Source organism: Mesorhizobium sp. B2-6-4 (genome assembly GCF_006441495.1).
Taxonomy (GTDB): Bacteria; Pseudomonadota; Alphaproteobacteria; order Rhizobiales; family Rhizobiaceae; genus Mesorhizobium.
In genome coordinates this window covers 1-228110 of record NZ_VFUE01000011.1, presented here as the reverse complement: position 1 = coordinate 228110, position 228110 = coordinate 1, and the positions used below count along the sequence as shown (strand labels likewise).

At 60.4% G+C, this 228110-nt stretch carries 205 protein-coding genes and 14 pseudogenes (1 of these 219 running past the window's edge); 125 read left to right on the top strand and 94 right to left on the bottom strand.

All coding sequences use genetic code 11. The features are described 5' to 3' along the window. A protein-coding gene (gene glf, locus FJ426_RS17445) for a UDP-galactopyranose mutase (RefSeq protein WP_140501399.1) crosses the window boundary here: on the bottom strand, nucleotides 1–783 show its 5' portion. 360 nt of this gene lie to the left of the window's left edge; the window shows 783 of its 1143 coding nt (coding positions 1–783); it begins with the start codon at nucleotides 781–783; its stop codon lies beyond the left edge, outside the window. A gap of 2 nt (nucleotides 784–785) precedes the next feature. Beyond that, complete coding sequence (locus FJ426_RS17440) at nucleotides 786–1958, bottom strand: glycosyltransferase (protein ID WP_140825463.1); 1173 nt, start codon at nucleotides 1956–1958, stop codon at nucleotides 786–788. A gap of 387 nt (nucleotides 1959–2345) precedes the next feature. On the opposite strand from FJ426_RS17440, the gene FJ426_RS17435 reads away from it, so the two are divergent. After that, entirely contained in the window at nucleotides 2346–3269 is a 924-nt protein-coding gene (locus tag FJ426_RS17435; RefSeq protein ID WP_140501395.1) for a hypothetical protein, read from the top strand. Between the two features lie 242 nt (nucleotides 3270–3511). Here the strand turns inward: FJ426_RS17435 and nadE are convergent, their stop codons facing one another. Further along, nucleotides 3512–4351: an ammonia-dependent NAD(+) synthetase gene (nadE, locus tag FJ426_RS17430; RefSeq protein WP_140825462.1), complete on the bottom strand. Its 840-nt coding sequence runs from the start codon at nucleotides 4349–4351 to the stop codon at nucleotides 3512–3514. 157 nt (nucleotides 4352–4508) lie between these two features. Between nadE and FJ426_RS17425 the strand changes: the two are divergent. The 4 genes and pseudogenes from FJ426_RS17425 to FJ426_RS17410 all read left to right on the top strand — a co-directional run bounded on the left by FJ426_RS17425 (nucleotide 4509) and on the right by FJ426_RS17410 (nucleotide 7553). Next, nucleotides 4509–5089, top strand: a pseudogene (locus tag FJ426_RS17425) (DUF2243 domain-containing protein). Nucleotides 5090–5119: 30 nt separating this feature from the next. Beyond that, the gene (locus FJ426_RS31395) at nucleotides 5120–5281 is read left to right on the top strand and encodes a hypothetical protein (protein ID WP_181167365.1); all 162 of its coding nucleotides are present in this window, start codon (nucleotides 5120–5122) and stop codon (nucleotides 5279–5281) included. An 880-nt stretch (nucleotides 5282–6161) separates the two neighbouring features. Next, on the top strand, nucleotides 6162–6344 hold the full coding sequence (locus tag FJ426_RS17415) for a hypothetical protein (RefSeq protein ID WP_140584564.1): 183 nt from the start codon (nucleotides 6162–6164) through the stop codon (nucleotides 6342–6344). A 309-nt stretch (nucleotides 6345–6653) separates the two neighbouring features. Then, entirely contained in the window at nucleotides 6654–7553 is a 900-nt protein-coding gene (locus FJ426_RS17410) for a DUF3991 and toprim domain-containing protein (protein WP_140825461.1), read from the top strand. A gap of 25 nt (nucleotides 7554–7578) precedes the next feature. Here the strand turns inward: FJ426_RS17410 and FJ426_RS17405 are convergent, their stop codons facing one another. Next, nucleotides 7579–7830, bottom strand: a complete 252-nt coding sequence (locus tag FJ426_RS17405; protein WP_140825460.1) for a hypothetical protein — start codon at nucleotides 7828–7830, stop codon at nucleotides 7579–7581. After that, nucleotides 7831–7977, bottom strand: coding sequence for a hypothetical protein (locus FJ426_RS31390; RefSeq protein WP_181172824.1), 147 nt, complete (start codon nucleotides 7975–7977; stop codon nucleotides 7831–7833). Nucleotides 7978–8414: 437 nt separating this feature from the next. On the opposite strand from FJ426_RS31390, the pseudogene FJ426_RS17400 reads away from it, so the two are divergent. After that, a pseudogene (locus tag FJ426_RS17400) lies at nucleotides 8415–9019 on the top strand (DUF1419 domain-containing protein). A gap of 9 nt (nucleotides 9020–9028) precedes the next feature. Further along, the gene (locus tag FJ426_RS17395; protein WP_140825459.1) at nucleotides 9029–9394 is read left to right on the top strand and encodes a DUF3085 domain-containing protein; all 366 of its coding nucleotides are present in this window, start codon (nucleotides 9029–9031) and stop codon (nucleotides 9392–9394) included. 26 nt (nucleotides 9395–9420) lie between these two features. On the opposite strand, the gene FJ426_RS17390 is transcribed toward FJ426_RS17395, so the two are convergent. Further along, on the bottom strand, nucleotides 9421–9918 hold the full coding sequence (locus tag FJ426_RS17390; protein ID WP_140501385.1) for an RES family NAD+ phosphorylase: 498 nt from the start codon (nucleotides 9916–9918) through the stop codon (nucleotides 9421–9423). Between the two features lie 8 nt (nucleotides 9919–9926). After that, nucleotides 9927–10277 carry an antitoxin Xre/MbcA/ParS toxin-binding domain-containing protein gene (locus FJ426_RS17385; protein ID WP_140501383.1) on the bottom strand — a complete coding sequence of 117 codons (351 nt, stop codon included), beginning with the start codon at nucleotides 10275–10277 and terminating at the stop codon, nucleotides 9927–9929. Between the two features lie 342 nt (nucleotides 10278–10619). Here FJ426_RS17385 and FJ426_RS17380 point away from each other — a divergent pair, with 342 nt between their 5' ends. The 11 genes and pseudogenes from FJ426_RS17380 to FJ426_RS17315 all read left to right on the top strand — a co-directional run bounded on the left by FJ426_RS17380 (nucleotide 10620) and on the right by FJ426_RS17315 (nucleotide 19982). Beyond that, nucleotides 10620–12359 carry a ParB N-terminal domain-containing protein gene (locus tag FJ426_RS17380; RefSeq protein WP_140584569.1) on the top strand — a complete coding sequence of 580 codons (1740 nt, stop codon included), beginning with the start codon at nucleotides 10620–10622 and terminating at the stop codon, nucleotides 12357–12359. Between the two features lie 89 nt (nucleotides 12360–12448). After that, nucleotides 12449–12925 (top strand): hypothetical protein, encoded by a 477-nt coding sequence (locus tag FJ426_RS17375; protein WP_140501379.1) that lies wholly within the window; start codon nucleotides 12449–12451, stop codon nucleotides 12923–12925. Continuing rightward, nucleotides 12922–13806: a hypothetical protein gene (locus FJ426_RS17370; protein ID WP_140825458.1), complete on the top strand. Its 885-nt coding sequence runs from the start codon at nucleotides 12922–12924 to the stop codon at nucleotides 13804–13806. The genes FJ426_RS17375 and FJ426_RS17370 overlap by 4 nt, the downstream gene beginning before the upstream one ends. Nucleotides 13807–14585: 779 nt before the next feature. After that, entirely contained in the window at nucleotides 14586–15173 is a 588-nt protein-coding gene (locus FJ426_RS17360) for a hypothetical protein (RefSeq protein ID WP_140501375.1), read from the top strand. A 332-nt stretch (nucleotides 15174–15505) separates the two neighbouring features. After that, nucleotides 15506–16432 carry a zincin-like metallopeptidase domain-containing protein gene (locus tag FJ426_RS17355; RefSeq protein ID WP_140501373.1) on the top strand — a complete coding sequence of 309 codons (927 nt, stop codon included), beginning with the start codon at nucleotides 15506–15508 and terminating at the stop codon, nucleotides 16430–16432. Between the two features lie 6 nt (nucleotides 16433–16438). Beyond that, nucleotides 16439–16714 (top strand): hypothetical protein, encoded by a 276-nt coding sequence (locus FJ426_RS17350; protein WP_224647528.1) that lies wholly within the window; start codon nucleotides 16439–16441, stop codon nucleotides 16712–16714. A gap of 64 nt (nucleotides 16715–16778) precedes the next feature. Continuing rightward, nucleotides 16779–16982: pseudogene (locus tag FJ426_RS32185) on the top strand (type II toxin-antitoxin system VapB family antitoxin); the annotation flags it as partial. Between the two features lie 914 nt (nucleotides 16983–17896). Beyond that, a complete protein-coding gene (locus FJ426_RS17335; RefSeq protein ID WP_140825457.1) occupies nucleotides 17897–18205 on the top strand; it encodes a DUF736 domain-containing protein in 309 nt (102 codons plus the stop codon). 321 nt (nucleotides 18206–18526) lie between these two features. Beyond that, a complete protein-coding gene (locus FJ426_RS17330; protein ID WP_224647530.1) occupies nucleotides 18527–18691 on the top strand; it encodes a hypothetical protein in 165 nt (54 codons plus the stop codon). An 8-nt stretch (nucleotides 18692–18699) separates the two neighbouring features. Then, nucleotides 18700–19057: pseudogene (locus tag FJ426_RS17325) on the top strand (zincin-like metallopeptidase domain-containing protein); the annotation flags it as partial. A gap of 613 nt (nucleotides 19058–19670) precedes the next feature. Further along, the gene (locus FJ426_RS17315; RefSeq protein WP_140562286.1) at nucleotides 19671–19982 is read left to right on the top strand and encodes a DUF736 domain-containing protein; all 312 of its coding nucleotides are present in this window, start codon (nucleotides 19671–19673) and stop codon (nucleotides 19980–19982) included. A gap of 63 nt (nucleotides 19983–20045) precedes the next feature. Here the strand turns inward: FJ426_RS17315 and FJ426_RS17310 are convergent. Next, nucleotides 20046–20280, bottom strand: a pseudogene (locus FJ426_RS17310) (HU family DNA-binding protein). Between the two features lie 175 nt (nucleotides 20281–20455). On the opposite strand from FJ426_RS17310, the pseudogene FJ426_RS17305 reads away from it, so the two are divergent. Beyond that, nucleotides 20456–20715 (top strand): annotated as a pseudogene (locus tag FJ426_RS17305) (type II toxin-antitoxin system prevent-host-death family antitoxin); the annotation flags it as partial. A 56-nt stretch (nucleotides 20716–20771) separates the two neighbouring features. After that, complete coding sequence (locus tag FJ426_RS17300; protein WP_246675564.1) at nucleotides 20772–21134, top strand: hypothetical protein; 363 nt, start codon at nucleotides 20772–20774, stop codon at nucleotides 21132–21134. Here FJ426_RS17300 and FJ426_RS17295 read toward each other — a convergent pair. From FJ426_RS17295 to FJ426_RS17280, 4 genes are all read right to left on the bottom strand, one after another. Further along, nucleotides 21109–21381 (bottom strand): WGR domain-containing protein, encoded by a 273-nt coding sequence (locus tag FJ426_RS17295; RefSeq protein WP_140501367.1) that lies wholly within the window; start codon nucleotides 21379–21381, stop codon nucleotides 21109–21111. The genes FJ426_RS17300 and FJ426_RS17295 overlap by 26 nt on opposite strands. Nucleotides 21382–21607: 226 nt before the next feature. Next, complete coding sequence (gene traG / locus FJ426_RS17290; protein WP_140825456.1) at nucleotides 21608–23524, bottom strand: Ti-type conjugative transfer system protein TraG; 1917 nt, start codon at nucleotides 23522–23524, stop codon at nucleotides 21608–21610. Further along, nucleotides 23445–23729, bottom strand: coding sequence for a conjugal transfer protein TraD (gene traD / locus FJ426_RS17285; RefSeq protein ID WP_318013632.1), 285 nt, complete (start codon nucleotides 23727–23729; stop codon nucleotides 23445–23447). Before traD ends, traG begins: the two co-directional genes overlap by 80 nt. A gap of 7 nt (nucleotides 23730–23736) precedes the next feature. Further along, nucleotides 23737–23985 (bottom strand): TraC family protein, encoded by a 249-nt coding sequence (locus tag FJ426_RS17280; protein ID WP_140501363.1) that lies wholly within the window; start codon nucleotides 23983–23985, stop codon nucleotides 23737–23739. Nucleotides 23986–24182: 197 nt separating this feature from the next. Here FJ426_RS17280 and traA point away from each other — a divergent pair, with 197 nt between their 5' ends. The 6 genes from traA (at nucleotide 24183) to FJ426_RS17250 (ending at nucleotide 31598) form a co-directional block, all read left to right on the top strand. Next, a complete protein-coding gene (traA, locus tag FJ426_RS17275) occupies nucleotides 24183–27551 on the top strand; it encodes a Ti-type conjugative transfer relaxase TraA (protein WP_140825455.1) in 3369 nt (1122 codons plus the stop codon). Between the two features lie 2 nt (nucleotides 27552–27553). Further along, nucleotides 27554–28090, top strand: coding sequence for a conjugative transfer signal peptidase TraF (gene traF / locus FJ426_RS17270; protein WP_140562278.1), 537 nt, complete (start codon nucleotides 27554–27556; stop codon nucleotides 28088–28090). Between the two features lie 13 nt (nucleotides 28091–28103). Next, entirely contained in the window at nucleotides 28104–29243 is a 1140-nt protein-coding gene (locus tag FJ426_RS17265) for a conjugal transfer protein TraB (RefSeq protein WP_140501357.1), read from the top strand. A gap of 109 nt (nucleotides 29244–29352) precedes the next feature. Further along, nucleotides 29353–29604: a type II toxin-antitoxin system Phd/YefM family antitoxin gene (locus FJ426_RS17260; RefSeq protein WP_140501355.1), complete on the top strand. Its 252-nt coding sequence runs from the start codon at nucleotides 29353–29355 to the stop codon at nucleotides 29602–29604. 2 nt (nucleotides 29605–29606) lie between these two features. Then, nucleotides 29607–30050, top strand: coding sequence for a type II toxin-antitoxin system VapC family toxin (locus FJ426_RS17255; protein WP_140825454.1), 444 nt, complete (start codon nucleotides 29607–29609; stop codon nucleotides 30048–30050). Between the two features lie 171 nt (nucleotides 30051–30221). After that, nucleotides 30222–31598 (top strand): ISNCY family transposase, encoded by a 1377-nt coding sequence (locus tag FJ426_RS17250; RefSeq protein WP_181172000.1) that lies wholly within the window; start codon nucleotides 30222–30224, stop codon nucleotides 31596–31598. A 342-nt stretch (nucleotides 31599–31940) separates the two neighbouring features. On the opposite strand, the gene FJ426_RS17245 is transcribed toward FJ426_RS17250, so the two are convergent. The 6 genes from FJ426_RS17245 to FJ426_RS17220 form a co-directional block, all read right to left on the bottom strand. Then, entirely contained in the window at nucleotides 31941–33653 is a 1713-nt protein-coding gene (locus tag FJ426_RS17245; RefSeq protein ID WP_140825453.1) for a dihydroxyacetone kinase family protein, read from the bottom strand. Beyond that, nucleotides 33650–34609, bottom strand: coding sequence for a sugar phosphate isomerase/epimerase family protein (locus tag FJ426_RS17240; protein WP_140825483.1), 960 nt, complete (start codon nucleotides 34607–34609; stop codon nucleotides 33650–33652). The genes FJ426_RS17245 and FJ426_RS17240 overlap by 4 nt, the downstream gene beginning before the upstream one ends. 51 nt (nucleotides 34610–34660) lie before the next feature. After that, entirely contained in the window at nucleotides 34661–36199 is a 1539-nt protein-coding gene (locus tag FJ426_RS17235) for a tripartite tricarboxylate transporter permease (protein WP_140825452.1), read from the bottom strand. 36 nt (nucleotides 36200–36235) lie between these two features. Then, entirely contained in the window at nucleotides 36236–36736 is a 501-nt protein-coding gene (locus tag FJ426_RS17230) for a tripartite tricarboxylate transporter TctB family protein (protein WP_140825482.1), read from the bottom strand. Nucleotides 36737–36798: 62 nt separating this feature from the next. Continuing rightward, nucleotides 36799–37791, bottom strand: a complete 993-nt coding sequence (locus FJ426_RS17225) for a tripartite tricarboxylate transporter substrate binding protein (RefSeq protein ID WP_140825451.1) — start codon at nucleotides 37789–37791, stop codon at nucleotides 36799–36801. Nucleotides 37792–37856: 65 nt separating this feature from the next. After that, the gene (locus tag FJ426_RS17220; RefSeq protein ID WP_181176962.1) at nucleotides 37857–38894 is read right to left on the bottom strand and encodes a 4-hydroxythreonine-4-phosphate dehydrogenase PdxA; all 1038 of its coding nucleotides are present in this window, start codon (nucleotides 38892–38894) and stop codon (nucleotides 37857–37859) included. Between the two features lie 174 nt (nucleotides 38895–39068). Here FJ426_RS17220 and FJ426_RS17215 point away from each other — a divergent pair, with 174 nt between their 5' ends. Next, nucleotides 39069–39752 carry a GntR family transcriptional regulator gene (locus tag FJ426_RS17215; protein WP_140825449.1) on the top strand — a complete coding sequence of 228 codons (684 nt, stop codon included), beginning with the start codon at nucleotides 39069–39071 and terminating at the stop codon, nucleotides 39750–39752. A 506-nt stretch (nucleotides 39753–40258) separates the two neighbouring features. Here the strand turns inward: FJ426_RS17215 and trbI are convergent. From trbI to FJ426_RS17155, 12 genes are read right to left on the bottom strand one after another with little or no spacing between them, the layout of a single operon-like run. Next, the gene (trbI, locus tag FJ426_RS17210) at nucleotides 40259–41578 is read right to left on the bottom strand and encodes an IncP-type conjugal transfer protein TrbI (protein WP_140825448.1); all 1320 of its coding nucleotides are present in this window, start codon (nucleotides 41576–41578) and stop codon (nucleotides 40259–40261) included. 14 nt (nucleotides 41579–41592) lie between these two features. Beyond that, entirely contained in the window at nucleotides 41593–42057 is a 465-nt protein-coding gene (gene trbH / locus FJ426_RS17205) for a conjugal transfer protein TrbH (RefSeq protein WP_140825447.1), read from the bottom strand. Nucleotides 42058–42059: 2 nt separating this feature from the next. After that, on the bottom strand, nucleotides 42060–42854 hold the full coding sequence (gene trbG, locus FJ426_RS17200; protein ID WP_246675563.1) for a P-type conjugative transfer protein TrbG: 795 nt from the start codon (nucleotides 42852–42854) through the stop codon (nucleotides 42060–42062). A gap of 58 nt (nucleotides 42855–42912) precedes the next feature. Continuing rightward, nucleotides 42913–43575, bottom strand: a complete 663-nt coding sequence (locus tag FJ426_RS17195) for a conjugal transfer protein TrbF (RefSeq protein WP_140825445.1) — start codon at nucleotides 43573–43575, stop codon at nucleotides 42913–42915. A gap of 30 nt (nucleotides 43576–43605) precedes the next feature. Then, complete coding sequence (trbL, locus tag FJ426_RS17190; RefSeq protein WP_140825444.1) at nucleotides 43606–44796, bottom strand: P-type conjugative transfer protein TrbL; 1191 nt, start codon at nucleotides 44794–44796, stop codon at nucleotides 43606–43608. 7 nt (nucleotides 44797–44803) lie between these two features. Continuing rightward, the gene (locus FJ426_RS17185) at nucleotides 44804–45001 is read right to left on the bottom strand and encodes a hypothetical protein (RefSeq protein ID WP_140825443.1); all 198 of its coding nucleotides are present in this window, start codon (nucleotides 44999–45001) and stop codon (nucleotides 44804–44806) included. Nucleotides 45002–45005: 4 nt separating this feature from the next. Beyond that, a complete protein-coding gene (trbJ, locus tag FJ426_RS17180) occupies nucleotides 45006–45770 on the bottom strand; it encodes a P-type conjugative transfer protein TrbJ (protein WP_246675571.1) in 765 nt (254 codons plus the stop codon). A gap of 37 nt (nucleotides 45771–45807) precedes the next feature. Next, nucleotides 45808–48246, bottom strand: a complete 2439-nt coding sequence (locus tag FJ426_RS17175; RefSeq protein WP_140825441.1) for a conjugal transfer protein TrbE — start codon at nucleotides 48244–48246, stop codon at nucleotides 45808–45810. A gap of 15 nt (nucleotides 48247–48261) precedes the next feature. Continuing rightward, a complete protein-coding gene (locus FJ426_RS17170) occupies nucleotides 48262–48561 on the bottom strand; it encodes a conjugal transfer protein TrbD (protein ID WP_140825440.1) in 300 nt (99 codons plus the stop codon). Then, nucleotides 48554–48931 carry a TrbC/VirB2 family protein gene (locus tag FJ426_RS17165; RefSeq protein ID WP_140825439.1) on the bottom strand — a complete coding sequence of 126 codons (378 nt, stop codon included), beginning with the start codon at nucleotides 48929–48931 and terminating at the stop codon, nucleotides 48554–48556. Before FJ426_RS17165 ends, FJ426_RS17170 begins: the two co-directional genes overlap by 8 nt. Continuing rightward, a complete protein-coding gene (gene trbB / locus FJ426_RS17160; protein ID WP_140825438.1) occupies nucleotides 48921–49892 on the bottom strand; it encodes a P-type conjugative transfer ATPase TrbB in 972 nt (323 codons plus the stop codon). Before trbB ends, FJ426_RS17165 begins: the two co-directional genes overlap by 11 nt. A 43-nt stretch (nucleotides 49893–49935) precedes the next feature. Beyond that, nucleotides 49936–50565 (bottom strand): acyl-homoserine-lactone synthase, encoded by a 630-nt coding sequence (locus FJ426_RS17155; protein ID WP_140825437.1) that lies wholly within the window; start codon nucleotides 50563–50565, stop codon nucleotides 49936–49938. Between the two features lie 205 nt (nucleotides 50566–50770). Between FJ426_RS17155 and FJ426_RS17150 the strand changes: the two genes are divergently transcribed. Continuing rightward, nucleotides 50771–51487 (top strand): autoinducer binding domain-containing protein, encoded by a 717-nt coding sequence (locus FJ426_RS17150; protein ID WP_140825436.1) that lies wholly within the window; start codon nucleotides 50771–50773, stop codon nucleotides 51485–51487. Between the two features lie 133 nt (nucleotides 51488–51620). On the opposite strand, the gene FJ426_RS17145 is transcribed toward FJ426_RS17150, so the two are convergent. Beyond that, nucleotides 51621–53945: a 1-deoxy-D-xylulose-5-phosphate synthase N-terminal domain-containing protein gene (locus FJ426_RS17145; RefSeq protein ID WP_140825481.1), complete on the bottom strand. Its 2325-nt coding sequence runs from the start codon at nucleotides 53943–53945 to the stop codon at nucleotides 51621–51623. A gap of 193 nt (nucleotides 53946–54138) precedes the next feature. Here FJ426_RS17145 and FJ426_RS17140 point away from each other — a divergent pair, with 193 nt between their 5' ends. Further along, on the top strand, nucleotides 54139–54612 hold the full coding sequence (locus tag FJ426_RS17140; protein WP_140500822.1) for an Lrp/AsnC family transcriptional regulator: 474 nt from the start codon (nucleotides 54139–54141) through the stop codon (nucleotides 54610–54612). 30 nt (nucleotides 54613–54642) lie between these two features. Here FJ426_RS17140 and FJ426_RS17135 read toward each other — a convergent pair whose 3' ends face one another. Then, entirely contained in the window at nucleotides 54643–54921 is a 279-nt protein-coding gene (locus FJ426_RS17135; protein WP_181176961.1) for a hypothetical protein, read from the bottom strand. A 962-nt stretch (nucleotides 54922–55883) separates the two neighbouring features. Here FJ426_RS17135 and FJ426_RS17130 point away from each other — a divergent pair. The 11 genes from FJ426_RS17130 to FJ426_RS17080 all read left to right on the top strand — a co-directional run bounded on the left by FJ426_RS17130 (nucleotide 55884) and on the right by FJ426_RS17080 (nucleotide 68097). Continuing rightward, complete coding sequence (locus FJ426_RS17130; protein ID WP_140825480.1) at nucleotides 55884–56930, top strand: NAD(P)-dependent alcohol dehydrogenase; 1047 nt, start codon at nucleotides 55884–55886, stop codon at nucleotides 56928–56930. Nucleotides 56931–57273: 343 nt separating this feature from the next. After that, on the top strand, nucleotides 57274–58185 hold the full coding sequence (locus FJ426_RS17125) for a sugar ABC transporter permease (protein WP_246675562.1): 912 nt from the start codon (nucleotides 57274–57276) through the stop codon (nucleotides 58183–58185). After that, nucleotides 58185–59084, top strand: coding sequence for a carbohydrate ABC transporter permease (locus FJ426_RS17120; protein WP_140825435.1), 900 nt, complete (start codon nucleotides 58185–58187; stop codon nucleotides 59082–59084). Before FJ426_RS17125 ends, FJ426_RS17120 begins: the two co-directional genes overlap by 1 nt. Before the next feature lie 45 nt (nucleotides 59085–59129). Beyond that, a complete protein-coding gene (locus tag FJ426_RS17115; RefSeq protein WP_140825434.1) occupies nucleotides 59130–60659 on the top strand; it encodes an extracellular solute-binding protein in 1530 nt (509 codons plus the stop codon). Nucleotides 60660–60723: 64 nt separating this feature from the next. Continuing rightward, nucleotides 60724–62253: an FGGY-family carbohydrate kinase gene (locus tag FJ426_RS17110; RefSeq protein ID WP_181176960.1), complete on the top strand. Its 1530-nt coding sequence runs from the start codon at nucleotides 60724–60726 to the stop codon at nucleotides 62251–62253. Then, nucleotides 62246–63571, top strand: a complete 1326-nt coding sequence (locus FJ426_RS17105; RefSeq protein WP_140825432.1) for an iron-containing alcohol dehydrogenase — start codon at nucleotides 62246–62248, stop codon at nucleotides 63569–63571. Before FJ426_RS17110 ends, FJ426_RS17105 begins: the two co-directional genes overlap by 8 nt. Nucleotides 63572–63650: 79 nt before the next feature. Then, a complete protein-coding gene (gene ugpC, locus FJ426_RS17100) occupies nucleotides 63651–64733 on the top strand; it encodes a sn-glycerol-3-phosphate ABC transporter ATP-binding protein UgpC (RefSeq protein WP_140825478.1) in 1083 nt (360 codons plus the stop codon). Beyond that, on the top strand, nucleotides 64734–65789 hold the full coding sequence (locus FJ426_RS17095; RefSeq protein WP_140825431.1) for a glycerol-3-phosphate dehydrogenase: 1056 nt from the start codon (nucleotides 64734–64736) through the stop codon (nucleotides 65787–65789). Between the two features lie 88 nt (nucleotides 65790–65877). After that, nucleotides 65878–66870: a sugar-binding transcriptional regulator gene (locus FJ426_RS17090; protein ID WP_140825430.1), complete on the top strand. Its 993-nt coding sequence runs from the start codon at nucleotides 65878–65880 to the stop codon at nucleotides 66868–66870. Between the two features lie 616 nt (nucleotides 66871–67486). Continuing rightward, complete coding sequence (locus FJ426_RS17085; protein WP_140825429.1) at nucleotides 67487–67828, top strand: hypothetical protein; 342 nt, start codon at nucleotides 67487–67489, stop codon at nucleotides 67826–67828. Continuing rightward, the gene (locus FJ426_RS17080; protein ID WP_140825428.1) at nucleotides 67825–68097 is read left to right on the top strand and encodes a hypothetical protein; all 273 of its coding nucleotides are present in this window, start codon (nucleotides 67825–67827) and stop codon (nucleotides 68095–68097) included. Before FJ426_RS17085 ends, FJ426_RS17080 begins: the two co-directional genes overlap by 4 nt. A 420-nt stretch (nucleotides 68098–68517) precedes the next feature. On the opposite strand, the gene FJ426_RS31385 is transcribed toward FJ426_RS17080, so the two are convergent. Then, nucleotides 68518–68682, bottom strand: a complete 165-nt coding sequence (locus FJ426_RS31385) for a hypothetical protein (RefSeq protein WP_181176959.1) — start codon at nucleotides 68680–68682, stop codon at nucleotides 68518–68520. Between the two features lie 92 nt (nucleotides 68683–68774). On the opposite strand from FJ426_RS31385, the gene FJ426_RS17070 reads away from it, so the two are divergent. Together FJ426_RS17070 and FJ426_RS17065 are read left to right on the top strand one after the other, a co-directional pair. Continuing rightward, a complete protein-coding gene (locus tag FJ426_RS17070) occupies nucleotides 68775–68996 on the top strand; it encodes a hypothetical protein (RefSeq protein ID WP_140825427.1) in 222 nt (73 codons plus the stop codon). 80 nt (nucleotides 68997–69076) lie between these two features. Next, on the top strand, nucleotides 69077–69262 hold the full coding sequence (locus FJ426_RS17065; RefSeq protein ID WP_140825426.1) for a hypothetical protein: 186 nt from the start codon (nucleotides 69077–69079) through the stop codon (nucleotides 69260–69262). An 846-nt stretch (nucleotides 69263–70108) separates the two neighbouring features. On the opposite strand, the gene FJ426_RS17060 is transcribed toward FJ426_RS17065, so the two are convergent. Then, a complete protein-coding gene (locus FJ426_RS17060; protein ID WP_140825425.1) occupies nucleotides 70109–71017 on the bottom strand; it encodes a nucleotidyltransferase and HEPN domain-containing protein in 909 nt (302 codons plus the stop codon). 351 nt (nucleotides 71018–71368) lie between these two features. Between FJ426_RS17060 and FJ426_RS17055 the strand changes: the two genes are divergently transcribed. After that, nucleotides 71369–71890 (top strand): MucR family transcriptional regulator, encoded by a 522-nt coding sequence (locus FJ426_RS17055; RefSeq protein WP_140825424.1) that lies wholly within the window; start codon nucleotides 71369–71371, stop codon nucleotides 71888–71890. 435 nt (nucleotides 71891–72325) lie between these two features. Continuing rightward, nucleotides 72326–72817, top strand: coding sequence for a thermonuclease family protein (locus FJ426_RS17050; protein WP_140825423.1), 492 nt, complete (start codon nucleotides 72326–72328; stop codon nucleotides 72815–72817). Nucleotides 72818–72856: 39 nt separating this feature from the next. Here the strand turns inward: FJ426_RS17050 and FJ426_RS17045 are convergent, their stop codons facing one another. The 6 genes from FJ426_RS17045 to FJ426_RS31380 form a co-directional block, all read right to left on the bottom strand. After that, entirely contained in the window at nucleotides 72857–73318 is a 462-nt protein-coding gene (locus tag FJ426_RS17045) for a hypothetical protein (RefSeq protein ID WP_140825422.1), read from the bottom strand. Beyond that, nucleotides 73315–73527, bottom strand: a complete 213-nt coding sequence (locus tag FJ426_RS17040) for a hypothetical protein (protein ID WP_140825421.1) — start codon at nucleotides 73525–73527, stop codon at nucleotides 73315–73317. The genes FJ426_RS17045 and FJ426_RS17040 overlap by 4 nt, the downstream gene beginning before the upstream one ends. Before the next feature lie 905 nt (nucleotides 73528–74432). Next, a complete protein-coding gene (locus FJ426_RS17035; protein WP_140825420.1) occupies nucleotides 74433–74660 on the bottom strand; it encodes a hypothetical protein in 228 nt (75 codons plus the stop codon). Nucleotides 74661–74734: 74 nt separating this feature from the next. Continuing rightward, nucleotides 74735–75118 (bottom strand): hypothetical protein, encoded by a 384-nt coding sequence (locus tag FJ426_RS17030; RefSeq protein ID WP_140825419.1) that lies wholly within the window; start codon nucleotides 75116–75118, stop codon nucleotides 74735–74737. Nucleotides 75119–75316: 198 nt separating this feature from the next. Further along, complete coding sequence (locus FJ426_RS17025) at nucleotides 75317–75910, bottom strand: SOS response-associated peptidase (protein WP_140825418.1); 594 nt, start codon at nucleotides 75908–75910, stop codon at nucleotides 75317–75319. 141 nt (nucleotides 75911–76051) lie between these two features. Next, entirely contained in the window at nucleotides 76052–76336 is a 285-nt protein-coding gene (locus FJ426_RS31380) for a hypothetical protein (RefSeq protein WP_181176958.1), read from the bottom strand. A gap of 201 nt (nucleotides 76337–76537) precedes the next feature. On the opposite strand from FJ426_RS31380, the gene FJ426_RS17015 reads away from it, so the two are divergent. The 9 genes from FJ426_RS17015 (at nucleotide 76538) to FJ426_RS16975 (ending at nucleotide 85492) form a co-directional block, all read left to right on the top strand. Beyond that, on the top strand, nucleotides 76538–77239 hold the full coding sequence (locus tag FJ426_RS17015) for a response regulator transcription factor (RefSeq protein WP_140825417.1): 702 nt from the start codon (nucleotides 76538–76540) through the stop codon (nucleotides 77237–77239). A 235-nt stretch (nucleotides 77240–77474) separates the two neighbouring features. Further along, nucleotides 77475–78356, top strand: coding sequence for a GHMP kinase (locus FJ426_RS17010; RefSeq protein ID WP_140825416.1), 882 nt, complete (start codon nucleotides 77475–77477; stop codon nucleotides 78354–78356). Between the two features lie 24 nt (nucleotides 78357–78380). Continuing rightward, nucleotides 78381–79445 (top strand): pyridoxal-phosphate dependent enzyme, encoded by a 1065-nt coding sequence (locus FJ426_RS17005; protein WP_140825415.1) that lies wholly within the window; start codon nucleotides 78381–78383, stop codon nucleotides 79443–79445. 225 nt (nucleotides 79446–79670) lie between these two features. Further along, a complete protein-coding gene (locus FJ426_RS17000) occupies nucleotides 79671–80852 on the top strand; it encodes an MFS transporter (protein ID WP_210242333.1) in 1182 nt (393 codons plus the stop codon). Continuing rightward, nucleotides 80849–81415 (top strand): GNAT family N-acetyltransferase, encoded by a 567-nt coding sequence (locus tag FJ426_RS16995; protein WP_181176957.1) that lies wholly within the window; start codon nucleotides 80849–80851, stop codon nucleotides 81413–81415. Before FJ426_RS17000 ends, FJ426_RS16995 begins: the two co-directional genes overlap by 4 nt. A 74-nt stretch (nucleotides 81416–81489) precedes the next feature. Beyond that, nucleotides 81490–82836, top strand: a complete 1347-nt coding sequence (locus FJ426_RS16990) for an MmgE/PrpD family protein (protein WP_140825412.1) — start codon at nucleotides 81490–81492, stop codon at nucleotides 82834–82836. Between the two features lie 589 nt (nucleotides 82837–83425). Then, the gene (locus FJ426_RS16985; protein WP_140825411.1) at nucleotides 83426–83623 is read left to right on the top strand and encodes a hypothetical protein; all 198 of its coding nucleotides are present in this window, start codon (nucleotides 83426–83428) and stop codon (nucleotides 83621–83623) included. Between the two features lie 506 nt (nucleotides 83624–84129). After that, nucleotides 84130–84873, top strand: coding sequence for a DUF4142 domain-containing protein (locus FJ426_RS16980; RefSeq protein WP_140825410.1), 744 nt, complete (start codon nucleotides 84130–84132; stop codon nucleotides 84871–84873). Between the two features lie 22 nt (nucleotides 84874–84895). Then, nucleotides 84896–85492: a general stress protein gene (locus FJ426_RS16975; protein ID WP_140825409.1), complete on the top strand. Its 597-nt coding sequence runs from the start codon at nucleotides 84896–84898 to the stop codon at nucleotides 85490–85492. A gap of 182 nt (nucleotides 85493–85674) precedes the next feature. On the opposite strand, the gene FJ426_RS16970 is transcribed toward FJ426_RS16975, so the two are convergent. Together FJ426_RS16970 and FJ426_RS16965 are read right to left on the bottom strand one after the other, a co-directional pair. Beyond that, the gene (locus FJ426_RS16970; RefSeq protein WP_140825408.1) at nucleotides 85675–86211 is read right to left on the bottom strand and encodes a hypothetical protein; all 537 of its coding nucleotides are present in this window, start codon (nucleotides 86209–86211) and stop codon (nucleotides 85675–85677) included. Nucleotides 86212–86221: 10 nt separating this feature from the next. Further along, complete coding sequence (locus tag FJ426_RS16965) at nucleotides 86222–86734, bottom strand: hypothetical protein (RefSeq protein WP_140825407.1); 513 nt, start codon at nucleotides 86732–86734, stop codon at nucleotides 86222–86224. 155 nt (nucleotides 86735–86889) lie between these two features. On the opposite strand from FJ426_RS16965, the pseudogene FJ426_RS31850 reads away from it, so the two are divergent. The 3 genes and pseudogenes from FJ426_RS31850 to FJ426_RS16950 form a co-directional block, all read left to right on the top strand. Beyond that, a pseudogene (locus FJ426_RS31850) lies at nucleotides 86890–87189 on the top strand (metalloregulator ArsR/SmtB family transcription factor); the annotation flags it as partial. 248 nt (nucleotides 87190–87437) lie between these two features. After that, nucleotides 87438–87881 carry a hypothetical protein gene (locus tag FJ426_RS16955; protein WP_140825405.1) on the top strand — a complete coding sequence of 148 codons (444 nt, stop codon included), beginning with the start codon at nucleotides 87438–87440 and terminating at the stop codon, nucleotides 87879–87881. Nucleotides 87882–88021: 140 nt separating this feature from the next. Continuing rightward, a complete protein-coding gene (locus tag FJ426_RS16950) occupies nucleotides 88022–88468 on the top strand; it encodes a cupin (protein WP_348643701.1) in 447 nt (148 codons plus the stop codon). 512 nt (nucleotides 88469–88980) lie between these two features. On the opposite strand, the gene FJ426_RS32050 is transcribed toward FJ426_RS16950, so the two are convergent. The 7 genes from FJ426_RS32050 to ehuB form a co-directional block, all read right to left on the bottom strand. Then, nucleotides 88981–89106 carry a hypothetical protein gene (locus FJ426_RS32050; protein ID WP_281405493.1) on the bottom strand — a complete coding sequence of 42 codons (126 nt, stop codon included), beginning with the start codon at nucleotides 89104–89106 and terminating at the stop codon, nucleotides 88981–88983. 111 nt (nucleotides 89107–89217) lie between these two features. Continuing rightward, a complete protein-coding gene (locus FJ426_RS16945) occupies nucleotides 89218–90384 on the bottom strand; it encodes a pyridoxal-phosphate dependent enzyme (RefSeq protein WP_140825403.1) in 1167 nt (388 codons plus the stop codon). Continuing rightward, entirely contained in the window at nucleotides 90377–91402 is a 1026-nt protein-coding gene (locus FJ426_RS16940) for a succinylglutamate desuccinylase/aspartoacylase family protein (RefSeq protein ID WP_140825402.1), read from the bottom strand. The genes FJ426_RS16945 and FJ426_RS16940 overlap by 8 nt, the downstream gene beginning before the upstream one ends. A 16-nt stretch (nucleotides 91403–91418) precedes the next feature. Continuing rightward, complete coding sequence (locus FJ426_RS16935) at nucleotides 91419–92234, bottom strand: amino acid ABC transporter ATP-binding protein (protein ID WP_246675560.1); 816 nt, start codon at nucleotides 92232–92234, stop codon at nucleotides 91419–91421. After that, the gene (locus FJ426_RS16930) at nucleotides 92231–92890 is read right to left on the bottom strand and encodes an amino acid ABC transporter permease (protein ID WP_140825401.1); all 660 of its coding nucleotides are present in this window, start codon (nucleotides 92888–92890) and stop codon (nucleotides 92231–92233) included. Before FJ426_RS16930 ends, FJ426_RS16935 begins: the two co-directional genes overlap by 4 nt. After that, nucleotides 92880–93539, bottom strand: coding sequence for an amino acid ABC transporter permease (locus FJ426_RS16925; RefSeq protein ID WP_140825400.1), 660 nt, complete (start codon nucleotides 93537–93539; stop codon nucleotides 92880–92882). The genes FJ426_RS16930 and FJ426_RS16925 overlap by 11 nt, the downstream gene beginning before the upstream one ends. A 170-nt stretch (nucleotides 93540–93709) precedes the next feature. After that, nucleotides 93710–94591 carry an ectoine/hydroxyectoine ABC transporter substrate-binding protein EhuB gene (gene ehuB / locus FJ426_RS16920; RefSeq protein ID WP_140825399.1) on the bottom strand — a complete coding sequence of 294 codons (882 nt, stop codon included), beginning with the start codon at nucleotides 94589–94591 and terminating at the stop codon, nucleotides 93710–93712. Nucleotides 94592–94793: 202 nt separating this feature from the next. On the opposite strand from ehuB, the gene FJ426_RS16915 reads away from it, so the two are divergent. The 3 genes from FJ426_RS16915 (at nucleotide 94794) to FJ426_RS16905 (ending at nucleotide 97681) form a co-directional block, all read left to right on the top strand. Beyond that, nucleotides 94794–95537: a GntR family transcriptional regulator gene (locus FJ426_RS16915; protein ID WP_140825398.1), complete on the top strand. Its 744-nt coding sequence runs from the start codon at nucleotides 94794–94796 to the stop codon at nucleotides 95535–95537. 74 nt (nucleotides 95538–95611) lie between these two features. Next, the gene (locus FJ426_RS16910; protein WP_140825397.1) at nucleotides 95612–96775 is read left to right on the top strand and encodes an aminopeptidase P family protein; all 1164 of its coding nucleotides are present in this window, start codon (nucleotides 95612–95614) and stop codon (nucleotides 96773–96775) included. Between the two features lie 204 nt (nucleotides 96776–96979). Further along, nucleotides 96980–97681, top strand: a complete 702-nt coding sequence (locus tag FJ426_RS16905; RefSeq protein ID WP_140825396.1) for a response regulator transcription factor — start codon at nucleotides 96980–96982, stop codon at nucleotides 97679–97681. Between the two features lie 40 nt (nucleotides 97682–97721). On the opposite strand, the gene FJ426_RS16900 is transcribed toward FJ426_RS16905, so the two are convergent. Next, nucleotides 97722–97979, bottom strand: coding sequence for a hypothetical protein (locus tag FJ426_RS16900; RefSeq protein ID WP_140825395.1), 258 nt, complete (start codon nucleotides 97977–97979; stop codon nucleotides 97722–97724). 1347 nt (nucleotides 97980–99326) lie between these two features. Between FJ426_RS16900 and FJ426_RS16895 the strand changes: the two genes are divergently transcribed. The 5 genes from FJ426_RS16895 (at nucleotide 99327) to FJ426_RS16880 (ending at nucleotide 103594) form a co-directional block, all read left to right on the top strand. Next, entirely contained in the window at nucleotides 99327–99569 is a 243-nt protein-coding gene (locus tag FJ426_RS16895; protein ID WP_140825394.1) for a hypothetical protein, read from the top strand. Between the two features lie 106 nt (nucleotides 99570–99675). After that, nucleotides 99676–100407: a thermonuclease family protein gene (locus FJ426_RS16890; RefSeq protein WP_246675559.1), complete on the top strand. Its 732-nt coding sequence runs from the start codon at nucleotides 99676–99678 to the stop codon at nucleotides 100405–100407. Next, complete coding sequence (locus tag FJ426_RS31845; RefSeq protein WP_246675572.1) at nucleotides 100319–100723, top strand: hypothetical protein; 405 nt, start codon at nucleotides 100319–100321, stop codon at nucleotides 100721–100723. The genes FJ426_RS16890 and FJ426_RS31845 overlap by 89 nt, the downstream gene beginning before the upstream one ends. 177 nt (nucleotides 100724–100900) lie before the next feature. Beyond that, nucleotides 100901–101035, top strand: a complete 135-nt coding sequence (locus FJ426_RS32045) for a hypothetical protein (RefSeq protein ID WP_281405492.1) — start codon at nucleotides 100901–100903, stop codon at nucleotides 101033–101035. Nucleotides 101036–101437: 402 nt separating this feature from the next. Then, entirely contained in the window at nucleotides 101438–103594 is a 2157-nt protein-coding gene (locus FJ426_RS16880) for a glycogen debranching N-terminal domain-containing protein (protein WP_140825392.1), read from the top strand. Nucleotides 103595–103688: 94 nt separating this feature from the next. Here FJ426_RS16880 and FJ426_RS16875 read toward each other — a convergent pair whose 3' ends face one another. From FJ426_RS16875 to FJ426_RS16865, 3 genes are read right to left on the bottom strand one after another with little or no spacing between them, the layout of a single operon-like run. Further along, nucleotides 103689–106676: an FAD-binding and (Fe-S)-binding domain-containing protein gene (locus FJ426_RS16875; RefSeq protein WP_140825391.1), complete on the bottom strand. Its 2988-nt coding sequence runs from the start codon at nucleotides 106674–106676 to the stop codon at nucleotides 103689–103691. Further along, nucleotides 106673–107791 carry an enolase C-terminal domain-like protein gene (locus tag FJ426_RS16870; RefSeq protein WP_140825390.1) on the bottom strand — a complete coding sequence of 373 codons (1119 nt, stop codon included), beginning with the start codon at nucleotides 107789–107791 and terminating at the stop codon, nucleotides 106673–106675. The genes FJ426_RS16875 and FJ426_RS16870 overlap by 4 nt, the downstream gene beginning before the upstream one ends. Nucleotides 107792–107800: 9 nt before the next feature. Continuing rightward, entirely contained in the window at nucleotides 107801–109558 is a 1758-nt protein-coding gene (locus FJ426_RS16865) for a thiamine pyrophosphate-dependent enzyme (RefSeq protein ID WP_140825389.1), read from the bottom strand. A 535-nt stretch (nucleotides 109559–110093) separates the two neighbouring features. Between FJ426_RS16865 and FJ426_RS16860 the strand changes: the two genes are divergently transcribed. Beyond that, nucleotides 110094–111131 (top strand): SDR family oxidoreductase, encoded by a 1038-nt coding sequence (locus FJ426_RS16860; protein ID WP_140825388.1) that lies wholly within the window; start codon nucleotides 110094–110096, stop codon nucleotides 111129–111131. Between the two features lie 340 nt (nucleotides 111132–111471). On the opposite strand, the gene FJ426_RS16855 is transcribed toward FJ426_RS16860, so the two are convergent. Genes FJ426_RS16855 through FJ426_RS16835 form a run of 5 tightly spaced genes read right to left on the bottom strand, consistent with a single transcriptional unit; the run spans nucleotide 111472 to nucleotide 115959 of the window. After that, on the bottom strand, nucleotides 111472–112197 hold the full coding sequence (locus FJ426_RS16855) for an ABC transporter ATP-binding protein (protein WP_181167369.1): 726 nt from the start codon (nucleotides 112195–112197) through the stop codon (nucleotides 111472–111474). A gap of 2 nt (nucleotides 112198–112199) precedes the next feature. Further along, complete coding sequence (locus FJ426_RS16850; RefSeq protein WP_140825386.1) at nucleotides 112200–112931, bottom strand: ABC transporter ATP-binding protein; 732 nt, start codon at nucleotides 112929–112931, stop codon at nucleotides 112200–112202. Beyond that, nucleotides 112928–113875, bottom strand: a complete 948-nt coding sequence (locus FJ426_RS16845; protein WP_140825385.1) for a branched-chain amino acid ABC transporter permease — start codon at nucleotides 113873–113875, stop codon at nucleotides 112928–112930. Before FJ426_RS16845 ends, FJ426_RS16850 begins: the two co-directional genes overlap by 4 nt. Next, on the bottom strand, nucleotides 113872–114735 hold the full coding sequence (locus tag FJ426_RS16840) for a branched-chain amino acid ABC transporter permease (protein ID WP_140825384.1): 864 nt from the start codon (nucleotides 114733–114735) through the stop codon (nucleotides 113872–113874). The genes FJ426_RS16845 and FJ426_RS16840 overlap by 4 nt, the downstream gene beginning before the upstream one ends. Nucleotides 114736–114768: 33 nt before the next feature. Next, the gene (locus FJ426_RS16835; protein ID WP_140825383.1) at nucleotides 114769–115959 is read right to left on the bottom strand and encodes an amino acid ABC transporter substrate-binding protein; all 1191 of its coding nucleotides are present in this window, start codon (nucleotides 115957–115959) and stop codon (nucleotides 114769–114771) included. Between the two features lie 1304 nt (nucleotides 115960–117263). Here FJ426_RS16835 and repA point away from each other — a divergent pair. The 5 genes from repA to FJ426_RS16810 all read left to right on the top strand — a co-directional run bounded on the left by repA (nucleotide 117264) and on the right by FJ426_RS16810 (nucleotide 122108). Next, the gene (gene repA / locus FJ426_RS16830; RefSeq protein WP_140825382.1) at nucleotides 117264–118466 is read left to right on the top strand and encodes a plasmid partitioning protein RepA; all 1203 of its coding nucleotides are present in this window, start codon (nucleotides 117264–117266) and stop codon (nucleotides 118464–118466) included. A gap of 77 nt (nucleotides 118467–118543) precedes the next feature. Continuing rightward, complete coding sequence (gene repB, locus FJ426_RS16825; protein ID WP_140825381.1) at nucleotides 118544–119509, top strand: plasmid partitioning protein RepB; 966 nt, start codon at nucleotides 118544–118546, stop codon at nucleotides 119507–119509. 155 nt (nucleotides 119510–119664) lie between these two features. After that, nucleotides 119665–120870: a plasmid replication protein RepC gene (gene repC / locus FJ426_RS16820; protein ID WP_140825380.1), complete on the top strand. Its 1206-nt coding sequence runs from the start codon at nucleotides 119665–119667 to the stop codon at nucleotides 120868–120870. 387 nt (nucleotides 120871–121257) lie between these two features. Continuing rightward, nucleotides 121258–121593, top strand: a complete 336-nt coding sequence (locus FJ426_RS16815; protein ID WP_181176968.1) for an MbcA/ParS/Xre antitoxin family protein — start codon at nucleotides 121258–121260, stop codon at nucleotides 121591–121593. Next, complete coding sequence (locus tag FJ426_RS16810) at nucleotides 121590–122108, top strand: RES family NAD+ phosphorylase (RefSeq protein WP_140825378.1); 519 nt, start codon at nucleotides 121590–121592, stop codon at nucleotides 122106–122108. The genes FJ426_RS16815 and FJ426_RS16810 overlap by 4 nt, the downstream gene beginning before the upstream one ends. 45 nt (nucleotides 122109–122153) lie before the next feature. Here FJ426_RS16810 and FJ426_RS16805 read toward each other — a convergent pair whose 3' ends face one another. After that, nucleotides 122154–123281 carry a site-specific integrase gene (locus FJ426_RS16805; RefSeq protein WP_140825377.1) on the bottom strand — a complete coding sequence of 376 codons (1128 nt, stop codon included), beginning with the start codon at nucleotides 123279–123281 and terminating at the stop codon, nucleotides 122154–122156. A 250-nt stretch (nucleotides 123282–123531) separates the two neighbouring features. On the opposite strand from FJ426_RS16805, the gene FJ426_RS16800 reads away from it, so the two are divergent. The 4 genes from FJ426_RS16800 to FJ426_RS16785 all read left to right on the top strand — a co-directional run bounded on the left by FJ426_RS16800 (nucleotide 123532) and on the right by FJ426_RS16785 (nucleotide 126309). Next, on the top strand, nucleotides 123532–123828 hold the full coding sequence (locus FJ426_RS16800) for a hypothetical protein (protein ID WP_140825376.1): 297 nt from the start codon (nucleotides 123532–123534) through the stop codon (nucleotides 123826–123828). After that, entirely contained in the window at nucleotides 123818–124411 is a 594-nt protein-coding gene (locus tag FJ426_RS16795; RefSeq protein ID WP_140825375.1) for a type II toxin-antitoxin system VapC family toxin, read from the top strand. The genes FJ426_RS16800 and FJ426_RS16795 overlap by 11 nt, the downstream gene beginning before the upstream one ends. 246 nt (nucleotides 124412–124657) lie before the next feature. Continuing rightward, nucleotides 124658–125611 (top strand): DUF1403 family protein, encoded by a 954-nt coding sequence (locus tag FJ426_RS16790; RefSeq protein ID WP_140825374.1) that lies wholly within the window; start codon nucleotides 124658–124660, stop codon nucleotides 125609–125611. Between the two features lie 2 nt (nucleotides 125612–125613). Next, a complete protein-coding gene (locus tag FJ426_RS16785; RefSeq protein WP_140825373.1) occupies nucleotides 125614–126309 on the top strand; it encodes an SMC-Scp complex subunit ScpB in 696 nt (231 codons plus the stop codon). Between the two features lie 123 nt (nucleotides 126310–126432). Here FJ426_RS16785 and FJ426_RS16780 read toward each other — a convergent pair whose 3' ends face one another. Continuing rightward, a complete protein-coding gene (locus FJ426_RS16780) occupies nucleotides 126433–129321 on the bottom strand; it encodes a peptidoglycan-binding domain-containing protein (protein ID WP_140825372.1) in 2889 nt (962 codons plus the stop codon). Between the two features lie 757 nt (nucleotides 129322–130078). On the opposite strand from FJ426_RS16780, the gene FJ426_RS16775 reads away from it, so the two are divergent. From FJ426_RS16775 to FJ426_RS16755, 5 genes are all read left to right on the top strand, one after another. Continuing rightward, nucleotides 130079–130345 (top strand): hypothetical protein, encoded by a 267-nt coding sequence (locus FJ426_RS16775; RefSeq protein ID WP_140825371.1) that lies wholly within the window; start codon nucleotides 130079–130081, stop codon nucleotides 130343–130345. Next, nucleotides 130342–131751 carry a His-Xaa-Ser system radical SAM maturase HxsB gene (gene hxsB, locus FJ426_RS16770; protein ID WP_140825370.1) on the top strand — a complete coding sequence of 470 codons (1410 nt, stop codon included), beginning with the start codon at nucleotides 130342–130344 and terminating at the stop codon, nucleotides 131749–131751. Before FJ426_RS16775 ends, hxsB begins: the two co-directional genes overlap by 4 nt. Beyond that, entirely contained in the window at nucleotides 131748–132845 is a 1098-nt protein-coding gene (gene hxsC / locus FJ426_RS16765) for a His-Xaa-Ser system radical SAM maturase HxsC (RefSeq protein ID WP_140825369.1), read from the top strand. Before hxsB ends, hxsC begins: the two co-directional genes overlap by 4 nt. Then, nucleotides 132842–133387 carry a His-Xaa-Ser repeat protein HxsA gene (hxsA, locus tag FJ426_RS16760; RefSeq protein ID WP_140825368.1) on the top strand — a complete coding sequence of 182 codons (546 nt, stop codon included), beginning with the start codon at nucleotides 132842–132844 and terminating at the stop codon, nucleotides 133385–133387. The genes hxsC and hxsA overlap by 4 nt, the downstream gene beginning before the upstream one ends. Nucleotides 133388–133592: 205 nt before the next feature. Then, entirely contained in the window at nucleotides 133593–134321 is a 729-nt protein-coding gene (locus tag FJ426_RS16755) for a hypothetical protein (protein WP_181176956.1), read from the top strand. A gap of 3 nt (nucleotides 134322–134324) precedes the next feature. Here FJ426_RS16755 and FJ426_RS16750 read toward each other — a convergent pair whose 3' ends face one another. The 4 genes from FJ426_RS16750 to FJ426_RS16735 all read right to left on the bottom strand — a co-directional run bounded on the left by FJ426_RS16750 (nucleotide 134325) and on the right by FJ426_RS16735 (nucleotide 140313). Further along, the gene (locus FJ426_RS16750) at nucleotides 134325–135224 is read right to left on the bottom strand and encodes a nucleotide-binding protein (protein WP_140825366.1); all 900 of its coding nucleotides are present in this window, start codon (nucleotides 135222–135224) and stop codon (nucleotides 134325–134327) included. Then, on the bottom strand, nucleotides 135214–135507 hold the full coding sequence (locus FJ426_RS16745) for a hypothetical protein (protein ID WP_140825365.1): 294 nt from the start codon (nucleotides 135505–135507) through the stop codon (nucleotides 135214–135216). Before FJ426_RS16745 ends, FJ426_RS16750 begins: the two co-directional genes overlap by 11 nt. Before the next feature lie 206 nt (nucleotides 135508–135713). Beyond that, on the bottom strand, nucleotides 135714–139334 hold the full coding sequence (locus FJ426_RS16740) for a DEAD/DEAH box helicase (RefSeq protein WP_210242332.1): 3621 nt from the start codon (nucleotides 139332–139334) through the stop codon (nucleotides 135714–135716). Next, on the bottom strand, nucleotides 139327–140313 hold the full coding sequence (locus FJ426_RS16735) for an aminotransferase (protein ID WP_140825363.1): 987 nt from the start codon (nucleotides 140311–140313) through the stop codon (nucleotides 139327–139329). Before FJ426_RS16735 ends, FJ426_RS16740 begins: the two co-directional genes overlap by 8 nt. Before the next feature lie 576 nt (nucleotides 140314–140889). Between FJ426_RS16735 and FJ426_RS16730 the strand changes: the two genes are divergently transcribed. Together FJ426_RS16730 and FJ426_RS16725 are read left to right on the top strand one after the other, a co-directional pair. After that, nucleotides 140890–141072: a hypothetical protein gene (locus FJ426_RS16730; RefSeq protein WP_181176955.1), complete on the top strand. Its 183-nt coding sequence runs from the start codon at nucleotides 140890–140892 to the stop codon at nucleotides 141070–141072. Nucleotides 141073–141120: 48 nt separating this feature from the next. After that, nucleotides 141121–141402: an FCD domain-containing protein gene (locus FJ426_RS16725; RefSeq protein WP_281405494.1), complete on the top strand. Its 282-nt coding sequence runs from the start codon at nucleotides 141121–141123 to the stop codon at nucleotides 141400–141402. Between the two features lie 47 nt (nucleotides 141403–141449). On the opposite strand, the gene FJ426_RS16720 is transcribed toward FJ426_RS16725, so the two are convergent. Beyond that, nucleotides 141450–142457: a LysR family transcriptional regulator gene (locus FJ426_RS16720; RefSeq protein WP_140825361.1), complete on the bottom strand. Its 1008-nt coding sequence runs from the start codon at nucleotides 142455–142457 to the stop codon at nucleotides 141450–141452. Nucleotides 142458–142579: 122 nt separating this feature from the next. Here FJ426_RS16720 and FJ426_RS16715 point away from each other — a divergent pair, with 122 nt between their 5' ends. Both FJ426_RS16715 and FJ426_RS16710 read left to right on the top strand, forming a co-directional pair. Then, nucleotides 142580–143278, top strand: coding sequence for an HAD-IA family hydrolase (locus FJ426_RS16715; RefSeq protein ID WP_140825360.1), 699 nt, complete (start codon nucleotides 142580–142582; stop codon nucleotides 143276–143278). Between the two features lie 31 nt (nucleotides 143279–143309). After that, complete coding sequence (locus tag FJ426_RS16710; RefSeq protein WP_140825359.1) at nucleotides 143310–144605, top strand: FAD-binding oxidoreductase; 1296 nt, start codon at nucleotides 143310–143312, stop codon at nucleotides 144603–144605. 20 nt (nucleotides 144606–144625) lie between these two features. Here FJ426_RS16710 and FJ426_RS16705 read toward each other — a convergent pair whose 3' ends face one another. From FJ426_RS16705 to FJ426_RS16665, 9 genes are all read right to left on the bottom strand, one after another. Then, complete coding sequence (locus FJ426_RS16705) at nucleotides 144626–146668, bottom strand: NADH:flavin oxidoreductase (RefSeq protein ID WP_140825358.1); 2043 nt, start codon at nucleotides 146666–146668, stop codon at nucleotides 144626–144628. Between the two features lie 142 nt (nucleotides 146669–146810). Continuing rightward, the gene (locus FJ426_RS16700) at nucleotides 146811–147602 is read right to left on the bottom strand and encodes an amino acid ABC transporter ATP-binding protein (RefSeq protein ID WP_281405127.1); all 792 of its coding nucleotides are present in this window, start codon (nucleotides 147600–147602) and stop codon (nucleotides 146811–146813) included. Further along, nucleotides 147586–148425, bottom strand: a complete 840-nt coding sequence (locus FJ426_RS16695; protein WP_140825357.1) for an ABC transporter permease subunit — start codon at nucleotides 148423–148425, stop codon at nucleotides 147586–147588. Before FJ426_RS16695 ends, FJ426_RS16700 begins: the two co-directional genes overlap by 17 nt. Further along, nucleotides 148422–149168 carry an amino acid ABC transporter permease gene (locus FJ426_RS16690; protein WP_140499588.1) on the bottom strand — a complete coding sequence of 249 codons (747 nt, stop codon included), beginning with the start codon at nucleotides 149166–149168 and terminating at the stop codon, nucleotides 148422–148424. The genes FJ426_RS16695 and FJ426_RS16690 overlap by 4 nt, the downstream gene beginning before the upstream one ends. 48 nt (nucleotides 149169–149216) lie before the next feature. Further along, nucleotides 149217–150077, bottom strand: coding sequence for a transporter substrate-binding domain-containing protein (locus tag FJ426_RS16685; protein WP_140825356.1), 861 nt, complete (start codon nucleotides 150075–150077; stop codon nucleotides 149217–149219). Further along, complete coding sequence (locus tag FJ426_RS16680; RefSeq protein WP_140825355.1) at nucleotides 150074–151660, bottom strand: FAD-dependent oxidoreductase; 1587 nt, start codon at nucleotides 151658–151660, stop codon at nucleotides 150074–150076. Before FJ426_RS16680 ends, FJ426_RS16685 begins: the two co-directional genes overlap by 4 nt. A gap of 69 nt (nucleotides 151661–151729) precedes the next feature. Beyond that, a complete protein-coding gene (locus FJ426_RS16675; RefSeq protein WP_224646640.1) occupies nucleotides 151730–152680 on the bottom strand; it encodes a LysR substrate-binding domain-containing protein in 951 nt (316 codons plus the stop codon). Nucleotides 152681–152872: 192 nt separating this feature from the next. Beyond that, complete coding sequence (locus FJ426_RS16670) at nucleotides 152873–154411, bottom strand: FAD-dependent oxidoreductase (RefSeq protein WP_181176954.1); 1539 nt, start codon at nucleotides 154409–154411, stop codon at nucleotides 152873–152875. Between the two features lie 202 nt (nucleotides 154412–154613). After that, nucleotides 154614–155465 carry a transporter substrate-binding domain-containing protein gene (locus FJ426_RS16665; RefSeq protein ID WP_140825353.1) on the bottom strand — a complete coding sequence of 284 codons (852 nt, stop codon included), beginning with the start codon at nucleotides 155463–155465 and terminating at the stop codon, nucleotides 154614–154616. 155 nt (nucleotides 155466–155620) lie between these two features. Here FJ426_RS16665 and FJ426_RS16660 point away from each other — a divergent pair, with 155 nt between their 5' ends. From FJ426_RS16660 to FJ426_RS16640, 5 genes and pseudogenes are all read left to right on the top strand, one after another. Further along, nucleotides 155621–156541: a LysR substrate-binding domain-containing protein gene (locus FJ426_RS16660; RefSeq protein WP_181176953.1), complete on the top strand. Its 921-nt coding sequence runs from the start codon at nucleotides 155621–155623 to the stop codon at nucleotides 156539–156541. Nucleotides 156542–156640: 99 nt separating this feature from the next. Continuing rightward, the gene (locus FJ426_RS16655) at nucleotides 156641–157927 is read left to right on the top strand and encodes an FAD-dependent oxidoreductase (protein ID WP_140825351.1); all 1287 of its coding nucleotides are present in this window, start codon (nucleotides 156641–156643) and stop codon (nucleotides 157925–157927) included. Beyond that, nucleotides 157831–158412 carry a DUF1403 family protein gene (locus tag FJ426_RS16650; RefSeq protein ID WP_246675558.1) on the top strand — a complete coding sequence of 194 codons (582 nt, stop codon included), beginning with the start codon at nucleotides 157831–157833 and terminating at the stop codon, nucleotides 158410–158412. The genes FJ426_RS16655 and FJ426_RS16650 overlap by 97 nt, the downstream gene beginning before the upstream one ends. Beyond that, nucleotides 158405–158605, top strand: a pseudogene (locus tag FJ426_RS16645) (DDE-type integrase/transposase/recombinase); the annotation flags it as partial. The gene FJ426_RS16650 and the pseudogene FJ426_RS16645, both read left to right, overlap by 8 nt. Before the next feature lie 232 nt (nucleotides 158606–158837). Continuing rightward, the gene (locus FJ426_RS16640; protein WP_140825350.1) at nucleotides 158838–159935 is read left to right on the top strand and encodes a GSU2403 family nucleotidyltransferase fold protein; all 1098 of its coding nucleotides are present in this window, start codon (nucleotides 158838–158840) and stop codon (nucleotides 159933–159935) included. Between the two features lie 731 nt (nucleotides 159936–160666). On the opposite strand, the gene FJ426_RS16625 is transcribed toward FJ426_RS16640, so the two are convergent. Beyond that, nucleotides 160667–161545 carry a GNAT family N-acetyltransferase gene (locus tag FJ426_RS16625; RefSeq protein WP_140825348.1) on the bottom strand — a complete coding sequence of 293 codons (879 nt, stop codon included), beginning with the start codon at nucleotides 161543–161545 and terminating at the stop codon, nucleotides 160667–160669. 227 nt (nucleotides 161546–161772) lie between these two features. On the opposite strand from FJ426_RS16625, the gene argE reads away from it, so the two are divergent. The 5 genes from argE to FJ426_RS16600 all read left to right on the top strand — a co-directional run bounded on the left by argE (nucleotide 161773) and on the right by FJ426_RS16600 (nucleotide 166977). Further along, complete coding sequence (gene argE / locus FJ426_RS16620; protein WP_140825347.1) at nucleotides 161773–162897, top strand: acetylornithine deacetylase; 1125 nt, start codon at nucleotides 161773–161775, stop codon at nucleotides 162895–162897. Nucleotides 162898–162914: 17 nt separating this feature from the next. Continuing rightward, a complete protein-coding gene (locus FJ426_RS16615; protein WP_140825346.1) occupies nucleotides 162915–163838 on the top strand; it encodes a glyoxylate/hydroxypyruvate reductase A in 924 nt (307 codons plus the stop codon). 14 nt (nucleotides 163839–163852) lie between these two features. Then, a complete protein-coding gene (locus FJ426_RS16610) occupies nucleotides 163853–164209 on the top strand; it encodes a cupin domain-containing protein (protein WP_140523322.1) in 357 nt (118 codons plus the stop codon). 229 nt (nucleotides 164210–164438) lie between these two features. Next, entirely contained in the window at nucleotides 164439–165482 is a 1044-nt protein-coding gene (locus tag FJ426_RS16605; RefSeq protein WP_140825345.1) for a tartrate dehydrogenase, read from the top strand. A gap of 19 nt (nucleotides 165483–165501) precedes the next feature. Then, a complete protein-coding gene (locus FJ426_RS16600) occupies nucleotides 165502–166977 on the top strand; it encodes an NAD-dependent succinate-semialdehyde dehydrogenase (RefSeq protein WP_140825344.1) in 1476 nt (491 codons plus the stop codon). A gap of 154 nt (nucleotides 166978–167131) precedes the next feature. Here FJ426_RS16600 and FJ426_RS16595 read toward each other — a convergent pair whose 3' ends face one another. Next, nucleotides 167132–167821, bottom strand: coding sequence for a haloacid dehalogenase type II (locus tag FJ426_RS16595; protein WP_140825343.1), 690 nt, complete (start codon nucleotides 167819–167821; stop codon nucleotides 167132–167134). Nucleotides 167822–168142: 321 nt separating this feature from the next. Between FJ426_RS16595 and FJ426_RS16590 the strand changes: the two genes are divergently transcribed. After that, the gene (locus FJ426_RS16590; RefSeq protein WP_140825342.1) at nucleotides 168143–168982 is read left to right on the top strand and encodes a GNAT family N-acetyltransferase; all 840 of its coding nucleotides are present in this window, start codon (nucleotides 168143–168145) and stop codon (nucleotides 168980–168982) included. Nucleotides 168983–168995: 13 nt separating this feature from the next. Beyond that, on the top strand, nucleotides 168996–170372 hold the full coding sequence (locus FJ426_RS16585; protein WP_140825341.1) for an aspartate aminotransferase family protein: 1377 nt from the start codon (nucleotides 168996–168998) through the stop codon (nucleotides 170370–170372). 168 nt (nucleotides 170373–170540) lie between these two features. On the opposite strand, the gene FJ426_RS16580 is transcribed toward FJ426_RS16585, so the two are convergent. The 7 genes from FJ426_RS16580 to FJ426_RS16550 all read right to left on the bottom strand — a co-directional run bounded on the left by FJ426_RS16580 (nucleotide 170541) and on the right by FJ426_RS16550 (nucleotide 177639). Beyond that, nucleotides 170541–171017 (bottom strand): Lrp/AsnC family transcriptional regulator, encoded by a 477-nt coding sequence (locus FJ426_RS16580; RefSeq protein ID WP_140825340.1) that lies wholly within the window; start codon nucleotides 171015–171017, stop codon nucleotides 170541–170543. Nucleotides 171018–171027: 10 nt separating this feature from the next. Further along, a complete protein-coding gene (locus FJ426_RS16575; protein WP_140825339.1) occupies nucleotides 171028–172101 on the bottom strand; it encodes a tartrate dehydrogenase in 1074 nt (357 codons plus the stop codon). Nucleotides 172102–172175: 74 nt separating this feature from the next. Continuing rightward, nucleotides 172176–173501, bottom strand: a complete 1326-nt coding sequence (locus FJ426_RS16570; protein ID WP_140825338.1) for an FAD-binding oxidoreductase — start codon at nucleotides 173499–173501, stop codon at nucleotides 172176–172178. A gap of 847 nt (nucleotides 173502–174348) precedes the next feature. Then, entirely contained in the window at nucleotides 174349–174477 is a 129-nt protein-coding gene (locus FJ426_RS32040) for a hypothetical protein (protein ID WP_281405491.1), read from the bottom strand. A 49-nt stretch (nucleotides 174478–174526) separates the two neighbouring features. After that, nucleotides 174527–175582, bottom strand: coding sequence for a cupin domain-containing protein (locus FJ426_RS32180; protein WP_140825337.1), 1056 nt, complete (start codon nucleotides 175580–175582; stop codon nucleotides 174527–174529). Between the two features lie 21 nt (nucleotides 175583–175603). Beyond that, nucleotides 175604–176596, bottom strand: a complete 993-nt coding sequence (gene pdxA / locus FJ426_RS16555) for a 4-hydroxythreonine-4-phosphate dehydrogenase PdxA (protein ID WP_140825336.1) — start codon at nucleotides 176594–176596, stop codon at nucleotides 175604–175606. Continuing rightward, on the bottom strand, nucleotides 176593–177639 hold the full coding sequence (locus FJ426_RS16550; RefSeq protein ID WP_140825335.1) for a four-carbon acid sugar kinase family protein: 1047 nt from the start codon (nucleotides 177637–177639) through the stop codon (nucleotides 176593–176595). Before FJ426_RS16550 ends, pdxA begins: the two co-directional genes overlap by 4 nt. A 73-nt stretch (nucleotides 177640–177712) precedes the next feature. Here FJ426_RS16550 and FJ426_RS16545 point away from each other — a divergent pair, with 73 nt between their 5' ends. The 9 genes and pseudogenes from FJ426_RS16545 to FJ426_RS16505 form a co-directional block, all read left to right on the top strand. Further along, complete coding sequence (locus FJ426_RS16545; protein WP_140825334.1) at nucleotides 177713–178600, top strand: LysR family transcriptional regulator; 888 nt, start codon at nucleotides 177713–177715, stop codon at nucleotides 178598–178600. 769 nt (nucleotides 178601–179369) lie between these two features. Further along, nucleotides 179370–181034, top strand: coding sequence for an ABC transporter ATP-binding protein (locus tag FJ426_RS16540; RefSeq protein WP_140825333.1), 1665 nt, complete (start codon nucleotides 179370–179372; stop codon nucleotides 181032–181034). A gap of 23 nt (nucleotides 181035–181057) precedes the next feature. After that, complete coding sequence (locus FJ426_RS16535; RefSeq protein WP_140825332.1) at nucleotides 181058–182728, top strand: peptide ABC transporter substrate-binding protein; 1671 nt, start codon at nucleotides 181058–181060, stop codon at nucleotides 182726–182728. A gap of 77 nt (nucleotides 182729–182805) precedes the next feature. Next, nucleotides 182806–183756 (top strand): ABC transporter permease, encoded by a 951-nt coding sequence (locus tag FJ426_RS16530; RefSeq protein WP_140825331.1) that lies wholly within the window; start codon nucleotides 182806–182808, stop codon nucleotides 183754–183756. Nucleotides 183757–183788: 32 nt separating this feature from the next. Beyond that, on the top strand, nucleotides 183789–184667 hold the full coding sequence (locus FJ426_RS16525) for an ABC transporter permease (RefSeq protein ID WP_140825330.1): 879 nt from the start codon (nucleotides 183789–183791) through the stop codon (nucleotides 184665–184667). 55 nt (nucleotides 184668–184722) lie between these two features. Beyond that, nucleotides 184723–186030 carry an FAD-binding oxidoreductase gene (locus tag FJ426_RS16520; protein ID WP_140825329.1) on the top strand — a complete coding sequence of 436 codons (1308 nt, stop codon included), beginning with the start codon at nucleotides 184723–184725 and terminating at the stop codon, nucleotides 186028–186030. 47 nt (nucleotides 186031–186077) lie between these two features. Then, a pseudogene (locus tag FJ426_RS31830) lies at nucleotides 186078–186202 on the top strand (IS481 family transposase); the annotation flags it as partial. Nucleotides 186203–186477: 275 nt separating this feature from the next. Beyond that, a complete protein-coding gene (locus FJ426_RS16510) occupies nucleotides 186478–187800 on the top strand; it encodes an FAD-binding oxidoreductase (protein WP_140825328.1) in 1323 nt (440 codons plus the stop codon). Between the two features lie 168 nt (nucleotides 187801–187968). Next, nucleotides 187969–188076, top strand: a pseudogene (locus FJ426_RS16505) (hypothetical protein); the annotation flags it as partial. A 53-nt stretch (nucleotides 188077–188129) separates the two neighbouring features. Here FJ426_RS16505 and FJ426_RS16500 read toward each other — a convergent pair. After that, entirely contained in the window at nucleotides 188130–189068 is a 939-nt protein-coding gene (locus FJ426_RS16500; protein ID WP_140825327.1) for an ornithine cyclodeaminase family protein, read from the bottom strand. 349 nt (nucleotides 189069–189417) lie between these two features. Here FJ426_RS16500 and FJ426_RS16495 point away from each other — a divergent pair, with 349 nt between their 5' ends. The 4 genes from FJ426_RS16495 to FJ426_RS16480 are packed head-to-tail and all read left to right on the top strand — an operon-like array spanning nucleotide 189418 to nucleotide 193126. Continuing rightward, nucleotides 189418–190236: a GNAT family N-acetyltransferase gene (locus FJ426_RS16495; RefSeq protein ID WP_140825326.1), complete on the top strand. Its 819-nt coding sequence runs from the start codon at nucleotides 189418–189420 to the stop codon at nucleotides 190234–190236. 11 nt (nucleotides 190237–190247) lie between these two features. Beyond that, nucleotides 190248–191426, top strand: a complete 1179-nt coding sequence (locus FJ426_RS16490; protein WP_140825476.1) for an alanine racemase — start codon at nucleotides 190248–190250, stop codon at nucleotides 191424–191426. Between the two features lie 57 nt (nucleotides 191427–191483). Next, nucleotides 191484–191675, top strand: coding sequence for a hypothetical protein (locus tag FJ426_RS16485; protein ID WP_246675557.1), 192 nt, complete (start codon nucleotides 191484–191486; stop codon nucleotides 191673–191675). Then, on the top strand, nucleotides 191672–193126 hold the full coding sequence (locus FJ426_RS16480; RefSeq protein WP_140825325.1) for an aldehyde dehydrogenase family protein: 1455 nt from the start codon (nucleotides 191672–191674) through the stop codon (nucleotides 193124–193126). The genes FJ426_RS16485 and FJ426_RS16480 overlap by 4 nt, the downstream gene beginning before the upstream one ends. 554 nt (nucleotides 193127–193680) lie before the next feature. Here the strand turns inward: FJ426_RS16480 and FJ426_RS16475 are convergent. Beyond that, entirely contained in the window at nucleotides 193681–199500 is a 5820-nt protein-coding gene (locus tag FJ426_RS16475) for an alkaline phosphatase D family protein (protein ID WP_140825324.1), read from the bottom strand. Between the two features lie 424 nt (nucleotides 199501–199924). Between FJ426_RS16475 and FJ426_RS16470 the strand changes: the two genes are divergently transcribed. Then, complete coding sequence (locus FJ426_RS16470) at nucleotides 199925–203824, top strand: AAA and adenylate/guanylate cyclase domain-containing protein (RefSeq protein ID WP_181176952.1); 3900 nt, start codon at nucleotides 199925–199927, stop codon at nucleotides 203822–203824. A gap of 142 nt (nucleotides 203825–203966) precedes the next feature. On the opposite strand, the pseudogene FJ426_RS16465 reads toward FJ426_RS16470, so the two are convergent. Together FJ426_RS16465 and FJ426_RS16460 are read right to left on the bottom strand one after the other, a co-directional pair. After that, nucleotides 203967–204219: pseudogene (locus FJ426_RS16465) on the bottom strand (IS481 family transposase); the annotation flags it as partial. A gap of 118 nt (nucleotides 204220–204337) precedes the next feature. Beyond that, nucleotides 204338–205477, bottom strand: coding sequence for a helix-turn-helix transcriptional regulator (locus tag FJ426_RS16460; protein WP_140825322.1), 1140 nt, complete (start codon nucleotides 205475–205477; stop codon nucleotides 204338–204340). 676 nt (nucleotides 205478–206153) lie between these two features. Between FJ426_RS16460 and FJ426_RS16455 the strand changes: the two genes are divergently transcribed. From FJ426_RS16455 to FJ426_RS16435, 6 genes and pseudogenes are all read left to right on the top strand, one after another. Next, on the top strand, nucleotides 206154–207122 hold the full coding sequence (locus tag FJ426_RS16455) for a YadA-like family protein (RefSeq protein WP_246675556.1): 969 nt from the start codon (nucleotides 206154–206156) through the stop codon (nucleotides 207120–207122). Nucleotides 207123–207252: 130 nt separating this feature from the next. Further along, nucleotides 207253–207803: pseudogene (locus tag FJ426_RS16450) on the top strand (hypothetical protein). Between the two features lie 149 nt (nucleotides 207804–207952). After that, nucleotides 207953–208150 (top strand): hypothetical protein, encoded by a 198-nt coding sequence (locus FJ426_RS16445; RefSeq protein WP_140825321.1) that lies wholly within the window; start codon nucleotides 207953–207955, stop codon nucleotides 208148–208150. 124 nt (nucleotides 208151–208274) lie between these two features. Next, nucleotides 208275–208451, top strand: coding sequence for a hypothetical protein (locus FJ426_RS31375; RefSeq protein WP_181176951.1), 177 nt, complete (start codon nucleotides 208275–208277; stop codon nucleotides 208449–208451). Nucleotides 208452–208945: 494 nt separating this feature from the next. Beyond that, complete coding sequence (locus FJ426_RS32035; RefSeq protein WP_281405490.1) at nucleotides 208946–209080, top strand: hypothetical protein; 135 nt, start codon at nucleotides 208946–208948, stop codon at nucleotides 209078–209080. A gap of 564 nt (nucleotides 209081–209644) precedes the next feature. Continuing rightward, complete coding sequence (locus FJ426_RS16435) at nucleotides 209645–210175, top strand: sigma-70 family RNA polymerase sigma factor (protein ID WP_181176967.1); 531 nt, start codon at nucleotides 209645–209647, stop codon at nucleotides 210173–210175. A gap of 368 nt (nucleotides 210176–210543) precedes the next feature. On the opposite strand, the gene FJ426_RS16430 is transcribed toward FJ426_RS16435, so the two are convergent. Together FJ426_RS16430 and FJ426_RS16425 are read right to left on the bottom strand one after the other, a co-directional pair. Further along, entirely contained in the window at nucleotides 210544–213102 is a 2559-nt protein-coding gene (locus FJ426_RS16430) for a membrane-bound PQQ-dependent dehydrogenase, glucose/quinate/shikimate family (protein WP_140825318.1), read from the bottom strand. Nucleotides 213103–213421: 319 nt separating this feature from the next. After that, nucleotides 213422–213538: pseudogene (locus FJ426_RS16425) on the bottom strand (BA14K family protein); the annotation flags it as partial. Between the two features lie 647 nt (nucleotides 213539–214185). Between FJ426_RS16425 and FJ426_RS16420 the strand changes: the two are divergent. Beyond that, nucleotides 214186–215373 carry a cation:proton antiporter gene (locus FJ426_RS16420; protein ID WP_140825316.1) on the top strand — a complete coding sequence of 396 codons (1188 nt, stop codon included), beginning with the start codon at nucleotides 214186–214188 and terminating at the stop codon, nucleotides 215371–215373. 293 nt (nucleotides 215374–215666) lie between these two features. Here FJ426_RS16420 and FJ426_RS16415 read toward each other — a convergent pair whose 3' ends face one another. Beyond that, nucleotides 215667–216254 (bottom strand): EF-hand domain-containing protein, encoded by a 588-nt coding sequence (locus FJ426_RS16415; protein ID WP_140825315.1) that lies wholly within the window; start codon nucleotides 216252–216254, stop codon nucleotides 215667–215669. Between the two features lie 574 nt (nucleotides 216255–216828). Between FJ426_RS16415 and FJ426_RS16410 the strand changes: the two genes are divergently transcribed. The 8 genes from FJ426_RS16410 to FJ426_RS16375 all read left to right on the top strand — a co-directional run bounded on the left by FJ426_RS16410 (nucleotide 216829) and on the right by FJ426_RS16375 (nucleotide 224055). Further along, nucleotides 216829–217440 (top strand): cupin domain-containing protein, encoded by a 612-nt coding sequence (locus FJ426_RS16410; RefSeq protein ID WP_140825314.1) that lies wholly within the window; start codon nucleotides 216829–216831, stop codon nucleotides 217438–217440. 123 nt (nucleotides 217441–217563) lie between these two features. Continuing rightward, nucleotides 217564–218502, top strand: coding sequence for a substrate-binding domain-containing protein (locus FJ426_RS16405; RefSeq protein ID WP_140825313.1), 939 nt, complete (start codon nucleotides 217564–217566; stop codon nucleotides 218500–218502). A gap of 77 nt (nucleotides 218503–218579) precedes the next feature. Continuing rightward, a complete protein-coding gene (locus FJ426_RS16400) occupies nucleotides 218580–219377 on the top strand; it encodes an ATP-binding cassette domain-containing protein (protein ID WP_140825312.1) in 798 nt (265 codons plus the stop codon). Further along, nucleotides 219374–220378: an ABC transporter permease gene (locus FJ426_RS16395; RefSeq protein ID WP_140825311.1), complete on the top strand. Its 1005-nt coding sequence runs from the start codon at nucleotides 219374–219376 to the stop codon at nucleotides 220376–220378. Before FJ426_RS16400 ends, FJ426_RS16395 begins: the two co-directional genes overlap by 4 nt. A 4-nt stretch (nucleotides 220379–220382) precedes the next feature. Further along, entirely contained in the window at nucleotides 220383–221474 is a 1092-nt protein-coding gene (locus FJ426_RS16390; protein WP_140825310.1) for a phosphotriesterase, read from the top strand. A 59-nt stretch (nucleotides 221475–221533) separates the two neighbouring features. Then, nucleotides 221534–222304 (top strand): glutamine amidotransferase, encoded by a 771-nt coding sequence (locus FJ426_RS16385; RefSeq protein ID WP_140825309.1) that lies wholly within the window; start codon nucleotides 221534–221536, stop codon nucleotides 222302–222304. 3 nt (nucleotides 222305–222307) lie between these two features. Beyond that, complete coding sequence (locus tag FJ426_RS16380) at nucleotides 222308–223216, top strand: PfkB family carbohydrate kinase (protein ID WP_140825308.1); 909 nt, start codon at nucleotides 222308–222310, stop codon at nucleotides 223214–223216. Beyond that, a complete protein-coding gene (locus tag FJ426_RS16375; RefSeq protein WP_140825307.1) occupies nucleotides 223213–224055 on the top strand; it encodes a BtpA/SgcQ family protein in 843 nt (280 codons plus the stop codon). The genes FJ426_RS16380 and FJ426_RS16375 overlap by 4 nt, the downstream gene beginning before the upstream one ends. 633 nt (nucleotides 224056–224688) lie before the next feature. On the opposite strand, the pseudogene FJ426_RS32175 reads toward FJ426_RS16375, so the two are convergent. The 4 genes and pseudogenes from FJ426_RS32175 to FJ426_RS16360 form a co-directional block, all read right to left on the bottom strand. Beyond that, a pseudogene (locus FJ426_RS32175) lies at nucleotides 224689–224878 on the bottom strand (hypothetical protein); the annotation flags it as partial. 4 nt (nucleotides 224879–224882) lie between these two features. Further along, complete coding sequence (locus tag FJ426_RS31620; RefSeq protein ID WP_210242252.1) at nucleotides 224883–225125, bottom strand: hypothetical protein; 243 nt, start codon at nucleotides 225123–225125, stop codon at nucleotides 224883–224885. Further along, on the bottom strand, nucleotides 225122–225367 hold the full coding sequence (locus FJ426_RS31615) for a patatin-like phospholipase family protein (RefSeq protein WP_210242331.1): 246 nt from the start codon (nucleotides 225365–225367) through the stop codon (nucleotides 225122–225124). The genes FJ426_RS31620 and FJ426_RS31615 overlap by 4 nt, the downstream gene beginning before the upstream one ends. Before the next feature lie 333 nt (nucleotides 225368–225700). After that, nucleotides 225701–226516 (bottom strand): hypothetical protein, encoded by an 816-nt coding sequence (locus tag FJ426_RS16360; protein ID WP_140825306.1) that lies wholly within the window; start codon nucleotides 226514–226516, stop codon nucleotides 225701–225703. 497 nt (nucleotides 226517–227013) lie between these two features. Here FJ426_RS16360 and FJ426_RS16355 point away from each other — a divergent pair, with 497 nt between their 5' ends. Continuing rightward, nucleotides 227014–227715, top strand: coding sequence for a hypothetical protein (locus FJ426_RS16355; protein ID WP_140825305.1), 702 nt, complete (start codon nucleotides 227014–227016; stop codon nucleotides 227713–227715). Nucleotides 227716–228110 lie beyond the last annotated feature (395 nt).

Here is a 228110-nt window from a genome sequence, read left to right as displayed (position 1 = left end):
TTGTTCGCAATCCACTGTCACATGGTCGAACCGCAAGGAACGGTAAGGCAGACGGCCGAGCCTCCAATCAAAATATTCATCAATCGGCCCAGTATAGATCAGCTGCCGAAAGCCGATCTTGTCGCGTATCTCGCCATAGTCGGTCTGCAGCATCACCTTGATTTCAGGCCTGTCCAGCATCCGCTCGAACATCCGCGTATAGCCGCCGGCGGGCATGTTCTGGAACGTATCGCCAAAATAGCGGTCGTCGCGGGTGGTGCGGGTCGGCACCCGTGCCGTTACGGATTTACTCAGTTGGGACGGATCGACGCCCCATTGTTTGCGAGTATAGCCGCGAAAGAATTTTTCGTAGAGTTCCCTGCCCACGGTGCTGACCACCACGTCTTCGGCGGTTCGGACCTCCTCCACCGTTTCTCGTCGCGAAGCGAAAAATTCTTCCAGTTGTTCGGAGGTGAGATCAAGTCCGTAGAGACGATTGATCGTGTCGAGATTGATCGGGATGGGCAGCAGTTTGCCGTCTACCGAAGAGAGGACGCGATGTTCGTAGGGCCGCCACGCCGTGAACTGCGACAGATAGTCGACGATGGATTGCGCGTTGGTGTGGAAGATGTGGGGACCATAGCGATGGATCAGGAGTCCCGCTTCGTCGTAGCAGTCATAGGCGTTGCCGCCGACATGATTTCTGCGGTCTATGAGCAGGACACTTTCGCGGCGTTGCGATGCAATGCGCTCGGCAAGCACGCTGCCGGCAAAGCCGGCTCCGACGATCAGCCAGTCGAACATCGTCAGGCTCTCCTGCGCAGCGGAACGACAGTTTTCATCGCCTGGACACCGTGGATGTGTGAGGTCATGGCATCCCAAGTGCGTTTCCACGACTTGTCGGCGAGATAGGCATCAACTGCCCTCACCTGCAGGTCTCTGGGGCGGGCAAGCATGCAGCGAAGCTTGGTCGCAATGTCGTCGGCGTCGACGATCTCGACGAGACCAGCCGCACCGTAGGTGCGAACGACATCAACGATCGCGGTGGAGATCACGGGCAGTCCGGCCGCAAGAAACTCGGGTGTCTTGGTTGGGCTGATGTATCGCGTTGCCTCGTTGAGCGCGAACGGCATCCAACCGACTGCCCAATGACGAAGATAGCTCGGCAGGTCGGCATAGTTCTTGGGCCCGAGCCAATGCAAATTGTCTGCCCGTGGCAGGGTCGCCGGATCGATCTTGACCACCGGCCCAAGCATGACGAACTGGATGTCGGGCATCGCGGCAGCCGTCTGGCCAACAAGGGCGATGTCGAGCCGTTCGTCGATCACGCCGAAATAGCCAACCCTTGGATGGGGAATGGCTGCCTGGTCGGATGGTTCCTCGCCCCCCTCTCTCGCCATGTTGAAATGAGCAGCGTCGATGCTGCTTGGAAACGCAAAGATCGAACGATGCTGACTGCGCTTTGCCTCATAGAGGCTTTGCCCGCCCGTGAAGACCAGATCGGCACGGCGGAACAGCGCCCTTTCCAGCTGTGCCAGTTCCGCGGGCGCGTCGCGGAAGGCGGACAACTCATCCATGCAATCGTAGACACACACATTGCAGCGCAGATGACTGCTGAAGCGCAGCGCCATTGGCGTGTAATACCACGCAATCAGCCGGTCATGAGGAACGGGTGCGACGAGTTCATTGACGAAGCTTCGCTGGATGGCGTCCACCTTTGTCGCGGATGTTCCAAGCGGGACCACCGGCGTGACAACCCTGATTGCCGGAGCTACGTCGTTCACGCGCATGAAGGGACCGCCGACATCTTCGAAGGCTGGTTCTTCGAAGTAAATTACCTGTTGCTGCCGGGCGGCGAGGGTCAGGAGGTGCTGTGGCCTTTGAAATACAAAATTCCATCGGAGATGTGAAAAGCAGATAATTACTGCATTGTACGCAATAGACGTGCTTTTTTTTGTTTTTGCCGGCGCGATCTCCATATTTTTTCCCTTTTAATACGAGTCAAGTCTCGAAGAATTAACCTAGGTTAATTTTCGACACTCCTGCCTGATGCTTTCAGTTCCATCTAACTTTCGATTTAGTAAGTTGTTCCCGCGGTATTAATTGATTTGCGTGGCCGATCATCGGCCTCAACGATCAGAGGTAGGGCCGCTCGACTGCTTCGCGGGCGGTCCGAATGCGGCACGAGATCCGCTGGAATTGGGACCACGGCGCCCCAACGTGGCGCTTTGTCACTCCTCGAGCTGTTGAAGGCCTGTGGGAAAATCGACACGTGTTAGCCGACGCTGCTAGAATAAGAGCGCCTCGAATCAGTTTGTTTGGACCTGGGTGTCGGAAGCTGAGAGAGGCTGTCGAGGTTTATGGACATGCAGATCAATTTTGAAACGCACGTCTTTCCGTTGTTTCACCCGCAGCAGGTGGACGACCTGAAAGATCCTTGTCCCGTATTCGACGGAACGCTCTGGCACATGTTCGGATCGAGCGGCACCGTCACGAGCGAGGAATGGAAGATACTGCACGCCACAGCGCCGGATCCGCGTGGCCCCTGGACCGAGCATGAACCGATCGCCTTGCCGATCACCGGCTCGGGTGTGGCGGCGCCCGGTGTCATCCACGAAGGCGGGGTTTTCCACATGTTCATCCAGACCGAATTCATGAAGTCGGGTGGGCGGTGCGAGCATGCGGTGTCTAATGATGGTTTCCACTGGGTTGTTTTGACGTCGGCGATATTATCCCTGCCGGACACCGATGAAGATGGCATCTACGATCCCCATCCGGCGGTCATCGGCGGCAAGCGCTACATCGTCTACTCGGGAATGCCGAAATTCAGCAGGGTCCCGCAACCCGACGTCTATCTCGCACGCAGCCAGTCCGACTCCTGGTTCGGACCATGGAAGCGCGCTGGCAAGATCCTGGACCACCTGGACGTTCCGCATCACAACGCACGCGAGCATCCCGACTATGAATGGGGCATCGAAGGCGCTCAACTGGTCGAGTTGCCGGATGGACGCGTGCTGCTCAATGCAACCTGCTTCCTGCCCGAGGGGCCGCGCGGCAGCCGCCAGCGTGTATTCTTCGCAATTGCCGATCGCGTCGAAGGACCTTACGTGTCCGTCGGCCCAGTGCTGGATCCGGGCGAGCCGGGAGAGAACGGGCACTCGACTGTGATGATAGAGGGCCGGCAACTGACGCTGTTCTATCAGAGCCGGCGCGAGGCAACGAATCACAGGTGGCGCTATGGGCTGGCCACGTGCGACCTGGATCAGCAGATTTTTTCAAACGTCGCTTAACCCAGCGCGCCCGGAAAGGCGCCATCACCGCGACGGACAACCGTCCCTACGCAGTGCTCGTTTCGATCGAGAGTCGCCCTCGGGGCCGACCGCCGATGCATTGCGCGCGATAGGACGGCTCAACTTATTCGCTGAATCCAAGTGAGCCCGAGGGCGGGATTCGGCACCTGACGCTGTCGGATCGGACGTGGAAGATCTGGCGGCGGTCGCAGCAATAGTGAGCATCCATCCCGAGAGTCCGGCTACTGTCGTGATGGACCGGACGAGGCGACGGGCGCCACTGGAAGCGCGCGCTTGTGTGCGGTGCCGGCGTGCGCTTGAAATATGCGCGTGCGCGCGGCTTCGTCGATCTCTCGACCTTCAAGGAAGTCATCGATTTGATCGTAAGTTACGCCATAGGCATCTTCGTCCGGGCGAAGCGGAATTAGGTTCTCCAGGTCGGCAGTCGGAACCTTGGCAACTAATTGAGGCGGAGCGCCCAGATGCGCCGCCAAGGCGCGAACCCTACGCTTGTTCAACCCGGAAAGGGGAAGGATGTCGGCAGCACCGTCGCCGAACTTGGTGAAGAAACCCATCAGTGCTTCGGCCGCATGATCGGTACCGATGACCAGCCCTCGGGTGGCGCCGGCAAGCGCAAACTGGGCAATCATCCGCTCACGAGCCTTGATGTTGCCAAGCAAAAAGTCCTCTCGGCCGGCATCGCCGAGTTCGGTGCCCGCAAGCTTGATCGAATCCAGCATCGCGTCGGCGGCGGGCTTGATGTCGACCCGGCGCACTTCGTCTGCTTGTATTGTATCCAGTGCCCGCTGCGCGTCGCTCTCGTCGGCCTGTAAGCCGTATGGAAGCCGAACACCCAGGAATCTGGCCTCATATCCTGCCGTTCGCAGTTCCTCCACGGCCCGTTGCGCAAGAAGAGCGGCGGCAAGCGAATCCACGCCACCGCTTACGCCCAGAACGTAGGTGTTGAGATTCGAGGCACGCAGATAGGTGCCGAGAAAGTCGATGCGTCGGCGCGCTTCCAGCGCGACGTCGAACCTGGACGAGACTCCCAATGCTTCGATAATCAGTTGTTGGTCGGTCATGCGCAGTTGCTCCTGACATCATAGCGTTCTGTCCAGTCGCCATACCACAAGGTCGGTGGCGGTCACCGTCTCGGTCTGCCAGCTGAAGCGGTTCTCAAAAAGCGATGATGACGCGCCGGTAGCGCAAAAACGGTGATGTACATTGGCGGGCTCGACGTTGGGTCCCCTTAGGAGAAAAAGGAACAGCGACGAAGAGCCTCACAGGTTCCCGACCTCGGCCGGGATCCTGCTCGGGCTTGGCTCAGGCTGGTTCTTCGAGGGAATCGTTCTGCATCAGTTGCTCCAGTGGCATCATATGGCGACCAGCCGGCTATCCCGCCGGCAGTCTTGAGAACCTTCGGTTCAACACGCCCCTCGATGGCTGGTTCCACGCCGACACATACGTGTTCGTCGCACTAGGTCTCATTGTGCTATGGCGTGCGACGCGCCAACCTCATCTCGGGTGGTCAGGAAAGTTGCTACTTGCAACGATGCTCATGGGCTTTGGCATATTCAACCTGGTCGAGGGAGTGGACGATCACCAGCTTCTCGGCACACACCATGTCAACGAAACCGTCCCGCGGTCCCAGTGGGTCTACTGGGAGATCGGGTTGTTTGATTTGGGGTGCGCTGATGCTGCTCGGCGGGTGGGCCTTGTCAAACGGCAAGCGGAAATCCCGGCTGTGGCACTATGAAGCGTTGGACTCCAGCGCTTATTTCAGTTTGCCTTGGAACCGGATTGTAGCAGCGATGTTATAGACCTCTCGAGAACGCGGGGAAACATCGCACATGCTGACTGCCATTCGATCCTTCTTTGGCCGCAACACCCGGAGGAGGAACGCGGAAGAGCAGACCGATCGAGAACTGCCCATCAGGAAGGAACTCGACACCCTTGAGGCTATCCGTTTGACCGACATGGCCGGATTGGGCTCCTGGTCGCTCCACCGCTAGCCATACCTCTGATATGCCGCTACCATCAGATCACCCCGAGCTTGCGTGCCGAGCATGTTGAGCCGGCAGCATCAGACCGCGGCACCGGCGGCTTCCAGCGGTTAGCGCCTGCCGTCCGAAGCATGCTCACGGAGGCCGCATCCAGCGATTGAGAGTGTTCGACGGAGTGGCTGGCGTCCATTGCGAAGCCCGAGGCCTTGATGACATAGATCACGCCGGCTTCAGCACCCCCTTGCCAGTTCGACTGCGGCTGACGGGTGATTGCATCCGAAGTCAAGTGTACCGATGCGACGCCGGAAGCGCGCCATCTTGCACGGCTCGAAGCGATAGCCGTTCGGCCACCGGGAAGATACGACGGGAGTTTAGAGGTTTGGAGTACACGGGCTCCTACTCCAAGAGCGCGGTGCCCGGGCTCAAGCGGCCAGCCCCGACGACTTAGAGGGCTTGGTTGCACTATCCCACGGAGTGCTGGTTGTTACCCATGAAGCCTTGGATCCCAAGGCTATCGGAACCGTTGGGGTTTTCCTTCAGATCCAGCCGAATTGTTCATCCGCCTGCTGTTCGGTGATGCCGGTGGAAGCCATGGCGCAGTGACGTTGCGCTGAAGGCGAACGGGCTCGGTATGAACGGCTCTCGGGCGAGCACGTGAAGGAGTGTGAGACGGGGGACAGGGCGGCCGCCCTTGAGGAGGTGCAATCCCGCTCTCATGTCCGGCTTTCCTGGTTCAGGTCCTGGCCTTCCACAATCAACCCGCAAGGGGTTCGCTACGCAAGCGTGCGACCTCTGCGGCTGCGCCTTCAAGGTGACCGCGGCCATGCCCTGAACACGTCGGCCGCCTGTCGAGCGGGGATGGACCCCGCCCAAAGACGGGAGCCAAACGATGTCGCACAATTTCACCCTTGCTCAGCACCATGCCTTCAATCTCGCGCAGACCTTGATGGTCCCGGTCACGCTCTTCCAAGTCGATGGCGAGTTCGGCGTCATGGTGTCGAGCGAATATGACGGTGACGAGGGCACGGTGGTCCACGAATACGATCCCTACGAGTACCGCCCGGCTCACTAAGCGGGGCTCGTTGCCTGCCACTTGCGCCCTACAGGGCGCAAGTGAGGCTTCGCCGCGAACACACCCCGGCAATGACGACGAGGTCGACGGCCTCTACCTGTACGACCCCACGGGTAGTCAGCCGGTTCACTGAACCGGCTTTCGTCAGGCGTGTCGCTTACGAGCGGCAGGCCGCAAGGGAAGCTGCGCCACAGCCGGAGCCGCGCCCTTGCGCCCTTTGCTCTTCGCGCCGGTCGCTAAGGTGTTCCGCAAAGTGTGCGGAGAAGGTAACTGGATGAAAGGTCGGCCGAAGGCGGCCGGGAGAACAGAATGGAAAAGGCGGATATCGAAGAACTGCGTAGCCGGGTGGGATGTGATGCCGTGCTGGAGACGGGCGGTTTTGCGATCGACTTGAAGGAAAGCACGCGCAAGGCGATGAAGTACCGCCGCGCCGATGACATCATTATCGTCATTCACAATGGCAAAGGCTGGTTTGACCCGCTCTCCGACGCCAAGGGCGATGTCTATTCGCTGGTTCAGCATCTGGACGGCTGCGATTTTCTGGAAGCCTTTGTGCAGGTGGGATCCCTGGTCGGCTTCGAGCCCCGCGAGCCGGAATGGAAACGACAATCGCCTGAAACGGAACATGATCGATCCATACCGGATCGTTGGGCGGCTCGGCGCAAGCCTCGGCGCGGATCGGCGACCTGGCGATATCTGCGCTACGAGCGGCACATTCCTGAAGAGGTCATCCGCGCAGCCATCGCCCAGAACCTTCTGCGGGAAGGGCCGTGCGGGAGCATGTGGGCCGCTCATCAGGGCGCCAACGGCGCGGTTACCGGCTGGGAGGAGCGTGGTCCCGAGTGGCGCGGCTTTGCCACCGGCGGCAGCAAGGTCTTGTTCCGTTTCGGGTTCAAACCTGCCGCTCGCATCTGCGTGACCGAAGCGGCCATCGACGCCATGAGCCTTGCGGCGATCGAGAAGGTCCGGCGCGATACGCTTTATGTCAGCACCGGCGGCGGCTGGTCGCTGGCCACCGATGGCGCCATTCGCCTGTTAGGGGAACGGCCCGACGCGCGCCTCGTCGCGGCCACCGATGCGAACACGCAGGGTGAGGCGTTCGTGTCGCGCCTGCGTGAGCTGGCCGGCGAACTCTCCTGCGACTTCGAACGTCTGAAGCCGCTCGCGGAGGACTGGAATGCGATGCTGACGGACGCCGCAATCCCCTGATCGGGCAGAGAACGACCGCCTGCGCTTATGGTGCGCGATCGTGGATCGCGGGTCCGACCTTTGCCGTCGCCGTCTCTATCCGCAATGGCGCGCCAAGCGTTGACTCGGGTTTCCGCTTCGCAGCTTCGGCATCGGCCTCCTCAGCCTCTGGGGTGTAGATCTCCAGGACGATCTCGCCGGTGCGTTCGTCTGCGTAGGTTCCCTGCAGGCCAATTTTGCCGCGAAACCATTCCAGATTGGTGCTGTGGAGGTTCGCGAGATCGTCCTTCGCATGCATCTAGCCAGCGACGAATTCGATGGTCAAAGGCTCGCCGCAGACCGTCATTCTCTCGTTCTCGACCGGCTCGTCGCCTGCCAGTCGCAGGACCAGCCTGTTTTCCTCGCGTTCCGCCTGCTTCCAGAACAGCCCGGTCAGCCGGGGCATAAGTCGCTCGAAACTGGCGCACGAGTGCGTCGGCGCCGTACTGCACCCGCAACAGTTTGGCTTTCCCGGTCTCGGCATCGAGCGAGGTTGGGCAGCCCAAGGGTGCATCCATGCGTTCCGGCGGTTTCGCATCCGCAGTGATAGGTATGCCAGTAGCGACAAGGACATAGGCGAAGACGCGTGCGCGGTTCATCGGCCGACATCAGCCCGGCCATGCGGCCGAATTGTGTGGAAGAAGAGGACGAGAAAAATGAATGAAGACGGCTGCCGCATGCCCGCCAGCCGCGTCAAGTGTGACGCTTCGCCCGGCTTTGCCGGCACCTGACCCGGCCGGACCGAGAGGCGGTCGCTGGGGATGGGTCAGGAAGGGCTGAAGATGATGGTGATCCCGGAGGATGCGCCGTGCTCCAGTCCGACGAGGCTGAAGGAGCCCGCCAATGAACCCCTCTTCTCCGATCCGCAAAGTCTACGAGGGCCCTGCCGACCGCCGGCAGATGTTTCGCATGTTCGACCGCCATGCCCAGCGACCCAATCGCTTCGATGAAGCCGACGGCAGCCTCTATAGCGGCGAGTGGTTCGAGCTTGGCGAGACCGAGCATGATTACATGTGCAACATCCTGCCGCCGGTGTTCATGAACGGCGAGATGTTCGCCATGAGCGAATTCCTTACAGGCAGCATCACCAGCGTCTTTTTCACGCTGAAGATCGATGACCGGATGCGGTTCTTCCACGCCTACTGCGACCTAGCCGACAAGGTTCGCCCGCGCAGATGCGCGCCGCGATCGTCGAACGGGAAAGCCGGCCCGTCCGTGCAATGACACGCGAAGAGCGGATCGAGCATATCTGGAGCGCGAGCCACGATGAATATCGCGGCTATGCCGATTGGCGTTTTCCGCACGCACAGCGCGGCTGGCGGACGGTCCTGTTCTTCGGTCCCGACCGAAGCCGCGACGTAAAGCTGCTTAACGACCTCACCGACGCGGAGATCGCGGCCAAGCTGCCGGTCCATCTCCGCCACCTTCCTTTTGCCGTTGCAGCGTGAGGGGCGGCGATGTTCACGTTTCCGATTGTTGTCGTTCGCAAGGTCATCGATCGAGGTAAGGCGGATGCCGCAATCAACGGCGGAGTCCGCAATCCGTACTATGGCATGAAGCCGAGCGAGGGCGAGATTCCTGGGCTCTGGCTCGTTGGAGACCAGGGCGTCTACATCATGTCAAATGGAAAACTTCCCGATGGCGAGCGCCCGCTCGTCACCTACTCCGAGGAGTGCCACCCGGTCGGAAATCCCGACTGGTTTCACTACAAGCGTCGCCATTTCGGGGGCGATGACAGCATCGAATTCATCAGTGCCGAGCAGTTGCTCCCGATGTGCTGGCCGGTCACGCCTCGCGGCGTGGCCGGCCTTTCTTTTTGTTAACCATAACGGGCTGTCCTCGATCGCCGCTATCGCGACAGGCGGTTTTCATCGTCGATCAGGGTGAGACGGCAGGGCGCCACATCGCTCCATGTCCAGAGGACGAGATTAAGGTCGTCGTCCGTCGCTCCGGGGGCGAAGCTTCTGACGAGCAATCCATGATAGCCAGCCGCGACAAGTCTTCGTGCGAAGGCTTGCGTCTTCGCCTCTCCGGTTCCTTTCATCTGATCGCGCCAGGTCGTACCGGCGAGCCCCGCCGCATCCATCCCCTCCGCACGCAGGCGCTCATGGTCGCGGCTGTCAAAAACCGCCTCGATATCCGCATCATAAGACACGAGTGTCGTCGGCTGCAAACTGCCGGCCTGATTGGCTTCGCGCAACGCCGTCATGACCGACAAGGACATATAGAGCGCTGGCGTTCCCTTCCGGTTGAAACGGCCACCGTAAAGCTCCGCGCCATGGCCAGACATCGGCTCGCGTGCATAGATCGGATTCAGCGCCCGATAGAGTTCCCCCTTGAAATGCATCGACCGGATCAGGCGTGAACGCCGGCGTCGACCGCGTCGATATAGTCGAGCACGTCATCGGCGCGCCCATCACGGACCAGTTGCATCGCGGTCAGGCCGGAAAAGCCGGGCAGGGGCTCGGAGCGATACCAGGCATAGGCCATCAGCGCCGAGCCGAAGCGGGGCTCGACCTTGTTGACGATCTCCGTCATCTCGCGCAGCCGTCGCTGCGTCTTGTCCGAGCCAATGCGGTCCTTGCGCTGGATGGCATCCTTTCCGAGACCGGCGGTTCGGGCGATCTCCTCGCTGGTAGTACGCAAGGCGTCCGCGATTTTGCGCGGTGAAAAAAGTCCGCCGTCAGCATATTGGGCAAGTCCCATGACGCTTACCTCCATTCCTGTATGCCAATTATTATGACGCAATATAGCGTCAGGAATAGCGGAGTTCAATCCAAATTTGGGAAGAAGGCTGAAAAGGAAGGGAGGCGAAAACCTGCTCGCAGATCGGGCGGACCGCTGACGCTTGCGCTGAACCGCGCCGCTCGCGATCCCGGCCACGTCGTCCTTCGCAGGGCTGTTAGCCCCGCTTGTCCTGCCGGGCAGGGATGCTCGGCCGCAGTTGCACCGGCCCGCTCGCTCCGCGGGCCGGGGGTGTCTTCGAGAAGAAGACGAGAAAGGACGCAGCGACGGGCTGTGTCCGGCAACCCCGTAAGGAGCATTTCCATGGAACTGAAATTTGTCGATCCGCGCGCGCTGAAGGGCAACCCCGACAAGGCGCGACGTTCCAAGTCCAGCCCGCAAGCTGACGCATTGCTGCTGGCGACCATTCGCGCCGTCGGTATCGTGCAGCCGCCCGTCGTTGTACCCGAATCCGATGGCGGCAACGGCTTCGTCATCGATGCCGGCCATCGCCGGGTCAAGCAGGCCATTGCCGCCGGGCTTGAAGAGATCGCCGTGCTGGTGGTCGAGCGCGCCGAAGATGGCGGCGCCATGCGCTCGCTCGCCGAAACGCTTGCGCATGAACAGCTCAATCCCGTCGATCAGTGGCGGGCGATCGAGCGTTTGCTCGCGCTCGGATGGACCGAGGAAGCGATCGCCGTCGCCCTGGCTCTGCCGGTTCGCCAGATCCGCAAGCTTCGTCTGCTCGCGAATGTCCTGCCGGCGATGCTCGATCAGATGGCCAAGGGCGATATGCCCAATGAGAGCCAGCTGCGCACCATCGCTTCTGCCTCGCTCGAGGACCAGAAGGAGGTCTGGAAGAAGCACAAGCCCTCGAAGGCCGACCCCAAAGTGTCCTGGTGGAGCGTGACACAGGGCCTGCAGAAGACCCGCATGTATGCCCGCGATGCCAGCTTCGGCGACGAGCTGGCGCAGGCCTACGGCATTGCCTGGGTCGAGGATCTGTTCGCCCCGGCCGATCAGGACAGCCGCTACACCACCGACGTCGAGGCGTTCCTGGGCGCGCAGCAGGAGTGGATGACGCAGAACCTGCCCAAGAAGGGGGTCATCACCGAGACCAACAATTGGGGCCAGCCGGAACTGCCGAAGAAGGCGGAGCGCGTCTATGGCAAGCGGGGCAAGTCCGACCATACGGCCCTGTACCTCGATCGCGAGGGCAAGGTGCAGACGGTGCATTTCCGTATGCCGGAGGCGAAGAAGCCGAAGAAGGGCGAACAGCCGGTCGGGGAGGGCGACGATGCTGCGATCGTCGTGAAGGCCCGTCCAGATGTCACCCGCAAGGGCATCGAGATGATCGGTGATCTGCGCACCGATGCTCTGCATGAAGCGCTGTCGCGGGCTCCGATCGATGACGACACGCTGATGGCGCTGTTGGTTCTGGCGTTCGCAGGGCAGAACGTGACGGTGGCGTCCGGCACGCGCGACATCTCGTATTACGGGGCTGCCGGCCTAGGCGAACATGCCGCCTGCCTGTTCGACCAGGAGGGCAAGCTCGACTTCGACATGGACACGCTTCGCGTCGCCGTGCGCTCGCTCCTGATCGACGTCTTGTCGTGCAGGGAAAACCGTTCGGACAGCGGCGTCGTGTCCCGTGTGGCTGGCGATGTGATCGGCGCGGACGGCTACCTGCCGAATATGGGTACGGAAGACTTTCTCTCGTGCCTGTCGCGACCGGCGCTGGAGGCCTCGTGCGCGGACACATCGGTCCTTCCTCGTAAGAAGGTCAAGGACACCCGCGCGGCCCTGGTCGAGCACTTCAAGGAAGGTCGCTTCGTCCATCCGTCAGCGCTATTCGGTCCCGACCAGACCAAGCTCGCGTCGTGGCTGAAGAAGAACGAGTGCGCCGAGCAGCCTAAAGACGACGGCACGCCGGAGGACCAGGACGAGCTCGATGGCAATGCGGTAGTCGAGCCGGCGCATGACTACGCCGATGAAGCTCCGGCTTCGGCCGATCAGGATCTCGCCGACGAGCAGCGCGAGGCCTACAAGGTCGCCGCCGAATAAGCCTCACATCTTTCCTCCTGAACGATCATCCCGCCGCCGGTCCATTACCGGCGGCGGTTCTGTTTTCCACCCGACATCATGGAGAAACCATGTCCGCTCAGTTGATCTATGACCTCGTGCCCCTGGGCTCGACTCTGATATATTCCGACGGCTCCCCGCGTCCGCCGGAACGCCATCGAAAGAAGCTTCCCGCCTGGGAAAACAGCAACTCTGGTGGCCGCCTGATCCGCAAACAGGCCGAAGCGCGTGTCGGCAACACGACAATCCCAGCCTCCATCACGCTCCACGACGGCGACTATGGCAGCCAGGAGACGATTGTCCTGCGCGTCCACCGGAACTTTTCGGTGAACAGCGAACTCAAGTTCGCGGTCAAGGAACGGCCCGCGATCGGCTCGGTCCTCGTCCTCGATCGGGCTGGAGACGACGCCGAGCTTGTCCATCTTGCCGCCAATCGCGCGGCCGCCGAGGAATGGCTGACCCGCCACGGTTATCCGCATGCCGTGCTCCAGGAAATCAGAGCCGACGTGGAAGCGGCGGACATTATCGAGGGGAGAGCGGCGGCATGAGCGCACTTGATTTCGAAACCAACGTCATTGAAGCCCCCGGTTTTCCGGAGGTTTCTTTTGGAAAAAGTGCCGATGGTCTCGTCGTTGCACTTGTCGGCGAGCACGCCTTTGCCATGGCTCCCGCCCGAGACGGGCGCCATTTCCTTGTCACCGGCTGGCGCATCCGACGGCCCATCGCCGAATGGACGCGGCGCGACTTCTATGGTCATAGCGGCGACCTCGCCGATGAGAATGCGTTCCGGGTAAAGGTTCTGGAAAACGCCGAACACCAACGCGAGAAGATTGCGCTCGGCCGACGCGAAGAGCGATCCACGGCCAATACGCCGTGGGGTCAATCGCAGGGAGCGACCGTCTATGCCGATGGCGTTGTCTTCCACTCAACCACCGGCCATGGCGGGTTTCTTCTTTCGCCCGACCGCAACCGCAGGATACACCACTCGATCCGCGTCGCCGGCGGAGCCTATGAGGAGGATGAGGCCTGGGCGATCGTCGCATTCAGCTTTCCTCATTTGTTTACCGCCTTCGAGCGGCGGGCTGCTGAAAAGACGATGAAGGACAGCTTCCCGGACGCCTGGGAGGCGATTACCGGCAATGTGCTTGGTCCGGGTGAGTCCTGGAAGAAGGATGAACGTACATTCTTCGCGGAGCACCGCGATGACTGGATCGTCATCTCGGCGATCATCTCACAGCAGCAATCCGGCTTCACCGAGGTTATCGCCACTCCCGGCGGCAAACGCGGGCCGGGCAGCGAGGAACGTCGCTTCCTCGTCCCCTCAGGCGAATATCGTGTCGGCCGCTTCGGCTTCGTCATCGATCCGGAGCGCCACGCCGTCTATGGCGGGCCGTCGAGCTTTGTCAGCTGGCAAGGGAAATCAGCGTGATGGTCGCGCGAGGTCGCCGCGCCCGGCCCTTTCGCATGGAAGAAGCTCGCCGGCAAATCCAGCGTCAGCTGGACATGATCGACCGGTAGATCAAGGTGTGGCGGCGCTAATACCGGAATTGCATCTGCGCCAGACCACGTATCGGCGCGGGAAGTCGCCTGACCCCGGCGCTTTCCTCGAACGGTATCGTGTCAATCTGGCGGCCATTACGCCAGAATGTCAGCCGGAATCGACAAACTGGCACGCCAGGAACGCGCCATAGCGGCGTTGCGGGCGCAGCTCGAACCGGAAGAGCTCTGTGCGTGACGCGAATATAGTTCTCTCACCGGCCGGCATTCATCCATGGCGATGATGCTGAGCCACGAGATACGACAGCATCGCCATGCCGTGAATGCCTCTCGGCAGCGCGGCAGGCCATGGAACGCCATGGCGGTGCGGGTCGACCAGGCGCTTACCGATCCCCATGCCGGTGTCGCAGATATCCCTCGCCGCTCTTCCCCGCGGGTTTGCTGCGGTCTGGACCAGCGGCTGGCCCCTTCAAGGCCGCTATCGCGCCGCAGAGCGGCCGGAACCCCCTCCGATCTCGGCAAGGCCGGCCCGCGTCCCGCGCGGGGACCAGTTAAGAACTGGCCCCCGCTTCTCCGCAAGCCGACCTCGCTCGCCTGGCAGGGTCCGGACCCTGAAGCGCCCAGCTCCCGCCGGTTCCTTTTGACCGCACCCGCAGGAAAGAACGGCCGAGGGCCGATCACCTGAAGGGCATCGCCAGAAAGGTAAGCTCAATGTCCAGTTCAATCCGCTCCCCCAAGTCCAAATCCCTCGTCCTCCCGCTCCGCAAGGGCACGACCCTCGAAATGGCCCGGCTCTGCTGTCCGGACAGCAGCCAGGCCGCAATCATCTCCGAAAGCTTCGGCCTTCCGGTCCTCGACAGCGACGGCATCCGCGACTTCCACGAGCGCAGCCTCATCGAAGGCGCCGACACCCTCTCCGAGGGGGTTTCCGACAAGGCGATGCAGATCCACCTGCAACGGATCGTCGGCTCCTATGTCGGTTCCGCCTACGGGGCAGGCCAGTTCTACTCCAAGGCCGTCACCGAGGCGAAAGACGCCACGGCCAAGCTCGCCAACGACATCCGCGACGAGGATCTGGACGGACCGGTAGGCTTCGACAGCAACGCCCAGCGCAAGCGCGAATTCGCCGCCGACATGGGCCTTCAGTCCCACGCCCTGCGCATGGCCGCCGAGGGAGCCGTCGCGGCCTACGAGCATATCGTCGGCGAGGCCTGGAAGCCCTACGAGCGTCAGGTCGAGAATCCCGGCCAGACTGTCAGCCGGCAGGCAGCCGACCTCCAGATGGCGGCGCTCGGCTAGCCGCACCGGCCGGAGCTACGGCTCCGCCCCATCTTCTCACATCGAGGCTGGTGTCCTTGCGGACACCGGCCTCTTCGCGTGTGCGTCGCCAAGGAACCCGACAAATGAATGTGATCCTGCAGGCCGCGCCAGTCGCGGCCGTCACGAACGTTGGTCCTGTTTCGGTCCTCGCCCCGCGAAACGGCTGCGCCGTCCTTCACTGACGTTGCGGCCCGCACACGACATCTCTCCTCCTTCCGATCGCTCGCGGCGGGTTCGCGAACCTGCGGTCCTGCGCATGCGGACCTCGTGACGGCCGCGACTGGCGCGACCTCGAATGGAGGTTTTGGAAAATGAGCAGGAAAGAGAGCAAACCCCGTCTCGATATCTACGCGAAGATCACCGATCGGATCGTCGCGGATCTAAAAAAGGGGGTGCGCCCGTGGGTGAAGCCCTGGAGCGCGGGAAATAGGACGGGTCGCATCACGCGACCGCTCCGCCACAATGGGCTGCCATACCAAGGCATCAATACACTGCTTCTCTGGTCGGAGGCGATGGCGCGGGGGTTCGTCTCGCCCACCTGGATGACGTTCAAGCAGAGCATTGAGCTCGGCGGTCATGTCCGCAAGGGTGAGACCGGCTCGATGGTCGTTTACGCCAGCCGTTTCACCCGCACCGAAACCGATGCGAAGGGCGAGGAAGTCGAACGCGGCATCCCCTTCCTCAAGGCCTATACCGTTTTCTGCGCCGATCAGATCGACGATCTGCCCGCGCAGTGTTACGACCATCCCGCGCCTGGGGCCGATCCGGTCGAGCGGATCGAGCATGCGGATGCCTTCTTCACAAATACTGGTGCCGTCATCCGCCACGCTGGCGACAAGGCGTTTTTCAATCCGACGCTCGATATCGTGCAAATGCCGCCCTTCGAGAGCTTTCGCGATGCCCAGAGTTATTACGCCACCTTAGGGCACGAGCTGACTCATTGGGTGGGCGGGGAAAAGCGGCTCGATCGCAATCCCGCGCGCTACCACAAGGATCGCTCCTTTCGCGCGCACGAAGAACTGGTCGCCGATCTGGGCGGTTGTTTTTTAGCGGCCGATCTCGGCATCGTCCCCGAGCTGGAGCCGAGGCCCGATCACGCAAGCTATCTGGCGAGCTGGCTTGAAATTCTCAAGAACGAGACGCGCTTCATTTTCGCCGCGGCGGCGCATGCCCAACGTGCCGTCAACTATCTGCACGATCTCCAGCCAGGGGCGACACAGGTCGCGGAGGCGGCGTGATGCTGCATGCTCCGACCATCATGGGGAGGGCGCCGAGCCTTCCCCATCCGCCTGCGCGCGCTGTCGCTTGGCGCCAGCGTGCAATCCACCACGCTCGCCCTGATGGCGGCCCATGGCGAGATCGGCCCCATGCTAGATTGCGCGATTTTCGCCGATACCGGCTGGGAGCCACAGGCCGTCTACGATCATCTCGCACGGCTGGTGTCGCCCAAAGTCTTGCCGTTCCCGGTCCATATCGTCTCGGACGGCAATATTCGCGAGCAGCTGAGCGCGGCCGGGTAGGCAACCGCTGGGCCTCGATCCTCGCCTTCGCCAAAGACCGTCACGCCGGCTGGCGCGGTAGTTCAATGTCAACAATCCGGAGGCTGATGCGCTGACGCGCAGGTTCGCCGATATGGCCGGCGTCAGCATCACCGATGCCATCATCATCGCGATGAAGGAGGCGATCGAGCGCCGGCGTGATGCCGAGAGCCCGCTTCAGACGGCTGCACGTCTGCGTGAAAAACGTGGCGTCTACCTGCGGAAGGCGGCTAAGAAGCCGCTTCCGCGAGTTTTTCGACGAGCGGAGGATCGAGGTTCGAGACTTGCCGCCCGCGCCCGAGACCACCAGGCTGGCGCTGTCGGCGGCACACCGGCATCGGTCCGGGGCCGATGGCCTAAATCTCGGGGATAGTCCCAATTATGCGTGCGCGAAATATTTCTCGACGCCCATTCTTGCGGCGGCAGGTGAGTTTCGGCAAACCGATCTCATCAAGGTTCCTTGGAGAACGACCGGCAGCTGCGCCTCGGACGACGTGAGTCGGCTGCTGGATCGACTATCAGGTATGCGGCTCCGCACCAAAACTTGCCGATTAACGAACCTCCGCCTGTGCGCCCGGCTCTATCGGTTGCCGATTCCGTTTGAGACGAGAGCCGGATAGGCAGTTGCTGGCCGCTTCCCCAAATTGCGCGCCATAAACGCAGCATCGTTTCAACGGGTGGGTCAGTCTGGCACGTAGCTCGCGCGCTTCTGTCGCTGATCTCCCGGTGCATCACCGTTTCGAAGCCGGTGCGAGACAATGGGGCTGCGGTTCTCGCCTTTGGGATCGGAGGCGATCCGTTGCCTGACCGTGACGGCGATGGGGCTCTCGAACGAACAGTCGCTGACTTGCGGGTATAACGCCGTCGACGGAAACGCCGGTCTCATTCCGGTTTCGACAAAGGCCACGTCCATCTGCGTGCGCGATGTGACTGGTCTGACCGAAGGCCGATCCCGCTATCGCGGGCTCTCGATCTTGTCCGGCAACGGCCTTCGCGACTTTCTTCCCCTGACGGCTGCGCCGCCATTCCTCGCGGATCAAGAGAGTCTCTCACGACCGCCTTCCACTTCGTTCCAGCCCTGCGGGTGCCAGTCGATCGCCTCAGGTCCACTGACCGTCATCGAGGTCGCGATGGGCGCGGCCCGAGCAACAAAGGATGAGACTTATGGCTACCATCGGCACCTTCGCTTCCACCGGCAATGGCTTCAGCGGTTCGATCAAAACCCTCAACCTCAACGTCAAGGCCAACCTAGTCCGCATCGAGAACCCTTCCGACAAGGGGCCGCACTTCCGCATCTTCTCCGGCAATGTCGAACTCGGCGCCGCCTGGCAGAAGACCTCCGCAGAGGGTCGCGACTATCTCTCGGTCAAGCTTGACGACCCGAGCTTCCCCGCTCCGATCTACGCCACCCTGATCGAGGTGGAAGGCGAGGAAGGCCTGCAGCTGATCTGGTCCCGCCCAAACCGGGACTGATTGCCCGCCAGAGGACCCCGCCACAGGCGGGGTTCCTCCTACCAATGGTGAAGCCGGAACCAGGCATCGAGCCCGGCCCCGCTTTTTTGCTGCCAACCGGGTGGGGGAGGTCTGCTCAGATTGTCCGAGGATGCCATGGCGTTCCGAAGGCGCCCAAGGACTTCGTGGTATCTCCAACAAGTTGACGCATTTCGGCTCCCCCACTCGCCGGCTCCGCCGGTCGCTGCGCGCCCTGGCCCCTCCGACCCATCATGACCGGCGGTGTCGCCCTCCACCAACGTCAAGGAGACGAACATGTCGATCGATTAACACATTGAGGAATTGCGCGCCGAGCTGCGGAACGCTGTCTGCCGCGACGAGCGCCGCGAGACCGAGGCCGCTCTGGAGCTCGCGCTTGCCGGGAGCGAAGTCATCTGGGCCGAGCAGGAGGCGCTCATGAAGCGCTTTGAACGACAGGTCGAGAATCCCGGCGCCGGCATCAACTGACAAGCAGCCACATCCAGATACCGGCATTCGAGAGTTTTTGCGACGCGGGTTCCTATGTCGCGGTGCTGAGTGATGAATTTGACCACCGGACGGCGGCACCCCATCGGGTGAATCGCGATGTCAGCCGCTATCCGAAGGATCGTAGCGAGCGGGCGAGGGAGGAACTCATTGCCGAATTTGGCAGCTGCTTCCTTTGCGCCGATCTCGGCATCGTACCCGGACCATACCAGCGATCTCGCATCCTAGCTCGAGGTGCTCTCCAACGACAAACGGTTCATTGTCTCGGCCGCAGCCCACGCACAGAGTGCCGTCGCCTTTCTGCACGATCGCCAGCCCAACATGGACAAGATCGGGAAGGCAGCTTGATGTTGCACGCGCATATCGTTGCTATCCCCGATTGGCCTTCGCGACCTCGGCGCCGGTCCAACTCCGGATCGGTGGACATCCCGCTTCTTGTTGACGTTATGGGGCTCTGGACCAGGCAGCGAGCTTTCCGGCATGTGGCGGTCACGCGTCGTTTCGTTCCTGTTTCCGGCGTGCCGCCCGTTATCTCTCAAACCGGCCCGTGTAATGCGGAAGGTCCGTTCCTGTTGGAGCTGCCTTTTCCGATGTGCCAGAGCATGTCGGGAGGCGGGTATGATCATGCCCGGCCATTCCTGCGATTTCGGTAGGTGACGCTGAGCGCCTGCTTTCATTCCGGTGCTTTCACACAAGACACACCCACCTACGACTTCGATGTGGCCTGTCTGACTGGAGGCCGCCTTCGCTGCGCTCCGTCTCGCTCTCACACCCGCAACGGCCGCTCGCGACTTTCTTCCCCTGGTCGCTGCGCGTCCATTCCTCGCGGAACAAGAAAGTCTCTTCCATCCGCCCTTCACGATGTTTCGGCCCCTGCGGGGTGCAGGTCGATCGCCTCCGGTCTGTCGGCCCTTATCGAGGTCGCGATGGGCGCGGCCCGAGAAACCAAAGGAATGAAACAATGGCCACCATCGGTACCTTCACCTCCACCGGCAACGGCTTCAACGGGACGATCAAGACCCTCAACCTTAACGTCAAGGCCAAGATCGTTCGCGCAGAACGCACCAGTGACAAGGCTCCCGACTTCCGCGTCCTCGCCGGCAATGTCGAGTTCGGTGCCGCCTGGCAGAAGACTTCGAAGGAGACGGAACGCGGCTACCTCTCGGTCAAACTGGACGACCCGAGCTTCCCCGCTCCGATCTACGCCACCCTGATCGAGGTGGAAGGCGAGGAAAGCCTCCAGATGATCTGGTCGCGGCCGACCCGGGACTGAGACTCCAAAGATCGAGGCCCCGCCACCCGGCGGGGGCCTCGATCTTTGACTTGGCAGCAGCGTTCAGCCGTTGAGCGCGTCCTTGGCGGGTGTGAAAGTCAGCTTCTTCGAAGCGGCGATCTTAATGGCGGCGCCCGTCGAGGGATTGCGCCCCTCGCGCTCCGGCGCCGTCTTCACCTTGAACTCGCGGCGGCGTCGGCAATCGTCTTGAAGACGCCATCGACAACGATTTTGCTTACGCCTTGTTCAGGCGGTTGTCGGCGGCGACCTTGTCGCCGATTTCGTTCGCTGTCGCCATCGAGATGGCTCCTTTTTGTGTTGTTGCCTCCTCATGTTTGACACGCACAATCCAGAGAATGAGTAGCTGACGGCACCTACGAATCGCTATTTTCCGTCGGGCCCACCGCAGCAGGGCGCAGCAATTACGTGACTTACGTATACAACATCAAATATAGCAATCATCAGGAGGGCAAATGCTCCGGCTAAGTGGTTCCTACTCAACCAGTGACCTGTCGCGGAAATCCGGCGATATCATCGCCGAGCGCTACGCCATCCGGTCACGATAACTCAGCGCAACAAGCCTCGTCTGGTGCTTCTCAATATCGAGGAATATCAGCGGCTGATGAGCTAGGCCGATGCGCGGGCAGCAGGGACGATCGAAACGATGTCCGATAGCCTGCTCACCGAGTTCGAGGATGCGGTTGAAGCCTGTTCGGAAGTGGAACAAGCGGGCGGCAAGGAGCTACCGACCAAATCGAGACGTGGTGCCTCATCCGCTGTCCATGTCTGTTGGCACGCGAAGCCAGCCATGGCGAAACCGAAGGTCGTAAGAACAGGCCGATCGCCGTTGGCGTTCGTCTGGCCCGCCCTGGCGGCGATCTGGTGCTGTTCTTTCCGATCAGTACCAAGCAGCTGGAACCGGTCAGGTTCGCCGTTGAGGTTCCGTCCATCGAGAAACGACGAGCAGGGCTTGATCCTGACATGCGTCTTTGGATCATCCTCGACGAGTTCAATACCGACATTGTCGGCCGATCGTTTTATGTTGAACCTGAGCCGCCGGTCGGCCGGTTCAGCAAGGCATTCTTCCTTCCGCTGCTGCGCGGGTTCATCGCACGCCGCAAAACACTCACCGAGGTAAATCGGCACCGGTAGCGCGCGGGTCAACGTAACCTCGCCGTCGCTTTGCGCGCTCAAGCCGGAGGAATGCGCCCTCGACCTCTTGCGGGTCATCAAAGGTTTCGACTTTGGCTTGGCCGTTCGTGCCGATCCGTCCCCAGTTGCGGATGAGCGACGCACCACCGAACAGGGTCGGCTGAATCGAGAGCGAATAGAACCGCGCCATGTTGCGGGTGGCGTCGATACGGTGAAGATAGGCCGGTCCTGTCTCGGAGCTAAGCATCGAGCGAGTCTCGCTCCCGAAACATACAACGTCCAACGAGTTCGTCGAATCGATCTCAGCCAAATGATTCATTACGCTGATGGATTGATATCGAAATGGCTGCCCAAAGGGCGGCCGCCGGCGTTGCCGGCGGCGAAGCGGAGGGGCTGAACGCGCTATCCAAACTGCGCCGAAGAGAAGCCCCGGAGCTTCCATGGAGAACGAAATTCGTGGCCGATCGGCCGGGTCATTTCCTTTTCGGCCCGAACCTGTTCGCGCCAGCGGTTGCGATCATCTCCTTGCGCCGGAAATAGATCGCGCGGCCGCACCGCAGTGGCGGATTGCCAGCGGTGAAGACGATCTGTTCGTCCGTGCGCATTTGCATGACCTCGTGTGGAAGGATCAGAGGGCGTCGGGCGAGTTGCTTCGAGCGGGTTCTCGACGTGCCGTTCATCCGTGAGGAAGTGCTGGTCTGATCGACCTCGACCGTCGTGTCGCCGCAACGCTTCGAAATGTATTCGGCCGTTTCAGGGTCATTGATCGCGGCGAACGATGTCCACGAGGCGGATTCGAACCATTTCGAAGAGGCGTCGCGTCCGCCATAGGCTTCGCGCATCTGCCCGATCGACTGGAACAGCATCAGGAGACTGATTCCGTATTTGCGGCCTGCGTCACGGGCGGTTTCGAGAATGCGCATGTAGCCGAGGCGCGCTACCTCGTCGAGCAGGAAAAGGGTGCGGTCTTCGACGTGGCCATTGCGATTGTAGATGGCATTCATTAGCGACCCGATGATTACGCGCGCAAGGCCCGGATGGTTCTCGAGTGTCTTCAGGTCGAGGTTGATGAAGATGTCGGTGTTTCCCACTGCAACCTCGTCGGTCGCAAAACTTCTGCCAGAGACGAGCGCGGCGTAGTTCTCGTAGGACAGCCAGTGCGTTTCCTTGGACGCAGCGCCATAGATGCCCGAGAATGTCTCCGGTGTCATGTTGATGAAGGGCGCAACGTTCTCGCGGACAAATGCGCTTTGCGACGAGTCGTAGATTTCCTGTAACCGGGTTCGCAGTTTTGGTTCCGGCTCGGCAAGATTGGTCCGGACCTGGCGTAGCGTCTGGTTCCCGGTTGGCGTGTGCCCGGAGAGGCAGACGTCCGCTATCAGGGCCGTCACCAACTGCTGCGCCGATCCACGAAAGAAATCGTTTCGGCTGGCGTCGACCCGCGGATTGTCGGTCATGATCCAGGATGCAACCGCGGCGATGTCCTCCTCTTTCGTGCCGCCAAACCTGCCAATCCAGTCGAGCGCATTGAAGCCGGTGCCGTCACTTCCCGGATCGATGACATAGACCTGTCGATTGAGCGATTTGCGATGCGCGGTAACCATCGGGGCGACCTCGTTGGAGGGATCCAGAACCACTAGTCCACTCCTCCATTGAAGGGTGGTCGGAATGGTCACCGACGTTGTCTTGAAGCCGCCGGACCCGGCAAAGACGATCGCATGACCCGATCCGAAGTTGCCCGCGAAGCCGAGCAGTGGTTTGCGCCCGCCACTGCCCCAGCTGTCGTGATCGCTCGCCTTGAACGATCTGGGGGCAACTGTGTCGCGGTCGACACGATAACGCTCTCCGACGACGATGCCGCCTCCTGCGGGAAAAAGTTTCGCCGCCTCGGTCAATCTCATCCAGTCAGCGTCGCCGTGGATGGAGCGCTTGCCCGGGATCCGCTTCGGCGCAGGTGATACGAAGGCCGCGTTGCCGAGAAGTGTAACTCGAAGGGCGAAGATACCAGCGCCCAAGGCGACTATTGCGCCGCCGAACGCAAAAGGATCGGCATATGACAACAGCGTTCCCTCGGCGACGCGATCCGCGAATGAAAGGAGCCTGCCGCTTTCGTTGATGACGGCGGTCACGACCACGATCATCCCACCGAGAAGCGCGCTGAGGCCCGCCGACCTGATCGATGCCGAGCCGGCGGCAGCAAACAGAAAGATCAGTCCGATGCCGCCCGCCGTAGCATAGGGAAGAGCCAGCCCGACCTTACCGAGAAACAGATATGCGGAACGTGATGTTCCAAGCGAAGCGAGCCAGGTCTCAATCCCGGTCAGGCCCCACAGCATTGCGATCATAAGTGCCGCCGGCGCGATTGTGAGTACGAGTTTCTTCCATATCATTGCCGAAGGCAGCCTTTCCGATTGCGCGCAGGCGCGCCCATTCCGTCTGGTTGTCAGTGCGGCGCGCCAGATCGACGAGAGCCCCCAGGATCACGGCGCGATCGGCCGAGCGAAGGCCGGCCTTCACGATCAGACCGCCGAGTTGGATTTTCTCGCGAGTATCGCGCTTGCGCTCCTCCGCCGAATGCCGTCGCTGCATGTTCATCACTCGCTCAAGCATCGCCTTCAGCAGGCCGAGCCGGCTTCGGCGCGGCTTGCCGGCGCTTCTCGCTTCCCGGCTGAAATCGTACGGCGATCTCCGCGAAAAGGTCCGAGAGCTTCGCCTCGTCGACATCGAGATCGCCCAGACCGGCCTTGACCGCGATGCGGCCGATCCGTTCGGCCTCCTTGGCCTCGGCCGCCTTCAGTTGATCGTGCAGGCGCTCGATCTCCTCTTTAATCTTCGACGATGATTTTCTCATGTGTTTGCTCCGGCTCATGACGCTCATTTCGAGAAGCCGATCATTAGGGTGAAGCCTGGTGCCGACACCTGCGGATTTCCGAAGCTGTCGTGCGGCAAGCGCTGCCGCAGTATCCCGCCGAACAAAGTGAGGATTGAAGGGCGCACTTATACGTCGCTTGCGCGACGGTGTGCTCCCGGCGGGAGCTTTGAAGCCGGATGGCCATCTACCACTTGCATGCGCAGATCATCGGCCGGGGAGAAGGCCGCAGCGCGGTCGCGTCCGCCGCCTACCGGCATTGCGCACGGATGGAGATCGAGGCGGAGGCGCGGGTCGCCGACTATTCGAACAAGCACGGGCTTGCCCATTCCGAGTTTGCCTTGCCTGAAGCAGCGCCAGCATGGCTTCGCAGCCTGATCGACGGGCGCGACGCGGCAGGCGCTTCCGCGGCCCTCTGGAATGCCGTCGAGGCTTTCGAGAAGCGAGCCGACGCGCAATTCATGCGCGAGATGGATCTGGCGCTCCCAGTCGAATTTTCTCGCGAGCAGAACATCGCGCTGGCGCGGGCATTCGTGGCGGAACAAATTCTTCCGCGCGGCATGGTTGCCGATTGGGCCTATCACGACAGTCCCGGCAATCCGCATATCCATCTCATGACGACGCTGAGGCCGCTGGCGCAAGACGGATTCGGGCCGAAGCGGATCGCGGTGCTTGACGAGGATGGCAACCCGCTTCGGATCAAATCGAAGCTGAATCCGCGCGGGAAGATTGTCTACCGCCTGTGGGCCGGAGATGAGAAGACCCTGAATGAGTGGCGCGAAGCCTGGGCGGCCCTGCAAAACCGAGATCTCGCCAAGCAAGGGCTCGACATTCGTGTCGATCACCGCTCCTTCGACGAACGGAGACTGGAGCTCGTGCCAACCTCCAAGATCGGCGTCGGTGCAACACACATCGCCCGGGAGGCGGCAGCCAGGGGGCGCGGCGTCGATCTCGACCGGATGCGTATATTCGAGGAGCAGAGACAAGAATCGGCGAAACGGATTGAACGCCGCCCAGAAATCATTCTCGACATGATCGCGCGCGAACGCAGCGTCTTTGCCGAGCGCGATCTGGCGAAGCTGGTGCATCGCTATGTCGATGATCCGGCAAGGTTCTCGAGCGTCATGGCGCGGCTGGTGACTAGCCCCGAGCTGGTACGGCTGCAACGCGAGACGCTCGACTTCGAGACTGGCGAACGCATTCCGGAAAGGCTTGCCACAAGAACGATGATCCGCACCGAGGCCGAGATGGCTCGGCAGGCATTGCACCTGTCTGGGGAGGAGACTTTTGCCGTCTCGAACGACGCGCTCGCGGTCACGTTCCACGAGCATGCCTATCTGCACGACGAGCAACGCGCCGCGGTTGAATATGTGACTGGTGCATCCCGCATCGCTGCGATCGTCGGCCTCGCAGGCGCGGGAAAAACCAGCGCGCTGAAAGCGGCACGGAAGGCTTGGGAACGCGAAGGTTTTCGCGTCGTTGGCGGGGCGCTCGCCGGCAAGGCGGCCGAAGGCCTGGAAAAGGAAGCGGCAATCGCGGCGCGCACATTGGCGTCATGGGAGCTTCGGTGGGGGAGGGGTACTGACCTCCTCGACGGCAAGACGGTTTTCGTAATGGACGAGGCCGGTATGGTCGCATCGAGACAGATGGCGTTGTTTGTCGAGGCGGTCGCCCGCGCCGGGGCCAAGCTCGTCCTGGTCGGCGACGGCGAGCAGCTTCAGCCGATCGAAGCGGGCGCTGCTTTTAGAGCGATCCATGACCGCGTCGGCTATGTGGTGCTCGAAAATGTCCGCCGCCAGAAGCAGGACTGGATGCGCAAAGCGAGCGTGGATTTCGCGCGCGGCAGGACGGCGGATGCGATCAACGCCTATCGCGCCCGTGGCAAGGTTCTCGGCAGCCAGACCAAGGCTGAAGCGATCAAGATGCTGATCGGCGACTGGAACCGCGATTTCGATCCTGCAACCTCGTCGATCATCCTCGCGCACCTTCGCCGCGATGTGAGTTCGCTGAACGAGCAGGCCCGCGCGGCACTTATCGAGCGTGGCGTGATCGGCGAAGGGTTTCGATTCCAGACCGAACAGGGACCACGGAACTTCGCAGGCGGCGACCAGATCGTATTCCTGCGAAACGAGAATTCGCTAGGTGTGAAGAACGGCATGATAGGCCGCGTCGCCGAGGCGAAGCTGGGTTGCATCATCGTCGAGGTAGGCGACGACAGACGCCGGGTCGAGATCGCCCAGACATTTTATCGCGATATCGATCACGGCTACGCAACGACGATCCACAAGTCGCAAGGCGCGACCGTTGATCGGGTAAAAGTGCTCGCCTCGCTCTCGCTCGACAAGCATCTTTCTTATGTTGCCATGACCCGCCATCGCGAGGATGTCGCGCTGTATTACGGGCGTCGATCCTTTGAGAAGGCGGGCGGCCTGATCCCGCTCCTGTCACGCCGCAATGCCAAGGAAACGACGCTCGACTATGCCGGCTCGCGCGAATATCTCGATGCTCTTCGCTATGCGATGAACCGCGGCCTCCATGCGTTCCGCGTCGCCAGAGCCCTGCTCGACGACCAGCTGCGTCTCATCGCTCGCGCCAGGGAGAAGGTGGCGAGACTGGGTGTCAAGCTCGCGGCGTTCGCCTCAAGCGCTAGCTTGCGACCGGTCAAGCAAGCGTCGGCTCCGAATGCTTCTTCCCGCTCATGGGTCCTGAGACCCGCTTCCACGGCCAACGCGCCCACCAACGTCGTCGAACCACTGGTGCGCGGTGTGACGCAATGGGTGCAATCGCTCACTGAGATTGTGAAGGAAAATGTTTTGTCCGAAACGTCAGTGAAGCTGCAATGGCGCGAGGTGTCGGACCGCTTTGCGCAGATCTATCGGGATCCGCATGCGGCCGCGAACGCCATGAAAATCGACGCGGTGGTCGAAGCGCCCGATCGTCATCGCGCCGTGCTCGATCGACTTGCAGTCGACCCCGAAACTTTCGGCGAGTTGCGAGGTAATGTCGGGCTCTTCGCCTCGAAGGCCGAGAAGCAGGAACGGCAGATGGCGATCGAAGGAGGTGCCGCGCTCAACACAGAGATCGAGCGCTACATCCGCCTTAGGTCGGAGGCTTCCAATCGGTTTGAGGTCAAGGAAAAGGAAGCGCGTCAACGCGCATCGATCGATATACCGGCGCTTTCTCAGTCCGCAACCGTCGTCATGGAGCAGGTACGCGATGCGATAGACCGCAACGATCTGCCGGCCGCGCTCGGCTTCGCACTCGCCGACCGCATGGTCAAGGCCGAGATCGATCTGATGAATGCCGCACTCGGCCAGCGTTTCGGGGAGCGCGCCCTGCTGGGACTGGACGCACAAAAGATCGATGGTCCAGCCCATAAGACGCTGTCAGCGAGTATGCCCGCCGCCGAGAAAAAGAAACTCGCGGAAGCCTGGCCGACCTTGCGTGCGGCACAGCAGCTCGCCGCGTATGAGCGGTCCGTCCAGGCAATGAAGCAGGCAGAAACCGCCAAGCTCGTTCAACGCCCGACCCTCAAATCTGGTTTGTGACGATGCACCATCAACGTCGAAACGCTTTCACCATTCTTGGCGCCGGCGCCGCACTACTGCTGTTGATCGCCGCGGCCGGAGCATGGGGTGGTTATCGGCTGAACATGACGCGGAGCTATCCGCTTGGTCTCTGGCGGATCGAGGTGATGCAACGGGAAGCAAAGGTGGGTGACATCATCTTCATCTGTCCGCCGGAAGCATCGGTCTTCGAACTGGCGCTCAAGCGCGGCTATCTCCCGCGAGGTCTGTGCACCGGAGGAACCGGTCCGCTGATCAAGAAGGTCGCGGCAATCGCCGGACAGGACATCGCCGTCGATGCTCGCGTGCATATCGATGGCCGCCTCCTCGATCATTCCGAACTCCGCGCGGTCGATGGCAAGGGCAGGTTGCTCCCAGCCTTCGCCGGCGGCGTGGTTCCGGCCGGCAAGGTCTTCCTTTACTCCAGATTTCCAGGTTCATATGATTCGCGCTATTTTGGGCCGGTTTCGGCCGCTGGCATTCTCGGCCTTGCGAAACCGATCCTCACCTTCACGCCTTGATCGACTTTGTTCGATGATACTCATCGCCGGGGGTGTCGCTGCTGGCGCGATCGGCTGGAGCGGAAATCCGCTCGCTCTTCCGATGGCCATGGCATTTCCTGCGCTGTGGGCGCTTTCGCCTTCGCGCCTGGTTGCCGCCTGCGCGTCCGCAGGTTATTTCCTGGCGGCGTCGCGGGGTCTGCCGCAGGGCGTAGCGAACTTCTACGGCTCGCAGTTCGCGGTCGGCATCGCGCTTTGGTTTACTGCGTCGCTCGCTTTCGTAGCCGTCCATGCGGTCCTCTGGACGTCGAGCCAGGGCTGGCGCGTGCTACGCTACGCGATCGCCGCGGTGGCGATGAGTATCCCGCCCTTCGGTGTTGTCGGCTGGGCGCATCCAATCACGGCCGCCGGAATTCTGTTTCCAGCATGGGGTTGGTTCGGGCTAGCTGCGGCTGCAATCCTCATGCTCACCATGACGACGAAGCGATGGCCAATCGCGGCCGCGCTGCTGGGTGGGTTTTGGACTTGGTCCGCCGCACATTGGACGCCGCCAAATCCGCCAGAAGGTTGGGTGAGTGTCGATACACGGTTCCGGGGTTCGGCCGGTCACTATGCCGGCTATGCACAACAAGGCGAGACGATCATTGTCGCCAAAACAGCGGCCATGGACGGCGCGCGCATCATTGTCCTACCGGAAAGCGCCGCTGGTCTCTGGACACCGACTGTCGAACGGCTCTGGACACGGGCGCTGACTGGGAGCGGCGTGACTGTCATTGCTGGGGCCGCCGTGGTCGACCAGGGTGGCTATGACAACGTCATGATGCGGATATCGGCCGAGGGAAGTGAAATCCTCTATCGAGAGCGCATGCCGGTGCCGATCTCCATGTGGCAACCATGGCTCGCGTGGGTCGGGCAGCGCAGCGGGGCGAGGGCACATGTCTTTGCCAATCCTGTCGTCGATGTCGAGGGCGTGAAGGTTGCGCCGCTGATCTGCTACGAGCAGCTCATCGTCTGGCCGGTGCTACAATCCATGCTCTATCGCCCGGATGCCATCGTCGCGAGCGGGAATGGCTGGTGGACGGCAAGCACCAGCATCCTCGCGATCCAAGAGGCGAACGCACAAGCCTGGGCGTCTCTGTTCGGCTTGGCGCTCGTTTCGGCGGTCAATCGCTGACGGAAAAGGCCGGTCGTTTCGAGGGACTGGGCGATAGCGTAGGCTACGGCCTTCTTGTCAAGGCTCGCTCCATGAGTTATATGACTACTTTGGTCACAGGGTTATCAAGATGAAAGAGGTTCAGCTTAAAGATGTGAAGGCGACGTTCTCGCATGTCGTCGACGAAGCGGTTGCAGGCGCCCCGACGGTTGTCACCCGTCACGGCAAAAGAGAGGCTGTCGTAATCAGCTATGCGGAGTACCAGCGCCTTTCCCGTGTGCCATCGCTGGGTTGGCTGCTTACAAATTCGCCGTTGGAGGACGGTGACCTGCTAGCGCGAAGCCGAAAGCCCGCACGAGCTCTGCGTGACCCGGCGTTTTGACGTTGTACCTTCTGGATACGAATGTCGTCAGTTTGCTCGCCCCCTCGAGACGCAGGACACCCTCCGATGAAAGACTAGTTGCCTGGATCGTCGACAGATCCTCCGACCTTTGGCTGTCCGTCATCACCTCGGCTGAGATCGAGGACGGTATTGCGAACGCCAAGCGAACCGGTGCCACCAAAAAAGCGGCCGCGCTCGCTGAATGGTGGGGAGAAATTCGTCACTACTACGGTAGCCGCATTCTGCCTCTTGATCTCGAGACGGCAACGATAACCGGGCAACTTACGGCAGTCGCCCGCGGAGCTGGCATCTCTCCCGGTTTCGAGGATATCGCGATTGCTGCCACAGCCACGCAACACGATCTAGTCGTGCTCACGGACAATGAAAAGGATTTCAGACCGCTCGGAGTTCGGTGTCAGAATCCGTTCATCGGGCTTCCCGGTTAGCTTGCCCAATCGAAATATTGAAGTTCACATAAGTATCTGAATAGTAATCACAAATGTTAGTTCCATAATACATGTTATGCAACTAAAGATTATTGCCGCAAAATAGAAATGTCTTGATTCCGCAAAGTAGGAATGTCGCCCTGCTCGCCGATGAGCGAGGGAGACGGCGGGTTGGGACTGATCTTAATGAGCGAGCGCGAGCTGCAACGCATCGAGGTGCTGTCGAAGGTTTTGGAGCGGCGCATGACGGTTGTCTCGGCGGCGCATGTCCTGGATATGACAACGCGCCAGGTCCAGCGTCTGCTGAAGGCGTTCCGGACTGAAGGCGCCGCGGCACTTCGGCACAAGGCTCGAGGACGACCGTCGAACCATCGATATGTCGCCGGCATCGGTGAGTTGGCGGTTCGGCTGGTTCGGGAACACTATCTCGACTTCGGGCCGACCTTGGCGGCCGAGAAGTTGGCGGCGAACCACGGCCTGATCGTGTCGCGAGAGACGTTGCGCAAATGGATGGCGGAAGCCGGAATCTGGCTGTCGCGCAAGCAGCGCCGGACATTCCATCAGCCTCGTTTGCGTCGAGAATCTTATGGCGAGCTGGTGCAGATCGACGGCAGTGATCACCGTTGGTTCGAGGAGCGGGGCGATCCATGCACCCTGCTCGTCTTCATCGACGACGCCACGAGCAAGCTCCAGCAGCTTCGCTTTGTGAAGTCGGAGAGCACCTTCAGCTACTTCGAGGCGCTGGAACTCTATCTGAAGGCACACGGCTGTCCAGTCGCATTCTACTCCGATAAGCACACTGTGTTTCGTGTCGCCAAGAAGGATGCCAAGGCAGGCCGCGGCATGACCCAGTTCGGCCGCGCCTTGTCAGAACTCAACATTGAGATCCTGTGCGCCAATTCGAGCCAGGCCAAAGGCCGGGTCGAAAGGGTCAATCGGACGCTGCAGGACCGTCTTGTGAAGGAACTGCGCCTCGCCGGCATATCGGACATCGAGGCGGCCAATGCGTTCCTACCGGCGTTCATGGTCGACTTCAACGAGAGGTTCGCCAAGGTCTCTGCCCGACCGGACAATCTGCATCGCGCGTTGAATGTTGCGCCGGATCGGCTGCGTGACGTGCTGTGCAAGCGGGAGCAGCGCTATGTCGGCCAGCAATTGTCATTCTCCTACGAGCGCAGGCAAATCATGCTGGAGAAGAACGAGCTTTCGTGCGGACTGGTCGGCAAATACGTCGATATCTACGAGTTCGCCGACGGTCGGCTGGACGTTCGGTGGAGAGCGTGTTCCCTGCCCCACACCGTCTTCGACAAGGAGCAGCGCGTCACGCACACGGCGATCACCGAGAACAAGCGGCTCGGCGAAGTGCTGACCTGGATCAAGGCTCAGCAGGACGAGGCGCGGCCTCCGCCGAAGATCAAGACCAACAGCGAGCAGAGCGCCTACAAGAAGCGCGGAACGAGGCCGGGCCGCAGGACGGATTTCATGAACGATCCTGCTGTCATCGCGCGACGAGAACAGGCACTGGCAAGGTTGGCCGCAGCCGAGTGAAGCGGCTCTCAAAGCCAAAGCCGAGGGGAACTTAATGGAACCGCGCCCGATCGGGCTGCGCAACCCCGACCAGCTTACGCCCGATCGGGCGCTCCGTTGGCGCCAGGGTCCGCCTAATTGTCGCATTTCTAACTTGCTGTACCCTGCCCTTTGGAACGGCCAATGCGACATTTCTACTTTGCAGAACCGGCGACATTTCTACATCGCCGCCAAAAAGGTTGTAGCGCCTATATAGAGATGCGACACTTTCCGCTTCCGAGGCTGGTCAGCATGAAGCTGGCAAAGAAGGCTGGCGACTTCACGGAGCCTGGGGTGAGACCGGCCTTGTTGCGAGCCCTCGAATCAGGAAACCTCCGGCAGAACGACTGCAGCGGTTCGTGCGCACATGGCCAGTGACACCGCACCTGGATCGGGATGGCCGATGCTGCGTTCCGCCAGCGGACGGGCGCGACCGAGCTTTGGGACGAGCGAGGATGTCGCATTAGCCGCCAGCGTCGCAGCGTGCGCAGCATCGCGCCAGGCTTCCGCCAAGGTGTTTCCGGATGCGACCTTGTGTTCCAGCGTTTCCACGAACGGCACAAGCGCGTCGACCAAAGTCTTGTCACCGATGCTTGCACCTCCCAATCGGGTCACGCTATTGAGCGCGCGGCGCGCTCCGAGGAGCACCGCCTCCGTCGTCACGGGTTCATCGTCCTTGAAGCTGCTGCTCCACGAACGAAGCAACAAGCCCCAGATGGCCCCGGACGTGCCCCCTGCCCTGTCGGCCCAGGCATCGCCTGCCGCTGCTAGAACGCTCGCGGCGCCGGCACCGGCGGCCGCAGCCCCCGAAGCGGCGGCAGACGCAGCAGCCGAACCACGGCTCATGCCTTGCCCGTGATCGCCGTCGCCGGCTATGGCATCGATGCGGCCAAGATCCTTCTCGGCATCTTTGAGCATCGCCGCAAGGCTCTGCATCAGGTTGGCGATACAAACGCCGCTTGCCTTGGAGGCTGCGGAAGCCGCCAGGTAGACCGGCTGTCCTTCTGGCTCATTTAGGACGTCGGTGGTCGGATTAGCGGCGATCACCGCGCCTCTGCGAAGAACCGGCGCGTCGCTTGGGGCGCGCCAATAGGCTTCCAACTCGTCATCAAGCCATAAAAGGCTCAACGAACACCCCTGCATGTCCAAACTGGTAACGAATTCACCGGCCTCGGGTTCGATCACCTCGAGCCCCTCCGACTTGAGCTGCAAAGCAATCGCGTGCCACAGCACGAAGAGTTCCTCGTATTTGGTAGAGCCGAGGCCATTGAGCAAGGCGGCTACCCTTTTCGCTCCCGCCGGGCGCTCTGCGACGAGGGTGCCGACAAGAAGTTTTGCGAGATCAGAGGCCGACGTTATATCTTCCTCGCGGATTCCCGGTTCGCCGTGAATGCCCAGACCCAACGCCATCTTTCCACAGGGAACCGTAAACAGCGGAGCGGCGGCGCCCGGCGGCGTGCATCCTTTGAACGCCACACCGAAAGACCCAATGCGGCTGTTAGCATGGCGGGCAATACGCTCGACCTCGTCGATCGGCAGGCCAGCTTCGGCTGCGGCGCCCGCTATCTTGAACACGATAACGGTGCCAGCGATTCCGCGCCGCTTGGCAACTGCATCTGCGGGCGAACTGGCAATATCGTCAGTCACCGGCAAGAGCCGGACGTCGATGCCCTCTGCCCGCAATCGTTCCGCCGCCACGCCGAAATTCAGCACGTCGCCGGCGTAATTGCCGAAGCCGAGCAGAATTCCACCGCCTCTGTCTGCAAGCCGGCATACGCGCGCTACGGCGGCGGTCGACGGCGAGGCGAAGACATCGCCGGCAACCGCAGCATCTGCCAGGCCCGGGCCAACGTAACCTGCGAACGCGGGATAGTGCCCCGAGCCGCCTCCGACAACGAGGGAGACCTTGCCTTTCGCCACTTCGGTGGAACGCACCACACCACCCTTGACCAAGCGAACATGGTGACCGTGGATTGAACAAAAGCCTGCCAGAGCTGCCGAAGCGAAATCTTCTGGAGCGTCGTAAATGGTGGTCATCGCGCAGTTTCCCCATTGCTTGATACTGTCTTGGGGAGAATGCGCCTTAGATAGTCGCGGTTGGTGGCACTGACAGACAAGCCGTCGCCGCCATAGTGTTCGCAAAGAAAGGGGCTTGCAAAACCGTGGTCGAGCGCAAGGCTTATGGCGACGCGATAGTTGACGATACCCGTCTCAAGGGGAGCCGGGTGCGTGATGATCGCGCCGGAAACAGGATCTTCAACGCGGGTATAATTCTTCACGTGCCAGTACTTGGCAAATGGCGCAACCTTGTCGATCATCTCCAGCCAGTGCTCGACCGGCCTGTGCAGGCGAATGAGGTTGCCGACATCGGCGTTGATCCCGACATTCGGCAGACCCACATCGGTGACGAAGCGAACTGAGCTTTCGGCCGTTCCAAGATAGGTGTCCTCATACATTTCGAGCGACAATTCGATGCCGAGCTCCTCCGCGTGGCAGCCGAGTTCGCGGATGCGCGCCACGGCCTTCCTCCATACCTGCGGATCGTCGGGATTCCTGACGCCATCCACCGTCCAGAACCACAGCGCCGCCTTCTGGGCATCGGTCAACGGCCCGAACAGACCAAACGACACGCAGCCGGCGCCGATCCGTGCGGCGGTCTCGATGACGCGATGGCTATAGGCGAGGTGCGCATCGCCATGTTCGGGGTCGATCACGCTTCGCCGCGACGTCGAAATCGCGGGAATCGCGAGATTGAGCGTACCTGCCAATTTCACGAAATCATCCAGCCGCGCGGCTGAGAGATCGGCCAGCCTTAGCCAGCTGTCGGTCGGATCGAGTTCAGTGAAGCCGGCATCCACGACATCGGCAAGCGTGGCTTGCCACTCCTCGACACTTTGATCCTGGACCGATCGGCCGTCGCGCAAGACATTTGGATACTGGATCATGGCTGCGGCTATCGGCCAATTGTGTCTGTTCCACTTCCTCGGTGGGATAGTCACGGGAACCTCCATTAGGGATAAAAGGCTGGGAGTGTCAGGTTGAGCTCAAAACGGGCTTTCGCTCGGGCCCTGCTGAAGGTCCGGCCTGATCATTCGTCTGCGCGAGATGCCCAGTACCCACATCAGCAAGGGAGACAAAAGAAGAAGGCAGCCGATTGCCATCAGCGTGGATACGAGACCATTCGACCAAAAAATGCTCAGCTTTCCAGAAGATAGCAGCATCGATTGGCGAAATGCGTCTTCCGCCTTGTCTCCCAGCACCATAGCCAGAACCAGCGGGGCGAGCGGATAATCGAGCTTCTTGAAAATGTAGCCGAGCAGGCCAAACAGAACGACCAACCACAGGTCAGTGAGAGAGTTGCTTACCTGGTAAGCGCCACTGAAGATGACCGCCACGATGACCGGACCGATGATGGTGAACGGCACGCGCAGGATCGAGGCGTAAAGAGGCACGGTGGCGATCACCAATAGGACCGCGACGATATTGCCGAGATACATACTTGCAATCAGGCCCCAGACGAAGTCCGGACGTTCGACGAACAGCATGGGGCCAGGGGTGAGGCCCCAGATCATCAGGCCGCCCATCATGACAGCCGCCGTGGCCGAGCCTGGCACGCCCAGGGCCAGCATCGGCAGCAGCGCCGACGTTCCAGCCGAATGATCGGCGGTTTCAGGCGCGATGATGCCGCGTGGGTCACCCTTGCCGAACATCGACTTGTCGCGCGCCGAACGGCTGGCCAGGCCATAGCTCATGAAGGAGGCGGCGGTCGGACCTGCGGGCGTGATGCCCATCAGGATGCCGATGAAAATCGAGCGCAGAACTGTGAACCAGTACCGCGGCAGTTCGAGCAGCGTCCTGCCGACCTCTGAAATCCGGACACGAGCCTTGATGCCTTCGAAGCGCAGCCCCTCCTCAGTGGTCAAGAGGAGTTCGCCCATGCCGAATAGCCCCATTACCGCGATCAGGAAGCTGATACCCTTAATCAGTTCGGGAATGTCGAAGGTCAGGCGAAGGTTGCCTGATATCGTGTCCATGCCCACCGAAGCGAGCGCAAAACCCAGCATCATCGATACCAGCGTCTTGGACGGCGCGGCGGAGCCCATCGAGATGAAACTGGCGAAGGCGAGAAAATAGACCGCAAAATACTCAGGCGACGAGAACCGCAGAGCAAAGTTGGCAACCCATCCGGAAAGCAACGTGATCATCACGACGCCTGCGAGCGCGCCAATACCGGCGGAGACAAATGCAAGTGTCAGCGCGCGGCTGGCCTGGCCTGCCTTCGCCATCGGGTAACCGTCAAAAGTCGTGGCGACCGACGAGGGTTCGCCCGGTATGTTGAACAGGATCGAGGTCGTCGACCCGCCGAATAGAGCGCCCCAATACATGCAGGACAGCAGGATGATTCCCGAGATCGGGTCCATCGAGAACGTCAACGGCAGCAGGAGCGAGACGCCGTTCGGAGCACCGAGCCCTGGCAGCACTCCCACCAGGATACCAAGCGTGACGCCGACCATCATCAGCAGCACGTGCTGAAAGGTCAGGATATGGCCGAAGCCTTCAAAGAGCAGGCCGATGTTGCCCATTGCCGTTCCTCCCCAGGACGCTTGCTGGACTGCGGATCAATAGATGCCGAACCACGCCTCGACCGGCCCTTTGAGAAGAGGAACCTTGAAGCCCATCTCGAAGACGACGAAGAAAAAGGCTGCCACAGCCAGCCCCGACGGCAGAGCGATCCACCATTTGTATTTGCCTTGGAAGTGCATCGCGCAAGCTATGTACAGCGCGGTTCCGACATAGAGGCCAAGGAAACTGGAGACTGCTGCGTAAGCGACGAGCGGCAGCAGAAAGGACGCGACCGATTTGATGCGTCGCGCATCCAGCAAGGTCTCCCCGAGCTTTCGATGTCTTTTCACCGCCAGCAAAATGTTCATGACGCTGCCGACGACAATCAGAAGGCCGACATAGAAAGGAAAATAGCCGGCATCCGGCCCCATTTCGGTCCAGCCGGCACCTGCCTCGGTTGAGCCATAGCACACCGCCACGCCTAACGCGGCTGTCGCCCCTGCAACCACGATCTCCATCGCGAAGCGAGAGATGCCTCTGGTACCGTGGCTGCTCATTGGTCGACCTTCTGGTAGGGCGCGAGCGCCCGAAGGACGCTCGCGCGTGTCTTCGAAAGATATCAGTTGGCGAGCCAACCCTCGCGCTTTAGGACCTCGCTCACCGAAGCTTCGTCCGACTTTATGAAATCGGCGAACTGCCCGCCACTCATGTAGCCCGGAGACTGCGAGGTGTCGGCGAGGTACTTGGCCCATTCTGGCGTCTCGGAAACTTTCTTGAGGACATTGGCATAGAAGTCGACCACATCCTGGTCTACGCCGGCGGGCAGCCACACCGTGCGCGGCATGTTGTAGTCCGCGATCGGAATGCCGGAGTCCTTGCATGTCGGGATATCGGCCCAACTTGCGCTGCCAGCGACCTTTGCCTTGTTCTTCAACTTTTCCGATTTGAAGACGCAGAGTGGTTTCACCATGCCCGCCTGCCACTGGCCGAGATTTTCGCTGGGATTGTTGACATTGGCCGCGACATGTCCGCCCGCGAGTTGGACCGCAGCTTCGCCGCCGCTCTTGTAAGGAACATAGCCGAGATGCGCGCCGGTTGCCTCGTTGATCAGGCTGGTCAGGATCTGATCAGTGTCCTTTGACTGGCTGCCGGCGACCTTGAGTTCGCCTCCTGCTTCCTTCGCCTTCGCGACGAAATCGGCTGCCGTCTTGTAGTCCGCCTTGCCATTTACCCAGAGAATGAACTCGTCGGCGGCAAGTGCAGCCACTGGCGTCAGATCGGCCGAAGTGTACGGCACTTTCGCACGGATCGGCAGCAGATAGGCATTGTTGGTACCGAAGGCGAGCTTGAAATTATCGCCCTTAGCGGTCGCCGTATAGACAAAGCCCTCGGCGCCGCCGGCACTGCCTTTGTTGGTCACAATCACTGGCGCCTTCATCAAATTGTACTTGCCAATGATCGACTGGATCGTTCTTGCGAAAATGTCGGTGCCACCGCCAGCTCCGGCAGTAACGACGAACTCGACTGGCCTGTCTGGATCGAAAGCCAGAGCCGGCGTAGCTGCCGCGAAAGCCGCAACTAGGATCGTTGCTCTCGATATGGAAGTTTTCATGTCACTCCTCCCTCTGAAAAACCGGCGCGGAGACCTCCTGGAACGCCGGCATGCGTTATCTGGAATCAGGCTGCCGCGGACAGGCCAGCGCTTCGCCGGGCCATCCGGGCCGCGAGCAGTACTGCCTCGCGGCTGGCGCCGACGTCGGCGATCCCCTTGCCAGCGATGTCATAGGCCGTGCCGTGAGCGGGCGTGCACAGCGGAAAAGGCAGTCCGCCCATCATTGTGACGCCCTTGTCAAAGCCCATCAGCTTCATCGCGATCTGGCCCTGGTCGTGATACATAGTCAGCACAGCCTGGAAGCCTTCTTTCAGCGCCCGCAGGAACACGGTATCGGCCGGGAATGGACCTTCTACGTTCAAACCCAGCGCTTTCGCTTTTGCCACGGCCGGTTCTATGATTTCGATCTCTTCCATGCCAAAGCTGCCGCCATCGCCGGCGTGCGGGTTGAGCCCTGCGACCGCTATGCGCGGATTGTCATAGCCAGCATCCCTGAGACATCCGTACGTCAATTGCAGTTCGGACAGGATGAGATCGACCGATAGGCTGGAGGAAACTTCGGCAAGCGGGATGTGCGAGGTCACGCGCGCGTTCCAAACCTTGTCCAGGACGTTGAACTCCCGGACCTTGCCGGTGAAGCCGATCACATCGGCAACGAAGCGTATCTCGTCGTCGTAGCCTGGATAGGCGAACCGCATCGCTTTCTTGTTGAAGGGCGTGAAGCACACGCCATTGACCCTTCCAGCATTCGCCAGTTCCAGGGCCGTGCGGAAGTTGCGGGTCGCGAATGTTCCTCCAATCAGAGTGGCCTCGCCTCGCTTCACGTCACTGGGATTAAGATGGCGCAGATCGATGAAGGCGTGACGGCCGGAATCCGCCCCTTCCAACCCGTCAAACGGGACCATTTCGATATCGAGTGTCACGCCGGCAATGCGGGCGCCTTCGTCCAGAACGCGACGGTCGCCGATCACGACGAGCTTCGCCGCATCCAGGACTTCAGGCAACGCAACGAGCCGCGCCGTCAATTCAGCACTTACTCCGGCAGGATCGCCCATCGCGAGCGCCAGCACCGGACGCGCCCCCGTCTCAACCGCAGCAGCCATCATTTCCTCTCCGTTTCCCCTGCATACACAGCCCACCAGTCTGCATCAAGTCTTTTGTATGCTGTATGCAGCATTTTTGTTCCTTGACGCCAACTTCGCGAGATTCCATGCTGCGGCGGCAAAAAGAATCGCGCGGTGGACTGCTGGGTGTCTGCCTACTGGGGTGCAGGTTTGATGGACGAGGCCATTCCCGTTGAACGCCAGCGTAACGCCGGGGGTCCGATTCACCGCACGGTGCTTCACGAAACCATCGTCAACCATCTGCGTGACATGATTATCGAGGGCGATCTCGCTCCCGGCACGCGTCTTCACGAGGGCCAATTGGGCGAACAACTGGGGGTTTCGCGAACGCCCCTACGGGAGGCCATCAAATATTTGGCCAGTGAGGGCCTGGTTGAACTGGTTCCTAGCCGAGGGGCTGTCGTAAAACGTTTCGGGGCTAAGGAAGTTCAAGACATGCTGACCGTCTTGCAGGCAATGGAGGAGTTGGCAGGGAGATTGGCCTGCGATCTCGCCTCGGACGCGCAGGTCGCGGCAATTCGGGCAACCCATGATGAAATGATCCGATGCTATGAGGCCAAGGATCGCATGCAATATTACAAGTTAAACCAGCAGATACACTCCATGATCGTTGCATTGTCGGACAATACGACGCTGATCGACATTCACGGTACTCTGCAGACGCGACTTAAGCGCATTCGCTTCGTTGGTCATGAGGGCCCGGAGAATTGGGCTGCCGCCGTGTCCGAACATAATGAAATGATCGCCGCACTTGAACTGCGCGACAAGGATAGATTGTCGAAGGTTCTGGGATGCCATCTCCGAAACGCGTGGGAGCGCGTCCGGTCGATACTGTGAAGTCGCGTCGGTGGGCTGTAGACATCCCCGGCTTCGTCGAGGTCCTCGGGTCGTTTGCTCTGGGTCAAGATCCGCCGTTGGGGCGCAAAGGAAGAGTAGTGAGAGGATCAGAACGTTGGGATGACGGGACCCCGGCCTGCCTGAGTTTTTCAAAAATGGCTCAAGGCACGTTCTGTTCCAGATTGCACATAACGCGACTTTGCACGTAGAAGACAGCATGCTGCGGATGCAATAGCCGATCGTCACCGAGAGTGGCGTTTATCGGCGACGGTCCTGCCGACCTCGATGCGGCCCGGGTTGCCGCCGAGCGGGGTCCCGATGCGGTGCTTGCCGAAGCCTCCGGTAGTTTGGGCGGAAACATTCTGTTCGGCGGGCTGCAGCCATGCCGAAGGCAAATCCCTCGACCTTCTTGACCGCGAAGCGCTCACCTCGATCTCAGCCGCCGGGGGGAAGTGTGTTTCCTCCCTTCCTTTGCCGTCTTCTCGGGTCGACCCGACGCTTGCGGCTCACGATGAATAAGCACGGGGGAAGACGATGTCCTGATCGACCAGAATGTTGAACTTATAGCCAGGCCGGATTTCGAGCGTTGGCTGCACGTCGATGTTCTTCGAAATCGTCCGCTCGGCAACGCGGCCGAAGGTTTCGGCGAAAGATCGCCTTGCCGAATTTTCGGCGCTGTTTTCGGAGCCGAGCGCATTGCGGTCTTCAGGGATCCCCATGTCGACGCCTGCGCCGATCGCCGCGATCAGGATCGCAGACCCGAATATCCGCAGATAGTGGTTGTTCACTCTGTCCTTGAAACCGCCATAGCCTTGGGCGTCCGTGCCCGCCATGCCGCCGATCTGCAAGGTCGCGCCGTTCGGAAAGATGATATCGGTCCAGACGACAAGCACGCGCTTCTGGCCGAAGGTCACGCCCGAATCGTATCGTCCGAAAAGCTTTGTGCCCTGTGGAATGAGAAGGCGATGCCCGGTGGCACTATCATAAACGTTCTGCGAGACCTGAGCTGTAAGGCGCCCTGGCAGATCCGAGTTGACGCCTGTGACGAGCGTTGCCGGGATCACTGAACCACGCTTGAGCTCATAGGGTGAAAGCTGTGGAACGACCTGGTTGGGCAGATAGCCATGATCCTTGAGATCCTGATTGAAGAAGTCGGCCTTTGCCCCCTGCCCGTTCGCGTCGGCCCCCGCCTGCCCGGCAACAGCGGCACGCATTGCCGTGGCATAAAGGTCCGTCACCCCAGGTCGAGACGGATTTGCGCCGCCGGCGTCAGGAGCGCCCACTTTGCCTCCATCCTCTTGCCCTTTTTCGCCGATGTTTACAGCGATCGGCGAATCGTAGGCTGCGTCGTTTGCCTGCAGCCGGGCTAGCCGCTGACGATACCGCTCGCGCATGTATTGCTCCTGCTGTTCACGGTCGAGGCGAGCCCGCCAGATGTGTTCGGGCTCAAGAGCCGGCTGTTGCGCGGGAACGGATTCAACTGTTGCGGGCGCCGGCTTGAACGGATTGGCCGTGGGCGGGGTGACGGGCGCCGGTGCCGGCGACGGGTGAAAGACAGAAGGTTCGATCGGCCCGTCGATGACGCCGTCCGATACGCCCCGCTTGAGTTGGTCTGCGAAGTCGCTCGCGGGCGGAGAGTTCGATGCAGACCCGATGCCGTCATTTGCGCGAAACGAGATTCCCCTGATCGAAAACCCGTAGATGATGACGCCGAAGAACAGCACCGCGAGCACGATTGCCACCATGATCGGCAGCCGGTTGAGGCGCCGAATGCGGGGAGCGCCGTCAGAGTCGCCGGGCTTTGGCGAAATGTCGAGCGAGGACATGCGATCTTCCTTCTCTAGTTGCGCCGCACGATGGAGAGCGGGCTCGACGGGACCGCGCCTGTGTTCATTACCGCATAGGCCCTGCCAAGATCGAAGGTCGATGTCGACAGACGGGCGAGCACGCTGCCTTCGAAACTGTCGACGACATAGGCGAGATGGATCAGCTTGCTGCCGTCCGTCTTCTGATCCGTCGTGGCCACTGCGTAGCCCGAGCTCCTCAAGGACGATTTCATGGCCTCGCCGAAAAGCGAACCATCGGACTCGAGGACAATGGTTCCGGTGCCGGGGCCGACGACGTCCGCGAGCTTGCTCACCATGTCACCGGCGATCGCATTGGCAGCCGTTGAAGAGAGCTCCGCCTTGTCGGTACTTGCCGTCAGATCGCCCTCGCCCGACGTCTGACAAGCACTGGCGCTGGCGCACATTACGGAAACAGCCGCAATGCGGGCGAGTAATGCTAACGGTCGAAAGCTGACCATGGTCACCCTCCCCTCTTGATGGTGATCTTCTCCTGCTTCCAGCCGACGCCGGAAACGAGAACCGCGCGGTCCACCATGTAGTCGACGATCATCATTCTGCCTTTCACCCGGTAGTTGACGATCCGGTTCTCGCCACCGGAGACGACGAACAGGACCGGCGCGTCCTGCCCGGCAAAAGAAGACGGGAACTGGATGTAGGTCTTGGTTCCATCCGAATAGACGCGTGTCGGCTTCCAGCGAGCGCGGCCGCTCGTCCGATAGCCAAAGTTGAGATTTTCGGCAGGCACGCCGGCGCCAGGGATCGTGGTCGCCTCTATCCGCGCGTTGATCTCGGCGAACTTCTGATTGACCTCGTCGGGATATTCGAACCCGACGCGGGCCATGTATTGTGTTTGATGCGACTTGAGCTGGATGTGATAAGTGCGCCGCGACGTCGTCACGACCATCGATGAGAGGAGGTCGGGTTCAGATGGCTTGAGGATCAGATGGACCGCCTGGCCACCCACCGCGCCGGATGTGGCCGGCTCGACCTTCCAGCGAACGGTATCGCCAACCAGCACGTCGCGAACGACCTCACCGACCTGGAGTTCTATGTCACAGACTTGCAGCGGTGAGCAAACTATGGACGGCTGTACCTCGCCATAGAGAAAGACCACCTTGCCATCGGGGCCCTTGGTGACGAGACCTCGTGATCCGCGCCATTTCCCCGAAATGGTGGTTCCTTTCGTCTCGTTGGCGCTCATCTCCTGGGCCGCCGTCGAGGTGGCCGAGATCGATGCTGACGATAGAGCGAGCATGGCAACGCAGGCACTCGCTCGCATGGATAAGGGGATCATGATGGAAACCTCAAGGACGTCATAATTGCGCGGTCCAATCGAAATCGCGGAGATACAATCCGATCGGGTTCAGGCGGATGATTTCCTCATCCTGTGGTGGGGTGAGCGTGACGGTAGCAATGCCTCGAAACCGGCGGGTCGCCGTTTCCTTGCCTTTTCGATCACGTTCGAATTCCGTCCAGTCGATTTGGTAGCTCTGGTTGGACAAGGCGACGACGTTGTTCACCTCGATCGCAACCGTCGCGGCCTTGGCTTTCTCGAACGGCGAATTGCCCCGAAACCAGCTGTTGATCTTCTCGGTGGCGGGATCCGACGTCCGGAGCAGGGCGTATGTGCGGTCGATATATTGCTTCTGGACGACCGCATCCGGCGTGATCGACCGAAAGGATGTGACGAACCCGCCGAGGGCTGCGCGAACCACACGAGGATCGGCGTACTCGATCTGTTGAGGGTAACCGGCGATAGCGGCGGCGCCCAGCTTGTCGACCTCGACGATGTAGGGCACCAGCTTCACCTGCGTGCTCTGATAGAGTGCGTAGGTGAAGCCGATCACCGCCATGGTCATGCCAGTGATGCCAACGATGCGCCAGGCGCTCGCAGCCTTCACATAGCTTCCATAGCGCTCGTTCCACTCCTGGCGAGCGGCGAGATAGGGATTGTCGGGATGGTCTCGTCGTGCCATCTGCGCTGGTCTCGATTGACTGGGAGGAGGTTATTTCTTGGGAGCCGAAGCGGGTTTGCCAGAACCGGAACGTTGTTTGGGGATGGACTGGGCCGCGTCGAGCTTGGCGTTGGCCAGACCAAGAGTGGAGCTTCCGTAAGATCTCGGTGCGCCGATCACTTGGTCTTTCGCTGCGGACGCCAAAGCACTGCCGGCCGATCCGACACCCGAGAAGACCCCCTTCATAGCGGCAGATCCGAACGATGCGCCTGACTGCCGGGCTTCGGAGTAGGCGGAAGTCCCGGCCCTTGCCCCGCCATAGGCGAGGGCGCCGGTGCCAAAGCCGGCCGAGGCTGCTTGACCGCCGTGCCGGATGGCTTCCATGCCGCCGGTGACAGAGACGCCTTGGACGACACCTTGCACAATGGTCGGCACGTACATGGCGACCATGAAGATGATCACCGCAATTCCAGCTATTGCAGTCGTGGCGTAGGCTGATTCTTCGGTCATAGGATCGTCAGCAATCCCGACCAAGACATCTGATCCAATGTTGGCGATCATGACAAGTGCCATCAGCTTCATGCCGACGCCGAAGGCGTAGATTAGGTATCGGATTGCGAAGTCCTTTGTGAAGGACGACCCACCGAAGCCCAACATGATCATGCCGGCAAGGAGGCCCACATACATCTCAGTGATCACGGCGATAAATATTGCACTGACCAAGCCGAAACAGATAACCACAATAACCATCGAAAATACCGCCGCCGTCGCGAGGGCGTTATCTTCGAATAGGCCGAAAGATACTTTTTGAGAGAGCGACGCACCTACCTTGAGGCCAGCGTCGAAGACATCTGCGGGTGAAACCGAGCCTGAACCTCCGCCAATCTGAAACAGGCTGTTGACCACATCTTTGGCTAGCTGCGGGCCTGTGGTAAGCACAAACAAGAAGAAGCCAATGAAAAGCATGCGCCTAACCAGTTCACCGAACCAGGCTTCGAGCGTCGCGGAATTAATCGCAAGCCATACAGCACAAATGCCGACCTCAATCAAAGCGAGCAGCCAGAACAATGAGGTTGCGGCCTGAAGGATCGTTGTCTCCCAGCTCTTGGCAGCGTTCGTGATCCGATTTTGGATCGTATCAACAACGTTGTTGAACGATTGCGCGACCGCGGGTTCGGTCGTGACGAGGCACGCGAAGCTCATGCCGATCAGAACCCAGCAGGGTACGAGTTTCCTACTCATGCTATGGTCAATCCCAATCCGGCTTGAACGCCTTGCCATCGTCGGTGCGTGGCTTTTCGGGAAGCGCGAAGAAATCGGGATCGTCGGTCGCTGGGGACGGCTCAATCCGAGCTTGTTCTTCGCGCGAGAGCACAATAACCAGCATTGAGATCAAGGCCGCAAGAACAACGATTCCAGTGCCGGCAATAATCGAGGGGCGTTTCATTGTTTCACCAATTCGGCCGGAATTGCTGACCATCAGTTGTTGAGGGACTTTCCGTCCGCTTGAAGAAGTCCGCGCGCCGCGCCTGAGCCAGGTCGTCCTTTGCCTGCTCGGACTGGTACCAAGTTCCCATCATGGTCGTCTGCTGAGCCAGCAAGCCGCGCAGTTTCTGAGTCTGGGCTATTTGCTGGGTGGCGATCTGATGTCCGACCTGAAGGGCCTTCATCTGCCCGTCCGCCGACTCCGACATAGAACGAAGCTGGCGCATGGTGGCCTCTTCGCTGGAGAATTGCTCCGCGGTAAGGTTCGCCGCTTTGAGTGTGCCAGCTACGGTGTCGCGGTTCGTATCGGACCAACTCTGCCATGCGCTTGAAAAGCTCTGCCCCTTCGGCAGGTCGGATTTGAAATCGGCATAGCTCTGGAACCGCTGCTTCAGGACATCGTCGATGTTGCCCATCGAGAAGGCGATCCCCTGTCCCTGGCTGACAATTCCTTGGAGCTTTCCGAGATCGCTCTCGACTTGTCCCCAAACGTGGGAAGGAAGCTTTGCCGTATTTTGCAGCATGTTCTCGTAAATGCGCATCTGGTTCTGGATCTGCTCGGCAAGCTGGGTGATTTGCTTGACTTGGTTCTGAATTTGCTCGGCAGACTGGCCGACAAGGCCGACAAGTTCTGAGTTATTGAGCAACTGGGTCCATTCGGTCGCGTTGCCCGTGGCAGCGCCCGCGTTGGCAGGCGGCGCCGGTATCAACGCGCTCGTTGCCAGCGCCATGATCAATGGAGCAAGTGAGCCTCGCCGGGTGCCGCGACTACGATTGGAGGCCGGTGTCGGCATTGTTTATTCCTCTCTCCTTGAGCCAAGCTGCGGGCCAGTCCTGGCCGTGAACGTCTCGCAATTCCTGGATGCGATTGAGGTCATCCTTGCCGGCGGCGCCGACGAAGGAGAGCGTTGCGGGACCGAGCGCCATGTCGAACAGCCTGCGTCCCTCGGGCGAGACGACGTAGTATTCACGCTTGGGGAGCGCGGTCGCGACGATCTCGATTTGGCGTTCGTTGAAACCGATCCGTTCGTAGAATTCGCGTGTGCCGCTCTCCCGGGCGGCCCCGTTCGGCAAGCAAATCTTCGTCGGGCAGGACTCTTTCAGGACGTCGACGATACCGGACTGCTCGGCGTCCGAGATAGACTGCGTCGCGAGGATAACCGCGCAGTTCGCCTTGCGCAGGACTTTGAGCCACTCTCTGATCTTGTCGCGGAACACGGGGTGTCCGAGCATCAGCCAGGCCTCGTCGAGGATGATGAGACTGGGCGATCCAGTGAGGCGCTTTTCAATACGGCGAAACAGGTAGAGCAGAACCGGAATGAGGGTCCGGTCACCCATATTCATCAGCTGCTCGATCTCGAATGTCTGGAATGACGACAACATCAGACCATCGGCCTCGGCGTCGAGCAGGTGCCCAATCGGACCATCGACCGTGTAATGCTGAAGAGCATCCTTGATCTCACGCAACTGCACACCTGACAGGAAATCCGAGAGGGATTTCCCGTCGGACGTCGCCATGAGGGCCAATTGTCGGGCGATGGCGTTGCGATGGTCTGGCGTGATTTTCACGCCTTGAAGCGCGATCAGCGTCTCGATCCACTCCGCAGCCCAGGCCCTGTCGCCATCGGAGCCGAGCTCGGAGAGGGGGCAGAAGGAAAGTGCCTCGCCGGCCCCGACATCATGATGATCGCCGCCGACACCAAGCGTCAGCGGTAGCATTGACCGCCCCTTGTCGAAGGCGAAGAGCTGCGCGCCCTGGTATCTGCGGAACTGCGCTGCTATCAGGCCGAGAAGCGTCGACTTTCCAGAACCGGTCGGGCCGAAGATCAGGGTGTGACCGACATCGCCCGAATGAAGATTGAGCCGGAATGGTGTCGAGCCGGACGCGACCTGGCAGAGCGGCGGGGAATTGTCCGGGTAGAACGGACACGGTGCAACAGCACTGCCCGACCACACCGCATTGAGCGGGATAAGATCCGCGAGATTTCGCGTGTTGATCAGCGGCTCGCGGATATTGGCGTACCAGTTGCCTGGCAGGCTGCCTAGAAAGGCCTCCGTCGCATTGAGTGTCTCGATGCGGGCACCGAAGCCTTCGGCCTGAACAAGCCGGCGCACGGCCTCAGCCTTATCGCGAAGCCGCCGCTCGTCTTGGTCGAAGATCACGATGACCGGGGTATAGTATCCGTAGGCGACGAGCTGCGACGACGATTCCGCGATCGCATCCTCGGTCTCGGCAACCATCATGGCGGCATCCTGGTCGACCGACCGGGAGTTGGTCTGAAAGAGTTGGTCGAAGAAAGGGCGAACCTTCTGCTGCCACTTCTTGCGGGTTCGTTCGAGCTTCTGACGCGCCTCGATGGCGTCGAGAAACATGAAGCGCGACGACCAGCGATAGGTCAGCGGCATCAGACCGAGGGAGTTGAGAATGCCCGGCCAGCTCTCGGCCGGAAAGCCGTCGATCGCCACCGTGGCGAGATACCGGTTGTCGACGAGCGGCGAAAGACCGTGATGGAAATCGGCAGTCACCAGGAAATCGAGATACATCGGGATCGCTGGCAGCCTGATCGGATGGTTCTCGCCTACGATGCAGAAGCGGACGAACTGCAGAAGCTCGTCATACTTCGCCATCCGTGTCCCACCGCGCTCAACTGTTTCCCGGGTGACCATGCGCCGTATCGACAGCACGCTTGCCAAGTACTGTTCAAACTCGCGGATTGCGGTCCGAAAATACCCCAACACGGTATCGGCGAAACGTTCGTTGCGGGAGACGTCGTCGGAGTAGACATATTTTGCCAGGGCCGATTTGTGCTTCTGGGCCGGACGGTAGGTGAGGAGGATTGCGTGCTGACTCTCGAAATGGCCGCTCTCGGCCTCGAAATGCTTTCGACGCTCATCCTCGATCGCAGCACTCACCGGGTCTGGAAAATGGCCGTCCTCGCGCCGGGGATAGGCGGTGGTCGGTACACGCACCGCTTCCACCTGAATCATCCAGCCGCTGCCTAGACGAGCAAGGATCGCGTTAATCTGTCGCGAGACTTCGTTGCGCTCGAAATCGGTCGAGCTTTCGGAATCCGGGCCGGCAAAATACCATCCAGCGAGCAGCGATCCGTCCTTCAGCAGCAGGACGCCGTTGTCGACCAGTCCTGCATAAGGAAGCAGATCGGAAAACGAGGGACCAGCATGCCGGAATTTCTTGAGTGCGACCATCATCGCCGTCCGTATTCAGTAAGCCCGCCAGGGCGTCGATGTCGGCCGGTAATGGGGCCTGTAACGGATGTGGCGCAGATAGACCGTCCGCATCATCGGATCGGTCTTTGCCATCAGCCTGAGCAACCCGACGATGACGGCCCATAGCGCGATCCCAAACAACGCGGAGAACCAGGTCAGGACAACGAAAATCAGAATGACGCTTGCCAAACCGGTAACGAGCACCAGTTCCCGATCCGCGCCGAACAGAAGGTTCGGCCGGGAAAGTGCGCGATGGATCCTGACGCGGTGAAGTTGGCTGCAACGTTCAGCCATCGATGAGAACCGCGAGAGACTGGGTCGCTGCGCCCTTGACGGCTGGCTCCATGCCGATCGACGCTCCCCCGGCCCCGAACAGCCCCACGATCTGGGTCGCGCCGAGAAGGATGCCTGCAACCAGCACGACATAGACCAGTCGCCGTGCGAAATCGTTCAATTCACCGCCGAAAATCAGCATGCCGCCGGCGATCGCCACCGCCGCCAGCGCGATGGTACCGGCGACCGGTCCGTTTATCGACTGCTGGATCTGTTGAAGCGGACCCTCCCAAGGCAATCCGCCCCCACCGCCGGCGGCGAGCGCCGGCTTGCTCGACAAGACAAGAGAGGCCGTCAATCCAACAGAAGTCCTGATCGCCTTATGCGACATGGCGGTGCCCCTCTTCGCTGCCGTGGGATTCGATGCGGTAGTGGCCGTCGCGATAGCCCTCGACAACCAGCAGTTCACGAACGCGCCGGCCTTTCGGCGTGCGTTCGATGGCGATGACCATGTCGACCGCCTCACCGATGATTTCGGGCATCGGGTTGAAACTGACTTCGGCCGTCAGCTGCTCAAGACGGGTCAACGCTGAGAGCGCGCTGTTTGCGTGGACCGTGGCGATACCGCCGGGATGGCCTGTGTTCCACGCTTTCAGCAGCGTGAGTGCGGCGCCGTCGCGAACCTCGCCGACGATGATCCGATCAGGTCTCAGACGCATGGTGGATTTGAGCAATCGGCTCATGTCCACCGCATCAGTCGTGTGGAGCGCGACGAAATTTTCTGCCGCGCATTGGATCTCGGCCGTGTCTTCGAGAATAACTAGGCGGTGTTCCGGCATCAGGCTGACGATCTCGCCGATGACTGCGTTGGTGAGTGTTGTCTTGCCCGTCCCCGTGCCACCGGCGACGACGATGTTCATCCGGTTCTCGACAGCGTTGCGAATGACCGCAGCCTGGTATGGGGTCATGATCTTGTCGCGGACATAGCTGTCGAGCGGGAAGAGCCGCGTGGCGCGCTTGCGGATCGTAAAGACGGGTGCTGCGACCACTGGTGACAACAGCCCCTCGAACCGATGTCCGCCGATCGGCAGCTCGCCCGAAATGATGGGCCGGTTGAGGTTCACTTCCGTTCCGAGCGCGTGAGCGACCGTGCCAATGATCGTCTCGGCCGCCTGCGGCGCCAACCTGCCTGCCTGAGTGATCGGTTCGCCGATGCGTTCGACGAAGAGCTGCCCGTCTGGATTGAGCATGATCTCGACGACGAGCGAGTCGTCGAGCGTGTTGCAGATCGTGCTGCCCATGGCCTCGCGAAGTTTTCGCACGAGCCGATGGTGTGATTGCGAAGTAGTCATCATTTGAGGATCATCTTGGATTCAATGTTGGATCGATCTGCCGTCACGCTGCGAGTGGGCGGGCGTCCAAGGAGAAGGGCTCACATCCGTTCGCCCGAACGCGAAGCGCATTTTGAAGGGTGGCTGGAATGATGCCGGCGACCGCGATCGTGTTGCCGATCGGATGAGGCGGGCCGAGGCGATTGAAAGGTAGCCCTGCCCTGCCAAGGATCTTTTCAAAACGGATGTCGGTGACAGTCGCTACTTCGCAATATCCGTTGACCAACGACCATTCCAGGATGCCTGCGAACAGCGCCGTCGTCGTCTTGTGGAGGCCTCTGGCCGCGTTCCTGGCTCCAAGCTCGGTGTCCACACAGAACCGGGAACTTTCGATCAAGCCTGAATGGCATGGCATGGGATCGCTACCGAGTAGGATCGGAAACGTCTGGCCCAGCATTGTCGGACCGGTGGCAGGAAGAAGCCGTGCGCACCCAGCGACATCCCGCAGATTGTCGGTCACCGCGAGGAGGTAGGTCGGATCGAGCGCATCGTACTCATCTGTTTCGCGCCCGGACTTGACCGTCACGTTCCAGCCGAGGCGGTCTCTGAACACCCGCGCGCGCAGCGCGTGCATTTGATCAATCAGCCCATCCCCTGCGCTGCTTTCTCCATTCCGGACCGCAACTATCTGCATGCCATTTTCTCCGCGCTGTTTCGACAGTGCGAAAGAAACAGCGTTCGAGGAGACGGGCCATTACGGGTTTCCGAAGGTCGGCCGGGTAAATCCAAAGATTCACGCGTCTGCTAGCGAGAGTTGCATTTTTGAGGTTGATCTCAACTGCCTGAACTTCAATATGAGACGCACCTTTTTGCGGCTGGGGCAGTAAGAAGGAGTGCGGATGAAGTCTCTGAAGCCACAGTTTGAAATGCTGCGGGACTGGTTGAAACTGGCGCCCGACAAGCCGGCCATCGATCAGGCCTTGCGGAGGTTCGCCAACGCGCAGGGATTTGAATGGTTCACCTATCTCTCGGTACACGAGGCGGACGTGTATGGGATGTCGAATTATCCGGTGGCGTGGCAGAAGCACTATCTCGACAGCGGGCTGGCCAAGGTCGATCCTGTCGTTGAAGCGGTTTCTCCAAAACGCGGTGCCTACGCTTGGTGCGAGAGTGGCTTGCCCGTTCCACCAAGAAAGCATCACCGGACGTTCTTCGGCGAAGCCCGGAATTTTGGCATCCGTTCGGGGATCTCTATCCCTATCTTCGATGGTTTTGGAAGGCGGGCTCTCTTCACCTTCTCGTCGAGCGAGCGCAAACCCGACACCACCATGCTGGCCGACCCCTATTCGGTTCTGACGCTTGGTGCCTTTGTCGATGGCTATCTGCAGAGCCGCGATGACCAGCAGCTGATGAGCGCAGCCGCCTCTCCTTTGACGAGTTATCAGCTGGAGTGCCTCGCATGGCTCCTGCAGGGCAAGACCAACGACGACATTGCGGCTTTGCGCAACGTCAGCCGGCGCGCCGTCGAGTTTCAGCTGCAGAATATTCGCCGCAAACTCAACGTCCTAACCACCTACCAGGCCCTCGGCATCGCCATAAAGCGCAAGTGGATCTGAGGTTGTGGACAGGACTGCTCGTTGATTTGGTGTTTGGCGGAGTGGATCGCTTTCCAGAATTCTGATGATTGAGACGCGGCCGGCTCGAGAACGAAACACGCCTGAAACCTCGCGGCCCCACGCTGAGCGGACATCAATCCAGCGCGCGCAAATGGCGGACCGGCCGACCACTCATAATCCGGTCACCTGCTGTCGCGATCGAATTCGCGTCGATTCCGAAATGCCGGTAGAGATCATCGACGGTCCCCGACTGGCCGAAATGTTCGACACCGAGGCTGCGCGTTCGGTGGCCGAAGACCGAACCAAGCCATCCGAGTGCCGCGGGGTGGCCGTCGGTGACGGTAACGATCGCACAATGGGCCGGAAGGCCGGCGAACAGCCTTTCGACGTGGCTTTTTGCGTGGATGAGGCCGCGCTCGCGTGCACGGCTTGCCGCGGTCCAACCGGCGTTCAGCCGATCGGCTGATGTCACTGCCAGGAGACCGACATCGCGACGGTCCTCAGCCATCAAGCCGACCGCTGCGATGGCTTCCGGTGCGACGGCGCCGGTGTAGGCGACGATCAGCTCAGCATTCGGCCCTGGACGTCGTAGCCAGTAGGCCCCGTCGACGATGTCCTGCTCAACGTCGGGCGTCATCGTCCGGGCGATCTGCTCTACGGGACGTGTCGAAAGCCGCAGATAGACCGACCCGCCGGTCTCGTCGCGTAGCCAGGTACGCTCGGATTGCACCGCATCGCCGTCGCGTTGCATGTAATCGAGCGCAAAGCGCATGATGACGCTCAACTCGTCGACAAAGGCCGGCTCGAAGGCGGCAAGTCCATCCTGCGCCATGCCGATCAACTGGGTGGCGATCGACTGATGCGCGCCACCCTCGGGTGCCAGCGTGATGCCTGACGGCGTTGCGACGAGAAGGAAGCGGGCATCCTGATAGCATGCATAATTCAGTGCATCGAGACCGCGCTGGATAAACGGATCGTAGAGCGTGCCGATCGGCAGCAGCCGCTTGCCGAAAATCGAATGTGACAGGCCGAGCGCCGATAGCAGGATGAATAGATTGTTCTCGGCGATTCCAAGCTCGATGTGCTGGCCAGACGTGCCGAACTCCCATTTCTGTGCCGAGGCGATGCGCTCGTTGCGGAATGTGTCCGTCAGCGATTCCCTGGCGAAGAGGCCGCGCCGGTTCACCCATGGGCCGAGATTGGTCGAGACCGTCACGTCTGGAGATGTTGTGACAATGGCATCGGCAAGCGGTCCGCCGATGCGTGCGATCTCGTCCAGGATCCGGCCAAAGCCGATCTGCGTAGAGACAAAGCCCTTGGCTTCCGAGACAAGTCGGTCTGGCACGATAATACGTTGTGCATGTCGGCGCCGCCGGCCCTTGGCTGCGAAGGGAACCGCCTCGAGGAAACGCTGCAGATCCAGATCCCCGATATCCAATCCTTCGAAGGCGTTCCACTCGCGCCCCTCGCCGACGGACATCGAGGTGCGAAACGTCGCCATATGGTCCTTGGTCATCAGACCGGCATGATTATCCTTGTGACCGGCAAGTGGCAGTCCAAATCCCTTGATGGTGTAGGCGATGAAGCAGGTCGGCCGGTCGTTGCCGCGCGCGGTTTCGAACGTATCGAGCAGGCTGTGGAGATCATGGCCACCGAGATTGGTCATCAGCGCCGCAAGGTCGGCATCGGAGCGGCGATCGAGCAGCGACGCGACACCGGGCTCCTTGCCAATGTCGGCCAGCAAGCGCTTGCGCCAAGCCGCTCCGCCCTGGAAGGTGAGCGCCGAATAAAGCTGGTTGGGGCAAGCATCGATCCAGTCGCGCAGCGCCTCTCCGCCGGCCTCAGTGAAGGCGGCCTGCTGAAGCGACCCGTATTTCAGGATAACGACGTCCCAGTCGAAGTTGCGGAAGATGCTTTCGAAGCGCTCCCACAGCCCCTCACGCACGACGGCATCGAGGCTCTGGCGGTTGTAGTCAACGATCCACCAGCAATTGCGCAGGCCATGTTTCCAGCCCTCCAACAGCGCTTCGAAGATGTTGCCCTCATCCATCTCGGCATCGCCGATCAGCGCCACCATGCGGCCCTGCGGCATGCTTTGGTCCCGGGCGAAGAGATAGTCCTGCACCAGAGATGCGAACAGTGTCTGTGCAACACCCAGCCCCACCGAGCCGGTGGAGAAATCGACATCGTCGACGTCCTTGGTCCGCGATGGATAGCTTTGCGCTCCGCCAAAGGCGCGGAACTGTTCAAGTTTTTCCCTGGTCTGGTTGCCGAGAAGATACTGAATAGCGTGAAAGACAGGGGATGCATGCGGTTTGACCGCAACGCGATCTTCCGGTCGCAGCACTGAAAAATAGAGCGCCGTCATGATCGTCGCTAGCGAGGCGGATGAGGCCTGGTGCCCACCGACTTTCAATCCGTCGGTGGTTTCGCGAAGATGGTTGGCGTTGTGGATCATCCACGCCGACAGCCACAGCACCTTTTTCTCAAGCGCCGAAAGCGCCTCCAATTCCCGTTTGTCCAAGTGCCAGCCTCCTGGTTAGCCGATCGAGATCATAGGCTGGAGGAAAAGCCAGGTGTCGCTAAACTTGCCTAATTTCAGGAGCTAGGTTAGCTGCTTTGATCAAGGTCGATGATAGGAGTGATGATCTGTGCCAAAAATCCGATTGGACGATATTGACCGCAAGATCATCGCCGCGCTTCAGATCGATGGCAGAATGACGGCGCAGCAACTTGCCGATCAGGTCGGCCTCTCAGCCTCGCCCTGCGCGCGCCGCGTACGCATGATGGAGGATAGGGGCGTTATCACGGGTTACGCCGCGCTCATCGACCAGGATCTCGTTGATCTGCCAATCTCAGTGTTCGCCTCGATCAGGTTAGAGCGCCAGCGAGAGAACGAACTGGAGCGGTTCAATACGGCCATCGGCCGCTGGCCGGAGGTCGTCGACTGCTATTTGATGACCGGGCAGCGCGACTATCTGCTGCGCATCGTGGTGCGCGACCTGCAAGCCTATGACCGCTTCCTCAAGGAAAAGCTGACGCGGCTCGATGGCGTTGCCTCCATCGAATCCAGCTTTGCCCTTGCCCAGATCAAGCGGTCCAACCGGCTTCCGATCGACACGTGAGCCTATGGCCTTGCCAGGCAATGCTGAGTCTCAGGCATGGTCAAGGACGCGTTTGATCCCGCTGTTTGTATGCTGATCCGCTCGGTCCCTGCCACAACCGAGTTCTGAAAAAACTGTGCACCAGAAGCGGTAGTCGCCCGTGCGGCCATCGAAATGGGCTGTCAGCGCGCAATGTGCCGCGGCAGTCGCCGCATTCGATCCATAAAGCTTGATAGCTGCCCGAGCCATGGCATTCGGGTCGGCCAGCTCCCAGAGCGTCAAGTCGCCAAGACCTCTGCCGGCAAGGCGAGTGGATTGAATTTTGGGCATAGGATAACCTCCCGCGGGTTCGGGTCCAGCGAGGGCAGCGGTGCGCTGCGAGGCCGGACGTTGGGAACCCACGTGGAGTGAGCCACGATCCAAGGGCGTTACGCCCAGGATATTCGTCGTGTCGTCCCTGGCTTTCGGCATCTTCTTAAGGCGGTGGTAACCACCCGCAGAAGGTTGCGCATGCGCAATTTATTGCAGAGCGCTGTTTGGAAAACAACCTGTGTTGATGAGTGCGAGTATGATCAGTCTGTGCCCGCTGGTGATGATCGTACGGCGATCGCCGCCACTGGGCGGCGGCCTCGTCCAGAGGAATGGCGAGCTGGCACTGCTTGGACGATCCGCGCACAGCTGCGCAGCGCTGACGACTTCGTCGACGGTCCCCATAAGCCTTCCACGACACGCTGAAAGACATCTACTTCGGCGAGAAAAGATCCTCGCCACCCTCTTCCTGGAGAACGGGGCAAGGCCGCACAGACTGGGGATTGAGGCGGCTTCGAAAAGCACTTCGAACAGGTTTCCACGGACCTTCTGTAGTGCCATTCAAAGCCTTGCTGCGTAAGCGTGTACGCCTCAGTCCGTCCAGTCCAGGCGCGTCCAGGGCCGCTTCGATGGCTGCGGACTACGATCATGCCGGTCCGAACCTCAATGGCATCCATCGTTAAAAGACCTGAGGTTTTGGAGGCGCAATAGCCTTCTCACACTACATTGTTTACGTTACGTGACCTGAAGTCCTGGATTTGGTCGACAACGAAGCGAGGAACCAGGAACCACTCTCGCGGGATTATGGGGTTCCCGAAATCATCCTATATTTCGATACCCAGTCGTCCGGCGCCGAAGATGCGATGGGTCACATTCTCCAAACGAGCATGAGAGATGTTGAAGAGCTCATTGTTGGTTCGCGAGGATGGCAGCCGGTCAAAGAAGCAAAAGCCGTACAATTGGCTCAAGAGGAGGTTACGTTGATGACGAAAGTTCCCGCCCTTGTCCTCGAACGTCAGCACCAACTCAAGCTGCGTGACATCGATCTGCCGCAGACAGTCGGCCCCGGCGAGGTTCGCATCAAGATCCATACCGTGGGTGTGTGTGGCTCCGATGTCCATTACTACACCCATGGCCGGATCGGCCCATTCGTGGTCGAAGCGCCGATGGTCTTGGGCCACGAAGCCGCTGGCATCGTCACGGAATTAGGCGAAGGCGTCGAGCATCTGAAGATCGGCGACCGCGTCTGCATGGAACCAGGCATCCCCGACTCCAATTCGCGGGCGAGCCGGCTTGGCCTCTACAACATCGACCCGGCGGTGAGGTTCTGGGCGACGCCGCCGATCCATGGCGTACTGACACCCTATGTCGTTCATCCCGCCAACTACACCTACAAATTGCCCGACAGCGTCAGTTTCGCCGAAGGTGCTATGGTCGAGCCCTTCGCCGTCGGCATGCAAGCTGCGGCCAAGGCGAAGATCACGCCGGGTGACACGGCTGTGGTGCTCGGCGCAGGGCCGATCGGCACGATGGTGGCGATCGCCGCCCTTGCCGGCGGCTGTGCCCGCGCTGTTGTCGCAGACCTTGCTCAACCCAAACTCGACATTGCCGCCAGCTTCCAGGGTGTGATCCCGGTCAACATCCGCGACAAGAATCTGGCGACGGAGGTCAAGCGCCTGACCGACGGCTGGGGCGCCGACGTTGTCTTCGAATGCTCCGGCTCGGCCCAAGCATGGGAGACGTTGCTCGATCTTCCGCGGCCCGGCGGTGCGGTGGTGGTGGTCGGCCTGCCTGTGGCGCCAGTGGCGTTCGACATTGCTACAGCCTCGACCAAGGAAATCCACATCGAAACGGTTTTTCGTTATGCCCACCAATATAATCGTGCCATCGCGCTGATGGGCTCGGGTCGGGTCGACCTTAAGCCACTGATCTCGGCGACCTTCCCCTTCGAAGAGTCCGTCGCGGCCTTCGACCGGGCGGTCGAAGCCCGGCCGGCGGACGTGAAGCTGCAGATCAGACTGCCGGACTAAGGCGAGTCTAAGCATCGGTGGTGTGATCGATGATTTGCGGCCCGCATCGTCGTCGCGATCATCACGATGTCGTGTTCGCAGTGCAGCTGGCTCGACGCGGCGAGGTCGCTGACACAGCCGATCTGCCGATTTTCCGGTTCCAGAAAGCAACCCGTATCCGGCTGTTGCGGAGGCTGTGCGACAACAAGCGTCCGTTAGACGCGATCCACCGGGGCTTGACAAGTCAACGACCGTCCCACACGCTGCCCTAACAAAAGGCACAAGAAACTTACAAAAGTTCTAGTACGATCTGGCCGGTAGGGAGAGGGCCAATGCATCTCTGTCGCCAAGCGGAGATTTGCGCGTGACCACCGTGACCTTCACGCGCGAGAGGGCTAGATGGGCCCTGCCTCGGTTCATGACCGCCGAGCATCCGTTTCCCTGGCTGGCGCCGATCACGGTGATGCTTCTCGTTTTCGGCATCTATCCCCTCCTCTATTCAGTCTGGCTGTCGTTTCACAAACGCAATGTCGTTTCCCGGCAGCTTGATTTCGCAGGCGTGCACCAATGGGCACGTGCATTCTCGGATGCGCGTATGTGGCATTCGTTAGAAACGACGCTGATTTACACCTTCGTCGCGCTGGCCGTGCAGCTCGCACTCGGGATCCTTATCGCGCTTCTGCTTGATACCGATCGGAAGGGCTACGGGATCCTACGTGCGCTGATGACACTGCCGCTGGTCGTCCCGCCAGCGGTAACCGGAATGATGTTCTTGCTGATGCAAGACGGCTCTTTCGGTGTCCTGTCATTTTACCTCTATGCCCTCGACCTGATCTCGCCGGCACAGCCGATCCTGACGCAGCCGACTACCGCATTGCTGGCGATCCTGCTGGCAGACATATGGCAATGGACGCCGTTCATGGTGCTGATCATCCTGGCCGGTCTGCGGGCGCTGCCGAAAGAACCTTTCGAAGCGGCAGCGATCGACGGCGCCAACGGCATCCAGACATTCTTGCGGCTTACATTGCCGATGCTGCGCAAGGTGATAGCGGTCGCGGTACTGATCCGCGGCGTCGATCTGTTTCGCATCTACGATTACGTCTACATCATCACTGCCGGCGGGCCAGGCACGGCTACCGAGACGCTCTCGTTCTATGCTGGCCGCATCTACTTCACCGGAGACTTTCCCTACGCCGCGACTCTGTCGCTGATCGTCCTCGTCGTCCTGATCGGCGTGTCAAATCTCTTCGTCAGGCTTTTCAAGGTGAGGTTCTGATGGAGTCATCGCGCGCCCAGATGATCGCCCGCGATCTGCTCGCGGTGCTGGTGGTGGCGATCTTCATGTTCCCGATCGCTTGGTGGGCCCTGTCCTCTATCAAACCTTACTCTGCAATCTTCGACCGCAGCGGACCGGTCTACACTGATTTCACACCGACGCCGGACAACTATCGCGTCACCCTGCTTGGCGTCTCGCGCGTCGACATTGGCATGGAGCAGGGCGGCGAGGCGGCCGGGGTGATCAAGGGCGGCGCCAGTTCCTACGATTCCCGCCAGTCGCTGCTCGACAGCGCCATCATAGCGGTGGGGTCAACGGCACTGACGCTTTTGCTCGCCACACTGGCAGCCTATTGTCTGTCGCGAATGCAGTTCAGCGGCCAGCAGTCTTTCCTGTTTTGGATCCTCTCGCAACGCTTCATGCCACCGATCGCGATCGTTGTGCCGGTCGTTTTCATGTTCCGGGATCTCGGTTTGCGTGACACCTATACGGGGCTCATCCTCGTTCACAGTCTGGTCAACCTGCCGCTGGCGGTGTTGCTTTTGAAGTCGTTCTTCGACGATGTCCCGCGAGAGGTCGATGAGGCGGCGCTGATCGACGGCGCTACGCGCTGGCAGACGTTTCGACGTGTGGTCCTTCCTATGGTGAAAGGCGGCATCGCCGCGACAGCCGTGTTGTGTTTCATCTTTTCATGGACCGAGTTCCTGCTCTCCCTGTTCCTGACCACGTCAATCCGCACTGTGCCGGTGAAGATCTCAACGTTTGTCACCTCGACCGCGACCGAGTGGGGCTACATCACAGCACTCGGCACATCCGCCATCATACCCAGCTTCATTTTTATCCTACTGGTTCAACGGCATCTGGTCCGCGGCCTCACGCTCGGATCGCTGAAGGAGTGAGGCCCAGACGAGAACGACGGCAAAAATCGCAACGGAGGAACGATCATGAGCTTCAGAGATCACGACAAGAAGACATTCGTCGCCGACACCTGCAACGACTTTACGGCGCGCCGAATAAGTAAACGCGACTTCATGAGAAAGATGGCGCTCGCCGGCGTTGGCTTTTCCGCCTTCGGATCGGCTATGCTGGGCGGCGGCCGCTCCAATCGCGGGGGCCTGGGCTTGGGGATGGAAGAAGCCCGCGCCCAGGACGCCGATATGCTGAAATGGCTGGCCGATGTCGGCAAACCATATTCAGGCACGAAAATTCGCTACACTTCGGAAGCGACGCCGCCAACAATCGTTGCCAACCAGCTTGTCGCGGGTGAGTTCACCAAGGCAACCGGCATTGAGGTCGAGGTCGAGATCGTGCCGCTGGAACAGGTTCTCGCCAAGGCTACGCAAGACGTCCAGGGCCAGCTGGGCACCTATGATGTCTACTATCTCGACCAGTCCTGGATGGCGACGTTTGCACAGGATGTCATCAACCCGCGCGAGTACTATGACCAGAACAAAGACCTGGCGATGCCCAATTTCGACTGGGATGATTTCTCCAAGCCGCTTGTCGACGGCATCGCCATGTACGACGGCAAGCAGTGCGGAATTCCGTTCGACATTCCAATTTTCATCCTGATGTACCGGAAAGATCTTTTCGACAAACACAATATCGCGTTGCCCACAGACCTCGACGCGTACCTCAAGGCCGTGCAGGCGCTCACGGAGGCGGAAAAGGGCAATGGCATCTTTGGCACCGCATGCCAGGCGAAGTCTGGCCATTATTCGCTCGAATGCGACTGGACTTTCGCACTCTGGGGGCATGGCGGATCGATCTTCAACAAGGATAAGAAATTTGTCGGCAACGACGAGCGTGGCGTGGCCGGACTGCAATTCTACCAGGAGCTGGTCAAGAACTCGCCGCCCTCCGCAACCACATGGACCTGGGATGGTCAGGGGCAAGCCCTGACACAGGGACAGGCCGCCATGGCAATCACCTGGGGCGAGGATTTCCCCGGCTTCGATGCCAACGATTCCAAGGTCAAAGGCCTGTTTGAAGCCTTGCCCGCGCCCAAGGAGGTTCCTGGCCGTCGCGCCGTCGCCGATTGCGGCTTCAACGAAATCCCGGCCGTCGGCCATCAGGGTGGGTCGACAATTTCTCTGTCGCAGTATTCCAAGAACAAGGAAGCGGCATGGCTGTTCATGCAGTGGGTCTGCTCAAAAGACGTGATGGCGCGAGTGTCGACGCTCGGCGGCGGCGCCTCGCCGATGCGCAATTCCTCCTTCACCGATCCTCGGGTCAAGGAGAAGGCCGTTGTTGGGCCCGGTACGACACGCCATTTCGACGCGATCAAATACACCATCGACAACCAGATGGGATCGGAGCCGGACATGCCGATTTGGGCAGATTTGTCGAACAATGACATCCCGGTTGAACTCGGCAAGCTGCTGACGGGCCAAGACTATGGTGGCAACGCCAAGGCATGCCTTGATGTCATTGCCGGTATTGTCGACGGCAAAGTCAAGGATGCCGGCCTTTAGCGGAATTCTCCAGTGATTTCGGCGAGGGCGTTTCGACCGCCCTCGCCCTTTGGCAATGTGGGCAATGGTTCCGGATCTCGTCATCGGCATTGATTCCTCGACTTCGGCAACCAAGGCGATTGCCTGGGACCGTAGTGGCCGCGCCGTGGCGGAGGGGCGCGCGTCGATTGCAATGTCCAACCCGCGTTCGGGCTATTTCGAGCAGGACCCGGCCCAGTGGTGGGCCTCGACCGTCACTGCGCTGCGCACCGTGACGGCAACAATTTCGCCGGCACGCATTGCCGCCCTTGCCATTTCCAACCAACGCGAAAGCTTCGGCCTTTTCGACGAGCAGGGCGAAGCGGTCGGACCCGCGACGCTATGGCTCGATGAACGTGCTCGCCAGAAGGTCCGCCGCTTCGGCGAGGTCTTCGGCGCCGCACGTATCCATGCGATATCAGGCAAGCCTCTGGATGTCATTCCTTGCCTCTATCGCATGATCTGGTTTCGCGAGGAGCAGCCCGAGATCTTCGCGCGGGTGGAGCGAATGGCCGAAGTGCACGGGTATCTGGCCTTTCGCCTGAGCGGCCGGTGGGTAACGTCCACTGCCTCCGCAGACCCCATGGGTGTGCTGGACATGCGAGCCATGGACTGGTCGGACGATATACTGGACACGGCCGGCGTCGCGCGGCACATGATGCTGGACCTGGCGCGCCCTGGCACCATCTTGGGCCAACTGACCGCGCAAGCCGCCATGTTGACGGGCTTGCGGGAGGGAACGCCAATCGTCGCTGGTGGCGGCGACGGTCAATGCGCCGGCACCGGCGCCGGTGTGTTGCAGGCGGGATGCGCCTACATAAACCTCGGCACGGCGATCGTCTCCGGCAGCTTCGGCATCGACTACGTCCATGACCCGGCGTTCCGCACCGAAACCGCGGTCGCGGAGGATGGATATATCTACGAAACGTGCCTTCGCGCCGGCACTTTTCTCGTCGACTGGATGACGCGCGAAATGCTTGGTCTGGATCTGTATGGGTCCAGCCACGCCCTGGAGGCGCTTGAGGCTGAAGCCGCCGCCAGCCCAATCGGTGCAGGCGGCATAATGCTCCTGCCCTACTGGCAGGGCGTCATGGATCCACACTGGGACAGCGCCGCCCGCGGCGTAATTGCCGGGCTTTCCGGCTCTAGCCGGCGGGGCGACGTCTATCGCGCCGTGCTGGAAGGAATAGCGCTGCACCAAGCTGCGACAAGTCGGCGGGCCGCTGCCGCCGCTGCTCAGAACATCGACCGTTTCATAGCGATCGGCGGAGGAGCAAAGTCCGACCTTTGGATGCAGATTCTGGCTGATGCACTCGATCGTCCCATAAAACGTTCCACCACCGTGGAAGCCTCATCGCTCGGTGCGGCTATGGCAGCGGCAAAGGGCGTGGGCTGGTTTTCCACGATCGCTGACGCGTCCCTCACAATGGCCAGTGAACCCGTCAGCTCCTTCGAACCCGATGCGAGCCGTGCCCGCCGCTATGCCGAACTTCTAGCGATCCATGCCGACCTTTGGCCAACGCTTTGCGCTTGGAACCAGCGACTGGCGGCTTTCATGGAGGCCGACCATGGCTGAAACGAGCAACTGGAACGCCTTGATCGAGGATGTTGTCGCAGGACGCTGGCGGGACCCCAACACAGGCGAGACCGCTGACCTGCCGTTCCAAACGATCGAATTGCTGGAGACGACGGAGGGGCGCGAGGCAGATCTCATCGCGCCTCTGATGCTGGGCAGCCGCATCGCTGTCGTGTCCGACATCAACACTGTCGAAGTGATGGGTCGGCGCGTCGCGAAGGCGCTGCGTGTCAGCGCTGATGTCGACGAGATCGTGCTGCCTCAAGGCCTCGACTGCGACGAAGCAACGATCCAGATGATCAGGGAGAGGACGCGGCACGCGGACGGGGTCGTGGCTGTCGGATCCGGTGTCCTCAACGACAGCTGCAAGCATGCAACCTTCCTTGATGGCCGGCCTTATGCCGTCTTCGGCACGGCCGCGTCGATGAATGGCTATGGTGCCTCGACAGCGTCGGTGACCTTGGCTTCAGGGCTCAAGATCTCGCTGCCCTCGCACGCCCCGCGCGGCATCTTCCTGGACCTTGGCATTTCGGCCGCAGCGCCGACCTGGCTCAGCGCCGCCGGGCTCGGCGACAGCCTCTGCCGTTCCACCGCCCAGATCGATTGGTGGGCATCGCATAGGCTGTTCGGGACTTACTACTCTGACGTGCCTTACTTGCTGCAGGCGCGCGATGAGGAACCGATGCTGGCCAATGCCTCCGGCCTTGCCAGGCATGACATCACCGCAGTCGGGCACCTTCAGAGGGTCTTGACGCTATGCTCGATGGGCGTCTGCTTCGCTGGCGTTTCCCATCCGGGCTCCATGGGAGAGCATCAAATCTCCCATTGGATTGACATGTTTGCGGGAGAGCATCACCCCGGTACCACTCATGGTCAGCAGGTTGGCGTTGCCTCACTGGTCATGGCGCGTCTGCAGGCCCGGCTGATGGACATGGAAGAGCCGCCGCAGGCAAGGCCGACCGTTGTCGATGAAGCCGCGATGCGGGCCCGCTATGGGCCGCAACTCGGGCCACTCTGCATTGCCGAGATGAAGAAGACAGCACTCGATCCCAGCCAGACGGAAGCCTTCAATCGCAGACTTGGCGAAATCTGGCCGGCTCTGCGTCGGGAGCTTCGGCCAATGGCAACGCCGGTTGCCCGTATGGAGGCGGTGCTCAAGGCTGCCCGAGGGCCGGTCACCGGCTCGGAATTAGGCCTGCCGCGACAGCTTTGGCACGATGCCATTCGCTATTCGCGAGAAATCCGTGGCCGCTGGTCCTTTGTCAATTTGGCCGCCGATGCGGGGCTGCTGGAAGAGTTCCTGGAGAGTGAATGGTGAATCGCATTGGATCGCCGCCGAGGTCTCGCACGGCGAAGTGGTAGCTAATAGGCAAGGACAATCGAAGGGAAAGCAATTTATGGCGTCTGTCACCATCAACAATGTGAGGAAGGAGTATGGCGCCGTCGAAGTTATCCACGCACTCGATCTTTCGATCGCAGACGGCCAGTTTGTCGTTTTGTTAGGGCCGTCCGGGTGCGGCAAGTCTACTCTGTTGCGGATGATAGCCGGTCTTGAGCCGATCACGTCAGGTGGAATCTCCATAGGCGATAAGGTCGTCAACACCCTTCACCCCAAGGACCGCAACATCGCGATGGTGTTCCAGAATTACGCGCTTTACGCGCACATGACGGTCTTCGACAATATGGCCTTTTCCATGCAGTTGAAGAAACGCTCCAAGGAAGAAATCAAACAGAAGGTGGGGTGGGCGGCGTCGATCCTCAACCTGACCCCCTACCTGGAACGGTATCCTCGCCAGCTTTCGGGCGGCCAGCGGCAGCGCGTTGCCATGGGCCGCGCCATCGTGCGCGATCCAACCGTATTCCTGTTTGACGAGCCGTTGTCCAACCTCGACGCCAAACTGCGCGTGCAGATGCGGACTGAAATCAAGGAACTCCACCAGCGGCTGAAGACCACCACGGTCTATGTCACGCACGACCAGATCGAGGCCATGACCATGGCCGATATCATCGTCATAATGCGTGATGGCCGTATCGAGCAGATCGGGCGCCCGCTCGAGGTGTACGATAACCCGGCGAACCTCTTTGTCGCCGCGTTTATTGGCTCGCCTGCAATGAATATGTTCCATGGCGAGGTGGCATCCGAGAGAGACGCCTGGGTAGTGCGGGCCGGCGAACTGTCCCTCCCGCTTCCGCCGAAGGCTTCGGTCCGGCCCGGCCAAAAGGTGGTCTACGGCATTCGGCCCGAACATCTTCGACCGGTGGCCAACGGAAGCGGCATCCCCGCGATCGTCAAGGTTGTCGAGCCGACTGGCCCCGAAATCCATATTTTTGCAAACATGGGCGACATGGCGATCTGCTCGGTCCTGCATGACCGCATGGAACTCTCTCCCGGAGCCGTGATCCATCTGGAGCCGACGCCTGGCCGAATCCACCTGTTCGATCAAGACAGCGGCGATCGGCTGGACAAGGAGAGAAATTGAATGGCGCGCATCGTTATCCTCGGCGCCGGCGTTATGGGCTCTGCCATGACCTTTCCGGCCGCTCATGCAGGTAACCGCATCGCTCTGATTGGTACCCATCTCGACGAGGAGATCATTGGCGCCGTGGCGAGCACAGGTCGTCACCCGCGCCTCAACGTCACTCTGCCCAGCGCGGTAACCGCCTATTCCTGGACTGAATTCGGGCAAGCGATGAACGACGGACCAGAGTTGCTTATACTCGGGGTCTCGTCGGCCGGCGTTCCTTGGGCGATCGACCGAATTGTGGAGAGCATCAAGTCGCCTGTGCCAATATTGATGATTACAAAAGGGCTCGCCGCGAACGACGAAGGCATCGAAATCTTGCCACATCTGCTTGCTCGCGAAGTTGAACGGCGCACCGGCTTGACGCTCCCGGTGATGGCTGTCGGCGGGCCGTGCATTGCGGGCGAGTTGGCCGCACAGCGTGATACCTCTGTGATCGTGGCCGGGCACGATCCCGACCAGCTTGCCTCGGCGTCTCGCATTTTGCGCGCTCCATTCTATCACGCCCGAACATCATCCGATCTCGTTGGGGTCGAGATTTGCGCCGCGTTCAAGAATTTCTACACGCTCGCCGTCGGGGCTCCCACTGGACTGCTGGAGCGCGTCAACAAGGCGCCGAATAATGCGCTCATGCACAATCTGGCGTCGTCACTTTTTTCGCAGTCGCTGGCGGAAATGGCGATTGTGGTCGAAGCCATGGGTGGAAGAACAGAAACGGTGTGGGGACTGGCCGGCTCAGGGGATCTTTATGTGACCTGCCAAGCGGGCCGCAACGGTCGCATGGGACGCTGGCTCGGCCGTGGCTTGCCCTATTCCGTGGCGAAGCGTGAACATATGAGCTCAGACACGGTCGAAGGGGCACAACTGGCGCTGGATCTCGGCCAAGCATTGGAGAAAATGATGGCGCAGGGTTTACTTCCCGGCCATCGCCTGCCGCTGACGACTGCCATTATCGATGCGATTTGCCATGATGCGCGCTTGGATTTGTCCTTCGATCGCTATCACCGATGCTAAAGGTCGCCCTAGAAATCGAAGATGCCTCATAGCGATGCGGACACGGCCTCGCCGAGCCGCTCGTGGCGGACACTGGACAGGATAGTTGATGGAGAAACCACCGCGAAAGAAGCGGGACGGCCGCCTCGCCGTAACGAACGCCGTCTCTCGCGAGGAAGGGCTCCTCGTCCGTGCTGCGTGGCTTGCTTATGTCGGAGACCTCACGCAGGCGCAAATTGCCAAGTCTCTTGGCCTGACCCGTCTTCGCGTCAACCGGATGCTCGCGCACGCCCGCGAGCGGGGAATAGTTCAGATCCGCATCAATTCGAAGGTGGCGAACTGCATCGAGTTGGAAAACCGGTTGCGGGACGCTTACGGCGTCTCGGATCCAGTTGTGGTCCCGACACCGCCAGATCCAGCTCTGGTACCACAGGTCATCGCAGCCGCGGCCGGCGAAGCCCTGTCGCTTAGAATACGTGATGGGATCTCGGTAGGGGTGGGATGGGGGCGGACGCTCCAGCTAAGTCTCCGTTCGGTGACGGTACGTCCGGTCAAAGCGATGTCCGTCGTTTCCCTGCTAGGCGGGCTCACGCGCGGGTCGGCGATCAATATCTATGACATAGCTTCCCGGCTCGCGGCGCTTTTCGATGCGGAATGTTTCTATATCGCAGCACCGGTGTTCACGGACACCGAGGCTACGCGCGATCTACTGATGCGCCAGTCTATCTTGGAGGACGCCTTCACCCATGCCCGCGACGTCGACGCCGCTTTCGTCTCGGTCGGTGCGGTGCACAAGGACGCCACCATCTTTCGGATCGGATTGGTAGGTGATGACGATCTCACATCGCTGCACGAGGCCGGTGCCGTCGGCGACATTTGCGGCCACTGGATCGATGCCGATGGACAACTCGTCGATCACCCTCTCAACCATCGTGTTATCGGCCTCGCTCCAGAAAACCTGCGCGATATCGAAACCGTGATCCTGCCTTCGGGCGGCCTCGACAAGGTCGCGGTGCTGCGCGCCGTGCTGCGTCTCGGCATCGTCGACGTTTTGATCACCGACGAAAAAACTGCGGAGGCGATCCTTGCGGAAGGGCGATAGCGCAGTTCTATCTAAGACCAGGGGAGGCCAGCAATTGTGGATCCCCTCGATCGAACTCTCGCCGGTGATCCCCACGATCGCGACGACATCACATGCGCCATCATCAAAGGCCCTCGCTAGCAATCTCGTGTTGGTGCCATTCAGCAGCGCGTTGCCGGTATATGCGGTGGCAGGGAGCCGACTAAAGGATTTGGAAGGTTTGTCGATCCGGGCCGGATCGAGGAGGTTCAAGTCGCGGCCTCCAGCATCCATCGGAGGGTCCGAATGAGCTACCTTCCGAAACCTCGCAGAAGGCCCGCCAAGCAGCGGCCATCCTTCGTCCTGTTCCACCGGTCGACCGATTTGTCAGTGCGGCAACGATAATGAGCCCGTTCTCAAGCGTCCCTCGATTTCGGACGCCACAACAAGGCGCTCAAGCCCGAACACCAGTTTTGCCCTCATGGTCATGCAGGAACTCGTTAAGCGGATCGTTATAGGAGCGAAGCTTGCGTGCGCGCTCAGACACAATTCAGAAATAAACCAGAAAAACACCAGAAACGATTCAGGCGTAGAATTCCACTGAGAGGGTCATCATCGGCTGCAGCACCCGCAGCACTTGTTCGATTGGCGACAAGCGATGCAAAGGTTCTCAATTGGCTTGATAGGTGGGTTGCTCGGTATTTCGCTCATCACCGGCTCAGTCAAAGCTGGCGGGACAAAGGGTGCGACGACCCGAACCGAGCGCTGCACGAATCTCAGCCGTCAGGTTGACGAAGCCCTCGAAACCCATCCCGCGGCAACGCAGGTCGCCGCGGCGAAGGCGCTGCAAAGAAAGGGAAACCGGTTCTGCGCCGACAGGAAGGAGGCGCAGGGAATCCGGGCGCTCGCAAATGCCCTGAAGCTGCTTGGCGTGTTGCCGATCGATCCCGATGCAGTAACTCCTAAAACCGACCTGCGCCGCAAGGAGAAAAAGCCATGAAAAAGTCCCTCCTTTCCACCCTCAGCCTCGCCGTTGCCCTGGCTTTATCGATACCGGCTCTAGGCAACGCCGCCGCCACCAAGACCACCGCCCCGGCTGCCTCGAGCGACACGACCACGAAGACCGCGCCAGCCACAACGATGGCGACGAAGCCGCATCAGAAGAGCGTAGCGGCGAAGGGGATTTGCAAGCCGACGAAGACGCACAAGTGCCCGGTGAAGCAGAGGAAGCATGTTGCAAAGGCTGCGGCACCCAAAACAACCTACTGAGCCCGCCCGGCCGTGAAGGCCGTCCCATCTGCCATCCACCTGGGACGGCCTTTTATTGACGACGACGCGGATTAGCCAGCAGATGGGCCGCTTTCAGCGGCCGTCGCGCACATGCTCCGGGGGACGCGCTCCTTTGTAGCCGCACCTCGCAGGGTCGTATCACAACCTTTCCAGTCGCACCGTTCGCCGCGAGCGATCCGATCGAAAGCGGCCGCAACAATTCAGCCTCTGGCTTCGTAAGGTTCATCCAGGCGGAACCGATTCTCAGGCAAAAGGACTTCGACTTGGCGATGGTCGAAAGGCTGCGACGTCCAGTCCAGGGTCAGTCGTCAACATGGTGCAGGTGAGTGGTAGTTATCGGCCCGCGATAGCCGCGGACGTCAGAGTAAACCGATGTTTTGCCTCGGATACTTCGTTCCATTAAATTCGAAGAACGCTGAAGCCGGGAAGGTCGAGCTTGCTTCCTTCTGGCATGGCGGTGTTGGTGGGCTCGATCACAGCAACTGCGTGATGCCTGTAACGATCGCACTGGGCGTCGCCCGGGTGCGCTTTGTCGTTCGGATAGCCGCCTTCGTGCGCGAACATCTTGGCACGCGATTCCTTTTCATGGGAAACAGCATGACAGTTCCTTTGTATGTCGGATTTGGCTAGAGATCGGCGCGGGGAGATCGGGGCCGATGGCAAGTTTCAAAGTTGAGGCGATGAATGGCACGAAAGTGATCAGCTCCACTTCAGTCGAAGCCCACAGCCACGTTCATGCTGTAGTGAAGGCGATTCAGCGACCATTGAAGCCCGGGCGAACATCCGGAAAACCGTGGGTGCGCGTCACCGATCTTGGCACGCGTAGAGTCAGCGAGTTCGAATTCGCAAGTTACCGGAACCTCAAGTCGCCCGAATAATTTTCCGGTTCTAGGGGCCGAGTATGGATCCAGCAACCACGGGTTACGGCTGACGCACTGGGGGCTTTCAGGAGGCATCGATGGCCGAATTTGTCGTGGAGGAGTTGAACGGCAACGCAGTATTCAGGCGCAACAAGATTGAGGCGCCAAGCGCCATTCAGGCGGCATCCTCATCAACGGGGCGCCCTGTGACAATCGGACGCGAGCCCGGAATGATGTGGATACGCGTCACAGACGAACAAGGCCACGTCAGCGAGTTTCACTGATGACCGAATACGATAAACATCACAGCAACCGGGGCGGCCAATGGCTGTTCTGGATTGTCTTTGTGTTGCTAGTGATCGCTGGCGCGATCTGGTGGTTGAGGTAGCCGGTAGAATCGACTCTCGTCAGCTACGGTGCTTTGATGCCAACGGGCTCAACGGGGGAAGAAATGAAATCTGAGGAAGAGCTTGCCGAAGCCGATAACAGCCGATACCCGCTCGCAAAGGAGTTATCGGCCAAAGACATCGCTCTCATGAGCGATGACTAGCACGATGGAGACTCGACTGGAAATCTGGAGCAGTCGACTCCTGAAGATATGGCAGGAATGGGCACCATCTATGGGTGTTGTCGTCGCAATCTTGGTCTGTTTGGTCTGGACGGTTTACCTGCCGATAGTAGGCTTGCGCCACCTTATGGGGTATTGATGCGCGGGAGGCAGCCAAACTAGATCCGCCTCTGGTAATCGCCGAGCGCCGGTCTCGTACATTTAGCTAGGTGGCGGCCGGCCACAACCGACCGAGCCTCACGTTCGATCGGTCCTTCTGAATGGGATGATCGGGGTACGACGATAGCCAAGTTACCGGTTCTGCACACGATACGGATATCGTGCATTGCATTGAGCTTTCTTCAGGACCGACAATGAATGGGCGATAGCAATTCCATCGCGATCACGACAGACAACTCCGTGGCTCTTCCGACCCTCGTGAATCGACCGACGCAGACGGCAACCGATACGCAAGGCTGTCTCGTACAGCCGCCGCGATGATGTCCTCGCACATGGGTGTGTTTCTGTTCTGCACGTTGGCAATTCGTCGCCGACGCCCAGCCCGCTACTTCTCAATAGTCTGCTACGCGTCAGCCGCTTCGCCCATCCGCTCCAGATGCTCCAGGGAGATCTGTTCTGCGCACTTTTGAAGCATCGCAGTCTGCTCTCCCAACCAGACCAGGGCCTCCTTGGTTATCTTGTAGTGCTTGGAATAGCGGGCCTTCACATAGGCTTCGTTCAGAGCGTTGAACCATGCGCGCTGACGTTGGTGCTCGCGCGGCCAAGCCTCTGACAATCGCCGATCCTGATCCTCAGCAAGGGCGCGCAGAAACGTAAGCTTATGGGAGGGTGGGCTGTAGTTGGTGAGCACCAGAAGCAGCGTTGAATAGGTATGCTCGATAGCTTGGTGAAGTTGAAACGCCGCTTCCTTATGTCGATCCCGCTCTAGGACATACCAAAAAGTGTCAAGGAAGCCCTTAGCGCCTGGCAAGCGATCGTCGAAATGTTCCTTGGCTGTCTCATACATCGCTTGCGGTGTAAGCGGCTTGGGGTCTGCCAGCGGCTCGTCATCGAGTTCGTAGAGCACAATGCCCTCGCGACGGATGTCGGTGAAAAAGTACTGCCCCTGCCGCAAGGCCGTGTTCACGAAACGACGGCTATGCACGATGAAGCTGGTCGGCGTCTTAATTGCACGATCGCGCTCAAGCCGATCCTTAGCCTTGTACCAGTAGGCAAAGTCGGAGAGCTTGTTGTTGTTGAGGACCACCAGCAGATCGAAGTCGCTGCGATAGCCCTTCATCGTGTGTGGTTCGTCGACCCAGTCGCCGCGGGCATAGGAGCCGAACAGGATGATTTTCAGGATGCGGCCGCTCTTCTTCCAATCGGCGCTGCTCTCTGCCAGCGCGTCTTCGAATTCAGCATGCAGGATCTCAACCACACGGGTGAGTTCCTCCTGCTTGTGCTCCGGCAAATGATCGATGCTGGTCTTCATTCTGGTCGGTTCAAGGTTGATGAACGCAGGCGCGCGTCGATGTGCTCGTTATAGCAGGCTCGGACACATGCGAAAGGCTGCCGGCGATCGGGCGCGAGCAATCGATGCTGATGTGGAATGGTCAACAGAATGGAATCATCTGGCGGTGCCGAGACAGGCCACCAGGGCGGTCGGCACGATCACTACAGCAGCAGCATGCCCATGGTCGACGCTGCTTGGCTGGGGGTAGTATTTTTCGGCAAGTTCCGGGAAAAGATGTGGCTTGTAGAGAGAAATGAACTATTTGTCTCGTTGGCGGTATGGGAGATCAAAGCTCGATCAATTCGCCCGACCCATTAAGAGGAAAACTATATGACCACACGCGAACAAGACGGCCAACTGGATACTGTGTCGATAGCGGCTGACATCGTCGCCGCGTATGTCTCGAACAATCCGCTGCCGGTCGGCGAGTTGCCGAAGCTGATTGGCGATATCCACGCCGCTCTGAAAGGCATCGGCACGCCGGTGTTGGAACCTGTGGTCAAGCAGGAACCGGCAATATCGATCAGGAAGTCGGTGACGCCAGATTTTATTGTCTGCCTGGAGGACGGGAAGAAGTTCAAATCGCTGAAGCGCCACATCGGAGTTCACTACAATCTGAGCCCTAATGAGTATCGCCAGAAATGGAACCTTCCGGCCGACTATCCGATGGTCGCGCCGAACTATACGGCCACTCGCTCGGCATTGGCGAAATCAGCAGGCCTTGGACGAAAGGCGGTGCCCACGCCTGCCGCGAAACCAACAAAACAGACCCGCGCAGCAGCCGCACGAGCACCTGCGGCGTCAATCAAGTCACCGCTGAAGAAGACGCGTAAGGCACCTGCTAAAACCTGACGGCCGTCCTGACAAACGTGCCAGGCTGTGCGGCATAGGCTTGGGGAGCCCGCCGCTTGGCGGGGCTCCGTTGTATGTCGGTTCACTCTGCGGCGCAGCGGAACCGGATGAGAGAAGAAACGCCCGATCAAGAAGGTGAAGAAGAGAACGCAGATCCTGGCCCTGGACCACCGAGGCCAATGGTTAGAGGACCGGGATGTTCGTGGGGAGGCGCAGTGATGTTTCGGATTGTCGCCGCATTGACGATCGTCGGCATTTTCATGCCGGTGGATCCTGCGTCGGTCGTCCGGCGTCCAGAGATGCCGGTGCCCTGGTCGACGGTTCCTGTCGAAGGATGTTGCAAGACTTGTTCGGCCGGTCAGGCATGTGGCGATAGCTGCATCTCGCGCGAGAAGCGATGCCACAAAGCGCCCGGCTGCGCGTGTGATGGCTGACATGTCGCGATTTCTCGCCCTTGGCATCTGCCGCTTGTCGGTTGCCTTGATCTGCCTCACCCTGCCTGCCATAGCCGACCCGCTGGTGGGCATTCCGTCAGTCGTGGACGGCGACACGATCGAAATCCATGGGCAGCGGATTCGCTTCAATGGCATGGACGCGCCGGAGAGTGCTCAGGTTTGCGCCAGCGCCTCTGGCAAGAAGTATCGTTGCGGGCAGCAGGCAGCTCTTGTGTTGGCGGATTTCCTCGAGGTGCATCGCCCAACGTCGTGCATTGGAGTCGACCGCGATCGATACAGGCGTATGGTCGCTGTCTGCACCGCCGCAGGCGTCGATATCGGTGAATGGATGGTCAGGCAGGGCTATGCGCTTGATCGGCCGAAATATAGTGCCGGCTTCTACGTTGGAGCCGAGCAGGAAGCCAGGACCGCAAAGCGCGGCCTGTGGGCCGGCTCATTCGACAAGCCGTGGAATTGGCGCAGGCAACATTAGCACCTTCGCCGTTTCTTCTCGGATACCGTCAGGAGCCCGTCAATTCCTCGGCAGTCGGTGAATCTCCAATCTCACCGGACCGCCTCGATCGCAGCTCGTGCAGACAAGCGCCCTCTCAACAGAGCTGAACAGCGCATCCTTACCGTATCGCCGGATAAGCGCGGCTGGCTTCACCTCGCCATAGTGCGAGCAGCGTTTGCACCAAGCTCGCAACGTGTGCCATTCGCGCAGATCTCCAAGTGAAACGTCCAGCCCCGCATGAATGCTGCCGTTGATGACAGTCTGCGGGGGGATCTTCACCTCGCCCGGAGTGATGATCTTCTCCATGACATGGCGGCTGTTATAGTGGATCAGCAGCATTCCGGGCCGACGCCGAATGGCCGCCTGCCAAGCGGCCTGGCTGACCACCGCGTCCGGAGATCGGCATATGGTTTCGAGATGGGTTTTCTCCTCTCGATCCCAGACTTCGATCCGGAAATTGTCTTCCGCCGTCTCGGTCATTGAACGCGCGCCTTGTGCCAGCCGCGAGAATAGCCGTTCGAGACTGCGGCCCGCGACAAGGCCAGTTCCCGTTCAAGGTCGTTGTTCCTGGCAAGGACATTCAGCAACGCGACCAAGACATCGCCGCCGGCTGCGGTAATTGCCTGCTCAGCCAGCTTTTCCAGTCCGGACATAGCTTCGCTGGCCGGCGCGTTCTGGCGCTTTCCCATCGCTCTTTCCTGCTCAGATGCCATTCAGGAATAAGGAACATATTCCTTCCTCGTCAAGAGCAGTCTTGACGAGATGTTCTTATTTTGTTCCTTGTCGGCAAATTGGAAACATGAACCATGAAATCGACCACCGCGACCGAGCCGAGAAGCCTTCACCGCGAACGGGCAGCTATTCGCTGGGCCGGTCCTTCCGATGTCGGAGAGCCGCTATGCTTACGGTCGTCGGGCTCTCCCGCTGCCCTTCCTGGCCATCGGCATGATTGGCGATCCGGCGCGTAAAAAGCACACGTCTACACCTGCAAGATCCCAGCCAGAAAGCCGATGTGCGCTACCCACGCCAGGTCATGTGGATGAACAGCCGGACCACAAGCCCCTTGAGATCGGCTGGAACTCGCCCGCACAGATGTTCTTTTATCGCGGAATATCGAACCACAAGGTTTTCCGCTAGTATATCTCCTGGCGGACCCCAATCCGCCTGGCCGGCGTCCTACCAAGTCGGGTTTACCCCACCCGCCCCCAAAAAAAGGACGCCGGCCGCTCCAAGGAACTGCCGCTCAAATGATGCATTGAATCCAGAGCGGCCGATTCCGATGGATGTAGCCGCTCATTAGGGCCCGTCGCCAGCGCTCCCAATAGGCGGCGGGCTTTTCGTTGCTTATTTAGGCGCTAGTTTGGGCGACCCTACGCTTCAGATCGAGGCCATTGAGGAGGGCCACCACATCGTCGGCATACTCGTCGTCGAGGCCAACAGCCGGGACCCCTCACGCGTCAGCCGGCAGCCGGTAAACAGGGTCGAGGTTTTGTCCCAATCCATCTTGAGATCGTATCTTTGCGGTGCCACGCGAAAGGTCCCATAGTTGGCTTGGACGAAATTGCCGAACTTCGGGACGCTTATATGGGTTCCTTTACTCGTGGAGGTCGAAGAGGACGACCTTTCCACTCGCTGAGGCCAACTTGACCACCTTTTCACACAGTTCGTTGTCCGTCCCTAACTCGTCTAGCTCTTCCTTAAGGTCAGGACGCTTTGCTCGGATCAGTGCGACGGTCTTTTTTAGGGAGACAATGTTGTCCTGAATGGCTTTGTCAATGGCTGTCTGAATGATCGTGTCGGTGGATTTCAACAGGTGATCCACTGGATACCTCCCAAGCTCCCTCTCTCGGGCAACATGGGTAAGCTCTTAAAAAAGGCAACAAGATTGGAGGGCTCCTACTTGCTTATAATCCAATCCAACAAGCCAACTTCGATCTGCTCGCACCCGGCGTATCCGAGCGCCAGGCTCTTAGCCAGATCGCGCCATTGACACTCGGGCAAGTTCATTTCCAAGGCCAAATCTCGAAATGCAGAGCGGAGAAGGTCGGCATCGAATGCCGACACGGCAAAGGCAGTCTGATCTGCATCTTCCCAAGGTCGGGCGGTGTTTTCGCTCTGCCGCTGGCGAAGGCGCTTCAGCAGCTCGCGCGATGCTTCGATCGCCTTTCGGGTATGGTCCATATTGCGGCGGAAGGCGGCGGTTCCAGCAATAGAACGGTGCCGCAACAGGAAGCTAGCTTCGATGGCCGCGCGCGTGATGTCTGGATGTGTGGCAAGCATCGCTGCCTCCCCTAGATAGAATTTTATCTAGTCCCTTTCGAACGCAGCTCCTAGTAAAATCAAACGCACAAAGCAAAGGCTGCTGGGCTCGCCCATGCCCCGCGGTATCCAGAGCGGCGGGCCTCGCCCCAAGCAAGTTTATGCGCGTGATTGGCCGAAATTTAGCGCCGGCTTCTACGTGTCAGGCTCGATGCCATGTTACGCGCTTTCCGGGCGCACCGTCTCCACCGCGAGCGATCCCGCCGGAAGTGGCCGCAAAAGCTCAGCCTCGGGCTTCGTCAGGTTGATCCAGGCGGCCCAGTTCTTCGGCGGAAGAACAACAACCTGGCGATTGTGATACGGCGCGACATCGGGCCCGGGATCAGTCGTCAGCATGGTGAAGGTAGGCGGCTTGTTGCCGGCGGCCTCGCGCCAAAGCCCTGCAATGGCCATGAACGGAGAGCCATTGAGCGTGAAGCGATGTTTGGCCTTTGGATATTTCGTCCCAGTGAACTCGAAGAACGCGGAGGCCGGAACGAGGCAGCGATTGCTGTTTGCGAATTGCCTCCCTTCGGAGCGGAAGTTGAACACCGGTCCGCCCTTGGGTCCCGCCGGCGGAAATCCGAACGTCATGGATGCCAATTCGATCGCATCACCGGCGGCGCGCATTATTGGCGCCGGGTCATTGATGCGGACGTCATCCGCCTGCGGCAAATCGAGTTCGGTTTGGTGCGCCGGGATTTTAAGCGCCAGCAACGCCATCATCCGGCAATATTCAGCCCACAGGACATGCTGTTCATAATCGTTGCACATGGAAGGCTCCGGACCTACGCGACCTTCTAGACTAAGCCTATCTGGCGCATGATGAAAAGGCGGCCGCCGCTCAACTCAGCGGGTCCCGCCCGATAAGAACATCCGCCTCAATGAAGGCCTTGCGGGTGTGATGGGTCTTTTTCAGCCTTCGAGAAGGCAGGCTTTCCGGGCGGCGACATGTTTTTCTTGCCGGTCATCGCCGGCCGCCGACTTAAGCCGGATATCGGCTGTCTGTTCGACACGATCAACGGTGTGGACGGTGTTCCTCGATCTGCCGAGCTCCACGCAAACTTTTGATCCTGCATGCATGCCTTCCCGATCGAACGGCAGTCGATTTGCGATCAGGCGATAGGTTCCGGTTCGTCGGCGAGATCCGTTGCGACGGGATGCCGATGACAGAATACCAAGGCTCACCTCGACCATCATACAATGTGCGGACCGCCTTGGCGGGGACAGTCAGTCCCGCGCCCCGGCTTTCAGCCGTCGCTATGCTGGCGCTCCGCCAAACTCGTTTTTGCGATTTGTTGTTTTGGGTGATTTGTTCTGGCATGCTGGCCTTTGGGAATGCGGGATTCGAATAGAGCCAATCCGTCTTGATGGCAGCCGAAAGATCCTAACGCTGCGCATATGAAGCCATTGATCGTGATCTGCTCGCAGGACGCGGAATTTTATCTGCTCCTCAGCCACATTCTCGAGGTCGACGGCTTCGTCAGCTCGTTGGCCGGTTCGGTCGATGAAGTGCTGGCGCTTGCAGCGGCAAAGCTGGTTCAGGCCGTTGTGCTGGATTGTCGACCGGGCAATCAGCTGGCGGCCAAAAGTGGCAGGCTCAAGCAGGATGCCCGCACAAGCGCCCTCCCCTGTGTCGCTCTGGTGTCGCCCGGCGCGGAAGCTCAGCACATTCAGCTGCTGAGCTCAGGCATTGACGAATGCTTTGTCCGGCCATTTGCCCCGGCCAAGCTGCTCGAATACCTGCGGGCCAGGCTGGCGGTGGGCCAAACATCGGGACAGGAATCCCGGCGCGGCAAATCGCTGGCATACAGCGATGTCGAAATGCAGCTCGATACGCATCGCGTGCGCTGCGCCGGCAAGGAGATTTCGCTCGGACCAATTGAATTCAAGTTGCTGCGCCACATGCTGGAGAATCCGGAAAAGGTGCTCAGCCGTGATGAGCTGATCGCAGTAGCCTGGCCAAACAGCGCCAGTGTAAGCGCGCGCGTGGTGGATGTTCATATAAGCCAGTTGCGAAAGTTACTCAGGCGGTCATCACGAGGTGTTGCCATTCGCACTGTAAGGCTCGCCGGATATGCGCTCGAAGACAAGTCGGCCTGATCATTCCCGCAGCACACATCAAACAATGCCAGCCCCCAGGCCTGCCGGCCGCTTGATCGGATTGTTGGGCTTTACATTTGTGACCGATATGTAACGCCCAAACAAACGCGCGTCATGTATTCGCAATATTCCACAATACAAAAGATTATCAACTTCATTGTTGCTGAGATCTGTCCGTGCTGCGAAAGTATTCCGAAGTAAATAAGGGGCTTCTAAAGTATCTGGAGGAATGTTCATGTCTCTAGGCGTGGGATACGCTGAAGCCATTGGCCATCACGGGGAACTGGTGCAAGGCGTGTTTGAAGATGAGGGCGCGCGGTTGCGGCGCGCGCTGGTTTCGCTGCCCTGCCGTCAGTTGAGATCCAAAGCCATGTTCACCGCAAACGATAACGATCACGTGAGTGTCTGGCCAGCCTCGCGGGAGAAGGCTCGACACGCGGCCGAGCTGACCATCAATGCATTCGGCCGGCCCGGCGGCGGTGGCCACCTCACGATGGATAGCAACATCCCCATTGGCCGTGGCATGGGCTCCTCCACCGCCGACGTTCTGGCAAGCATCCTGGCGGTATTGAAATGGTTGGAGATCGATGCCGCGTCGGATGAGGTCATGCAGCTCGCGGTCAGCGCGGAAACGGCCTGTGACTCCACTTTGTTCAGGCAGCAAGCGGTGCTGTTCGCGCACCGTGACGGCATCGTCATGGAGGCATTCCGTCGGCCGCTGCCGCCGATCGATTTCATCAGCATCGACACCACCCCCGAGGTCACGGTCGATACGCTTGAGTTCGAGCCGGCCCGCTACGATCAGCTGGAGATCGAGACCTTTCGGCCGCTTCGAAGCCTGTTGCGGACGGCCATCAAGAATGCGGACGCCCGCATGCTGGGCAGGGTTGCGACGGCGAGCGCACGGATCAACGAGCGGTTTCTTGCCAAACCACGGCTGAGAGAGATCGAAACGATCGGTGACCGCTTCGGCGCCATTGGCATCCAGGTCGCTCACAGCGGCACGGTCGTTGGACTGATGTTCGACGCCAAAGACAAGAATGTATCCGTCGACATCGACCGCGCGGCAGGCGCTCTGCGCCAATCCGATTTCGAGCCGACGATCTTTCGCCATTGAATGCCTGGCACGCAGGAGAAACCGATGTCGACCCGTGCGCTGATGCGAAAGCTGGAAGATTTCGAAGGCCCGCGCCTTGTGCCGCTCGGCGGAACTCTTTTCGGCGCCAGCTTCTTCCTGATGAAGCTGCTGCCAGCCCGGTTCATGCTCGAGCGCGCTGCGGAACGCGATCAGTTGAAGCCTGGAGCCACGATCTGCGAATCCTCGTCGGGGACGTTTGGCCTCGCGCTAGCCATGCTGGCGGTTCAGCAGGGATACCGGCTGATCCTCGTCAGCGACTGGGCGCTCGATCGCCACCTTCATCGACGTCTGATCGAGCTCGGCGCCGATGTTGCGATTGTCGATAGTCCGGCTGCCTCGGGAGGCCTTCAGCAGGCCCGGCTCGACCGACTGCACATTCATTTGCGCGACATTTCCGGTAGCTACTGGCCCTCGCAGTACGACAATCCCGACAATCCGATCTCTTACGCCAAGGTCGCTGAACAGTTCATAGACAGGCTCGGAAAGGTCGACTGCCTGGTTGGTCCTGTCGGATCGGGTGGCTCCGTGAGCGGGACATCCCGCTATCTGCGCACGTTGTTCGCCGACCTCTACGCGATCGGTGTCGACACACCAAACAGCGTCTTGTTCGGCCAGCCGAGCGGCAAACTCAACCTGAGCGGCCTTGGAGGCAATATTCTCCCCCGAAACGTCGACCACCGTCAGTTCGACGAGGTGCACTGGGTTACCCCGGCAGAGGCCTTTCATGCCACGCACGATCTTCATCGAAAGCATGGTCTTTTCATGGGTCCGACCAGTGGGGCTGCCTATCGGGTTGCTCAATGGTGGGCTGAGGCCCATCCCGGAAAGACGGTCGTGGCAATGTTCCCCGACGAGGGACACAGATACGTCGAAACCGTCTACGACCACGAATGGCTAAAGGCGGTTGCCGGATGGAGCAAACGACCGGCCGAAGGCCCAACAACGGTCAGCTCGCCCAAGTCGACAATGGCGAGGTGGTCGTGCCTGCCCTGGAAGCGCAGGACGCTCGATGAGGTGTTGGCGCATGCTGGCGATGGGGATGATGTCGCACCGGCAGCTAAGTCGTAGGGCTGGCCGGGTGGCTTCCGCGTACGGCGGCCGATCGGTCGGACAAACGAAAGCGAGGCACGGTGTTGGCGCGCCGAGGATCGAGACCAAGACGGGCAAATGCAGCGAGAGAACCCGGTGCTCGGCCCCAGCGTCCGCAACCTGCCGGCCTGGCGGGCGAAGCAGATGCTGTTTTGAAGGTTGGTGGCAATGTTTTGGTATCCCGCGTTCGTGCACCAGCCGGCCATGCCGATCTACGCGATGCTGTTCACCATGCAATGCGCGCGCAGCATGTACATCGTCCTGGTCTCCTGGTTTGCGCTGCAGATCGGTGGTGACATCGCTTCGGTCGGCAAGGTCCTGATCTGCTGGCAACTTTTGGCCTTCACCGTTGGGCCGTTCATTGGGCCACTGATAGATCGCTCCCGCCGGCGGACGGTGTTTGTTACGGGAGAGTTGGTCCATGGCGCCGGTGTCGGGCTTTTGGCGTTGATCGTCTGGTCTTGTTCTCCGGGACGCACGCCGATCTCTGTCCTTTACGCCACGGCGTGTTTTGTCTCCATCGGCTCGCTGCTCTCCTATCCCAGCAGTCAAGCCTTGTTGCAGCAGGCGGGTGCGCGTTTTCTGACGCGGACCGTCTCGCTGGGCATTTTCTCCAGCCAGGTCGGAAATATCGCTGGTGCCGCGGCCGGCGGCCTCTGCCTGGCCTTGTCGGGCTTGGCCAGCAGTTTTGCCGTGTGCGCGGTTTTTTCCTTCATGGCCGCTGCGCTCGCTGGCCTTCTCATAGAGGAAGATCACGCCTCCCCGGTGCAGTATAGTCCGCACATGCAGCACCTGATGGGGGGTCTTTTCGAGACTGTGAGAAACCCCCACCTCAGGGTTGCTGGCTGTGGGCTGTTGCTGGCCTATGCATCGGCGCATGCATCCAATGCTTTGCTGGTCGGCTTCGCACGTCACGAGCTCAAGCTCTCGCCAGATCTCTACGGATGGCTGGCGGCGATGTATTCAGGTGGGGGCTTGATCGGAAGCATCACCTTGACATTGCTCTCAGGTTTTGCGCAGGAAAGGATCCTTGTTGCCGTCGGAACCATCCTTCTCGCCGCGGCCACTGCTGCTTTGTCAACCTCTCAAACCATGGCGCAGGCCCTGTGCTGGCAAGGTTTGATAGGCCTGTCCTTCATGATGGTTCGGGCCGGAAGCGATGTGACGATCCTGAAGACCGTTTCAACTGGAATGGTCGGCCGTGTCAGAAGCAACATCGAGGCCGCCATCGGAGTGGTCGCTATCGGCGTCTACCTTCTTCCAACGCTCGCCTCGGGTGTTCCTGCCCGGCACATCTTCCTCGGCCTTGCCTGCGTGTTTGCTTGCGGCAGCGGTGCGATCTTACGGATGCAATGGAGCGTGACAATGCAAAGGATCGATCCATGAGGTTGCGATCGAGATCCGGCAAAGCGTCATTTCGGGAGCCATCGGCATTTCCAGACGCGGTCCGCCCAGATCGGATCAAGCTGCGACCAGTAACGGTCTTGGAGCGTGCCGCGATCAAAAAACTAGTGCTCGATCCAGGACAGGAGCAGTTCGCCGGCTCGGTGGATGCGGTCTTCGACGGTCTGCAAGCCAGTCGGTATCCTGACCAGGAACATGCCTTCGCGATTGTCGTCTCCAAAAAGACCGTAGGGTTCTTCATCTTGCGAGAGAAACAGGCTCTGCCAGGGTGGGCGCCGCGCGGCGCTGTGACACTGCACAGCTTCCGTATTTCTTCCGCGTGCCAGGGAAAAGGATTTGGTAGGGCGGGAGTGGATTTGGCCATCTCCTGGGTGCGGCGGAACCGGCCCGACGTCGAGCAGCTGATGCTTGCGGTCAATGCACGTAATGTGCCCGCCAAGTCGCTCTATCTCAAGGCAGGGTTCGTCGACACCGGGTCGATCTTTCGCGGTGCCATCGGTGACCAGCACATCCTGACGTTCCTGCGTCTGCAAAGGGACGGCTGAAAAGAAATTTTCCGACCAGCCTTTTCATACGAACAGACCAGGTATACTAGGTATGTTTTTCATTGGAGGGGTCGATGCGGTTTGTTACCGAACAGCTTGCCAATTTTGTCGGCAACGTGGCCTACGAGCACCTTTCGGACAGAGTCGTTGAAAAGACAGAAAGAGCTATCCTCGACACCCTTGCCGCGCTGATTGGCGGGGTGCCGACCGACAATGCCACGCTATCACGCTTTGCCGCGAAGGCTTGTTTCGGGTCCGGCGGCGCACACGCCTGGTTCGCAGAAGCGGGTTTGCATCCTCTTGGTGCGTTGTTTGCCAATTGCGCGGCGGCGAGCTCGCTTGATGTCGATGACGGCCATTGTCTTGCAGCCGGTCATCCGGGCGCTGCCATCGTTCCAGCCGTCCTGATGGAAGCGGCAAAGCTTGGCAGTGACGGCCATGCGGTGCTTACAGCCACCGCCATTGGATATGACGTCGCCTTGCGCATTGCGGCTGCCCGGCGCTTTTCCGACACGATGAGCTTTGCCAGTGGTCAGTGGACCGGGTTTGGAGTGGCAGCCGCCATTGGATGGTTGCGCAAGATGCCCACGGATCAGCTTGCCCATGCGCTCGCGATAGCGGGAGCCGAGGCGCCGCAAAATCTGCCGCAAGGCGATTGCCAGGCAAGCTCCGTCAAGGGCAGCAGCCCCTGGTCGACGGTGGCGGCACTGTTCGCCGTCGAGCGGGCCAGCCATGGAATGAGCGGCTCGATCGACATGCTGGACCGTGCTCATGCCTACAATTTCGGCGCAATCACCGCTGATTTGGGTACCCGCTGGCTGATCAGCGAGACCTATCTTAAACCCTATGCGTCCTGCCGCTATACACACCCAGTCATAGACGCCGTGCTCGCGCTGGTCGCAGAACGCGGCAAAGATGAACCGATAGGCCGCATTGCGGTCGACATTTTTCCCGAAGCACGCAAACTCCCCAACGAAAACGCACCAAAATCGCTCGAGGGGGGACAGTTCTCGGTTCCCTTTGCTGCAGCACTCGCAGCGCTGCGGGGCGCAGAGGCGTTTCGGCCGCTTCGCCCCTTCTCCCTTTCAGATCCGCAGGTGGTGGAACTCGCTCAAAGAGTGGAGGTTCGCTATCCTGACGAATTTGCCGGCATGTTCCCGCAATGCACGCCGGCGCGCGTGACGATGATTGTCGGTGGATACGAGCGAACTGCGGATGTGCCGCGTCCACTCGGCGACGCCAACAATCCGATGGACCAATCCGCCGTCGAGGAGAAGCTCCTCGACCTCGGGCGCGACATCCTTTCGCGAGCCGAACTCGGCAAACTCATCCAATCGGTCGCCTTGCTCAAGATGGGGGAAATTGCACCGTTGCTCGGATGCCTTACGGCCAGGCCAGTTGCAATCAGTGCCGCTTCTTGATCCGGCGACGTGGATAGCTGCCAAGCCGAGTAAGGATACCATGGATGAAATTGTTTAATCGTCGTGCACGCTCGAAATCCGGTCCTGAAGCGACGCTGCATTCTCGTAGCCTACGACAATGCGTGATGCGTACTCCGTATCGGCGTCGCATATTGTTTCAACGGTGATGGCGCGCAGCCTCTCGGAGGCTCTGGTAAAGAACTGCCTCTTCCACTTCTCCGTTCGCGAACAGAGCCATTGCGTACACGCTCAGCCCCTGAGCACGGTCACTACCCTCCTGGATGCATTCTTCGGCGCAAATCGGATCGAGGAGCTGCTTTAAGAGAGCCAGGTCGCCTGGATAGCAATACCGTGTGGTGTCTTGGTGTTGGCCATGATTCCTCCCCCGGTGGGGCGGAAGCGCGATCGTCGCTCCCAGCCGGCTATACACAAATGCATTGTCGCCGATTACGCACCATATCAGCGAAAGCTTGCTCAGTTGTCGCCTCGCGGAATGGAGGGGTTGCCCTATCCAACCTCTGGGTAAGGAACCACATGAGCGTCCCGAAAGTTCGGCAGTTTCGTGCAAGCCGACCAAGGGACCTCTCGCATGGCACCGCAAAGATACGACCTGAAGATGGATCTAGACAAAACCTGGACCGTGTTTGACGTGTTCACCGGATTGCCGGCCGACGCATGGGGCGTACCGGCTGTCGGTCTCGACAAGGACTATGCCGACGATCTGGTTGCCCTCCTGAACAGCCTCGACTTGAGGCGTAGGGTCGCCAAAGCCCAAGGTGACTTCTGATGCAAGCAATGGTTCACCCCTCCGGTCGTTGTCAGCGGTGAGCAGTTCTGGATGGCGCCGGTATTCCGATTACGGCGATGGTGAGGCGCCGAAGGTGCTCGCCAATCAGGGGCGGATTATCCTTGCGCCCAACCACGGCGCCAGCGTCGCCCGGATCTCCCCCGACCAAGTGGACGCCTTGTTCCGATTATACCAGCGATGGAGCCATCACCGGCGAGCTCACCTGTGCAGGCGCCACCCGCACGACGTCGCAGGTACCCAGGCGATGCACGACGAGATGGTTGAACAAGTTCCGCCCCGGCGTGACCGTCGCCTATCTACGGCTCATCCAAGAAGCCTTTCGAGGTCGCTGGCGACCGCCCTGATCCACGCTCGACCAATTGTCTGGGACAACGTGACCAAGGTCGGCGCCCAACTGCACAACGGCGCGCAGATGGCAGCGGCCGGAACAAAGCCTCCGCCTGGACATTAGGGAGCATCGTCCTCTCTAACCAAGGAATCCATTCATGAAGAACAGTCTCCGCTGGGCGTCGGTATCGGTCGCCACAGCAATGGCGTTTGCGCTGCCTGCGCTGGCCGCAGAAACGGCCCAAGATTTCGTAACCAAGGCAGCGATCGGCGGCATGTTCGAGGTGCAGTCGAGCAAGGTCGCCCAGGACAAGCTCCAGGATCAGAGCCTCAAGGATTTCGCTCAAAAAATGATCTCCGATCACGGTGCCGCCAATGCCAAACTTGAGAGCGTTGCCGGTGAGCAAAAGTTGCAAGTCCCATCGGACCTGGATTCCCCCCACAAGGCCGATGTCGACAAGCTCCAGTCGGCTGCTGCGCCCGTCGATGCACCCTATGCGGCCATGCAGAAGGCGGCCCATGCCGACGCTGTAAGCCTGTTTGAGGGCTACGCAAAAGGCGGCGACAACGCCGCTCTGAAATCGTTCGCGGCCGACACGTTGCCGACGCTCAAGATGCATCAGGAAACGATCGAAAAGATCGCAGCTTCGACGCCGGCTTCCGATAGCACCACCCCGGCTGCCAACAGCACAACTACCACCAATTCGGCGGCGCCGGTGCCGGGTGCCAACAGCTTTACCGAGGACCAGGCCAAGAGCGCTATTGAGAAGGCGGGTTACGCCGACGTCTCCGCACTGACGAAGGACGACAAGGGCATCTGGCGTGGCACAGCGAGCAAGGACGGCAAGTCCGTCCCCGTCGCCCTTGACTACCAAGGCAACGTTGTTGCCGGCGCCAACTGATCACAAACCGAGGACCATTCAGATGAAAACGATAACAGGACTGTTCGACAACTATGACGACGCCAACGATGCCGTGGGGGAACTTGAGGCCACGGGTGTACCCCGCTCGGATATCAGCATCGTAGCCAACAACTCGACGGGCTGGCACAAGGCTGAAGCCTCGGAAGCTGGTGAAGATGCCGCAACAGGCGCGGGCGTTGGCGCCGTAGTTGGCGGTGCCGGCGGACTGCTTACGGGGTTGGGCTTGATGGCTATTCCTGGCGTTGGGCCCGTGGTTGCCGCCGGATGGTTGGCTGCCACCGCTGCAGGCGCTGTGGGTGGTGCCGTCGTCGGCGGTGCTGCGGGCGGTATCATCGGCGCACTGACAGAAGCTGGCGTGCCGGAAAACGATGCTCACGTCTACGCGGAAGGCATTCGCCGCGGTGGAACGCTGGTCACGGCCAAAGTCGAGGACAATCTCGTTCCGAACGCGCAACAGATCCTCAATCAATACAATTCAGTCGATATCGCCGATCGGCGCAACGAATACGAAGCCGGCGGGTGGACCGGATTCGACCCGACGGCCGATGTCTATACCGGGGCTGATCTGGGGGGCGCCAGAGGAAGACGCGACAGCTGAGCCTACCCGGGGCGGCGAACAGCCGCCCTTGGGTTTCGGCCCGAGCGAGGCCGCCGCAGCGCAGCGGAAGCCAGCTATCCGCCAATCAGATCGAGATGCTCTCGCTTGGCCCCGGCAAGCAAAATATCGAGCGAGCTTGGGCTGGCCGACCATGTCTGGGGCCGAGGCGGCCGAGGGCAAACTCAATGTTGCATTACTTCGGTCCAAAGCTTCTTGGCGAAGCCGCGTTTGTCGAGCGCCCACGCATTGCCTGTGACCACAGCTTTGCCGTCCCGGCATTTGTAGGAATAGACGGTATCGTGACCGCTCGCCGCGGCCGGCACGAAGTCTTCATTCGGGTTGGCCTTGCAGAATTCATCGGCGCCGGGATTGTCGCGTGATGCGTTCATCTTCGTGCAGGGCAGATTGGCGCCCACGAAGCAGGCCAGCAGCTTGCCGTCCATGCAGCGATAGTTAGCCTGGGTCTCGAGTTCCGATTCCTCCGGCGCGCTCTTGGCATCGGGAAACAGCTTTTTGAACGCCTTGACCGTGCCGGCGTAAAGCGCGTGCGAATAGGGGCGGATCGTGTCGTCGTTCTTCACCTGGCGGCAGAGCTTGTAGAGATCCTTCGCCGGCGCCGCCGTGGCGCTGCCGACGGCGATGGCGAGTGCGAATGCCGACAGCGCAACGAACCCCAGAGTTGGAAAGCGCAAAAGACTTCTAAGGCGCAATGCAGTCATTTTGACCTCCTCAGGAAAACATGCACGCTTTGGCATCGCGGCCGCAGATCAGGCGCCTGGCGAACTGGATGACAGCGGCGCGCAGGCGGACCGTTACCAGCCAGTAGCCGGCGCCGCATGCCGCGGCAATCATCAGCGGGAATGCCAGCGCGAACGCACGAGCCGGACCGGATGCGGTGGATGCGGGACTGATATAGACCGCCATGGTGACGAAGGCACCGGCGACATAGAGCCAGATCGATCGGGACCCGACCAACCGGCGCAGGATCTCGATGCCGATGGCGAAGACCAGCATCAGATAGATGATGCCCAAAGCGTCGAGCAGGGCGCCCGTCAGGAAGGACTGGTGGTCGCCGATCCAGCCGGCCGGCACGAGCCCTGGGACGAATGAGAAGAGACGCATCAGCGCCGCGGCGGGGAAGCCGACAGCGTAAGGCACCGTGAGCATGGCCAGGTAGAAGAAGGCGATCGTGGCGACTATGTCGAAGGCCACCTTGAGCAGGGTTTTCAGGGCTGGGCGCATCGCGCCATCCTCCTTTGCCGTCCGCCATTCCACAGCCGGTCTTGTCTCTCGCCCCTGTCCCCGTTCGAATTCGTCATTTAGGTAATCAGCTTATCGTCTAGGCGTCAACAATTAATTGATTGCCTAATCGACTTGCTATCGTGTAGCCTTGCCGCATGTCAGTCCAACTCATCTTCGAGGCGCTGTCCTCGCCGGTACGCCGCAAGATCCTCGCCTATGTTGCGCACCACGAATTGAGCGCGGGCGAGATCGCCGCGCGCTTCGACATGTCGAAGCCGTCGATCTCGCAGCATCTGCAATTGCTCGATCATGCCGGCCTGGTGTTGAGCGAAAAGCGCGGCAAGTTCGTCTATTACCGCCAGGCGCCCAACACGCTGGCCTCGACGCTGACCGGCTTCGTGCAGGAGATCTGCCCCGTCGGCCGGCCGATCCGCCGCGAGAGCAAGGCACTGGCCAGGAAGGCAAGGGCGCAAGGCACTAGTGACCAGCAAGTTACCAAGGTCCCGGTTGCAAAGGCTTCGGTTGCAAAGGCTTCGGCTGCGAAGACATCGGCTGCAAAGGCCAAGGCGGCCGCCACCGCGCCGTCGAAACGCACAACGGCCAGAACCACAAAGGTCAAGGAAAGGATGGCTTGATTGCCGCTGCCGGTCATGGGCACGGCCGGCGCGGCTGCGAATGGGCGGGCAGCAGAAAGGAGAAAACCATGCTTATGACCAGATCGGCCATGCTGAAGAACCAATCCCGGCCGCACAGCCATCGTCGCGCCGGGGCTAGCCGTTCGCTCGCCATCCCTGTCGCACTGGCGGCCTTGTTGCCGGCAATCGCGCAAGCCAAGATGCCGAATGATTTCCTCGGCAAATGGTCGACCGATCCGGTGCGCTGCGAGCAGGAGAACGGCGAGGTCGATGTGCTGGAGGTTCTGCCGTCGGGACTGACCGTCTATGAGGTCGGCTGCGAATTCGACGAACCGAACGCGACCGGGAAAAATCTGCGCCTTGCCGCCCAATGCTACAAGGGCGGCAGCCCGATGAGCGCAGGCACGGTCGAGCTTTCCCGGTCGGAGCCGGACAGGATAAGCCTGTCCCTGCACGGCTTCTCCTGGTCATCCGATGATCCGCAGACGTTCCAGCGCTGCCGCGCGCAATGACCGGAGTAAATCTGGACTAGCGGGTTTAACGATCGCTGATCCGAAGGAGCGCAATGGTGAAAATACGCGCAAGACAAATAGAGCCACTCACCTTCCGCTTCGACGGTGACGGCTTGGTGCCCAATCACCCGCGCTGGCCGATGCTCGTCTATCCCGGCGCAGTGACGCTGCCTGACGACATCGATCCGGCCACCGTTTTCGAAGACATCTTCCGCGCGAACGGCTGGGGCACCTGCTGGCGCAACGGCATCTTTGGCCACGTCCACTACCACTCACGCATTCATGAGGTGTTGGGCATTGCGAGCGGCTCTGCCGAGGTTCGCTTCGGCGGTGACAGAGGCGAAGTGCTCAACCTGGAAGCCGGGGACGTGGCAATCTTGCCCGCTGGGACTGGTCACCAGCGCCTTTCCTCGTCTGCCGATCTCTTGGTCGTCGGCGCCTATCCGCCCTTCGGGACCTACGATTTGTGCACGACTGCCGGCCAGATCAAAACGGCGCAGCGGACAATACCGAAGGTCGGTCGCCCTGAAACGGACCCGGTTTATGGCGCCGGCGGTCCGCTGCTCGAGGCGTGGCAAGAACGCTGAACTGCAGGCATCGTCTAGTTATTGTATCGGTCGAGAGCCCCGCGCACACACTATCGGAGAAATGAGACGTCGCAATGTGATCTGCGCCAATGGTTCCGGCGATTGCCACCCTTGCGGAGTACGTCGAAAAGTCAACATTTGCACCAAACTGGAGGCCCATGGATTCCATTTGATCGAAGACAAAATTCAGGCCAATGTCGGCTGCCTTTCCGAATCCAATTGCAACAGCGGCAGCCGTTAGAGTTACTAGCACTTCAGTGCCTACAGTTGGGGCCAGAACCACTCCGGAAGCTACAACAACGGCCGCTCCAGCCCCCACCGCTACGGCAGTAACAACCCCGGGCCCTAACTGACGCCTGAAAACGGCCCAAGCCAGCGTCGTTGATGGATCAGCTTCACAGCGGGCAAGTTCTTCAAACGATATGGTTACCGAATTAACGAACGTAGTCAGCCCCGAGCCAATAGCCGCGAAAGTGTCGGCAGCAGCCAAAAAGCGGGAGGCGTCAGCATAATTAGTTGCAACGCTTGCCGCTACCCGCAGCGGATTCTCGTGAGCGGCAAAAAATAGTCGCATTGTCGCTGGCCTTGCTCAGATCATCCTTGAGTTCCGTCAATCGGTCGATCTCTTCCTGGTCCATCTGCGCTCTCCCCTCTAAAGGGCTGTTATGATTGACTGATGCAAAGCTGATTACTACACAAGCTTTGAGCGCAGAGCAAAAAGTGCCGTCTCAAAGACGGCGAGTTCCTAACTAAATCATTGCCGCAATAGGGTACGAGAAGGGCTGGAATTCGGAACAGCCGCTAGACGTGCCGACAAGCACGACCGCGGCGTCCGAAGAAATCGTAGCTTGGGAAACGAGTTTCTTCAGGCCAGTCAAAGCCGCCGCGCTCGAAAGTTCGAGATAAAACCCGCAACGCGCCAGCCGCTTCTGATCGTCGCGCGCGGCCGCTTCGTCAACGGCCACTGCCGATCCTTTGCAAGAGGCGATTGCATCCAATGCTTGGTAGGTCACGGTCGAACCACCGATTGAAGTCAAGGCCGAGCTGCCTGCAAAATTGCCGCGGTAATCCTCCCCGGCAAGCACTCTCGAAATCCGGCCGAACGGCTCAACGGCATGGATGCGCGGCCGTTCTTCGACAAGCCCGGCGGCCTGCAGGTCGCAATAGCCTCGTGCGATGCCCCACAGCAGATCCGCTCTCGATGTCGGGACAAGGATATCGCTGCATGCGCTGGCGCCCAGCTCCAGAAAAATCTCGAAGGCAAGCGATCTGTAGCCATCCACTCCGAAAGGATTGCTGCCGACGGGCGGAACAGCAAAATTGGTGGCCGGGTACCACTCCCCGGCCCTGACCCGATCAGCGAGCGCCTTCCAGCGACCCTGCGCGGTTTCGCTGGCGAGCAACGTCGCCCCGTGCATCTCGATCGCGTGGCGCCAGTTCGGGTTGATGTCGGGCGTCGCCACGATCACGCATTCCAGCCCGACATGGGCCGCATAAGCGGCCAGCGAGACACCGGCATTGCCGCTTGAGGCCGCGGCTACCGTGGACGCGCCGATCTCCAGCGCACGTTGGACGACGAACCGGCTCATGCGGTCCTTGTGTGATCCAGTCGGGTTGGCGCCCTCATTCTTGAGGAAAAGCGCGCGAACGCCGATCTCTTTCGCGAGCCCCTCCAGTGGCACAACCGGTGTGTTGCCCTCCCCCAGGGTTGGGTAGTCGCTATACACTTGCCAGTCATCGATGTGCTTCAGGGATTTGGGCAGTCCCTTATACTCGATCGCCAAGCTCGCAGGCATATTTTTGCTCAGACAGGTCGGGCAACCTTCGAAGTGGTCCGCGATCGGAAAGACAATCCGACAACGAATGCAGCGCAGGCCAATCACACGCGGATTGAGGCTCGGACTTGGGCTAAGCATGCATGGCGCCGACGTCGATATCGGCCATGAGCTTAAAAAGGCAGTCACCGCGGTTCGTGAGCGATGGCACCCTGCGGCACGCCACAAGACCGGACGATTCAAAAAACAGCGTTTCAGGTTCGCGGGTCGGCAAATCCGGAAAGTGGATGCGACCCGCGATCTGGCCCGTCACAACCTCATCGCCTATGTTCGCGGCCGGCTCGAAAACGCCTCGATCGCGCGCATAGACAAATGCGCTGTGACCGCTGACCGTCATGAGGCGCGTGGGGGAAGCGGGCTCGACGGCGACATCGCGCAGTATCCCCTGGTCTTTCAACACGCGCCTTAGTCCCGCCTCGGCAAGCGACAGCCCCCACCTGGACAAGGTTGCGCCTCCGCCAAGTTCGGTGGTCAGCGCCAGCGCGCCACGTTCCTGCGCGGCCGCTGCAAGTGTCGTAAGGCCGCCGCCGCCGGTTCCATCGCTTACGAAGCTGATTGGTGCTCCAAATAGCCGCATCAGCCTGAGCAGTGATGCATGCTCGTCGGAGGTCCGTCCTGGACGCACCAGGGCGCTCGCCACATAGTTGAGCGAACGGCCGCCGGAGTGGAGATCGACGACGACATCGGCCATCGGGATCAAGACCTTGCAGACATAGTGGGCAATCATCTCGGTCGGGGTTCCGTTCGCATCGCCTGGAAACAGGCGATTGAGATTGCCTTGGTCAAGTGGCGATACGCGACGTCCTGCCGCGACCGCGGGAAAGTTAAGCGCCGGAAGGATGAGGAGCCGGCCCGAAACCTGGTCGACGTCGATCTCTCGAGCCAGATTGGAAAGGGCGATCTGGCCCTCGTACTCGTCGCCATGGTTGCCGGCGACCAACAACGCCGTCGGCCCGGACCCATTTTTGATGCACACCAGCGGGATCGGTATCCAACCATAGGCGGACAGGTCGGACGAATGGGGCAATCTCAGACAGTCCGACTGCTTTCCCTCGGCCTCATAGTCGATCGGCGTCCAGATTCGTGTTTCGCCAGTCATGGTCCATCCTCTTTGTTTAACGAAGCACCTTGTCCAGGAAGAGCCGCGTCCGCTCCTGGCTCGGCGCGGCGAAGAAGTTGGCGGGCGAACCCATCTCGACGATGGTTCCCTGATCCATGAACACCACCTGGTCGGCGATCTTGCGGGCGAAGCCCATTTCATGGGTGACGCAAAGCATTGTCATGCCGTCCGCGGCGAGGTCGACCATGACATCGAGAACTTCCTTGACCATTTCCGGATCAAGCGATGATGTCGGCTCGTCGAAGAGCATGATCTTCGGATTCATGCAGAGCGCGCGCGCTATCGCTACGCGCTGCTGCTGACCACCGGAAAGCTCGCCCGGATATTTGTGCGCCTGCTCAGGTATCCTGACCCGCTCGAGATAGTGAAGCGCGATGGCGGCAGCCTCGGCCCTGGATTTGCTGAGGGCGCGTCTCAAAGCAATCGTGCAATTGGACATGACTGTCAGATGTGGAAACAGATTGAACTGCTGGAAAACCATCCCGACTTCGCGTCGAATTTTCTGAAGCTGTTTCTGGTTCCGGGGGAGATCGGCACCACCAATGCGAATGGCGCCACTGCGGAAGCTCTCCAGCCCGTTTACACACCTGATCAGGGTCGATTTTCCCGATCCTGACGGACCGCAAATGACAAACCGGGCGCCTTGCGGCACGGCAAGATCGATGTTCTTCAGAGCGTGGAAGCTGCCAAACCACTTGTTTAATGCGATGATTTCCACGGCCGGTTGATCAGGCCGGCCCGGGTTACTGCCCTGCCCGATTTCAGCCGGCCCAAGGATTGGGTGTTGCATTGCATGAACAGCGTCGTTCATCGGCTTTCTGGCCCCAGCAACTTGCGTTCAAGAAGCTTGACCATCTGCGCGATCGTCAGAGCCAGAACGAGAAACACAATGCCGACGACGGTCAGCGGCTCGGCATAGCGATAGGTGTCGGATGCGATGTCGAGCGCCCTGCCCAGCATCTCCGGCACAGCGATGACGGCCAGATAAGGCGTCGCCTTGAGGATCGAGACAAAGTGGTTCCCGACGGGGGCCGCGACGTTGCGCAGCATCTGAGGAGCCAGGATAAAGAACACGATATCGATCCGGTTCAATCCCACTGCCTTGGCGGCTTCGGCTTGGCCTTTAGGAATGGCGTCGATGCCAGCCTTGAATACCTCCGCCAGATATCCGCTGAAATAGATGCTCAGGCCCAGTATGCCGACCACGACCGCCGGCAGCGTGAAACCCCAATGTGGAAGGACGAAATAGAGGAAATAGAGCCAGGCCAGCACGGGCGTCGAGCGGATAAAGTCGATTGCGAAACGCATCAGATAGCCCGACACAGATCCTGCTCGCCGAGTGATCTCAAAGCTGAAGCCGAGGATCGAGGCGCCGGCGCAACTCAGCAGCGCAATGCCGATGGTGGTCCCGATGACGCTAAGGATCGTCGGAACGGTCGAGGCGGCGAAGGTAAGATCAAAATTCATTTGTCAGCCCCCTCCCAGCACCAATGCGCTGCTCCACCCATCGGCCAAACACCGTGACGGGATAACAGATCACGAAATAGGCAAGCAGAAGCGACGTATAGACGCCGACAGGGTTGTATTCGAGTTCGGCGATTTCCTTCGCTCGGAATGTCATATCGGTTAGAGTTACGAGCGAGACCAATGCAGTGCCTTTGATCAACTGGATGAACTGGTTGATGAAGGTCGGCGTCATCCTGGTCAGCGCTTGCGGCAATTCTATCAGGCTGAGGATATGCCGGCGCGGTAGCCCGAGCGCGGAAGCGGCTTCGATCTGGCCCCGATCGAGCGATTGGAGACCGGCCCGGACGGCCTGGCTTCCATATCCCCCGGCGTTCAACCCCAGCACCATAGCGCTCACGGCGATCGCTGGGAGTTGGACGCCGACGACCGGCAGGACGTAGTAAAAGAGAAAGAGCAGGATGATCACCGCGGAGCTGCGCCAGAACTCTATGACGGCAGTGACGGCAAAGCGTGCGACGCCCCTGGTCAGATATTGCGCTACGCCAAATATCAAGGCGAAGGTCACTGCAAACAGCACCCCCAACGCGGTAACCACGGCCGTTATGCGGAACCCTTGGAAAATGCCGGCGAAAATCTCGATAATGGTCACGCTTGAACGTCCCTGGATCCTGAACGCCTCGATGAAGCCGGGCGTTCGCTCGTCGTATGTTGGGCCCCACGGGCCAAGATGCGGTGGGGCTAGGCCCTGGGTATGCAGGCTATCCAACAATGCTTCATGTCGCCTGACGCCACGATCTTCTCCCGCCGTCTTGGAGTCGGTCAGCCCTGCCCCTTGCAGACCTGATCGCTGGTCAGATCCGGCGCCTTCTCCTGATCGGTAAATCCGTTCTTGGTCATGATGCGCTCGACCGTGCCATCGAGCTTGAGCGCCTTGAGCCGGGAATTGTACAGGTCCCGGAGGTCACCATCCTCCTTGCGAAACGCAATCGCCGAATAGCCGAACCGCTCCTTTCCACCTTCGTGCACCCCCTGGAAGGGCAAGGCGCGTTCGATCCCATGGATGTTCTCGTCGGCGAGAATGCGGGCCACTGTCGGCGCCGAAAATGCCGCAACGTCGATCCGGCCGGTGAGCAGCGCGGAAACGTTTGATTGGATATCGGGGAAAAGCAGCATGCGTTCCTCCACCAGACCTGCGGCTGCCGCATTCTTCGCAGTCGTGCTGCCGCGCCCCACACCAAACTTGATCTCGGGGTTCGCCGCGATTTGGGCGTAGCTGTGAATCTTCTTCGGATTGCCGTCGGCGACCAGGGCAGCATCCGCAAGCTTGAGATCGGGGTCGCTGAAGGCGACGAGCGCGCAACGCTCCGGCGTGATGTAGAGACCGGCGGCGATCGCATCAAAACGCTGTGCTGTCACTGCGGGGATCAACGCGCCGAATTCGGTGACGACGATTTCAACCTTACCCACCCCAAGACCCTCAAAGGCGGCCTTGATCAGATCGGGATGAAAGCCGGCAGGGTCGCCATTCTTGTCGCGAAATCCCCAAGGAGCGCCATTGGAGATGCCAATGACGATCTTGCCCTCACGCAAGACCCTTTCGCGCGTCGTCTCGGCTCTCGAAGCGCCAGCCGTCGCGAAGAGAAAAGCGCAGGCTGCCGCTGCGGCCGTGATCGTGCTGAAGACCCGGTACTTGCTTGCCATGCGGCTTACTCCCTGAGCATCGAATGTGGCCTTAAAGGTAGACCAGGTATAACAGGTATGTCAAATTTTTATGAAGATGATATTTGAGTTTTGTAAAATCCCGCTGCGCGAAGGATCCAGCGATGCGAGCAACGTAACGGGGATAGACATCCCCCACTGTATGCGCTAGGTATCCCTAGTATACCAAGGTGTGGGAGCTGAAATGAACGGACAAACCGGGACGGTCCTTCACGAGAACGTGCGCCATGAAATCATGCGCCGGGTACGTGCTGGAGAATATGCGGTCGGCGAATCCCTGCCTTCAACAGCGGCTTTGGCAGAAGAGTTCGCGGTAAGCCCAATCACCATCAAGCGGGCATTGCGCGATCTCCAGCCCGCCGGGATCTTGCGTTCAGTGCCTGGGCTGGGGACCTTCGTGAGGGAGCAACGAAGGTTCGTTCGTGACCTCGATTTCTCGCTCACCTCTCACGACGACGCTTTGCGGCTTGGCTTGACGCCCACGATTCGCCTCCTTTCGCTGACGCAAGAAAAGATACAGGATCCGGCCTTTGATGCGCTTGAGCCGCCTGATGGGCTGATGTTGTGTGTTCGCAAGGTGATTTCCACCGACGGCACGCCGATTATGTATGACACCTCGTACCTGCCCCGTTCCTTGAGCGACGAGGTGGTTGGTGAGTTCGGAGAAAAGTTCATCAGCGACGCGTTGCGCGCTCACGGAACACAATTCACCAAAACCAAGTTGCTGATCGATGCCGCACCGGCTTCCGAGCAAGCCCAACAGACCTTCACGATCAAGAACGGATATCCAACGCTGCGTCGCCTCTATCGGTTGAGCACGACCGACAAGTCCTTCTCGGTCTTCGGCGTAACGGAATCGCCCTTCGACCGCCTGGCCTGCGTGGTGGAACTTGACGCGAGGGGCGAAGGCTCAAAGTCGAAAAGGTAGGGGCGACGCAACAGCTCGGCAAACCGGGCTGCGCAAAGCGACGATAATCAGAGACAGTCCAGGAGCAGGCGACCATGCTTCCAGCACCACCATCACCCGATGTGTCCCTTGACGAGCTGGCCATGCGGCTCGCCGCCGTCCGCAGCGAAATGGCCCAAGACGCGGTCGACTTCCTGGTTCTCACCAATCAGAAAAACATCGAGTATTTCACCGACTACCGAACATTGTCGTGGGGCTATCATTCGCGGCCGCTGTTCGTGGTGATCGACCACCGAGACATACTCGTCATAGCCAACCGGATTGAGTCCAGAAACCTTGAATCGAGGCCGAGGGCTTTTTCGATCGTCTACTATGCTGGCTATCTTGCGGAAGGCGCGCGCACCATCGTCCAGGAGATTTCCGCTCGCGATCCGGCTGCTACGACAAAGGCCGCGATCGACTATGGCCAGGACATGCTTGGTCGCGGTTCTCTGGAGATCGTGGATGGCTTGAGAGCGCGCGGCGGCCTGCTGGAGAGCGCCACGGACCTTTTGTGGCGAACCCGCGTCATCAAATCGCCGTTCGAGGCTGGCCTCAAGCGCATCTCCTTCGAGATCGTCAATGCTGCCTTCGATGATGCCGTTTCGCAGGCAAGTCTAGGCATTACCGAGGTCGAGCTTTGTCGGCAGATCCAGTCGCGTATTATCCTGAATGGAGCGGAATGCGCTGATCCGATTGCAATGACCTTCTGCAGGGGTGAGTTCAACTACAGCCGCCCACCCCAGATGCAGCCCCTTGCGGTCGGCCAGTACGCCTGGACCGATTTCCGGTCCACTTATGGTGGCTATCCCGCGGATAGAAATCGCATTGCCCGCGGCGGTCCACCCGAACGATGGGAGATCGATGCATACGAACGAACGCGCGGGCTCACGGTCGCGCTCGCAAATGGTGTCAGGGCGGGGATGACGTCCGGAGACGTTTTTGCGGCCTTTGAGCAGCTTTGGCGCGATGCAGGCTTGCCCCCCGCTTATGGTCTCGTTTCCCGGATCGGCCACGGCGGAGGGCTCGACGTCACCGAGCCGCCATCCATTTCAAAAAATAATCCCGAAATCATAAGGCCGGGCATGATCCTTCACCTTGAGCCCAAGCTGGAAATTGATGGCGCCGTCTTTCAGTTCGAGGAAGTCATCTATGTTCGCGACAAGGAAGTCGAATTCTTAAGTGAACTTTCGCCGGAACGGATGCCGGTCATCAATTAACGATTTAGTGGGCTCGCAGGTCGTGCCGTTTGGAAAAGGCTAAGGGGTGCCCGAGGGCCGACTGGTAACCCATATTGCAGTTCCTGCGCGGCACGAAGCAATTGACTGAAAACCGGAGACGTTTCGGAAATCCGGCAGTTGCCTGGCAGTTAGGGTGTGCCAAGAGACGGGCATTGCGCTGCCTGAGAGAACTGAACCGCGACTATGAAGCCACTCATCGTGATATGCACGCATGACGCGGAGTTTTATCTCGTGCTCAGCCACATTCTTGCTGTCGACGGCTTCACCAGTGCGCTGACCAGCAACGTGGATGAAATCTTTGAATTGGCCGCCGAGACAACGGTGCGGGCCTGCGTGCTCGATTGCCGGCCAGACAATCGTATGGCTGACAACTGTACCCGGCTCAGGCAGGACGCCCGGACAAGCGCCCTCCCTGTCATTGCGCTGATTGCAGCTGGTGCCGAGAACCAGCATCTGGCGTTATTGAAGTCCGGAATCAACGAAAGTTTCATGAGGCCATTGGCGCCGTCTAAGCTGCTCGACTACCTGCATTTCAAACTCGGAACCCGTCCAGAACCTGGCGTACGAACCCCGCCTGCTATGTCGCTGAAATATGGCGACGTCGAAATGACGGTCGACAGCCATCACGTGCGTTGCAACGGCAGAGAAATTCTGCTGGGACCGATCGAGTTCAGGCTGCTGCGGCACATGCTCGAGAACCCGGAAAAAGTGCTCAGCCGCGACGAGTTAATTGCGGTGGCCTGGCCGGACAATGTCTATGTCGGTCCGCGCACCGTGGATGTTCATATCAGCCGGCTGCGAAAGTCTCTTAAGCATTCCTCACATGGCGATATCATTCGCACTGTAAGGCTCGGTGGATACGCGCTGGAATATCACTCGTTTTGATCGTTGCCGTTTTATCGGCAGGCAAAAGATCACTGTCTCGCTAGGGCAGCGAGGTCAGAATGCGTTCTGGGGCGGCATCGCCGGTCATGGTTGTTGCGCCCGACACCAGGAACAGGCGGTCCGGCAGGTTGGGCAACGCCATTAATGTTACCTGCCATCGTGGCGACCATTTCATTGGTTTGGATGGTTGCAGCTCGCTCATTTGAGCCAGCCATCGTTTCCGCCCGCTGAAGCTGTTACGCAACCCGCCAGATACAGGCTCAAAAGTGAGATACAGAATGTCGCCTTCGCCATGCAACCTCTGTTTGCGCGCCTAACTTGGAGTGCTCAACGCTATCTGTGAAGAGGATGCGAAACAACGCACGCCATTCTCAATTATCCTCTCGACAGTCCAACAACTTGCGGCGAACGATCCACATGTGCGACCTGCGCAACGTCACGTGAGCAGCCGGACGAAGGGCCGCTTGAGATGGGCTAGAACTTTCGCCACATCTCCAGCGCGGAGGGTCCGTTATCGCGGAACACCGAATTACAAGGTTTTGTGGTATTATATCTGCTGGCGGACCCCAATCCGCCTGGCCGGCGTCCTGCCAAGTCGGGTTTACCCCACCCGCCCCCAAAGAAAAGGACGCCGGCCGCCTTGGCTTAGCACTGTGCCAAGTACATCGTTGTTCAAGTGGCCTATATCGAGCCTTTGTAACGGGTAGCCTCAATCCATAATGCGAGTGCAATAGCTGGCGACCGCCCCTTAACTTCCAAATCGCGGCCTCGATAGCCGCCAGCCGCGATCCATACTGTCTTTGAACGCTGATAGATTTTAATGCCCCGTGCGCTCGCCCAAGCGCACAGATATGCAAAGTCTCGCTTCATGATTTCCCCACACTCAGCAATCGAATTGCCCATAACTGCGAGGGCGGAGGTATGTTCCACGATGCTGAAGAGCCCGCCATCTTTCGGCAGCGGGCGAGTCTAAGAGTTGGTTGGCGACAACAGCATGGCGGGTATGTCATAGCCCGGGCTAAGCCATTTATGCTTTCTATGTTTTCCCTGTTTGTCGGGGTCAATTCCGCCAAAGCTCTATCGTATTGCGTGCCCGGCGATGCATGCAGACGATCGTTCGACTATCCAGCTTGGACCATTCTCCTTTCGTTGCAGCTATTGATCTGATCGTCACGGGCTCTAAAGCTCTCAGGTACCTCTGGCGTCGGTCGAAATAGCAAAGCCCGCCTTAGGCAACGGGAAGGCTCTGGAGTAGCTGCGATCAACCAGCATAGGCCAACGAGCGGCGGAGCGCTCCCGTTGCGCTCCATCCACTCGTTCCGGTCGGCGTCACCCCACTCGTTTCGGTCGTCGATGCCACACTGCCTGGCCAATCCATTCCTGCGACACCATGTTGGCGGCGACGTTCTGAATTGCCTTGCCCCTCTCGCCAGCAAATGTCTGCGCGGTGGGAGCCGCTTCCAAGTCAGCTGGGTGCAAGCTCGGCTGTCAGTCGGACCCCGATCAGCGGTCGTCTCTTTTGAGCATATTGTTATGGACTTACCTCTCGAAATACCCCCAATATTCAGAGGGGGAGATCGAATGAAGGCGAAGGCATTTCTTGCGAGCGCGGCCGTGTTCATCGGTGGGTGCTCAGCAAACACGAATGTTTCCAGTAGTGATCTTACGGCTCGGGGCGGCGGTCGCGGTTGCCGCCAACAACGGCTACGGCGGTGGATATTACCGCCCACCCCCTACCGTCTACGGCGTCGCGTGGGACCAATTCTACGACCAGTTCTACAATCTAACTTGGCGATGCCGTGACAAGGCCACGGGGCGGTTCGTCGACGACTACTATTGCAACGGCATGCCGATGTTCGACAGCGCCTGGCCCGGCTGGTCGGCGTAGGATCGCTATGGACCAGGCGCCCCACGAGAGCCGACCCGACCCGTTCCGTAAGCGCACTGGCGCCAAACGGTCACGGCGGCGGCGTCCGGCGCAAGTACTAAGGCGATTGATCTTCTTAACGGTTGCCGCAGCTGGCGCGCTCGCCGCGCAGGCTGCATGGCAGCAGAGTGAAAACCTACCTGACCTAGCATCGAAGTGGATCGGTTCCAGTCCGGAGCCGATCGCCGGTGTCGCTTCGGTCATCGATGGCGACACGATAGAGATCCATGGACAGCGCATACGCCTCAACGGCATTGACGCGCCTGAGTCAGCCCAGCGATGCGAAGATGCCAAGGGTTTTCGCTACCGGTGCGGCGCGAACGCCGCGGCAGCACTCGACGGATTCCTGGCCGCTTCGGGGCCGGTCAGATGCACCTTCGCCGCGTGGGATCCCTACAACCGTTTTGTAGGCAACTGCCGGCGTGCGGATGGCGCCGACGTCGCAGCATGGATGGTCGAACATGGCCAGGCGCTCGACTGGCCCAAATACAGCCACGGCGCTTATGCTGGGCAGCAGGCAAAGGCCGAGGCGGCCAAGCTGGGGCTTTGGATCGGGTCTTTTCAGGCGCCGTGGGAATGGCGCGCTGGGCATGGAAGCAATGCCCAGCCGTCGGTGGGACGGCCGCTCGGCATCGTCAGCCGCGAGCTGGTCGCGCAGAGCGGCTATTCATGCGAGCCGCGGCGCACGTGCCGGAGGATTGGTTCTTGCGATGAGGCTCAATGGTATCTCCAAAACTGCTCTTGGGGCGGGAAGCTGGATCGAGACGGCGACGGCATTCCGTGCGAACCGCTTTGCTAGGTTTTCGGGGGGAGGACAGCTAACGGACAATAAGTTTTACAACCGTGTCGGCGGCGAGCGGATCTCGTCGCGCCAGATCGACGAGCTCATCGGCCTCGCGCGAGGCCTTGCGGCAGACGGCACTATCAACAAGGCCGAGATCGAGTTCCTTCAGAAATGGTTGGCTGCGAATGGTGAGATCAGCAATCAGCCGATCATCCGAACTTTGTACCGGCGGGTCAATGATATCCTCTCTGACGGCGCGGTCGATGCCGATGAACACGCCGAACTATTGGATACGCTGGACAGCTTCTCGACGCGTGACTTCGAGCTCTGAGAGGTACTGAAGTCAACAACCCTGCCGCTATGCGATCCGGCCCCGACGTTAACGTTCGCCGGCCGGCTCTATTGCTTCACGGGCACGTTCAATTTCGGTCAGCGAAAGCATTGCGAACAGGCTATCGCGGACCGCGGGGGCATCTCCGGCGGCCTTAGCCAGAAAACGGAAGTTTTGGTGATCGGCGCCTACGCCACCGAATCATGGAAGCATTCCTCATTCGGCGATAAGATCGTCAAGGCCACCGCTTGGCGTGACCAGGGATTGCCAATCTCGATCGTCGCCGAAAGCCACTGGGCGAACTTTCTCTGAGCGACCCCAAGGGACCGAGGTGATGCGACCGCGCTCCTGGGGCAAATCCTCCCGGCGGAAGCGGTCATTTCTGCTGCGCCTCTGGTCTCTTCACAGGGCATTTCGCGGTCAAGGCTGACCGGGTCCACCATCGCTCCAGCCAAAAGTTTCAGGTCCGAGTCCTGGCCCAGCGAGAACTGGTTCGGCAACGAGCAGAAGCAGGTGGTCGTGCGGCGGGCGGAGGCCCTGGCGCACGTCGCCGCCGCCATGGCGTCGTCACCAAATAGTGCTCCGCTGGCCGATCGTGTTCGGCCTGCTGCCTTATCAACTTTTTTTGATGAACACTGGTGAGGTGAAGCCGCTCTCAAATCGTTCACGGCAGGTCTTGTCGGTTGAGCCCGGCAGTTAATGACGGTTGGATCGATGACGTTAAAAATCACCATTGGACCGCCTCGGTTAGCAATCAACCAGGGGCGCAGCTTTCTTGTGACTGAACCGGACGGCGAGATCGCCTGGCCCACGAACAACGGGTTATATGCATCTGACACACGGCTGATATCCAGCTGGCAGATCTTTGCCAATGGGCAACCATGGGACCTCCTCAATTCCGGAAATATCGCCTACTTCGCAGCCAAGGTCTATCTCGTGAACCAGGCGTTCGAGACGGAAACAGGCCATGTGCCGGCGGGCAGCCTGGGGCTGGTGATCGGCCGAGCGTTGGATGAGGGGCTACATGAGGATCTTGATCTCGTAAACCACGGGCCAAAGGCTGTGCGGTTCAATTTGGAAGTTGCTATGCGCAGCGACTTTGCCGACCTGTTCGAAGTCAAGGGCGGCCCGATCATCCGCCGCGGACGGATCACAACGGATTGGTCGTCCAAACCGGCACGCCTTCGCACCTCCTACGTCAATCAGGATTTTAAGCGAGAGGTCACGGTTAAAATCCGTCGGACGACCAAGAAGCCCGTCTATGCCAACGGCCGGATCAGTTTCGACATTAAGCTCGAACCGGGCGCGGTATGGCATGCTTGCCTTCTCTATGACTTTGGCAATGGTGATACGGTCTATCGGGCACCGCGCGTCTGCATCGACCAAGCCCTTGGCTCTAAAGCGGCGAAACGTCTCGCAGGATGGCGGGGCAGTGCCCTGAACTTCAGCTGTTCCAATGACGAATTTCACCGCTTCTATCATCAGGCGGTCGAAGACATGGCCGCGCTGCGGCTGCCGATCGAAGGAACGGACGAGCTAGAATATGTCCCGGCTGCCGGACTGCCTTGGTTCATCGGTCTGTTCGGTCGTGACAGCCTGATAGTCTCGCTTCAGAATGCGCTGGTCTACCCAGATTTTTCGCGCGGTGCCCTGGACGTTTTGGGACGCTTTCAAGCAACCGAGCGCGACGACTACCGCGATGCGGAACCAGGAAAGATAATGCATGAGCTTCGCACCGGCGAACTCGCTCATTTCAATTTGATCCCCCATACGCCGTATTACGGCACGGCCGATGCTACGCCTCTTTATCTCATCGTGCTTCACAACACTTGGCGATGCACCGGTGACGCCAGCCTGCTCGACCGACACATCGCCACGGCCGAGAAGTGCCTGGATTGGATTGACCGCTATGGGGACCGTGACGGTGACGGGTTCCAGGAATATGAAACCCGCTCGGCTTCGGGATATGAAAATCAGAGTTGGAAAGACGCAGGCGATGCCTTGGTTTATACAGATGGCACGCTGGTAAAGGGACCCAAGGCGCTTTGCGAATTGCAAGGCTATGTCTACGATGCTTGGCAGCGCATGGCTGAAATCTTCGATGCCAGAGGCGACGGCGGACGTGCTGAGCAGCTTCGTGTCAAAGCCAAGAGCTTGTTCGACCGGTTCAACCAGGTCTTCTGGGACGAGGCGTCCGGCTTTTACGCTTTTGCGCTGGATGGCGACAAGAAACCGGTGCTGAGCGTCGCCTCCAACCCTGGTCACTGTCTTTGGTCGGGAATAATTCCACCCGAACGAGCCGCCAGGGTGGTGCAGCGGCTAATGATGCAGGATATGTGGAGTGGTTGGGGTATCCGGACGCTTTCGGCCGATCACCCTGCCTACAATCCACATTCCTATCAATGTGGCTCCGTGTGGCCGCATGACAACGGACTGATCGCGCTCGGTTTCCGACGCTATGGCTTCTCGGCGGAAGCTTGTCGCCTCTCTCGCGACGTGAGCAGCGCCGCAATCTACTTCATGCAACATAGAATGCCAGAGCTGTTCGCCGGGTTGTCGCGAACGCCCACAACGTTCCCGGTGCAGTATAAGGGAGCGAATGTTCCGCAGGCCTGGGCGGCCGGGTCGTGCTTTTCGCTCCTGCAGGCGATCATCGGCTTCCAGCCCGACGCTCCAAATGGCAAGCTGTATATTGATCCCAGACTGCCGGACTGGATGCCTGAATTCACCTTAAAAGACCTGCGGCTCGGCAAGAAGCGGCTCGAACTCCATTTCTGGCGCGCCGGCGCCGAGAGCTGTTGGGAAGTTCGAAGTGGCGATCCTTCCCTGGTGGAGGCGCGCAGTTGCGCGACCGGGCCCTCTTTGCGCTAGGTTGCCGGTTGCGGTGCGCCGTTCGGTGTTCTGGTTAGCTGTGTATCGACATAGCTGGGCGGTGAACCAACGGGCGCGCTAAATGCTTGAACGGCTAGAGTACGATCCGCTTGCCCGCGCCTGTGGCAAGCAATTCAGCAACGTGCAGGGTTTTTCGCCCGGTCCCCTGCTCGATCTGCTCGCGGCAACTAAAGCCGTTTGCGAGGATCATGACGTCGGCAGGTGCGGCTCGCACGGCTGGCAGGAGCACGCGTTCTGCCGCTGCCATCGAGACTTCGTATTTGGCTGCCTCGAAGCCGAACGATCCGGCCATTCCGCAACACCCCGACTTCATCACCTCATGAGCGAGGCCGATCTTCTTGAGAACGCGTATTTCGGCGTCCGGCTTGATGACTGCGTGATGATGACAGTGGATCTGTACCAGAGCCTGACCATCTACCCGGAGATCCTGAAGGGTTTCGAGGTTTCGATCCAGGAACTCGGTCAGCAAAAATGTTTGGGCGCTAAGCCGTCTGGCGCGGTCGTCAGTCGGAAACAGTCCTAAAAGTTCGTCACGGAACGCGCTGACGCATGCCGGCTCCAGGCCGATGAGCGGCGTGCCGGAAGCGATTTCCTGCTCCAGGCTCGTCATCACCTCCAGCCAGAGTGCCTTTGCCTGGTCCAGCATGCCCCAATCGTAAAGAGGGCGGCCACAGCACAGATGCCGGTGTGGGATGACGACGTCGAAGCCGAGCGACTCCAGAAGCTCGGTCGCCGCGATCGCGGTTGCGGGACGGAAGTAGTTGTTGAAAGTGTCGGGCCACAGCATCACACGCGAGCCTCCGCCCCTGACTCTCATGCGACGGCGAAACCATTCGCTGAAGCTATGACGAGCATATGCGGGGATTGAGCGCTCCGGCGCTATGCCGCCCACCCATTTCGCGGCCGTCGAGATGCCGGGCGCATGAGTAAGCGCGTTGATCAGCCATGGCGCACGCTGCGCGAGTTTCGACCAACGCTCGATCAGGCCCATCGAATAGGCGGCGCGGGGTCTAAGGCGGCCCCTGTAGTGGTGCGCCCTAAACTCAGCCTTGTAGGTCGCCATGTCGGTGTTGACCGGGCAGTCGCTTTTGCAGCCCTTGCAGCCAAGGCAAAGATCGAGCGCCTGCTCGACCGCGCGGCTCTTCCAGCCATCTGTGATCGGCCCCTCCCGCATCATCTCGAACAGCAGGCGGGCACGTCCACGGGTCGAATATTGTTCCTCCCGTGTGGCCATGTAGCTCGGGCACATGACGCTCTTGTCGCTGTCGGTCCTGCGGCAGGACCCGACGCCGACGCAGCGGCGCGTCGCTGAAAGAAAGCTGCCGCCGTCCTCGGGATAGGCGAAATAGGCATCGACTTCCTCGGGGTGGAATTCCGGTCCCGAACGCAAGTTTGAGGTGATCGGGTAGGGATCGACGACCTTGCCGGGATTCATCATGCCCGCGGGATCCCAAATCGCCTTGAACTCTCGGAAGGCCTGAATCATTTCGGGGCCGTACATCTTCTCCAGCAATTCGGCCCTGGCCTGGCCGTCGCCGTGTTCGCCCGAGAGCGTGCCGCCGTAGCGAACCACAAGATCGGCGGCATCACGCATGAAGGCGTTGAAGTTGACGAGGCCTTTTTCGGTTCTTAGATCGAAGTCGATGCGGCAATGGATCAGCCCGTCGCCGAAATGGCCGTAGACCGATGCCTCGTAGCCATGACGATGAAACAGGGCCTTGAGGTCGCGCAGATATCGGCCCAAGTTGTCGCGGTGGACGGCGCTGTCCTCCCATCCCGGCCCTCCCTCAGGCCAGTCCGGCACGTGCGCTGTGACCCCGAGCGCTGCCTCGCGCAGTTCCCAAATCTTGGCCTGCCGCCGTTTGTCGGCCACGAGTTCGACTGGATTTCCCTTCCGCTCGAAGGCATCGAGCAGTCTGCGCGCCGCGGCCTCGGCCTCATCGCGGGTATCAGCGCCGAACTCAGCAATCAGCCAGCCCTTGCCTTCCGGCACCAACTCGGCATCCTCACGATGGACACCTTTGCGCACCACGAATTCGACGAGCATGTCGTCCATGCCTTCGCACGCGATTGGATTGAACGGCAGCACTTGGGGGACCGCATCGGCAGCCTCGAACACGTCCTTGAAACCAATGACGGCGAGCACGCGCTCGGGCGGACTGGCGATCAGCTCGAGCGTTGCTTCGAGAATGGTGACGCAAGTCGATTCGGTCCCGACCAGCGCGCGCGCCACATTGAAACCGTTTTCAGCAAACAGCTGATCGAGATTTTCGTAACCCGATACGCGGCGCGGGATCTTAGGATAGCGCTCTCGGATGAGGCCCTCATAGCGATGGCGAAAGTCGTCCAATTGAAGATAGATCTCGCCCGCCCGGCCGCCCGCCGCAAGAATACGCCTGAACTCGGCGTCGTCGGTGCGGCCGACCTTCAATCTCATTCCGTCATATGTCAGGATTTCAAGCGCCTCGACATTATCCGAGGTGCGCCCCGACATGATCGAATGCACACCGCAGGAATTGTTGCCAAGCATGCCGCCGAGCGTGTTGTGGTCATGTGTGGCGGGATCCGGCCCGAAGGTCAGATGGTGTTGCTCGGCGGCGCTTCTAAGCGTGTCGAGCACGCAGCCTGGCTCTACGCGCGCCAGCCGCCGCTCCGGATCGAGCGCAACGATGCGGTTCAAATACTTTGAAAAATCGATGAGCACCGCGACGTTGCAGCCTTGTCCCGCAAGGCTCGTTCCACCGCCGCGCATGACCATCGGCGCTCCGGACTTGCGGCAAATCGCCATGGCCGCCACGACGTCGTCCACCGAACGGGGAATGACGACGCCAATGGGCACCTGCCGGTAGTTCGATGCGTCCGTCGCATAAAGCGCGCGGCTGCCATCATCGAACCGGACCTCGCCCTCGATTGTGCTGCGCAGTGCTGCTGCAAGCTCTTTGACAGATCCGTCGGTCGGCACGAACGCGCTTCTGACCCGTCCGTTGCCGCCGCGTTCAATGCGCCGCACAGGGCGCCGGATGCCCGCCCGCGCATGGTCTACTTCGATGACATGGCTCATGGGCTCTCTCCCGCGGGTCGGAGCAAGAAGCGTTCCGCGTCAGCGGACTTGAAGACAAGACCGTGCCCCGGGCGGGTCAGATCCGGCCGGATGACGCCGCCGGACGGGACGGGAGCACCATCGAACAGCATGTGTTCGATGCGGACATGGTCGTGGAACCATTCAAGATGGCGCAAACGCGGGATGGCGCACGCGGCATGCAGGTGAAGTGCGGGCGCACAGTGGCATGATAAGGGCAAGGCGTAGGCGTCGCAGAGAGCGGCCGCGCGTATAAACCCGGTGAAGCCACAGCAGCGCGTGACATCCGCCTGAAGCACATCGACCGCGCCGGCCTCGATCATACGGCGGAAATAAAAGGGCTCGTGGCCATATTCGCCGGCGGCGATGTCTATTCCCGGCGGTGCGCGGTCGCGCAGCAGACGCAGTCCCTCCAGATCGTCGCTCGAGACAGGCTCCTCGAACCAGCTGATCCCGAACGTCGGAAATCGCTCGGCGAACCATAAGGCCTGTTTGCGCGAAAAGGCGCCGTTGGCGTCTACGAAGAGTTCAGCGTCACCGATCGCCTGCCTCGCGACACGGATTCGACTAAGATCGTCCGCCGGATGCGTGCCGATCTTCATCTTGACGAAACGGCAGCCGTCCTGCTCCACCCAGGCCGCGAGCTGGTCGCGCACACGCTCGTCGGAGTAGGAGGTGAAACCACCACTGCCATAGATGGGCACCTCCAGGCGCTCGCATCCGAACAGGCTCGCGAGCGGCAGATCGAGAATGCGAGCTTTCAAATCCCAAAGTGCGGTATCAACTGCCGAGATCGCGGTGGCGCATAGCCCCCGCCAGCCGATATTGCGCACTGCGCGGACCATTTCGGCCCAGTGCTTTGGAATAGAGAAAGCATCTTTGCCGACAACGAGGGGGGCCAGCACGTCGATCACGATCGCCGGCACGGATGCCGCAGAATAGGTGTAGCCCAGGCCGCTTTGTCCGGCGGCGCTTGCGGTCACAACGACCACCGTGGTGCTGTCCCAGGAAATCGTCCCGTCTGCCTCTGGCGCGTCTGTCGGGATGCAGAAGGCCTGCGCCGTGACTTGGTTGACAATTGGACCGCTCGCTACCACGGGCTCGCCTCAAACGATTTCGCGAACCACATTGGAGGCGATTGTCAGCGCGATCTTGCCCCGCGCCGGCGTTCCGCGTGCCAGCGACTCGGCCAGGTGACCGACCTGCTTCAATGTCGCCTTTGGCGGCATTGGCGGCTCGTGCGGATCGACCACCGCCTCCACCAGCGTCGGGCCGGCATTCGACAAAGCTGTCTCCAACACCTCGCCGCATCGGGCAGGATCATCGACGCTGAATGCCTGGAGGCCGAAGCCGCGAGCAACGGCCGCAAAATCGATTGGCTGTAGCTCGCAGGCATATTCCGGGTTGCCCAGGAACACCATCTGTTCCCATTTGATCTGTCCCAGCACGTTGTTTTTGATGACCACGATCTTTACGTTCAGATTGTACTTCACGCACGTTGCCAATTCGCCGATCAGCATGGTGAGCCCGCCATCCCCGACAAAGGCGATGATTTGCCGGTCGGGGTATGCGATCGCGGCCGCAATTGCATAGGGCAGGCCGCAGGCCATTGTTGCGAGGTTGCCCGAGCAGGAAAACATCATGTCGCCGCGCATCGCTAGGTGGCGGGCAATCCAGGTGGTGATCGTGCCAGAGTCCGTCGCCACGATCGCATCATCATGGACAAGCTTGTTCAACTCGTGCGCCACCACTTCCGGTTTCATGGGCTTGTCGTCACGCGTGCCGCGCTCCAGCATGACATCGTTCCAGTCCTTCACGCCTGCCTGGGCTTCTTCCAGAAACGAGCGGTCCTCGCGGAATTTCAGCAGCGGCAGTAGCGCTTTGAGCGTTGTCTTGACATCGCCGACCAGTCCGGCCTCAACCGGGTAGCGCAGACCCACGCGCTTGGGATCGATCTCGATCTGAACCGCCTTGGCCTTCCCCGGTTCGGGATAAAATTCGATATAAGGGAAGCTCGACCCGCAAATCAGGAGCCGGTCGCAACTCTCCAGCGCTTCTTGTGAAGGCTTGGTGCCGAGCAGACCGATGCCGCCGGTACAAAAGGGGCTGTCGTCGGGAATGACGCCCTTTCCGAGCAAAGGCTTGATGACCGGGGCACCGAGCAATTTGGCCGCATCGAGAATCTCGGAGCGTGCGCCAAGCGCGCCACGGCCGGCCAAGATTGCAGGTCTCTTTCCGGAATTCAGGATATCGGCGGCGCGCGCAAGTTGGTCTTCGCTCGCCATCTGAGCCGAGTGCGCCATCAAGTCCGAGACATGTTCAGGAACGTTGCGTTCTGAGCGACGTGCCGATTTTAGCGGTTGCGATTGCATGTCGGCCGGGATCGTCACATGTGCCACGCCCCGATATGCAAGTGCAGTGCGGCAGGCCAGTTCAACAACATTTTCGACATGAGCGGGACCCATCACGCGGGTGTTATAGACGCACACATCCATGAACAGCTTGTCGAGCTCGACATCCTGTTGGGTGAAAGTATGCAAAAGGTCGTGGAACTGCAGGCCGGTGATGGCAAGCACGGGCTGTCCGTCGAGCTTGGCGTCATAGAGGCCGTTGAGAAGGTGGATCCCGCCCGGTCCGGAAGTCGCAAGGCAAACACCCAGCCGTCCTGTCCACTTGGCGTAGGCGCAGGCAGCGAAAGCTGCGGCTTCTTCGTGGCGGACCTGGATGAAGCGCACCTTGTCCTGATGCGTCCTCAGCGCTTCAACGATGCCGTTGATGCCGTCACCGGGCAGGCCGAAAACTGTGTCCACGCCCCAGGCGATAAGGGTTTCGACCAGTACGTCGGCTGCGGTGAGAGAAGCCATGAGATTACCTCGCGAGACACGACACCCGATTCAACTGTGAAGGACATTCCAACGACCGTGTCCCGCGTGTGTTCCAGCCAGATTTGGCGGTGTCCCGGGTGCTGCGCGTCGGGAGCTCTTGAGTGAATGTCTCGCGGTAGTCAATTAAGAGGCAACCTCACCAGATCGTCGGCCCTAGCCCCGGGGATCCATTAAAAAGAAACCGTCGTCGTAGAGAAGAATAAGGCTCTCACTGGTCAGATTCTATTCGAGGCACTGGAGAAATTCGACTTAAAGCACTGCGACAAGAGACGCTGTGTTGCGCTGACAGTGAATGAGATCATGGTCTAGATTGGAGAACTGCGACCTCCACAAAGGGCATTTGCGACAAGCGTCGTCCGCGACACACGGAGTCGTGATCGGCGTCTGGTCGTGGGTACTCGGCCCTGATAGTGCGCGGGTTCTTGTTGCCTATGGCGGTGGATGCGAGTGGCAGGGAACTACCGAAAGGTCCAGCCGTTGATCGCGGACCCTGATAGCCTTTGGCTGGACCCCAATGTCCCTGCAAGATGGCAATGCGAGAAAAACTGTGGTCGTGACGGGGGCGTCGGCTGGCGTTGGCCGCGCCACGGCGGTCGCCTTTGCGCGCCGTGGCTACGATGTCGGGCTGATCGCACGCGGCCGGGACGGCCTGGATGGCGCGCGCCGGGAGGTTGAGGCAACCGGCCAACGCGCCTTGGTCCTGCCGCTCGACATTGCCGATGCGACCGCCGTGTTCAGCGCAGCTGAAAGGATCGCAAGCGAGTGGGGCCACATCGACGTATGGGTTAACGACGCGATGGCGACCGTCTTCGCGCCTTTCGCCGAAATCGAGCCCGAGGAGTTTCGTCGCGTCACCGAAGTAACCTATCTCGGTCAAGTCTTCGGGACCATGGCCGCGTTGAAACACATGCGCCAGCGAGGTACCGGGACGATCGTGCAGATCGGGTCCGCGTTGAGCTACCGAGCCATTCCGTTGCAGTCTGCCTATTGCGGCGCAAAGTTCGCTATCCGAGGATTTACCGACGCGCTTCGAAGCGAACTCCTGCACGAAAACAGCCGCATCAAGATAACCATGGTGCAGTTGCCGGCGGTCAATACGCCTCAATTCGACTGGGCGCGCAGCCGTTTGCCGAAGCGTTTGCAACCGCTCCCGCCAATCTATCAGCCGGAAGCCGTTGCCGATGAGATCGTGCAAGCTGCACTAAAACCTCCGCGCGAGCTATGGATTGGTCTTTCGGCCCTGAAAGCCATTGTTGGAACCATCTTGCTACCGCGGGTCGGGGACCGGATTCTAGCAAGGCAGGGCTACGCTGGGCAGATGACTGCGCAGCCGGCGCGAACCGCCCGCCCGGACAATTTGTTCGAACCAGTAGCGGGCGATCATGGCACCAGAGGGCGCTTCGGCAGGCAAGCCAGGAACAGGGTGTTGACGATCGATCCAGTCCGGCTAAGGGCGGGGATCGCGGTCACGTTGCTGGGCATTGTCGTCGGCGCCGCGATTTCCGGCCGTTTCCCATTTAAGCTCCAACGAACCCGCTTGCGTCGCGACTGAATTGAAAGGCCCGTTGCAAACACGCTCGCAGTTCTCTCCACCTTCGATCGTGCGCCCCGCCCTCCCCGGCCTGCCTAAGGCAAGGTGCCCGTTTACGCGCCCTTCCGCTCGTCATTGCGTCGAAATGCGGTCATACAAAGCACTGTCGATGCATCCCCGATCTTGTCCGCATACAAAGCTTGGAGGCCATCTCGAGGCGCTTTGCATTGCCTCTGACACCGCGTCGCGCGTTTTTATTGGCGCCTGGGCGCGGGAGGTGTGGCACCGATCGGGGCCATGCGCGCCTGCTGGGCTTGTGCCTACCAGCGACTGGCCCCCGCGGAATTGGAAGCGGGCGCACTCAGAGGCCGAGATAGGCACGGCGGACCTCGGGATCATCGACCAGATCCTTGGCGGCTCCCTGGTGGACAATCCGGCCGCCTTCCATGACGTAGCCGCGGTCGGCCGCCGAAAGCGCCAGATGCACGTCTTGTTCGACCAGGAGGATCGTCACTCCTTCTTCACGGATGGTCGCCAGCACGCCCATCAACTGCTCGACCACCACCGGAGCGAGCCCCAGGCTCATCTCATCGATCATCAAAAGGGTCGGCGCGGCCATTAGCCCTCGCGCCAGCGCGCACATTTGCTGCTCGCCACCCGACATCGAACCGGCAAGCTGCCGCTTGCGCTCCCCAAGCCGGGCAAACAATCCGTAAATGCGATCGAGGTCTCGCGCGATGGCCGCCTTGTCGTGGCGCTGATAGGCACCCATAAGCAGATTGTCCTCGACGGACATGCGGTCGAACAGCTGCCGGCCTTCTGGAACTTGCACCAACCCCGACCCGAACGCCTGGTCTGACGTCATCGGCACGAGGTCGTGACCGGCGAACTCGATCGCACCGGTGCAGCCGATCACACGCGATAGCGCGCGAAGCAGCGTCGTCTTGCCGGCGCCGTTGCCGCCGACAAGCGCTACGATCTCTGCCTTGTGCACTTCAAGAGAGAGGTCGTGCAGAACCGGCATGGCGCCATACCCCGCGCCAAGACCCGAAACCTTGAGCAAGGCGCCGGGCGTTCCCGCTCGCATGTTCATGCACGCCTCCTTCCAAGATAGGCCTCGATCACCACTGCGTCGGAAAGCACGGTATCTGGCGCACCATCGGCGATCTTCACACCATGATGCAGAACGAGCAGTCGATCTGACAGGCTTTTGATCGCCTTGATGACGTGCTCGATAACAATGATCGCTATGCCCTCGCGACGCACCTTGCGGATGACGTCGATCACTTCGTCAATTTCGACATGGTTCAGGCCCGCCATGACCTCGTCGCACAACAGCAATTTGGGTTCCATGGCGAGTGCTTTGGCAAGTTCCAACCGCTTTCTGGCCGGTCCGCCAAGCTCGTCCGCGCGCTGGTCGATAAAGCGCCCAAGCCCGACAAAATCGAGATGAGCACGCGCCTTCTCGCGCGCGTGGGCGAGATCGGCTTCGCCGCCGCGTCCAAACAAGGCGCCGACGGCGACATTGTCCAGAACCGACAGGCCAGGGAAAGGGCGCATGATCTGGAAGGTACGACCGATGCCGAGACGCGCGCGCCGAAATGCCGGCAGTTTGGTGATGGATTTTTCCTGAAAGACGATGTCGCCGGAAGTCGGCGCCAGCGTGCCGCTGATCAAGCTGACCAGCGTCGTCTTGCCGGCGCCGTTGGGGCCAATGACACCAAGAATTTCGCTTTCATCAAGAACGAAGGAAACATCGTTGACGGCGACCAGACCGGCAAAGCGGCGGGTAACATGCTTAACGTCCAGGACCGAGCTCATATGCGGTGCGCCCGGATATTCTCGACGAAATAATGCCATCCCGACTTGCGGAAGCGGCGTGCTATATCGGCCAGGCCCCGCGGCATCAGCACCACGGCGGCAACTACCACGACGCCGAAGAATAGGCCGGCCACGCTGGTTGCCTCACTCGACAGGAATTCAGAGACGGCCGAAAGCGTCAAAGCCCCGACGACGGGCCCCAGCACTGTGCCTGGACCGCCGAACACGGCCATGATGATCATCTTGACGTTCAGGCTGATATCGAACGCGCTTTCGGGGTCGAGGAAGGTGATCCAATAGGCGTGGATGCCGCCTGCGAGCGCGCTGAAGACGCCGCAGAGGGCGAAAGCGAGCACCTTGTAGAGCGTTGTATTGACGCCCATCACCGCGGCCGCCTCCTCGTTTTCACGGATGGCGATCAGCCCGAAACCGAAACGGCTGCGCGTCAGCCACAAAACGGTTAGCGTCGCCAGCACCAGCAGTCCCAGCGCAAGTTCGTAAAAAAGAGGATCGTTGTTAAGCGGCGGCAGCACGAGGCCGATATTCTGGCCGGCCACTTCGACGTTGGAGACAATGGCAATCATGACCTGCGCCAGCGCCAGGGTGGCAATCGCGAAATAATGCCCCTTGAGTCGCAACACCGGCAGGCCAAGTAGAAAGGCGAATGCGACTGCCATCGCCACGCCGAAAACCAGCCCGGCCACGAAAGGAAGTTCCCACTGGACCATCGCAATGGCGACACCATAGCTGCCAAGGCCATAGAACACGGAATTGCCGAACGAGGCATAGCCGGCATACCCGCCGATGATGTTCCAGCCTTGGGCGAGAATGGCCAGCAGAAGGGCATTGATGCCGAACTGGACGAGCACGTCCGAGCCGAACCAAGGCAGCGCGGCGAGCACGGCTACTCCCGCCACCGCCGCGATGATGCGCGACCGTATCATGCGGTCCTACCTAGCAGCCCGCTCGGCCGCACGACCAACACCGCGACCAGGACGCCGAAGCTCGCCACGTCGGCAAAGGTCGCGCCGACGTAAAGCACGGCTAGCGATTCGATGATGCCAAGGAAGAGACCCCCGACGAGCACGCCGAATGGATTGTCCAGCCCCCCGATGATGGCGATGGCGAAACATTTGGCGGTCAGCGTCGCGCCAATGTAGGGATTTATCTGCGACACCGTGCCGTAGAGGCCACCCGCAGCACCAGCCAGTCCGATTCCGATACCGAACGTGACCGCATAGAGATGACGCGGCTCGACACCATAGAGCCGCGCCGCCACCAAATTCTGCGCAGTCGCCCGGATGGCGCGGCCAAGCCTGGTTCGCAAGAGGAAAACCCACATTGCTAGTGTCAGGAGGATGGCGACACCGAACGCCATTAGCCTTGCCTGCGGCAGTACAATGGGACCGATCGCGATGCTGTTGCCGGCGTAGGGAGGGTTGATGGTGCGGAAGTCGGCTGAAAAGGCCAATTGTGCCAGATAGGTCAGAACCACCTCCAACCCGAAGGTGATCAGCAAGGTGTTGAACATCGGCGCCCGTACCACGAGGTTGAGCAGTCCGCGTTGCACGACATAGCCGAAGGCAAACATGATCAAGGCAGTAAGAGGGAGTCCGAGAAACGGGTCGATCCCGAAATATGTGTAGAGGTGCCATGATAGGTAGGCGCCCAGCATGATGAACGCGCCATGCGCCAGGTTGACGATGTTGAGCACGCCCCAGACGAGGGCGAGCCCAAGCGCCATGACGGCGTACAGCCCGCCCAGCAGGCTGCCATTGATTAAGATTTGCGCAAGCAGATCCACGCCGCTGCCCTCGCCTTTCAAACCCTTTGGCGATCAGCGTTTGTCCCAGGCCGGCATCGGGTATTTCGGCTTGGTGATGAATCCGCTTGCGCCGTAGATTGCCGCGACCGCTCCGCCCTGGACCTGGATTACGGTTTGCGGCAGGTCGATCTGGCCGTTATCGGCGAACGCGATCTTGCCGTAGAGGCTGTCCAGGTTGAGCTTGGCGATCGCGTCTCGAACCTTGGCCGGATCGGTGCCGCCCGCATCCTCGATCGCCTGGGCTAATGCTTCGACGTCGGCTGCCCCGGAGGCGGCGTGGTAGTCGGGATCATAATTATATTTCGCCTTGTATTCCTTGGCGAAACTGGCCGCATCGCCGAACCATTTGTCCTTGAGCTCGGCCGACGGCAGCCACGCGGTCATTCCAAATGCATATTCAGCGTCGGCACCGAGCGCCTTGCGGAAATCCTCGCTCGGCACACCGACAGTGAAGGAATAGAGTTTTGGTGCCACGGCAAGGCTTTTTGCCTGACGAACGAAATTGAGAATTTCGGTCTCGTGACCGGCGACCAGCACCGCCTCTGCGCCCTTGCTCTTGATTTGCGAGAGCAGCGAGTTGAAGTCGCTGGCGTTGGAACTGTACTTCTCGTCCATGACGATGGTTAGGCCCGAATCCTTCAACAACGACCGTGTGCCCTTGGCAACAGAAACGTCGAACGAATCATCCGCATAGAGAAGTGCTACGGAGTTCGGCATTGGGTCAAGCTCTTTCAACATCTTCACCGTTGAGCCGAAATAGTTGCTCGCTGGTGCCAAGGTACCAAAGATGTATTTGAATTTACGCGAGAAAATCTGATCGGACGCACCGCCGCCCTGAACCATCGGTATCTGGTACTTCTCCGAAATAGCCGAATCGGCCAGGGCGAAATTCGATGCGAACGGTCCAAGCAGCAGGGCGACCTTGTCTTGCGAGACCAGCTGCGTGTACTGCCGTACGCTCAGATTCACATCCGACTGGTTGTCGTATATCTTCAGCGCCAACTTGCGCTTTTCACCGCCCACATTCACGCCCCCCGCCGCATTGATCTTGTCGATCGCGAATTGGTAGGCATCCTTGTAGTAGCGGCCGGTATTCGCGGAGGGGCCGGTCAACTGTATGGAGGCGCCCAGCACGATATCGTCCGCCGATGCCACGGCCGACGACAGCGCGAAAGCCGTCCCAGCCAGCAGCATGCCAGCCATGTAGAGAGTTCGATTGAACATTTTATAAGCTCCTCCCATCGTGTTTTGCCTTGGGCAAGGCGCCGTACGACGCGCCTCAAGCCACTGGCAAACATCGTTGGCCAAAGCCTGAAATTGGCGCTTCATCGGTTCACGGCAAGGGCGTCGGCGCGCTATTCGCATTCGAACGTGAACTGTGCGACATGATAATCCGACCTTGTGGGGCCGTACTGACCAGCGAGACCTCCTCGCCGGCCCTGCATAGCGGCCGGTGAACAGCGTCGCTCGAGAAGGCCACGAGCTCGCCCTACCGTATGTCGGCGCGAAGCCCGGCAAGCTCCGCACGATCCTTGAGTTTTTGGACATACAGCGCTTTGTGAGGACGTCGCGGTTTCGCTGACGCAATGTGAGCGAGCCGCCCTCCGGCAAGAGCGACTCGATGAACGGTGGCAATTTGCCTTGGATCGTCTCGCGAATGAGCGGCGGATTGCCTGGCTGGTGAGCAGGCTTCCACAGCCACTCGAAACCGTTATGGGTCAGCTGTCAAAGCGAGGTCCCGTGCCAGCAACGAGAAACGCCAATGCGGACTTGTTGCCGGCGATTTTGTCGGCGTCGGCCAGAAGATAGCGTTCTGCCCCCTGCCCTTTCCGACATCAGCTGTTCTCGCGGGCGAGCGCCAAACCGCGTCCGCGGCTGCTTGCGGCGATCCAAACTTAACGGTGTATACGCACAGCCAGTTGTGCCTGCATCTGCCCGGGTATTGCACTTGCATGCTCGCCGCACGCCGGAACGCTTCGCAAGGGGCAGCCGCCCTGCCCCGCCAGCATCGCTGCAATGTGAGCTGCCAATGATCTCAGGTGGGTCGATTTCCGACAGAAGCGCTTTACGACACGTCAAAGTGGATTCCCGGTGGATCGATCGCATTTGGGCCGCAGGCGCGTCTATGCCAGCAAGAAGCGCCGTTGTGCGGTTTGAGCAGCGCTTGGCGGATGGCACCCATTAGCGCTGGGCGGGTTGGAGCCGCCCAACCGGGACCGGTCCGCTTTTGCCACCCTAGCCGGTTGACCGGCGCGGTCTTTACTGCCGTAAAAGTTGCTCTTTGTGGCAGAGAAAACATGCAGTTAGCCGCTGACCGGCAGAGTTCTGGGGTCGAACGACAAGCAGCCGCCATGGCGACGATTTCGCTATTCGGCAGTAAGGAGGCCTGCCGGTGACGTTAACCTTCTGTTAACCTAAAACTTCTTGCCGGCCTGTCCGAATCGGAGCTTAATGGCGCTTGTTGAATAGTTTCTTCGCAAAAAGCGCCAATTCAGGTTTCGACAAGAATGAATATCGCCATGCGGCTACCACGCTTCGAGTTCGATGACAAAATTCTCGAGCAGGGTGCTGAGATATCGCGACGCCTCAATCAGCTGCGCATGGAGAAATTTCCACCCAACGCGACCAAGACGCTGCGTTCATTTTCCATGGCAGAAGTCGCCCACTATCTCGGTGTATCGCAAAACAATCTGAAGCGGCTTCACCTTGAGCGCAAGGGCCCTTTGCCGGAACAGATGCCTTCCGGGCGCCGCTCCTACACGGCCGCGCAGATACTCGAACTTCGCCATTTTCTGGACCAGCATGGCAGGACCGAAGTCAAGAAGTATGTCCCGCACCGCAAGCCCGGCGACAAGCTCCAGGTCGTTGCGGTCGTCAATTTCAAAGGTGGCAGCGGCAAGACAACGACTGCCGCCCACCTCGCCCAGCACTTGGCTCTGACAGGTCACCGGGTCCTTGCGATCGATCTCGACCCGCAAGCCTCGCTGTCCGCTCTGCATGGATTTCAACCGGAGCTCGACCGCAACCTCTCGCTCTATGAGGCGATCCGTTACGATGACGAGCGCCGGCCGATCTCCGATGTGATCGTGCCGACGAATTTTCCTGGCCTGGATATCATTCCGGCCAATCTCGAGCTGCAAGAGTACGAGTATGACACGCCGCTCGCTATGCAGGACAAATCGTCCGCTGCCGGCCGGCAGTTCTTCGTCAGAATTGCAAACGCCTTGTCCGAGGTGGACGACCGCTATGACGTGGTCGTCGTCGATTGTCCTCCGCAACTTGGCTATCTGACTCTAACGGCCATGTCGGCGGCGACGTCTGTTCTGATCACCGTTCATCCCCAAATGCTCGACCTCATGTCGATGAGCCAGTTCCTTTTGATGCTCGGCGGCATCTTGAAGACCATCAAAGCCGCCGGCGCGGCGATCGAGCTCGATTGGTTCCGCTATCTGATCACGCGGTACGAACCGACAGACATTCCGCAAGCCCAGATGGTCGGCTTCATGCAGTCCATGCTTGCTGGCCAGATCCTCGAAAATCCGATGCTCAAGTCGACAGCAATCTCGGATGCGGGGCTGACGAAACAGACGCTCTACGAAGTGGAGAAGTCGTCTTTTACCCGCTCAACGTATGACCGGGCCCTTGAATCGCTGGACGCCGTGAATGCGGAGATCACGACACTTATTCACCGCGCTTGGGGACGGACATGACGACGCGGTTTACGGCAGTAAATAGTGGCAATTTTTGCCGTAAAATCAGACCATTAACCGCGAATCGGAGCGATTGAATGGCACGCAAGGACATTTTCGGAAGTGTCATGGGTCCCGCAGCGGCAATCGCCGATGCCCAGGACGTCTCAAGCTACGCCGTTCGTGGTGCATCGCGCTCGATCATACAGTCGTTCCAGGAGCTCTCGAAGGGCTCAGTCGTCGATCTCGATCCGGATTTGGTCGACACCTCATTCGTCTCGGACCGTATCGACGATGACGATGAAGCGTTTCAGGAGCTGCTGGCGGCAATTCGGGAACGAGGGCAGGATTCTCCTGTGCTGGTCAGGCCCCACCCTGAGATTTCGGGACGCTTTCAAACGGTCTTTGGCCACAGGCGCGTCAGGGTTGCCCGGCAGTTGGAAAGGCCTGTGCGCGCCGTCGTCAAGAAGATGGACGATAGGGACCATGTCATCGCCCAAGGCCAGGAGAACGCCGCCAGAGCTGATCTGTCCTTCATCGAGCGGACGCTTTTTGCGGACCGCATCCTCAAGCGGGGCCATTCGCCTGATACGGTGAAGTCGGCCCTTGCGCTCGACGATACGACCTTCTCCAAGATGCGCTCCGTGACCAGCACCATTCCAGAGCAGGTCATTTTGGCGGTAGGGGCTGCCAAGGGCGTTGGCCGAGACCGTTGGTGGCAGCTAGCCAAGCTTATGGAACATCCTGGTGCCGCGGCGAAGGCCATGGAGTGCGTGAGCCTCGCCGATTTCGCGCAGCAAGGCAGTGACGCCCGCTTTGCCCGTCTGTTCGACCTTATGAGCGCCTCGGAAAAGCGCCCGCGCGCAGCAGCGAAGCCCAAGGAGCGGGCCTGGATGCCCCAGGACAAATCCGTTCAAGCCAAGATCACCGACACGGGAAAAGCGTTCACGCTTGCTTTTAAGTCTAAGGAAGCATCGCCCTTCGGCGCATTCATTGCCGGCAAACTCGATGAGCTTTTCGAGGCGTTTCGGGAGTCGGAAATGGCGAAGAAAACAGGAGACTAGGACCGCAAAAGAAAAAGGCCCCCGAACGTCACCGTCGCGGAAGCCCTTCTCACGTCTGTAGCAAGCTGAGAATCGCATTTCCCCGAATCACTGTCAAGAGTCGTGGCGCCGTTTCGGCGAGCAGATTTCTTTTGCCTGATTGAAAGGTGAGGGAAATGGAGAGTGGGTACGCGACGACGCCCTTTGGGCGGCGGCCGATGACGCTTGCGCTGGTGCAGGCGAATGCGGCATCACGGGAGATCCCGCAAGGATCTGCTGTCGAAAAATGGCAAGTCTACCGTTGGCTTTGTGAAGGTAAGTCCATCATCGGCGTGGGTGACCGCGCCCTGGCAGTGCTGAACGGGCTGTTGTCCTTCTACCCGGATGACCAGGTCAGTGAAGAAAACGGCTTGATGGTTTTTCCGTCGAACGCACAGTTGTCGCTGCGCGCACACGGCATGGCCGAGTCCACGCTTCGGAGGAATCTGGCTGAGCTGGTGAGTTGCGGGCTGATTGTGCGCCGCGACAGTCCGAACGGCAAAAGGTTTGCTCGCAAAGGGCATGGCGGGACCATTGCGGAGGCATTCGGGTTCTCGCTGGCGCCGCTGCTGACACGGGCAGCGGAATTCCAGCGAGCGGCGGAGCAGGTCCGGTCCGACGCTCTGGCTCTCAAGTTGATGCGCGAGCGGATCACGCTCCATCGCCGCGATATTCAAAAGCTTGTCGAGGCCGCGATCGAGGAGGGCGCCGCTGGCGACTGGGGAGCGGTCTGGAGACGGTTTAGGGCTATCGTGGAGTCAATTCCGCGCCGGGCCGGCCTGTCCGATCTGGAGAGGATCGTTGTAGATCTGGCCGAGCTCCACGATGAAGTGGATAGGATGTTGGAAAGCTTTATGAATTCCACGAATCCTAGCGCCAATGAATCCCATAATGAGCGGCAGCAATCTGATTCAAACACAGACTCTACTTTTGTATTTGAACCGGCTTTCGAAAAAAGCAGGGCGGCGGCCGAGCCAGCATCTCCTCCGGCTGAGAAGCCGAGAGGCTACCCGATTGGACTGGTCCTGCGGGCTTGTCCCGAAATTGCGGACTATGCCGTCAACGGGATCGAAAACTGGCGCGACTTGATGATGACCGCCGCCCAGGTGCGGGGATACCTTGGCGTTTCGCCCTCAGCTTATGAGGAGGCTTGCCATGTGATGGGCCAGGAGGTTGCCGCGATCGTGATCGCCTGTATTCTGCAAAGGGCGCAGCATATCAACTCGGCCGGCGGCTACCTGCGTGTGCTGACCGACAAGGCGAGGGCGGGAGAGTTTTCGGTAGGACCGATGCTCATGGCAGCTCTGAAGGCCAATGGGGCAGCAGCAAGAATGACCGGATGATGACGGGCGCCACAATTTGTGCGGGCGCTCGACCAAACGACCGCTCTGCCTGTAGATGCTTAGCCGACTTTGTCGTGTGAGACCTTGCCCCCTGCATGTCATCGCACGACCAGACAAACGTTACGATCCTGAAGCCACCGGGCTCAAAAATGCTTCCAGCTGGCGGCATAGGCGCGACGGGTGTTTGCCGAACTCACGACCTCGACATAATCGCGGTCGGCTCTATCCGCGTGTGTACTAGGGCGGTGGCAGCAGCCCGGGCTTGAAAGCTGCCGAGAACTGCCATATCTTTTGCACAAGAAATATGACTCTCAATATGGTAGGACGAATTCTGTGGCCCATGTACTCAAGATCCTCGAGCAGACTGGACCTCTCATCTTGTCCTTTATGGACCGGAACGGGAAGATTGCGATCGAGCAGGTTGCGGACGGTTTTGGCATGTCCAAGGGGCAGTTGGCCCAGACCGCCGGTCTTGCGCGCGAGACCCTTTATCGCTCAGAGCGCAGCGCTGCGGCAAAGACACAGGGGCGTCTGCGGGAAATGCTTGAGATCATCAGTCGCGTGACGGACTGGGCGGGCGGCAAGGAGCAGGCGATGGCTTGGTATCGAGCTCAGCCGCTTCCAGCATTTGGCGGACGCACCGCTGAGGCGCTGGTGAAGGATGGCAAGGCCGCAGCGGTCCGTGATTATCTCGATCACATGGCCGTCGGTGGTTTCGCTTGAGGTTCGTTGGAACCTGCTACCTGGCACACGATCCACGTTGGGCATTCAAGCCGACTTCCGGCGAAGGGGCGGCGATCAGAGGTGCGCGATTTAATCCCAAAGGCGTGCCGACGCTCTATTTGGCGCTGACCATCATGACAGCGGTCAAGGAAGCCAACCAGGGGTTCGCGCACCGGATCGATCCTTGCGTGCTGTGTTCCTATGAGATCGACTGCGAAGACATCGTGGATTTGACAACGGACGAGGCGAGGGGAGAATTTTCTATCGCGCTCAAGGACATGGCCTGCGCCTGGGCGACGGCGCTTAGCGACGGAGAGCGCCCAACGTCCTGGTCCATCTACGACCGGCTGCGGTCTCGGAGTATTGCCGGCATTGTGGTCCCAAGTTTCGCGCCGAGCGCCGAGATGGAGGATCGTAACCTGGTCCTTTGGGACTGGGGTCCGGGTCTGCCGCACAAGGTAACCGTATTCGACCCAAGCGGCCGGTTGCCGAAGGACCAGCTATCCTGGCGATAACGCACTTTTCCGCATCCGAAGGGCAGGGGAGGGGGCGAGCCCGGCCTACAGTCCGCTCGCCTTGGTGAGGTTGACACGGAAGCGATCGCGTCGGCGCTGATAGCGGCGAGTCATTTCAGCCGAGGCATGGCCGAGCTGCTTTTGCACATAGCGCTCATCGACTTCGGCCGAGGAGGCGAGGCCAGCGCGTAGCGAATGTCCGGCAAAGAGCTTTGCTCGTTCACCTTCCGACAGATCGCTGCGCACGCCGGCCGCCAGCGCAGTGCGCTTGACCAGGCGCGCGACCTCCTGATCGTTGAGCCGATCGGCGCCGACCGCCTTGCCCTGCCCGGTGACGCGCCTGAAGAGGGGACCGTGCGCGATACGGGCGAGCTTGAGCCAGGTCTGCACCGCGACAACCGGGCAGGTGGCATCGGACGACCCGCGCCCGACTTCCACCTCCCGCCAGCCGGTCTTGCCGCGAAGCGAAACCAGCATGCCCTTGTCGAGGATCTCGATCCAGCCGCGGCCGTCCTCAGTCTGGTCGCGGCCGACGTCCAAAGCCACGATCTCGGAGCGCCGCAGGCCGCCGGCGAAACCCAAGAGCAGCATGGCGCGGTCGCGCAGGCCGCGCAGCGTGCCACGATCGAGCGTTTCCAGCATGGCGACAAGATCGTCGCGCAGGACGGCCTCCTTTTGTCGGGGAGGGGAGGCGTGTTTGTTGCGGATGCCGGCGAGCACCGTGGCGATATGCCGGTCCTTCCGGTCGAGCGGTTGGCCGCGTTGCGCATAGTTCCAGGTCAGGGACGACAGGCGGCGTTCGATCGTTGACACCGACTTTTTGTCCCGCTCCGATCCCGAAGCCTGGGCGGTGATGTAGAGGCCGACGGTCTGCGGGTCCGGCCGCGATGGATCGAAAGACTGGCGCCGGCACCAGGCGCAAAAATGCTTCCAGTCGGCTGCGTAGGCGCGACGGGTGTTCGCCGAACTTGCTGCCTCGACATAATCGCGCGCACGGTCGGCGAGCTTTTCGAGATGAGTAGGCAACGATGTCTGTCGCGGGTCAGGGACCGACGGGGGAAGGGAGGGGCCTTCATCCGGCCGCCCCATCTCCATGACGACGTCGACAATGTCCGGCAGGTCATCGGCGTCGATTGCGTCTGTTGACACCATCAAATTACGGGCTTTGCCCATCCAGCCTCGTCCATTCTAATGTCGCAGCAATGCGATTCTTGCGAGCCAAGGTGCGGCCAAAGTCCGGAATTGTCCACCGGGAGCTGTGTGACGGAATAGCTGCGGGAATTGCGTCCGTTCCGGTCTTGGTATCGCATCAGCGGGAGCGCAACGGGCCTGTCCGATCCAGGGATGGCCTCTCAAGGGTGGTCTCTCCTTGTTTTCATGTTCAACATCCTTTATATTCCGTTCAACAGATGGAGATCCCAAGATGACCATACGTGGCGCAGCGACAGCCGCAAGCGAGGAGCGGATCGCCCATACCCGCAACCGTCTGGTGCTTGAGCAGGCGAGGGCGGTCGGCCTGCTTGGCGCGGCCAAGAACACACGCCTTTCCGGCAGGGTGCCGTCGGAACTGATCGAGGCGGCAAAGAAGCGCGCCCATGTGACCTCCGACACCGAACTGCTTGAGCTCGCCTTGTCGCGGCTGGCCCTCGAGGATGATTTTGGCGCCCGGCTCGTCGGCCGCAAGGGCAGCATCTCCGCTGACATCGATCTTGGCGTTTGATCTAGGGAGCGCACTGCGGTCCCTAAAACCGCAGCGGCGCAGCGCTGGGCTGGAACGGCGACCGGATTCCGCCCTGTCCTGGGCAGGTGACCAGCCGCCTGTCGGCGGAGTATTGCTCCTCGACACCAGCGTCTATCTGGATGTCCTGCAGGGACGCACGCCCGAAGCGGTCGATAACCTCCTGACCTATCGGCTCTGTCACCACTCGGCCGTCTGCCTTGCCGAGCTCAGCCATGTGTTCGGCCGGCTCGATCCGGCGCACCCGACGACAAAGTCGGTCCTGGGAGCCGTTGCGGATACGATCGAGGATGTTCCGGCGCACCAGCTGCATGCACCCGACGCCGCCGCTTGGGGACGCGCCGGCATGCTGGCCGGCCTGTTATTCCGGCTGAGCCATCTACCAAAAGGGGAGGGGCATGAACGCCGCTTCCTCAACGATGCGCTGATCTTTGACCAGGCCGGTATGCTCGGGGCGACGGTCCTGACCGGCAATGTTGGCGATTTCGATTACCTCAGCCAGCTTGTTCCGTCGGTGCGGGTGATCTTCTACCGGGCAGCGCCAGGTTTGCGCCCGCAGGCTTAAAAGCGTCAGTGGGATGCACCAGCGCTATCGTTGCCGTTCCAGGAAAGACCGTCGCGCTGTGGGACGGTCCGGAGGGTCGCTGGGCGTGAATTTGGGCTTCTGCTCGACGAAAACGGCCATTTGTCCTCCTGGCGCATGAATGAACGATAATGCAACATTATCGCTCGTTTTGATATGCCGACAGGCTGTGCGTTTTGGGGCGAGAATGATGGCGCAAAGCGCACGGGCACTTTACCCTCGAAAACCATGATTCGCCTCGATCCCGCGACCGCCAGCTCCTCTGCGCCGCCCTCCGTCCCGGCGTGGGCGATCACAAGCGCCAGCGCGCCGAGCGACGCCGACGCCGCCTTCCAGGCCGGCGCCGCCCTGGCCGCGCTCGACGGTCTGGCCCGCGCGCAACCGAGCTGGGCCGGCGCCTGGCGGCAGCGGCTGGCGCTCAAATGCGCCGCCGCCAGCATGCGGCTCGCCGGCCGCGCCGAGGACGAGGCCGCCCTGCGCGATGCCTGGCACCTGCGCCCGCCCGGCGCCGACCCCGGTCCCGCCGGCGCTATCTTTGGCGCCTGGCGGCAGTTTTCCGTGCAGCCGCCCGTTGCCACCGCCGATCGTTTGGCCAAGATCGTCGAGATGCTCGGACTCCACTGGGATGGCGCGGCGCTGGCCACGCTTTGCGTGGAGGTCGATACCCTAGCAGAATCCCAGCGGCCGGCGCCGTTCGCCGCCGCGGCGATCGCCGCAAACGTCGTCGCCATGCGCCCTGACTGCGAGCTTTTGGCCTGGTGGCTGGCCGACCTGGTGCTGGCGCAAAGCCTGCGCTGGCCGCGGCCGCTGCCGCTGCTGATGGCCCAGACCTTTGGTCCGGCTTTTCGCGGCGAGGCCGGCGGCAAGCGGATCCGGCCGGGCGAAAAAAATTTCGAGCGTGCGGTCTGCATTGCGCTGGTTCGAGCGGCTGCCGATGCCTGCCGGCTGGCCGCCGAGTTGTCGCGTCGTGCTGAAAGACTCCTGGCCGTCGCACCAAAATTGCGCGCCAAGGGCGCCGGCGAGATGATCCAAAGACTGCTCGACGACGACGCCGTCTCCGGATCGCTAACGACCAAAAGCCTGTCGCGCTTTGCGGCGCGACGCCTGTTCGAGCGGCTGCAACAGCTGGATGCCGTGCGCGAGCTTTCTGGCCGCACCACTTTTCGGCTGTTCGGGCTTTAGAGATGAGCGAAGCATCTGCCCGCCGCAAGCCAAACGTTCAGCCGGCTTTGCTGGATACCGAGCTGGAGCACCTGCCGCCGGAGCTGCGCTGGCGCGAATGGATGGGCCGCGTCGAAGCGGTGATCTTCGCGGCAAATGAACCCGTGCCACGCACAGTCCTCGCGCGGGTGGTGGGAAGGAATTGCAATGTCGAGCTGATCATCGACGACATCCGCGCCGAGCTCGCCGGCCGCCCCTACGAGCTGGTCGCGGTCGCCGGCGGCTGGCAGCACCGGACCAGGAAAATTTTTGGCGACGCCATCCGCGCCGCCTTCGGCACGGCGGCGGGCGAGGGGGCAAAAGAACTGTCGCAGGCGGAGGCGCTGGTTTTGATGTGCATTGCCTATTTCCAGCCGATCACACGTGGCGAGCTGTCGAGTTTTTTCGGCAAGGAGGTGTCGCGCGACCTGATCGGCGTGCTGCGCGCGCAGGAGCTGATCGCCTCGGGGCCGCGCAGCCCGCAGCCGGGGGCGCCCTACACCTATGTGACGACGAAGACTTTCCTGTCGCAGTTCGGGCTCGACACGCTGCGCCAGCTGCCGGATTTCGAGGCGCTCGAGGACGCCGGGCTGCTGTCGAAGGAGAAGCTGCTGGCCGGCGACATCATGCCCGACTTTTCCGATGGGGATGAGGGACAGGTTGGGCAAGAAGGGCGGTGAGGACCTCCAGGGGCGCTGACGCCTCGGAGCTATTTCAGCGCGCTATAGAGGGGAGCCAGTCCTCGACGGTCTGAGTGAGATTTGCAGGTTTCCGAACTCGTTTTGTTGCCTCGTCGCCGGCAGTCAATTGGCAACCCAAAGGCTCTTGAGCTCGTGACCGGCAGCCCACTGGGCGGAAGTCTGGGTTTCATTGCATTTGGATTCATACGGGTCGCGAACCATCTGGAATTCCTTGTCGACCACTGCGCCGAACAGAAAGCACTCGTCCTTGTACTGACCACGCTCTGCGCTCGCCATCTTCACCGTCGCCTTGACAACGATGCCGTCCAGGTTGCGACCTTTCCAGTTGACGGCGCCGTAGTCCTGCACCTCGGAGATCACGTCCGTAGCCTTCCAGTTGTCTTGTGAAAGGCCTGCGTTCCACTTTGCGAAATCAGGGAACAGTGTTTCCATATTGATCCCGGAGGAGGTGTTGGGCTTGTCTGTCGTACCCAGAACGGTCCTCTTCAGGCCATCCGAGAACAGGTTGAGCAGTGCGGTCGCGGCTGGTCCGTTTTTCTGGCGCAGATCCAATTGGCGGGCCGATTTGGAATTCTTCTCATCCGCCTCGCGCTGGGCAGCGATCTTCTTCTCCTCGTCGACGGCCACGCGCTTGGCCTCCGCAGCTTTGATTGCTTCCTGCTTGGCGGCATCCAGTTTAGCCGCGCCACTGGCGGCTTCGCTTTTGTCGAGCCACACCGGGGCGAAGGCAAACTGTACGCCGTCGCGTGCGAGCGCTTCAGAGGTGGCCTTCAGGTTGGCGGCCGACGTGTAGAGCACTCGGCACTTTTCGTGCCGTACGTCCTCGTAGGCTTTGTCGGTCGACGGATATGAGACGGTGCTTCCCGACATGCCTGCGAAATCAGCTATCTTGCCAATGGTCGCTTCGTGCACTGCAGCATTGCCGTCGACGACGCTGCAGACCCGGTCGGACGAGCTCGTCAGCAGGATGCCACCATATCCCTCGAGCAGTCCTGACGAGACCTCCTGAGCGATCTTCAAGGCCAGCGTCTGGTCTGAATCCATTCGGGCCTTGATGTCTTCAAAGCGGACAGGATCGAACACGCGGATCGTCTTGGCTTCCATCGCTTCGAGGTAGGCCGCCTGAAGCGTTGGCGGGGCTTCCAGGAATGCCTTCCGCTGGACGAGGAAGAGATCGGCGCCTTCAAGATCGTTCGCCTCGCAGTCCGACCTGACGTTTATTGCCTTGCCTCCCAGCGGGTCGATGGCCCCGAGAAGGGCCTTGTCCAAGGCAGATGTCCTCTCTGGGCCGAACAGGCAGATCCACGCCTGGTTCTTCGTCAGGGAGAACTGGCCGGATATCGTGCGCAGAAGGGAGGGCGCCTTCGGACCTGCGTTGTAGAGGACGACTACGTCTTCTAGCGGGCCGCGGAGGAGCGCCTTGTTCAGTTCGGTGACTGCATAAGTCGCGCTGTTGCTCTGCTGGCCGGCGCTGTTTCCCGACTGGCCGTCGGCGGCCCTGCCTGTATCTAGTTCACCCGCCAGGGCCTGCCGGGCGATCATCGCCCGCACCCCTTCTCGTGCGTCGGCCAGCGTGTCCAGGTCGTTCGTGTCGGAAATCTCGTCGAGCTCCTTCACCTCCTGAACGATTTCGGGAAGCTTGGCCGACGTCAGATGGCTGCTCATCCAATTTTTGAGCGCCCGACGGTCGGCCTGAAGCTCGGCGAAGATTTCAGCCTTCTGCTTTTGGATTGCCTCGGCACGCTCCTTGTCCATCGACGCCGAAAACTCGGAATATCCCGGCAATGCCATGAGGAGATTGCTCAGCCGGAGCGCCGAACTGTTCAGGGAATCGGTGGAATCTGTTCGAACTTGCGCGTTCAGCGCGGCTGCCTGGCCAGCGATCTCAACGAGGTTCGAAGTCTCAGGGTTTAACTTCAGGAAGGTTTCGGCATCCGAGAGCAGCGCCGTTGCGGCGGCTCTCGCGGCTTTCAGCTTCCGGGCCTCCGACTTGTCGTAGGAGGCCTTGTCGGGAAAGCCCTTCTGCTTGGCGTCGCGATACGCGGCGGGATCGGAAAACCCCGACGAGCGATAAGCGACCAACTCCGCCCCGGTTTGAATGCCAAGCTGGAGGGCCGCCCGATAGTCATTGGCTGCCGTGAATCCGCCTGTCTGGGCACTTTGGTATTCATCGCGGTTGCGAAAGCCACCTGACGCGGCGGCATCGTAGTCGCGCTGCGTCATGAAGCCCATACTCTTCGCCTCCGCGAATGCGCTAGCCGAGGTGAAGCCGCCGGCCCTTCCATCGTTGAAGCTCTGCGCGTCCGAATAGCCGAGAGCCCGGGCTGCGTTTCGCTCCTGGTCGCTGCGGAACCCGTCGCCGGCGTTACGTTCGATCTCGGCCAGGCTGTAGTCCGTGAGAAGTTCGCCCGGCTGCAGGTCGAAACGCGCGATATATGCCCTAAAGGCCTTAACGGTCGTCGGTCCGATCAGGCCGTCCACAGGGCCGGAATACAAGCCAAGCTTGGACATCGCCGCCTGGAGCCTTTGGACGACCCTCAGATAGTTGGGCTGGGTCGCGAAGTCGAAAGAGGCTCCGCTCTGGTAAGACATCCAGACCAATCCATCCAAACCGTCCCCTCGCGAGAGAAACGAATCTTGAGGGATGATATGAAGGCCCTTGAGCGCGGTCAGGTTCGCCTTTGCCTTGTCTTGGTAAAGCGTCCCCGCCGCGACAGCAAACACGCCGTTCCGGCTGTGAATGACAAGTGTCGGCCCCAGTGTCGGCGCGTAGGATTGCGCAAGAGCGATGGCCTCTCCTTCGGTCGGCCTGCTCGATACAATGAGCCAAAATGCGTTCGACTGCGGAGGCCTGAAAGCCATCGGCCGCGTCATTTGCTGCCCGTTCTGGATTATCTGGATAAAATCGGAAAGCGATGATGCCGAGCCCATAGCTGGCAAAGAAACAGCGGCCAACAACGCAGCAACGCCCACACTGCACACGCGACGCATGGTAATCCCCTACACAACCCCAGCAGCCATATTCACCAATCCTAGGGGCTAAGCAAGAAGGCGGCAGCGCTTTGAGCTTTTATGCTTACCGGGTGATGGCAAGTATCGGGCGCTAAAGGTGGAGGTCGGTCTCGCGTTGAGGTCCGAGGGGATGAATAGCCGCAGCGACGCCACGCGTCGATCCTCCCCATCACGATGATGATCGTCCAGTCAGACCGGCGGCACCGCCGCGACCAACAGCACCGGCGGCATCAAGCTGGTCGTGCTGATCATGATAACCGACATCGTCGGCACCATCGCCGCCGCCGGCATCACGATGGTGCTGCCCATCTTCCTGTTCTTCTCGAGCGTCGGCGAAGCTCCCCCGGCTAAAATGCCGGATAGGTTCGATCGCCGCCAAAATACTATCGTGGACAGGGTAGATGGACTTAAGGCGCAGGAAACGCGGCTGGCATGCCGCGCCTGCGCCTCATGCTATTAACCGTTGCCGATGATCTTGCTGGCGAACGCAACGCCATCAGCCATCAGAAACAGGGCGAGCGCGATCGAGATGCGGAGCATCAGGTAGCTCATTATGGCGTCCTCCTTTGGAACGCTACCGCGTGAAGTATTTAGCGGACCTTGCAAGTATGGCCTCGAGCCGACAGTGAGAAATACGTCACAAGCAGGACCCGATTCTGAAAGCGCTTTGTCAAATATGGCGTTGATTGTTTATTCCGACCCGCGCATTATCAGGTAGGGCGGGATACGACAAAAATTGCCTAACGCTGTTGAACTAGATTTCGTGGTGGATGTTTCGCCACAATTTGAAAAGCACGTCGATTCGGCGATGCTTCGCCTTCAGGCACTTTACCCTGCGTGCCGGTTCGCCTGGCGCGACGGCGGGATATCAATACGCGGTTCGAGCGACCTCACCGAAGAGCGGTTTCGCAAATATGTTTTGCACGCTGTCTACCGTGAGAAGATCTACGCCGAAACTCTGCCCATGCGCCAGGCGCTCGTCGCCGCGGTCACAAGCCGATGAACGTCTGGCCGCTGAAATTCCGCGAGATGTCGGACGGATCGGTATTGTTCGCCGATGATGCAGGCGGATTCTTCAAGTCGAGCCACGGCTTCCTGGATCGGTACGCCGCCGATAGCCTGACTCCCGTCGACGGAACGTTCCTCAGGGAGGGAAATCACGGCTTCGGTCGGGAGTTCGACCTTCGGTGGACATCGTTCGCCTACAGGTGGGCGCGGCGGCAGGCGAGGCCGACGAGAATGAACTACGTCATCCTCGTGCCGACGCTTAGGTGCAATCTTGCTTGCGGTTATTGCCAGGTCTCCCGGGTTGCCGAGAAAGCTCGCGGGTTCGACTGGTCGCACGAGACCCTGGCCTATACCCTTTCGTTCCTCGACCGCTTGGACGGTCCGGATATTAAGATCGAGTTCCAGGGTGGCGAGCCCTTGCTTCGGGTCGATCTCCTGGAGGCCGTTCGGGACTTCTGCCGCGGAAAGTTTCTCCGGTCTCAATTCGTCGTCTGCACGAACCTGCAGGCACTGGACGAGCGTGCATGGGCCTTCCTGAACGCCGATGACACACTCATCAGTACGTCGCTTGACGGAGACCGGGCAACTCATGAGCGTCAGCGGACCCACGGCAGTGCATTCACCGATGTCTTCTTTCGAAATCTCGAGGCAGCCGTTTCCCGCTATCCGGAAGGGAAGATCTCGGCCCTGCCCACAGTGGATGTCGCCAACCCGCCGGATTTCGACGCGCTGTTGGACAACTACGAGCGCTATGGAATCAGGTCCGTCTACCTACGCCCGATAAACCACCAAGGATTCGCCAGAAAGATCCAGCAGGGCGACAATGTCCTCGCACGGTGGAATCGTCTCCATGCCGAATTCATCGACCGTCTCATCGCCCGCAACCATCGGACCGGGCGCTTCATGGAAGAGTACTATTTCAGCCAGTGCCTGAAGCGTGCGCTCCGCTTCGGTGCCGACAGCCACGTCGACATTCGGAACCCGACCTTCTTCGCCTCCGACTATATCGTCATAGATCACGACGGCCGCTTCTATCCGACCGATGAAGCCCGGATGCTGTCCAGGATCGGCGATATCGATCTCAGCATTGGCGATGTCGGGACAGGAATCGACCGGGCAAAGGTCGACATTCTCAATTCCGGTGCATTCAACCACTTCGATCCGGATTGCATCCACTGCGCCTACCAGCCGTTCTGCGGCACTGACCTGATCGACGACATTTCCCGGTATGGCCGAATCGATGTCCCGCGGCCGGACACATGGTTTTGCGGCCGGCATTTGTCGCTGTTCGACAAGGTGTTCGAGGTCCTCTACCGCAAGGACGAGCCTGCCCGTGCCTCGCTGGCAGCTTGGCTCGGCTTGGGCGGCTGGGACGACAGCATGGCGCCGATACACCGATGATACCCCTGCGCATCAAGGTGGAGGCAAACGCTGACCAGCCTTTCGTGGTCCGGCTTCGCTCGTTTGAGGCCGAGGCCCGCGAACACCTGAATCCTTTCGACGTAGCGCTGGAGCGCGTCGGCCCGGAAGGCGCCCACTATGTCGGCGAGCGCGGTCCGATACGAATCCTTGGCATCGATCCTTCCAAGGTCGATGGAGATGTGCTGCTCGTGAACCCGCGGCGCGGAACCGCGGACCGCCTTATCCGCAGTTCGTCGCACCACAACACCTTACTGGTGACGGAGCGATGCGACCAGGTTTGCCTGATGTGCTCGCAGCCGCCCAAAAAGCATCATATCGACCTGTTCCCCTATTTCGAGACGGCGGCATTGCTGGCTCCAGAAGGCACGACGATCGGTATTTCCGGCGGCGAACCGACGCTTTTCAAAACACAGCTCTTCGAGTTCCTAGGGAGGATTCTGGACAATCGCGCTGACCTATCCTTCCACGTCCTGACCAACGGCCAGAATTTCGATCTGGATGATTGCGAGGCGATAAGACGTATCGATCGAGGAAGGGTGGTCTGGGGTATCCCGCTCTATTCCCGCGATGCCGCTGTTCACGACGAGATCGTCGGGAAGGCCGGCGCGCACGAGCGGCTGTTGGAGAACCTCGCGCTCATGTGCCGCCTGGGTGCCCAGGTAGAGCTCCGCACCGTGCTAATGCGTCCGAATGCTTGTGGGCTGCCTCAACTGGCAAGGTTCATTGCCTCTACTCTGCCATTCATCCGGACATGGGCAATCATGCAGATGGAGAACATCGGCTTCGGCCGTATGAACTGGAAGACGCTCTTCTATGACAGTTCGGAGGGCTTCGACGTCGTCGGCCGTTCCCTCGATCTCGTGAGGAGCCGCGGGATAGATGCCTGGCTCTATAATTTCCCTCTCTGCACTGTGCCGGAAGGATACCGCCATCTGGCGCCCGCCACGATCTCCGACTGGAAACGCGCCTACCGCGGCGAATGCGGTGGATGCAAGTTGAAGGCTGAGTGCGGGGGATTTTTCGAGTGGCATCCGGCTAACCACGGATACGGCAATTTGGGGGCTATCCAATGAAGAAGCGGCTTTTCGCCATACCGTCGCTGCTTGCCGCGGGATTCTTGCCAGCCAATGCGCAGGCGCTGCCGACCAAGTCAACCTTGGACGGAGATGTCGGAAAGACGAAATCTCTCTTCGATATATTTAAGCTCGATCACGTGTATACGCTGGCCGGACATAGCAGTCACAGCAGCCATAGCTCGCACTCGAGCCATCGGTCGTCGACGGGCGGCTATTCCTACATCCCGCCCACGTCGAGCGACCCAGCCCCGTTGTATAGCGCCCCTTCAACACCCGCACCGACCTACCAGGCGCCCGCGATCGCTCCAACGCCGGCGCCTCTGAAAACGCTTCCTGGCAACGCCTACAAATTCAAGGAAATCGTTCAGGAGGTCCAGTTCGCCTTGCTCGCGTTCGGCTACTACAGTGGGGAGATAGACGGCGAGATGAATCCTGAATTGAGGGCTGGGCTGCTACGCATGCAGGCGGACTACTCGCTGAAGGTCACCGGGACGATCACGCCGGAGACGCTGACTGCGCTGAGGATTGAAGCGCGCTAGCTCCCCACACGCGGCAGGGGCCACTCTGTAGGATCCAGGGCCGGGAGCCGTGTGGGGCAGATGCGAAACCGACAGGAAGGTAATAGATGGTTGGGCGCTGCCCTCTTTAGATGGTTGCTCCGAGCGAAGCTTGAATGCCTGCGTGATACAGCAACTTAGCTGGGCCACGGCGGAGATCGCCCCACAACAGATAAGCACTGGGATGATGGCCAAGAGCGAAGAATTACGTGCGAAATTTGGAAGGGCGGCGACCAGGACGACGTCGTGGCTGGTGCTCAACGTGGCTCTGCTTGCCGCCGTTCTTGTCCTTCGGTTCTTCTGGATGCCGGCACCGCAGTGGTGGGGTGACACATATGGTCTAACGGTAAGTGTCCTCACTGGCGGTCTCGTCTCATTCTTCTTTTATTGGCTGGTGGTCTATGTTCCGGATCAGCGCAAACGCCGTATCATCAAGGACAACCTCTCCCAGATGTACCGCAGCATCAAAAAGGACATGCTCTATGCGGTGGTCTTCGCCAGCAGAAAGGGCGGAAGATGCGACCTTCAACCGGATATGGAGACTTTCGAGCGATTGATGACGCCAAAGGGATTCCGAGAGGCTTTCGATGGAGGATTGGAGGCCGATGAAGGCTTCTACGCATTCGAGAATCAGATGAGCGACAATACACCGGAATTTCAGCGGATTCTTCTATCCCTGGAAATGCTGGCAAAACAGATCGAATTCGTGCTGCACAACTACACCATGGACGATCAAGACCTATTCGACTTCTTCAAGCGGCTCGATTTGATACTGCTATCTCTCCGCCGGTCAGCCCCCGGGTACGATGAATCGAAGCCTCTGTGTGGATTCGTGTACGAGATCTTTGCGGGCTGGAATTCGATCGACGGATACCGTGGCTATGACCCGATCGCTAAGATGATTGCCGATATTTGACGGCTACGCTGCCCACATGCGGTTTGCATCAAAAGTGAGCTTGGCGGCCTTCAATTCAAGGACGAGCTTAGTCTTCCAGCCTTCCGTGGAGTCCATCTCAGTATAGATGACGCCGAAGAGATCCGACGGCATTTCGACATCGCCTTTGCGGAGAAGGCATACCCGTCCCCGGCCAAGCCGGCCTGCAAAATAACCGAGTTCGAAAATGACATTCTGGCGCGCCCTTTTGTTCTGGTCTGTCTCGGAGGCTGAGGAAGCCAGATCATCAGGTGTTAGAAGAACGACGGCGAAACCCACCTCCTTGGCGTAGTCCTCGTATTTCTCGATGATTGTCCGGCCTTGGTTAGGCTGTTCTTTGAGGACAATCGCTTCCAGGCCAAGTTTCTCCAAGAAACGGGCAAGCCCGTGAAGGGCGCCTTCATCGTGCCCATGAACGATGAAGACCTTGTTCGATTCCGTGGTGACAAGCCTAGGAGAATTGTCCCCGCAGCTGATCACGTAGCTTTTATAATCGCGAGCGAACGGAATGACGAGTTGGCGCGTGATGGCGTTGACTCCAGCCATCAACTTGCTGCCGGAATCGAAATAGGTATGGCCGAGCTCGACTATAAAATCGGGATTTTCAGCAAACCTGAGGATCAGCAGGAAAGTCAGCCCCAGCGCCCGATTGGGATCGTCGGGCCATTCCAACCTGTCACTTCCAACGATCCCGCCGCCGCGTTCCTGGCTTTCGAGAAAGGCATCGAGATCGAGGCCGTCTGTTAGCGATTTGTTGGCTGCTGCCAAATCCGGATGCTGCAACAGTCGCGCCAGAGTTTTCAGGGGGCGGTCATAGGTCTGGTATTCGGATGCCTGGAGATCGAGAATCGCGTTATTAATCTGCGAGAAAAGGTCATTCGCCATCTGTGTCGCCTTCCAGCCGAGCAGCTGCCGCTTTGTCGAGGATTCCCTTTCGATACTCTCCCTTCATGCCATCTATCAGTGGGCCTACAATGAGATTAGAGGCATAGGGGCCGAGCCTCTCGTCGATCATTCTCTCGACGTCCTGAATCGCAGCCTCGATGCTGGCGGGGTCCTCAGGGTTGAAGGTGACGATTCCAATCTCTCCGTCAATCTCGACGAGGGCCTTTTGCGCCTCCGAAAAGGTCCTGTTCAACCTGTCTAGTCCCTCGATCTTCAATACCATGTTCTCTCCTCGTTCCCGAAGGTGTCTAAGCCGGAAGCACCAGTTTTCGTTTGACTTTGTGGCGAAAAGCTCATCGTTGAGTGCTGCCATGTAAAGGCACTATCGAGGAAATGTAGAGAAGGCCGCCAGCGCTAACGATTCGTCAATGGGCAGAACCTGTTGCTAGATCAAATAACAGGTGGCCCGCGGTCAAACGGCAATTTGATTCAGAACGCTCTGCGCACCCGTGAGGTCACGCCGTCGGTGGTGAGTTCGTAGTCGTTGCGGTGCGGATTGGCCTCGACGAAGCCATCGGGATTGTCACTCTGCGCAATTTCATATCCGGAGGCATCAAGCCACAATACGCGGTCCTCGCGCAAAACGGGCAAGACAGCATAAGAACCGCGATTGCCCGAGGTGCCAGTTAGATTAACGTCAACCCGAGCTGGAGGGCCATTTGCGGCAGGCGAGGATCGACGGCTTCGAGCCCATGCCATGAAGTGGTTTGGATCGATGAGATCCTCGTCATCGGCCTGTGCTAGGTCCTGCTGCTGATATAGCCATTCGACGAAGGCCGGCCTTAGCAGCTTGGCTTCAGCTCGCGATCTGGCCATCCCTTGGGAAAGCACGAAAGCAACAAGTGGCTCAAGCGTGCCCCAGCGGAGTAGCTCCTTTGCCCAGAAGGCGAACCACGGAAGTTCCGTCACGTCCTTCCACGTGGCGAGGGTTGGTGGCGCAAACGGGTCCGTTGATCGCTCAGTCCAGCGACGTGCAACGACTGCGCCAACGGCTATGCCGAGGCGAAACTCAAAGTTGTCGGCTACAAAGGTCTGCCAGGCACGTAGATCGTCAGGTTCAGGTGCGGCGGCGCCGGCGGCGTTCATCCACCAGCCGAGGACGTTCGGCCAGTTGTCGAACAGATTGCGGGAGGTATCGGTGTCGCGCACCAGATAGCCATAGCCGGCATCTCCAGCAACTTCCCGGCCAAGACCCATGAATATTGCGATGCGCTCGTTGTCCGGAAGGTTGCCGTAGGCATCCGCATCTTCAAGCAGTTCTAGCAATGTGCCCGCCACCATATCAAACCGGCGGCCAATCTGTGGTGTGAAGCCGTAGCTGTAGAGTTTTCTCCGCTCGACAGCATCAGGATATACATTTTCAACGACTCCGCGGCCGCGCTTTATGAAGGCCCTTTCCATCCACGCTTCCAAGTCGCTGGATACGCGTGCGAAGGTCCGCTGCCATATTTCGGCAAGTATAGCTTCAGCCTGATCGCCACCAGGATCGGCAGCATCGTCAACGGCGCGCACTTCTTCGATGGCAGAAACGATGACCCCATCGAGTTCATCGAGTGTATCGGCGAGGCGGGCATGTCCTGACTCGTGTGCAGTGCCGGCATCCTCGGATATGTCAATTGGCGCGGTCTGCTCCATCCATCTAAGGAAATCATCCTCGTCGCCGATACCTTCCAGCCGTGAAGCTTCGTCGTACAGAGTGCGAAGGAGCAGCGCGAGCGAACTATTGTGTTCGCCACCACCCGCAGCCTCTTCTGTAAGCCTGTCAACTAAGGTGTCGTACTCGCGACGGCGATCATTCATCTGACTATTCTGGGTGCGCCTCTGCCCAGCCGCGGTTGTGGATATACCAACTGGGATGGCTACCAGTGTCATCCCCTCCATGCTGTTGGCGGCTCCGGGGCGTCCAGCTCTGCCTGCAAGGTTGCGAAACTCGGAAGTGGACAGAGGAATCTCCTCCTGGCGTGGGCGCGGTCGTCCTATGAAGCGGGTACGCTTCAGCAGGGGGAGAAAGATGATATCGAATGGCAGGTTCACGCCTTCCGTGAGCGTGGCTGTTGCAACGGTAATCCGGCAGATTGAGCGTTCGACAAGGGCGACCATCATGCGGCGGAGGCGCTGAGGCATCTGACCATGGTTTGTTGCGATCCCGTGGTCGAGGAGCATCACTTCATGAGAGTTTGCGCCGCAATAATCCATACACACCACGCGAGCTTCGGCAAACAGCGACGCGTGTTCGCCGTCCTGCGGCGGAACAAATCGTGGCGCATCCGCCCATTCCTCAAGCGATAGCGCATCTGCGAACCAACGGATTGTATCTTCGGGCTTCTGAGGGATGGAAATCAGGATCCGTCGATCAGTCAGATGAAGTGCGTTCCAAAGAAGTGCATTCTGCGTGTTGTGATTGAGGCTGTTGCGGATGCGCGGCGGAGCTTGCGGCATTGGGGGGATGCGCAGCGAAATGAAAACACTTTCGTCACGCCCGCGAACGGCAAGTAGCCTGTCGTTCAGAAGGTCAAGCGTGATGCGGGGGCTACGATTGTTAGAACGCACCTCAAAAACGCCAATGGCCTGCCGTGTGCTGCGATAGTAACTGCCAACGGGCTCGGCATCGTCGGTGGACTGAATCCACCGAGCCACAGGATTTGCTGCTCCGCCCGCTACTGCCGTCAGAGCAATCCGAACAATATCCGGCTTCCGGGCGATGATTTTTGACACGAGGTTTTCGAGCCGTAGTGCCCGGCTGCTATGCTGTGCAAGGCTTTCCCGATCACGCGGGCTGCCCTCGACGACGACCTGATGAGCTTCGTCCACAATTAGCAGGCGAAGCCGTGCAAGCAGCATCGGCCCAACATAGCGGAGCAGTGCGTCGGCTTTTTCAACTGTCGCGATCAGCACGGTGGGCAAGTCCGTTGTAAGCCAAGCGTCGGTGATACCCCAGTCGGCGCCGCCATAGAGCCCGGTGACCACGAACTCACGTCCAAGCTCTGATGTGAGCTTGGCTTCCACTTCGCCAGCGAGCGCGCGGGACGGAACGAGGTAGAGTGCTAGCGGAGCGAGTGCAGCATTCTGGGCCAGCAAGAGCAGCTCTTTGACGATAGCCATGTTGGCGATCATCGTCTTCCCTGAGCCTGTGGGAGTGCATAGAGCGAAGGATGACTCATGGAGAAGTCGGTCTAAGCCCTGCTGCTGCGAGGACCACAGAAGGCCTCGTCCACGTTCGAATTGTTTCCGCGCAAACCTCTCCAGGTAACTACTATTGGCTGGTTGCAGGGCCCCAAGCCGCCGCATCGAGGTGTAAACCGATGCCTTGCCGAAACGCTCAAAGGCCGATCGCAGGAAGAATGCCAGAATTGCGATGTCGTCAGGTGCCGCCCGAACGAGAAATTTCTCCACGCGTCGAATGTGCTCCAGCGCGGCCTCGAAGCGTTCATCATTTCCCTTGCGAAGCGAGTGAGATGCAAGACCGAGGCATCTGACGAGCTCAACAGTTGCCAACCACGACATATCCTCAAACGCGGCACTGCCGAAATACGTGGCGCCCGCATTACGGGCTGTCAGTTGCGGGTTGGAAGTCCAAAATGCGGTGCACTTCTCAAGCACTTCGTCGAAGCTGGCGCCAAGAAAGGCTGCAAACAGCTGGAGTCCGGTGTCAGCATAGGCAGTCTGGCGGAGCAGTCCCGTTGCCATCGCAGGCAGGCCGCCGAGCTGATAAGATCCAGCAGCAAAAAGAGCCAGCGGCAGTGTTTTTCTGAGCTCATCGTTTGACCGAGAAAGCCACTCAAACAATTCTCCTGCACGTCGGTAGGCTAACGTCGCCTCAACATGGCTTCCGCCGTCGAGCCTATCCAGAATCCTGGCGGCGTGGATCAGCCGGATGGCCTGAGAAAGTGTGTCGTCAGACTCCCGCACTCCCCATTCCAACGTATTGACCTGCCAACTGGTCTGAATTGCGCGCACAAATGAACGCGCTTGCGCCGGCGTCAGGACCTGATCCTCAGCGAGGGATGCGCGTACGGTCTGGGCCAGTTCGATACGCGCAACGTCACTCATCGTCATCACCGCCTGCCCAGAGCTGGTCATAGATGGCATCGATCAGCTTATCGCCATCACTGAGCATCAGTTCTACAACCTGCAGGTCACGACCAGCCGTGTACTCAGGCGGGGTTTGCTCCCATTGCAGGAGTGTAAAATTCCGCTGCCTCCATGGGCCCGTGCCACCTGCGAGAAGAATAAGGTCGGTCCGCTCAGACGGATCGGGGTCGGCGGGGAGGAGAATGCGGTCCAGCGATTCAATTACGTTCTCGAACTCCTCTTTGGCACATTCCTCGAGTATCTCCTGAAGCTGCCGTACACCGGCTGGCACTGGGAGAGCGCGGTTGATTTCAAACCAGACACCACGTCCGTCGCGAACGAGTTTGCCGTCAGCATCGCGAAGGCTTTTTTTGGTAGCCGGGTCGATGACAGGTTCACCCAACATCACTTTATCACGCTCAGAAGGCGTCCAATTGGCACGCCACTTCGCTTCGCCAGCGATGAACCTTGTCACCTTCCCGTGGGCGTCAGCGCAAATGGCGATAAAGTCGTCACCTCTGCGGCCCTGTACCTCGCGCTCACGTTCGGGAATCCGAACGAGCTGGAACAGGTAGTTACGCGCATCTTCATGATTACGAAACAAAAAGACCGGCACGAGCCATTCATGTTCACCGACATATTTGTACGCCTGGGTGAACAGACCAGAGACGACTTCGCCAAAAAGCCCGCGTCTCGAAATGGGTGGGAGCGCGTTTGGATACTGCGCGTTACATCCCGGTTCACCGTCATCGGGGTGTAGGCTTATTCTCGCAAAATCATGGAACCGCGTGCGTGCATCCAGGTGGGCTGATTCAAAATACGGTGTAAGGCCCGCGCGGACGCGGTCATCGGAAGGGATCAGCTGTTCGAGAAGGAGGTGACCGTATTGTCCCTGAACGGAATCAAATGGTTCCAACCACTCGTCGAGCAACTCCTGTGGCGGGTTAGCCGTGTGCATGTTCAGTACTGCTCGATATTATTGAATCAGGCTATATCTACACATAGAACATAAAGATTACTGAACTGGCTGCAGGCCCTTGAATGCTAGGGGCACTGAAGGCGTAGTCAAGCTTGATGGCGGTTCGTAACATATGACGCCATCGGCCCGCAGCCTCAGCGCTTCTGCTTCTTCAAATCAGCCGTCCGAGGTAAGATCCAAGCCGGACTGAATTCTGCGGGTTAAGCAGTGAGTCAGCTTTCAGGATAAAGAACCACCGGCCCTCTATGGCTGATTGCGGCGCGAAGCTGCCACAGGGATCATGGTCACTGAGGCCTGTTCACGGTTCGTACTTCGAAAGTCGCATAAAATGGCAGTGTGGAATTGGTGCGATGGCGAAGTTAGCCTGCTTCCTGATCAGCCGTATTTGCCTCGCTCCTCAACTTCTCAAGCCGTGACAGGCAGATCATTTCGATACGACCGATCAGGTCGGAGACTCGCTCTGCAAGCCACTGAAGCGCCCCGCGAGTGATCTCGAAGGTAGCAAGTTAGCCAGAGCCATGCTGATCCGAAATATGTAGGCATTTTCGGTCATGGGTGAGACTCGATCATGCGGATCGCGCCAATCCGATGCATGCTGCGCTGACGGTGCGCGGTGCCACGCCCTGGACGGAGCTCGACCGCGATGAAACGCGCGATCCCGATTTCACGCCTGCGCCGCAGGAGCACGGCGACCGTTGGCGTGTGGTCGTGCGTAGCACGCCGGAGGTCGACGAATGATCCCAGCTCGTCGGCGCATGAAATCTACGAGGCACGGCGCCTCGTCGAATTGCCGACAGTTCGTCTCGCCGTCGAGCGCATGGACGATGCCGGCATCCAGCGCCTGAGACGCTCGAGGCGCAGCGCCAGATGACGCATGATCCCGTCCGGTTGCAGATTTCCGACGCCGAATTCCACCACGCCATCTATCGGGCCGACGGCAATCCGCTTCTGGCCGATTTCTGCACGAGATTGTATTCGTTCGGCCTGGAATTCCGCCGCCGGGTGCTTTTGGCGGACGGCGCCGTGTCACTGAGCGTCCACGATCACCCGAATACTCGACGGCTTTGAAAAGCGCGATGCCGCCGCAGCCGTTGGTGCAATGGAGAAGCACCTTATCAGGATCCGCCGCACGACGCTGGATGTGATGAACTCCTGATCGGATTACGGCCATTTTCCTGGCGCGCTGGATAGTCACCGAGTTCGAGCCCAGGATACTGCGCGTCGACGCGCTTCATATCGGTGGTGAATTCGGCATCCATCCAATCGCAGATCTCGGAAACTACAGGGGTCTCCTGCTTGCGGGCGATGACCAGTTCGCACGTCCGGCCGGTCTTCATGACCGGGCCTACCGGCACCAGGACCCCGCGCGCCAGGTGATGCGACACGACGTTGAGCCAGCCGAGAGCCACGCCCTGCCCGAGCAGGGCGGCCTGGACCACGACTGTATAGTCTGAAAACTGCAGCCCGCCCGCCGTGCCATTTGCCGTGTTCTCCGAAAACAGGCCCGACCAGTCCGGTTCTGCCGTGCTGAGATTGATGATCCTGTCGAGCGCCGGCATGAACGTGCCGGTGGGCGCCTGTTTTTCCGGCAGGTGAGGAGCGCGGATCGGCACCAGCAATTCCGGCATCAGCTTGCGCGCGACGTGCCGGGCGTTGCTGCCATGATCGAAGCGCATCGCAATATCGACACCGTCCACGGCTCCGCCAAGCGGTCCGCTGATCAGCTGGAAGCGGATATCGATTTTCGGGAATCTCGACTGGAACAGCGCCAGCCTGGGCATGAACCAGTGCGTGGCGAAGGCAGACGACACCGAAAGAACCACTGTCCGCATTCCCGACTGCCTTGACTGCTGCACCCGCAGGACTGTTCGCTCGATTTCGTCGAAGCTGCCCGAAATTCCCGAAAAAAGCACGCTGCCCTGCTCCGTCAGGACGGCGCCGGAAGCGGTCCGGTGGAAAAGCGCGACGCCCAGATGGGCCTCCAGCCGCCCGATCGTGCGACTGACAGCCGGGCCGGTGACGCAAAGTTCCTGCGCGGCACGGGCAAAGGTCCCGCAGCGTACCGCCGCCTCGAAGGTCACGAGCGCATTGAGCGAAGGAAGCAGGTGTCTAAGGCGGGACATTACAAAATGTAAACTCCCCGATCAGCATTTGTGGAATTGCGGCGACGCATCCTCTTCTGTTCATTGAACGCAAGCTTCCGCCGGTCGGAAGCCGGTTTCAGCGAGGAAGAGAGGCAGGTCTGATGTCCTTCAAGCAATTCAAGGTTTTGACATTCGACGTCGTGGGGACGCTCATCGATTTCGAGAAAGGCATTCTCGACGCGTTCCGCTCGATCGGCGGAAAGGCTGCCGAGGGGCTGAGCGACGACGATCTCTTTGCCCCCTATCTTGAAGGGCGCGTCGATCATCCTGGCCGCTCCAGCCAGGTCATGGCGGACGTCTACCTCCATGTGGCGCGCAAGCTCGGCCTGCCCGCCGACCAAGGCTCGGCCGACGCTTTCCAGATTGCCGTGCTGCGCTGGCGGGCATTCGAGGATTCCGCCGAGGCACTCAAGCGGCTGCGCCGGCATTTCCGTCTCGTCGCGATGACGAATGCCGACCGCGTCGCCTTCAGCGCCTACTCGCACACGCTTGGCAATCCCTTCCATGACGCGGTCACGATGGACGACGCCAAATGCGCCAAGCCTGACCCGCGCTTCTTCTCGCACAATCTCGGACGGCAGTCCGCCTTCGGCTATCGCCAGGAGGACATGCTGCACGTTGCACAGAGCCAGTATCATGATATCGGGGTTGCCCGCTCGCTCGGTTACAAGGTCTGTTGGATCGAGCGGCGGATGCACCAGGAAGGCTATGGCGGCACACCGCATCCGGGCGAAGTGACGAAGCCGGATTTCCATTTCGCCACGCTGCGCGACCTCGCCGACGCCGTCGAGCGAGAATAGCTCCGCCGGCGCCCAAGGGAGGACGATGCCGATGCCGGACCTGGCACATCCACGATCGCTGTGGCTGGAAACGGCCTCGCCCGCGCCGCCCCCGGTCGCGCTTGGCAGCGCGGTCAAGGCCGACATCGCCATCATCGGCGGCGGATATACCGGTCTCAACGCCGCCTTGCGCGCCATCGAGCGCGGCCTGCATCCCGTCGTTCTGGAAGCGGTCGAAATCGGCTGGGGCGCTTCTGGCCGCAATGGCGGGGTCGTTTCCACCAAGTTTCGCGCCTCGCTAAGCGACATCGCGGCGCACCATGGGCTTGAAACGGCGCGGCGCATGCACCGCATCGGCCATGATGCGATGGATCGCGTCGAACGGAATATCGAAGAACTGGGTATTGCCGATGCCGGCTTCATCCAGACCGGCAATTTGCGTTGCGCCCACAACGAACTTGCCCAGAAAAGGCTCGTGGCGGAAGCGGAGACGGCGCGGGGCATGTTCGGCGATGCCAGCCTGACCATACTCGACGCCGACGCGGTGCGCGAGGAAACCGGTTCGGCCGATTTCGTCGGCGGCGTGCTTTCCACCCATGCCGGCATCATCCATCCCCTGAACTATGCGCGGGGGCTTGCCGGCGCAGTGCGCAGCGGTGGCGGCGAGATCTTCGAGAATTCGGCCGTATTGGCGCGCCGGAAGGAGGGTGACCGCACCGTTTTGACGACGGCGCGAGGCCAGGTCGCAGCCGGGCATGTCTTGATCGCCACCAACGGCTATTCCGACATCACTGCCGCCACGGCGCCGGCGCGCGGAACCGTGATCCCCTTCCGCAGCGCCATGATCACGACCGAGCCGCTTGGCGCCGACCTCAAGGCCACGCTGATGCGGCACTGCCGCAGCTACAGCGAGACGCGGCGCATGATGCGCTGGTTTCGACCCGCCGCCGACCGGATGCTGTTCGGCGGCCGCGGGGCTTTCGGGCGCGAAGATTCCGCCTCCGCCTTCCAGGCGCTCGAAAGGGCGCTGAAGGAGATGCTGCCCCAGCTTGCCGGCACCGCGATCACCCACCGATGGTCGGGGCTCGTGGCCATGACCATGGATAGCCTGCCGCAGGTCGGCATGCTCGACGAGCGGACCGGTTTCGCGCTCGGCTACAACGGGACCGGCATCGCCATGTCGAGCCTTATTGGCCGCCGTGCCGTCGACCTGATGCTGGGAGACAGGCCGGAACTCGGCCTGATGCAACGCAACGGGCCGCAGTCCATCCCCTTCTATTTCCTGCGCGAGCCGGCGGTCCGCACAGTCGCGGGCTGGTATCAGTTTCTCGACCGCATCGGCCGCTGATACCGCCGGCGCGCGCACCGTCACAGCGCGCTGCATATGCGCAAGGCGTCCAACACCGCGGCATGGATGTTGCGGCTCGAAACCGCGTCGCCGATACGGTGCAGTTCGAAGCCGCTTTCCCGCAGGCGCGGTTGCGGCGCCGCCTTCACCATGGCGTCGAGATCGGTGACGCCATCATTCGCCGACTGGGTGCGCAGTGCAAAATAGGCTTCGTCCATGGGAATGCTGCCCTGCTCGACGATGACCTGGTCGACAAGGACGCTCGTCACCTCCCGCGAGATTTCATTGACGAAGCTGGCTTCCAGCCGGTTGTCCTTGCGCTGAACCGCGAAAAGCCGGCTCTCGAAGACAGGTCTCACGCCAAGCTGCAGGAAGCGCTTCTTCCAGCGCAGCCGCTCGGCATAGGTCAGTTCCTCCGAAAGCTGCGCGTCGATTGAGACATAGGCGACCTCCGCACCTGCCTCTCTGGCCTGCTCGGCGGAAAGCGGCCCTGGATGCCGTCCGGTTCCGTCGTAAATCAGCACTTCGCCATGCAGCGGCACCTGTCCGGTCAGGACGTCCCATGTGTTGAGACAGAGTAGCGCGCCTTCCTGCAGATCGATCTGCGGCAGGCCGCCCGTGGCGAGGATGACGACATCCGGTTCAAGCGCGGTGATATCGGCGCTCTCCATATAAACGTTGGTATGGACGGCAACGCCGAGACGCTGCAATTCCGCTTCGCGCCACTCGACAATGCCCATGAGGTCGCGACGCCAGGAGCCGGTCGCGCCGATCCGGATCTGCCCGCCGAGATCGCCACCCGCCTCGTAGAGCGAAACGGCATGGCCGCGCTCGGCGCTGATACGCGCCGCCTCCAGGCCGGCCGGGCCGCCGCCGACGACGACCACCTTGCGGGCAGGGCCGTCAGTCTTCTCGATGACATGGCGCAGCGTCAGTTCGCGGCCCGTCGCGGCATTGTGCAGGCACGAGGGGCGATACGGCGACTGGCAATGGGTGGCGCCAACGCAAGGGCGTATCTCGGTCTCGCGGCCGCCGGCGAGCTTCTCCACCAGATGGGGGTCGGCGATCTGGGCGCGCGTCATGCCCGCCATATCCAGCCTGCCTTCCGCCACCGCGAAACGAGCCGAAGCGACATCGGCAATGCGCGCGGCGTGGAACACGGGCAACCCGACCTCGTGGCGGAAGGCGCCGACCGGTTCGACCCATGGAGCCAGCGGCGAGCCCATGCCGGGCATGTTCTCCTCCGCAAGCGCGCGTGTCGTATCCATCGTGCCGTAAATGGCGTTGAAGAAGTCAACGCCCCCCGCCGCCTTGAGCATCAGGGCCGCCTTGACGCATTCCTCGAAGTTCAGGCCGCCATCGGGGCCTTCGTCGACGACAAAACGCATGCCGACGAGGAAATCATCCCCCACGGCCTTGCGGATCGCTTCGTGCACCATCAGGCCGAAACGCAGGCGGTTCTCAAGCGCGCCGCCGAAGCGATCCGTGCGGCGATTGGTCAATGGCGACAGGAATTGCCCGATCAGGTGCCCGGCCGCCAGGGTCTCGATCCCGTCAAGGCCGCCTTCCTTGCAGCGCAGGGCAGCCTGGGCGTAAGCCTTCACGACACGGTCGATGTCGTGCTCGTCCATCTCCTTGGGGATGCTGCGGTGGAGCGTCTCGCGCACTGGCGACGGTCCGATCGTGGAAAGCCGGTCGCCGGCATAGGGATCGCCGCGGCGACCCAGATGGGTGATCTGGCACATCAGCGCAGCACCGAGATCATGCATGCGCGCGCTGAAGCGCTGCAAGTGCGGGATGATCGCATCGGTGCCGACATTGAGCTGCCGGAAGATGTTGGGGGAGTCCAGGTCGACGTTGGACGAGCCGCCGAACATCGACAGCGCCAATCCGCCGCGCGCCTTCTCCTCATGATAGCGCTGATAAGCTTCCTCGGGCATGCCGCCGACTTCCAGCCCGCAGGCATGGCTGGTGCTTATAATACGGTTGCGCAATGTCAGTTTCTTGATGGTCAGCGGCTGCAGCAGCGGATCCCTGGTAATGGTCTTGACCGGCCCGTTCATTTCATTCTCCTGCCGAATTCCGGCCGAGCACGATCGATCGCGCAGACGGATCGGTCCGCACGCCGCCGTTGCCGGCCTGTTGGTTCAATTTCCGAGGCCCAAGGGTCTTGGGCCTAAACTCCTAGTCCGAGGGCCTGCGGCCCTAAAGAACCTGACTCAAGAACTGCCTCGTCCTGGGATCCTTCGCCTTGGTGAAAAACTCGTCCGGTGGGCCGTGCTCCACGATCACGCCCCGGTCGGTGAAATAGATGTGGTCCGCCACCTCACGGGCGAACCCCATCTCGTGGGTCACGAGAATGCAGGTCATGCCCTCTGCCGCCAGTTCCCGGATCGTGAGCAGCACCTCCTTCACCGTCTCGGGATCGAGCGCCGCCGTGACTTCGTCGAACAGCATGATGTCGGGGCGCATGGCCAGGCTGCGCGCAATGGCGACGCGCTGCTGCTGGCCACCCGACAGTTCTCCCGGATAGGCGTTTTCCTTGCCCTGCAGGCGGACTTTGGCGATCAGCGCGCGGGCGCGCTCCTCGACTTCCCTCTTCGGCTCCTTCAGCACCAGGACCGGCGCCATCATGACGTTCTGCAGGGCCGTCTTGTGCGGGAAGAGATTATATTGCTGGAACACGATGCCGACTTTCTTGCGCAGCGCGAGAAGATCGAGCTTGGTGTCGTTCACCTCCTGCCCTTCGACCTTGATCGAGCCCTTCTGGACAGGACTGAGCCCGTTGATGCAGCGGATCAGCGTCGATTTACCCGAGCCGGACGGGCCGATGACGCAGATCACCTCGCCTTTGCGGACATCGAAGCTGATCCCCTTCAGCACCTCCAGGGCGCCGAAGGATTTGTGCACGTCGCGCAGCGATATGATCGGCATGTCCGGCGACCAGCCTGATTTCAGCTTTGCTTCGTCGGTATTCGATTTAACTTGCAACGACATATTTTCGCTCGAGCTTCCGCGTCCAGATTGCGATCGGATAGATGTAGGCGAAGAACAGGCACAAAAGAAAAAGATAGAACGGAATGAGGAATTCCGGCCGCGCGCCCGCCGCTTCCATGGCGGCCTGGGCATTGCCGACCGCCTCGTGCACACCGAGGATCGAGGCCATCGGCGTCGCCAGCGCCAGCAATGCGTACCAGTTCATCCATGGCGGAATGGCGCGCCTGACGCATTGCGGCAGGATGATCCAGCGCAAGGTCTGGCCACGCGTGAAGGCAAGGCTTTCAGCCGATTCCCACTGACCCTTCGGGATGGAGTTGATGGCGCCGCGCAGGACCTCGCTGATGTTGGCCATCACCGGCAGCGAAAAGGCAAAGGTGGCCTTGACCCAGTCCGGTATCGCCACCGTTCCGAGGCCGGGCAGGCGCATCTCGAACGGCACCAGCAGCATGACCGTGAACAGGATCACCAGCCACGGCGAATTGCGGAACAGATGCGTCACGAACCATGCGGGCGTCCGCAACAGCTTCGAGCGGCTGACCCGCAGCAATCCCAGCCCGATTCCCAGCAGGGTCGCGACCGCCATGGCGATGAAGCTCATCAGGAGATTGAGAGCGAAACCCTTGAGAATGAAAGGCAGCCACAGGATCAGCGTGGAAATGGCCGACGGGGCCTGCTGCTGGGGGTCCGATTGGGCATAGGCGAAGGCAAGCGAGCCGAAGAAGGCGAGGACGAGCCACAGCCCGTGCCGCCAGTGGATGCGCGAGCAGAAGCTGCCTTCTGCGAAGCGGCGCCTGTCGATACGGAAAGCCGCGCCGCTCATTGGCCGTATCCCGGCAGGGTCAGCCTGTGCTCGATGAAATGGAGCCCGGCGGCCAGGAGCGAGACGACGAGCACATAGAACAGGAACAGGAGCAGCATCATCTCCGGCACGTTCACATTGTCCGACCACACCTGGTTCAGCGTATAGGTCATCTCCGGGACGGAAATGACGTAGGCGAGCGATGTCGTCTTGGCGAGACTGACGAGATTGTTGGTGAGGGCCGGCAGGCTGATGCGGAAGGCCAGCGGTAGGGTGACATACAGGTATATCTGCCACTTGCTCATGCACAGGCTCTCGGCTGCTTCCTTCGTCGATCCCGGCACCGCCTCTAAGCCGGCGCGGAAGATCTCGACATTGAAGGCGCCGCCGAAAATGCCGAGCGAGATGATCGCCCAGGCGAAGGACGAGATCAGCGGCTGGTAATAGCCGCCAACATCGACCTGCGGCGTGAAGGCGCCGAGAGCGAAATAGAAGAACAGGAGCTGGATCATCGGCGGCGTGTTGCGGAATGCCTGGATATAGGCATCCATCAGCACCCGCAGGACGGGAGACCGGGCGCTTTGCGCCCAGGCCCCCAAGACGCCGATCACCAGCGACACGACGATCGACCAGAAGATCAGCTGTAGCGATATGCTGATGCCGGACAGGAAGCGCCCATATTCATAGCTGTCGTAGAAGACAATGAAATTGAGGCCCGTGCGGTCGTAGAGATCCTGGAAGAAGGGCGCGATCAACTGGAACATTTTAGCTCCGGCAGCCGGTCATCGATCAGCGTTTCGCAGAGCATCGGCTCAGTTGCCGCCCTTCAGGTAGCTCGTGTCCCACTCAGCCTTCTTGTGCTGCTCGGCGATCCACTGCGACGGCTTCACCTTCCATTTCTTTTCAAGCTCGACCAGCTTTCCGGACGCTTGCCAGCGATAGGCCATGCCTGCCATGAACACGCCCCAGGCCTTGTCCACTTCCGCCACGGGCACCGCGGCCGCCCAGGGATTGTCGAAGAGAACGGAAACAGGCATTTCATAGCCCTTCCACTCGCCCGAAGCGAGATCGGCCATGATGCTCGCATCGTCATAGACCCAGGCGATGCACTTGCCAGAGCGCAAGGCTTCCTTGCCTTCGGTATTTCCGGTGAAGGCGATGACCTTGGCGTGATATTCCGTCTCCACCAGCTTGTTGTAGTAGACGCCCTGCTTGGCGCAGACCGGCTTGCCGGCGATGTCCTTCCAGTCCTTGACGACACCCTCCTTGGCTAGCAGGGTCGGACCGGACGTCCAATAGGCGGGCTCGATGATGCCGACCGCCTTACGTCGCTCGGCGGTGTCGTACATGCCGCCGATGATGACATCGATCTTGCCCTGCTGCAGGAACTGCATGCGGTTGGCGGAGGTGACCACGACCGGCTCGAGCTTGACGCCGAGCGCATCGGCCACCGACTGGGCGAGGTCCACCTCGATGCCTTGCATCGAACCGTCCGGCGATGGGAAGGACCAGGGCTTGAACGCGCCGAGAACGCCGACACGCACGGCGCCTCGTTCCAGAATCTGCTGCAGATGCGATTCGGCCGCCTGCGCGCTGCTAGCGGGAAGGATCGCGCTCGCGGCCAGCGTGACTGCAAGGGCGGCAATGGTTTTCAGTGCTGATTCGATTTTCATGCTTCTACATCTCCCATTTTGTGTGTTGTCGGCTGACTTGGATGGTCCGATGCGGCGCGGAACGCCGTCTTCTGGTATCGGATGAACCCGTCGATTTCACTGACGGTCCGCTCCGGCGCCCAGCCGACCAGATCGCTAATGGCGTCGGCAGCCTCCTCGACCTCGGCGCGGTCGAGATGGCGGCGCCAGGCGAGGCCTGTCCTCGTATAGAGAATACCTTTCAGGTCGCGGGCATGCTCGACCGAAACCGCTGTGCGGAAAGCGGCGCGCCTGCCTTGGGCAAGCGGCCTCGAAATTGCGGATTCCGCACCGGTGTCGCGTGTCTCGAAGGTCCGCTTCGCCACGAGCCTGCGCGTCGGCTTCAGTTGCTTCTCGACCACCCGCAGCATCTCGCGCCCTGCGCTCAGATGGCTCATGACCGGCCCTGCCGTCATCGCGAAGATACCCGGCCTGCCGGCAGATGCGAGATCGTGGATCTGACGCGTGCGCCGCCCCATCGGCTCGGCTGCATCGAAGGTGAGCGGCCGCACGCCGGCCCAGGTGAATTCGACGTGGCGGCGGCCGAGCCGTAGGCCGGGAAGCATGTGATTGGCTTCCGCAAGCAGGAAATCGATGTCTTCGTTGGTGGCTGCGGCACCGGCGGCGTCGCCGTCGAAAGGCGTCTCCGTCGGCCCGAAATAAAAGCAGTCGTCATGCGAAGGCAGACAATAGAACGGCATGCCGCTGCGGTTGATCGTGGCGATGCCGTAGCCGCGATAGGAATCCGGCAGCCTGACCGCGATATGAGCGCCCTTGGTGCCGCGAACAAGGCAGGGCGCTGGCTTGCCGGCGACGGGATTGGCGTTCACCGCGTCCACCCAGGTGCCGGCCATGTTCAGCACGACGGACGCGCGAACCTCGGCCGCTTCCCCCTTACCGTCGCGCAGTTCGACGAGCCAGCCTTCCGGCTTCCTACGTATAACGGAAGCTTCGCAGAACAGGCGTATTTCGGCGCCGTTTCGCTCGGCGTCGAGGGCGGCATCCACGCACAGCCTGTCCGGCCAGTCCATGATGTATTCACGGTAGGTGGCAATCGACCGCAGACTTTCGGGGTCCCGCAGGTCGTTTGCGAATGGCAGGTGGGTTTCGAAATCACTCTTCAGCCGACGATAGGCGAGCGCCGGTTCCGGTGGCCCGAGACGGCGCAGGATGCGGAAACCGAGATCCAAATGCCAGCCGCGGACGGGGCTCTCCGGATAAATCGGAAAGCACATGGTGAAGGGCTTGCACCGTTGCGGGCTCCGCCCGACAAGTTCGGTTCGCGCTTCCATCCCCGCCCGCGCCATGCGCAAGGCCGCGGCGAAGCGCTGCGGATGAAACGCAAAGGTGCGGATCGGGTTGGGCGTTTCGAAATATCGAAGGCCGCAATGCAGGATGCGCGAGGATCGGCTGGAGGCGCCTGCGGCGAAATCGCTCCTGTCGACCAGGAGGACGCTGTAACCCGCTGCGGCCAGTTCCCGCGCCGCGCTCGAACCGTTGATGCCGGCGCCGACCACGACGACATCGTAGTCCCGGCCCTGCATCTCGGTAATTCTAGGCGACATTGGCGGCCTGTTTTCCTGGACGGTCGATCACGCCAATAAAGCGCTGATACCGAAATGTTCAAAATAGAATTATCGGCGATTGATATGCGTAGTGTGCATATCGTCCTGGTCCGGCAATTGTCTCAGGATCCGATCGCGCTTTTGCGCCATCAGCTCCAGCAGGGCATCGGCGGCGGGGTTGGGCCCGCGCGACTCCGGGCGCAGCAGGGCAACGTTAAACGGGATCTTCGGCGCGAAGGGGATCAGCCTGACCCGGTCGTCCAACTGCTCGACTGCGGTGTAGGGATCGATGATCGCAATACCGATCCCGTGCTTGACCATTTCATAGGCCGACACCGAAAAGGTCGTCTCATAGGCGGCATCCACCTTGACGCTGCTGGACAGCAGCGCCTGATCGAGGAGATGCCGTGCCGAGACGAAGGAAGTCCAGGAAATGAATGGCCCCTGGCGCAGGTCGGCGGGGCCGAGCCGGCTGCGCCCGGCGAGCGGATGATCGCGCGGAACGGCCGCGATGTAGGGCGCGTCGCTGAAGACTTCGGTCCGGAACCCCGAGCGCTTGAACGGTGTTTCCGCCAGTCCGAAATCGATCTGCTGCGCGGCCGCCCATTCCTCGATCTTGACGGACATGCGCACGTTCAGCGTGACCTTGGTCTTCGGCCAGTCCTTCCTGAAATCGGCCAGCAGATGCGGCACGAAATTGATGCCCAGCGCTGGCATGACCGCAAGGCTGATCTCGCCGCCTTCCCCGCTTGCCAGCCGTGCTGCGAAGCTGCTCAACGCATCCAGCGAGACATAGGCCCGCTCGATCTCGTCGAGCAACAGGTGCGCCACGGAGGTCGGCGTGATCAGGCCCCTGCGGCGCTCGAAAAGCGAAACGCCAAGCTCGTATTCCAGCTTGTCGAGAAGCCGGCTGACGGCCGGCTGGCTGCGCCCCAGCAATTCGGCCGCGCCGCTGACGGTGCCGGTGAGCATGACGGCGCGAAATGCCGAGTAGTGCAGAAGGTTCAACGTACTTGTCATGGCGCACCGGTCTTCGCCGGACTCCCTGCAAAGCCAATCATCCCGCAACCGCGATTCCCGCGATCGCGTACCGGCTGTGTAGCATCTATCCATCAGCAGGCTGTCATTATCTTTGACGGCTTCAAGGCGCGGACTGTCCTGCAAAGAGGGCATGAAACACTGCCTCTGGTGGCAGGTGGGCCCGATATTGGGTCAAGCGGGCGGATCAATGTGCAGCCGATGGGCGATAGCCTCCCGGGCGGAAGCAGCTTCCTGCCGCTTCCTCTGCGCCGACCATGAACGCGCTTTGGCAAGCACCTCGACTGCCAGGTCCACGTCTTCGCCAAGCGGGTCGTCATTCCAGACGAGGCCGCTGCGGCGTACCAGCAGATCGTCGATGGTCTCGGCATGCTCGCTCTCCACGCCCCGTTGCATGATCGAAAGCTTGTCCTCGCGTGAGCTGTTCCCGGTTTCGCGCGGAACGCTCCTGGAAGCGAAATCCGGCTGCTGGCTCGGCCGTGACGGTGCCAGTCCCTTGCCCAGTGCCGTCAATGCGAGCTGCCCTGCCGAGCGATGGCTCATGATCGGCCCTGCCGTCATGGCGAACAGGTTGGGCGCTCCTTCAGGACCGAAGTCGTGCAGTTGCCGCGAACGTGCGCCCATGGGCTGCGCCGGATCGTAAGTGAGCGGCCGCACGCCCGCCCAGCCATAGAGAATGTCGGACCGCTTTATGTCGAGGGTCGGCAGGAGATGATTGGCTTCGCCGAGCAGGAACTCGAAATCCTCCTCGGTCGGATGGATGTCGTCGGGATCGCCGTGATACAACGTTTCGGTCGGTCCGAAATAATGCAGGCCACGCCACGGGATACAGTACAGCCCCTCATTCAGCCGGTTGAGCGTTGCGATGCCGAACCGACTGCATTCGGGCGGCAGGCGGACCACGATATGCACGCCCTTGGTGCCGGTGATGCGACGACCGATCCGCCCGGCCTCGACCCGCGCATTAATGCGATCGATCCATATCCCGCCCATGTTGAAAACGCTGCGCGCGACGACGTGAACGGGCCGGGCGGCAGCATCCAGCGTGTCGCCAAGCTCCAGCTGCCACAGATCGCCCTGCTGCGCCGCATGGGTGACTTCGGTATAGTTGCGCACCGACGCACCCAGACGCTGCGCTTCCAGCACCGCATCCACCACCACCCGTTCGGGCCAGTCGAACTGGTATTCGTCGAACATGGCGACCGACTGAAGCGCCTGTTTGTCGCGCAGATGTTGGAGAAGCGGCATCTGCGCGACTTCTGCGCCCGATAGCCGGCGGTAATTGAGCGGCACCTCGCGGCCGCCCAAGGATTTCAGGATGCGGAACGCCGCATCGATCTGCCAGCCGCTATAAGGGCCTCCACGGTAAACGGGAAAGCAGAACCTCATGGAGCGTATGCGGTCGGGCGTGTCGCGGACGAATTGCGCCCGTGACTGCATCGCCGCCCGGGCCATCCGGCACGCGGTCAGGAAGCGCTGCGGCTGGCGCACGAATTCCCAGACGGATTTTCCGGGCGCGAGATAACGCAGACCACAATGAAGGAGCCGCGAAGACCGTCCGCTGGCGCCGGCGGCGAAATCACTCTTGTCGACGAGCAGCACCGAATAACCGGCAGCACTGAGGCAACGCGCTGTTTCGGCGCCGTTGATGCCGGCACCAACGATGGCGACGTCGAAGACTGATCCGGAAAGTTCATCGAGTGAAAGACGCATGATATCCCTGCTCATTTGCAACTATGGATCCGCTTGGCGCAGGCGCCCGCGCCGGGCCGATCGAACCAAGAGTTGAAAAAAATCGACCTGAGAACCGCGTCCACCGGTCTCAAGATGGGGATTTTCCGTCTCCGGCCGTCGGCTCGACAAAGGCTGCCTGTCGACCGCGAACCGGCCTGGCGGCGCGCCTGTCGCGTTGAGACTACTGGCTGTCCATTTTCGTGTTGTCAGCCTCAAGCAGCTTTTCGTGTTCGGCTTCGAACCACGGATCCGCGACCACTTTCCACTTCTCGGCAAGTTCGGTGAGCTTGCCGGAGGCATGCCAGCCATGGGTCATGCCGGTCATGAATTTTCCCCAGATGCCGTCGCGCTCGTCCAGTGGAACGCCCGCCGCCCAATAGCTGTGATAACGGGATTTCAGGGGCATTTCGTAACCATCCCAGCCTTCGGTTCTCAACGACTGCTGGATCGCCGTATCGTCCGACAGCCACGCTGCGCATTTGCCGCTGCGCAGGGCCTGTTTGGTTTCCGTATTGCCGGAAAAAGAAATGATCTTGGCGTCATAGGCCTGAGCGATCACGGTATTGTAGAAAAGCCCTTGCTTGGCGCAAAGCGGCTTGCCGCTGAGATCCTCCCAACTCTTGATCAGTCCGGCCTTGGCCATGACATTGGCGCCCGATACCCAATAGGCAGGCTGCACCATTCCGACGACCTTGCGTCGCTCCGGCAGGTCGGACATCGCCCCGAGGATGAGGTCGATCCTTCCCTGCTGCAGGAGTTGCATCCGGTTGGCGGATTCGATCTGAACCAGTTCCAGCTTGACGCCCAGCTTTTCGGCGACATCCGCAGCGAGATCAGGCTCGATCCCGACGAGCCTGCCATCGGGGTCACGATAAGACCAGGGCGGATAGGCACCCTGCACCCCGACCCGCAGCGTGCCGCGTTCAAGGACTTCCTTGAAGCGATCATTGGCCGCGTCCGCCTTTGCGGCAACTCCCGCAAGGATTGCGCCAGCCACGACTGCGATCGACGTGAATTTCACCCATAAATCCATTGCCCAATCCTCCCATTGCAATTATTGGCGACAAATGTCGCGGTCCGGCGATTGGTCACCGCCTCATCAATCGGACTTCGCGCCGATCCCATTGTCAAATAAGGGGAATTATGGACGCTATGCAGTTCTGTTATAGGCTGCAAAGGAGAGGCGGGTTGAACATCAGGCAACTCGAAGCCTTCAAGGCAACGATGACTGCAAAGACCACCATCGGGGCCGCGGAGCTTCTCGGCGTTTCCCAGCCGGCCGTAAGCCGGCTTCTGGGCCAATTGGAAACATCTTTGTCAGTGACCCTGTTCGACCGGTCAGGCGGGCACCTCAATCCCACGCCGGAAGCCCTCCTGCTGCATGAGGAGGTTCTTCGTGCCTTCGTGTCGATCGACAAGATCCGCGAGATCGCCCGCGAAATGCAGGTCGCCAATTCCGGGATGGTCTCGGCGGCGTCGCTGCCGATGCTGGCAATGGACTTCATGCCTTCCGCAATCGCCCGCTTCACGGCAAGCCGGCCGGAGAGCCGCATTTCGCTGCGTATCCAGATGTCGCCGCGCATAGAAGAACTCGTCGCCAGCCAGCTTGTGGATGTCGGCATCGCCGAATATCCCTTCGACCGCTCCGGCATCGAAATCGAGGAATTCTGCTCCGCGCATTATCTGATGGCGGTTCCAAGCCATCATCGGCTGGCGCAGAAGGCACGGCTGACGCCGGAAGATTTACGCGACGAACGCTATATCTCCATCACCCACAATCATCTGGGGAGGCAACTCGCCGACCAGATTTTCGACCGCTACGGCGTTAAGCGCCGCATTGTCCTTGAAGCCCAGCTTTTTAGCACCATCGCCAACATGGTGGGCAAGGGGCTGGGAATCGGATTGATCGACCCCTTCACGGCGTTCGATTTTCGCGAGCATCCGGGAGTGCGCTCCATTCCCTTCGAGCCCGCGGTCAGCCTGCGTCTCGGCATGCTTTATCCGACACACCGTTCCCCCTCGCGCGTTGCGCGCGAATTCATTTCCAGCCTCAAGGCATCGCGCCGCGATGTCCTGCGTCAGATCGACGATATTTTCCACCGCAATTGAAGCCGGGCGCGCACCTATGCCGATGCGGCATAGCCCTATGCCACGCGCTGCTGCCTTCTCCTGTTATTGTCGCGGCGAAGGATCGGGCAAGGAACATAGATGGGCACCTTTCAAACGGACGTGGCCATTGTCGGTGGAGGAATTGTCGGCTGTTCGACCGCTCTTTCCCTAGCCCGCAAAGGGAGGTCGGTAACAATCTTCGAGCGCGGCAAGATCGCTTCCGAACAATCCAGCCGTGCCTGGGGTTTCATCCGCCGGCAAGGACGGCATGAAGCCGAGCTGCCGCTCGCAGTCGAAGCCCTGGAACTGTGGGCGGACTTGACCTCGAGATACGGCACACAGGCGACGCAGTTCACCCGCAGCGGAATTCTGGTCCCTGCGGAAACCGAAGCAGACGAGGACCGGATCCGCAGCGGGCACGACATTGCGCGCAGCTTCGGCCTTTCGACGCGCCTGCTGGATGCCGCGGACGTTCGTAAGACAATCCCCGAACTGGCTGGGCAATGGCGCGGCGGACTTTTCACCGCCGACGACGCCCATGCCGATCCGGCTCTTTCGACCCGGACCATCGCGGCTGCTGCACGCGAAGCCGGAGTCACTATCCTGGAAGATACACCGGTTTTCCGACTCGACCTCGACAGGCAGGACAGACCGAGGCTCCTGGCGTCTAACGGGATCTTCGAAGCAAAAACCGTCGTTTTGGCAAACGGCATCGGCGCACCGGTGCTGGCCGCCTCGGCCGGCCTGCACCCGCCTATCCAGATCGTCAAATCCTCGGTCGGCCGCACCCGGAAGGCAGCACCCTTTACCCGCATCGCGATGTGGGGTCCCCGCGTTGCATTCCGCCCCTCTATGGGCGGCGATTTCATTATCGGTAACGGCTATCGCGGCATGGGAGTCGACTACGAAATCACCGTCGACTCATTTCGCAGCATGCGCCATTTCATACCCGCCTATCGCAACAACTGGCGTCAACTGCACCTCAGCATCGGAGCCGATTTCCGTCATCAATTGGCGGCGCGCTTCAGCCGCCGCAATGCCGTGCAGGCGCTGCCGGAGCCGAAGCCCAATATGCGCAAGGTGATAGCCAACCTTGCTGGCTTCCGGCAGATCTTTCCGCATCTGAATACGATCGAACTGCAGAACGCCTGGGCCGGCAGGCTGGATATCACGCCCGACGTCATTCCAATCATCGATCGGCCCAAGCCAGAGCTCGAACTCTTCGTGGCGGCCGGCTTCAGCGGCCACGGCTTTGCGCTTGGACCATCCATCGGCAAACAACTCGGCGAATGGGTCACACAGGGCAGCCCCTCGATCAATCTTTCCGCCTTTGCTCTTTCCCGGTTCGAAAAGGGCATCGTTCACAAAGCGCAACAGGCGCTTTGAGGTCGTGTTCGTTCACGCCGCCCCGCCTTAGACTTAACGGCGGAGCCGGGCTTGACGGACTTGTCAGACAGGCCGGAGCCGAGCTCACCGCGATAGGAAGCGCCGCCGGCAGCGTGCGGCTCGCCGGCCGCGCCGAGGACGCCTTGCGCGACCCCTGGTACCTGCGCCCGGCCGGCGCCGATCCCGGCCCCGCCGGCGCGGTTCTTGGCGCCTGGCGGCAGCTGTCCGTGCAGCCGCCCGCTGGCAGCGCCGACCGACTCGAAAGGATCGTCGACCAGCTCAGGCTCCATTGCGACCGCGCGGCGCTCGCCGACCTTTGCACGGAGATCGAAAAACTGGCGGGATCGCAGCGGCCGGCCGTTCGCTGCAACGGCAATCGCCGCCCGCGTCGCCGGGATTCGGCCCGACTCCGAGCTTTTGGCCTGGTGGCTTGCCGACCTGGTGCTGGCAGCACCGGCCCACCCTGGAGGCTGTCGTTCCTGTGACAACTCAAATCGCTTGCAGGATCGTTCCCGGCGTCGGCTGAAGCCGATCCGGACCCGCAAGAGGAAATACCTGAGTAACCGGATCGAACAGGACCATCGGCGCATCAAGCGCCGCATCGGGTCAATGCTCGGCTTCAAATCACCGGCATCAGCCGCGATCATCCTAAACGGCATCAAAATGGTCCAGATGATGAGCGGCGGTCACGCGGTGCCTGATTGATCGGCGCGGCTCCAGCATCGTTGGCGGTAGCATTGGCCAGAGGCGGGCGCATCGATCGCCATGTGTGGCATGACGGGTCTGCGTGAACCCTGGATGATGCGGTGGCGTTATAAGACCTCTGCAATTTTCTTATAACCACCGCTTGCGTCGCTTGAGCTCATCCAGTTATAAGACAAACTCATTTTTCTTATAACGGAGCCGGCGCATGAAGACGGTCGATCTCGTTTATCGCACGATGTATGCGGAACTCGTTCAGCGCTGCCTTGATGCATCGTTCGAAACCGACTTCTCAACGGCGGGAAATTTCGTCCGGGTTCCGGTGAAGGGGCGGGATTATTGGTATTTTGAGGAAACCCAACCCAAGAAAACGCGGAAGTATGTCGGCCCGTCCGACGATCCTGAGATCGCGAAACGGGTTGAAGCTTTCCAAGAGATCAAGGAAGACCTCCGCAGCCGTCGGAAACTCGTCTCCACACTGACTCGCGAAGCAGGGCTGACTGCACCTGACCGGTTCACTGGCGATGTCGTTGGAGCCATGGAAGCAGCAGGAATCTTCCGCCTAAGAGGCGTGCTCGTCGGTACGGTTGCCTTCCAGACGTATGCGGGACATCTCGGCGTAAGATTGCCCGGTTCCTCATTGCAAACCGGCGATGCCGATTTCGCGCAGCACTACTCGATCTCGTCGTCAGTCGAAGACAGCCTGCCGCCGATCCTGGAAATCTTGAGAGAGGTTGACCCAACCTTCAGGGAGATCCCTCACAGGTCGGATCCCGGACACGCGACCCAATTCGAGAATGCAAAGAGGTACAAGGTCGAATTCCTTACGCCGAACCGGGGATCCGATGACCACACCGACCACGCCACTCCGATGCCAGCACTGGGCGGAGCTTCGGCGCAGCCCTTACGTTTCCTTGATTTCCTGATCCACGAGCCCATCCGGACCGTGATGCTGCATCGGTCAGGGGTGCCTGTAACCGTGCCGTCGCCGGAACGCTATGCAGTTCACAAGCTCATCGTCGCTTCTCGCAGGCAATCAGACGCAAACGGCGTCGCCAAGCGCGAAAAGGACGTCCATCAGGCCAGCCTCCTTATCGAGGCACTGGAGGCCACCCGTCGCAAGGACGACCTTGCAACGGCGTTCTCGGAAGCGTGGGGCAGGGGGCTGCACTGGCGCGAGGCGATGCTGAAGGGGCTGGGCCTGATGCCGCCGAAGAAACGACAGGAAATTGAGGAGACAGTCAGAAAGGCCCTGGTCGAGATCGGCGAGGAGCTGGACGGTTTCAACTCAGCCGTGAAGTCGTAGCAGCAAAAAGGGCGAGACCCGAAAGCCCCCCTTATCGCCTGGATTGAGGAAGACCCACGTTGATCAGGACCGCGTACGAGGGAGTATACCGTAGCTGTTGAGGTCTGGTCGCCGTGTCTTCGTCCAAACCGCATGAAAAGGCAGACTGGTGTGACATTCGAAATTAGCTGTCGTCGGAGCGCGGAACCACCGGGATAGCGGTCGCCGCTACCAACGGGCGAACATATGCTTGTCAGCTCTTGCAGGCGGTCGATGCCCTCGGAGCTTTGTCTGCACTGGAATAGCTCGAGTACGTTTTCTTGCCGACAGCCGTCATCTTAACTCGGTCGGGCTTCATAGAGACTTCCGTGCATGTCTTGGTGCTCGTGTCCTTGGCGACCCAATAGTGCGTCGCCGCAATTGCGGGAGCACCCAACAAGCCTACCAGTGTGGCGGCGACTACAATGGTGCGCATCGCGCACGAGCACGACCAGCCGCTATGGGGCGGCTTGGTGTCGGTGGACCACTGAGCTGGAACGGGGACCGCTACACCGTCTTCGGCGAGGCCTTCGCCAAGTCGAGCCTCAAGAGTTCGGCGACAGCCGCTCGATCGGCGCCAAGCTATTTCAGTCGGATGCTGGAGGCCGGGCGCTCGCGCCAGAAACAAGCGAAACGTAGCGCCTATGCTTGGCCCTCGCTTTCGAGCAGGCATTTACTCCTCATGTGATGAAGAAGACCCTGAAAATACTGGCTCAGCTCAATGCGTGGCCGGCCAGTCCATAAACCCACGGTCCGTTTTCCTCCCGGTTCAGGAATCGGCGCCCTTTGGACATGGTCGTAACGGTCTCGGCAATGCCAAGGCCACACTGCTCGAGAAACGTGGCAAACACGCCATCCTTCTCCCGGGTATCGACTCGGACGAAGCGTCCTGCAAGATTTCTCAGATGAACGGCTGTGAGATGTACCGCGTCCAGATCGCTGCGCGCGACCATCGGGCCGATCACATAACCACGCCCGAATTCGCGACACATTGAATAGCCGACGATCTCGCCGCCACGGCTCAAAGTTTGGATTGAGGCATTCGCCGAAAGCAGTTCGAGCAGCCTCTCGCGGTTTGTCCCAAACGCGCGCGTATCCAGCTCGATGATCTCCTTCAGCCTGTCGCTCGACAGCGCCTGCAATTCACCGTCCAGGGCCGGCATGGCCGGGGGTGCAAGAGGAACCTCCCCCTGATGCATATATACGATCGCCTCGCTCGTGAAGCCAAGTGAGACGTAGAGAGGATAGGCGACATGGGTGGCGTTGAGCGCCAAATTGCGATCGCCACACTGCTCAAGCACCTGGTCCATGAGCCATCGGCCGCCGCCTTGCGCTTGTGTGCGGGGCGTTGTGATCACCACGCCGATGGTGGCGAAATCGTCTCCTTGCGGAAACCACATCGCGCTGCCGAAAACCCGACCAATGCCGTCTACGGCAACAATGCCGCGGCCGGCACGGCGCAGGATATCCCAGTCCTTTGGCCGATGCGGCCAGCGGACTGAGATCGACAGCGCGTGCAGCAACTCGACGTCAACATCATCGATGTCCCGCGCGACCAGTTCGAAAGACTTCAGGCGCACTGATCTCTGCATTTCAGTCGACCTGCTCCTTATATCCAACTCGCGAGCACGTCGTGTCGTCGCTGACGGTGCCGCAGCCGTCTTTTGCCTTATGATTACACCCGAAAGCCAGCAGGTTTCGCTGGTTCCGGGCCAATATTCGAAATCTTCGGCCAAAGCATAGCTTCATTCGGCACGGAATGCTCTCGCCTGCTGCCACACTTGTCGCATCCAGCGAACTGCGAGTGGAGCGGCGCCCGGTGAATGTCGAAGAAATTCTAGCGACGCTGATCGCGTTCCCCTCGGTCGTGGGCTCGCCCAACGGCGCGATCGTCGACTGGGTGCGTGAATATTGCGAGGCGGCCGGAGCAGAAACAACCGTCCTTTGCGGCCCCGAAGGCGACCGGTCCAACCTGTTTGTCACGATCGGGCCGCGGCGGGCCTGCGGCTACATCTTGTCGGGCCACCTGGATGTCGTGCCGGCCGGTGAGCGGGAATGGAACTCGGATCCCTTTGTTCTGCGCCAAGATGGCGCCAGGCTTCATGGCCGGGGCACCTCCGACATGAAGGGCTTTCTTGCCTGCGTGCTGGCCGCGCTGCCGCGGCTTGCGGCGACGAACTTGCAGCGGCCCATTCATCTCGCATTCTCCTATGACGAGGAGGCGGGTGCCCGTGGTGTGCCGCATCTCATCGCCGCCCTGCCAAGCCTGTGCGAGAAGCCGCTTGGCGCGATTATCGGTGAGCCGAGCCGGATGGAAGCCGTGCGGGGGCACAAAGGCAAGGCGGCCGCGCGGCTCGAGGTGATCGGACGGTCCGGCCATTCCTCACGGCCCGAGCTGGGACTGAATGCCGTGCATGCAATGTCAGGTCTCGTCACGCAGCTCGTGGCCTATGGTCAGACCCTTGCGGAGGGGCCGTTCGACACGGATTTCGCGCCTCCATACTCGTCATTGCAGGTTGGTGTCATCGCTGGCGGCCAAGCCGTCAACATCATCCCTGATCGCTGCACCGCCGATATCGAGGTCCGTGCCGTGCCGGGTGTTTCCCCATCATCATTGCTTGAGCCGGTAAAGGCCCAGCTAATCGCGCTCCGTGACAGCGGCTTTGACGTGGCGTGGCATGAGCTGAGCGCGTATCCGGGGCTTTCGCTCCCGCAGGAGAGTGGTTTGGCAGCCCTTCTGACCGAGTTGACGGGGCGGGAGCCTCTGTCTGCGGTGAGCTACGGCACGGAGGCTGGTCTCTATCAGCAGGCCGGCATCGACGCGATCATCTGCGGTCCCGGCGATATCAGCCGGGCTCATCGTGCCAACGAATATATTGAGTTCGGCGAACTTGTTGCCTGCCAGAGCATGATCGAGCGTCTCGGCACGCGCCTTGCCGCATAGCGGGAGAGGGCGGTTTCATGGCTTTTCTTTTCAATTCCGACCCGGTGCGCGCAGCAGTCTTCCGCAAGGTTTTCGCACGCGAGCTCCCGGACGTCGAATTGTTCCACAGCAGCGAATGTCTGGACCCGGAGAAGGTGCGGTACCTCCTGACTTGGACGGCACCAGATGACATCGCGCGCTATCGCAATCTCGAAGTGCTGTTTTCGCTTGGCGCCGGCGTCGACCAGTTCAAGCGTGAAAGCCTGCCTCAGCAGGTGAAGCTGGTGCGCATGGTCGAGGACGGCATCATTCGCATGATGCAGGAATATGTCGTTCTCGGCGTGCTGAGTCTCCACCGGGACATGGTGGCGTATCGTGAACAGCAGAAGCGCCAATCGTGGCTCGGTCTTGCCGCTCCGCAAGCCGCCGAGCGCCGCGTGGGTTTTCTGGGCCTTGGCATGCTGGCGCAGGCGGCTATCGAGCGATTGCTGCCGTTTCGCTTTCCCCTCGCTGCCTGGAGCCGAAGCAGGAAGGAGATCGACGGCGTCACCTGCTTTTATGGGGCGGATCAGCTTGCCGGTTTCCTCGCAAGGACGGATATTCTCGTTTGCCTGCTGCCGCTGACGGAGGAAACCCGCGGCATTCTCGATGCGGAACTCTTTTCCCTGCTGCCGGCCGGGGCGAGGCTGCTGCATGTCGGCCGCGGGCCGCAGTTAGATCAAACCGCCCTGATTCAGGCTCTCGATAGCGGACACCTTGATGCGGCAATGCTCGATGTCACCGATCCCGAGCCGCTGCCGGACGGCCATCCACTCTGGCGGCACCCGAAGGTGATGATCACGCCGCACATCGCTTCCATAACGCAAGCAGATTCCGCGGCGCAATCCGTCGTGGACAATATCCGGCGCCACCGCGCCGGGGAAGAACTGATCGGCCTCGTCGATCGGACACGCGGCTACTAACAGGGAAACATGACATGTCACTTCTGATCACGATCGACACAGATCCAGCCTTCGCGCCGAAGGAGGCATTGCCAACTCCAGAGCGGCTCATTTCGGGCAATCCATCCTTCAAGACGTGGGCGCAGGATGCCTCGAAAGGCGAAAAGGTCCTGACCGGTGTCTGGGAGGCGACGCCCGGCGAGACGCATTCGATCAAGGGCACTACCTGCGAGTTCTGCCACATCGTTTCGGGTCTCGTCGAGATCGAGGAGAAGGGCGGTGAGACCAAGACTTACCGCACCGGCGACAGTTTCGTGATGAAGCCCGGCTTTGTCGGCGTCTGGCGCACGATCGAAACCGTGCGCAAGATCTACGTTAGCGTTTACGACTGAGCTCAACGCTCACGGTCCGGCCGAATAGCGCGCGCGGCGGTTCCAGAACAATCGACTTCCGAGGTTCCGCCCGACGCGATTCGACGCGGTCGGGCGGCTCATTCTCGGCGAAAAATGCGGCGCGCTGTCGACTATTGTTCTGATGAAACCAGGTACGAAATGCCGAATGTCGCTGCCGTGTTGAGCAAGCTGCGACCTTCGGTGCCCATCGGTCTCCAGGAGGATCTCAATGAAGCCTTACACGATAGCGCTCATTCCCGGCGACGGCATCGGCAAGAATGTGACCGAGGCGGGATGGCAGGTCCTGCAGGCGGCGGCAAAGCGAGGCGGTTTCGCCCTTGAGGATACAAGGTTCCCATGGTCGTGCGCCTACTATCTGGAAACCGGTGCGATGATGCCGCCAGACGGCATCGAAATACTGCGGAAGTTCGATGCGGTCTACCTCGGCGCTGTGGGGTGGCCAGCGAAGGTGGCCGACTCCATATCCCTTCACGGACTGCTCCTGCCTATTCGCAAAGGGTTCGCGCAGTATGCCAACATACGGCCGCACCGGCTGTTGCCGGGCGTTCAAGGGCCGCTCCGCTCCGATGGTTTCGACATCCTGTGCATTCGCGAGAATACGGAAGGCGAATATTCCGGCGCCGGCGGGCGCATTCATTCCGGTACGGCCAATGAGGTCGCGATCGAGACGGCAATCTTCACGCGTGCGGGTGTCGAACGAATCCTTCGTTTCGGTTTCGAACAGGCGCGGACGCGCCGCAAGCAACTCGCATCCGTCACCAAATCCAACGCGCAGAAACATTCCATGGTTTTCTGGGATGAGGTCACGCGCGAGGTAGCGAAAGATTATCCTGATGTGGAGGTCTCGCACTACCACATCGATGCCATGGCCGCCCGCATGGTGCTGGCGCCTGAAAGCCTCGACGTGATCGTTGCCTCGAACCTTTTTGGCGACATCCTCACGGATATTGGAGCTGCCATTCAGGGTGGACTGGGTTACGCCGCCTCCGCCAATATCAATCCCGATCGCAGCGCGCCCTCCATGTTCGAGCCTGTCCATGGTTCGGCACCCGATATCGCGCATCTCGGCGTCGCCAATCCGATCGCCGCGATCTGGTCCGGTGCCATGATGCTCGGGCATCTGGGCGAGAGGCAGGCCGCGGCCGAAGTGATGTCGGCAATCGAATCCGCAACCGCACGCGGGATAGGCACGGTCGCAGGCAAGGATAGCACTGAAGCAATCACGCAGGCCGTGCTGGCAGGATTAAGCTGAAAGAGCAGAGGAAAAGACCATGGACGCAATAACGAAGATTGGTTTCCTGAAGGATGCGGACCTGTTTCGCCAGCGGGGACTTATTGGCGATGTCTGGCAGCAGGCACACAGCAACGCGACTGTCGATGTGACCGATCCCGCCAGTCTGGAGGTGCTTGGAACCGTGCCCGACATGGGCCGGGATGAGACGAGGGCTGCAGTAGACGCCGCCCAGTCGGCGTTTAAGGACTGGAAGGCCAGGACGCATGCCGAACGCGGAGCGTTTCTGGAACGCTGGCACAGCCTGATACTGGAAAATGAAGAGGACCTGGCGCTGCTGCTGACGCTGGAACAGGGCAAGCCTCTGGCGGAAGCACGCGGTGAAATCCGCTATGGCGCCTCCTTCGTGAAATGGTTCGCCGAAGAAGCACGCCGGATCGGCGGCTCGACCATTCCGTCGCCCACGCCCGATCGCCGCATTCTGGTGCTGAAGGAGGCCGTCGGCGTCTGCGCCATCATCACGCCGTGGAATTTCCCCAACGCGATGATTACGCGCAAGGTGGCACCGGCGCTGGCCGCGGGTTGTACCGTTGTCATCAAGCCTTCGGAATTCACGCCATTCTCGGCACTGGCGCTCGGCGTTCTGGCGGAACGGGCAGGTATTCCGGCCGGTGTCATCAACATCGTCACCGGCATGCCCACCGAGATCGGTAACGAACTGATGGCCAACGAGACGGTGCGCAAGATCTCGTTCACCGGCTCGACCCGCGTCGGAGCCCTACTCATGCGTGGCGCGGCCGATAGCATCAAGCGGCTTAGCCTGGAGCTTGGCGGCAACGCACCCTTTATCGTGTTTGACGACGCCGATCTGGGCAATGCAGTCGAGGGGGTGATCGCATCCAAGTTCCGCAATGGGGGTCAAACCTGCGTTTGCGCGAACCGGATTCTGGTGCAAGCGGGCGTTTACGCCGCTTTTGCCGAAAAGCTGAGCCAGCGCGTAGCGGGGATGAAGGTTGGCGCAGGGACCGATGACGGCACCGAGATCGGCCCGATGATCAACACGGCCGCGATCGACAAGATCGAGCGTCACATCGCGGATGCACAGGCGAAAGGCGCGCGGATCATCGCCCAGAGCGAGACGGTGCCGGACGGCAAGCAATATGCACGGCCCATCGTGCTGGGAGAGGCTACGACCGAGATGCTGCTGGCATCGGAAGAGACGTTCGGTCCGGTGGCGCCGCTTTTTCGCTTCGAGACGGAGGAAGAGGCTATCGCGATCGCGAACGGTACGCCATTTGGCCTTGCTGCCTATTTCTATACGGAGAACCTCAAGCGGTCGTGGCGTGTGGCCGAGGCGCTGGAGTTCGGCATGGTCGGGCTCAACACCGGCCTCATCTCGACCGAGGTTGCGCCTTTCGGCGGTGTCAAGCAGTCAGGGGTGGGGCGCGAAGGATCGCAGCTCGGCATCGAGGAATATCTCGAGGTCAAGACGCTTCATGTTGGCGGGCTTAACTAGTTGTCTTGCAAGCAGGTGGAGACACCTGCAGCTTCCAAAGTGTTGGAACAACAAGAAAGGGGCGGTGAAAACCGCCCCTTTCTCCGTATTGCGACCAGTGATCATTAACGCGGTGAGAGGTATCAGCCTGGCGTGACTGCACTAACAACAGACGTCAGGCGAATTCACGAACGGGCTCCAGCCCGACGGCGCCGGCCAGACCGCCGATGTCCTTGATCTCGGTGTATTCGTAGAAGGGGTTCGCGGGCTCGTGGCCGCGATTCACCCAGACCTTGCTCTTGATGCCAAGATCATAGGCGGTCATGAGATCGTAGCGGAACGAGGACGACACATGCGTAATGTCTTCCGGGCCGCAGCCGAGCTTGTCGAACATATACTCGAAGCCCTTCATATGCGGCTTGTAGGCGCCGGTCTCCTCGGCCGTGATGACCATGTGGAAAGGTGCGCCGAGTTTCTCCACGTTCGACATGATCAGGCTCTTCATGGAGTTCGACAGGATCACCAGCGGAATCTGCTTGGCGACCCTGGCCAGCCCCGCCGGGACATCCGGGTGCGGACCCCATGTCGGTATTTCTGCATAGATGCGCTGGGCATCTTCGGGGCGGAACGTCACATTGTTGCGCTTGCAGGCGCGCTCCACGGAATTGTGCACGACCTCGCTGTAGGGCTTCCAGGCGCCAAGAACCTCATCGAGGCGATAGGCCGAGAAGTCCTTGATGAACTGCGCCATCACGGTTGCGGATAGTCGCGCGCCATAAACGCGTCGCGCCGCGCCGGCCATGTCGAAGTTGGTCAGCGTGCCATAGCAGTCGAAAGTGATGTATTTCGGTCTGAACTGGGTCATGGGCGTCGATCCTTCCAATCTTTCGGCACCGCGTGCCTTTAACAGCGAGGATCATAATGAGAGCCGAACAAGACGAGTCGCCGCATTCGATGCGCCCCGAAGCAGATTGTTTCGTATCGCGGTAGAGCCTTGGCAGAGAGTTGCGCCCGAGACCGTTGCGGTCTGCGAGGGGAGCGCGATCGGCCCGCTGTCCGTCCGCATAACATGCGGCGCCGGCGGCAAAGGAAAGTCAAAACGCCTATCGCTCAGCTCCTGGTCGGAAGGAACTGCTGTGTGCGGCAGCCTACCTTGAGCTCAGAGAATTCAGGCCCGGACTGAACCATGACCACGCAGCAAATTACGCTGGAAACGATGACATTCGCGCATCTGAGGGATGCTCTCGAATTGTCACGTCATGTTGGATGGCCGCACCGTCGTGAAGACTGGGAACTGATGCAATCGCTCAGCCAAGGCGTCGTTGTCCAGGAAGAAGGACGCGTGGTGGGGACCATCTTGATGACGCCCTATGGCGACGATGCCGCCAGCGTCAACATGGTCATTGTCGATGCCGCAATGCGTGGTCGCGGGCTCGGTCGCAAGCTGATGGAGGAGGCGCTTGCCAAGGCAGGCGGGCGCACCTGCTATTTGGTGGCGACGCAGGAAGGGCTCGCGCTCTACGAGAAGCTGGGATTCGTCGCGACCGGCAAGATCGTGCAATACCAGGGCCTGGCGCCGTCTGTAGACGCACCGGCACATGTGTCATGGGGCAAGGACGGCGACCACGCGCGCCTTGTTGCTCTGGATCGCGCGGCGTTTGGTCATGACCGGTCGGCGCTCATGCGCTCGTTGCGCGAGCGCGCGAAGTTCGCCGTCGTTCGCGATGAAGGCAATGTTCAGGCGTTTGCCGCAATTCGTCGGTTTGGCCGAGGGTTGGTGATTGGGCCGGTGGTGGGGAGGAAGCTTCACGAAGCGAGATGCCTGATCGACTTCCTGCTGGCCGACAGCGCGGGCGAGTTTGTCCGTATCGACACAAACGAATCCACGGCTCTCGGCGAGTGGCTCACCCGTCGCGGGCTGGCCCACGTCGGCGGTGGCATCACGATGCGACGAACCGCAGACGAGCCGAAGGTCGAAATCAGGTCACACCAAACTTACGCGCTCGTTAGTCAGGCGCTAGGCTGAATCGGAGGAAAAAATGCTGGCCAACTCATTGATCGAACTTGATCGTGCACATCTGGTTCACCCGTTTTCAAGCTATCGGAGCCATGAAGAGACGGGCGTGCGGGTGCTCAAATCCGCCAAGAGCGCAACGGTGACCGAGGCAAGCGGGAAAACCTTGCTGGACGGGTTCGCGGGTCTGTGGTGTGTCAACATCGGATACGGGCAAGAAAGCGTCGTCGAAGCAGCGGCCAAGCAGCTAAGAGAGCTTCCTTATGCGACAGGATATTTCGGGCTCGGATCTGAGCCCGCCATTCGTCTCGCAGCGCGCCTTGCCGAACTGGCGCCTGGCGATCTGAACCATGTCTATTTCACGCTGGGCGGTTCCGACGCGATTGACAGCACGATCCGTTTCGTTCGCTATTACTACCATGCCAAGGGGACGCCGGGAAAAGACCAGTTTATCTCGATCGAGTATGGCTACCATGGATCCTCGACGGCAGGGTCAGGTCTGACCGCGCTCCCGGCCTTCCATGCCGGTTTCGGTGTGCCTTACGACTGGCAGCACAAAATTCCCTCGCACTACGCCTATCGCAATCCGGTCGGTTCCGAACCGCAGGCGATCATCAACGCATCGGTCGCGGCGCTGCGGGCCAAGATCGCCGAACTGGGTGCTGATCGCGTCGCGGCCTTCTACGCCGAACCCATCCAGGGTTCGGGCGGTGTCCTCGTTCCACCGGCAGGCTGGCTGAAGGCACTGCACGCCGTGTGCAAAGAACACGACATCTTGTTCGTTGCCGACGAAGTCATCACCGCCTTCGGCCGCACCGGGCCCCTGTTCGCATGTGAGGAAGACGAGGTCGTGCCGGATTTGATGACCACGGCAAAAGGACTGACGTCGGGCTACGTGCCGATGGGCGCCGTCTTCATGACCGACCATGTTTACAATACGATCGCGGACGGGGCCGGCAAAACGGCTGTCGGCCACGGCTATACCTACTCAGCCCATCCGGTGAGCGCGGCGGTCGGGCTGGAATGCCTGCGTCTCTATGAAGATGGCTTGCTCGAGAACGGCCGGAAGGCCGGGAGGCGCCTGATGAAGGGCCTCCGCTCGCTCGCCGATCACCCGCTGGTTGGCGATATTCGCGGTCGCGGCATGCTGGCGGCGGTCGAACTGGTGACCGACAAGGCGCGCAAAACGCCGCTGCCGGCGGCGGCAGATCCGGGACGCCGCATCTTCGACCGCGCTTGGGAGAATGGCCTTGTCATTCGCGCCTTCAATAGCGGCATTCTCGGTTTTGCACCACCGCTCTGCTGCACGGACGACGAAATCGATGGTATCCTCGAACGCACCCGGATGACGCTGGATCAAACCCTCGAAGACAAGGATGTGCGAGCGGCGATGAAGGGCTGATCCTCGCCATCGCCGGAGCTCCCCCGTCCAGGCGGCAGACGCCGAGCGGGGACAAACCCTCAGGGTGGTACCGCATTCCGCCAGGTGCCAAGCAAGTTGCAGCTATGGGACCTCAGCAGAAGAAAACACCGGCGCGTGCTCCAGGTGTTCAGACCGCGGAGCGGCTTTTCATTTGTCGAAAATGACATCGAGAGGCAAATGGGATTTTACGATCGGTGACTTCAGCACGACGAAGCTGAAATATTTGTCGATCCCGATATCCAGTTCGAGCATGCGCTCCATGATCGTCTGATACTCGTTTATGTCCGCTGTGACGAACTTCACAAGATAATCATACCCGCCCGAAATCAGATGGCATTCGATGACGGAATCCACTTTCTGAACGGCTGTGAGAAACCTCGCGAAGTCGTTTTGTTGATGGTGCTTGAGCGTGACCTCGGTGAAGATCGTTAGAGTCTGTCCGAGCTTGGACACGTCGATCTGGGCGGAATAGCCGGTAATGAAGCCTTCCGCCTGAAGCTTTTTCACCCGCATCAGGCAAGGGCTCGGCGAGAGGTTGACCAGGTCGGCAAGCTCGACGTTGGTGATCCGCCCGTTTTTTTGCAGTTGGGATAAGATCTTGATGTCGATCTTGTCGAGCTTCATCGCAAACCTGTCACACGTTCGAACCGCGGATCGTCCGGCAGACGGCGTCCGTCACCTCCTGCGTGGTCGCTGTGCCACCCACGTCCGGCGTCAGCACGCCCTCACTGGTCACTGTTTCCACTGCGCTCATCAACCGGACGGAGGCTGCGCCTTCGCCCAGATGTTCGAGCATCTGGGCAGCGGTCCAGAAGGTGGCGACGGGGTTGGCAATGCCCTTGCCGGCGATGTCGAAAGCCGATCCGTGGATTGGCTCGAACATCGAGGGATAGCGCCGCTCGGGATCAATGTTGGCGGTCGGTGCAACGCCGAGACTGCCCGCGAGCGCGCCTGCAAGGTCCGACAAAATGTCGGCGTGAAGATTGGTGGCGACGATCGTATCGAGGCTGCGAGGTTTGAGCGTCATACGCTCCGTCATAGCATCAACCAGCATCTTGTCCCACGCGACGTCAGGGAACTCTTGTGCCACCTCGGCTGCGATTTCATCCCACATTACCATACCGTGACGCTGCGCGTTGGATTTCGTAACAACAGTCAGGAGCTTTCGCGGCCGTGACCGCGCCAGCCGGAATGCATAGCGCATGATGCGGGTGACGCCGACGCGCGTGAAGATCGCGACTTCGGTTCCGACCTCCTCGGGGAGACCGCGATGCGCGCGCCCGCCATGGCCGGAATATTCGCCCTCCGAATTCTCCCTCACGATCACCCAATCCAGGTCGCCAGGGCCAAGGTCCGCCAGCGGCGAAATAATACCGGGCAATATCCTGGTCGGCCGCACGTTCGCGTACTGATCAAAGCCTTGGCAGATCGGCAGCCGGAGACCCCAAAGCGTGATGTCGTCGGGCAGATCGGGAGCGCCGACCGCGCCGAAGAGGATGGCATCGAAGCGCTTCAGTTGCGCCACTCCATCTTCGGGCATCATCCGGCCATTGGCCTTGTAGTAGTCCGAACCCCAGTCGAAGTGCTGGACGTGCAGCTCGAAGTCGCCGCAGCGCTGCTGCAGCGCCTCAAGCGCCTGGAGACCGGCGGCGATCACCTCTGGGCCGATTCCGTCGGCAGGAATGGCGGCAATCTCATATTTGCGCATCGTCACTTCCTTGTTTTGAGCACTCGCGGCCTCAATCTCGTGTGCGCCGATGGTACCTTGGCAAGCTGATCTTCTCAGAATTCAGCAACCTTGCCCCACGCAGCGGTCTTCAGGCGTTCGGGCCTATAAGGACGCGGATCGACAATAGGCTCGCTGCCTGTGATGATGTCGGCAATCATATGCCCCGCGCCGGGGCCAATCCCGAAGCCGTGACCACTGAATCCCGCCGCCAGGATGAACCCCGGAATCCCCTCCACTTCACCGATCGCGGGAATGCCGTCGGGTGTACTGTCGATGTAACCCGCCCAGGCATCAGAAATCGCGACGCGCTGGAGTTCGGGGATCAATTCGCAGGCTCTTCGATATGTCAGCCGAGTCTGTCCCATGTCAGGCTTCGGGTCGAGAATTCGGTTGCGTTCCATTGGCGTAATTTCGTCAAGGCCCCATTTGCGCAGGCTTTCATGGCCTTGGCGCCAGCCCTCGAAGGCGCCCGGGGCGAGATTGCGCCAGCGGCGCGCAAACATCGGTACAAACTCGCGGCTGAACCTGAACTGCTGCGGCGTTGGGTCGACGCGAGCTCGTCCGCTGATCGCCAGCGTGTATCCACCATTGCTGCGCCGCGTCAGCGACACGCTCGCTGTATGCAGGGCATCGGGCAGGCCATTTGCGCCTGGCGCCACGGCTAGAATGGATTGACGCACGGCAGCTTGCGGGAAGCGCATACCAAGCTGGTTGCAGAAGGAGGAAGCCCAAGCGCCTCCGGCCATGACCACGGTCTTCGTGCGGATGGTGCCCGCTTCGGTTACCACCGCGCTCACCCGGCCGGCGCTCAACTCCAGTCCGCGCGCCGCGCAATGCTGATGGACGGTACCGCCGGCCGCCATGATACCGCGCGCGGCAACCGGCACTGCCTTGGAGGGATCCGCCGTTCCGTCAGTTGGTGAGAAAACGCCGCCCTTCCATTTGCGTCCGGTCGTCTTGCCCCTCTCGGTGGCTTCCTCTGCGCTCAGCACGTGCGTCGTAACACCCGCCGTCCTGGCGAAGTCACGCCATTTCGCCCAGCCCGCCAGCTCATTCTCGTCCTGTGAGAGATAGAGGAGCCCGCAACGGCGAAATCCAGTATCCCCGCCAGTCTCCTGTGCCACCTTCTCCCAGAGATCGAGGCTCTTGGTTGCCATCGGCAACTCGCGCGCATCGCGGTTCTGCTGGCGGCACCAGCCCCAGTTTCGGCTGGACTGCTCGGCCGCCACGCGCCCTTTCTCGACCACGGCGACGCTGACGCCGCGGCGTGCGAGATAATACGCCGTGAACACGCCTACCACGCCGCCGCCGATCACGACGGCATCCGCCTCGCGGGGCAGGGAAGGGCTGCACTCGATGTGCATGAGCGGTGCGGGCATCTGCGGAACTCCGGTAACTTTGAAGCATTCTAACCCGCGCCGAGAATAGACAGGCTGCGGAGTTGTGTGCCGGGACGGAATATCCTGCGGTTAGCGGCGCTTAGGACGTGCAATTGTTGCGTGAAAAGCTCGCTGGCCTCCCACCTCACTGAGGGAAGGTAGGCTGAAGCTTCAAAGCCATCTGATAGGGGCGTCGCGTTGCGTGTGCGGCCTAAAACTCAGCGACCTTGCCAGGGGACATGATGGATCTCGCTCAACGTCAGGCCTGGACGCTTTGGACCACGAAAAACTTCGCCACGCGATCGTTGCTTTCCCATCCGATCGATGCGCCTGGGGCACGAAAAGCGCATCGCCGGTGCTTGCCGACAGCACGCTGCCATCGGGCGCGGCGAATCGTACACTCCCGGCCAGCAGATGCATGAACTCGTTCTGGCGATGCGGGCGAACAACCCGGTGGTATGGGGTTGAATCCCAGGTGCCCGCACGGTAATCCGCGCCGTCGCTGGAGAAGACGTTGTCGCTGCGGCATTGCGGGGCCGGGCCAAGCAAAGCCTCGGCCGGTAGCGAAGCAGACGGCTTGAAGTCGGCGTCGGCGCGCAGCGGACAAGGCCGGGCTTCCTCGGTTTGTCGCAAGCGGCCGCGCAGAACGAAAACCGCACGCCTGATCCGCTCTGGATCCGAAGCGCGGTGCCACATCCGATGACAACGCCCGCTTGCGGCCCGAGCACCAGCGGGGCCGTCCCAGTCGCCGTGAGGATCAGCTCTCCTTCCACCACGACGATGGTTTCGATGTGGGGGACGCTTGCGACTTCGAGCTCACCAATAAAGCTGGTTCGGCCCACGATCATCAAGTCCGGTCCTTCCCAGGCGATTTCGCGATGCCCACCGAGGGGTCGTCCTTGCCGAACGCTGCCCTGCGGAAAGAGCTTGCAACGGGTGCGCCGTCGGCGCGATGCAGCACTATAGCCACGGTCATGATTGCTCCTGCGCTTTCCGTCATGAGTCGGTACCGTCGTGCTAAGCAGTCAACTGGGATCGCTCAGAGTGAGCGAGGTCACTTCCCGCGGCTGGGCAGCAGGTCGAGCGGTTGACGTAGTCAGCAACACTTCACATCCTTCCTCGCTCAAGGCCACCGCACTGTGCTCAACGCCATATGGGACGACGATGAACTCTCCGGGTTCGATAATTTCTTCACGGTCACGAAATTTCATGAGCAGGCGTCCCCGGTGAACGAAGAACAGCTGATCGTCGTGCTGTCGAAACGACCAGCTCGAGGCGCCCCTGAACATGGCCACCTTGATTTGCATGCTGTTGACATGCAGCTCGACTTTTGGCGCCGAAGGCGCGTGCAACCAGGCAAACTCAATTGACAAATTCTTCTTGTGAATTGGCGAAAGGTGCTTGTTCAGGGCAGCGACGTCGCGAATGATCGCGGTGAGTTGGCTTGGTAGGTCATTCCCATTGGCCGGGTACTTGCCATCCAAAGCCGCAGTCCCAATCGTAAAACCAGCTGCGCCTGCGCTTTGGACGACTGTAATTCGTTCAGGGGTGTCGATCGAACCTGCAATGTAGACCGGCTTGGTGACCGCAGCGCAGACAGCCTTCATCAACTCGGGCACGTTCTCCGCCGAACGGTATGCCAGCAGGTCCAGGCCATGCACTCCATCGCGCCCTGCAACCGTCTTGGCACTTTCGACAATTTCGTCAATTGCGCCTTCAAGCACGCTCGGATGACCGGTAATCCGGCCCGGAAACGGGAAGTACCGGATGCCCGTGCCCTTGATGATCGGCAACACATCATCGACCCGCGTGCCACCAAGAAGAACGTCGACGCCGATTTCGGCAGCTGCCTTTGCCGAAGCAATTTCGCTTTCGGGGTCCAGTGACACCACTTCCAGATAGGAGGTTGCACCGCCCGTCTTGATGGCTGCATTGAGGCCTTTCAGCTGCTCGATCGGCAAGCCGATGTCCTTGAACCCGATGTGCCGCACGCCGAGGCTGAGCGCGGTTTGAAGTTGCTGCGACGCGTCCGGAACCGTGCGGTCATTGCGCGTAAGCATGAAGATGAAGCGTAACCCCATTGGTGGAGGTTCCTTTCGAATCTAGTTCGTGTTGGTTCGCGCCGCTACCAGCCGCTTGGCGTAGGCAAGCGCCGTTTCCAAGCTTGTGTGGTCTGCAATTCCACGGCCCGCGATGTCGAAGGCCGTGCCGTGATCTGGGCTGGTGCGGACGAACGGCAGGCCAAGCGTGATGTTCACGCCCTTTTCCAGGCCGAGATACTTCACGGGGATCAGCCCTTGATCGTGGTATTGTGCCACCACAACATCGAATCGACCTTGACGTGCTTGCATGAAGACAGTGTCGCCCGGATAAGGGCCAGTGGCATCGATGCCCTCGGCTCGGGCCGCGTCGATTGCAGGTTGTATGATCCGGATTTCCTCATCCCCGAAGAGGCCGCCTTCACCTGCGTGCGGATTGAGACCTGCTACGGCGACACGCGGGGTCGCGAAGCCGAGAGCTTTTCCACCCTCGTGGGCAAGCCGGATGGCGGATATCTGAGCGTCGAAATCGCCCTGTTCGATCGCCTTGCTCAGTGACGTGTGGATCGTGACGAGGACTGTGCGGATGTCATCGTTCGCAAGCATCATCGCCACGCGCTGGGCGCCGCCGTAGTCGGCCAGAATTTCAGTATGGCCGGGGTAGCGGATTCCGGCGCTGGCCAGCGCCTCTTTATTAATCGGCGCCGTGACGATGCCGCTCACTTCTCCCGACTTCGCTGCTGCGATCGCTGCCACGATGGCGTCGAAAGCCGCTTGCCCGGAGATCGCGCTGATACGCCCGATTGGTGGGGCCTCGGTAATTCGGGTAGTTTCGATAACTTCAATTCGCCGCGGCTCGAATTGAGCTGCATCGGCAGCGTTGATGCGTCGCACTTCGATGTTCAACCCGAGCCGGCGCACAACATCCTGCATGACAACATAGCTGCCGAACATGACGACCCGTTCGCCGCCCTTAGCAAGCACCTTCGCCACGATTTCCGGACCAATTCCGGATGCGTCGCCCATCGTGAGAGCAAGCGGGGGAATATTCTTCATTGGATTGCTCCACGTATCCGCGCGACAGCGAGCTTCACAGCGTCGTCACTGCCAAAGCCGCCGGCCTTCATAGCGAGCAGCAGCGAGCGTCCATCGCCAAGCGTAGCGAGACCAAGTGGGAATCCGGGATCGAGCTCTTGCAGGATCTCGAACTCACGGACGTTGAGAAGATCCAGGATCGCGTCCATCGTGTCGCCGCCGGTGGCGATTAATGCGCCGAAGCCTGAGCTTTGAAGCTCTCGCGCTGCGTCCTGTGCCAGACGCCGCAGCACCGTTGCCGAGTCCCGCTCGCGCGCCTTTGGTCCGCGCAGCAGCATGACACCGCTGACCTCCTTGAGTTGATCGGCCTGCCGATGACTGCGCGGATTTGCGCTCCCAATGACGACTAAGACATCGCTGCTGATGCCGTCGATCAACGGCGGTAGGGTCTTCGCGTGTACAAAACGCCGCGATAGGGCCGCAGCCATTCCGGGAGAACCAACCCAAAGGATCGACTCTGGATCCTCGATGGAAGCAATCTGCGAATCGAGTTCTTCCTGCGTTTCTGCATCAAGCAGCCTGACATTCTTGATGCAGTTGGGGACCAGGTCGACTAGCGCGGAATGCCGCACGGGATGCACAGGGTCATGGCCATACGCACTTTCCGAGACCGGGATGCCGTTAACGAACTGAATGCCCCTCACTGTCGTACGTCCGGCTTGGGGAAACGCCGGCGCGAAAAGCAGTGATTTGCGGCCGCTCGCCGCAAAGCATGCTTCAAGCTCCTCCGCTACGTGGCCGCGTAGCGTGGAGTCCACCGTTTTGTAGAGCACGGCACGGCTGGCAAGTCGTGCGGTCAATCGAGCAACCCGCTCGATCGCTCGCGACGCAGTAGCAGACCGCGAACCGCTATCGACTGCGATGACCGCTGCCGCTAGGCATGGAAGCTGGCCCCGGCCGATCGACGCGCTCAAGCCGCGGGCGACGAAAGGTGCTGCACCATCTGCCGCGCTGGTGAGGTCATCGGCGAGGATCGCTATATTGTTTTGATGATTGGTGCGCATGCATCAATTAACAAAACCTCACTAGTCCTGAAAAGCGATAGTTTCTGACGTAATCGGTGATATATTGTCACTGATGGATCGTTCAGACATCCCCTCGCTCGACGACCTGCGAGCGTTCGAAGCAACAGCGCGGCTGGGCTCGGTTCGACTTGCAGCGGACTCGCTTGCGCTCACGCACGGCGCCGTCAGTCGCCGTATCACCAAGCTCGCCGACGACATCGGGATCCGTTTGTTTGAAAAGAATGGGCGAGGCCTGCGGCTCACCCCCGCCGGCGAGACCCTCAACCTCACCCTCAGCAGGTTCTTCGGTGAGTTGGCCGCCACCGTTCAAAGCCTGCGTGCTGCCAATGCCGGGAAGAGTGCCCTGGTGCTCTCCTGCGAGCCTTCCGTTGCCATGCGTTGGCTCATTCCGCGGCTGGGGGCGCTTCAAGTGGCGCATCCGAACATGGCCCTCCACCTCTCCGTAGGTGGAGGGCTTGTGGACTTTCGTAAGAAACAGGTCGATCTCGCTATTCGACGGCTGGACTTCGCTTTGCCTGAGACGTGGAACGTTCGGCCCCTTTTTCCCGAAAAGGTTGGGCCTGTCATGAGGCCGGAACTAGTGGCAGCTTTCGAGCATGGCGACTATCTCGCTCTCGGGTCGAAGACCCGACCTGACGCGTGGGCGCAATGGCTGAAGACCCATCCGTCGGCGCGTCGGCCCACAGAAATCCGGTACTACGATAATCACGCCCTGATCGTCGAAGCTGCGTCCGCAGGCCTGGGTATAGCACTCAGTCCGCTCGTACTCGCGATTGACGATGTGGAACGAGGAAGCCTAGCGGCGCCTGCTGGCTTTGACCCTGACGGCAGTCAGTATGGGTTGGTATGGTTGGGGTCGAGTGAGCTCCAGGGTGTGGAGTTTGAACTCGCAAAGTGGCTCCAAGCGCAGTTCAGCCGCCTCGGCCCAAATCGCCTTTGAAAGAGGGCCTGCGACCTTCGCCCGGCTGAACGGGCCCGGCCCGGCGTCGAAAAGCAGCACTGATGGGCAGGGTAGAGGCCTCGACAAGCGACCCAGTTTGCCTGCTTGGTTCCACACTGCTTTTGTATGGATCCTATGAGCTTCGTGTACCGGACACCGGCTATTACCTACGCACCTTCAATGCCTGGGCGGGCACCAGTCTACTTCAAATGCGGAAACTTCCGCCGCGGCGGATCCTTCAAATTTCCTGGGGTAATGAATGCCGTGCTCGCCTTGGACATGGCGGCACGGCCGCTGGCGTCTTGAGTCCTTCATTCGGCAATCATTCTTAGGCTCTCGGCAATGCCGCGCAGATTGTGGGGCTTACGCTATCATCATCAGGCCAAACAGAGTGAAATGCCAATTGGGGCGTTCTTTTCAGAAGTTCCTGCCGCCCGAGGGCCAACTTTCGAAGACTCTGCGCAAACAGAACAGTCAAACTGACTGGAAGAACGGGGCACCCTTACGGCAGGCAAGCTCCAGAGGACCTCCGATAGGCAGAGCTTGCCCGTTTGGAGGGTTCTCCAAGAAAGGGAACAATGTCCGGTATGGGAACCGGACTTCATAAGGGAGCCGCCAGGATGAGTAGTATCCGTCTCTCGCAGCCTCAGGGCGCGAAGCGCCGAAATGGCGAGGCTACGGCTGCTACGGTGAGGCGTTGCTGCTCAAGGGGCGATGATGCTGTCCGCAACAGGGTGGATCCGCTTCGATGGAATGGGAGGTGATCCAGATGGTCGCAAGCATCCAGGCTGTAGCCTCTCACGATGTGGCGCTTTCGGTGTGCGACCTCACGGTGAATTTGCCGAAAGGCATGGAACGAACCTATGCGGTCGAGAACATTTCCTTCGATCTAAAGCGCGGCCAGATCCTGTGCATCATTGGCGAGTCCGGATCGGGTAAGTCGGTGACGGCAAACGCGATCATGGGCCTTCTGCCAAAGGTGATTCGCGTCTCCTCGGGTGTCATCCAGCTGGAGGGGATGAACATCGTCGGGATGTCGCCCGAGAAGCTGCGCAATCTGCGTGGGCGGGTCGTGTCGATGATCTTTCAGGATCCGCTCTCGGCGCTCAACCCCCTGATGACGGTGGGCGCGCAGATCGACGAGGTCATGGCCGCGCATGGCTTCGGCACGCCAAAAGCCTGTCGCAACCGCGCCATCGAGTTGCTCACCGAAGTGGGGTTGCCAGATCCCGAACTCATGTACCACCAGTACCCTTTCCGCCTTTCCGGTGGGCAGCGGCAGCGCGTCATGATCGCCATGGCCTTGGCGCTCGAGCCGACGGTTCTGATCGCGGATGAACCGACGACCGCGCTCGACGTGACCACCCAGGCACAAATTCTGGAGCTGATCCGCGACATTCAGCGACGCAAAGGCATGAGCGTAATGTTCATCACCCACGATTTCGGCGTGGTGGCCGAGATCGCCGACAGCGTCGTGGTGATGGAAAAGGGTCACATCGTCGAGCAGGGCAGCGCGGAGCAGGTTTTGAAGGCGCCCAAGCATCCTTACACCCAGCGCCTAATCGCGGCCGTACCGCATCTGATCGGCGAGGATCGCCCTCGTGCGGAGCCTGCCAGCAAGGAGCCAATCCTGAAGGTCGAGGGTCTGGTGAAGACCTATCGTGACGGCGGTGCGCTGTTCGGCGCGCAGCGAATTGTGAAAGCTGTGAACGAGGTTTCGTTCGAACTGGAGCCCGGCCGAACGCTGGGGGTCGTAGGCGAGAGCGGCTCGGGAAAATCGTCGCTGGGCAGACTGTTGATCAAACTGCTGGACAGCGACGGCGGTGGGATTTTGTTCGAGGGATCGGACATAGCCAAGCTTTCCGAAGCGAAGTTCCGCCCACTTCGACCGCGAATCCAGATGATCTTCCAGGATCCCTTCGCTTCTCTGAACCCACGCTCGACGGTCGGCAATATACTGACGGTGGGTCCGGTGGCGCACGGGATGCCCTATGCCCAAGCACGCGAGGAAGCGAGAGCGCTTCTGGCCCATGTCGGTCTCGATGCCGGCGCCTTCGGCCGCTATCCGCACGAGTTCTCGGGTGGGCAACGCCAGCGCATCGGCATTGCCCGTGCACTGATGTTCAAACCGAAGCTGTTGATCGCCGACGAGGCGGTCTCCGCGCTCGACGTGTCGATCCAGGCGCAGATCCTGCAGCTTCTGGACCAGATCCAGCGTGAGACCGGCGTGTCGATGGTCTTCATCACGCACGACCTGCGCGTCGCCAGCCAGATCTGTGACGAAATCGCCGTGATGCAGAAGGGCCGGATCGTCGAGCGCGGACCGCCCTCGCAGATATTCCTGAACCCGCAAGCAGCCTACACGCGCCAACTCGTGGCGGCGATTCCAGGGGAGAGGTCCGGCAATGCCCGTCCCGTTGCAGCAAACGCATGAAAAATAACAAGAGAGGAACCACCATGACCAAAAATTCAACGACTGCATCCAACTATTCGAGACGCCAGGCGCTGCGACTGATGGCGCTAGGTGGAGCTGCAGGCTTGATCGCGCCCAATTTGTTGGGCAAGCCCGCTTTCGCGAAGACCCCTGCTGGAGGTCCAACCGGTCGCGTCGTCGTCGGTCTTTCACAAGAGCCGACCGTGTTCAATCCGTTGATGGCGCATATCGAAGTCGATGACGCGGTCCATTTCTCGGTCTTCGATGCGCTGGTCCGGATGGACGCCAAGGGGGTCTTTCAGCCGAATCTTGCTGCCGAGGTGCCAAGCCAGAAGAACGGCGGCATTTCGGCGGACGGCCTCAACTGGCGCATCCGGTTGCGTGACAATGTCCGCTGGCACGACGGTGAGCCCTTCACGGCCGAGGACGTGAAGTACACCCTTGAGCTCATCACGAACCCGAAGTTTCGCGCTTGGCGTACAAGCGGCCATTCGCTCGTACAGGACATCACGGTGGTTTCACCCACCGAGATCACCTGGCGGATGAAGGAGGCTTTTGCGCCCTATCTGTCGTTCTTGGCCGAGACCTTCATCGTGCCCAAGCACATTCTGGGGAAAGAGGTCGATCCAAATACAGCGGCGTTCAACCAGGCGCCGGTCGGCACCGGCGCTTTCAAATGGAGCCAGCGGGTAGCGGGCGACCATATCGAGCTCGTCGCCAACCCGGAGTATGCCGGCGAGGGCCCGTATGTCGAGCAGCTCATCTTCAAATACATCCCCGACATGACGGTGCTCTATACGCAGTTCAAGAGTGGCGACGTCGATCTGGTCGATCAGTCGTACATCACCCCCGACCACTACGCCGAAGCCCACGAACTGCCAGACCGCGTGGTGACACTGGAGACCGGGGCATCCCTGGAATCGGTTTACCTGAATCTGGGTCGCCCGCAGTTCAAGGACTTGGCGGTGCGCCAGGCGCTCTATGCTGCTCTGGATAGGAAAGCGATTGTCGACACGATCAACTACGGCGTGGGCACTCTCACCGAGAGTTTCATGCCGAAGGAGTCCTACTACTACGACCCGAACCTGCCCGTGCAGGAGTTCAACCTGGACCGTGCGCGTCAGATTCTGGATGAGGCCGGCTGGAAGCCGGGCCCGGATGGAATTCGCGCCAAGGACGGAGTGCGGTTGTCCTTCTCCAACTCGACAACGTCTGGCAACAACCTCCGCGAGCAGACGCAGCAGTTCTTGCAGCAGACATTTGCCGAGATCGGCGTCGAGATGACGATCTCGAACTTGCCCCCAGCCGTCATGTGGGGCGAATTCTGGCTGAAGTCGCAGTTCGATACCGCCATGGTGGGCGTCACCTATCTGATTGCCGCGGACCCGGACGCCACAAACCGGCTCCATACGAAGGCGATTGCCGCCCAAGGCGGACACGGTTCGAACACCGGGCAATATTCCAACCCTGAAGTCGATGCCTTGCTGGAAAAGGGTGCTCGCAGCTTCGATCCTGAAGAGCGGCGCGGGATCTATAATCGCGTGCAGGAAGTGGTGCGCCATGACCTGCCCTTCCTGCCACTGTTCGCCTACACAAATGTCCTCGGGCGCAAGAAAGGGCTGGAAGGCTTTGAGCCCAATGCCAACACGCGCACCGCGTCGTGGCATGCCGCAGGTTGGCGCTGGAAAGCCTAGTCCATGCCGTTGCCGCCGCCTGATTTCACAGAGGCGGCGGCAACAGACTGAAATCGTCAACCCAACGGAGGATTCGAATGCGCAGCTTCCTGCTCAATCGCCTCTCGCAGAGCCTGGTGCTGCTTGTGATCGTTTCTATCATCGGCTTCGGGATTCTGAACCTCCTTCCCGGCGGACCGCTGGCGCAATTTGGGCTCGACCCCGGAATGACCCAGCAGGATATCGAGCGTCTCAAGGGGCTGTTGGGCCTTGATCGGCCTATATGGATCCAATATCTGGACTGGGCATGGCGGCTGGTGCGGGGCGACTGGGGTCACTCCTTCCGGGACGGAGCGCCAGTACTGCAGGTCATTGGCAGCCATGTGTTCGCCACGCTGCTGCTGATGGGATCCTCGACCGCGATTGCGATCTCCATTGGCGCCTGGATCGGAATTCGTGGCGCCACGCGCCGCTACTCGCTCTTCGATTATCTTGCAACTGTCGGCGCCATGGTCGCGTTGTCGGTTCCTACCTTCTGGTTCGGCCTCGTCGGCATCTACATCTTTTCCCTGAAGTTGGGCTGGCTGCCCGCGGGCAATATGTCCGAGATCGGAGATGCCTCGATCCTGGGCTACCTCCACCATCTGATCTTGCCAAGTGTCGTGCTGTCGTTGGTCCATGTCGCGATCTGGAGCCGCTACATGCGGACGGCGACCCTCGACGCCATCAGCCAGGACTTCGTCAAGACGGCTCGGGCCAAGGGATTGAGCGAACGGCGGATTCTGATGAAGCATGTGGTCGGCAACGCACTCTTGCCGATGATCACCTTGGCCGGGATGCAGCTCCCCAGCATTCTCACCGGCGCGCTGGTGACCGAAACCGTCTTTACCTGGCCAGGAATGGGACGGTTGTTCCTGGATAGCCTTGGTTACAGCGACTATCCGGTTGTGATGGGGCTTTTGATGTTCTCCGCTATCCTCGTACTGCTTGGAAACCTGGTCGCCGACGTCGTCGTCGCTATTGTCGATCCGCGCATTCGTCTGGCTTGAGCGCGCAACTTCCCTGACAGGAGACAGCCGATATGACCGCTCTCACCGCAAATGCAGCTCCAAGCCGATGGACAAACAATCGCGCGGCGCTTCGTTTCATGCGGCATCGCCTGGCGCTGCTCGGCTTGGCGATGATCGTCCTTCTCAGCCTCGCTTGCGTCGTCGGCCCGCATCTCCTGCCTTATGACTCACTATATATCGATCTGCGGGCCCGCTTTGCTCCCCCGCTTACGGGGCACCACTTTCTGGGCACAGATCCGCTCGGCCGTGACCTGGCGGCAAGGCTCTTAATGGCGGGACGAATTTCGTTACTTGTGGGCTTCTTCGCCATGCTGTTGTCGACGCTGATCGGCACGCTTGTTGGGGTAATTGCTGGATACCGCGGCGGCTGGGTAGGAGCGTCGCTGATGCGCATGGTAGACGGCTTTCTGGCCTTCCCGTCTATCTTCCTTGTGCTGGCCCTTGCCGCAGCTCTGAAACCCAGCCCGACAATGATTACCGTCGTCATCGCTGCGACCAGCTGGATGGAAGTAGCCCGAATTGTGGAGGCCGAGGTCCGCTCGCTTCGCGAGCGCGAATTCGTCCTGGCCGGGCGTATGCTGGGATTGAGCGGTACCCATATCATGTTCCGCGAGATCCTTCCCAACGCCATCGGTCCAATTATCGTTGCTTCCACCTTGACGGTAGCGCGCGCCATTCTCATGGAAGCCTACATCAGCTTCCTGGGCTACGGCATCCAGCCGCCACTGCCCAGCTGGGGCAACATGCTCAATGGCGCCCAGCAATATCTGGGCAGCGCACCTTGGCTGGCCATCATTCCCGGAGCAGCAATCACCATCGCGGTGACCAGCTTCAACTTTATTGGTGACGGACTGCGTGACGCGCTGGACGTTCGGGACGACCATATTTGAAGCGCCGCAAGCGATCGCTTTCATACTCCCTGGAACAGCAAGAGAAGTCAGCAACGTGCACGAGCCCAGAATCGAGAAGAACACGTCCTATTGGTGGGAAGCGGCGCCCGTCATGCCGCTGCCACCGCAGCCGCTGCCAAAGACGCTTGACGTGGCAATTATCGGCGCCGGCTATGCCGGGCTTTCCGCCGGGCTTGTGCTGGCGCGCGAAGGACGCTCGGTCGCGGCTTTCGATGCGATGAATCCGGGCGAGGGTGCTTCCACGCGTAACGGCGGGATTACGAGCGGCAGCATCCGGCCTGACTATGCCACGATCACCCGGCGCTTCGGTGAGGAGAAAGCCATGGCGATCGAGGCCGAGGGCAAGGTCGCGCGCGAATTCCTCTACGACTTCATCAAGACCGAAGGACTAGACTGCGACTTCCGACTGGTCGGCCAGTTCAAAGGCGCTTTCGGATATGAACAGTATGAGACGATGGCGCGCGGCGCCGAGAGGCTGGCGAAAAAGCTGGGGGTCGAGTCCTACGCCGTTCCGCATGCCGAGCAGCGAAACTATATCGGCACCAATTTCTACCGCGGCGGAACCGTTCGGATGGACATTGGCGGCCTGCACCCCGCAAAGTTCCATGCTGAACTTCTGCGGGTCGCGCTGGCATCCGGGTTGACGGTCCATTCGCAAACGGTGGTCAAATCGATCGAGAGCAATGTTTCGGGGTTCCGCGTCGTGACTTCGGCAGGGACGGTGGATGCGCGGCAGGTTCTGGTCTGCACCAACGGCTACACCGACGGCGCCGCTCCCTTCCTGCGCCGCCGGCTGGTTCCGGTCCGCAGCCGCATCGTAGTCACCGAGGAACTAGCGCCCGATGTCATGGCGCGACTGATGCCGAAGCTGATGACGATCACGGAGAATCGGCAACTCGGATTCTATTATCGTCCCACGCCTGACGGAAACCGCATTTTGCTGGGAGGCCGTGACAGTTCTCGCGTCGGCGATCCGATTGCCCCGAAACTTCTCCTGCGCAAGGGCCTTGTGAACCTTTTCCCGGAGTTGGAAAACGTGCGCCTCTCGCATTGCTGGTTCGGCAACGTCGCGATGAACCGCGACATGCTGCCCCGCATCTTCGAGAAGGGTGGTGTGGTCTATGCCACCGGCTTCTGCGGTTCAGGCGTGGTCTGGGCGCCATGGATCGGAATGCGTGCGGCCCACAAATTGTTGGGGCATGGGGAGCAGTCGCGCACGGCGTTCGACTTTCGACCGCCTTCCGCCATCCCGCTTTATCGCGGCAATCCTTGGTTCATGCCGGCGATTATCCAGGGCTACCGGTTGCAGGACCGCCTCGCCTTCTGGCGCGCCAGCCGCTGACCGGCAAAGGTGACGGGGCGCACGCCTTCGAATATGCCTGCGCCACGAACGACATCGAGCACCGTACGAGTGGGGCCAAGCATCATTGGACCAATGGACAGGTCGAGAGGATGTACCGCACGATCAAGGACGCCTCCGTCAAACGCTTGTCTACGAGAGCCATGATCAGCTCGGGTAACACTTCGCCGACGTCGATGCCGACTACAATTCGCATGCAGGCTCAAGACCCTTAAGCGCGATCCAGCGGACTCGCGAGCATGCTACGCCGCCCTGCGCCGAACTGGAACTCGGTCGGGCTTGAGCAGTTCGTATCGATCAAGGGATCAAAAACCCGCACATCTGGCGAAGTCCTAAATGATTTCGGCACATTCTTTCGAGCGCACGATGCGATGAAGGGCTGATCGGAACTTTGCTTCCGCATTCTTGGCAGCCTAGGTTGGTTGGAACATGTCGCCCCGAGTCGAATGCATTCACAGCGATGAGCGTCTCCCGGCCGAGGTCGACGTCGTCATCGTCGGCGGCGGCATCCTCGGCTCTACGGCCGCCTATTTCCTGGCGAAGCGTGGCCTCTCTGTGGCTCTGCTCGAGAAGGGCCACGTCGCCTGTGAACAATCGAGCCGAAACTGGGGTTGGTGCCGCCAGCAGAACCGCGATCGGCGCGAACTGCCGCTCTCGGTGATCTCCATGCGGCTGTGGGACGAGCTGACGCGCGATATCAATCGGGACCTTGGATTTCGACGCTGCGGTCTCGTCTCCGCGACTCACGACGAGGCTGTGCTCGCCGGCTGGGAAAGGTGGCGCGAGGTCGCCAGGGAGTACGAGGTCGACACCCGCATGCTGAGCCGGGCGGAGGTGGCCGAGCGCGTCCCCGAAGCGCGCAACAAATGGGTCGGCGGGACCTATTCGGGCCGGGATGGTAAGGCCGAACCTGCGCTCGCCGCGCCGGCTATCGCCGAGGGGGCCAGAGCTCTGGGCGCCAGCATCCACCAGGAATGCGCCGCGCGGGCGCTCGACTTGGCCAATGGCAAGATTGCGGGCGTGCACACGGAGAAGGGCTACATCAGAACCAGCACGGTGCTGTGCGCCGCTGGCGCCTGGTCCTCGCGCTTCCTTAGGCCGCTCGGGATCAGTTTCCCCCAAGCGAGCATCCGGCAGACCGCGTTGCGTTCCACCCCGACAATTAACATAGGCGAGGCAATCTCCACACCCTACTGCACGATCACGCGCCGACTGGACGGCAGCTATACGCTTGCGATCAGCGGCAAGGCGAACCTCGAAATCACGCCGCAGGCTATCCGGTATAGCCGGGAATTCATGCCGCAATTCTTGCGTCGCCTAAAGAACGTCAGGCTCGGCATCGGCCAATCGTTCCTTTCGGGGCCGGATTCAATGCCGGCGCTGCTGACCAACGACGATCGCATCTTCGAGAAGAATCGCGTGCTGGATCCACCACCCTTAAAATGGCTGGTAAGCCAGGTTGTGGAGAGTGTCCGGAAGACCTTCCCCCAACTCGACGATATAGAGATCGATAGTGCCTGGGGCGGCTTCGTGGATTGCACGCCGGACGCAGTGCCTGTGGTGTCGCAGGTGGATGGGGTAAAAGGCCTCGTCCTCGCGGCGGGCTGCTCGGGCCACGGCTTCGGTTTGGGCCCGGGGCTTGGTTATCTGGCCGCACAGCTTGTCGTAAACGACACGCCATGCGTCGATCCTACACCGCTCCGCCTGTCGCGTCTGGTCGACGGCTCGAAGCTGGACATCGCCGCTATCTGAAGATCAGCCGGAAGTCAGGCCTGACGCGCACCAACAATCGCCGCTATGGCCTGCAGGACAAGATCGCGTGGTGGCGGGCCTAACGTTGACGGCTGAAGCTGGCGGCCCATTGACCATGCAGCGCTGCGGCCCCGGCTGAACGATCGCGTCTACAAGGAAGAGCGTCACATGCACTACATCTCCACGCGCGGCCATCCCGAACGCAGGAAGTTCTGCGAAATCCTGCTTGAAGGTCTGGCGCCGGATGGCGGGCTCTATGTGCCCGAGACGTACCCCGCGTGTGGATGACGCAATGCTGGATCGGTGGCGGAGGCTGGGTGCGAAGCTGATCAGCGGTTGGGCGTCTTGGCGCGGATCAGCGCGTCAGCCATATAGAGGTCCTGCAGGGAGATACCGGAGCTGTCGAAGAGAGTGATTTCGGTATCGGAGAGGCGTCCGGACACACGCTTGGCAATGACGTCGCCGATTGGTGTTACTGCAAGCACGCCGGCGTCGATCTCGTCGCGCACGTGTTGGAACTCGCCGATCTGAACGGACTGGGAAAGCAGATCACAAAACAGATGTGCGTTGGGAAATAGTTCGCTCGGCAATTCGCGCTTGCCTGGAGCGTCCGACCCCATGCTGACGATATGGGTTCCGGGTCCCACCCAAGCGGCATCGAACAGCGGTTCGCGTGAGGGTGTCGCCGTGACCACGATGTCGGCCGCACGCACGGCTTCTTCGGGCAAGGCAGCACGCGCCTGCAGGCCCAATTCGCCGATCTGATCGACAAAAGCGTCGCGCCGCGGCGAAGCCGGGGCCACCACCAACACGCTTTCGATTGCGCGGATGCGTGCCAGCGCTCTCACTTCGAAGCCCGCCTGGTTGCCGGCGCCGAATATCGCCAGAACCTTGGCCTGCTTGCGCGCAAGAAGATCAGCTGCAACCGCGTCGGCTGCGGCCGTCCTGTAGGCGTTCACCTTTCCGGCCTCGACTACAGCGCGGAGCCGTCCTGTATTCTGATCGAGCAGCACGATGGTGGAGTTGTGGCGGGGAAGGCCACGTGCCGGGTTGCCCGACCAGAAGGAGCCGATTTTCACTCCGGTCAGGTCGTCCGACGAGCCGGATTTGATAGAGAAGGTATTGCTCGCCTCCTGCGTGCGCCCGATGACAGCAGGGAAGACCCAACTCTGCCCCGATGCTGCTGCCACGAGAGCCTCCCGCGCCGCCTCGAAGGCAAGTTCATGGGTGACAAGGGCGGCTGACTCCTCTTCGCTGATGTAGATCATTCGAAATTCCTTCTGAGCATCAAGCGCTCATCGCTGAGACGTGTCGCGGCTATGCCATCGTGGAGGCTGAGAACGCATCCGTTTTGGATGGGTGCGGAGGACACGCCGAGCGAGGGTGATCACAAACGGGGACTCAAGCTGCCCGATATTCTTCGCCCGATTTATGCAACCTTGCGTGCCGAGGAACTGCCGAAAACGAATGATCTCGCTTATTTGAAAGGGCAAAACAGCAGAGAAATCTGCTGTTGGGGCGCAACTCTAAGGTCCGACTTCAATTCGACAGTGATTAAGAGACGGCACCTCCCATGGCCCCCAACTCGAGCGAGACATCGTTATCCCTAGCGAGCTGATGAAATTGGAAACCCGTCATTTGCCGGGCGCGCTGAAGCTGTCGCAGGAGATGGGCTGGCCCTATCGCCTGGAGGATTGGGAATTCGCCGCCACTGTCGGCAGGGGGCTGGTTCTCGAGCAGGCAGGGCAGGTGATTGGCACCGCCATGTCGTGGATTTACGGCAAGGCTTTTGCCACCGTCGGCATGATCATAGTCACTGGCTCTGCGCAAGGCGGTGGCAACGGTTCGCGGTTGTTTGATGGATTGCTTGAGGCCGCGCAGGGTCGCAACGTGCTGCTCACGTCCACCGAAGAGGGGCTCGCGCTTTACAAGCGCCGCGGCTTCACTGCCTGGGGCACGGTGCTCCAGCACCAAGGCCTGCTGACCACTGCGGTGACGCGGGCGGGCGGTGACGGTGTGCGTCAGGCGACGATCTCCGACCTCGCCGCGATCCAGGCCTTCGATGAACGGGCCACGGGCATGCCGCGACCGTCGATGGTCGCGGCACTCGCCGATGTGGGCAAGGTCGTCGTAGTCGAACGCGACGGGCGGATTGCCGGCTACGCCATCAGCAGGAGGTTCGGCCGTGGCTATGTAATCGGCCCCTGTGCGGCCGAGAGTGACCAGGATGCGCGGCTTTTGATCTTGGCGCAGCTTTCTAGGCTTCATGATCAATTCGTTCGCATCGATATCTATGCCGAAGATGGATTGGGCGATTGGCTCGAGAGCCTCGGCCTGCAGCAGGTCAGCTCGGCGACCGCCATGGTCAAGGGGCTGCGGCCTGTCTCCGAGGGCTCCGCCCATATGTACGCGCTGGCAAACCAGTCGTTCACCTAGGAAACGAGATGATGAACAAGATGGCGGCAAACCGGGCAGCGAGCGAGACGACTGAGACGATCGACGCCTTGATTACCCCAGCGCTGCTTTTGGATCGCGGACGGCTCGAGCGCAACATTCAACGGCTGGCTGAGCGCGCCAAGAAGCTTGGCGTGGTGCTGCGCCCGCATATGAAGACGGCCAAAAGCATCGACGTCGCCCGATACGCGTTCCCTCGCGAGCCCGGTCCGATCACGGTCTCGACCATCGCCGAGGCGGAATATTTCGCGGACCACGGTTTTCGCGACATCACCTATGCGGTTGGCATCTCGCCGGCTTCGGCCAGGCGCGCCATGGAGCTTTGTCGCCGTACCGGCGCTGATGTGAAGCTGTTGCTCGATACTGTGGAGCAGGCCGATGTCTTGGCCGACGCGCGCCAAGCCACCGGCATGACGCCGTCGGTGTTCATCGAACTGGACTGCGATGACCATCGCGGTGGATTGAAGCCGGACGACCCGGGATTGCCCGACGTGGCCAGCAGGGTCGTCGCTGCCGGTGCCAAGCTCGTCGGGGTTCTCGCTCATGCAGGCGAATCCTATGGCTTGAACACGCCCGATGCGCTGGTCAGGGCAGCGGAGAACGAGCGTTCGGCCACCGTGCGCGCTGCTGAAATCCTGCGCGCCCATGGCCATGCCTGTCCGATCGTCAGCGTCGGCTCGACGCCAACCGCGCATTTCGCCCAGAATCTCGAAGGTGTCACGGAGCTGCGCGCCGGGGTCTACATGTTCTTCGATCTCCTCCAGCACGGGGTTGGGGTGTGCGACCGCGACGATATCGCGATTTCCGTATTGGCCACTGTGATCGGCTCCAAGCCGGAAAAGGGATGGGTTCTGGTTGATGCCGGGTGGATGGCACTTTCGCGCGACAGAGGAACCGCAAACCAGCGGATCGATCAGGGTTACGGTGTGGTCTGCGACGAGAAGGGGCGGGTGCTGGAAGATGTGATCGTGGTCCAGGCCAGCCAGGAACACGGTATCCTTGCCATTCGTGCCGGTTCTGGAAAGTCCATGCCCGACTTGCCGCTCGGCTCTCGGGTGCGGATCTTGCCCAACCACGCATGTGCGATGGCCGCCCAGCATGATTTCTATAGCGTCGTTAACGGGGACAGCCCCAGGATTGAAGCGGGTTGGGAGCGGATGCGCGGCTGGTAGGCGCGCAACTATGCCTTGCATGCCGCCCCACGCAAATCAGCATTGGTGGTCAAGAAAATGAAGTTTACCTCTTACTGGCTGGAAATGTCGACGCTGATAGGCAGCACCATGGCTGATGTCATGGATGGGCGCCCCGACTTAAATCCCTGGAAGGATTTCGACTGGCCGGCGATCCCCGGCTATTTCGGGCGCCCCCGGTTCCTGCCGGTTCTAGGCGCCTATTCCCGTATTAAGGACCTTGTCGCGTGATCACGCCCCTCGAACATCTGTCGCGCAACGGCCACCTGGACAAGTTCTTCATCGACGGTCGATGGGCCGAGCCAAGCGGCACCGCCAAGGGCTTGGTGGTGAACCCCTCCACCGAAGAGGTTGTGGCTCGGTTTCCGCTCGGAAACAGCTTGGACGTGGATGCGGCCGTTGCAGCGGCCCGCCGGGCATTCGCCACCTGGAGCCGGACCACGCCAGAGTATCGCGCGGGTCTCCTCGATCGCCTGCAAGCGCTGCTTGAGGCGCGCGGCGAACTGTTGGCTCAATGCGTTAGCCTCGAAATGGGCGCGGCGATCGGCTATGCGCGCACCGCACAGGTGCCGCTGGCGATCGCGCATGTGAAGGTCGCCTGCGAGGTCCTGACTGCTTTTCCCTTCGTCAAGCAGCGGGGGCAAACCGCCGTCACCCACGAACCGATCGGTGTCTGCGCCTTGATCACGCCATGGAACTGGCCACTTTACCAGATCACCGCCAAGGTTTCGCCGGCGCTCGCAGCAGGCTGCACGGTCGTGTTGAAGCCGAGCGAGCTTTCTCCCCTGGACGCTCTGCTGTTCGCCGAAGCGATAGAGGAAGCCGGCTTCCCTGTCGGAGTGTTCAATCTGGTGCAAGGTGATGGGGCATGCGTGGGTGCTAGTCTGGCATCCCATCCGAATGTCGATATGATCTCCATTACTGGGTCCACCCGCGCGGGCATTGCGGTGGCCCAGGCGGCAGCGCCGACCGTCAAGCGTGTCGCGCAGGAACTCGGTGGCAAATCCCCGAACGTGATCCTGCCGGACGCCGATCTCGACCGCGCCGTTTCCATGGGCATAGCCGCCGCCTTCCGCAATCTCGGCCAGTCATGCAGCGCCCCGACACGCATGATCGTGCCACGCGAGCGGCTGTCCGACATCGAGGCAATCGCCAAGAGGGTCGCGGCCCAGATCGTCGTCGGCGATCCTCTTTCGGAGGCCACCACTCACGGTGCGATCGCGAATCGTGCCCAATTCGACCGCATACAAACCATGATCGACGTGGGCATTTCGGAAGGCGCCAAGCTCATCATCGGCGGACCGGGTCGTGCGCACGATCTGAATGTCGGCCTCTATGCGAAGCCGACCATCTTTTCCGACGTGCGTACGAGCATGCACATTGCCCAGGAAGAAGTTTTCGGGCCGGTCCTCTGCATCATCCCCTACGACACAGTCGAGGAGGCCGTCAGCATCGCCAACGACACGGTCTATGGTCTGGGAGCCCATGTGCAGGGCAATGATATGGACGCCGTCAGGGACGTCGCATCGCGCATTCGCTCCGGTCAGGTGCATCTCAACTACCCGGCCTGGGATCCGCACGCGCCGTTTGGCGGTTTCAAGCAGTCCGGAAACGGACGTGAATATGGCGTAGAGGGCATGCTGGAATATCTCGAGGTCAAATCCATCCTCGGCTATTTCTAGGCGACATCTTTGCCCTGCGTAGAGGCGCGCCGTCGGAGCCATTCATGCCAATAGCCGCCTTCAATGGGCACCCCCGCTTCAGGCACTATCTTCGCATTATTCCGTCGGCAGTGGTGTCGCTAAGGGGCGATCCTACATTTGGCCTGAAGCGACTACCCAGGGCGGCAAGCCAACCCGCTGACGGATTACCGTTATGCCGAATAAGCAATTCAATCTACCTGTCGATGCACCGAAATGTGGCTCGACTTTCGGCCCACTCACCTGGAATCAGTTCGGCGTCACGATGATAGCGCGCACAATGGGTTTGCGCCTTTTCGGCGACGGCCTGCATTCCATCTGCCGTGACGTTTAGAAAGGCGATGCTACGCGGCGTGGCTGCTAACTCTTTCGTTTGGCAACCGCTAAGGCAAAGTCCGACAACAACGAACCACGCCAAATGTAGAGATCGAACACCTGTATCCATTTCGGCTCTAAGGCTATACATGGGATCTTTCCCTCCTGTTGTGCGGTAAGCGGCGACGAGGCGTGCATACATTCGACAGTCAGCGCTGCGCTCACAGTGTGAGCGGCAGCAGCGTTCCGTGGGCAAACTCGCAATCGAGGTTCCAAATCCCGGCGTTCTGGCGCACGCGCAAGAATGTCATGCCGTCGCCAGCGGGTGGTCGTGTTGCGTTGACGACGCACTTGTAGCTGGCCGCACAGCCCACGATATCGATCGTCTCGTTCATGACGATGTCCTCATCGATGCTGTTCGCAAACGGGTAGGGAGCGTGTAGCGCGGCGGTGTGTACTGAATGCACGCGGGTGATTGGATTCCCGAAGGCATCAAGGAGGTCCAGGGTAGCGACGCAGCTCCGATGTTCGTCGCCCGACAGAAACACTATGTGATCAATGTTGTTCGCCGCGATATGAGCGAGCACGTCGCGCAGCGTTTTCGGATACCCGTCCCAGCCGTCGGAATGTATTGCACTCAGATTTGAAGGGTCGAGGCGTTCGTCACGTTGCACCGCGCGCCGATGACGCGGGAGCAGCATGACCGGCGACACGACAAACTTCGGGACGAAATGCTGCCCTGACTTTCTCAGCAGCCAACGCTTAAGTTTGCACATGGTCGCCGGTGAAAACAACTCGGCACTCTCGAGACGCCCGACCATACGGTGGGATCGTTCTGTACGTGTATCGAGCATGAAGAAATCAAAGCCATCGAAATTGAAGGTCCTTCTCCCGAACATCCCACGCTGGTATTTCCTGTATGCTTTGAGGCCTAAGGTCTTCTTCTGTTCGTTCTCGTGGTCGTCGGGTATCGGCTCCCAGTTGTCATCGATCTCGTGATCGTCGAGCAGCATGAACGAGGGAATCCGGCGCAATGCATTGCGCACGTTCCGGTTGCGCAGCCACGCCTCATAAGGCAAACGATATCGATCATCAACCGAACGCGGATCGTAGAGCCCAGCGGTCGGGTCAACGTACACCTGGTCGCCCGCGAAGAGTGCAAACCGCGGTTTGATTCCCGCGTTCGCCTCGAGACGCGCGACCATCTCGCCGTAGGAGCGGTACGCGACAGGCTCATCGATGAATCCGGCGGGATACTGGCACGATGCGAGTGAGAAGCTCGTACCGCTTGGTACTGGAAATCGGGACGGATTCTGCGGCGGATCGTACGGTATCACGCCGTCCATGAGGTTGCGATCCTGCTCGATCAAGCGTGGGAGTAGGACGACCCCAGTCGGCGTGTGCACCCCGAACTGCAGTGACGTCGTAGTCTTGGGCGTGACCACCGTCTGTAACGTTACGTCACTCGTCCCGCTTTCTGCCCCTAGCTTTCTGCTCTCTAACTTTGGCGGGAAGTAACCCAGCCGGCTCGGGGTGATCTCGGAGTAGCTTTTCGACCTTGCGCTGAGCGGCTCAAGCAGGCGCGACGCGGCGTCCGCCAGTATCTTGAATTGCCCGAACGCCGTTCCACCTCCGATTGGGACTTCGTCAACGAATTTCGTCGGATCGAGAGGAAGAACAGTTTCTGACGCTGCAACAGCACGGAAGTAGCCAGTCTTGAACCCGTCTCCGGTCGGAAAGTCCTTGTCGTCGGGGTATGCAAGCAGGACTAAAAGCGCATTGCCGGGATGTGCCGAGTCGTAGTTCGGCATCAGAGCCGGTAAGGGAACTTCAAACGCATCCCATCGATTGACCACTAGCTTCGGCGACTTATACACAACTAAATGGTTGACGATGTAATTCAGCTCCCAGGGTGCGGCCGGATTATCAGGCCGCAGGATTTGGTCGCCGACAACTTGAATGCGCAGCATCAGCACCGCCTCGGGGGCTCGAAGCGAAGGCATCGACCCGACCCGTACCACGAGCGCCGGCGTTTGCGGCCGCTCCTCGGTGATGATTGGCCCGATCCACGGAGGGTAAGCCGTCATCTCCGTGTCGGGTTCGGTCTGCTGGGCCGTGCTGGTGTCGTCCAGGAACTGCTCGATCTTCTGGAACGTGGCATGCCTCGTCGTGCCGACCAGCGCATCCTGATGGCCGGCGCCCGGATTGATGAACGGCGGGCGATAGTCGCACCCGGCGTCACCGAGGATCTTCGACATGCGGTCCACGGTCGACACGTGCGACAGCCCGTTCTCGGCGCCGTGTACGCTGAACGTCGGAAAATGCCAGTATTTACCGAATGTCTCGCGTGAGACGAGCTGGTTCTGGCCTCTGAAATTCGTCATCATCGAGTAGCGCGCGAAATGCAGCGTCGTCGCCACGGTCCTCAAGCTTAGCGCGCCGAAATGCTCGTCGATGTAGCGCAGCATCTCGGGCTCCATGTTGGCGACGTTGAAGTCTCGGCCATAGAGCGCGTCCATGCGATGCCGCGTCCGGGTCCAAGGTGTCCGTTTCGTCGGCCAGAGTGGATTCTCGATATCGAACTCCTCGACAGGATAAGGCATCGTCGAGAGCACACGATCCAAGAGGTCATCCGCAAGCGTCAGATTCTTGGGATTGAACTCATAAGTGTCAGGTAGGAAATCGATCAGATACCGCACCACGTAGGCGCGGAAGACGTTTGCCGGTGAGAAGACGACGAGCGGCCCGACCTGCGTGAACGCTGCTCGATGAACCAGATCGTCGATCTTGCCACCGAGCGCAGCGATGCTGAAGACGATTGTCCCCATGCAGTGCGCCACGACGTCGACCTTTTTGTCGAACGACGCCTCGGCTGCTTTCATTATCACTTTGCGTACGTCTTGATTGCCAATCTGGTCGAAACTCCACGCTTGCCTTGCCGTGCGATGCGCGGGGCTGGTCCTGAGATCGGCAACCCATACGTCGCGTCCGGTGTTCCAAAGATAACTGGCGAAATTTGGGTTCACTGCGTGATGAGCGAAGGTGGTGCCGCCAGCACTGTAGCCATGCAGCATCACGACCGGCCTCTTGATAGTGCCAGGATGCGGATAGCGCGTGACTAAAACCTTGCCCCAAGTGGGTTTGCCACTGATGTCGGGTCTCCTCGACCCGATCGGTATATCGATGATTTGTGCCGAGACCGAGCCACCCCCCGGGAGTTGAAGATTGGTGGGTGGCCGGAAATCGACGATGTCGTTTGCTGGATCGATGTCCCTGTCGGGCGCTCGAAAGCTCCAGATATGCTGACCAAGCAGTAACCGCACGAAGTAGCCCAAGAAAGTGACGAGCTCGCCGATTGTGGCGACGCCGTCGCGCTGTCGCGTTACCCGAAACAGTGGCACGCCGATGCGGGCGAGATAGCCCACGTCGAGTTTCAGTACGCGCTCGGCGGTGCTGCTGCTCATCCCAGGGAAACGTTCGAGCGTCACTTCCATGAGCTGGCGCCAGGGATTGCAGCGCCGCTCATAGGTGAAGGTTTTGGTGCCGATGATATGGTCGCCGGAGAGTAGCAATTTGGTGTGCGCATCTGGGCTGCCAATTCTGAGATCGTACACGAGTGCTCGGATTTCGCCGGAACGGCTGGCGATCGCGAGGCCCGACTTGACGCGGCTGAACAATCCTGGGCCGACGTTGTCGCCGACAATCGCCCGATAGATGCGGCTGAACAATCCTGGGCCGTCGTTATCGCCGACAATCGCCTGATAGATGTCGCGCAGGCCTCGATTCAGAAGCCATGCCTTGCCCGCGCGCCACATGCGACCAAGCACCCATGTCTTCTGGCGCTCAAGCACCTTCAGGGTGCCTGTGAGTGGCGCGCTGAATTCAGCGATAGCGTCGAGTTGTTGTTCCCTCACGCCTGCTGGGTCCCAACTCTTCTCGAGCCGATCCCACGTGGGCTGCGGGAATATGCGTATCATACTACGGGCCAACAGCTCCGACTGGTCAGTGGCAACGTCTAACGTTGGGTCACCACCGTTGCTCGGAGTCAAATCCGCGAGCGTCATCGGGCTAAAGCGCAGTGTCAGTTCGACCACATATGCGCCAAACGCGCCATTTTTAAGCCTCATATGCAAGGGGCCAACAAGCCGCTCGATGATCTCGACTTCCGTTCGAGGTCGCGGCGCCGGAACATCGGTTGAGCGAAACACCGGTCGGACCAGCGTAGCGCCCGCCACAACAGGTGATCCCATGTCGTAGCCCCAAGCTTTTGCAAGCTCCTCCGCGGCGCGCAACGCAATCGCTGAGATGGTAAGTGCGGGATTCGTTCCGAGCGCGGTAGGGACGATCGAACCGTCGAGCACCACCAGACCGTCGTGGACCGCGCTTGTTGTATGCGTGGAAAACACCCGGCCGAGATGATCTACGACGCCCACGGCCCCGGTGTCGGCCATGGTGCAGCCGCCGAGCGGATGCACGGTCGTCAGCGCCCCGCGCTTTCCCTGGAGAAGCCAGGTAAGTTCCGCCGGCAGTAGTTGCCAGAAAGGGTTCGCTATGACGCGTCCGCCAGAATTCTTGGCGAGACCGGCGAGCACCTCGATTTGTGCATCGAACACGGGCAGGTTCGGAAGCTTGCCCCAACGCATGCGTGCAATACCGTCGCTGTAAGGAGCCGGAGAATCGTCGCCTTCGTCAGTAGCGCGGTCGAGTTCGATCCTGCCAGCCGCTCCGTCATCGGACATAACGGCGTAGAGCGCGGAGCGTTCGATGCGTTCTTCCGACGCGACATAAGCATCGTCTTTTGGGAAGCCTTGCTGGTGAGTTGACCAGTCGATCTCGTCGAGGGTGTGTAAGGTATTGACTGTAGCAAAAATTTCCGCGAACGCGATACGAAGGCCCGCCGGGACAGACATTTCCTCAATGAGAACCCCCGCTGTCTCTCGCAGGTCGATGATGCCCGTGATCGTTGGGCCGATCGCACGTTTTGATGGCTGGATGGCGTCGTTGGCGACGGTGTTAACGGATGCCATAGTGCCATAGTCGGCGACCAGCATGTCGCCGTTGGTCGAGCATCGCTTGCCAAGCTGTCCGCCCGAGACTTGCAGCCCGATATTCCGTGATCGAAGCATTATCTCAGTGGATCCCAGCGTGCCTGCCGCCAGCACCACCTTGCGAGCCCGAACCTTCAACACCTCGCCGTCACGCGCGCGAAGCGTCGCATTGGTGTAAACGCTGTTGACGATCCAGCCGCCGGCACCATCCTTCTCAATGCTTAACACCGTAGCGCCGCTGAATATCTCCGCCCCGTTTTGCTGAGCGCGCACCAGAAGATTGACATCGAGAGAATTCTTCGCGCCGAAATTGCAGCCAGTTGCGCAATCGCCGCAACGCAGGCACTTGTTGAGGCTGACCTTGCCCGAGCTTATTGAGTTGGCCATTGCGACAGTGATCGCGGCCGGTCGAAACGTGTTTGTAGGAGCTATGCCGCTGATTGATCTGAACTTTTGCGGGGGCCCATCAATATGGTTCGCAATTGTGTTCGCCGCGCCGTTTATGCTAGCACCGAGCAATTCCGAAGCGCGCTCGAAAAATGACTTCCATTTCGGCAAACTTGAAAGTTGCCTCGGCCATCCTGTCTGGAATACCTCCGCTAAGGGAACTTCCATCACCCCGGCGTTGATCAGGGAGCCACCTCCGACCCCATTGGCGACAACCGTCGTCACCTCCGCTCCAAGCCTGACGTCGAAGAGGCCTTCCTTGTTGGTTTTCCGCCGAATGTGGCGGGGCAGTTCTCCCAGGCCCGTCGGGAACGAACCGGGCAAGTATTCCTTGCCGCGCTCCAGCACGCCAACGGTAACTGGCACTCCGCCTTTATGGCGGCCAGCAAATGTGGCGGCAGCAATTGCGCCACCGTAACCGCTGCCGATGATCAGGACGTCGAAGTGCTGGACCGCAGGATTCTTCCGGACGCGATCAACGAGACGCTCGAAACCCTGAGAGATCCAAGCTGTCCCCGAGTCTGTGTCGAGTCCCGCGCCGCTCATCACAATCTCCCGGCGGCTGTCTGCGAGCGCTCACCGAGCGGCGAGGGGCTAAAGAAGGCTGCAGCTCGTATCTGCAAGAGGCCATACACGAATGGATCGAAGTCGCATGAAATCCTGGTCATTGCACATTCGGCGTGTGCCTGAAAGTCGATCGGCATGGACGAGAGCCCTCGGCGACCACGAAATCATATAGGAAAATTGGTGTATTAGCAGCAAGTAAAGTGGCCTATCGTAAATAGGACCTAGTTTGCCAAGTGCGCCAAAGGCATACGGTCGCGTGTGAAATTGTTCGCACAACCATAGGTAGGAGGTCATGGAGGGTAGTGGTGAGCTACTTCGGAGTTTGCTGCCGCTGAAGCTCCTCGGTAGAATTCACGGCTTATCCGGAGATCGCCCCGCTGCCGTTGAATTTCCGGCTGCTGTGATGTTTGTTGATGTGTCCCGATACACAGCCTTGGTGGAACAGCTGGCGCGGCGCGGGCAAGAGGGACTAGATAAAATCCCGAGGCTGCTAGGCCTATCCTACGCGGGGTGCGCTGACCAAATCCTCGATCGTGGCGGCGAAGTCCTGTACTTCGCGGGCGACTGCCTCCTCGCATATTGGGCGGCTGATGGCGACAACCTGGGAGCTGCCGTCCGCGCGGCGACCGCCTGCGCCGAAGCGATCTGCCATGGTCGCAACGATAGGCCGGACACCTCGACGAGCCAAATTGGTCCGGCCCTGCACGTTGGCGTGGGCGCCGGCACGCTCTGGGCTGCTTCCTTGGGCGGCCAGCCGGTCTGGAACCTAGTCGCCGGCGGCGATGCTGTAGCCCAGGCCGCAAAGTCACAAGCGCTTGCACCCCGCTGGGAGTACGTGCTCTCCGATGGCGCGATGAAAGCGACAGGCTATGGGGCAGCGGACAACCCGCAACTCGGCTTCAAAGCGTCGTCGGAACTGCTAAGCCATAAATGGTTGGCCGGGTTCTTGCCTCTGCAATTGCAGGATGTGTTGCTTGTGCATGAGCAAAGCTCAAGAACGTCCTACAACGGTTCTGCGATCGAGTTCGATGAAGATCATCGAATGGACGCCCGTCTGGATGCGCTGGCCGAGATCAGACCCATTTCGGTACTGTTCGCACGGATAGTGGGACTAGATCACCGCGATCCGCTTGCGTTGTCCCGTCACCAGACGCTTTGTGTATCACTTCAGGAGATCCTTAGAGGGCGCGGCGGACCGCCTGGCGAGTTGCTTTTCGACGACAAAGGGTTGGTATTCATGGCGGCATTTGGCGCGCGGGGTGCGTTTCACCGTGACGACCCACAGCGTGCCGTCGATGCCGCCTGCGCCATCAGCGCCACCGTTTCGCGATTAGGGCTCTTCGTCTCGGTCGGCGTGGCGACAGGCGATGCGCTGTTTCGCGTCGTGGGAAGCTTGCGAAGGCGGCAACTCATGGTCCTAGGCCAGCCGGTCAATCGCGCGGCGCGGCTGATGACGGCAGTCTCTGGAGATGTCCTGTGCGACGCACCGACCGAACGGGCGAGCCGGGCGGCATTCTCCTTCGACAAGCGTGGCGCGTTTCAGTTGGAGGGACTGGGGGATATGGCGCCCGTGTTCCGTCCGCTGGAGCCCCATTTGTCGGCATTCCCTCCTACGACGCTAATCGGCCGCCATAGTGAAATGGAATTTCTCAAGAGTGCGTTCGAGGAAGTACGCACTGGCGCGACCCGTCTGGTGGCGGTGCTGGGTCAACCAGGCATCGGCAAGAGCGCACTGGTCAGTGCGTACTCGGATGAATTGCGTTCGGCCGGAATCACCATTTCGGTAGTACGCGCCGAGCGGAATGATCGACGCACCTCCCTGCTGCCGTGGCGGCGCGTACTGGAAGCCCTTCTTGGCTTGGCTCCCGAAAGCAGTGGTGTCGATGTCTTTGAGAGCCTCATCGACCGCGTGCGACGTAATCTGGCAATCGTCGGGCGAGTGCCTTTGCTTGGCGATATGTTGGCCATTGATATTCCTCAGAATGAAGGGACTCGGCACCTGGAGGGCGCTCATCGCGCCGACGCTACGATGCGTCTCCTAGGCGACATCATAGGCGCCTTGGCGCCACGCCCGCTGGCATTGGTGCTTGAGGATAGTCAATGGCTCGATTCTGCGTCGTGGCGCCTCGTCGAGTGGATTCTCGGATCACTATCCTCGCTGCTGATTGTTTTATGCATGCGTGCGGAGGAGGTTCCGGAGGAGTTCAAAAATCTGCACCGACGGGCCGAGGCGGCGCGGAAGAATGTAACCGGATCGGGAGCCCACGATCCCGCACGCCTGTGTCGCATCCTGGAACTTGAGGAACTCAGTGAGGCTGCGATCGTCCAGTTGGTCGCTCGTACGTTGGGGGTTGTGCCTCCAGACGAGGAGCTGGCGCGACGGGTTTCGGCGCTGGCTGGTGGCAACCCGTTTTTCGCTGAGGAGATCACGCTAACATTGAAGAGTGAGGGACTGATCGCCGTGCGCGACGGTTTCTGGCGTCCGATCCGGCCACTCGACGGCCTTCGATATTTCGAAGGTGTCGAACGGGTCATACGAGAACGCGTCGATCGCTTAGATACTATTGCCCAGGACGTTATCAAGGCCGCCGCCGTGGTAGGGCGTTCGTTCACCAGTGAGGCGCTCGAGGCATTGCTCAAGAATGTTTTGTCTCGCGACGTTGTGGATGCTGCCGTTGAAGCTCTCGTGGCCGCGCATCTGGTGCGTCAGGGGCCTGTGCGAGGGAACTACGAATTTCGACACGATCAGACCCGAGACGTCGTATATAGTTCGATCCCGGGTGATCTGCGTCACAGGCTGCACGGAGCCTTGGCTAGCTGGATCGAATCAAGTCCTGAGGATACGCTGGGAGCCAACACGGCAGCTCTCGTTCAACACTTTGAGGCCGCCGGCAATGACGAGAAGGCAGTCAGGTACGCGGATTTGGCAGCAACGAAGGCGTTGCAGACTGGTGCGTTTCGAGAGGTGGAGGCATTTCTCGATATCTGCCTGACCCATGAGCCAAGGCAGCCGATTTGGACTGTCGAACAGAAACTGCAGGGGGTTCGTTGGCGCAGGCAACTCGCCGAGGCGCACTACAGCCGGGGCGACATTCACGCTCAGGGCATCGCTGTAAGGCGCGCGCTCAAAGTGGCAGGTGAGCCGCTTCTTCGGTCACCTGCAACGATTTTGGTGCGTCTGATCTGGCGTGGGTTGCGGCTGGCATTTCAACAAGCTTTTCCACCATCGTCAAAATGGGCGCAGCGAGATGACTTGCGCTTTTGGGAGAGAGAGCTGGCTCGATGCTTGAACCAAGCGGCGATGGTGGACTATTTCGAGCTCCGCTTTTCGCGGGGGATGTACAACCTCGTCGGGGCTGTCACACATGCGGAGCGCACTGGATTCTCCGTTGAGATGGCGGTCGCGTCCGCGCAACTAGCATGTGGGCTCGGTATTCTGGGTTGGCGGCACGCGTGCGGGCACTTCATGGAAAGAGCAGAACGGGTGGCACTCGCGCTCGCCGATCCAGCAGTTCATGCCCATATTTGCAACCTCGACGCACTCTGGCACCTCGGGCGTTGTGACTGGTCGGTGGTTGATCGTCGCCTCGATCAGTCGCAAGAGTTGTGTCTACAAGCCGGAGATCAACTGAGTTGGTGCAACGCTCAAGGAATGCGCTTCTGGTCATTGTATTACCGCGGAGAACGGAGTGCACTGGAGCATACCTCCCTCGAGCTACTATTGCGCGCACAGAACGCAGGAAATATTCAGCAAGAGATTTGGGCCCTACGATGCAAGGCACTGTGCGTGCTTCACCTGGATAGCCCTCGTCAAGCGATCGACATCCTTCGGCTAATAACGTCCGCGATGCTCGGTTCGGTCGATCTCGCCGCGCAGATCTCGGCCAAAGGAGCTCTCGCACTCGCACTCGCTCGGGTTGGTCTGCATACCGAAAGTATCCAGGCCGCGGTCGAGACACTGCGCCTGTTGCGTGTGATGCGTCGGCCGTCTTCTCACAGCACATTGGTCGGCATTTCCGGATTGTCCGAGCTGCTTTTACGTGGCCGTGAAGCCGGGCTCTCGCGCGAGTACGACCAATGGAGCCAATGGGAGCGGCAAGCGCTGCATGAGCTCAAACGCTACTCTCGTGTATTTCCAGTCGGCGGTCCACAATTTGGCCTTTGGACCGGCGTTGCGCAGTGGTTGGATGGCCACCACGCTCTCGCGGTCTCTACTTGGAAATGCGCATTGGCAATGGCCAGGCGACTGTCCCTGCGGCAAGACGAATCGATGATTGCCGCAGAGTTGAGGCGCCGGCAGTAGTGGCACAACCCAAAAGCTGCACATCAGGGCAATTCTCGCGACTCCGCTTCTGGGCGGCAAGGGTGTAATGGGTTGCTTCCAGCTCCAGAGTGCGTTTCGGCTTTGCTTGCCCGGAGCGTCAGCAAAGGGTGCTCTGACCTCCAGTCGGCTGCAATGCGTAGAGGCAATCGTCGAGCGGCCGCAGCGTGTAGCGGCGGAAGGCGACGATGACGGCCTCTTCCTCGACAGACAGAACCGTCGATCTCGGCTCCCTGGGGCCGATGGGTAGATCGCCGGTCGAACTCCGCTTCTTCCACTTAGCGCTTCGAAAGCGTCCTCAGGCTCGCTTGACTATGCTGTATCGCTCGACGGATCGCCTCTGTCGTTGTGGCGCTCCCATGCAGAACCTGGCCCATAGCGCATCCTTTGATTCGGACCACAATGATGAATCATCAAAGCCTGGGATCAAACATCTAGGTTGGCGTCAGCCATTGGCCTCTCGATCCTTGGGACGCTCGCTATCCACGAGACCAATCACCGGCCGCGCCCGCTGAGCGGTTCTGTGCTCTTGAGCAATGCCACCAGTTCGCTCTGCTGGCGGGTTCCGGTCTTGGCGAAAATCCGCTCGAGGTAGGTCCGGCCGGTTTTCACGGTGATGTCCAAGCCAGCGGTGATTTCCTTCAGCGACTGGCCCGATGCCAATGCCGTTGCCAGCCGCGCTTCGGCAGGCGTCAGGTCGAACAGACCGCGGATATGCGTCTCGAAACCACCGGCAATGCGGCGGGCGACCTCCGTGACCATGATCACCGCGCAACGTTCCGACGCCAGGCCATAGGCGCGGGCGTCGATGAAGGGCGCCACCGACAGCACCAACCGTGCCAGATCGGATCGCTGGCGATCGGACGGCACCAGCACCGTCCCACCGGCGCCCGGCATGGCGCCGTCGCGCAGCGAGCAGGCATCGATGACGAGCCGTTGCAACTCCTGCGTATCCCGCGGATTGGCGGCAACGATTGAGCATTCGCTCAGTGTCAGCGGACTGTCCGGCCGCGCCAGCATGGCCTCGGCGGCCTCGTTCATGTGCGCGATCTGCTGATGGCCGTTGACCAGAAAGACGCCGAAGGGCAGGTGTGAAAAAGCAGATGCCAGCGCCGATGTTTTCTCCAGCTGCCGGCCGATCTGACCGGCGCGCAGCACATGCGGCACGATCTTCTGCAACAGGTCGATGTCTTCGGCACCGAAGGCTTCGTGCCTCACACCGCGATTAACGTCGAGCAGCCAGTGCGCGCCATTGAAGGCGAATAGATTGCAGACGAGCCCGCGATGCATGTCGCGCGGCCTCAGCCAATCCTGCCAGAGTTCACGGCTATGGTACGCCGGCTCGTCCGATGTCGGCGGCCAACGATTGACCGTGCCGAGGGGCAAGGCGGCCGACGCCGCTGCCAGGGGATCGCGAAGCATGGCTTCGATGCCCTTTTGCGAATTGAGCTCCGGATCGAGGTCGGATGCGACCGCGTCTAGCGTTTGCAAGCTGACGCGTACGATGCAGGAGCGCGAACCGCCGAACAGGTCGCGCAGGCCGGTTACCGCACCGAGCCAGCGTTCCTGGTCGTAGGCCGCCTCATAGATCTGGCCGACCACGGCGGAGACCGCTTCGATGGTGACGTCAGCCATTGGTCTCCCCATCCTGCCGATGCCCACGTTTCGCGAAAAAGACTAACACACGGAAGCTCTCGCACAAGTTGCATTGTCGCTGAAGGCGATGATCGCGCCACCGGATTCCCCTCATCGATAATTAGCAAAAATGAATATGTGGCCATGCGGCAACAACCCGCCCCAACAAGGAGGTAGCGGCCTCACAAAGCGAGGAACAGTCGGCATATGACGACTGTTCGCTTCATCGCCTTGTCTGCACTCTTGCGCCGCATCGGCAATTTGATCGGGGGCTTTGGGCGTGATGGCAAGAATGGTCAAGCAGGAGGGTGCGCCGCGCCGGCTAGAGAACGCCGCACCGTCGGGTGCGAGGCGGTTCCGCCTCGCACCCGGATACGCGAAAACGACCCAGCAAGACAATTCGCGCGGCGGTCCGGTCCTCGCCACCGCTTTGGCCGGCGTGACGGGTTTGGCGATCTCGGCGTTTCCGGGGCATGCGTGGGCAGGTGAATGCGCCGGTGGCTTGGATGCTGGCCATGCCAACAGCCTCGCCTGCGGCAATGATACCAGTATCCCTATAGGACAGGCACAGACATCGGCTGCCTTCGCCACAGCCGTTGGTCCGCACGCGTATGTGGGAGAGCTCGAAGGATCGGCCGTAGGATATAATGCGGAGGCAGGGGCGCAGGGCACTGCCTTGGGCGCTTATTCAAAAGCGGGACTTGATATCGGCTTTCTGAGCAGCGGCGGCACGGCCATCGGCATGGGCGCCGAAGCGGGCGTAGCGGCTGATGGGCAGAACGAAGCGACTGCATTGGGTCACAACTCAACCGCCAATGCCTTGAACGCCACCGCGCTGGGCGCTGGGGCAACCGCCAATTTCCTCGCTTCGGCCGCTATCGGCCAAGGCGCATCGACAACACGCGACAACCAGGTCGCCATCGGCACGGGCGGAAACACCTATACGCTGGCCGGCGTCAATTCGCAGGCGAGCAAGGACGCGCAAGGCGCCACGACCTATCTGATGACGACGGACGGCGACGGCAATCTGGCGGCTTCAACATTCGACGTCGCGACCCTCGAAGCCTTGCCGGCACAGGTCGCCCAGAACAGCACCGACATCACCGATCTGAGCACCACGGTGAACAGTCATACGACGCAGATCACCGCCAACACCACCGAGCTCGCCGATCATGAGACGCGCATAACCAACAACACGACGCAGGTCGCGGCCAACACCACCGAGCTCGCCGATCACGAGACGCGCATCACCGGCAACACCAACATGCTCACCACGCACACCACGCAGATCGCGGATCTCGACACCAGGGTGATGACCAACACCACCAATATTGCTGCGCTCGACGGCCGCGTTGGCGCGCTTGAATCCGGCTTTCAGGATCTTGGCGAGCAGATCAGCGAAAACCGCACGGAAGCCCGTGGCGGTACGGCGCTAGCACTGGCGACGGCGGGACTGCGTTACGATGACAGGCCTGAGAAACTGTCGATCGCTGGCAGCTTTGGTCATTTCAAGGGGCAATCGGGCCTGGCGCTTGGCCTTGGCTACAACACCAGTGAGGATTTCCGCCTCAACGCCGCTGTGTCGGCCACCACCAGCCGTGGCGATGTCGGCGCCAGCGTGGGAGCCTCATGGACATTGAACTGACGCGGCCGGCATGAACGGGGTTTTGGGGCTTCAGCATGTCGTGTCTTTTCAGTGGCGGGCGCCCGGTTGGCGGACCTCGGGCGCCCGCGGTTTTTTCGCTGCATTGGCCGCCGCGCTGGTGGTCGTCTCGATGCCTGTGCAGCCCGCGCATTCGCAAAGCAGAGACAAGCGGGTGATGGAAAAGGCAGCCCATCCCGCCAGCATCGACCGCAACGGCGTGCTGATCCTCACCAGGACAACGCTGCTGGCGCTCGACCAGGCCAACAAGACTGGCAACTATACCGTTCTACGCGATCTCGGCTCGCCGAATTTTCAGGCCAACAGCGCAGCAGGGCTAGGTGACATCTTTGCCAGTCAGCGCAAGCAGGCGCTCGATTTCAGCGCCGTTGCGGTGCTCGAGCCGCAGCTGACGCTGCTGCCCCAGATCGAGCCGAACGGTATACTGCACATGGCAGGGTTTTCCCGTCGGTGCCGCTGCAGGTCAATTTCGAGCTGCTGTTCGAACCGGTGAATCGGCAGTGGAAAATCTACGGGGTGTCGGTCAACCTCACGTCCGGCGGGCCGCAGGCGCCCGACACACCCGCCGCCGACCCGCCGAAGCCGGTCGTTACAGGCCCGCCGCCGGATGGGCCCTCGATCGCCGTGCAAGCGAAGAAGGGAAGCAAACCGGGCAAGCCGTAGCCAGTGGAAACGTGAATGCAGCCGTGCCGCCGGATTCTTTTGCCCCGCCCCGATATCAGGAGGTACGTCATTGACGGACGGAAAAACGCATCAGAGGTACATCTGCGTACTCGATCCGGCAAATGCAGTGGGTGGCTTGGGATTGCGAGATGGACATGCCGGCCTCGTTAGGTGGCCGGCTGCTGATTGGACGGCCCAAGGATCGAGCCGAAGCTGCGCGCGTAGTTCTGGAGTGGATCCATAAAGGGAAGGTGGTCGCGGGTAGCATGTTGCTATGGGGCAACAAAGGCCTGCAACCCGCCCGGATGTCGTCAAATGACGACTGGTCAATAGAAATCATCACGTAACCTTCCGGCCATCGCCTCGCCGGCGCAAGGACCGAGTGTCGCGCGACGCAGCTTCAGGGTCGGGGATCAAATGGAAATGCGTGCAACTGCAAACACAAGCCGGTCGCTCAGGCGTGCAAGGTGGATGGCGTCCACGGCCTTGGTCCTGGCCGGCATGGCGACTGGTCCCGCATTTGCCGTGGACTGTCTGGTGGGCAAGGAGGCAGAACTGCGATCGGCGTTGGCCAGCCAGGCAAACGGCGACACCATCACGTTGTCGAACGACATCACCCACAGCGGGCGGCGGCGGCAATCTGCCTGACGTGCATAGCGATGTGACGATTTCCGGTGGCGGCCACACGCTTTCTGGCGGCGGCGACCATCGCGGGCTTTTCGTGGCATCGGGTACTGTGCGGGTGGAGAACCTGGCCATCTCCGACGCACTCGCCCAAAGTGGCACCAGCCAAGGCGGTGGGGCCGGCGCGGGGCTTGGCGGAGCGCTGTTCGTCAATGAGGGCGAACCCTTGCCATCAGCAATGTCGACCTTTCCGGCAACGAGGCCAGGGGCGGCGCAGGCATGCTTGGGGATGGTGGCAATGACTGGGGAAGTCAGGGCGGCGTTGGCGGCTCACCCAATGGTGGCACCGGCGGGACGATGCCGGCAAGGGTCTTCATAACCGATAACCGCTCGATCGGCGAGACCCTCCAGAACGGGCCGAGGCGCAATGGGTGCAAAAGTCCGCTAAGGCAGTCCGTGTTGGCGGTTTCGCGTACTGCGAATGCTCCACCGGCTAGCGTTGGACCGAAGTCGATGTAGTGTTCGCGGATCAGCTGAAGCACGAAGTCGCGAACACCATCGACAATGCGATTGTTGGAACGCCGGCCACGCGCCTTGTGCCGGAGAGCCGCAGCGCCATCCGCTTGGAAAGTCTTCAACAGCCGCTGACCTGACGAACTGAAACGTCGAGCAGGTTTGCCGCTGCAACGCGCGTCATTCGCCGCTCAACAATCTTCGACAGAACCTCGACAGGCCGCAGCTCGCGTTTCGCTCGTCAGAACCGTGCAATCTCCCGCGCTCTCGAAGGCGGGGAGATTGGCAAGGCAGGAGCGACATTCCTACTTTGCCAGATCCGGACATTTTAACTTAGCTGCTACATTGCAAAGTCGCACAAAGGGCGGTCAGGCAACTGACACAATTCCTGGACGGTTCGCTGATCAGCGCGATTGATCAGCAGCCAAACACAGTTGGGCAGATTGGCTTTCAGATGGATGTGGCACGCAGGCGCGCCAGTCGTTCGCTCAGTTCGTCTTCGCCGTGGTACCTCGAGATCGAAGAAGGCCCCTTCGCCGAGCGGCTCCGCCCAACCTTTCGAGTGAGCGACAGAACACAGGAACGTTCCTTTTTCTCGGGCATTCTTTCCCTTAATCTGCTCGCATTCACTCCTACTTGCTCGGGCCCGAACATTGTCACCCAGAGAGCATGACTTGCCGAACCCTGGCGTCGATGAGACTTTCATCATCGATCTCATTCCTGCGTTGCGCGCATTTGCGCGAACAATTTGCCACGTGCCCGACGATGCCGATGATCTTGTCCAGGAGACATTGACCAAAGCGCTTGCCAATCTGGAAAAGTTCGAGCCGGGCACGCGCCTGAAGTCCTGGCTCTTCACCATCATGCGCAACACCCACTACACCCGCCTCAAAGCGGCGGCCAGGGAAGCGCCTGGATTGCTCGACTGTGCCTCAAGCCGGCCAATCTCGCAGCCCTCGCAAGACTGGTCCGTGCAAAGTAGGGAAGTACATCAGGCGATCCAGAATCTACCATCACACCAACGTGAGGTCCTGATGCTGATTGGCGTGCTGGGCGTAAGCTACGAGGAGACGGCCGAAATATGCGGCTGCGCCGTCGGCACCATCAAAAGCCGCCTCAACCGTGCGCGTGCCGGCGTTCTGGAGCTTCTAGGGGAAAGATCGTCGCAGGCGCTGATCGAGCGGCGGCCCCAACTTTCGGATAGTCACTGGGATGCTGAAAGCGCACGGCACTAAGCCGGCCCAGAATGATATAGGCGCTGAGCCTGCGTGACTTTTGTTTTCCGGGGTAAAAGCGGCCCAATTCAGACGAAGAAGAGAAACAAGTTCGCGCGCCTAGGCCCGAGTCGCGCCTGCCGGAGATGTTGGGGCAACGGCGAACACCGTCGCGGGCTTTCCGCTCAGCTAGCCAGGCTTCCGAAGGCCAAGTTTCCTCGCGCGCTTTTCGTGACCCAAGACCCGCATCTCGAACAGATGCTTCGTCGAGCGAGATTTCAGCAACGGTGCTGCCAATGACGTTCGACAGCCCACTGTAGCTGACATGCATACGGCTCGCCCCCGATGCGCTCTGAAAATCGCACTGTTTAGCCTCATTGAGCCAAGCTCTAGCGAGGCAGCGCGTAGGCGATTACCGAATCTCCTGCTTTGGTGCCAGTAGACCCATGACCGCCGGCAACAACGACAAGATACTGCCGACCGTCAGTAGCGTGGTAGGTGGACGGTGTTGCTTGCCCGCCCGCCGGCAGCCGTTGGCGCCAAATCTCGCGCCCTGTGCGAAGATCGTAACCGCGAACATAGTTGTCCATGGTTCCACTTAAGAATGCCACTCCGCCCGCGGTCACGATCGGCCCACCAATTCCGGGCACCCCCATTTTGAAGGGAAGCGGAATCGGCGACAGGTCGCGAACCGTGCCGTTGACATGGCGGTATACGGTCTTGCCCGTCCGCAGATCCACCCCGGCGACATATCCCCAGGGTGGCTGCTGACAGGGAAGGTCTAGAAACGAGTAGAAGGGCCCCATCTTGGCCGCATAAGGGGCGCCGAAATTTTCATTGAACACTGGGGCGCCCTTCTGAGTCACGACACGGGTCGTGTTGTCCGGCCTAGGCAGAAGCTGAGATGTGAAGGCCAGATAGACAGGCATGGCAAAGGCAATGTCTCGTTGCGGGTCCACCGCAATCGCGCCCCAATTGAAGACGCCGAAATTGCCCGGGTAGACAATGCTGCCCTCGGTGGAAGGCGGCGTAAACACCCCGTCATATCTCAGCTGACGGAAGCGGATGCGGCAATAGAGCTGATCTATGAGGGTGACGCCCCACATATCCGCTCCGGTAAGTGCCTTCGGCCGGAAAGACACTGCGGAGTGGGGCTGAGTCGGGGACGTATGATCGCGGTCCACAGCACCTTGCGGGGCGGGCTCTTCCTGGACGGGCAGAATGGGTTGTCCGGTGAGGCGGTTCAGAACAAATATTTCACCCTGCTTGGTCGGCGCAACCAAAGCCGGAACGTCCTGTCCGCCCACGGTGAGATCGACTAGGCTCGGCTGAGCCGGCACGTCATAGTCCCAGAGGTCATGGTGGACCGTCTGGAAGACCCAGGCGACCTTACCCGTGTCTGCGTGCAGCGCCAGGATCGAAGACGAAAACCGCTCGGTCTCGGGTCCGCGCTTGGCACCAAACTGGTCCGGCGACTCGTTGCCCATCGGAAAATAAACGAGTCCAAGCTTGGGGTCGTAGCTGGCGACGCTCCATGAATTCGGTGCATTGTTGGAATAGGTCTGACCATTGGGAATAGGACCGGTGGCATCTGGGTTCTTGCTGTCGAAATTCCACACAAGTGCGCCCGTATAGGCGTTGAAGGCTCTGATCACTCCAGATGGAGAGGTGGTTGCCACGTTGTCATTGACCGCTCCCGCAACGATGACAAGGTCGTGAGTGATGACGGGAGGCGACGTCGAATAGAAAGAACCTGGCGTCACGTTGGGCATGTTGGCCCACAGATTGACGGTGCCGTCAGCGCCGCCAAACCCCGGACAGATCTTGCCGGTCTCGGCGCTGATCGAGATAAGCCTGCCGTCCGATGTCGGGACGAAAAGCCGCTTCATGCATTCGCGGGTCAAGCTCACGCTGGCTGGCGGCTGATCGCGATTGATGACCGGGTTGGGAGCCCCAGGCTGTGCCTGTCCAGTCACCACATTTTGCGGCACCCCGGCGGCCTGCGTTGTAATTTCGTCGACGCTCTGCTGGAGATCGGCGCCAGCCTGCACGGGCGCCCCGGCGACATCCGGCGCGAGTGAAACGTTGGGGGGCAGGTCGGCCGGCGTGACCTCCTCATACGCGACCCCTCGGCAGGTCATGTGTTGAGTAGTCGCCTGGGGCGGCTCTTTGAGCTTAGGATCAAACCGCCATTTCTCTTTGCCTGTGTCTGGGTCGAGCGCTATCACTGTGCTGAACGGGGTGCAGATGTATACGGTGTCGTTGACCATCAGCGGCGTGACCTCATAGGTCGTCTCCTGGGGATCATTCTGCCCGCGTATCTGCCCTGTCTTGTATGTCCACGCCACCTGCAGGTTGCCGACGTTTTTCGGAGTGATCTGGGCTAAGGGCGAGTAGCGCTGGCCCATCGAGGTCCGTCCATAGGCGACCCATTGTCCTGGCGGGGTGCCGTCGCCTGAAGACGACACCGCCCCCATGCGGTCGTGATCGAAAGTGCCAGCAACATCCTCTGGATCCTGAAACATCGAATAAATGCCTGCGGCAGCCGCCAACACGATCACCGCCGCCAAAGCGGCATTATTGATATCAAAGCTTGTGCCGCTCCGATTGGACGCTACCGCCGCTCGATCGGAGCGGTTGGGTATGTTTATGAAGGCTGGCAGGAGCACGAGAACGCCGATTACCAGTATGAGCCCGCCCCGCGGCGCGAGGGCCCACCAGTTAAAGCCCACTTCCCATAGTGCCCAGCAGAGTGTGACCAGTGTCGCCAAAGCGTAAAGCCCCACGCCCTTTGGGTTATGGCGCGCCATCAGAATCCCGGATGTGGCGAGCATCGCACCCAGTACCAAATAGAACCAGCTGCCGCCCAAGACCGCCAACCAAAGGCCCCCGACGACGAGGATTGCTCCTACGACAAAAGTGATTGCCGACAGCACGAGCCGATACATCGCGCACTCTCCTGATTAGGTGTGAGTTTGTCGTCTCCGCATCGAAGCGCGACCTGATGAAGGCCCTAGCGAAGGTTCGACGAATTCCACGCTACGGCCGACGATCGAGCGCGTGGGGCGTCTCTCCGCCCGATCCTCCAGCCGTGGATCCACCACCCCGCAGGACGAGAATTGCTGCGATAATGACGACAAGGACGACCAGGGTAATTGCTATTCCGCGATTCACGCTTGAACTCCACATGAAGTACTTCCTTGGTGTCATTCGGGCTGATGCCGCCACCGCGCCTGCGACGGTTGCGATACTTGCCGGTCGAGAACGTTATCCGTATGGGGACCGACATTGTCGGCGAGGGCCGTTATAGGGCTGGAAGGTGTTGTCTGATCGCCTATAGGATCGATAATGATCATAGCACCGTCGAACGTGCCGACTGGATGCGGAGCCTTGTTGCATGAATTCCTCCCTAATGGCGTTGCATTTGGTTGCGAACAACAACGAGGTGGCTTTGTTCCGAATGCGCGGTCAAGTTTATTTGAACTCTTTAAGCTCCTGAAGCACAGCGAAGGAACGCTCGCAGCGCACACAAGATGCTCCTGACAATGCTCGGCTTCTGGCCGGAAGTGCTGTCGGGCCCATGCCTCCGCTGCTCGGCGGCACCGCCTGCAAGAGATTGATTACGCAATGAGCAGCCTGCCAGCGGCAGCCAGCCCGGCGTCGCCGCATAGCTCCAAATTTTGTGAGCTCAATGCCGCAGCAATTGTTTCCAGCAGGATTACCCACATGGTCGAAGGTCGCATCTGGTTTTAGTGGCGTCGTACATTACATTGGCAAGTCACTGGGCGAGCCGGGCCCCCCGGGAAGCGAGCGCTCAGCCGTCCAGCGTCAATAGGACTGATCTCTTCGTGTCGGATGGTGCCCAGATTTTAATGAGCTATAAGCAGTTGCGTGCCCTGACCATCCTGCCACGTTGGTCCTGCTTCCGGTGGTCATCCCATCTTGTTCTTCGCCCCGCCCGAGGTCGACTGGCGTAACCTGTAGGCGGTGAGCGGGTTCCAATGCACTTCCGCAGCTGACCCGGAGGCAAAATGGATGATTTGTCTATCGCCACCTTAGGGATGATCCTGCTCACGGCTTCGCTGGTTGCCATAATCTCGAGGCGTCTGCGGTTGCCCTACAGCGTCGGCTTGGTTGCGGCTGGCATTGCGCTGAGCTTCCTGCCGGGCGTGGCCGAATTGCCTCTCAGTCGTGATCTGATCTTTACCGTATTCCTGCCGCCGCTGATCTTTCAGGCGGCGCTGGAGATTGAGTGGCGTCACTTCAGGGTAAATCTCCCGGTGACAGCACTGCTCGCCTTTCCAGGGGTCGCCATCGCCGCAGCGGCTGTGGCGGCCGGCATGCATTTGCTGCTTGGATGGAGCTGGATCGGCGCGAGCCTGTTCGGGGTTCTAATCGCCGCCACGGACCCGGTATCGGTCCTGGCTGCCTTCAAAGAGATGAAAGTGCAACCTCGTCTCGGGCTCTTGGTGGAGTCCGAAAGCCTGCTTAACGACGGTGCGGCCGCCGTCGGCTTCGTGATCTTGCTGTCGATTGCTGCTGGCGCCAGCGCTACGCCTTTGGCAATAGCGTCGTCATTTGCCTGGACGGTGGCAGGCGGCGTGGCCATGGGCGCGCTCGTGGCAGCGGTGCTTCTTCTGATAGCGGGACGAACCGAAGATCATCTGGTGGAAATCACATTGACGACCATTGCTGCCTACGGCTCCTTTCTTATCGCTGAGAAGTTCGGCATGTCCGGTGTGCTCGCCACCCTCACGGCCGGTCTGCTGGTCGGCAATGTCGGCTGGAAGGGGGCAATTTCCGCCAATGCGCGGAGCCACGTCCTTGCCTTTTGGGCATATGCAGCGTTCCTGGCTAACTCAATCGTGTTCATTCTGATCGGCGGCCATGAAGCGCACCAGCCTTTGGGGATTTTTTCCGTAGGCTCGGCGATTGCCGTCCTACTCGTACTCCTTGGCCGGGTGCTGGCCATCTACCCGCTCTGTGGCCTGCTCGCCGGAACCGCACTCCAGGTTGATCTGAAGTATCAGCACATTTTGGTCTGGGGAGGACTGCGAGGCTCGCTCGCTCTGGCCTTGGCCCTCGCACTGCCCATAGGCATAGCCGAACGCGGCGAAATCATCGTTACGGCCTTTGCTGTCGTCGCCTTTTCGATCTTCGTCCAGGGCCTTACGATGCCTTGGCTCATTCGCCGAATGGGCCTGACGATTGATGATTGACAGCCTGACGGTTCCCGGCAGTCTACGGCTGCAACTTTGCCCATAGCCCGGCCGGTGGTGATGTGCAGGAAGACGACAAGGTTAGCGCCCATCTACGCGATGGCAAGCACGTCAGGGCCGAAATCACCGTCGGTTGGTAGATCAAGTCAATCTGCGCCGCGAGGAGATGGTGAGCAGGATGGCCAGTCCGAAGCCGAGCAGGTAACCCGCAAGGCTCCCGCCGGTTCATGTTCGTCAATGCGTTCTTCACCCGCGGGACCGCGACTGAAGACTTCCTGCTCGAAGGACAATTGCTACATGTCTTCACCGCTAGAGCCATGTATGAAGGACTGGATTTCGTCTAGGTCGATCTTCCCGTCACCATTCTCGTCCACGGCAGAGAAGATCCTGCCTACCGCGTCCTGAACCTCGTTCTCCGATAGAGATCCGTCGCCATCCGTGTCCAGCAAGCCAAGCATCAGACGCATCCCGGCGCCGCGCATCATGCGGTGACCGCGCTGTCCAGCCATTCGATGCCCTTGGCCCCAGTCACCGTGATTTTGCCAGCGGTCGCCGTGACGGTTGGCTACGTCGGGATGCTCAGCATCCTCGCCGCCGCCAGCTTCGTTGTCGCGGTCCTCATGACGGTAACCTTCGTTAGAACCGCGATCCTGTTGCAGCTTCTCCTGGACCGCTTGCTCGACCATTTGCCGGATCATTTCATGTGTCGGGCCACCCGCTTGTCCGTTCGCATCCGGCAACTGCCCGGCGCCGGGCTGTTCGGTCGCCGGAGCGGGCGCTGGTGTCGTCGGCGCCGGTGTTCCGCTTGTCTGGGCGAGCGCAGGAAAAGTCACAACTATAAAGGCGGCGGCCGCAGCCGTCGTGCTAGGCGGAAATTTCATGGCATGCTCCATCCATCCGTCGTTTGCCTGGAAACCCTGCGCCAAACTGGAGCTTGATCCGATTGTTCCGCCAACAGGCTCGGGTCACGACGAAGTTACAGGAAACGCCGCAACTGGCGCCGGTGCATTGCGCCGGTGCCGTCACGTCTTGGGCGGACCGCAACGTTTCAGCCCAGCGACTGTGGTTTGGTGGTCGCCGCCCCATCTTAGGCGCGAGTAGCGCGCTGCCGCGCCTGGTTCAACCCTGCACGAACGCGACCAGCCGCTATGGGGCGGGCTGGGTATCGGCGGTCACTGAGCTGGAACGAGGACCGCTGCACCGTCTTCGGCGAGGCCTTCGCCAAGTCGAGCCTGAAAGAGTTCGGCGACAGCCGATCCATCGGCGCCAAGCTCGGCATCAGCGTCAAGTGGCAGTCAGCAGGTTGACGGCTGACTCGAATCAAGCCGCTCGATCGGGCAACGCGCTCCCATTTCAAGTCGAAATTGGCAGATCACCGCTTGCAAATCGGCCGCCGCTGTCTTTTGCTCGCGCGACAGTCAGTCCTCCCTTGATGGTTGAATGCTTGGCGAACGGATGAACAAGATCGATCGGCGACGGCCAGAATACGAAATGGGCGGCACCGTAAATGCCGTGCGCCTTGGAACGCGGTTGCGCCTCGCTCGGCAAACGCGCGGCATGACGCTAAAGTCGCTGGCCACCGCTGCGAACTGCTCTGAAAGCCTTTTGTCCAAGATCGAGAACGGAAAGGCTTCGCCATCGCTGCCCATGCTTCACCGCCTGGTCGAGGTTCTGGACACTAATATCGGCTGGATGTTCGAGGAGGTCGACGATGACGAGGCGATCGTCTTCCGGGCAGGTGCGCGACCGTTGATCACACTGGACGCGTTGAGGCGCGGCGACGGCATCTCGCTCGAACGCGTCATTCCGTATTCGTCCGGTCACCTGCTCCAGTGCAATATCCATCACATCGAGCCAGACGGCGAGAGCGAAGGTCCGATCCAGCATGTCGGCGAGGAAGTCGGCTATGTGCTTACGGGTCGGATCGAGCTGATCGTCGACGGGAAGAACCATGACCTCACTGCTGGCGACGCGTTCGTGTTCAGGTCGGAGCTACCGCATCACTACCGCAACGTTGGGAAGGAGCGCGCGAGCATTTTCTGGGTCAACACGCCGGCGACCTTCTGATTGCGTTTCGATCGTTCAAACTCATTGACAAATATTCAAGTGTCTTGAATTGTTGCCTCGTGCCTGTAGCACCAATGGGACCAAGCAAATTGAGGTTTGGCCCGCAAGCAAGGGGAATCGCAAATGCGTCTGTTCAAACTTCTCGTCGGTTGCGCGGCCGTCATTGCCATTGGCTCGACAGCCATGGGATCAGCTCTCGCCGACACCTTCGCTCTCGTCAACATCAACCAGCAAGCCCTGTTCTTCAACCAGATCAATGAGGGCGCGCAGAAGGCGGCCGATGCCGCCGGCGCCAAGCTCGTCATCTTCAATGCCAACAACGTCCCGAGCGCGCAGAATGACGCGATCGAGACCTACATCACACAGAAAGTCGATGGCATCATCCTGGTCGCCATCGACGTGAACGGCGTCAAGCCTGCGATCACTGCTGCCAAGGCGGCCGGCATCCCCGTGGTTGCCATCGATGCGCAGATCCCGAACGGCGATAACGTCGCCTTCATCGGGGTCGACAACACCAAGGCTGGTGCGGATATCGGCAAATTCTACGCCGACTATGTGAAGACCGAGATGGGCGGCAAAGCCAAGATCGGCATCATCGGCGCGCTCAATTCTTTCATCCAGAACCAGCGGCTAGACGGCTTCAAGAAGGCCGTCACCGATAGCGGCGAGGCGATCACTTTTCTCGATACGGTCGACGGTCAGAACGTTCAGGAGACGGCGTTGAGCGCTTCGGAGAATTTGATGACCGCCAATCCGGACATGACGACGCTCTATGCGACCGGCGAGCCGGCGTTGCTGGGTGCTGTTTCCGCCGTAACCAGCCAGGGCCGCACCGGCGACGTCAAGGTGTTTGGCTGGGACCTCACCAAGCAGGCGGTTCAGGGCATCGACGATGGCTGGGTGGTGGCGGTGGTCCAGCAGGATCCGGCCGGCGAAGGCAAGGCCGCAGTCGAAGCGCTGACTAAGTTAAAGAAGGGCGAAAAGGTCGACCCGATCATCAACATTCCGGTGACGATCGTGACCAAGAAGAACGTCGACCAATACCGTGCGATGTTGAAGTAAGCTGCATCGACGGCCGATCCTGCGGCGGCGCCTGAGGCTACGCCGCGGATGCTTTTGCAAAATGGCGTATATTCAAGATGAGCAGTAGCGAGACCTACCGGGTGCGCATGAGCGGCATCTCAAAGCGCTACAACGCCATCCAGACGCTCGATGACGTGTCCCTGACGCTGAAGCCGGGCGAGGTCCTGGGCCTGGTCGGTGACAATGGCGCGGGAAAATCGACGTTGAGTAAAGTGCTGTCGGGAGCGGTTATCCCCGACGCCGGCACTATCGAGATTGATGGAATGCCGGTGACCTTCAACTCGCCGGCGGACTCCCGTGCAGCGCGTGTAGAGATGGTCTATCAGGACCTGTCGCTATGCGACACGATCGATGTCGCCGGTAATCTGTTTCTCGGCCGCGAGCCGCGCCGGCACATCGCCGGCATCTCCTTTCTCGACAAGAAGCGCATGCATGAGCAAACGCGCCAGATGCTCGACCGCCTCGGCATCGTTATCGCCGACACGCGGCTCAAGGTCGAAAACCTGTCCGGCGGGCAGCGACAATCGATCGCGATCGGCCGGGCTGCCTCTTTCGAGCCTTCGGTGCTGATCATGGATGAGCCGACGGCAGCGCTTGCCGTCGCCGAGGTCGAGGCTGTGCTGGACCTGATCCGCACCGTGAGCGCCCGCGGCGTAAGCGTTATTCTGATTACCCACCGCCTCCAGGATCTGTTCCTCGTCTGCGACCGCATCCAAGTCATGTACGAAGGACGCAACGTCGCCGAGCGGCTGATCGGCGAAACCAATATTGAAGACGTGGTCAATCTGATCGTTGGCCGCAAATTCAATGCTCGTTCAGCTGCCAATCGACACCGCGATGGAGCACCGATATGAGCGAAGCGACCAACTCCGCTCAGTCCCGAAGGGTGCGCGAGGCCACATGGCGAGAAGCGATGCTCGCCAATGGTAGTGTCGTGTCTATTGCGCTGTTCTTTCTTGTCGTCTGCATTATTTTCTCGGTAGCGACCAACGCCTTCCTGACATCGCCCAATCTGTTGAACATCCTGCGCCAGTCGGCGCCGCTGCTGATCGTTGCCGCGGCCATGACCTTCGTCATCACCACGGGCGGCATCGATCTTTCAGTCGGCTCCGTGCTGGCGCTAGTGGCAACGCTGTCGGCGACACTGCTTCAGTTCGGCCTGCCATGGCCGGCTGTCATCCTCGCCATGCTTGCGCTGGGTGCCCTTCTCGGCGCGATGCAAGGCTATTTCGTGGCCTATGAGGGCATCCCGGCCTTCATCGTCACGCTTGCCGGGCTCTCGGTGATCCGTGGCGTGGCGCTGCTCATCACCGGCGGCTATTCTATCCCCGTCGAGCCGGGAAGCTCTTTCACGGTCATTGGCCGCGCCTGGTTTCTCGGTGTGCCGGTGCCGGCGCTGATCGCGGTCGCGATCCTCGCGATCGCCTACCTGGCATTCAACGAGACGCCGTTCGGCCGCTATGTGACCGGCGTTGGCGCCAACACCGAAGCGGTGAGACGCGCCGGCGTGAACACGCGGCTGATGACCCTTTTCGTCTATGTGATTTCCGGCACCGCGGCGGCGCTTGCGGGGATCATCATTGCTGCCCGACTCGGATCCGGATCCTCGAATGCCGGGCAAGGCTTCGAGCTTGAGGTGATCGCCGCCGTTGTGCTTGGCGGCACCAGTCTGTTCGGCGGCCGCGGAACCATCATTGGCACGGTGCTCGGCGCACTTACTGTGGCCGTCATCGGCAACGGCCTGATCCTGGCGCATCTGTCGCCCTTCCTGACGCCGATCGTGACCGGCACGATCATTCTGATCGCCATCTGGCTGAACTTCCGCCTGTTCCGCGGCGCCGTTCGGAGCCGTTGAGCTCATGAATAGTCTCTTCGATAACGCGCCGCGCAAGCAACGGCTGGAGATCGGAGTTGAGACCGGCCATGTGATGACGGTGCTCGGCTCCATCCCTGTCGACGAGATGGGGATTACCCTGATGCACGAGCACATCTTGCTCGACGGCGGGCGCACCTGGAAATGTCCTTGTCATCCGGACGACATGGCGCTCGCCGAGCAGCCGGTGAATATTGAAATCATCGGCGAACTGCGTATGAACCCTTACGTGAATCGCGACAATGTTTCGCTTGACGACAGCGACCTGGCGTTGTCGGAGCTGCAACGCTATCGCGCGCTCGGGGGTCACACCGTCGTCGACGCGACCAACATCGGTATCGGCCGCGAGCCGGACAAGCTTGCCCGCATCAGTCGCATGTCCGGTCTGAAGATCGTCATGGGCACCGGCTTCTATCTCGAGCACACCCATCCCGAATGGCTGAAGGCGATGGACGTCGACGCGGTGACCGAGTTCATTGTCAACGATGTCGGTGGGGGCGAGACGCAGCCGCCAATCATGGCCGGCCTGATCGGCGAGGTCGGCGTCAGCAAGGACTTCACCGCCGAGGAAAGAAAGTCGCTGAGAGCTTCCGCCCGAGCCTCGCGCATCACGGGCGTGCCGCTGTCAATCCATCTGCCGGGCTGGGAGCGCCTCGCGCACGACGTGCTCGATGTCGTGCAGGACGAGGGCGCCGATCTTCGTCACACCGTCCTCTGCCACATGAATCCCAGCCACGACGATCTGGACTACCAGACAAGCCTCGCCCGGCGCGGCGCGTTCCTCGAATACGATATGATCGGCATGGACTACTATTATGCCGATCAGAATGCGCAATCGCCCTCCGATGACGAGAATGCACGAGCGATAGCGGCGCTTGTCGAAGCGGGGTTGGGCGACCGGCTGCTTCTCTCCCAGGATGTGTTCCTCAAGATCATGCTAACCCGCTTCGGCGGCTTCGGCTACGGCTACATCCTGAAGCACTTCGTGCCTCGTCTGAAACGGCATGGCGTCGAGCAGGCAGCGATCGACCGCATGTTGATCGCCAATCCCAAGGCGGTGTTCGGGCAGCAGAATTAAAACGGCCAAGAATTACGGCGGCCAGCTTTGCGGCAGCCCAGACCTACTGCGGAGTTAAAATGTCCAAGAAGAAGATCCTGCTAGCCGGCGAATCATGGGTCTCGACGGCGACCCATATCAAGGGCTTCGACCAGTTTCCGACGGTCACTTACCACACCGGCGCGGACGAACTGCTGACGGCACTGAGTGCGACCGATTTCGACGTCACCTTCATGCCGGCGCATGAGGCGCAGCGCAGCTTTCCGCAAACGATGGAAGCCCTCTCTGCATATGACGCGGTGGTGCTTTCCGATATCGGCGCCAACACGCTGTTGCTGCATCCCGACACCTGGGTTCACTCGAAGCGAACGCCGAACCGCCTGCGTCTGCTGCGCGATTATGTGAGCGCCGGCGGCGGACTTCTGATGTTCGGCGGCTATTACAGCTTCCAAGGCATCAACGGCGGCGCGCGCTATCGCAAGACCCCGGTCGAGGACGTGCTGCCGGTGAACTGCCTCGCGGTCGACGACCGCGTCGAGGTCCCGGAGGGCTTTGCGCCTGTGATGAAGGGTTCGCCCGGCCATCCCATCCTGAACGGTCTCGGTGCGGACTGGCCAATGCTGCTCGGCTTCAACGAGGTGACGCTGAAGGACGGGGCGGAAGTTCTGGCCACCGTGTCGTCGGAATATGGATCACTGCCGCTGCTCGTCACCGGCAACTACGGCAAGGGCCGCACCGTGGCCTGGACGTCCGATGTCGGACCGCATTGGCTGCCGCCGGAGTTCATCGCCTGGGAAGGCTACAAGACCCTGTTCGAGCAGATGCTTGGCTGGGCAACCGGCGGGAACTGACCGATGCACGTCCACGTCGTGGGCAACGCCTGTGTCGACACGACGTTTCGCCTTGGCCGCTTCCCTGCCGCCGGCGAGACTTTGAACGCCGTTGCCTATTCTGACGGTCTCGGCGGCAAGGGCGCAAACCAGGCGGTCGCAGCCGCGCGAACGGGCGCGGCGGTGATGCTGTGGACGGCGCTCGGCAAGGACCCGGTGGGCGCATGGATCAGGAGCCGGCTCGACATGGAGTTGTCGGACGTGTGGGTGAGCGAATTCGAGCTGCCGAGCGACCGCTCGAGTATCGTCATCGATGCTGGCGGCGAGAACTTCATCGTCAGTGGCGTTGCCTGCAGCGAAGTATTCGATCCGATCGCGCAAACTACGCTTGCGCGCCGGATTACGCTTGGCGACATCCTTGTCTGCCAGGGGAACCTGCAACGCGCCGCGACAAATACCTGCCTGAGGGCGGCACGGGAAAATGGTGCGCGCACCATTCTGAACGCCAGCCCTTTCGATCAGGCCGCTATGCCTGACTTCGGCCTGGCAGACATGTTGGTGGTGAACCAATCCGAGGCGAAAGCGCTGACGGGTCAGACAGACATGGCGGCAGCGGCCGGCGCGCTCACGGCGGAAGGCGCCGGGAAAGTCGTGATCACGCTGGGCGCCAAGGGTTGTCTTGTGCTTGGCCCGGACCAGGCAGGAACACTTCATTTGCCGGCCCCCCACGTCGAGGCGATCGACACCAGTGGTGCTGGCGACGTGTTCTGTGGCTGCCTGGCCGGCGGGCTCGCAAAGGGGATGCCGGTTACCTCAGCGCTGAAGTTCGCGCTCGCCGCCGCAGCAATCTCGGTGACACGGCCGGGCACATTGTTGTCCTGCCCTTCCGCGTCTGAAATGGCAGCGCTTGTCGATCAAACGGAGTTCTCATGACACAGCCCTCACGTCCGATCGGGCAATCAGGCAGTGACGCACTCGTCCAGCTTTTCGGCCGCAGCAAAGTGGTGATCGGCGTCGTTCACCTTGCGCCACTTCCCGGCGCGCCACGCTATAACGGCGAGGCGATAGAGGCGATCTACCAGCGAGGGCTCGACGATGCGCGCGCCTATCTCGATGGCGGATGCGACGGCGTGATCGTCGAGAACCATGGCGATATCCCCTTCGCAAAACCTGACGATATCGGACCGGAGACAGCAGCCTATATGGCGGTCGTATCCGATCGAATTCGCCGCGAACTCGGCAAGCCGATCGGCATCAATGTGCTAGCCAATGCCGCGATCCCGGCGCTTGCGATCGCCAGTGCTGCTGGCGCGGGGTTCGTCCGTGTCAATCAATGGGCCAATGCCTACGTCGCCAACGAGGGCTTCGTAGAGGGCGAGTCTGGCCGCGCAGCACGCTACCGCGCCCGGCTGCGCGCCAACGGCATCCGAATTTTCGCCGATGCTCATGTCAAGCATGGCGCGCACGCCATCGTTGGCGACCGCCCGGTGGAGGAATTGGTCAAGGATCTGGCCTTCTTCGACGCCGACGCCATTATCGCAACAGGTCAGCGCACCGGGCACGCCGCAGATCTAACTTACATCCGCATCATCAAGGACGCCGCCGGCCTCCCTACACTAGTCGGTAGCGGTGTGACGCCCGACAACGCCAACGACATCCTTGGCATCGTCGACGGTGTCATCATCGCAAGCGCGCTGAAGCACGACGGCGTCTGGTGGAACCAGGTCGACGCCGCCCGGGTGAAGGCTTTTACGGCCGGGCTCAGGCGATGACCGAACGGAAATCCAAACGCCTGCTGGTCGCCGTGTGGCGATAGCGACGGTTGCCTAAGGCTATGACGCCAGGCACCTGCGGATCCCCGAATGTCCGCACTCTTGCGGGCTCGCGGGATAGCGCACTGCCTAGCAATTGAGGGAACTCGGGAGGGCGCTAAGTGCGTCTCGCCAGTCGTGTCGACGGCTGAAAGTCCGCGTGGCCCAGGAGGCGCATGTCTGCCTTTCCTCATCTGCCCTTCGTGCCCTTAGGCGGCCTGTGAGAAATTCCCATTCCGGCCGGCCCATCAGCGCCACGTGCGCGAACGGGGTCCGTGCGGCCCTTCGGTGATGAGATTGTGCCCTTGAGGCTTTCGTTTTCGAGACGATCCCAGTGCGGGTGCGTCAGGCACTTCAGAATGGATTTTGGAAATCGCTTTGGCATCATTAGTCCCGACTCTTGACCACATTTCCCGAATGCACCTCTTAAAAAGGGCGCGCCCGAGGATGAGAAGTAGGTGGGATGGCCTTCGGCGATCGCACCGAGGCAGTCTGGAGGGAACCATGACACCAGCATCTGTGAGAAAGGCGGTTATCGCCTGGATCCAAAAGGCCTATTCGACGATCTTCAGCGCTCTTACGAGTTGGCTCTCCTCCGGCGTACTTGTTGACGGTCGCATATAGCTCGGCCGCTAAGGTCAGGGGAGATGTCTCATTGTCCTCGATCATCGTCTCAAGCTCAGGCGTCATTCTGAGCAGCCGGTGCCATCCAACTGCCTGGTCGAGAACCTCCAATGCGTTTTGGCCCGTCGTTGGCGGCCTGCAGGGCCGTGACGACGTCGACGTCTCTAGGCCGAACAGGATGCTTGAACGGCATCCCTGAGCTTACAGCCGAACAGAGGAACAAACGAAGCTTGGCGCCCGTGGGCTTGTCCCACATCGGCCTTGAAGATCATCGGGCGTTCGGTCTGCCAGTTCGTCGTTACAATGCCGACGCCAGTTTTCAGAGCTTCGGGACCACTGTCTTGGAAGACCTCCTGCGCCAGCTTCGCCAGTGCCGCGGTTTTGGCGTCGCGCGATCGCTGCTTCATGACGGTTGGCACGTACTCTTTGTAAAGGACATGAATGTCTTCGAGGCTTTGCCAGTCGCCAGCAGAGTCCCGATGATCGAGCCTGTGCTAGTGCCGTAGATGAGGTCGAAAACTTTGTGCAAGCGCTTGCCCGCAGCCGCCTTAACCTCGGCGAGAACGCCAAGCGTGTAGAACGCCTTGGCGCCACCACCATCGAGGCTGAGTATTCGGAAAGTCTTGCTTGCGGCTGTCGTCTTGACCATTGAGCCCAATATCCCGTCTGTCTCAACATATAGGCGAATTATCCTGGCAGGCGTCGAGGACAGTTGGTGCGGTCGAGCGCCAGCATTCGGGCCGCGACGGGTTCAGCATCTGCACCACGAGCTGCGCGACAACCGCCTGATCCAGCCGGATCGACTGGAAAAAACGCTGCAGGCGGCGACAGTTCGACCCGTGCTGCCCTCCCGGGAAATGGCTCGCAACATGGCTCAGTCTTTCGCTGCAGGCGCGCACCGGCGCGTCACCGTCGCATTTCAAACTTGCTGTCAATGTCGCGTCTCTTTGACACAAATAGAGACTGGAAACGAGACTTCGAATTACCAAAATTCTCGTTCGGAATTGTTCTCGAAATCGTAGATCTCGCTCGCCACCCTGTTCTGCAATCGCTCCATCTCTTTGACTGTCTGTCCGCGGGATAGGCCGTTGCGCTCTATGCCATCGCAGGCTTTGGCCAAATGCTCGGCGGCATCCTGAATTGAGTCGGTATCATAAGAGCACAAGAATTCCGCTGTGCATTCTTCATCTGCAACGGTCTTGGCTCGCTTGAGCGCCGCTTTGGCCATTTCACACCCGAACCGATTTAGAACCATGGTCTGCGAGGGCTTGGTGCTGACCCAGTACGCGGGGTCTCTGAAGAAGCCCGTCAGGTTCTCGAACGTCAGATCCCCTGCAATCTTGTATAGCCCCAGAGCGTCTTTCGTTATTGCAAGATCGTGTTTTCTGGCGAGGCTCTGGACAACGGACAATTTGTCCTCCGAGATGGTCGGTACGTTCAGAACCCAGTGCCCCTTTGTGAACTGGAGATAGCCGAATATGGTATCCCCATCCTTGGGCATAAGAGCCACAGCGTTTATTTCCTCTCCCTTCACACCACAATGCAAACAGCCGAATATGCCAAGGGCTCCGAAATGCACGTCTGCAGGGTCTTTGTTGGGAGCGGGAAACGCAATCTGGTAGAGTCCCTGCCTATCATGACGGACGGTGAAGACCTGCACCTTCTCGTTCTCTCCCGTATAGTAGATGTCATCCAGCGGCTTTTCGGGTTTAAAGTTGGCGGGCATCTGATTGAGTGGCTCGCTCTCCACGCAACCGATCAAGAGCAGTGCAGCCGCTAGACTGCTGATGGTTCTCAACGAAGACAGGATTTGCACTGTACCCCCCAGCACATGTTGCGCGGGAAGAGTAGCACAGCCGAAACTAGCTTAGAACACCTACTTAGGAAGTTAGCAGCGCACCGCTGAGAGGCAGCGGCCGGCGGTCTGCACCTTTGGTGGAGTCCAATTTCGCACGCTGATTTACAGAATGCATATGGAATGGCGCCTTCTTGCTCTGATGCATTTCGGTTGTGTCCGCGCCGAGTGCTTTCGCTGCCATCTTGAAGTCGTCGACGCCGTGAAAGATCAGCCGTACATAGTATATGCGCTGCACCTTCGTCGTTGGGAGGTCATGCTTGATAGTTCCAATCGTCAGAGATTCCCCTGAACCGAACGCACTACTCCCTTCGGCTAAAATGACTTCCTGAGATTGGAGCTGTATTCTGGTTCTTTTCGAAGGAGACGACGTTCCGACGCGGTACGGATCGCCAATTCCAGGTCCAGCCCCGCGCCGTCGCGAAAGCAGGGGAGTCCAAATGACTGACCACACATTGGTCCATGGAACGGCTTCGATAGGCCGTAACATCCTGTGGTGTGCAGGGATCGTGTTGGCGAGTTTCCTCAACCTCGCGCCTGCGACAGCGGCGGATGCTGAAGCATCCGCCCGGACAGCGGGACAGACTGCCGCCACAACGCAGCTCGAAGGGACCTATTCAGTCCAGGGGACCAATCCCGACGGCTCGCGATATGCGGGTGCCTGCAAGGTCACGAAAGTCGGCGAGAACCGCTTTCGGTTCGAATGGTCAGTTGGCAATAGCTACAAGGGCGAAGGCTTGCTGAAGGGTGATATCCTTACCGTCGACTGGGGAAGCGATGCGCCCGTTATCTACCAGGTGAGACCGAATGGAAAACTTGAGGGGACTTGGGCAAGGGGCCGGGCAACAGAGATCCTCGCCGAGCGGAAAACCGTCCTGACCCGTACTCCCGATGCCGCGGATGGTTCCGGTTCAGTATCTGATCCGACCGTCGAGGTGATGAAAGGCATTCTTACACTACTGGGAGCGGCTGCATTGAGAAAGGCGCAGCAGTCGCCTGGCCCCGGCGCCGACGATTCCAATGCGGCAATCGAGGAAAACCGCAAGACAGAGGAAGAGATGCGTGAAAATCAAAGACACTGGAACTGCCTGACCGCGCAGGGCTTAGGCGACGAGTCGGGAATGGCACTCAACGGATGCTAGAAACCTCCGTGCCAACCGGAAGGCGAGGTGCTTGCGGTCGGCAAAGCCGGACTCGGAAAGACTGTAGCGCTCAACTGGATAGCCGCCCAAAGCGGAGCTGCCTATTGTGAAGTTGCGCAGCATACCAAGGCTATCAGGCCGATGTTCCTGATGCTGCATGACGTTACGGCGTCCAAAGGGACAGCAAGCACACATACGATCTTGCCAAGGATTGCATGAACTTTTTGGGCGCCCGATGCGGCCCGACGCGTCCGTTGCTCGTGGACGAATATCAGAACTTCACACCCACTGTTTTGCGGGAGCTGCTGCATCTTCAGGGTAAGCGCTGTTTTGGGACCACCTTTCGGGAGTGGTCGCGATCTGTGAGGTTGCCGGTTCTGTAGTGGGATCGGAGA

Bases quoted from the DNA above. Each gene is read 5' to 3' on its own strand.
- FJ426_RS17105 (WP_140825432.1), top strand. From the start codon at position 62,246: ATGGCTGAAACGAGCAACTGGAACGCCTTGATCGAGGATGTTGTCGCA.
- FJ426_RS16685 (WP_140825356.1), bottom strand. From the start codon at position 150,077: ATGAAAATCGAATCAGCACTGAAAACCATTGCCGCCCTTGCAGTCACG.
- FJ426_RS17350 (WP_224647528.1), top strand. From the start codon at position 16,439: ATGCTCCGACCATCATGGGGAGGGCGCCGAGCCTTCCCCATCCGCCTG.
- FJ426_RS31390 (WP_181172824.1), bottom strand. From the start codon at position 7,977: ATGCCCCGGCTGACCGGGCTGTTCTGGAAGCAGGCGGAACGCGAGGAA.
- FJ426_RS16570 (WP_140825338.1), bottom strand. From the start codon at position 173,501: ATGCCCGCACCGCTCATGCACATCGAGTGCAGCCCTTCCCTGCCCCGC.
- FJ426_RS16680 (WP_140825355.1), bottom strand. From the start codon at position 151,660: ATGTCGCCTAGAATTACCGAGATGCAGGGCCGGGACTACGATGTCGTC.
- FJ426_RS17050 (WP_140825423.1), top strand. From the start codon at position 72,326: ATGTCGCGATTTCTCGCCCTTGGCATCTGCCGCTTGTCGGTTGCCTTG.
- FJ426_RS16410 (WP_140825314.1), top strand. From the start codon at position 216,829: ATGAACAAGATCGATCGGCGACGGCCAGAATACGAAATGGGCGGCACC.
- FJ426_RS16985 (WP_140825411.1), top strand. From the start codon at position 83,426: ATGGCACCGCAAAGATACGACCTGAAGATGGATCTAGACAAAACCTGG.
- FJ426_RS17195 (WP_140825445.1), bottom strand. From the start codon at position 43,575: ATGGCACGACGAGACCATCCCGACAATCCCTATCTCGCCGCTCGCCAG.
- FJ426_RS16665 (WP_140825353.1), bottom strand. From the start codon at position 155,465: ATGGATTTATGGGTGAAATTCACGTCGATCGCAGTCGTGGCTGGCGCA.
- FJ426_RS17150 (WP_140825436.1), top strand. From the start codon at position 50,771: ATGAAGTCTCTGAAGCCACAGTTTGAAATGCTGCGGGACTGGTTGAAA.
- FJ426_RS16935 (WP_246675560.1), bottom strand. From the start codon at position 92,234: ATGAACGACGCTGTTCATGCAATGCAACACCCAATCCTTGGGCCGGCT.
- nadE (WP_140825462.1), bottom strand. From the start codon at position 4,351: ATGACCGACCAACAACTGATTATCGAAGCATTGGGAGTCTCGTCCAGG.
- FJ426_RS17295 (WP_140501367.1), bottom strand. From the start codon at position 21,381: ATGCTTAGCTCCGAGACAGGACCGGCCTATCTTCACCGTATCGACGCC.
- FJ426_RS17145 (WP_140825481.1), bottom strand. From the start codon at position 53,945: ATGATCCACAACGCCAACCATCTTCGCGAAACCACCGACGGATTGAAA.
- FJ426_RS16380 (WP_140825308.1), top strand. From the start codon at position 222,308: ATGCACGTCCACGTCGTGGGCAACGCCTGTGTCGACACGACGTTTCGC.
- FJ426_RS17120 (WP_140825435.1), top strand. From the start codon at position 58,185: ATGGAGTCATCGCGCGCCCAGATGATCGCCCGCGATCTGCTCGCGGTG.
- FJ426_RS31845 (WP_246675572.1), top strand. From the start codon at position 100,319: ATGAGGCTCAATGGTATCTCCAAAACTGCTCTTGGGGCGGGAAGCTGG.
- trbG (WP_246675563.1), bottom strand. From the start codon at position 42,854: ATGCTCGCTCTATCGTCAGCATCGATCTCGGCCACCTCGACGGCGGCC.
- FJ426_RS16705 (WP_140825358.1), bottom strand. From the start codon at position 146,668: ATGAACGGGCCGGTCAAGACCATTACCAGGGATCCGCTGCTGCAGCCG.
- FJ426_RS32040 (WP_281405491.1), bottom strand. From the start codon at position 174,477: ATGACCGTGGCTATAGTGCTGCATCGCGCCGACGGCGCACCCGTTGCA.
- trbI (WP_140825448.1), bottom strand. From the start codon at position 41,578: ATGTCCTCGCTCGACATTTCGCCAAAGCCCGGCGACTCTGACGGCGCT.
- FJ426_RS17060 (WP_140825425.1), bottom strand. From the start codon at position 71,017: ATGAAGACCAGCATCGATCATTTGCCGGAGCACAAGCAGGAGGAACTC.
- FJ426_RS17010 (WP_140825416.1), top strand. From the start codon at position 77,475: ATGTCTCTAGGCGTGGGATACGCTGAAGCCATTGGCCATCACGGGGAA.
- FJ426_RS16750 (WP_140825366.1), bottom strand. From the start codon at position 135,224: ATGGCGAATGACCTTTTCTCGCAGATTAATAACGCGATTCTCGATCTC.
- FJ426_RS16525 (WP_140825330.1), top strand. From the start codon at position 183,789: ATGACCGCTCTCACCGCAAATGCAGCTCCAAGCCGATGGACAAACAAT.
- FJ426_RS16980 (WP_140825410.1), top strand. From the start codon at position 84,130: ATGAAGAACAGTCTCCGCTGGGCGTCGGTATCGGTCGCCACAGCAATG.
- FJ426_RS17280 (WP_140501363.1), bottom strand. From the start codon at position 23,985: ATGAGAAAATCATCGTCGAAGATTAAAGAGGAGATCGAGCGCCTGCAC.
- FJ426_RS16910 (WP_140825397.1), top strand. From the start codon at position 95,612: ATGCTTCCAGCACCACCATCACCCGATGTGTCCCTTGACGAGCTGGCC.
- FJ426_RS17235 (WP_140825452.1), bottom strand. From the start codon at position 36,199: ATGGGCAACATCGGCCTGCTCTTTGAAGGCTTCGGCCATATCCTGACC.
- FJ426_RS16395 (WP_140825311.1), top strand. From the start codon at position 219,374: ATGAGCGAAGCGACCAACTCCGCTCAGTCCCGAAGGGTGCGCGAGGCC.
- repC (WP_140825380.1), top strand. From the start codon at position 119,665: ATGGAGAGTGGGTACGCGACGACGCCCTTTGGGCGGCGGCCGATGACG.
- FJ426_RS16575 (WP_140825339.1), bottom strand. From the start codon at position 172,101: ATGCGCAAATATGAGATTGCCGCCATTCCTGCCGACGGAATCGGCCCA.
- FJ426_RS17360 (WP_140501375.1), top strand. From the start codon at position 14,586: ATGTCCAGTTCAATCCGCTCCCCCAAGTCCAAATCCCTCGTCCTCCCG.
- FJ426_RS16355 (WP_140825305.1), top strand. From the start codon at position 227,014: ATGACTGACCACACATTGGTCCATGGAACGGCTTCGATAGGCCGTAAC.
- FJ426_RS16590 (WP_140825342.1), top strand. From the start codon at position 168,143: ATGACCACGCAGCAAATTACGCTGGAAACGATGACATTCGCGCATCTG.
- FJ426_RS16510 (WP_140825328.1), top strand. From the start codon at position 186,478: ATGTCGCCCCGAGTCGAATGCATTCACAGCGATGAGCGTCTCCCGGCC.
- FJ426_RS31385 (WP_181176959.1), bottom strand. From the start codon at position 68,682: ATGTTCGCGCACGAAGGCGGCTATCCGAACGACAAAGCGCACCCGGGC.
- trbL (WP_140825444.1), bottom strand. From the start codon at position 44,796: ATGAGTAGGAAACTCGTACCCTGCTGGGTTCTGATCGGCATGAGCTTC.
- FJ426_RS16540 (WP_140825333.1), top strand. From the start codon at position 179,370: ATGGTCGCAAGCATCCAGGCTGTAGCCTCTCACGATGTGGCGCTTTCG.
- trbB (WP_140825438.1), bottom strand. From the start codon at position 49,892: ATGACTACTTCGCAATCACACCATCGGCTCGTGCGAAAACTTCGCGAG.
- FJ426_RS16720 (WP_140825361.1), bottom strand. From the start codon at position 142,457: ATGTCCCGCCTTAGACACCTGCTTCCTTCGCTCAATGCGCTCGTGACC.
- FJ426_RS17030 (WP_140825419.1), bottom strand. From the start codon at position 75,118: ATGCTTGCCACACATCCAGACATCACGCGCGCGGCCATCGAAGCTAGC.
- traF (WP_140562278.1), top strand. From the start codon at position 27,554: ATGCACCATCAACGTCGAAACGCTTTCACCATTCTTGGCGCCGGCGCC.
- FJ426_RS16875 (WP_140825391.1), bottom strand. From the start codon at position 106,676: ATGAGCCATGTCATCGAAGTAGACCATGCGCGGGCGGGCATCCGGCGC.
- FJ426_RS17045 (WP_140825422.1), bottom strand. From the start codon at position 73,318: ATGACCGAGACGGCGGAAGACAATTTCCGGATCGAAGTCTGGGATCGA.
- FJ426_RS17380 (WP_140584569.1), top strand. From the start codon at position 10,620: ATGGAACTGAAATTTGTCGATCCGCGCGCGCTGAAGGGCAACCCCGAC.
- FJ426_RS16445 (WP_140825321.1), top strand. From the start codon at position 207,953: ATGGACATGCCGGCCTCGTTAGGTGGCCGGCTGCTGATTGGACGGCCC.
- FJ426_RS31615 (WP_210242331.1), bottom strand. From the start codon at position 225,367: ATGGTCAAGACGACAGCCGCAAGCAAGACTTTCCGAATACTCAGCCTC.
- FJ426_RS16470 (WP_181176952.1), top strand. From the start codon at position 199,925: ATGTTTGTTGATGTGTCCCGATACACAGCCTTGGTGGAACAGCTGGCG.
- FJ426_RS17415 (WP_140584564.1), top strand. From the start codon at position 6,162: ATGTCGCACAATTTCACCCTTGCTCAGCACCATGCCTTCAATCTCGCG.
- FJ426_RS16655 (WP_140825351.1), top strand. From the start codon at position 156,641: ATGGGCACCTTTCAAACGGACGTGGCCATTGTCGGTGGAGGAATTGTC.
- FJ426_RS32180 (WP_140825337.1), bottom strand. From the start codon at position 175,582: ATGGGGTTACGCTTCATCTTCATGCTTACGCGCAATGACCGCACGGTT.
- pdxA (WP_140825336.1), bottom strand. From the start codon at position 176,596: ATGAAGAATATTCCCCCGCTTGCTCTCACGATGGGCGACGCATCCGGA.
- FJ426_RS16500 (WP_140825327.1), bottom strand. From the start codon at position 189,068: ATGATCTACATCAGCGAAGAGGAGTCAGCCGCCCTTGTCACCCATGAA.
- FJ426_RS16845 (WP_140825385.1), bottom strand. From the start codon at position 113,875: ATGATACGGTCGCGCATCATCGCGGCGGTGGCGGGAGTAGCCGTGCTC.
- FJ426_RS17065 (WP_140825426.1), top strand. From the start codon at position 69,077: ATGGCCGAATTTGTCGTGGAGGAGTTGAACGGCAACGCAGTATTCAGG.
- FJ426_RS16880 (WP_140825392.1), top strand. From the start codon at position 101,438: ATGACGTTAAAAATCACCATTGGACCGCCTCGGTTAGCAATCAACCAG.
- FJ426_RS16610 (WP_140523322.1), top strand. From the start codon at position 163,853: ATGTCACTTCTGATCACGATCGACACAGATCCAGCCTTCGCGCCGAAG.
- FJ426_RS16815 (WP_181176968.1), top strand. From the start codon at position 121,258: ATGGACCGGAACGGGAAGATTGCGATCGAGCAGGTTGCGGACGGTTTT.
- FJ426_RS31620 (WP_210242252.1), bottom strand. From the start codon at position 225,125: ATGAAGCAGCGATCGCGCGACGCCAAAACCGCGGCACTGGCGAAGCTG.
- ehuB (WP_140825399.1), bottom strand. From the start codon at position 94,591: ATGGCAAGCAAGTACCGGGTCTTCAGCACGATCACGGCCGCAGCGGCA.
- FJ426_RS16780 (WP_140825372.1), bottom strand. From the start codon at position 129,321: ATGCGTCGCGTGTGCAGTGTGGGCGTTGCTGCGTTGTTGGCCGCTGTT.
- FJ426_RS16390 (WP_140825310.1), top strand. From the start codon at position 220,383: ATGAATAGTCTCTTCGATAACGCGCCGCGCAAGCAACGGCTGGAGATC.
- trbH (WP_140825447.1), bottom strand. From the start codon at position 42,057: ATGGTCAGCTTTCGACCGTTAGCATTACTCGCCCGCATTGCGGCTGTT.
- FJ426_RS17025 (WP_140825418.1), bottom strand. From the start codon at position 75,910: ATGTGCAACGATTATGAACAGCATGTCCTGTGGGCTGAATATTGCCGG.
- trbJ (WP_246675571.1), bottom strand. From the start codon at position 45,770: ATGGCGCTGGCAACGAGCGCGTTGATACCGGCGCCGCCTGCCAACGCG.
- FJ426_RS16930 (WP_140825401.1), bottom strand. From the start codon at position 92,890: ATGAATTTTGATCTTACCTTCGCCGCCTCGACCGTTCCGACGATCCTT.
- FJ426_RS16605 (WP_140825345.1), top strand. From the start codon at position 164,439: ATGAAGCCTTACACGATAGCGCTCATTCCCGGCGACGGCATCGGCAAG.
- FJ426_RS16535 (WP_140825332.1), top strand. From the start codon at position 181,058: ATGACCAAAAATTCAACGACTGCATCCAACTATTCGAGACGCCAGGCG.
- hxsC (WP_140825369.1), top strand. From the start codon at position 131,748: ATGATACCCCTGCGCATCAAGGTGGAGGCAAACGCTGACCAGCCTTTC.
- FJ426_RS16945 (WP_140825403.1), bottom strand. From the start codon at position 90,384: ATGCTTAGCCCAAGTCCGAGCCTCAATCCGCGTGTGATTGGCCTGCGC.
- FJ426_RS17085 (WP_140825429.1), top strand. From the start codon at position 67,487: ATGCAAAGGTTCTCAATTGGCTTGATAGGTGGGTTGCTCGGTATTTCG.
- FJ426_RS17095 (WP_140825431.1), top strand. From the start codon at position 64,734: ATGGCGCGCATCGTTATCCTCGGCGCCGGCGTTATGGGCTCTGCCATG.
- FJ426_RS16400 (WP_140825312.1), top strand. From the start codon at position 218,580: ATGAGCAGTAGCGAGACCTACCGGGTGCGCATGAGCGGCATCTCAAAG.
- FJ426_RS17175 (WP_140825441.1), bottom strand. From the start codon at position 48,246: ATGGTCGCACTCAAGAAATTCCGGCATGCTGGTCCCTCGTTTTCCGAT.
- FJ426_RS16955 (WP_140825405.1), top strand. From the start codon at position 87,438: ATGCTTATGACCAGATCGGCCATGCTGAAGAACCAATCCCGGCCGCAC.
- FJ426_RS17405 (WP_140825460.1), bottom strand. From the start codon at position 7,830: ATGCATGCGAAGGACGATCTCGCGAACCTCCACAGCACCAATCTGGAA.
- FJ426_RS16580 (WP_140825340.1), bottom strand. From the start codon at position 171,017: ATGAAGCTCGACAAGATCGACATCAAGATCTTATCCCAACTGCAAAAA.
- repB (WP_140825381.1), top strand. From the start codon at position 118,544: ATGGCACGCAAGGACATTTTCGGAAGTGTCATGGGTCCCGCAGCGGCA.
- FJ426_RS17005 (WP_140825415.1), top strand. From the start codon at position 78,381: ATGTCGACCCGTGCGCTGATGCGAAAGCTGGAAGATTTCGAAGGCCCG.
- FJ426_RS16600 (WP_140825344.1), top strand. From the start codon at position 165,502: ATGGACGCAATAACGAAGATTGGTTTCCTGAAGGATGCGGACCTGTTT.
- FJ426_RS16835 (WP_140825383.1), bottom strand. From the start codon at position 115,959: ATGGCTGGCATGCTGCTGGCTGGGACGGCTTTCGCGCTGTCGTCGGCC.
- FJ426_RS16420 (WP_140825316.1), top strand. From the start codon at position 214,186: ATGGATGATTTGTCTATCGCCACCTTAGGGATGATCCTGCTCACGGCT.
- FJ426_RS16970 (WP_140825408.1), bottom strand. From the start codon at position 86,211: ATGACTGCATTGCGCCTTAGAAGTCTTTTGCGCTTTCCAACTCTGGGG.
- FJ426_RS16430 (WP_140825318.1), bottom strand. From the start codon at position 213,102: ATGTATCGGCTCGTGCTGTCGGCAATCACTTTTGTCGTAGGAGCAATC.
- FJ426_RS17390 (WP_140501385.1), bottom strand. From the start codon at position 9,918: ATGCATTTCAAGGGGGAACTCTATCGGGCGCTGAATCCGATCTATGCA.
- FJ426_RS17070 (WP_140825427.1), top strand. From the start codon at position 68,775: ATGGCAAGTTTCAAAGTTGAGGCGATGAATGGCACGAAAGTGATCAGC.
- FJ426_RS17315 (WP_140562286.1), top strand. From the start codon at position 19,671: ATGGCCACCATCGGTACCTTCACCTCCACCGGCAACGGCTTCAACGGG.
- FJ426_RS16475 (WP_140825324.1), bottom strand. From the start codon at position 199,500: ATGAGCGGCGCGGGACTCGACACAGACTCGGGGACAGCTTGGATCTCT.
- FJ426_RS16460 (WP_140825322.1), bottom strand. From the start codon at position 205,477: ATGGCTGACGTCACCATCGAAGCGGTCTCCGCCGTGGTCGGCCAGATC.
- FJ426_RS16895 (WP_140825394.1), top strand. From the start codon at position 99,327: ATGTTTCCAGTAGTGATCTTACGGCTCGGGGCGGCGGTCGCGGTTGCC.
- FJ426_RS31375 (WP_181176951.1), top strand. From the start codon at position 208,275: ATGGCGTCCACGGCCTTGGTCCTGGCCGGCATGGCGACTGGTCCCGCA.
- FJ426_RS16625 (WP_140825348.1), bottom strand. From the start codon at position 161,545: ATGCAGAGATCAGTGCGCCTGAAGTCTTTCGAACTGGTCGCGCGGGAC.
- FJ426_RS17115 (WP_140825434.1), top strand. From the start codon at position 59,130: ATGAGCTTCAGAGATCACGACAAGAAGACATTCGTCGCCGACACCTGC.
- FJ426_RS17220 (WP_181176962.1), bottom strand. From the start codon at position 38,894: ATGGCTGCTGCGGTTGAGACGGGGGCGCGTCCGGTGCTGGCGCTCGCG.
- FJ426_RS16805 (WP_140825377.1), bottom strand. From the start codon at position 123,281: ATGGGCAAAGCCCGTAATTTGATGGTGTCAACAGACGCAATCGACGCC.
- FJ426_RS16710 (WP_140825359.1), top strand. From the start codon at position 143,310: ATGCCGGACCTGGCACATCCACGATCGCTGTGGCTGGAAACGGCCTCG.
- FJ426_RS32050 (WP_281405493.1), bottom strand. From the start codon at position 89,106: ATGGACCAGGAAGAGATCGACCGATTGACGGAACTCAAGGATGATCTG.
- FJ426_RS16850 (WP_140825386.1), bottom strand. From the start codon at position 112,931: ATGAGCTCGGTCCTGGACGTTAAGCATGTTACCCGCCGCTTTGCCGGT.
- FJ426_RS16990 (WP_140825412.1), top strand. From the start codon at position 81,490: ATGCGGTTTGTTACCGAACAGCTTGCCAATTTTGTCGGCAACGTGGCC.
- FJ426_RS17000 (WP_210242333.1), top strand. From the start codon at position 79,671: ATGCCGATCTACGCGATGCTGTTCACCATGCAATGCGCGCGCAGCATG.
- FJ426_RS17215 (WP_140825449.1), top strand. From the start codon at position 39,069: ATGGACGAGGCCATTCCCGTTGAACGCCAGCGTAACGCCGGGGGTCCG.
- FJ426_RS16755 (WP_181176956.1), top strand. From the start codon at position 133,593: ATGGCCAAGAGCGAAGAATTACGTGCGAAATTTGGAAGGGCGGCGACC.
- FJ426_RS16495 (WP_140825326.1), top strand. From the start codon at position 189,418: ATGAAATTGGAAACCCGTCATTTGCCGGGCGCGCTGAAGCTGTCGCAG.
- FJ426_RS17265 (WP_140501357.1), top strand. From the start codon at position 28,104: ATGATACTCATCGCCGGGGGTGTCGCTGCTGGCGCGATCGGCTGGAGC.
- FJ426_RS16735 (WP_140825363.1), bottom strand. From the start codon at position 140,313: ATGCACACGGCTAACCCGCCACAGGAGTTGCTCGACGAGTGGTTGGAA.
- FJ426_RS16690 (WP_140499588.1), bottom strand. From the start codon at position 149,168: ATGTTCCAGTTGATCGCGCCCTTCTTCCAGGATCTCTACGACCGCACG.
- ugpC (WP_140825478.1), top strand. From the start codon at position 63,651: ATGGCGTCTGTCACCATCAACAATGTGAGGAAGGAGTATGGCGCCGTC.
- FJ426_RS17165 (WP_140825439.1), bottom strand. From the start codon at position 48,931: ATGTCGCATAAGGCGATCAGGACTTCTGTTGGATTGACGGCCTCTCTT.
- FJ426_RS16670 (WP_181176954.1), bottom strand. From the start codon at position 154,411: ATGCGTCTTTCACTCGATGAACTTTCCGGATCAGTCTTCGACGTCGCC.
- FJ426_RS16695 (WP_140825357.1), bottom strand. From the start codon at position 148,425: ATGAGCGGCGCGGCTTTCCGTATCGACAGGCGCCGCTTCGCAGAAGGC.
- FJ426_RS16675 (WP_224646640.1), bottom strand. From the start codon at position 152,680: ATGACAAGTACGTTGAACCTTCTGCACTACTCGGCATTTCGCGCCGTC.
- FJ426_RS16485 (WP_246675557.1), top strand. From the start codon at position 191,484: ATGAAGTTTACCTCTTACTGGCTGGAAATGTCGACGCTGATAGGCAGC.
- FJ426_RS17135 (WP_181176961.1), bottom strand. From the start codon at position 54,921: ATGCCCAAAATTCAATCCACTCGCCTTGCCGGCAGAGGTCTTGGCGAC.
- FJ426_RS16550 (WP_140825335.1), bottom strand. From the start codon at position 177,639: ATGCGCACCAATCATCAAAACAATATAGCGATCCTCGCCGATGACCTC.
- FJ426_RS17170 (WP_140825440.1), bottom strand. From the start codon at position 48,561: ATGGCTGAACGTTGCAGCCAACTTCACCGCGTCAGGATCCATCGCGCA.
- FJ426_RS31395 (WP_181167365.1), top strand. From the start codon at position 5,120: ATGCTGACTGCCATTCGATCCTTCTTTGGCCGCAACACCCGGAGGAGG.
- FJ426_RS16745 (WP_140825365.1), bottom strand. From the start codon at position 135,507: ATGGTATTGAAGATCGAGGGACTAGACAGGTTGAACAGGACCTTTTCG.
- FJ426_RS16530 (WP_140825331.1), top strand. From the start codon at position 182,806: ATGCGCAGCTTCCTGCTCAATCGCCTCTCGCAGAGCCTGGTGCTGCTT.
- FJ426_RS17385 (WP_140501383.1), bottom strand. From the start codon at position 10,277: ATGGGACTTGCCCAATATGCTGACGGCGGACTTTTTTCACCGCGCAAA.
- FJ426_RS16940 (WP_140825402.1), bottom strand. From the start codon at position 91,402: ATGACTGGCGAAACACGAATCTGGACGCCGATCGACTATGAGGCCGAG.
- hxsB (WP_140825370.1), top strand. From the start codon at position 130,342: ATGAACGTCTGGCCGCTGAAATTCCGCGAGATGTCGGACGGATCGGTA.
- FJ426_RS16715 (WP_140825360.1), top strand. From the start codon at position 142,580: ATGTCCTTCAAGCAATTCAAGGTTTTGACATTCGACGTCGTGGGGACG.
- FJ426_RS16595 (WP_140825343.1), bottom strand. From the start codon at position 167,821: ATGACCCAGTTCAGACCGAAATACATCACTTTCGACTGCTATGGCACG.
- FJ426_RS16975 (WP_140825409.1), top strand. From the start codon at position 84,896: ATGAAAACGATAACAGGACTGTTCGACAACTATGACGACGCCAACGAT.
- FJ426_RS17410 (WP_140825461.1), top strand. From the start codon at position 6,654: ATGGAAAAGGCGGATATCGAAGAACTGCGTAGCCGGGTGGGATGTGAT.
- FJ426_RS16490 (WP_140825476.1), top strand. From the start codon at position 190,248: ATGAACAAGATGGCGGCAAACCGGGCAGCGAGCGAGACGACTGAGACG.
- traD (WP_318013632.1), bottom strand. From the start codon at position 23,729: ATGAACATGCAGCGACGGCATTCGGCGGAGGAGCGCAAGCGCGATACT.
- FJ426_RS16640 (WP_140825350.1), top strand. From the start codon at position 158,838: ATGAAGACGGTCGATCTCGTTTATCGCACGATGTATGCGGAACTCGTT.
- FJ426_RS17230 (WP_140825482.1), bottom strand. From the start codon at position 36,736: ATGAGCAGCCACGGTACCAGAGGCATCTCTCGCTTCGCGATGGAGATC.
- FJ426_RS16950 (WP_348643701.1), top strand. From the start codon at position 88,022: ATGCTCGTCTATCCCGGCGCAGTGACGCTGCCTGACGACATCGATCCG.
- FJ426_RS16740 (WP_210242332.1), bottom strand. From the start codon at position 139,334: ATGAGTGACGTTGCGCGTATCGAACTGGCCCAGACCGTACGCGCATCC.
- FJ426_RS16375 (WP_140825307.1), top strand. From the start codon at position 223,213: ATGACACAGCCCTCACGTCCGATCGGGCAATCAGGCAGTGACGCACTC.
- hxsA (WP_140825368.1), top strand. From the start codon at position 132,842: ATGAAGAAGCGGCTTTTCGCCATACCGTCGCTGCTTGCCGCGGGATTC.
- FJ426_RS17435 (WP_140501395.1), top strand. From the start codon at position 2,346: ATGCAGATCAATTTTGAAACGCACGTCTTTCCGTTGTTTCACCCGCAG.
- FJ426_RS17375 (WP_140501379.1), top strand. From the start codon at position 12,449: ATGTCCGCTCAGTTGATCTATGACCTCGTGCCCCTGGGCTCGACTCTG.
- FJ426_RS17355 (WP_140501373.1), top strand. From the start codon at position 15,506: ATGAGCAGGAAAGAGAGCAAACCCCGTCTCGATATCTACGCGAAGATC.
- FJ426_RS17185 (WP_140825443.1), bottom strand. From the start codon at position 45,001: ATGAAACGCCCCTCGATTATTGCCGGCACTGGAATCGTTGTTCTTGCG.
- FJ426_RS16860 (WP_140825388.1), top strand. From the start codon at position 110,094: ATGTCCCTGCAAGATGGCAATGCGAGAAAAACTGTGGTCGTGACGGGG.
- FJ426_RS16965 (WP_140825407.1), bottom strand. From the start codon at position 86,734: ATGCGCCCAGCCCTGAAAACCCTGCTCAAGGTGGCCTTCGACATAGTC.
- FJ426_RS16650 (WP_246675558.1), top strand. From the start codon at position 157,831: ATGGGTCACACAGGGCAGCCCCTCGATCAATCTTTCCGCCTTTGCTCT.
- FJ426_RS17245 (WP_140825453.1), bottom strand. From the start codon at position 33,653: ATGACCACCATTTACGACGCTCCAGAAGATTTCGCTTCGGCAGCTCTG.
- FJ426_RS17440 (WP_140825463.1), bottom strand. From the start codon at position 1,958: ATGGAGATCGCGCCGGCAAAAACAAAAAAAAGCACGTCTATTGCGTAC.
- repA (WP_140825382.1), top strand. From the start codon at position 117,264: ATGAATATCGCCATGCGGCTACCACGCTTCGAGTTCGATGACAAAATT.
- FJ426_RS16585 (WP_140825341.1), top strand. From the start codon at position 168,996: ATGCTGGCCAACTCATTGATCGAACTTGATCGTGCACATCTGGTTCAC.
- FJ426_RS17370 (WP_140825458.1), top strand. From the start codon at position 12,922: ATGAGCGCACTTGATTTCGAAACCAACGTCATTGAAGCCCCCGGTTTT.
- FJ426_RS16915 (WP_140825398.1), top strand. From the start codon at position 94,794: ATGAACGGACAAACCGGGACGGTCCTTCACGAGAACGTGCGCCATGAA.
- FJ426_RS17260 (WP_140501355.1), top strand. From the start codon at position 29,353: ATGAAAGAGGTTCAGCTTAAAGATGTGAAGGCGACGTTCTCGCATGTC.
- traA (WP_140825455.1), top strand. From the start codon at position 24,183: ATGGCCATCTACCACTTGCATGCGCAGATCATCGGCCGGGGAGAAGGC.
- FJ426_RS17110 (WP_181176960.1), top strand. From the start codon at position 60,724: ATGGTTCCGGATCTCGTCATCGGCATTGATTCCTCGACTTCGGCAACC.
- FJ426_RS16855 (WP_181167369.1), bottom strand. From the start codon at position 112,197: ATGCGAGCGGGAACGCCCGGCGCCTTGCTCAAGGTTTCGGGTCTTGGC.
- FJ426_RS17130 (WP_140825480.1), top strand. From the start codon at position 55,884: ATGACGAAAGTTCCCGCCCTTGTCCTCGAACGTCAGCACCAACTCAAG.
- FJ426_RS17040 (WP_140825421.1), bottom strand. From the start codon at position 73,527: ATGGGAAAGCGCCAGAACGCGCCGGCCAGCGAAGCTATGTCCGGACTG.
- FJ426_RS17225 (WP_140825451.1), bottom strand. From the start codon at position 37,791: ATGAAAACTTCCATATCGAGAGCAACGATCCTAGTTGCGGCTTTCGCG.
- FJ426_RS17015 (WP_140825417.1), top strand. From the start codon at position 76,538: ATGAAGCCATTGATCGTGATCTGCTCGCAGGACGCGGAATTTTATCTG.
- FJ426_RS31380 (WP_181176958.1), bottom strand. From the start codon at position 76,336: ATGATGGTCGAGGTGAGCCTTGGTATTCTGTCATCGGCATCCCGTCGC.
- FJ426_RS17395 (WP_140825459.1), top strand. From the start codon at position 9,029: ATGTTCACGTTTCCGATTGTTGTCGTTCGCAAGGTCATCGATCGAGGT.
- FJ426_RS16785 (WP_140825373.1), top strand. From the start codon at position 125,614: ATGAGCGAAGCATCTGCCCGCCGCAAGCCAAACGTTCAGCCGGCTTTG.
- FJ426_RS16790 (WP_140825374.1), top strand. From the start codon at position 124,658: ATGATTCGCCTCGATCCCGCGACCGCCAGCTCCTCTGCGCCGCCCTCC.
- FJ426_RS17155 (WP_140825437.1), bottom strand. From the start codon at position 50,565: ATGCAGATAGTTGCGGTCCGGAATGGAGAAAGCAGCGCAGGGGATGGG.
- FJ426_RS16995 (WP_181176957.1), top strand. From the start codon at position 80,849: ATGAGGTTGCGATCGAGATCCGGCAAAGCGTCATTTCGGGAGCCATCG.
- FJ426_RS17090 (WP_140825430.1), top strand. From the start codon at position 65,878: ATGGAGAAACCACCGCGAAAGAAGCGGGACGGCCGCCTCGCCGTAACG.
- FJ426_RS17055 (WP_140825424.1), top strand. From the start codon at position 71,369: ATGACCACACGCGAACAAGACGGCCAACTGGATACTGTGTCGATAGCG.
- FJ426_RS16800 (WP_140825376.1), top strand. From the start codon at position 123,532: ATGACCATACGTGGCGCAGCGACAGCCGCAAGCGAGGAGCGGATCGCC.
- FJ426_RS16865 (WP_140825389.1), bottom strand. From the start codon at position 109,558: ATGGCTTCTCTCACCGCAGCCGACGTACTGGTCGAAACCCTTATCGCC.
- FJ426_RS16545 (WP_140825334.1), top strand. From the start codon at position 177,713: ATGGATCGTTCAGACATCCCCTCGCTCGACGACCTGCGAGCGTTCGAA.
- FJ426_RS16615 (WP_140825346.1), top strand. From the start codon at position 162,915: ATGGCTTTTCTTTTCAATTCCGACCCGGTGCGCGCAGCAGTCTTCCGC.
- FJ426_RS16385 (WP_140825309.1), top strand. From the start codon at position 221,534: ATGTCCAAGAAGAAGATCCTGCTAGCCGGCGAATCATGGGTCTCGACG.
- FJ426_RS17335 (WP_140825457.1), top strand. From the start codon at position 17,897: ATGGCTACCATCGGCACCTTCGCTTCCACCGGCAATGGCTTCAGCGGT.
- FJ426_RS16905 (WP_140825396.1), top strand. From the start codon at position 96,980: ATGAAGCCACTCATCGTGATATGCACGCATGACGCGGAGTTTTATCTC.
- FJ426_RS17080 (WP_140825428.1), top strand. From the start codon at position 67,825: ATGAAAAAGTCCCTCCTTTCCACCCTCAGCCTCGCCGTTGCCCTGGCT.
- traG (WP_140825456.1), bottom strand. From the start codon at position 23,524: ATGATATGGAAGAAACTCGTACTCACAATCGCGCCGGCGGCACTTATG.
- FJ426_RS16415 (WP_140825315.1), bottom strand. From the start codon at position 216,254: ATGAAATTTCCGCCTAGCACGACGGCTGCGGCCGCCGCCTTTATAGTT.
- FJ426_RS16405 (WP_140825313.1), top strand. From the start codon at position 217,564: ATGCGTCTGTTCAAACTTCTCGTCGGTTGCGCGGCCGTCATTGCCATT.
- FJ426_RS16700 (WP_281405127.1), bottom strand. From the start codon at position 147,602: ATGTCGTTGCAAGTTAAATCGAATACCGACGAAGCAAAGCTGAAATCA.